This is a genomic window from Microbacterium martis (assembly GCF_047246685.1).
Lineage (GTDB): Bacteria > Actinomycetota > Actinomycetes > Actinomycetales > Microbacteriaceae > Microbacterium.
Genome location: NZ_JBFOKT010000001.1, coordinates 1413209 through 1635871, shown reverse-complemented (window position 1 = coordinate 1635871; position 222663 = coordinate 1413209). Strand labels below are relative to the sequence as shown.

Genomic DNA, 222663 nt, shown 5'->3' with positions numbered 1-222663 from the left:
AAACATCAATAGTGTTTCGGCGGCCATAGCGTGAGGGAAACGCCCGGTCACATTCCGAACCCGGAAGCTAAGCCTCACAGCGCCGATGGTACTGCAGGGGGGACCCTGTGGGAGAGTAGGACACCGCCGGACTCCCTTTAGTCGAAATGGCCACCCAACGCTGGGTGGCCATTTCGCGTTAACAGCGAGAGAACAGGGAGCATCATGCCGGAAGAGGAAGAGCGCCGTCCGCGCCGCGATGACGACCGCGGATCGCGCGGTCAGCGCCCCGCCGGCGGGCGCCCCGTCCCGCGCCGCGATGATGCCCCTCGTCGTGACGGCGCTCCTCGTCGTGAGGGCGGCTACAACCGTGACGGCGCCGCTCGTCGCGACGGCGCTCCTCGTCGCGACGGTGCACCTCGTCGTGAGGGCGGCTACAACCGCGACGGCGCCGCTCGTCGTGACGGCGCTCCTCGTCGTGAGGGCGGCTACAACCGCGACGGCGCTCCTCGTCGCGACGGCGCGCCGCGCCGTGAGGGCGGCTACAACCGTGACGGCGCTGATCGTCGTGACGGCGCTCCTCGTCGCGACGGCGCGCCGCGCCGTGAGGGCGGCTACAACCGTGACGGCGCTGCCCGCCGCGAAGGTGGCTACAACCGTGACGGCGCTCCTCGACGTGACGGCGCCCCGCGCCGCGAGGGCGGCTACAACCGTGACGGCGCTGCCGGCGACCGGGGTCGCCGGCGTGAGGGCGCAGCACGCGGTCGAGACTCGTTCCCGCGTCGCGAGGGCGGTCGCGATAGCGCTCCGCGCCGTGAGGGCGGGGGCGACTCTCGCGATCGCTCGCGGTCATACCCGCAGCGCGGCGGCACGGGGCGTGAGCGTCCCGTGCAGGCCCGTGCGGAGCGGCCGCGGTTCAACGATCCGCACATCCCTGATGAGATCACCGCGCGCGATCTCCCTGCGTCGGCGCGCAACGAGCTGAAGACCCTGAGCAAGGAGAACGCCGAGCTCGTCGCACGGCATCTTGCCATGGCATCCCGTCTCATCGACGAGGATCCGGCACGCGCGCACGAGCATGCCCTCGCCGCATCCCGCCGCGCAGGACGCATCGCGATCGTGCGCGAGACGCTGGCGATCACCGCGTACGCGACGGAGGACTTCGCCTTGGCGCTGCGCGAGCTGCGCACCTACCGACGCATCTCCGGCAAGGACGACCAGATCGCTCTCATGGTCGACAGCGAGCGCGGGATCGGACGACCCGATCGGGCACTCGAGACCGGGCGTGCCGTGGACCGCTCGTCGCTCTCGACGCCAGTTCGCGTGGCACTCGCGATCGCGATGTCCGGGGCGCGCCTCGACCAGGGCGACCTCGAACTCGCCCTCGGCGAGCTCGAGATCCCCGAACTCGACCCCGACCGCGCCTTCGAGTGGAGCCCCGCTCTGTTCACCGCGCGCGCCGCGGTGCTCGAAGACCTGGGACGCGACGAAGAGGCCGCGTTCTGGGCGCATCGCGCCGACGTCGCCGCGGAGGCGCTCGGCGTCGACGAGGCCGGCGACGAGGAGATCTACGTCGAGGACGGACTGATCGAAGACGGACTGATCGAGGACGGACTGATCGAGGACGACTCGCTCGAGGAAGCGCCCGAGACCGAGCCTGAGCCCGAGCCGTCGGTCGAAGACGAAGTCCGTGAACTCCTCGGTGAAGAAGACGGGGGCGACGTCGCCGAAGAGGCCGACGGCCTCGGCGACGAACCGGAGCGGCAGGCCTAGTGGCGCTCTTCTCCCGCAGGCGCGCCGCCGGGGCGGGCCCGCTCGACGGTGTCGACACGGTGCTGGCCGATCTCGATGGCGTCGTCTATGCCGGTCCCCACGCGCTGCCACATGCCGTGGACAGCCTGACCAGGGCCGCGGAGAGCGTCCGCCTCGGCTACATCACCAACAATGCCGCGCGCACCGATGCCTCGGTGGCCGCCCACTTGAGGGGTCTCGGCCTCGAGGTCGCGGCATCCGATGTCGTGACGAGCCCGCAGGCGGCGATGCGGCTTCTCGCCGGTCTCGTACCCGCTCCGGCCACCATTCTGGTCGTCGGAGGCGAGGGCCTGGTCGACGAGGTGCAGAAGGCCGGATACACCGTGACCCGCAGCGCCGACGAGTCGCCGGATGCCGTGGTGCAGGGCTTCGCTCCGGAGGTCGCCTGGACAGACCTCGCCGAGGCCGCCTTCGCCCTGAAGGTCCCCGAGGACGAGGGCGGCATCCCCTGGATCGCGACGAACACCGACTGGACGATCCCGCGCGAGCGCGGTGTCGCGCCCGGGAACGGCACGCTGGTCTCTGCCGTGCACACCGCGGTCGGACGCCTGGCGACGGTCGCCGGCAAGCCCGAGACCCCGATCTTCGAGGAGGCTCTCGCACGCTTCGGCGCGCGCAAGGCGCTGTTCATCGGAGACCGGCTCGACACCGACATCATGGGCGCGAACCGGGTCGGCATCGAATCCGCGTTGGTGCTCACGGGCATCGACCGGCCCAAGCACGTTCTCGCGGCGCCGGAGGGTTCGCGGCCGACCTACATCCTGGGCGACCTGCGTGAACTGCATCAGCCGTATCCGGCGGCGGTCGCGAAGGACGGCGCGTTCCAGGTGAACGGCGCCGCGGTGCGCGTGTCCGGTGCCGATGTGGAGATCGTCTCCGAGACCGATTCGCAGATCGATCTCCTGCGTGCCGGTGCGGCCGCCATCTGGGCGTCGGGCACCCCGGTCTTCGTGCTGCGCGTTCCCGAGCGTCTCTACGACGATCCGTTCCACCGCCCGTGAGTCGGCGCCGCGTACAGTAGAGGCGTGAGCGACGAGACGAGCGACGCACCGACCGACGGCCTGTGGAGTCGCCTGCGCCTGATCGAGGGCCAGCCGCTCTCCGACCGAGCCGATGCGTACGCGGCACTGCACGACGAGCTGTCGCGCCGTCTCGAGAGCGGCTCGCGGCTGGATCACCGGGAGACCTCGGGACCGCGATGACGCGACTCGACGCCGCCCTCGCCGCGCGAGGACTCGCGCGTTCGCGCACCCATGCCGCCGCGCTGATCGCCGAGGGCCTGGTGAGCGTCGACGGCCGGCCGGTGGTGAAGGCGTCGACGGCGGTCGCCGACGCGGCCGAACTCACGGTCGCGGCCACCGACCACTACGTCGGCCGTGCCGCTCACAAGCTCATCGCCGGACTCGACGGCTTCGGCATCGCCGTCGACGGTCGACTCGCGCTCGACATGGGAGCGTCCACGGGCGGGTTCACGCAGGTGCTTCGCGAACGCGGTGCGCGTCGCGTGCTCGCGGTCGACGTGGGTCATGGTCAGCTCGCCGCGTCGATCGCCGCCGATCCCGGCGTGACCGCGGTCGAGGGCTACAACGTGCGTCACATGACGCCCGAGAATCTGGCCGAGGCGACGGGGGAGCACGACCGACCCGACCTGATCGTCGGCGACCTCTCGTTCATCTCATTGGAGCTCGTGCTGCCGGCCGTCGCGGCCGTCGCGGCGCCGGCATCCGACGTCGTGCTGCTGGTGAAGCCGCAGTTCGAGGTGGGGCGCACCGCCGTGCGCGGCGGCCTCGTCACCGATCCCGCGACGCGGGCGGACGCCGTGGCGCGCACGGTCTGGAGCGCGTGGGACGCGGGTCTCGGCATGCTCGGCATCCTTCCCTCTCCGATCCTCGGTACGCACGGCAACGCGGAGTATCTCGTGCACCTCGCGCCGGGACGTGGCAGCAATCCGACAGAATGGTTGGACAGCATCAATCGACTGGCAGGGGGACGATGAACGAGCGCAGCATCCTGGTGGTCGCCCATGCGGGTCGGGTCGACACCGTCGCGGCCGCTCGACGCGTCGTCGACGCCCTGCGCAGCGCCGGTGCGCGTCCGATGCTGACGGCCGACGACCACGCCGAACTCTCGGCGGTCGACGGGTTCTTCGCCGACGTCGACGCGATCGAGAGCGCATCCGACGCGACCGCACTCGAGCTCGCCATCGTCCTCGGCGGCGACGGCACCATCCTCCGCGCGGCCGAGCTCGTGCGCGACACCGGTGCTCCCGTGCTCGGCATCAACATGGGCCACGTCGGCTTCCTGGCCGAGATCGACCGCGACGACATGGACGACGCGGTCCGCCGCGTCATCGCCCGCGATTACGACGTCGAGGAGCGTCTCGCCCTGTCGGTGCGGGTGAAGGATGCCGCAGGGGCGGTCGTCTACGACACGTGGGCGCTGAACGAGGCGACCGTGGAGAAGGCCAGCCGCGAGCGGATGATCGAGGTCGTGCTCGAGATCGACGGGCGCCCGTTGTCGAGCTTCGCCTGCGACGGGATGGTCGTCTCGACGCCCACGGGGTCGACGGCGTACAACTTCTCGGCCGGCGGTCCCGTGATCTGGCCGAGCGTCGAGGCGATCGCCGTGGTGCCGCTCTCCGCTCACGCGCTCTTCGCGAAGCCGCTGGTGGTGAGTCCCGATGCCGCCGTGGCGATCGAGATGCTGGAGCGCACCGACGGCTCGGGCATCCTGTGGTGCGACGGTCGGCGCTCGCACGAACTGCCGCCCGGCGCGCGCGTGGTGGTGCGTCGGTCGTCGCGCCCCGTCCGCCTGGCACGGCTGCACCCGACGGCGTTCACCGACCGTCTCGTGCGCAAGTTCCGTCTGCCCGTCGCGGGGTGGCGCGGCCAGGAACCGGGGACGACATCATGATCGAGGAGATGCGGATGCAGGGCCTCGGTGTCATCGCCGACGCCGTGCTGCCTCTCGGTCCGGGTTTCACCGCGATCACCGGCGAGACGGGTGCGGGCAAGACCATGGTGGTCACCGGACTCGGTCTGCTGCTCGGACAGCGCGCCGACTCGGGGGCGGTGCGCGCGGGGGCCGCGCAGGCGTCGGTCGCCGGCGTCTGGATCGTGCCGGAGAAGGGCGAGATCGCCGACATCGTGACCGATGCCGGTGGCGAACTCGAACCCGCCGGCGGCGGCCGCGCCGAGCTGTACGTGTCGCGCACCCTCAACGCCGAAGGTCGCAGTCGCGCGAGCGTCGGCGGGCGGGCTGCCCCGGCCGGCGTGCTGTCGGCCCTCGCCGAGGAGCTCGTGGTCGTGCACGGGCAGTCCGAGCAGCTCCGGCTCCGCTCCGCGGCCGCGCAGCGCGACGCGCTCGACCGGTTCGGCGGCGCGCCCGTCGCCGAGGCGCTGGAGAGGTACGCCGGATCGTTCGCCCGGTGGCGGGCCCTCGACGCCGAGATCGCCGACATCGCCGACAACCGCGATCGCCGCGTCGATGAGGCGACGCGGCTGCGAGAGGCTCTCGCGCTGATCGAGGCGACCGCTCCGGAGCCGGGGGAGGACCAGGAGCTGAGCGAGCGCGCCGAGCGCCTCGCCAACGCCGAAGAGCTGCGGCTCGCGGCTTCCCTGGCGCATGGCGCCCTGTCGAACGAGGAGGGAGAGCCCGACGCGTCGGCGCTCGTGGCCGAAGCGCGGCGAGTGCTCGAACGCGCGTCCGACGCGAAGCTCACCGAGATCGCCGAGACCGTGGCCGACATCGGGTACCGCATCGCCGACGTCGCCGGGCTGCTCTCCGCCTACCTCGCCGATCTCGACGAGTCGGGACCGCACGAGCTCGCCGCGGTCGAAGAGCGCCGCGCGGCCCTCGGCGTGCTCATCCGTGCCCACGGCTCGCTCGACGAGGCGCTGAGCCTGTGGCAGACGGGATCGGCTCGACTCGCCGAGCTCGACGACGACGACGACCGGCTCGAGCGACTGGATGCCGAGCGGACGGCTGTGCGCGCCGAACTCGACGCCCATGCCGCCGCGCTGACCGCCGAGCGCGCATCGGCGGCGACCCGTCTCGGCGCCGCCGTGACCGAAGAGCTCCGCGCGCTCGCGATGCCCGACGCCCGCCTCGAGGTCGCGGTGACCGCGGGCGCGGAGACCGTCCACGGTCGTGACGACGTCGCGATCCTTCTCGCACCGCACCCGGGAGCCGAGCCGCGGTCGGTCGCCAAGGGGGCCTCGGGCGGGGAGCTGTCGCGCGTCATGCTGGCGATCGAGGTCGTCATCGCCGCCACCGACCCGGTCCCGACCTTCGTGTTCGACGAGGTCGACGCCGGCATCGGCGGCGCAGCCGCGATCGAGGTGGGCCGTCGACTCGCGCGGCTCGCCGAGAAGTCGCAGGTGATCGCCGTCACCCATCTCGCGCAGGTCGCCGCCTTCGCGGGCAATCACCTGACGGTGGTCAAGTCTCACGACGGCGCGGTGACGGCGTCGAGCGTGCGTCGTCTGGAGGGGGAGGAACGCGAGGCCGAGATGGCTCGCCTGCTCTCGGGCCTGGCCGATTCGGATGCCGCGCTGACCCACGCGCGTGAACTTCTCAGCCTCGGCGCGCCCGCCGCCTGATAGGATCGAAGCCCGTGATGAACTCTTCCGAAGCGGGACCCCAGAACGACATCAGCCAGCGCTCATCCACCACGAAGCACATCTTCGTGACAGGCGGTGTCGTCTCGTCTCTGGGCAAGGGTCTCACCGCCGCAAGCCTGGGGAACCTCCTCACCGCGCGCGGTCTGCGCGTCGTGATGCAGAAGCTCGATCCGTACCTGAACGTCGATCCGGGCACGATGAACCCGTTCCAGCACGGCGAGGTCTTCGTCACCGACGACGGCGCCGAGACCGATCTCGACATCGGGCACTACGAGCGCTTCCTCGACATCAACCTCACCCAGGCGGCGAACGTCACGACGGGCCAGATCTACTCGCAGGTCATCGCCCGCGAGCGCCGTGGGGAGTACCTCGGCGACACCGTACAGGTGATCCCGCACATCACCGACGAGATCAAGCGCCGCATGCGTCTGCAGGCCACGGAGGAGCCGCAGCCCGACGTCATCATCACCGAGGTCGGCGGCACCGTCGGCGACATCGAGTCGCAGCCGTTCCTCGAGTCGGCGCGTCAGCTGCGCCATGAGCTGGGCCGCGACAACGTCTTCTTCGTCCACGTCTCGCTGGTGCCGTTCATGGGCGCCTCGGGCGAGCAGAAGACCAAGCCCACGCAGCACTCCGTCGCCGCCCTCCGCCAGGTCGGCATCCAGCCGGATGCGCTGGTGCTGCGCAGCGATCGTCCGGTGAGCGCGAGCAACCGCAACAAGATCGCCCTCATGTGCGACGTCGATGCCGAGGGCGTCATCAACACCGTCGACCTGCCGAGCATCTACGACATCCCCTCGACGCTCAACGATCAGGGTCTCGACTCGTACATCGTGCGGCGGCTCGGCCTCGACCGCAAGGCCGCCGCGGAGGTCGACTGGACCCGCTGGAGCAGGGTGCTGCACGCCGTCCACAACCCCAAGCACGAGGTCACGATCGGCCTGGTCGGGAAGTACATCGACCTGCCCGACGCCTACCTCTCGGTCACCGAGGCGCTCAAGGCGGGCGGATTCGCACAGGAGACGAAGGTGCACATCCGCTGGATCCCGTCCGACCTCTGCGAGACGCCCGAGGGCGCCCAGGAGCAGCTGGCCGAACTCGACGGCATCTGCGTGCCCGGCGGGTTCGGCATCCGCGGCATCGAGGGCAAGCTCGGAGCGCTCAAGTTCGCTCGCGAGCAGGGCATCCCGACCCTCGGACTCTGCCTCGGTCTGCAGTGCATGGTCATCGAGTACGCCCGCGACGTCGCCGGCATCGCGGGGGCCTCGTCGAGCGAGTTCGACCCCGAGACGTCGGAGCCGGTCATCGCGACGATGGCGGAGCAGATCGAGATCCTCGACGGGGGCGACCTCGGCGGCACGATGCGTCTCGGCCTGTACCAGGCGGCTCTCGCGGAGGGCTCGCTCGCCAGCGAGGTGTACGGGGCGTCCGAGATCTCGGAGCGTCACCGCCACCGCTACGAGGTGAACAACGCCTATCGCGACCGTCTCGCCGACGCCGGTCTGGTGTTCTCCGGGCTGAACCCCGAACTCGATCTGGTCGAGTTCGTCGAGCTCCCGCGCGATGTGCACCCCTACTACATCGCCACCCAGGCGCACCCCGAGCTGCGGTCCCGTCCGACCGATCCGCACCCCCTGTTCCGCGGACTCGTCGGTGCCGCGATCGAACGTCACCGCGCCAGCGAGCTGTTCGATGTCAGCGAAGACGTCTCCGTCGATGAGTGAGGGGTTCGCGAAACTTCGCGACGAGCCGTTCGAGCCCGAGATCATCGAGAGCGAGCAGGCCTTCCGCGGCGCCGTCTGGGATGTGCGATCCGACCGCATCCGCTACGGCGGCGGCGAGATGGTGCGCCAGTACGTCGCCCACACGGGTGCCGTGGCGATCCTGGCGCTCGACGACGACGGCCGCGCTCTGCTGATCCAGCAGTACCGGCATCCGATCCGTCACCGCGACTGGGAACTCCCCGCCGGACTGCTCGACGTCGAGGGGGAGGAGCCGCTCGCCGCGGCGAAGCGCGAGCTCGCGGAAGAGGCCGACCTCGTGGCCGAGCACTGGGAGCCGCTGGTGTCGTCGTGGACCACGCCGGGGGGCAACGACGAGACGATCCACATCTTCCTCGCCACCGGTGTCTCGCCTGCGGAGACCGCGCACGCGCGCGTCGATGAGGAGGCCGACATCCGGGTCGAGTGGGTGCCGCTCGCCGACGTCGTCGACGCCGTCCTGTCCGGTCGCATGCGCAACGGCATCCTCTCGATCGGAGTGCTCGCCGCGACGCTGAGGCAGCGCGATCGGACCTGAGGATGCTGCTCGAGCGCGCCCTCGACGTCTACCTGCGTCACGTCACGGTGGAACGCGGGCTGAGCGAGCACACCGTCGCGGCGTATCGCCGTGATCTCGACGGCTATGCCGCCTGGCTGACCGCCGCCGGGATCTCGGACACGGGCGATGTCACGCCGGCCCTGATCGGCCGGTTCATCGCCGAGCGGTCGTCGGCCGAGCCGGCTCCGGCGGCGACCAGCATCGCTCGGCTGCAGTCATCGGTGCGGGGCTGGCATCGCTTCCTCGCCCGGGAGGGCATCGAAGACGACGACCCGAGCGGGCGGCTGCGCCCGCCGAAGGCCCCGAGTCGACTTCCGAAGGCGTTGACCGTCGACCAGGTCGAGCGGCTGCTCGCCGCGCCCGCGGCGGATGAGCCGCTCGGCATCCGCGACCGCGCCCTGCTCGAGCTGCTGTACGCCACCGGCGCGCGGGTGTCGGAGGCGATCGGCCTCGACGTCGACGACCTCGCCCACGGCGACGTGCTGCGCCTGAACGGCAAGGGATCGAAGGAGCGCATCGTGCCGGTGGGGTCGTACGCCCGCGCCGCCGTCGACGCCTACCTGACGCGCGTCCGACCCGGTTTGGCCGCTCGAGGGCGGGCATCGGCCCGCCTGTTCCTCGGCGCGCGCGGCGCGCCCCTCTCCCGGCAGAGCGCCTGGCTGATCATCCGCGCGGCCGCCGAGCGGGCGCAGATCACCGCGGAGGTGTCGCCCCACACGCTGCGCCACTCGTTCGCGACGCACCTGCTCCAGGGCGGCGCCGATGTGCGCGTCGTGCAGGAGCTGCTCGGCCATGCATCCGTCGCGACGACTCAGATCTACACGCACGTGTCGGTCGACACGCTGCGCGACATCTACGCGACGTCCCACCCGCGCGCCCGCTGAGGCTCGCGAAGCGCGGCGGCTAGAATCGACCAAGCACGAAGGAGCAGGAGAACCGGTGGCTGAGAAAGCGGCGAAGTCCAGGGCGAAGGCACAGAAGGCCGACGAGACCCCCATGGGACCCACCGGTCGTCCGTATCACGGATTTCCGACGCCGGAGCCGCTGTCGTCGCATGGGCCCGCGCGGATCATCGCCCTGTGCAATCAGAAGGGCGGCGTCGGGAAGACGACGACCTCGATCAATCTCGCCGCGGCCCTGGCCGAGTACGGACGCAAGGTGCTGGCCGTCGATTTCGATCCGCAGGGCGCGCTGTCGGCCGGGCTCGGCATCCAGACCCATGACGTGCCGACCGTCTACGATCTGCTGCTCGACACGAAGCGCGACGCGCACGAGGCGATCGTGCATTCCGGCGTCGACGGTCTCGACGTCCTCCCGGCCAACATCGACCTGTCGGCGGCCGAGGTGCACCTGGTCAACGAGGTCGCCCGCGAGACGATCCTCGCCCGCGTGCTGCGGCAGGTGGCGGGGGAGTACGACGTCATCCTGATCGACTGCCAGCCGTCGCTCGGGCTGCTCACGGTCAACGCGCTCACCGCCGCGCACGGCGTGCTCATTCCGCTCGAGTGCGAGTTCTTCGCCCTGCGCGGGGTCGCGCTGCTCATCGAGACGATCGACAAGGTGCGCGACCGGCTGAACCCGTCGATCACGATGGACGGGCTGCTCGCCACGATGTACGACCCCCGCACGCTGCACTCGCGCGAAGTGCTCGAGCGCGTGGTCGAGGCGTTCGGCGACGACGTGCTCGAGACCGTGATCGGCCGCACCGTGAAGTTCCCCGACGCGTCGGTCTCGGGAGTGCCCATCACCGAGTTCGCTCCGGAGCACGCCGCCGCCCAGGCGTACCTGCGGCTGGCGCGGGAGCTGGTCGCCCGTGGCGCCGTCGCCTGACGAGATCGCTGAGCGGGTCGGCGAGATCTCCGATCCCGTCGACGGGTTCCGGGTCTCGCTGACGAACTTCGACGGTCCCTTCGATCTGCTGCTCACCCTCATCTCGAAGCACGAGATGGACATCACCGAGGTGTCGCTCAGCGCGGTCACCAACGAGTTCATCGCCTATCTGAGCCAGCTCGACGACGACGAGGAGCTCGACCAGGCGTCGGAGTTCCTGGTCGTCGCGGCGACGCTGCTCGACATGAAGGTCGCCGGACTGCTGCCGCAGGGCGAGCTCGTCGACGCCGAGGCGGTCGCCCTGCTCGAGGCGCGCGATCTGCTGTTCGCGCGACTGCTCCAGTACCGGGCGTTCAAAGAGGTGTCCGCGTGGTTCTCCCGCTGCCTGCAGCGCGAGGATCGCCGTCACGCCCGCGCCGTGCGACTCGACGAGAAGCATCGGCGCAAGACGCCCGAACTCGTCTGGTCGCTCACGGTCGACGACTTCGCCGCCCTGGCACTGCTCGCCTTCGCCCCGAAGGAGATCCCGCACGTCGGGCTCGATCACCTGCACGCCCCGCTGGTCAGCATCCGCGAACAGGCGGCGATCGTGGTGACGCTTCTGCGGGGTGCGGAATCGGTCAGCTTCCGCGAGCTCGTCGCCGGGGTGAGCGAACCCGGCATCGTGGTCGCCCGCTTCATCTCGGTGCTGGAGTTGTACCGGCATGCGGCGCTCTCCTTCGAGCAGCTGGAACCCCTCGGCGAGCTGACGCTGCGCTGGGCCGCCGACACCTGGTCGGATGAGACACTCGCGACCCTGGGAGCCGATTATGACCGATGAGACGGCGATGACGGATGCCGTGCCGGATGCCGTGCCGGATGCCGTGACGGATGCCGTGACGGACGGGGCTGCGCGTGAGCACGCCCCGACGACACCGCTGTCGGAGCGCATCGAGGCGATCCTGCTGATCGTCGACGAACCGATCGGGCTCGTGGCGCTGGCCGCCGCGGTCGGCTCGCCGGTGCCCGCGGTGCGGCAGACGCTGGAGACGCTCGTCGACGACTACGACGGGCGCGGTTCCGGACCCCGTCGCGGCTTCGAGCTGCGCGAGGTCGGCGGCGGCTGGCGCCTCTTCGTCCGCGAGGATCACGACGACCTCGTGGCCGAGTTCATCGGCGGGCAGGCGCCCGCCCGTCTGTCGCAGGCCGCGCTCGAGACGCTCGCCGTGATCGCCTACAAGCAGCCGGTCACGCGGAGTCAGGTCGCGTCGATCCGCGCCGTCAACGTCGACTCCGTGGTGCGCACGCTGCTCGCCCGCGGACTCATCACCGAGCTGTTCGCCGACGCCGAGACCGGCGCCATCAACTACGGCACCTCCGACGCGCTGCTGCAGCACCTCGGCATCAACTCGCTCGACGAGCTGCCACCCATCTCACCGCTGCTCGACGACGGCGCCGACGGCTTCGACGAGGGGACGATCCGATGAACGACGCTTCGACAGGCTCAGCGACCCAGGGGGCGGGCGACGCTTCGACAGGCTCAGCGACCCAGGGGGCGAACGACGCTTCGACGGGTTCGGCGACCCAGGGGGCGGGCGGCGCTTCGACAGGCTCAGCGACCCAGCGGGCGAACGACGCTGCGAAGGGCTCGGCGACCCAGGGGGCGAACGACGCTTCGACGGGTTCGGCGACCCAGCGGGCGAACGACGCTGCGAAGGGCTCGGCGACCCAGGGGGCGGGCGGCTCAGCGACCCAGGGGGCGAACCACGCTTCGACAGGCTCGGCGACCCAGGGGGCGGGCGGCTCAGCGACCCAGGGGTCGGGCGGCGCTTCGACAGGCTCAGCGACCCAGGGGGCGGGCGACGCTTCGACAGGCTCAGCGACCCAGGGGGCCGAGGGCGTGCGCCTGCAGAAGGTCCTCGCCGCCGCCGGAGTCGCCTCGCGCCGCGTCGTCGAGAACTACATCGTCGAGGGTCGTATCCGCGTCAACGGCGAGGTGGTCACCGAGCTCGGTCGCCGCATCGATCCCGAGCGCGACCTCGTCGACGTGGACGGCACCGCGATACAGCTCGACGTCTCGAAGCGCTACGTCATGCTCAATAAGCCCACCGGGGTCGTCAGCAGCATGAAGGACGAGAACGGCCGGCCCGACCTGCGGCGGTTCACCGCCGACTACGAGGAGCGCCTGTACAACGTGGGCCGGCTCGACGCCGAGACGAGCGGCCTGCTGATCCTCACGAACGACGGTGAGCTCGCCCATGTGCTCGCGCATCCCTCGTTCGGTGTGACGAAGGTCTACATCGCGAAGGTCGAGGGCACGGTGACGCCGCAGACGATCTCGCGTCTGACGAAAGGCATCGAGCTCGACGACGGTCCGATCGCCGCCGACAAGGCGCGTCTGCTCGATTCCTCACGCGGGTCGAGCCTCGTGGAGCTCACGCTGCATTCCGGTCGCAACCGGATCGTGCGCAGGATGCTGGCCGCCGTCGGCCACCCGGTCACCGAGCTGGTGCGGCGCCAGTTCGGGCCTCTGCACCTGGGAACCCTTCCGGCGGGGAAGACGAGGGAACTGAGTAAAATCGAACTCGGCGCGCTCTTGACCCTCTCGCGTCGTGATTCCGGTGTCGCCGAGGCGCCAGGCGAGCAGCAGGAGAACCAGTGACCGACACGAGTGCGCCCCCGGTGCGCAGGGCCGGTGCCGTCGCGCCCCGGCTCTCCGGCACCGTCCGCATCGTCGGAACCGGTCTGCTGGGGGCGAGCGTCGGTCACGCGCTGCGGGCGAAAGACGTCGACGTGGTGCTCACCGATGCGTCGCCGGCGCAGCTGCGCCTCGCGGTCGACTACGGTGCCGGGCGGCTCGCCGCAGACGACGACGCTCCCTCGCTCATCGTGGTCGCCGTGCCGCCCGATGTGACGGCCGATGTGATCGAGGCCGAGCTCGCGCGCTACCCCGAGGCGGTGGTGACCGACGTGGCCAGCGTCAAGCTCGAGCCCTTCCGCACCCTCCAGTCGCGCGGTGTCGATCTCACCCGCTACATCGGGTCGCATCCGCTCGCGGGTCGTGAGCGCGGGGGAGCGATCTCTGCGCGCGCCGATCTGTTCATCGGGCGTCCGTGGGTGGTCTGCCGCGACGAGGACACCAAGGCCGCCGATCTCGCCCTCGTCGAGGCGCTGGCGCTCGACGTGGGGGCGATGCCGCTCGAGATGACGCCCGAAGAGCACGACCGGTCGGTCGCGCTCACGTCGCACGTGCCGCAGGTCGTCGCGAGCCTCCTGGCTGCACGGCTGGCGGATGCCGAGGAGGGGGCGCTGCGCCTCGCCGGGCAGGGCGTTCGCGACACCACGCGGATCGCGGCATCCGCTCCCGAGCTCTGGGTGCAGATCCTCGGTGCCAACGCCGGACCCGTCGTCGAGATCCTCGATGATCTCGCCGCCGACCTCGAGGAGATCTCGACGGCGCTGCGCCGGCCCGGCGCCCCGGGTTCCCGACGCGTGGTCGCCGACACCATCCGTCAGGGCAACGACGGTGTCGACCGGCTGCCGGGGAAGCACGGCCAGAACCGGCGCTTCGAGTCGCTCGTCGTCATGATCGACGACACCCCCGGTCAACTCGGTCGCCTGTTCGGCGAGCTCGGCGAGCTCGGCGTCAACGTGGAGGACCTGCGTCTGGAGCATTCGCCCGGAGCGCAGTTCGGTCTCGCCGAGATCAGCGTCGAGCCGGCGGCGCTGCACGGGGCGATCACCGGGCTCCAGGAACGCGGATGGCGGATCGCAGGGAACACCAATGACTGACAGCATCTCGACCGCGACGAAGTTCATCGCCATCGACGGCCCGGCCGGATCGGGCAAGTCGAGCGTGTCGAAGGCCGTCGCCCGCCGGCTGGGCTTCGGCTACCTCGACACCGGCTCGGCCTATCGCGCGCTCGCGTGGCACGTGCTCGAGCGCGGTGCCGACACGGCCGACGCGGCTGCGGTGCTCGCCGCGGCATCTGACTTTCCCGTGGTGCTCGGACTCGACCCCGACGACCGTGCGGTGCGCGTCGGCGACACCGAGGTGACCGATGCGATCCGTGAACCGCGGGTCTCCGGCGCGGTCAGCGGCGTCGCCCGGGTGCCCGAGGTGCGTGCGCAGGTCAACGAGCTCTTCCGCACACTGGTCTCGGACGCGCCGTACCCGGCCGTCGTCGTCGAGGGACGCGACATCACGACCGTGGTCGCTCCCGACGCTCCGGTGCGCATCCTGCTGACCGCGGCGCCCGAGGTGCGGGCGGCGCGCCGCGCCGGCGAGCTGGCCGGCGAGAACGCGGATGCCGTCGCCGCCGCCCTGCACCGACGCGATGCGTCCGACAGCGCCGTCGTCGACTTCCTCAACGCCGCCGACGGCGTGGAGGTCGTGGACTCGACGGCTCTCGATTTTTCCCAGACCATCGACGCCGTTCTCGCGGTGATCGAGCAACACCGAGGAGCACACCGTGGCTGACGACGAGTACGAGGGCGGCCCCGACCAGCTCGCCGAGAAGATGGAGCAGCTCGACGAGCAGCTCGCCGAGCAGCGCGCCGAGACGCTCCGAGCCGGACTCTCCGACTACGAGCTCGACGATGAGGATGCTGCGCTCCTCTCGGGCATCACGCTCGGGGAAGACGGTATCCAGTACAGTCCGGCCCTGCCCGTGGTGGCGATCGTCGGGCGGCCGAACGTCGGCAAGTCCGCGCTCGTCAACCGCATCCTGGGTCGTCGCGAGGCGGTCGTGGAGGACACCCCCGGCGTGACCCGCGACCGTGTGACGTACAAGGCGGAGTGGGCCGATCGTCGGTTCTCGCTCGTCGATACCGGGGGCTGGGAGCCCGACGCGCGGGGCATCGACCGGTCCGTCGCCGCGCAGGCGGAGGTCGCGATCGACCTCGCCGACGTGGTGCTGTTCGTCGTCGATGCCATGGTCGGCGCGACGTCGACCGACGAGCACGTGGTCAAGCTGCTCCGCAAGAGCGGCAAGCCGGTGTTCCTCGTCGCGAACAAGATCGACGACGCCCGACAGGAGCCCGAGGCGGCTGCGCTGTGGAACCTGGGGCTGGGCGAGCCGCATCCGGTCTCGGCGATCCACGGTCGCGGAGTCGCCGACCTGCTGGACGAGGTGCTGAAGAAGCTTCCCGAGGTCTCGGCGGTGGCCAAGCAGGAGATCGGCGGCCCGCGACGGGTCGCGATCCTCGGCCGTCCGAACGTCGGCAAGTCGTCGCTGCTGAACAAGGCGGCGGGCGAGGAGCGCGTCGTCGTCAACGATCTGGCCGGTACGACGCGCGATCCTGTGGACGAGGTCGTCGAGCTCGGCGGAAAGATGTGGCGGCTGGTCGACACGGCCGGCATCCGTCGTCGGGTGCACATGGCGCAGGGCGCCGACTTCTATGCGTCTCTGCGCACCTCGGCCGCTCTTGAGAAGGCCGAGGTCGCCGTGGTGGTCCTCGATGTGTCGGAGTCGATCAGCGAGCAGGATGTGCGGATCATCGACCTCGTGCTCGAGTCGGGCCGTGCGCTCGTGCTGGCGTTCAACAAGTGGGATCGCCTGAACGACGACGATCTGGAGAACGCCGACCGCCGACGGTACCTGGAGCGCGAGATCGAGCAAGACCTCGCACACGTGTCGTGGGCGCCGCGGGTCAACATCTCGGCGAAGACCGGACGCCACCTCGACAAGCTCGTCCCCGCGCTCGAGACCGCGCTGGAGAACTGGGATCGTCGCATTCCGACGGGCAAGTTCAACGCCTTCCTGGCCGAGCTCGTCGCCGAGCATCCGCACCCGCTGCGCGGCGGCAAGCAGCCGCGCATCCTGTTCGGGACGCAGGCGTCGACCCGTCCGCCGACCTTCGTGCTGTTCACGACCGGCTTCCTCGACCCGGGCTACCGCCGCTTCATCCAGCGTCGACTGCGCGAGCTGTATTCGTTCGAGGGAACGCCGATCGTGATCAACATGCGAGTGCGCGAGAAGCGGCAGCGCTGACCTGTTGCCGCCTGTGTCGATCGGCGATGCCGATACCCGGATGCTGTGAAAGGCTGAAGTGTGACCGTCGTCCCCCCGTCTTCCGGTGAGCCGCGTCGCCCTCAGGGGCCGCGGAATCCCGGTGATGCGTGGGTGGTCGCGGAGTCGGGCGAGAAGTACTGGGGCCGTTTCGGGGCCGCGGGGCTCCTCGCCGTCGATCCCGACCGCGGCATTCTGCTGCAGCACCGCGTGTCGTGGAGCCACTTCGGTGGGACCTGGGGCCTTCCGGGCGGCGCGCTGCACGAGGGCGAGGCGGCGATCGTGGGAGCGATCCGCGAGGCGCAGGAAGAGGCGGGCGTGCCCGACGGTGCGGTGCGTGCGCGCTTCACGAGCGTGCTCGACCTCGGTATCTGGTCGTACACGACGGTCGTCGCCGACGTGCTGGCGCCCTTCGATCCGGTGATCAGCGACCCGGAGAGCGTGGCGCTGGAGTGGGTGGCCCTCGACGAGGTCGCATCCCGGCCACTGCATCCGGGCTTCGGTGCGGCGTGGCCCGCGCTGCGTGAACAGCTCGACGTCCATCCCGTCGTTGTCGTCGATGCGGCCAATGTGGTCGGCTCCGTCCCCGACGGCTGGTGGAAGGACCGCGCGGGTGCTGCGGCTCGGCTGCGGTCGAGGCTCGAGGGCCTGTCGATTCCGGCCGACGAACTCGGTCTGGCCGGAGACGCGTGGTTCCCGCAGATCTCGCTGGTCGTCGAAGGTCGGGCGCGCGCGATCGACGACGGCGTGGCGGCACCGAGCCCGGTGCTCGTCGTGAGAGCCGAGGGCGAGGGCGACGACGCCATCGTGGACGACGTCGCCCGGTGGGTGTCGTCGGGACGCCCGGTGCTGGCGGTGACGAGCGATCGCGCGCTGCGGCAGCGGGTCGAGCGTGTGGGCGCGTCGCGGGTGCGACCCTCCGGCTGGCTTCTCGAGCTGCTCGAGGGCGGCCGTCGGGAGCGCGGCTGAGGAAATCGCTTCTCGATTGCCCCGCGGCTCCGAGGCGCATGCGGTGCCGAGGCGCATGCGGTTCCGAGGCGCATGCGGTGCCGAGGCGCATGCGGTGCCGAGGCGCATGCGGTGCCGAGGCGCATGCGGTGCCGAGGCGCACGCGGTGCCGAGGCGGACGCGGTTCTGAGGCGGACGCGGTTCCGGGGTCGCACGCGGTTCCGGGGTTGCACGCGGCAGATCCCGGGGTGCAGGCGGCAGGGACGGGTGCGCGCGGAGACGGGTGCACGCGGTGAGCGTGAGCGACCGTGTCAGACGAACATCACGCGTCTCGATGCACGATCGGGGTACGCACGGCCCAGCGGACTGAACCACGTGATCGTGCCATCCTGTCGCTGCTGAGCCGTCCACCGATGCGCGTCGGGAACGTCGGGATGTTTCAGGACGTGGTGCGAACGGCAGAAGTGACTGAGGTTGTCGATGCTCGTCCGACCGCCGCGGGCATGGTCGTGATTGTGATCGATGTCGCAGCGGTGCACCGGCATCCGGCATCCGGGGAACCGACAGTGCTGGTCGCGTGCGCGAAGGAAGCGGCGCATCGCCTCCGTCGGCGTGTAGGTGTCGGTGGAGGTCACCATTCCCGACGCGTCGAGGAAGAGCCGGCTCCAACCGGTGCTGCGGCCGGCGATACGGCGCGCGACCTCGGGGTCGATCGGTCCGTGGCCGTCGAGCTCGGCGGGTCGATCATCGGCGCCGATGAGCGTCGTCGCGGCGACCGTGACCTGAACACGCGCCTGGATGCGGTCGAGCCCCTCGCCCTGGGCTGCACTCGGGTCGGCGGTGAGGAGCATGTCGGCGAACAGATCGGCCTGCACCTGATCCCATGTGCGCTCATCGGCGCCGACGTGCTCGACCTCGGGGTCGACGGCGAAGGTGCCGTCGCCGGCGATGGTGGCGGTGTAGGGGTCGAAGGCGGGGTCGTCGAGTGCGAAGTCGTCGATGAACAGGGAGTCGCCGCTCTCGTCGGCGGTGCGCGGATCGAGCACCGGCTCGCGGTGATCGCGCGACTGGACGACCTGACGCGTCATCTGCGCCAGCCGATCGACGATCGCGGCGGCGGCCCACTCGGGAAGAACCGCTGTGAGCAGGGACAGGCCGTCGCCGACAGAGCGAACCGTCACGCACCGTTCGCCCTCGGCCCGGCGGTGGCGTTCCACGACGGTCTCGCCCACCAGGGCGGCGGCGACCTGCTTGGCGTGAGCGCCCGTACGGGCGGCCGTCTCGTGCTCGGCGAACACGAGTACGGCGGCCTCGTAGAGCTTCATGACCTCGGGATCGACCTTCTTGTTGCGAACAGCTTCGCCGACGACGTCGGCGGCGCGCACGATCTCGCGGACGTGACCGATGCTGACGCGCCCCGCGGCCAATGCCTCGTGCACGCAGGGAAGCGTCGTCTGCATCGTCTGGGCTTCGGTGAACGCGAACTCGATCGAACCCCGCGGTATGCGCGCGGCTGCCGAGAACTCGGCGATCATCGATCGGTAGATCGCATCGCGATGGTGAGGGCTCGCTGCGACGTCGGCGTCATGGATGGCGATCTGCTGCATCAGCAGCTCGGACGCCGCGGCTTCGAGTGCGGCGATCTCGCGGCGCTTCGCGACCCACGAGTCGAGCACTCGACGTCGCGCCTCGAGATCGAGGTCGAGGTCGGTCGGAATCGCCATACGACCATGGTAGAACAGATGTTCGAATGTCGGTGATATTCTAGGTGGGCGGAGGCCCGTTCCGGCCGCGCAGACGATCGATGTCGCGCCGCTCCCGCTTGGTCGGCCGGCCGGCGCCTCGATCACGCAGACCCAGAGCCGCCTGCGGCTCGCGGGCCGGAGTGCGATCCTCGTAGGCGAGCGCAGCCAGCGGTGCGCCGACCCGCTTGACCAGCAGCTGTCGGACGATGACGATGCGATCGAACCCGGCGATGCGAATGCGCACCTCGTCACCCACGCGCACGGTCTGGGCGGCCTTCACCTTGTCGCCGTTGACCCGCACATGCCCCGCACGGCATGCTGTGGTCGCGGCCGAGCGGGTCTTGTACACCCGGATCGCCCAGAGCCAGCTGTCGATGCGCACGGCATCCGTCATCTCGTGCTCCTCTGCTGCAGTTCGGCCAGGGCGCCGGCCACGATGAGTCCCTGACCGAGCGTATAGGTGAGCATCACGGCCGGGTCGCTCCACGCGGGAAGCCCGTCGGGAAGGAACAGGCGCAACGCGAGGATGCTGTCACTCGTGAGGAACAATGCACCGCCTGCCGCGACGAGCGGAGAGCATCGCGCCGAGAACGCCGCTGTGCCGCCGAGGACGAGTCCGTAGATCGCGACACCGAGGAGGAGCCCGCCCGCGTGAGGCCCGACGACAGCGAGCATCGCGACCCACCATGCGGCGTAGATCAGTGCCCACCACGGCATCCGACGACGGGCGAGATGACGTGAGAAGAGCAGGATGTATGCCAGATGGGCCATACCGAAGAACAGCAGCATGACGGGCAGCTCGAAAGCGCCCGGCAGCACGGTGCCCGCGCTGTCTCCTAACCAAGAGAAGAGGAGGGCGACGAGGAGCAGGACGACCGCGGCCGGTGGGGCAGACCGGCGATGAGACACGGCCAGGGGTAGCGCGAGCAGCGGCATCAGGAACAGCTTCGTGATCGTGGCCACCGGGCTTTCGACTGCCAGGAGGATCACATGAGCGGCCGAGACCGTCGCGAACGGGGCGAACGCGCACAGCGTCGGTGCGGGAAGGGCGCGGCGTCGCATCCCCTCATCGTAGGACCGGCGAAGATCGCGTCGCGCTCAGGGCGACGAGTGCCCGCGCCCTTGCTCACGATCGAACGCGCAGGCGGACGAGCGTGCGGCCCGGCTGCGGATCGGCTTGCTGCTCGAAACCGGCGGCGAGGAAGGTGCGGAGAGTCCCGTGGAACAGGTTGTTCGCCTTCTTCCTCTCGCCCCTCGTGTCGATGGGGTACCCCTCGATCACCCGTGCGCCCGATCTCGTCGCGTAGTCGACGGCGGCGCGCAGCAGCTCGGCGTTGAGTCCTTTGCCGCGGTGCTCGCGTCGCACCACGAAACAGGTGACGGCCCAGACCGACTCGTCGTCGAAGGGCTCGGTCGTCGCGGCGGCGATCAGGCGAGTGCGGGGGAGGCGTGCCTGTTTCGTGCGGGGGCCGATGCGGATCCACCCGGCCGCCTCGCCGTCGACGTAGGCGATGATGCCAGGCGGCGGTCCCTCCGCGATCTCCGCGCGCAGCATGTCGGTGCGCTGCGGCGTCGTCGTCTCCTCCCATTCCTTGTTGGTGAGGACCGGCCAGATGCACTGACAGCTCGCGCCGTCGCCCCCTCCCGTCAGGGCGTGCTGAAGGTCGTCCCAGCGGTCGGTCGTCGCCACCTCGGTCGTGATCGTCGGCATGCACGGGACGCTACGCCCCGCATCCGACACCCGCAACGGACCGGTTCGCGGACCGCCGTCGGGTCAGGCTAAGATAGGGGAGTTGCCCGCGCGGAAGTGCGGATCAACGGGCTGTGGCGCAGCTTGGTAGCGCACTTGACTGGGGGTCAAGGGGTCGCAGGTTCAAATCCTGTCAGCCCGACCACATCAGGAAGCCCCGGAGAACCGTGGAAACACGCGGATCTCCGGGGCTGTTTCTGTGCCCGGAAAGAGGTGATCGAGGACGCCAAGCCCCAATGCATATCGCGCGGACCCGCGTCGTCACGCCGCGCGGACGAGCGTGGCGGAGAGCGCGTCGACCTCGGCGGCACGGCTCGGCCAGAGGTGCGAGTAAGTGTCCAGACTTTCGGTGGCGTCCTTGTGCCCGAGCATCGCTGCACGGGCTTCCGACGGCAGCATCAGTCATCGCGCAGACTCAGACCGCGAGCCGCCAATCCCTCACGGAGGATTCGGATCGCCTTGGGGCCGACTCCGTGAATTTCGAGCAGTTCACGTTCGGTCCGCTCGATCAAGTGCTCGTAGCGGGTGATGCCGTTGACCGCCAACTCGCGCGGGGCCACCTTGCCCAGGCTGCGGGGGAACTCGGTGTCATCCATGATCAGTCCTCTCCGGCAAGCGGGTTCGCCACCATAGATGGATAGAGTTCATCAATGGGCAGCATCCGATACGGCGCCGACGACGATACCATCCGCGTCGATGACCGGGCTCTCGCGCACCTCAAGGTCGTCATCGCGACGAAGCTGCGCCGGAACGAGAGCTTCACGCTGTCGTGGAAGCACGGCGACGGTGAGCCCGTCGGACGTTCCACGATCTGGCTGCATCCGTCGATCCCGCTGCGCTTCTCGTTCGACGAGCCCGAGACGCCGCCGCTGAACGTGCGATGGATCGAAGACCTCATGCATTCCGCGAACTCCACCGGCGGGATCACGCTCGTCGATGAGGCCCGCGACGAGCCCGACGACGAACGGGCGTAGGACCGGGCCGCACCGCAGGCGCTCAGTCCACCGCCTCGATCAACGTCTCATCCGCCGGGTCGACCGCGCGGGAGTTGTTGACCTTCCGATCGACGAGCCGCTCTCGGATGGTCGCCGCCACGTCGGCCGAGGTGTGGTCGAGCATCGCGAGCAGCTCGACCTTCGCCTGCCCCGCGACCTTCTCGGGCGAGAGCCAGGAGTCCCAGGTGTCGGACGTGAGGAAGGCCGGCATCCGATCGTGCACCTCGCCGCTCGCGTCGCGAGCCTGCCGCGTGATCACGACGAAGCACCGTGACCGTTCGCCGTTCGCGAGCTCCATCGACCAGGTGAGGCCGGCGGCCGAGAGCAGCCCGTCGCCGTGGAGGAAGTGCGGGGTCTTGTCGCCCTTCTCGCCCGTCCATTCGTAGTAGCCGCGCATCGGGACGATGCAGCGCGCAGCGGAGAAGGCCGGGGCCCAGAAGCCCGTCGCCAGCTTCTCCATGCGCGCGTTGATGATGGGCGGCCCCTTGGGGCGGTTCGCCGGCTTCTGCCAGTCCCATCGCACGAGCTCGAGGATGCGACCCTCGCCCCGGTCGCGCACGATCGGCGCCTCGTCGGTCGGGGCGATGGAGTACGAGCCGCTCCATTCGCTCCACCACTCCTCGGGCTTGCCGCCTTCGGCGACGTACTGCTGGATGAGCTCATCCGTCTTCTCGTCCATCGCGAAACGTCCGCACATGTTCGAGACCCTACGCCCGATCGGCGACATCCGGGGCGTCGGGTCCGCCGATCGCGTCGATGGCGGCCCGCAGCACGCCGGGCGGCAGGCCGAGGGCCCATTCGGCGACGTCGGCGACGACGCGGGTGTGGGCGGGGTGCTCGTAGGGAACCGACGCGTTCACGTACGACCCGCCGCCGTCGATCGCGATGAAGATGCGGATGCCGGCCGCCTCGGCATCCACGTCGGCGAAGTCCCCGCGCGCGATGCCCTCCTCGATGATCGACGTGAGACGCTCTCGGTCGAGGGCGTCCTGCTCCTGGAGTTCGGCGTCGAGCGAGGGGCTGAACCGGGAGAGGTGGCGTGCGTTCAACCACAGCCGGGCGAGCGCCAGCGAGCGCCCGCGCTCGATGTGGTCGACGAATCGTGCCAGCCGGTCGAGGGGGGTTCCCGCACGGGTGAAGAACTGTTCGCGTTCGAGCACCGCCGCGCGGGCGAAGGCGGCGGCGACGAGGTCTTCCGCCACGGGGAAGTAGTGGGTGATGAGTCCGGGGCGCACGCCGAGCCGTGCGGCCACCGCACGCAGCGTGATGCGCTCGAGCCCCTCGTCGATCGCGATGGCCGCCGCGCTCGCCAGGATGTCTTCGCGTCTTTCCTCACGGGGTTTGCGCGTTCGCGGCGAAGAAGTGCTTGACGTCACGACGCCCATGCTATTGAATGAGTGACCAATAGTCCATTGGGCATGTGACCAATAGCAATGACGCTCATCCGGAAGGAACTCCATGACCCAGATCCACCCCGTCGAGGCCGAGGGTCTCGACAGCGCGTCCCGCCCCGAGACGCGCGGCATCGAACTCATCGACGACGACGAGCGACACGGCCGCGCGCGTGACCTCTTCCTGATCTGGGCGGCGCCGAGCGTCAGCATCCTGAACCTCACCATCGGCGCCTCGCTGATCCTGCTCGGACTCGAGGTCTGGCAGGCGATCGCCGTCATCGTCGCCGCCTCGCTGCTGTGGGTGCTTCCCGGCCTCATCGCCGCGAGCGGACCGGCATCCGGCACATCGGGTTCGGTCGTGACCCGCGCGATGTACGGCGTGCTCGGCAACCGGCTCTTCGTCGCCGTCGTCGGCTGGTTCATCGGCGCGGTGTTCCTCTCGCTGACCTGGCTCGCCTCGTCGTTCCTCGGTGCCGATCTGCTGCGCCGAGCGGGCCTGGCCGACCCGGTGTGGGTCCCCATCGTCGTGACGCTCGTCGTCGCCGCCATCACGATCCTCGTCGCCATCTTCGGCCACGGACTCATCCTCCGCGTGTATCCGTACATGGCAGCGGCGCTGTTCGTCATCTTCCTGGCTGTCGCAGGATTCATCCTCCCGACCGTGGACTGGCAGTACGCCCCGACCGCACCGCTCAGCGGCATCGGCCTGTGGTCGGCGGTCTCCATCGGCTTCACGATCCTCGCCTCCACCCCGCTGTCGTTCATCAACAGCCCCGACATCGCCCGCTATCTGCCGCGCGAGACCAAGCCGTCGCACATCGCCGCCGCGACGGCGCTCGGCGGCGCCCTCCCGTTCATCGTCTTCACCATCGTCGGCGTGCTGCTCGCCACCGGACTCAGCGGCGCAGCGTTCGAGGCGGGGATCGACGTGGCCCTGCTCGACCTGCTGCCGGCCTGGCTCGGTCCCGTGCTGGTGCTCGGCGTCGTGCTCAACACGATCGCGCTCAACGCGATGACCGCCTACACCTCGAGCATGGCGCTGCAGGCCATCGGCTTCCGCCTGCGACGCATCCCCGCCGCGATCATCGTCGGGGTGGTCGGCACGGCATTGACGATCTACCTCGTGCTGTCGTCGAGCCTGCTCGAGGCCGCCAACCTCATGCTGCAGTTCCTCGTCGTGGTGTCGGGGCCCGCGATGGCGATCTTCGTCGTCGACGTGATCCTGCGCCGCTACGACTACGAGGGACCCGATCTCTTCGTGAACCGTGCGGGTGGGCGCTACTGGTACTCGGGAGGGTGGAGCATCCCCGGCATCGCCGCGCTCCTCCTCGGCGGCCTGGCGACCGCGGTGTGCCTCTCGACGAGCGTGTGGAGCGGCCCGGTCGCCCAGCTGACGGGCTTCATCGACCTGTCCGTGCCCGTCGGTATGCTCGTCGCCGCAGTGCTCTACGCCGGACTGCTGCGCACCCCGCTCGGAAAGGACGGCCGGCCATGATCACCCGCTACCTCAACGGACACGTCTTCACCGCCGACCCCGATCCTGCCGCCGCCTGGGCCGAGGCGTTCGCGATCGACGGCGAGACGATCGCCTTCGTCGGATCGAACGATGACGCGTTCCACGCCGACGAGACGATCGACCTGCAGGGCAGGCTCGTGCTCCCCGGGTTCACCGACGCCCACACCCACCTGCTGATGATGGGTGCGGCCCTCGGACAGGTGCCGCTCACGGCGTCACGGTCGCTGGAGGAGATCCAGCAGATACTGCGCGCGGCCCGCGAGAGCCGGCCCGATGCCGCGGTGATCCGGGGCCGCGGGTGGCTGTTCGACTCCGTGCCCGACGGGGCGCCTGTGGCCGCGATGATCGACGCCGTCGTCGCCGACATCCCGGTGTACCTCGACGCCAACGACTATCACTCGTGCTGGGTGAACACGGCGGCCCTGACCGAACTCGGCATCGATCGCGACACCCCGGACCCCATCGGCGGTCATATCCAGCGGGATGCCGCGGGCGACGCGACCGGTCTGCTGCTCGAGACCGCCGCGACGCAGTTCGCCTGGGCTCACCGGGATGCGACGACGACCGATGCCGATCGCGATGCCGACATCGAGCGCGTGCTCTCCGCCTACCCTGCCGCCGGGGTCACCGGGGTGGTCGACATGGCGTTCGACGAGTTCGGACTCGCCGCACTCCGACGCGCCCTCGAGCGACGCGGGGGAGAGCTGCCGATCCGCATCGCGGCGCACTGGATCATCGTCAACACCGGCGACGACGCCGAGAACCTCGCACAGGTGGCGCGCGCCGCCGAACTCGCGCGAGACGCCTCGTCGCCCTGGCTCCGGGTGGTCGGCATCAAGCTCGTCCTCGACGGCGTGATCGACGCCTGCACCGCGGCGATGCGGCATCCCTACGCCGACGGCAGCAACGCGGCACCCATCTGGCCGGTGGAGCTGCTGAACCCGGTGGTCGCCGCGGCCGACGCGGCCGGACTTCAGGTCGCCCAGCACGCGATCGGCGACCATGCGAGCGAGATCGCCCTGGACGCCATCGAGAACGCGATCGCCCTCAACGGCGAACTTCCGCGGCGCCATCGCATCGAGCACCTGGAGTATGCGGCTCCGGGCACTGCGGAGCGCATGGCGCGCCTGGGCGTGACCGCGTCGATGCAGCCCGTGCACAGCGATCCCGCCATCTTCGCGAACTGGGCCGAGATGCTCGGCGACGAACGGGTCGAGCGCGCCTTCGCCTGGCCCGAGTACGAGGCCGCCGGTGCGCTTCTCGCGTTCTCCACCGACGCGCCCACCGCGCCCCACGAGGCGCTGGCGAACATGTACGTCGCCTCGACGCGGGCGTCGGCGCTCGACCGCTCGGTGGCCGCCGTCCACCCGCAGTTCGCGCTGCCGCTCACCGCGGCGATCGGACACGGCACACGCGATGCCGCAGCCTCGGTCGGCGACGGCGCCTGGCGCGGACGCATCGCGCCCGGGTACGCCGCCGATGTCGTCGTGCTCGACACCGACCCGTTCGTCGAGGGGGAGGCGGCGCTGCTCGAGGCGCGCGTGGTCGAGACGATCGTCGCCGGGCGCGTGCGCCATCGCGCGGACGGGCACTGAGCGGGGAGGATCAGATGCCGAGCGCGCGCTCGATCTCGCGTGCCCCGCGTTCGGCCGCGGCCGACACGTCGTCGGCCGGGACACGGCTGTAGCTGGTCGCGATGTAGGGGACGGTGAGGGCGGCGATCGCCTCGTCGACACCGCTGCGCAGGATCGGATGCACGATGTCGGTGATCCCCGGCTGCGTGGAGTCGGGGCGGACGAGCGAGCGGTCGTGCCGGATGCCGGCCAGCACGGCCTCGTCGATGTCGACATGCGTCTGGGCGACCGAGCTGAAGGCGGTCAGGACGTGACCCGAGGGGGTGCCGTCGAGGGGGAAGAGCGCGCCGACCCGCACATGGAAGCCGAAGTCGTCGGGACTCTCGACCTGCGCGATGATGCGCACGCCGCCCTGATCGATCACGCCGAGGTTGCAGCTCTGGCGCGTGGACTCGGCCACCCGGCGCATCGCCGGGATCGCGGCGGTGATCAGCGAGCGCAGGGGCTCTTGCCGATGGGCCAGGTCGAACAGCCGCATGGAGAGCTGGTACAGCCCGCTCTGCACGTCGCGGTAGACGTAGCCGCGCTTCTCGAGTCGCAGCAGCACGCGGAAGATCTGGCCGGGGGAGCGGGAGACCGCCTTGGCGATGTCGAGTTGGCTGAGGCCGCCGACGGCGGCTGCGAGAGTCTCGAGGATGTCGAGTGCCTTGTCCACTGCGGGCGCGGCGTACTCCGGTTGCTGTTCGACCAAGGCGGTCTCTCCGTCGTCAGGATGAGGAATCGAGAACTGCCAGGATACGCCGTGCGATGGTCCGCTCGATGTCGTCGGGAACGCCCTGAGGTCCCGGCGAGAGACTGGTCGGGTCGGTGACCACCCGCACGAGCGACAGCGTCTGCAGCAGGAATCCGAGATCCATCGACTCGATCGAGTTGCCGCGCGGCTCGCTGCCGGCGAGGTTGAACATCCGTCCGTCGGCGAGCAGCACGACGTGGCGTCCGTTCGGCAGGTCGATGCGGTCGAGCGCGGGGCCGAGCTCGGTCGTCGACGTCGCGCGTGCGCGGAGAGCGGCGACATCGATCTCCCAGGGGAAGTGGCCGACGTTGCCCACGATCGCGCCGTCCTTCATCCGTTCGATGACGTCGTACGTCAGCACGCCGGGGCGTCCGGTCGCCGTGATGAAGACGTCGCCCCACTCGGCGAAGTCGTCTGCCCGACCGACGCGGAAGCCGTCGAAGGCCGCCTCGAAGGCCTTGAGCTCGTCGGGGTCGACCACGGCGACCCGGCCGCCGAGCGCGCGCAGGTACTGGGCGACGCCCCGGCCGCACCATCCGTAGCCGAAGACGACGAAGCGACGCCCCGGCACCATGGCGTTGGTGATGCGCATGAAGCTCTCGACGGCCGACTGGCCGACCGCGTGACGGTTCTCTCCGATCGCCTTCAGCAGGCTGTCGTTGATCACGATGACGGGGAACGGTACCGCGCCGTCGAGCTCCGAGCGCAGGCGATCGCCGCCGCTGGTCGTCTCCTCGGTGCCGCCGATGACGGTGTCGGTCGTTCCGCGGGCGACGAGTCCGGCGACGAGATCGCCGCCGTTGTCGAGGATGATGTCGGGAGCGCCGTCGAGCACCGCGGCGATGTTGGCCTCGTGCTGCTCGATGGTGTCGTCTCGCCGACCGTGGATCGTGATGCCCGGAAGCGAGTTCAGATAGTCGACGACGTCGTCCTGCGTCGACCCGAAGTTCCCCGTTCCGACCAGCTCGGCACCGCCGGCGGCGAGCGTCTCGACCAGCACGGCGGTCTTCGGCTCGACGTGCAGCGACATGCCGATGCGGTGGCCGGCGAACGGCTGCGAGCGGCTCAGCTCGTCGCGCACGTCGGCCAGGAGCTGCATGCGCGAGCGGATCCAGGCGACGCGGAGGTTGTCATGCGGGGCAGGTTCAGGAATGGTCATGGAGCCGATCATACCGATATGAATTCGGAATGCATATACACATGTGAACCTCATTTGCATATATGCTGACCAGCGTGACGACGAAGATCATCCTCGACTGCGACCCCGGCCACGACGACGCCATCGCGATGCTCCTGGCCCAGGGGAATCCCGAGATCGACCTGCTGGCCGTGACGACGGTGGCCGGAAACCAGACGCTGGACAAGGTCACCCGCAACGCCCTCGCGGTCGCCGACATCGCGGGGATGACCGAGGTCCCCGTGGCGGCGGGGTGCGACCGGCCGCTGGTGCGCGCGCCCCGGGTCGCCCCCGACATCCATGGAGAGTCCGGGATGGACGGTCCCCAGCTGCCGCCGTCGGTGCGCGAGGTCGACGGTCGACACGCGGTCGACCTCATCATCGAGACGATCATGGCGGAGCCTGTGGGGTCGGTGACGCTCGTGCCGACCGGTGCGCTGACGAACATCGCGCTCGCCGTCCGCCGAGAGCCGCGGATCGCCGACCGCGTACGCGAGGTGGTCCTGATGGGGGGAGCGCTCCATCGAGGCAACTGGTCGGCGACGAGCGAGTTCAACATCATCGTCGATCCCGAATCCGCGCACATCGTCTTCAACGCCGACTGGCCGGTGACCATGGTGGGTCTGGATGCCACGCACCAGGCGCTCGCGACGCCCGAGGTGATCGAACGCATCACGGCCATCGGGAACGGGCCGTCCCGGTTCGTGGTCGAGCTGCTGGAGTTCTTCGCGAAGGCCTACCGGGAATCGCAGCACTTCGCATCTCCGCCGGTGCACGACCCGGTCGCCGTCGCACGCGTGATCGATCGCAGCATCGTGCGCACCGTCGGCGTTCCCCTCGACGTCGAGCTCGGCAACGGTCTGACGGTGGGCATGACGGTGGCCGACCTGCGGGCGCCGGCCGATGACGCCTCGCGCACGCACGCCGCGGTCGATCTTGACCAGGAGCGCTTCTGGGGTCTGATCGTCGATGCGCTGGAGCGCCTCGACGATCGTCTCCTCACACCGGAGGAATGAGCCGCAGCCTCGACCGAGAGGCACGACAGGAGAAAGCAATGAAGCTCGAGCTACGCGGAATCACGAAGAGGTTCGGTCCGCTGACCGCCAACGATCACATCGATCTCATCGTCGAGCCCGGAGAGATCCACTGTCTCCTCGGCGAGAACGGTGCCGGGAAGTCGACCCTGATGAACGTCCTCTACGGGCTGTACCGAGCCGACGAGGGGGAGATCCTGATCGACGATGTCGAAAGGGACTTCGCCGGTCCCGGCGATGCGATGTCGGCGGGCATCGGGATGGTGCACCAGCACTTCATGCTCGTTCCGGTCTTCACCGTGGCGGAGAACGTCATGCTCGGACATGAGCCCACGCGCTCCGGAGGACTCCTCGACCTGGCGGAAGCGCGTCAGCGCGTGCGTGACATCAGCGCGCGATTCGGGTTCGACCTCGACCCGGATGCCGTCGTGGGCGACCTTCCCGTGGGAGTGCAGCAGCGGGTCGAGATCATCAAAGCCCTCTCGCGCGACGCGCGGATCCTGGTCTTCGACGAGCCCACCGCCGTGCTCACTCCCCAGGAGACCGACGAGCTGATCGCGATCATGCGGCAGCTGCGCGAGTCGGGCACCTCGATCGTGTTCATCACGCACAAGCTCCGCGAAGTGCGGGAGGTCGCCGATCGCATCACGATCATCCGTCGGGGCAAGGTCGTCGGGGAGGCCGATCCCGACTCGAGCAACGCCGAGCTCGCGGCGCTCATGGTGGGAAGGCCCGTCGAGCTCACCGTGCGCAGATCGCCCGCGAAGCCAGGCGATGACGTGCTCGTGGTCGACGGTCTGACGGTGTTCGACGCCGCAGGTCACCCGGTGGTCGACGACGTGTCGTTCCGGGTGCGTGCCGGTGAGATCCTCGCGATCGCCGGCGTGCAGGGGAACGGGCAGACCGAGTTGGCGGAGGCGCTCCTCGGCGTCCGGGAACGGGTCGTCGGGGACATCCGCCTCGACGGCCGCCGCCTGCGCGGTCGATCGGTGCGGCAGATCCTGCGCGCCGGAGTCGGCTTCGTTCCCGAGGATCGCAAGGAGGACGGGCTCGTCGGCGAGTTCAGCATCGCCGAGAACCTCATGCTCGATCAGATCCGGCCCCCCTTCGTCCGCGCCGCCACCGTGCAGCGCCGACGCCTGCAGGATTTCGCGCGCGAGCAGTCGCGCGAGTTCGATGTGAGATCTCAAGGGATCGACACGCCGGTGGGACGCCTGTCCGGAGGCAACCAGCAGAAGGTCGTCCTCGCGCGCGAGCTCAGCAGGCCCCTTCGGCTCTTCGTGGCCGCGCAGCCGACGCGCGGCATCGATGTCGGCTCGATCGAGTTCGTGCACAAGCGCATCGTCCGGGCTCGTGACGAAGGGACCGCGGTCATCGTGGTCTCCACCGAACTCGACGAAGTGCTGGCGCTCGCCGACCGTATCGCGGTCATGTACCGCGGTGCCGTCGTCGGTGTCGTACCCGGAGACACGCCGCGTGAGGTGCTCGGTCTGATGATGGCCGGCGAGACGCCGCTCGAAGCAGGCGCGGTCCTGACGCCGCATGACGCAACGCAAGGGAGCAACCAGTGAAGAGATCGACGCGGCGACCTCCTCGCCCCGTGAACCCGACGTCGACGGAAGCGTCGACGGAAGCGTCGACGGCCGACGTCGGCACGACGGCACCCCCCGAGGAATCACGACGCGCTCGAGCGATCCTCAACGAGATCATCGGCGGGAACGTCACCATCTCCGTCCTCGCCGTCGTGCTGGCGCTCGCGGCGGGCGGCATCCTGATCGCGGTGACCGACCCCGCGGTGCAGCAGGCGTCGACGTACTTCTTCGGCCGGCCGGGCGACGTCATCGGCGCGGCCTGGGCCGCGGTGGCGGGCGCGTACACCGCCCTGTTCCAGGGAGCCGTCTTCCAGCCCGCCGCGGGAGACTTCACTCTCCAGATCCGACCGCTCACCGAGACCCTGGCCTTCGCGACGCCCCTCATCGTCGCCGGACTGGGCGTCGGCCTCGCCTTCCGGGTGGGTCTGTTCAACATCGGCGGTCGTGGCCAGATGCTGATCGCAGCCGCCTGTGCCGGCTGGGTGGCCGTGACGGTCGATCTTCCGCCGGCGGTGCACCTGCCCCTCGCCATGATCGTCGGCGTCGCGGGCGGTGCGCTCTGGGGGGCCCTGGCCGGAGTCCTGAAAGCGCGCACCGGTGCGCACGAGGTGATCGTGACGATCATGCTGAACTACGTCGCCTTCTATCTCGTCTCGTACCTGTTGCGCACTCCCGTGCTGCAGGCTCCGGGGTCGAACAATCCGAAGTCGGCGCCCCTCGCCGAGTCCGCGACCCTGCCTCTGCTCTTCGGACCCGGCTACAGCGTCACCATGGGATTCCCGATCGTCATCGTCGTGACCGTGGTCGTGTGGTGGCTGATGAGCCGGTCGTCCCTCGGATACCAGTTCCGAGCCGTGGGTCTCAATCCGAACGCCGCCCGCTTCGCCGGAATCGACGTGAAGAACATGTACGTCTGGGCGATGCTCATCTCCGGCGCGCTGGTCGGTCTCGCCGGCGTGCTGCAGGTGCTCGGACCGGCTCGGGCAGGATTCACGTCGGGAGTCGACGCGGGCATCGGATTCGACGCGATCACCGTCGCGCTGCTCGGACGCTCCCGTCCGGTGGGGGTCTTCGTGGCCGGCATCCTCTTCGGCGCGTTCAAGGCGGGCGGGTTCACGATGCAGGCCGCGCAGGGCATCCCGATCGACATCGTGCTCGTGGTGCAGTCGCTCATCGTGCTGTTCATCGCGGCTCCGCCGCTCGTGCGTGCGGTGTTCCGCCTGCCCCGGCCCGATCAGCTGCACGCGCGCCGCCACGCGCGCATCACGACACGGAAGGCGGCGTCCGCATGAACGACCTCGCACCCCGGGTGCTGACGCGCCCGTCCGACACGACGACCGACAGCGCCGTCGCTCACGCGCCTCGCAGTTGGAAGGCGCCGATCGCCTACGGAGTCTTCGCCGCGGCCGCGGTGGTCCTGTTCGTGATCGGCGGACGCGAGGGCATGACGTCGTTCCGGCTCTCGACCGACTCCGATCTGATCGGCATCCCCGACGTCATCGTCCCCGTGCGCGCGACGGGACTGGTCACGGCCCTCCTTCTGGTCATCCTCGCGGTGATCGCGACGCTGATCGTCGTGCGGAACGGCCGCACACGGTTGTGGTTCGGCGTCCTGTTCTCGCTGGTGTTCCTCCTCGGGTTCCTCGCGTGGGCGGCCGCCGGCGAGGTCCTCCCCGTTCCCGGTCTCCTGATCGGGGCGGTAAGCCTGTCGGTTCCCCTGATCTTCGGTGCCCTCAGCGGCGTCATCTCCGAGCGGGTCGGCGTGATCAACGTCGCCATCGAAGGGCAGCTTCTCGCCGGCGCGTTCGCCTCGGCCGTTCTGGCGTCGATCACCGGTGACGCGATCGTCGGCCTGATCGGCGCGCTCGCCGCCGGCGTCATCGTGTCGTTGACGCTCGCCGTCTTCGCGATCACGTACGTCGTCGACCAGGTCATCGTCGGAGTCGTCCTGAACGTGCTCGTGATCGGGCTCACCTCCTTCCTCTACTCCCAGGTGCTGTCCGCCGACCCGGCGCTCAACTCACCGCCGCGCTTCGCCGCGGTCGACGTCCCGCTGCTGTCCGAGATCCCCCTCATCGGTCCCGCCCTCTTCCGGCAGACGATCGTGGTGTACCTGATGTACCTGGCCGTGGCCGTGGTCGCCTTCGCGATGTTCCGCACGCGGTGGGGTCTGCGGATGCGAGCGGTGGGCGAGCACCCGCAGGCCGCCGACACCGTCGGCATCCGCGTCTCGGCGACCCGTTTCTGGAACGTCTCGCTCGCCGGAGCGATCGCCGGACTCGGCGGCGCCTACTTCACCCTGGGGTCGGTGGGCGCCTTCAACAAGGAGATGACGGCAGGCGCCGGATACATCGCCCTGGCCGCGGTCATCTTCGGTCGCTGGGACCCCATCCGTGCGACGCTCGCCGCGCTGCTGTTCGGGTTCGCCACGAGCCTGCAGTACGTGCTGGGCATCATCGGATCGCCGGTTCCGAGCGACTTCATGCTGATGCTCCCGTACGTCGTCACCATCGTCGCTGTCGCGGGCCTGGTCGGACGGGTGCGCGGTCCCGCCGCGGCCGGGCTTCCCTATGCGAGTCGGTGAGGCGGCGGTCATGGGCAACATCGTGTACGTCGTCGGGAGCGTGAACGAGGATCTGCGTCTGCGCATGGAGCGCCTGCCGGAGCCGGGGGAGACCGTTTCCGCCGACTCGGTGGAAACGGGCCTCGGAGGGAAGGGCGCGAATCAGGCGGTCGCGGCCGCGCGCTCCGGCGTTCCGGTCCGGTTCATCGGCGCCGTCGGAGACGACGACCCCGGTGACCGACTGCGCCGCGCACTCTCCGACGACGGCATCGCGGCCGACCGGCTCCGCTCCGTGCCGCATGTGGCGAGCGGACGGGCGTTCGTCCTCGTCGACGACGACGGTCGCAACAGCATCGTCGTCGAGGCCGGTGCCAACGGCGCGCTCGATGCCGACGAGGTGCGGGCCGGACTCGACGATGCCCGGCCCGGAGACGTCGTGCTGTGCCAGCTGGAGACAGGTCTCGACGCCGCCCGCGCGGCCGTGCGCACGGCCCGGACGCGCGGGGCGTACACCGTCGTCAACATCGCGCCCTTCCATGCCGGCGTGCTCTCGCTGCTCGCCGACGTCGACCTCGTCGTCGCGAACGAACACGAGTGTGCTGATCTCCGCTCGGCTCTCGCCGCTGCCGGTGGGGGTACGGTCGCCGACCTGGGTGATCGGATGCTGGTCACCCTCGGAGCGTCCGGATCGGTGCTCGGGGAGGAGACCGTCCGTGTCGCGGGGGACGCCGTGACCGTCGTCGACACCACGGCGGCGGGCGACACCTATGTGGGGTACCTCGCGGCCGGTCTGGCCGAGGGGCGACCGATCGCTGAAGCGATGCGGCAGGCGGGTCGTGCCGCGGCGATCACCGTCGGCCGCGCAGGCGCCGCCCGATCCATCCCGCACGCCCACGAGATCTGACCCGAGGCCTCGGCAGCGGGAACTATCCGAACCATCAACGAAGGAGAACACCATGACCACCGTCCGTTCCCGTCTTCGCGTCAGCGCCGTCGCTGTCGCCGCTGCCGCCGTCGTCCTGGCCGGTTGCGCCACCCCTCCACCACCCGGCAGCGCCGCAGGACCGGGGAGCGGTGACGGATTCCGCCCGTGCCTGGTCGGCGACGCCGGCGGCTTCGACGACAAGTCGTTCAACCAGGCGGGGTACGAGGGCGTGACCGAGGCCGCCGCAGAGCTGAAGGTCGAAGCCATCACGGTGGAATCGACGTCGGATGCCGACTACACCCCGAACGTCCAGAGCCTGCTGTCGCAGGGTTGCGACATCATCGTGTCGGCGGGCTACCTCCTCGCCGACGCCACCCGAGCCGCGGCCGAGGCGAGTCCCGACACGATGTTCGCCATCAGCGACGACAACTCCATCGATCTGCCCAACGTCAAGCCGATCGTCTTCGAGACGTCGGAGGCGGCGTTCCTCGCCGGTTACGCGGCGGCGAGCCATTCGAAGAGCGGTGTGGTCGGCACCTACGGCGGCATGCAGATCCCGTCGGTGACGATCTTCATGGACGGCTTCGCGGAGGGCGTCGATCACTACAACCAGGAGAAGTCGGCCTCGGTCGAGGTCGTCGGTTGGAACGTCGAGGCGCAGACCGGCTCGTTCACCGGCGGATTCGCCGCGGGGGTCGAGTCGAAGACGGCCGCGCAGGGGCTTATCGACCAGGGGGCCGACGTCATCATGGCCGTCGGAGGACCGATCTTCCTCTCCGCGGGAGAAGCGATCCGAGATGCCGGCAAGGACATCGCCCTCGTGGGGGTGGACTCCGACAACTACGAGACGGCGACCGAGTTGAAGGACCTCTTCCTGACATCGGTCCTCAAGGGCGTCAAGGTCGGTGTCGCCGAGGCCGTCACGGCCGCTGATGACGGGACGTTCTCGAACGAGCCGTTCGTCGGCACGCTCGAGAACGGCGGAGTGGGCATCGCGCCGTTCCATGATTTCGCCGACGATGTCGATCCGGAGCTGCAGAACGAGCTCGATGCCATCACGCAGGCCATCATCGACGGTGACATCGTGGTCGAGTCGCCCTCATCGCTCCTGGACTGAGCGGATTCTGCACGGTGGATGCCGGGGCGGCGGATCTCCGCTGCGCCGGCATCCGCCGCCGCCCTCCGCCTCGCTCGTCTCCCTCCTCGGAAAGGCCAGATCTCATGCACCCTGTCGGATTCATCGGAACCGGATTCCATGCGCAGACCAATCTGCTGCCCGCCGCCGCGATCGGAGGCGTCGACATCGTCGCGCTGGCGAGTCGTGACGCCGGTCGATCGGCCACCGCCCTGGCGCGCGCGGGGTTCGGCCGAAGCCGAGCATTCGGCAGCGTGGACGAGCTTCTGGCAGCCACCTCGCGTCCCGATCGGGTGATCGTCTGTGCTCAGCCGGCCGATCAGCCCGCCATCGTGCGCGAACTGGTGGGCGCCGGTGTGCACGTGCTGGCCGAGAAGCCGCTCGGCCGCGACGAGGCTGAGGCTCGGGCCCTGGCGGCGCTGGCGGAGAGCCGCGGAGTCGTGCTGCGCGCAGCCTTCATGAAGCGATTCGCTCCGGCTGTGCTCCGCCTCCGTGCCGACCTCGAGAGCGGCGTGGTCGGCGACGTGCTGTCGTTCGATGTGCGCTTCGGCGCGGATGCCGCGGCGTTCGCCCCCACGCCCGCGGACTTCGTGCGTCTCGCGGCCATCCATCACGTCGACCTCGTGCGCTTCCTGCTGGGCGACGTCGCCCACGTCGACGTCGCGCTGTCGGGGAACGCCGATGCCTACACCGTGATCGTGACAGCGCGTCTCCGCTCGGGGGCGATCGGCGTCCTGCACCTGACGAACAGCCCCGGCCACACGAGCGAGGTCGACATCGTGACGGTCATCGGCACCGAGGGAACCGCGACGCTGTCGGATACGCGTGAGCTGGTGGTGCACCGACGCAGTCCCGACGGTGCCGATTGGGGCCGATCGGCCGAGCAGCGTTCGGTCTTCACCCCGTCGATCAGCACGATGTCCGGCGCCGCGCAGGACCTCGTCCTGCGCGGTTTCGTCGACGAGATCCGCTCGTTCGCCACCGAAGAGCTCGACGACGGTGACGGACGAACGGTGCCCGATCGCAGCGCCGACGAGAACCGGCGCACGATGGCGATGGTCGACGCGATCGTCGGGGGGCTGCCCACGACGGGGAAAGCTTCCCGCCCGCTCGTGTTCGGCGCGCCGGGCGAGGTGCGGGACGCCCTCAACGAGGCGGTCGTCTCGGGGCGCAAGACGAGTTCGACGACGCTCCTGGTCGCCTACGGGGCCTTGGGCGACACCGTCCCGCGTCCCGGCGAGACCCGCGTGCTGCTCGACTCCGACGACGAGCCCCTGGCGACGATCCTGTTCGAGCGGGTCGCACAGCGACGGCTCGGTGATGTCGACGGCGAGGTGACGGCGCTCGAGCACCTGGAGCCGGAGCGCTGGAACGCCGTGCACCGGGAGTACTGGGCGTCGATCACCCCGCAGATCCGAGTGCATCTCTCCGACGACGGCTGGGACCTCTCCGACGACGAGGTGATCGTCACGACGGAGTTCCGCGTGATCCGTCCCGAGTGATCCGGCGCGATCCGTCCGGCTCGATCCGTCGCGGGGCGATCCGTCCCGGGTGATCCGTCCCGGAGTGGGCGCCGTCGGGGATCAGCGCGGGCGCTCGACGAGGGCGGCCAGTGCCGCGGCGTCGTGCGGAGCGTGTCCGCGCGCGTCGTTGTCGAAGTACACGTACACGTCGCGGCCGTGCGCATGGGCGGTATCCGGCGTCGTCCAGCCGGTGATCCGCGCCTCCCAGTCCGCCAACTGTTCGGGGGTGTAGCCGCTGTGATAGAGGACCTCGGCGCCGTGCAGTCGCACGTAGACGAAGTCGGACGTGAGGGTGTCGAACAGCGGCCATCGGCCCGCGGTGTCGGCGACGGCGAGGGCGACGCCGTGGTCGTGCAGGAGCCGCACGCAGCGCTCGTCGTGGAAGGTGTCGGACCGGGGCTCCAGGGCGTAGCGGATCGGCAGGTCGGCTTCGATGTCGACCCAGGCGCGCCCGTCGAGACGCGCGTCGTGGCCTCGCGCCAGGGCGGCCGCCTCTCCCGTGGTCCGGGGGAGGGACTGCAGGAAGCCCTGCAGCACGACCGGATCGAACGCCTGCCGTTCGGGGAGCTGCCAGAGGATCGGACCGAGCTGCGCGCCCAGAGCGAGGACACCCGACGCGAAGAAGTTGGCGAGCGCGGTCTCGACGTTCTGCAGCCGCAGCATGTGCGAGATGTAGCGTGATCCCTTGACGGCGAAGAGGAAGTCGTCGGGCACGCTCGCCCGCCAGCGGCGATAGCTCTCGGGCCGCTGCAGGGAGTAGAACGAGCCGTTGAGCTCGACGGTGGAGAACTGCTGACCGATGTACTCCAGCTCCTGACGCTGCGGTAGCTTCGGCGGGTAGAAGTCGCCGCGCCACCGGGCATAGCGCCAGCCGGACACGCCGACGCGGGCCGTGCCCCTGTGATCGCTGCCGGTCGTGCTCATCCCGGCACGCTACGGAAAGCCGCAGCAGGGTGACCAGCACGTTGACCGGGCGCGCGGCACCCGCTAGGTGTACTGCCAGCTGCGGAGAGCCCGGTGGCGTCAAGCCCCTGGAGGATGCGCCGTAGCGCACGCATCCTGGATCTCGTTCCCGGATGAGAGGAGAGGTCATGTCCTTCGACAGCGACCGGATCGGAAGCAACGGCATCGACCAGGAGAAGCCCGAGGCCGACCGGCAGGAGCAGGAGCGTGACGTGGAGCAGGATCCCGAGGTCGACGCCACCACGCCGCCGCCTCTGCGGGACGACGCGGAGGCGGATGCGGCGGATCTCGCCGACCAGCGGGCCGAGGTGCCGCTCGACGAGGATCGCCCGCGCACCTGACGGTGCCGGCCGGCGCCGACACCGATCGACGAGCATCGTCGGCCGACCCGATGTGTCGGCCCGCGCCGACACCGATCGACGAGCATCATCGACGGAGGTGCGGCCCTCCCGAGCGACCCGGCCCCAGACGGTGTCGTCGAGAGGGCTCACCGTCCTTCCCGGACGGTTGGGGAGGCGGCGAAGTCATCGCTGCTCTCTTCGGCTGAGTCCCCTTTCCCAGCCGCGTAGCCCCCGCTACGGAAGCAGAATATCCCTATTTCGGCTTGTCCACCATTTGGGGGACAAAGAAAGTTACGAAAAACTTTCCCGGGCGATCCCGGTTGTCTTGGTGGACGGCCTTCCTAAGGTGGAGGCATGGACAGATCACTCGTATTCCCGGCTCCCGTCGCCGTCGCTCCGGGGCATCGGGTCGAGGTGACCGAGCTCGTCGACCCGCTCACCGGAGAGGCGATCGCGGTCATGCTGGTCGACCTCGACACCGGCATCCGCTACCGGCGATCCGACGCGGTTCGGGGCGAGTCGGAGCGCTGGATCGGTCGGGTGCTCGAGTGCGCCGTGACGATGACCGGCGGGGGAGCCGTCCGCACAGTGCTGCGCATCGATCCGATCGGCCCCGGTGCGGGGGCGAAGGGCGCGCTGCGCGACGCCGACGCCGCGGCGGATGCGGCGAAGGCGGAGGCCGACCGCTGGGGCGGCACGGATCGCCCGCCGATGGAGGAGCCGGAACGCTTCTGGTGAGAGTCCGCCCCCGGTCGGCGGCGAAGTCGGCGGCAGGTGAGCTCGGCGGCGGACGGATCGGCGAGCGTCGCCAGGGTGAGCTCGGCGGCGGACGGATCGGCGAGCGTCGCCAGGGCAGCTCGATCATCATCGGAAGTCCCGGGATCGATGCGTGAGGCCGGTCCGGAGGTCTTCGAAGGCATCGGCGAGCACGTTGACGACGCCCTCGTCCGATCGTTCCAGGATGCCGCGGACGATGAGGGCGGGCGAGTCGCGGGCGACCCGTCGATAGCGGTTCCAGACGCCGGTCGAGCAGACGACGTTCACCAGCCCGCTCTCGTCTTCGAGGTTCATGAAGGTGATCCCCGACGCGGTCGCGGGGCGTTGTCGGTGCGTGACGAGACCGGCGACCTCGATGCGACGGCCGGACTCGTGCCGGCGCAGATCGTCGGCGGTCAGGACGCGGCGGTCGCGCAGCGCCTCGCGGAAATGCGCCATCGGATGGTCGTCGGTCGACACACCGGTCGCCCACAGGTCGGCCGAGAGCCGCTCGTAGCTCGTCTGGTCGGCGAACAGCGGCGGCTGCACCGCGACCGTGGTGCCGGGCAGGAAGCGCGACCGGTCGTCTGCCGCGGCACCCGCGAGCCAGATCGCCTCACGCCGCTCCAAGCCGAGGCAGGCGAACGCTCCGGCGGTGGCGAGCGCCTCGAGCTGAGCGGCGGTGGCATCCGTGCGCCGCACGAGGTCGTGCAGATCGCGATAAGGGCCGTGCGCCTCGCGCTCGGCGACGATCCTCTCCGCCATCGGCACGCCGATGCCGCGGATGCCGCTGAGCCCCAGTCTCACCGCGAAGCCGCCGTCTCGCCGATGCGAGGCCGACTCATCGGGGGCATCCCTGTCGAAGCGGAGCGTCGGCGGCTGCGGGGTGGCCAGGCACTCGTCCCTCCCGGTGGGACGCCGCTCCCCGGACGCGGTCACCGGCTCGAGGGTCTCGGTCGCGCCCGAGGCATGCAGATCGGGGCGTCGCACCTCGACCCCATGGCGCCGGGCATCTGCGGTCAGGGTCCCGGCGGAGTAGAAGCCCATCGGCTGCGACCGCAGGAGTCCGGCGAGGAAGGCCGCGGGGTAGTGCAGCTTCAGCCAGGAGCTGGCGTAGACGAGCAGGGCGAACGACAGGGAATGCGACTCGGCGAACCCGAAGTTCGCGAACGCCTGGATCTGCGCATAGATGCGATCCGACGCCTCGGCGTCGAGTCCGCGCCTGGCCATCCCCGCGTACAGCTTCTCGCGCACTCGGTCGATCTTCTCCAGGCCGCGCTTGGATCCCATGGCCCGGCGCAGCAGGTCGGCCTCGTCGGCCGTGCAGTCGCCGACCGCCGTGGCCATCTGGATCAGCTGCTCCTGGAAGATGGGGATGCCCAGAGTGCGCTTCAGGATCGGCACGAGATCGCTGTGCGGATAGGGGATCGGAAAGTCCAGAGGCGCTTCGCCGCGGGCGACCCGCTCCCTGTTCTCCTCGTCGAGCCGGTCCTTCGCCATCTTGCGCCGGACGAACGGATGCACCGCCCCGCCCTGGATGGGGCCGGGACGGATCAGGGCGATCTGGATGGTGAGATCGTAGAAGCGTCGCGGCTGCAGGCGGGGGAGCAGGCCGATCTGCGCACGGGACTCGACCTGGAACACTCCGATCGAATCGGCGCGGCACAGCATGTCGTAGACGCCGGGCTCCTCCTTGGGCAGCGTCTCGAGAGTCCACTTCTCGCCCGTGGCCTCGCGGATCATGTCGAAGCAGTGCTGCAGAGCGGCCAGCATCCCGAGACCCAGCAGATCGAACTTCACCAGACCCATGAAGGCCGCGTCGTCCTTGTCCCACTGGATCACCGTGCGATTCTCCATGCGGGCGTGCTCGACCGGAACGACCTCGCCGACCGGACGCGCGGTGAGCACCATGCCGCCGGAGTGGATGCCCAGATGGCGGGGTGCCTTCAGCAGCTCGCTCGCATAGGAGAGCACGTTCTCGGGGATGTCATGCCCTTCGGCCGGCTCCAGGCCGCTGCTCCACCCGTCGACCTGCCGCGACCAGGCGTCCTGCTGGCCGGGCGAGTGGCCGAGCGCCCTGGCCATGTCGCGCACCGCGTTCTTCGGACGGTACTGGATGACGTTCGCCACCTGCGCGGCACGCTCCCGCCCGTACTCGTCGTACACCCACTGGATGATCTCCTCGCGGCGGCGGGAGTCGAAGTCCACATCGATGTCGGGCTCCTCCGTGCGGGTGGTGGCGAGGAACCGCTCGAAGGGGAGTCCGTAGAGGATCGGGTCGACGGCGGTGATGCCGAGCAGATAGCAGACCGCGCTCGCCGCCGCGGAGCCCCGGCCCTGACAGAGGATGCCGCGCCGCCGGGCCTCGGCGACGATGCCGTGCACGATGAGGAAGTATCCGGGGAAGTCCTTCTCCTCGATGACGTCGAGTTCGCGCTCGATGCGGCGATGCTCGTCGTCGGTCAACCGCGGGTACTTCGCGGGCACGGCCTCCCACACCAGGCGTCGCAGCCAGCTCATCGGGGTGTGTCCGTCTGGCACCTTCTGCTTCGGCAGCGCCGGGCGGGCGAGGCGGAGGGGGAAGGCGGATGCCGCGGCCAGGTCGAGGCCGTACGAGATGGCGCCGGGGTGGCGCTGGAAACGGGCCGTCATCTCGGCCCCGCTGCGCAGGTGTGCTCCGCCGTGCGAGGGCAGCCAGCCGTCGAGCTCGTCCATGCTGCGCACGGCGCGGACGGCGGCGACCGCCTCGGCGAGGGGCGCCTGGGCAGGGCTGGCGTAGTGCACGTTGTTCGTCGCGACGACGGGCAGTCGCATCCGCTGGGCGAGGTCGGCCAAAGCGTCGTTGCGCCTGGTGTCCTGCGGGTCGCCATGATCGAAGAGCTCGACGGCGACGTGGTCGGCTCCGAACAGGTCGACGAGTCGCCGGAGCGGGGTGGCGGCATCACCGGCCTCGAGGCCGCGGCGCACGGCGCCCTTGCGGCATCCGGTCAGGATCGTCCAGTGACCGCCGGCGCGCGCCGACAGCTCGTCGATGTCGTACACCGGTCGGCCCTTCTCGCCCCCACGCAGCTGTGCGGCGGTGATCGCGCCCGAGAGGCGGTGATAGCCCTCCATCCCGCGGGCGATGACCAGCAGATGGTCGCCCGTGGGATCGGGGCTGCCCTGCTGCGGGGCGGGCAGGTCGAGGGACAGCTCGGCGCCGTAGACCGTCTGCAGCTCGAGCTTCATGAGTTCGGCCTGATCGGCGAAGCGCGCCGCTCCGTAGAAGCCGTCGTGGTCGGTGAGGGCGAGGGCGGTGAGTCCGAGCCGCTCGGCTTCGGCGAGCAGATCCTCCGGCGAGGAGGCCCCGTCGAGGAACGAGTACGACGAGTGCGCGTGCAGCTCGGCATAGGGCACCGCATCGACCGGCCGCTGGATGCCGGTGACAGGCGTGCGCTGCCGTCGCCGGCTCACCGGACCGGGGTCGGGACGCGTGCCGGGAGGTTCGACGCCCTGCCGCGGAGCCGGTTCCTCGCCGCTCAGGGTGCGCTCCAGCTCATCCCAGGTCTGGGGCGGGTTGTGCCAGCCCATCAGCGGTACCTCCCCTCGGCCCACCAGCGCTCGCCCGCGCGGAAGACCAGCCACGCCCGATCGAGGTCGTCGACGATCTGGAGCCGGTGCCCTCGTCGGCCTCCGTCGGAGGCCCAGCGGCGTTCGTGGACGGGCCAGGGACCCGCCCACGCCTGCACGGCGACACCGTCGATGCGGGCGGGCTCGTGCGAGAGGGCGCCGCGCTCGTCGATGCTGAGCAGCGCTCCGTCGGCATCGAGCACCCCGATGGGCCGGGGCGGCAGGAAGACCTCGGCCGGGAGCGGATCGGGCAGGCTGCCGGGCCACGGAGAGCGCGGGTCGCGCGGGGGGACGGCGCGCTCGCCCCACGGCGTGAGCACCTGACGGTCGGCGAGCCATCGTCCCCCCGACAGGGCGGCCGTGACCACCCCCTGATGCCCCAGCATGGTCTGCACGCGCGACACGGCGTGATGCAGTCGCTCGTCGGTTCCCGAGCCGAAGAGGCCCGGCTGGTGATGGGCGGCGTCGTCGACGGCGGCCGGAACGATGCGCACCGCCACGATCCCGCCGAACGCCCGAGCCTCGTCGACGGGCTCCTTCGCCGTCTGCGCGGCCAGCGCCTCCAGCTGCCACCGCACACGATCGACCAGGTCGGAGGCGTCGAAGCACGTCGGATGCAGCCAGGTGCGCGAGTACACCTTCCCGTCGTCGTCGGTCAGATCGATCCTCACCTCCGTGCACACGACCGAGGCGTCGCCGAGAGCGAGCAGCACGGCATCCGCGGTCTGCCGCACGGCGAAGGCCACCTGATCGGCTCCCGCCAGGGGGGCCTCGAACTCGATGCTCCGCATGAGCTCGGGGTCGGGCGGACGGGGGGTCAGCGGGCGGGAGTCGGCGCCGGCGGCGAGCGCCTGGAGACGGGCGCCGTGATCGCCGAAGCGGTCGCGCACGTCGAGCGGTGCGAGCGCGGTGAACTCGCCGAGGGTGCGCACGCCGAGGCGGACGAGCAGTCCGGTGATCTGCTCGTCCCGCAGCACCTGCACCGGGAAGGGGGCGAGGAACTCCTGCGAGCCGCCCGGTGGTACGACCGTGCAGGCCTGGGGGCCGCGGGCGGCGATCTCGGCGGTGAAGAGCCCGTCGGCGACGCCGATGCGCACCTCGGGCAGACCCGTCTCGGCCAGCATGGTCGCGAGTGCTCCGGCGGCCTCGGCCTCGCCGCCGTGATAGCGGGAGATGCCGCGGGCGCGGAGGATCGCGAGGCCCGGACGCAGCAGGGTGGTCCCGGGGGCGTGCTTCTCGATGAGCTGCAGCACGGGCAGGAAGGCGCGTTCGTCGCGGGCCGGGTCGTGGGGGAGCACCCGCAGCGACGAGAGGTGTCCCTGAGCCTCCCGGCGGCGCTGACCGGTGCGCACGCCGTGCTCTCGGGCCGAGGCCGTGCAGGCGACGACGGTGTTCGCCTGCACCAGGGCGGTGGGGGGATGCGGCGGCGGCCCCCCGAGTGCCGCCCGCAGCGGCCAGTCGGGGAACCACAGCACGAGGACGCGGAGCGGGGCGTTCATCCGGCCTCCGCCCAGTGCAGGAGCTCGGAGGGGGTCTCCGGCTGCGGTGCGGACCTGCCCGGCGCAGCGCTCTCGGTGAGCGAGGGCAGGACGGTGAGCTCGGCCGCGGCGGCCTCGAGAGCGCCGTGCCCGCCGGGCAGCTGCACGCGCACGCTCGACGGTCGAGGGCTGTGCCGGGTCAGGGCGGTGACCGTCACCGTGCAGTCGGAGAGCAGCCCCCACCCCGCCCCGAGTCCGTGCCAGTGCGGATCATGCAGGCGGATGGAGCCTTCGCTCTGCGGCCATCTCCCGGCCGACGATGCCCCCGATGCCGAGCCCGCGGCGGGGGATTCGGTGACCAGCAGCGTGCACCCCCGGTCGCGCAGCCGAGCGCTGAGGCGCGAGACATCGGCATCCCGCACACGGGAGAGGGGGCTCACCGCGATCAGGGGGACGACCTCGGCCAGCGCGGAGGTCGCCGCGAGCCAGCGATCACCGGGTTCGGGGACGAGGATCAGTCGGGACAGGTCGATGCCGAAGGCGGCGGCGGCCTCGACGCCGAGCGTCGGCATGCCGACCACCGCGCACCAGTGCCCCTTCCGAGAGGCCGCGCTGAGCAGGGCGAGCACCAGACTCGGTGAGGGGGATACGGTGTAAGCGGTGCCGGTCTGCAATCCCTCCTCCGGCAGCAGAGCGCCGAACGCGGGGTCGAGGGGGAGCAGCGCGTGCTCGCTGCGACGGCGCTGCATCCTGCTGATCTCGCGGCGCAGCCGCAGCACCTCTCCGGCGCGGGTGTCGCTGGTCGGAGAGAGCGCGGTCACCGCGTCGAGCCCGATCCCCATGCATCCATCCTCGAATCTATGTACGAATAACGCAAGTGCAGAAACGACGATAGTTCGCACATCGGACATCGCCCTCTGCAACCTCGGAGTTATCCACACCCGCCGCCTCGAGGCCTCGCCGATCTCCTAACCTGCCGGGATGGACCCCCGCCTCCTGCTCGTGACGCTCGTGCACGTCGCCCTGCTCGGCATCGGCGGATGGCTGGTCGTGATCGATGCCCGCACCCACCGCCTCCCGAACCGGATCGTGCTGCCGACCCTGGCAGCGCTTCTCGTGGTGATCGCGATCGACGCCCTCGCGACGGGACGGAGCGACGCGCTGATCCGCGCCCTCATCGGGATGCTGCTCCTCGGCGGCTTCTACGCCGTGCTGCGGCTGATCAGCCGCTCGGGCATGGGCGGCGGCGACGTCAAGCTCGCCGCCGTCATCGGGCTGGTGCTGGGCTGGCACGGATGGCCGTCGCTCGCCGTCGGTGCGGCATCCGCCTTCGTGCTGGGCTCGCTCTACGCCCTCGTGCTCATCCTGCTGCGGCGGGCGGACGGCGCGACGCGCATCGCCTTCGGCCCCTGGATGATCGTCGGCGCCCTCCTCGGAGTCCTCGTCGCATGACCGGCGCGAGGCGATCCCGCGCCCCTGTCCGATACACGGACTACTCTGAACGCATGGCACTCGCACGACTCCACGGCGGCCCGCTCGACGGGCAGATCATCCCCCTCGGCGATGCGGACGACAAGCTGATCGTCCCCTACAGCGAGACGCAGGTGGTGTACAACCGCCGCGGCGAACCGCAGAACACCGGCCCCGAAGACGGCCCCACCGAGATCGACTACTGGTTCGACGAAGCCCTCGAGGACCTCACGCTCGAAGATGACTGAGCCGTCGCGCACCGTCGAGGTCGAGCGCAAGTACGACGTCGATGCCGACACGCCCCTGCCGGACTGGCGGGGCATCCCCGGTGTCGATGCGGTCTCGACGGGCGAGTCCCGGTCGCTGGACGCCCGCTACCTCGACACCGCCGACGGTGCCCTCGGGCGCGCGGGCGTGGCGCTGCGCCGACGCGCGGGAGGGCCCGACGCGGGGTGGCATGTGAAGGGCCCGCGACAGGGCGACGGCCGCCTCGAGCTGGGCTGGCCCCTCACCGACGGGGACGAGCTTCCCGACGCCGTCTCCTCGGCGCTCTCGGAGTGGACGACCGAGCCGCTCGCGCCCCTCGCCCGCATCGAGAACGATCGCACCGCCTACCTGCTGACGGGCCCCGCCGGAGTGGTGGCCGAATTCGTCGACGATCACGTGCGCGCCACCGATCTGCGCCGGGGTGATCAGCGGGAATGGCGTGAATGGGAGATGGAGCTCGGACCGGCCGCGCCGACCGACGAGGCGGAACGATCCGCGTTCTTCGCCGCGGTCGACCAGGCGGTCGAAGCCGTCGGCGGGCGCCGTTCCGCGTCGGAGTCCAAGCTCGCCCGTGCGCTCGGCCTTTAGACGGAGACCGCCGCCGCATGCAACCCCTTCGCGCCACCGCGTCGCGCGTGCTTGAGTGACACCATGAGCCGACCGCCTGTGCTTCGATCGCTGCAGACGATCGTCCCCGACACCGTCCTCCACCAGGACGAGGTGCGCGACGTCTTCGCCCAGCAGCCCGACATCGGGCGCCTGGCCCAGCGGATCGTGGCCACGTCGTTCAACGTCTCCGGCATCGACACCCGGCACACGGTGATCCAGGAGCTCTCCCTCGACACCGACGTGGATGAGCCCGTCTTCTTCGACCGCCGCTCCGGAGAGCTCCTCGCCCCGGGCACGAAGCTGCGCAACGACGTCTACACCCGTGAGGCGGCGCGTCTCTTCGTCGAGGTGGCTCGACGCGCTCTCGACGCCGACCCCGACATCGACGCCGCCGACGTGACCCATGTGATCACCGTCTCGTGCACCGGATTCCATGCTCCCGGGCCCGAGTACGAGATCGTGCGGGCACTCGGGTTGTCCGACAGCGTGCAGCGCTACCACCTCGGCTTCATGGGCTGCTACGCCTCGATGCCCGCCCTGCGGGCGGCGAGCCAGTTCTGTGCCGCAGACGAGAACGCGGTCGTCCTCGTCGTCAGCGTCGAGCTCTGCACACTGCATCTCCGGTCGTCCGAAGACCCCGACACCATCGTCGCTTCCTCGCTGTTCGCCGACGGGGCGGCGGCGGGCATCGTCACCGCCAGGGCGCTGCCCGCCGGTGCGACCGCCCTGCGCCTCGACCGCTTCCACACCGCGATCGCGCCGGAGGGCGAGAAGGCCATGGCCTGGACGATCGGCGACACCGGATTCGAGATGATCCTCGCGACGACCGTGCCGCAGATCATCGGCGAGACGATCATCGACGCTCTTCGCCCGCTGTACGCCCCGGAAGACGACCTGGCCGCCGCGTTCGAGGACCATCGGGTCGGAAGCGCGGTGGCGCACTGGGCCATCCATCCGGGCGGGCGCAGCATCCTGGATCGCGTTCAGGAGAAGATGCATCTCAGCGACCTCCAGCTGCATCCGGCTCGCGAGGTGCTGCGCGAGTTCGGGAACATGTCCAGCGCCACGGTGCTCTTCGTCCTGAAGCGGATCCTCGAGGAGGAAGGCGCAGACGCCGGCGATCGGGTCGCGGCGATGGCGTTCGGACCGGGGTTGACCGCCGAGAGCGCGCTGATGACCGTGGTCGCCGCGGAGTCATGAGACCAGACCTCTCGGTTCGCGACGTCGACATCCGCGAGCTGATGGACGACCCGCGGGCGGACGAGCGGATGCTGGCGCGCACCTACGGCCGCTTCGGCCTGGTGAACGCCGTGGTCTCCCGCCCCGGTCTCATCTATCGGCGAGACATCCGACCGCGCGCCGTCGGCGCCCGGCCGCTGCGCATCCTCGACATCGGGGCGGGCGGCGCCGACCTCTGCCGCCTGATCGCCGGCCGTCTGCGTCACGACAGCATCGTCGCCGAGATCACGGCTCTCGACGCCGACGAGCGGGCCATCCGCTGGGCGTCTGCGCATGACCGTGGAGCGGGTGTCCGCTACCGTCGGGCCCTGACGACCGAGCTGGCCGATGCGGGGGAGAAGTTCGACGTCGTGCTGTCGAATCACGTGCTGCATCACCTCGACGAGTCCGAGCTGCGCACGGTGCTCGACGACTCCCGCCGGCTGCTCGCGCCCGGAGGCCTCGCCTCCCATCACGACATCTCCCGCAGCCGGATCGCCTACGGATCGTTCGCGGCGGTCACGTGGCCGATCTCGCGCTCGCTCCTGGCGGATTCGTTCATCCGGGAAGACGGTCTGCTCAGCATCCGACGCTCCTACACCCCCGCCGAGCTGCGCGCGGCCGTGCCACCGGGATGGACGGTCCGCAGGGGAGTTCCCGCCCGGCTGGAGCTGCGGTGGGAGGACCGCCGTGCCCGACCATGACGTCGTGATCGTCGGAGCCGGACCGGTCGGCCTGATGCTGGCGTGTCTGCTGTCGCAGGAGGGCCTGCGGGTGGCGGCATGCGAGCGACGGCACCAGCGCGACCCGCGCACGCGGGCGATCGGCATCCACCGACCGGGTCTCGATGCGCTCGACGCGGCGGGCATCGGCGCGCAGATCCGGGCCGAGGCGCTGCATCTCCGTGGCGGCGAGGTGCGCAGCAGACGCAGAACGCTGGCGTCGCTCGAGTTCACTCCCGATCGCCCGGTGCTGATCATGCCGCAGCCTCGCACCGACGCCCTTCTCCGAGCTCGGCTGCACGCGCTGGCCCCGGGCGCGCTGCGTCCCGGGCACGACGTGCAGACGATCCATGACGACGGCGGCGAGGTGCGTGTCGTCGTCGCCGCAGCCGACGGGCCGCGGGAGCTCACGGCCTCCTGCGTGGTCGTGGCCGACGGCGTGCACAGCCGACTCCGGGCGGAGATGGGGTTCGGATGGCGGCGCCGCGGACGACGGGCGACGTACGCGATGGTCGATGTCGCGGACCCGGAGCCCGGAGACCGCGCGGTGCTGCACTGCGAACCGGGCGGCCTCGTCGAGTCGTTCCCCCTTCCCGGAGGGCGGCGTCGCTGGGTCGTGCGGCAGGGCGCCGACGCGCCGCTCGGTACCGGGGCGGCCTTCCGGGCAGCGGTCGAGGAGCGCACCGGCATCCGTCCCGGGGTGTCGGACGACGACCGCCCCTCGGTGTTCGTCGCCGCGCAGCACGCGGCCCGACGTCTGCAGCGCGGCCGGATCGTGCTGCTCGGCGACGCCGCCCACGAGATCAGCCCGATCGGCGGACAGGGCATGAACCTGGGCTGGACGGATGCCGCGCGCCTCGCGGCCGAGCTCGCGCACTCCGTTCCCGGACCGATGCCCGACCTCGGCCGATACGCCCGGAAGGTCGGGCGGTCGACGCGGGCGGCGCAGCGGCGCACGGCCTTCTACATGTCGATGGGCGCCCCGGCCGCACCCGCCGTCGTCATGCCGAGAGAGATCGTCATGCGAGCCATGGGGTCGCGACCGCTGCGGTCGTGGTCGGCCGGGCTCATCACGATGAAGGGTCTGTGACGCACGACGGCCCCGGCACCCCTCGGGGGCCGGGGCCGAATCGTGCGACGGGGTGTCGACTCAGAAGTTGATCATGTGGCCCGCGAGACCGTGGAAGCCCTCCTGCAGCGCCTCCGACAGCGTCGGGTGCGTGTGCACGTTGCGCGCCAGCTCGAGAGCCGTGAGGTCCCACTTCTGCGCGAGGGTGAGCTCCGGGAGGAGCTCCGAGACGTCGGGCCCGATCATGTGGGCCCCGATGAGCTCGAGGTGCTCGGCATCGGCGATGAGCTTGACGAATCCGACGGGTTCGCCCAGTCCGTGCGCCTTGCCGTTCGCCATGAACGGGAACGTCGCGACTTTGATCTCGCGGCCCTCGTCCTTCGCCTGCTGCTCGGTGAGGCCGAACGACGCGACCTGCGGCGAGCAGAACGTCGCACGCGGCATCATCCGGTAGTCCCCGAGAGTCTGGGTCTCGGCCTTGCCGATCGTCTCGGCGGCGACGACACCCTGCGCCTCGGCCACGTGGGCGAGCTGCAGCTTGGCCGTGACGTCTCCGATGGCGTAGATGCCCTCGACGTTCGTGCGCATGTGGTCGTCGATGTCGATCGCGCCGCGCTCGGTCAGCTTCACGCCCGTCTTGTCGAGGCCGAAGCCCTCGACGTTGGGGGCGAAGCCGACCGACATGAGCACCTTGTCGGCCTCGATCGACGACTGCTGGCCGTCCTTGCCGGTGTACGTGACCGTCACCGACGAGCCGTTGTCGACGACCGACTCGACCTTGGTGGAGGTGAGGATGTCGACGCCGTAGTTCTTGTACTGCTTCGTGATCTCCTTCGACACGTCGGCGTCTTCGTTGGGAAGTGCGCGGTCGAGGAACTCGATGATGGTGACCTTGACGCCGTAGTTCGTCATCACGTACGCGAACTCCATGCCGATGGCGCCGGCGCCGACGATCACGATGGACTTCGGGAGCTCGCGGGAGAGGATCTGCTCCTCGTAGGTCACGACGTTGTCGCTCAGCTGCACTCCGGGGAGGAGGCGCACCTTCGAGCCGGTGGCGATGATGACGTTGTCGAACGTGACCTCTTCGGTGGAGCCGTCCGCCTTCGCCACCGAGATGGCCTTCGGGCCGGTGAAGGTGCCCCGACCGTCGTACTCGGTCACCTTGTTCTTCTTCATCAGGAAATGGATGCCCTTGACCCGGCCGTCGGCGACGACGCGGCTGCGGTCGAACGCCTTGCCGTAGTCGATCGTGAAGTCGCCCGAGATGCCGAAGAAGTCGGCCTTGTGGTTCAGCGTGTGGGCCAGTTCGGCGTTCTTCAGCAGCGCCTTGGAGGGGATGCAGCCGACGTTGAGGCACACACCGCCCCAGTACTTCTCTTCGATGATGGCGGTCGACAGGCCGAGCTGCGCGCTGCGGACCGCAGCGACGTATCCACCAGGACCTGCACCGAGGATGACGACGTCGTAATGAGGCATGGCTCCAGCCTATCGCTCCGCGGGATCGTCGGAGCCGGCCGCGGCGGCGCCGCGACCCCGGACGGAGAGCCAGACGATCAGCGCGACGACGACCAGGATGCCGCCGATCCACAGGACCCAGATCCAGGCGCCGGGTCCCGAGGTCTCGGCGCTCTCGGGCGCGGTGGTGGCCTCCGGCGCCGTGGACGCCTCCTCCTCGGGGGAGGACGTCGTGGGGGCGGCGCTGGGCTGCTCGGTCTCGTCGGCCTCGGTGCCCGCCGTCACGGTGAAGAAGAACTCGTCGGAGGTCGGGTGCCCGTCGCTCGAGACGACCTTCCACTTCACGTGGTACTCGCCTGCCGGGCCCGAACCGACGAGCGGCTGGGTGACGATGGCGCCGTCGACCGTGGCGGCCCCGTCGGTGACCGCGTTCCCCTCCGGATCGAGCACGACCACCTCGGTGGCGCCCTCGCCGTCGATGAGTTTGGCGCTGAACGTCAGGGTCAGCTCGTCGGGAAGGGTCTCGACCTGTTCGTCGGCGCCGGGCGTCGACGATGTGAGGGAGTCGTGCGCGGATGCCGGCAGGGCGGGGAACAGCACCAGGAAGGCGGCGAGAAGCGCCGCGGCGAGGGCGACGGGAGCGAGCGGGAGGCGCAGGGCTGTGGTCTTCACAGGACCACCCTATGAATCCCCGGTATGTGACGGCTGAGTGCGGATGCGGCTCCCGCGGGCGGCCCGGCATCCGTTAGTCTGGACCATCAGGAGGGCACAGTGACTGACAGCGACAGCCGACCGGCCGGAGAAGCCGCGATCCACCGCTCTGGCGAGCAGAAGCACGACGTGACGCAGACGTTCGGACACGATTCCGATCTGTCGTTCGTGCCGTTCGGCGTCGAGCTCACCGACGTCGAGCAGTCCGCCATCGCGGCCCTTCCCTCGGGCTCCGCTCTGCTGCTCGTCCGGTCCGGCGCTCTCGCCGGTGCCCGCTACCTGCTCGACACCGACGTCACGACGGTCGGACGTCATCCCGAGGCCGACATCTTCTTCGACGACGTGACCGTCTCGCGTCGGCACGCCGAGATCACCCGCACCGGCACGACGTTCGAGATCATCGACCAGCGGTCGCTCAACGGCACCTACGTGAACGGCGAGCGCGTCGACCGCAGCGCGCTCGACGACGGCTCAGAGCTCCGCGTCGGCAAGTTCCGGCTGAACTTCTTCGCCTCTCCGCACGACCGCCAGGCGGCGAACGCCTGATGGCGGCCTCTCCTGCCCGCGAACGCTCGGCGTCCGCGGGTCTGTTGAGTATCGGTCAGGTGCTCGCGCGACTCACCCCGGAGTTCCCCGATCTCACCTCCAGCAAGCTGCGGTTCCTCGAGGTGCAGGGCATCGTCGCTCCCTCCCGCACCGAGTCGGGGTATCGCAAGTTCTCGGCGGCCGACATCGAGCGCCTGCGTCTGGGACTCACGCTGCAGCGCGACCACTATCTGCCCCTGAGCGTCATCCGCGAGCAGCTCGACGCCGCCGCCGGAGACACGTCGCTCGCACCGCCGCCGTCGATCGCCCCGGCGCCGCGCCGCTACCGACGCGCCGAACTGCTCACCGCCGCCGGCGCCGGCCCGCAGCTGCTCAACGACGCGATCAGCACGGGGATCATCACCGCGCAGGAGAACTATCCCGAGGCGACCGTCACGCTGCTGCGCGGACTGGTCGCGCTCGATCGACACGGGATCGAGCCTCGGCACCTGCGCGCACTCCGTCAGGGGGCGGAGCGCGAGGTGGCGCTGATCGAGTCGGCCCTGTCGGCGCTGCTGCGACGGACGGATGCCGCGTCGCGCGCGAAAGCCAGCGAGCTCGGCCCCGAGCTGGCCTCGAAGATCGACGAGGTCCGCGCGCTGTTCGTCAAGGACGCGCTGTCTCGCGTGCTTTCGTAACGAACTGATTGCGACACACCTTCGGCGTCGCTCGGATGTCGTTGCCGGTGCCCGAGCACTGCTCTACCGTGGAGATAACCGTTCCAGGGAGGATTTCAGATGAATGCGGATGAGCTCGCAGGCGACCCGCGGTTCGTGCCCGAACTCCTCTTCACCGACGGTCTGCCGGCCATGGACGACGAAGTCGGTTACCGCGGAGCCGTCGCCGCTCGCGCCGCCGGCATCACGTACCGGCAGCTGGACTACTGGGCGCGCACCGAGCTCGTCGAGCCGACCGTCCGAGGGGCGAGCGGCTCCGGCTCGCAGCGGCTCTACGGCTTCCGCGACATCCTCGTGCTGAAGCTCGTCAAGAGCCTGCTCGACACCGGCATCTCCCTCCAGCAGATCCGCACGGCGGTCGACGAACTGCGTCGCGCCGGCATCCGCGACCTCGCCGGGACCACGCTGATGAGCGACGGCGCCTCGGTGTACCTGTGCACCTCGAACGACGAGGTCATCGACCTCGTCAGCCGCGGCCAGGGCGTCTTCGGCATCGCCGTGGGCAAGGTCCTGCGCGAGGTCGAATCGACGCTCGTGGCGTTCGACCCCACCGCGCCCGACCCCGTCGACGAGCTGTCGGCCCGTCGGGCCAAGCGCACCGCCTGAACTCAGGGACCCCTTCGACAGACTCAGGGACCCCTTCGACAGACTCAGGGACCCCTTCGACAGACTCAGGGACCCCTTCGACAGGCTCAGGGCCCCTTGGGTCGCTGAGCCTGTCGAAGCGTCAGGCGTTCTCGGGCAGGGCGATGCGTCCGGTGCGGATGATCCGGTCGAGCAGCTGATCGAAGTCGGCGGCGAGCTCCTGCGCGGAGTCGCCCGGCCAGATGTGCAACGGCTTCGCGGCGCCCTGCGCCTGCTGCAGAGACGTGCGCTCGGGGAGCTGAGGGGACAGGACGAGCGGCCCGAACATGTCGCGCAGCTCTTTGATGCGGAACTGATGCTCGATCGACTGCGGCCGCACCCGGTTCACGACGATCCCGAGCGGCTGGAGGCGCGGGGACAGACCACGGCGGATCTCCTCGATGGCACGTAGCGCGCGGTCGGCGGCGGCGACCGAGAACAGACCGGGCTCGGTGACGACCATCACACGGTCGCTCGCAGCCCAGGCGGTGCGGGTCAGCGCGTTCAGCGAGGGCGCGCAGTCGACGAGCACGAGGTCGTAGTCCGCCTCGACGGCGGCCAGGGCCTCTTCGAGCTTCCAGACGTCGCGGACGCTGGGATGCGGGCCGTCGAAGTTGATGGCGGAGGGGCTGCCGATGAGGACGTCGATGGTTCCGGGGTGCACCTTGGCCCATCCGCTCGACGTGATCGCCTGGCGGACGACCTTCTCCTTCGGGTTCGCGAGGACGTCGGCGATGTTGAGCCGGCCGGCCACCTGGATGTCCATTCCGGTGGAGACGTCGGACTGGGGGTCGAGGTCGACGACGAGGGTCCGGACGCCACGGGCGAAGGCCGCGGAGGCCAGCCCGAGTGTCACGGTCGTCTTGCCGACGCCCCCCTTGAGAGAGCTGACGCTGAGTACGTGCACGGACTCCACGTTACCTTCCCCTAGGCTGAGGGGACACTCAGCCCCGCCCCTGCACGCCAAAACGACGTGCATCGAGCTCTCAGAGGTGAGCATGTTCCAGAAGATCCTTGTGGCCAACCGTGGCGAGATCGCGATCCGGGCCTTCCGAGCGGCATACGAGGTGGGAGCCCGCACGGTCGCGGTGTTCCCCTACGAGGACCGGGGATCGGTGCATCGGCTGAAGGCCGACGAGGCCTATGAGATCGGCGAACGCGGCCACCCCGTCCGGGCCTACCTCGACGTCGACGAGATCATCCGCATCGCCCGCGAGTCCGGAGCGGATGCGATCTACCCGGGCTACGGATTCCTCTCGGAGAACCCGGAGCTGGCCGAGAAGGCCGCCGCGAACGGGATCGTGTTCATCGGGCCGCCCGCGAAGGTCCTGGAGATGGCCGGCAACAAGGTCGAGGCGAAGCGGCACGCGATCGAGGCCGGCGTCCCTGTGCTGCGTTCGACCGAGGCGTCGGACGACGTCGACGCCCTCGTCGCCCAGTCGCAGGAGATCGGATTCCCGCTCTTCGCCAAGGCGGTCGCCGGCGGCGGCGGACGCGGCATGCGTCGCGTCGAGACGCCGGGCGAGCTCGCGCCCGCCCTCGCGGAGGCGATGCGGGAGGCGGCCAGCGCCTTCGGCGACCCGCGGATGTTCCTCGAGCAGGCGGTCGTGCGTCCCCGGCACATCGAGGTGCAGATCCTCGCCGACAAGAGCGGTGAGACGGTGCACCTCTTCGAGCGCGACTGCTCGGTGCAGCGCCGCCATCAGAAGGTGGTCGAGATCGCTCCGGCGCCCCACCTCGACGACAGCATCCGAACCGCCCTCCACGGCTATGCGGTCGCCTTCGCCCGATCGATCGGGTACGAGAACGCCGGAACGGTCGAATTCCTGCTCGAGACCGCGGGAGAGCGCGCGGGCGAGGTCGTGTTCATCGAGATGAATCCGCGCATCCAGGTCGAGCACACCGTGACCGAAGAGGTGACCGACGTCGACCTCGTGCAGACCCAGATGCGGATCGCCTCGGGGCAGGGGCTGGCCGAGCTCGGTCTGCGGCAGGAGAACCTGCACCTGCGGGGAGCCGCGCTCCAGTGCCGGATCACCACGGAGGATCCCACCCAGGGGTTCCGACCCGACACCGGCAAGATCACGACCTATCGCTCGCCCGGCGGTGCCGGCATCCGGCTCGACGGCGGAACGGTGCACCAGGGGGCGCAGATCAGCCCGCACTTCGACTCGATGCTGGCGAAGATGACCTGCCGCGGCCGCGACTTCCCGGCCGCCGTCGCGCGTGCGCGCCGAGGCCTGGCCGAGTTCCGCATCCGCGGCGTGTCGACGAACATCCCGTTCCTGCAGGCGCTGCTCGACGACGAGGCCTTCATCGCCGGCGACGTCAGCACCTCGTTCATCGACGAGCGCCCTGAGCTCCTGCGAGGCCGAGCCTCGAAGGATCGGGGGACGAAGCTGCTGAACTGGCTGGTCGACGTCACGGTCAACAAGCCGAACGGCGAGCACCCCGGCGTCGCCGATCCGGTCACCAAGCTTCCCGCCGTCGACCTCTCGGCCGAACCGCTCGCCGGATCGCGGCAACGGCTCCTCGAACTCGGACCCGAGGGCTTCGCCCGCAGCCTGCGCGAACAGACGGCCCTGGCGATCACCGAGACCACGTTCCGCGACGCGCACCAGTCGCTGCTCGCGACGCGCGTGCGCACCAAGGACCTCGTCGCGGCGGCCCCCTATCTCGCGCGACTGACGCCCGGACTGCTCTCGGTCGAGGCGTGGGGAGGCGCGACCTACGACGTGGCGCTGCGGTTCCTGGGCGAGGACCCGTGGGAGCGGCTCGACAAGCTGCGCGCGGCGCTGCCGAACATCGCCATCCAGATGCTGCTGCGCGGACGCAACACCGTCGGCTACACGCCGTACCCGACGGCCGTCACCGACGCGTTCGTCGCCGAGGCGGCATCCGGCGGCGTCGACATCTTCCGCATCTTCGACGCGCTCAACGACGTCGAGCAGATGCGTCCCGCGATCGCCGCGGTGCGCGACACGGGAACCGCGATCGCCGAGGTCGCGCTGTGCTACACGGGCGACCTGCTCGACCCGAGCGAGAGCCTCTACACCCTCGACTACTACCTCCGCCTCGCCGAGCAGATCGTCGATGCCGGCGCTCACATCATCGCGATCAAGGACATGGCGGGGCTGCTCCGGCCGGCGGCGGCCGCGAAGCTGGTCTCCGCACTGCGGGAGCGGTTCGACCTGCCCGTGCACCTGCACACGCACGACACCCCCGGCGGCCAGTTGGCGACGCTGCTGGCGGCCAGCGCTGCCGGCGTCGATGCCGTCGACGCCGCGTCGGCCCCGCTCTCCGGCACGACCAGCCAGCCGTCGCTCTCGTCGCTCGTCGCGGCGCTCGCCCACACGGATCGCGACAGCGGAATCTCCCTCGACGCGGTCTCCGACCTCGAACCCTACTGGGAGGCCGTGCGCCGGCAGTACGGGCCGTTCGAGTCGGGGCTGCCCGGACCGACGGGCCGGGTCTACCACCACGAGATCCCGGGTGGGCAGCTCTCCAACCTGCGCCAGCAGGCCAAGGCGCTCGGTCTCGCCGACGACTTCGAGCTCATCGAGGACATGTACGCCGCCGCCGACCGCATCCTCGGTCGCGTGCCGAAGGTGACGCCGTCGTCGAAGGTCGTCGGCGATCTCGCGCTCCATCTGGCCGCGGTGCGGGCAGATCCTGCCGACTTCGAGGCGCATCCGGAGAAGTACGACGTGCCCGACTCGGTGGTCGGCTTCATGGCGGGCGAGCTCGGCGATCTGCCGGGCGGATGGCCGGAGCCGTTCCGCTCCAAGGTCCTCGCGGGTCGCTCGGTGCGCACGGGTCTCACCGAGCTCTCCGCCGACGACGAGGCGGCCCTCGCGGGAACGAGCGCGGAGCGACGTGCGAGGCTCAACCGCCTGCTGTTCCCCGTTCCGACGAAGGAGTTCGCCGAGCGCCGGGAGCTGTTCGGCGACCTGTCGGTGCTCGACACGAGCGACTACCTCTACGGACTGGTGCCGGGCCAGGAGCACCTGGTCGAGATCGACCGCGGCGTGCAGCTCTTCGTCGGACTCGAGGCCATCGGCGACGCCGACGACAAGGGCATGCGCACGGTGATGACGACGCTCAACGGCCAGCTTCGTCCCGTGTTCGTGCGAGACCGCTCGATCGTGGTGGACGCGATGGAGGTCGAGAAGGCCGACACCTCCGTTCCCGGTCAGGTCGCCGCGCCCTTCTCCGGCGTCGTCACGCTGAAGGCGGAGGTGGGAGCCGCGGTCCGGGCGGGCGAGCCGGTCGCCTCCATCGAGGCGATGAAGATGGAAGCCGCCATCACCGCTCCCGTCGACGGGGTGATCGAGCGCCATGCGATCTCGCAGACCCAGCAGGTGGATGCCGGTGATCTTTTGGTCGTGATCCGCCCCGCGCACTAATCTTGTGCGGGCGAGGCCCGCGCACCGTGTGCGCCCCCGAGGTCCGCGAAGGCTTGGAGCGACACCGTGACCCCGAAGAACACCGCAGATCCCGAGGACGAACCCACGGGAGTGCTGGACGAAGCCGCGTCCGTCGACACGGCCGGGATCGGCATCCTCGGCGGCACCGCGCAGGTGAGTGTGACCCTCCCGAAAGATGACGACGACGACCTGGCCGATGACGGCGTCGTCGAGGGCGAGGTCGTCGGAGACCTCCTCATCGATGACCCGGTGACGGTCGTGCCCGCCCCGTCGGAGCCCCCGCTGTTCACCGATCGCATCGTGATCGAGGCGCCGGTCGCCGCCACCGCATCGACCGACGAGGTCGTCGACGCCGAGCTGATCGACGCGGATGCCGCGCCCCGCAGTGCGGAGCACGACGCAGCTGACACTCCTTCGGACGCCGCCGAAGATGCCCATGTCATCGACGAGCCGGAGGGCGGCGCGGGGCCGGAGGTCGCGGCCGAGCCCCAGGCCGCGACCGTGCCGCAGGTCGACGCTGCGTCGGTTGCCGGGAGCAGGGCGGATGCCGGGAGCGGGGCGGACGCCGCCGGCGCTCCCGAGGTCACCGCGGTGTCGTCGGCGGCCGCCGGCCGACTGCTCGCGCGCGCGGATGCCGACGCTCGAGCCGCCCGCGCAGCGGTCGCCGCCGCGGCCGCGCGCGCATCCGTCGAGAAGGAGACCGAGCCCGTGACCCGACGAGAGCAGAAATCCGTGGTGCCGCAGCCCGCCCCGGCCGCGTCGCGCGCCGACGTGACGCTGGCCTCCAAGCGGCTGGACGATCTGGGGGAGTCTTCGCGCGAGTCGGCCGATCTGCTCACGGCCGATCGCCTGCTGGACCCGCATCGCGTGGCCAAGCCCGAACCCGAAGGGGCGTGGAGTCATCTCCTCTACACGGTCTCGGGTCGCCGCATCAACATCGGCGACGGCCGACGCGCCCGCGAGCGGAAGGCGCTCTCGGCGCGGATCGCCGCGCCGCTCCCGGGAGGGGCGCGATTCGTTCCCGTGCTCTCCCGCAAGGGAGGCGTCGGGAAGACGACCATCACCGCTCTGCTGGGCATGGCTCTCGCCGATGCGCGCGACGACCGGGTGATCGCCGTCGACGCCAATCCCGACCGCGGCACCCTCGCCGAGCGCATCGTCCGCCCGCACCACAGCCGCTCGGTGCGCGATCTCGTCCGCATCCACGACGACGTACGCGGATACCACGACATCTCGGCGATCGTGGCGCGCGACGCGACGCGCCTCGACGTCCTCGCCTCGGACGCCGACCCGCGTATCGCCGAGGCGTTCAGCGACAGCGACTATCGCGATGTCGCCGACGTGGCCGCGCACTACTACTCGCTCGTGCTGACCGACACGGGAACCGGGATCGTGCACTCCGTCATGTCGGCGACGCTCGATCTCGCCGATCAGATCGTCATCGTCTCGGGGCTGAGCGTCGACGAGGCCCGTCTGGCCTCGGAGACCCTCACGTGGCTGGAGACCAACGGCTATGCGGAACAGGCCAGGGAGGCGATCGTCGTGTTGAACCAGTCGACGCCAGGCGCCCCTCTGGTCCGCCTGAACGAGCTGCAGTCGCACTTCGCGACCCGGGCGCGCAGCGTCGTGCGGATGCCGTACGACCCGCAGATCGCCGGTGGGGGGACCATCGTCTTCGCCAACCTCCAGCCTGAGACGCGCGTCGCCGCGCGCGAGCTCGCCGCTCTCCTCGTCGAGGGCCTGCGGGCCAGGGGCGCCTGATGACGGTGCGTGAGATCCGCATCTTCGGCGATCCCGTCCTGCGCACGGTCTGCGCTCCGGTCGAGCGCATCGACGACGGCATCCGTGCGCTCGTGGCCGACCTGGTCGACACGGTCGAGCTGCCCGGTCGCGCCGGTGTGGCCGCTCCGCAGATCGGCGTCGCGCTGCGCGCGTTCAGCTACAACGTCGACGGCGACATCGGCTACGTGATCAATCCGGTGCTGACCGAGGTGCGCGGCGAGCCTGTGCCGACGGGGGAGGGCTGCCTCTCGGTTCCCGGCCTGTGGCACGATGCGCCGCGGCACCCCTGGGCGCGCGTCGAAGGGATCGATCTCGACGGCAACGCCGTGGTGCTCGAGGGCGAGGGCCTCCTCGCGCAGGCTCTTCAGCACGAGACCGATCACCTCGACGGCACGCTGTTCCTGTCGCGCCTCGAGCCCGAGACGCGCAAGAGGGCGATGCGCGAGGTGCGCGAGAGCCCCTGGTTCTGATCCGCTCGGCCCACCGGTCGGGAGACGACGAAGGCCCCGTCGGCGCGGGGCCTTCGTCGTATCGTCATCAGCCGCCGATGGCGACGTTCGTGGTCGAGACCGGCTCGTCGTAGATCGCCGAGATGTCGTCGGCGAAGTCCTTCATGATCACGTTGCGCTTGATGGACAGCTTCGGGGTCAGGTGTCCCGATGCCTCCGTCCACTCGGTGTCGAGGATCGTGAACTTGCGGATCGACTCGGCGCGTGACACGTGCGCGTTGGCGGCATCCACCGCGCGCTGCACCTCGGCGCGCACGGCATCGTTCTTCGCGGCATCGGCGAGCGACATCTTCGCATCGAGGCCGTTGTTCGCGAGCCAGGTCGGCAGCATCTCGGGGTCGAGCGTGATGAGCGCGGAGATGAACGGCCGCTGGTCGCCGACGACGACGACCTGACCGATGATCGGGTTCGCACGGATCGGGTCCTCCAACGCCGCCGGGGCGACGTTCTTGCCGCCGGCGGTGACGATGATCTCCTTCTTGCGACCCGTGATGGTCAGGAACCCCTCGGAGTCGAAGCTGCCGATGTCGCCCGTGCGGAACCAGCCCCCGTCGCTGAACGCCTCGGCCGTGGCCTCGGGGTTGTTCCAGTACTCCTTGAAGACGTTGACGCCTCGGACCTCGATCTCACCGTCGTCGCCGAGGCGCACCCCCACCCCGGGCAGCGCGGGGCCGACCGTGCCGATCTTCGACTTGTCCGCCAGGTTCACCGTCGCCGGAGCGGTCGTCTCGGTGAGGCCGTAGCCCTCGAGGATCACGACGCCGAGACTGTGGAAGAAGTGCCCGAGTCGCGAGCCCAGCGGCGCCGATCCCGAGACGGCGTACACGACGTTGCCGCCCATCGCCGCGCGGAGCTTTCCGTAGACGAGCTTGTTGAACAGGGCGAACTTGAGCTTCATCCCGAAGGGGATCTTCTTGCCCTCTTCGAGCAGCTTGGAGTGCTCGATCGCGACGTCGGCGGCTGCGCGGAAGATCTTGCCCTTGCCGCCGGCCTCGGCCTTCTGCTCGGCCGAGTTGTACACCTTCTCGAACACGCGGGGGACCGCCAGCAGGAAGGTGGGCTTGAACGACCCCAGCGCCGGCAGGAGCTGTCGGGTGTCGGGCTGGTGGCCGGTGCGCACGCCGGCGTGGATGTCGAGGATCGAGATGAACCGCGCGAACACGTGGGCCGTCGTGATGAACAGCAGCGTCGAGGCGCCGGGCGTCTGCACGACCGCGTCGAGCGCCTTGGCGGAGTTGCGTGAGAGCTCGACGAAGTTGCTGTGCGTCAGCACGCAGCCCTTGGGGCGACCGGTCGAGCCGGAGGTGTAGATGAGGGTGGCGATGTCGGATCCCACGGCGAGGTTGCGGCGACGCTCGATCTCGTCGTCGGAGATCGATGCGCCCTGCGCGGTGAGCGTGTCGATCGCGCCGAGGTGGAGCTGCCAGACCTCGCGGATGAGGGGCAGGTCGCCGCGGACCTCGTCGACGCGGGCGAAGTGCTCGGGCGACTCGACGATGAGAGCGATGGCGCCGGAGTCCTCCAGGATCCACTGGATCTGCGAGGGGGAACTGGTCTCGTAGATGGGGACCATGACGGCGCCGGCGTAGAACAGCGCGAAATCGACGAGGGTCCACTCGTACGTCGTGCGGGCGAGGAAGCCGACCTTCTCGCCGGGCTGGATGCCGGCCGCCGCGAACCCCTTCGCCAAGGCGATGACCGCGGTCTGGAAGTCGGCGGCCGAGATGTCTCGCCAGCCGTCTCCGTCGGGAACGGCGAACAGGGCGCGATCGGGGGTGGCTGCGACGCGCTGGAACAAGAGGTCCGAGACGTTCGCGTCGGGGTCGGCGGGGACGATCGCAGGGACTTCAAACTGGACCACGGCAGCTCCTTCGGTACCGGTCGGGCACGGATGTGACTCGAGTCTAGGGCATGGCACCGCGTCGCACCCAGGGTGGAACTCAGTCGCGAACGGTGACGACATCGAAGAACACCCCAGCGGATGCCGCGCGCGACGCTAGACTTCACCTCGATGTTCTACTGGCTAATGAAGTACGTGGTGATCGGCCCTGTGGTCAAGGCGATCTTCCGCCCGTGGATCGCGGGTCGGAGGAACGTGCCCGCGAGCGGAGCCGCGATCCTCGCCAGCAACCATCTCTCGTTCGCCGACTCCATCTTCCTTCCCTTGGTCATCGACCGACCGATGTCGTTCCTCGCCAAGAGCGACTACTTCACCGGACGCGGCCTCAAAGGCTTCGCCACGAAGTTCTTCATGAAGGCGACCGGACAGATCCCGATCGATCGTTCCGGCGGCAAGGCGTCGGAGGCCTCGCTGAACACCGGACTGCAGGTGCTCGGCGGAGGAGACCTCCTCGGCATCTATCCGGAGGGGACCCGCAGCCCCGACGGCAAGCTCTACCGCGGGCGCACCGGCATCGCGCGGATGGCGCTCGAGGCGAAGGTCCCCGTCGTGCCCGTGATCATGGTCGACACCGACACGGCGATGCCCATCGGTCGCCGCATCCCGCGGATCATGCGCGTGGGGATCGTGATCGGCGAGCCGCTCGACTTCTCGCGGTACGCCGGCATGGAGAACGACCGCTACATCCTGCGCTCGGTCACCGACGAGATCATGGTCGCACTGCAGCGCCTGGGTCAGCAGGAGTACGAAGACGTCTACGCATCGACGGTCAAGGACCGCCTCCCGTCCCGCGTCACACAGCGGTCCTAGGGCATCCCGGCGGTACGCCGCCCACTAGGCTGGAGGAATGCTCCCGCACCACATCGACGCCCTTGATGCGTGGCGCTCGCTTCCCATCAAGCAGCAGCCGCAGTGGCCCGACGCGGACCGCGTCGCCGACGTCTCGCGACAGATCGCAGCGCTCCCGCCCCTCGTCTTCGCCGGCGAGGTCGACAACCTCCGCGATCGCCTCGCGCGCGCGGCATCCGGTCAGGCGTTCCTACTCCAGGGCGGCGACTGCGCCGAGACGTTCGCCGGCGCCACCGCCGAGCAGATCCGCAACCGCATCAAGACGGTGCTGCAGATGGCCGTCGTGCTCACCTACGGCGCGTCGATGCCGGTGGTCAAGATGGGTCGCATGGCCGGTCAGTTCGCCAAGCCGCGCTCCAGCGACACCGAGACCCGGGGCGAGGTCACGCTGCCGGCCTACCGCGGCGACATCGTCAACGGCTACGACTTCACCGAGGGCTCCCGGCAGGCCGATCCCGGTCGGCTCCTGCAGGGCTACCACACCGCCGCCTCGACGCTGAACCTCATCCGCGCCTTCACCCAGGGTGGGTTCGCCGACCTCCGCGAGGTGCACTCGTGGAATAAGGGCTTCGCCCAGAATCCGGCCAACCAGCGGTACGAGCGCATGGCCGCCGAGATCGACCGTGCCATCAAGTTCATGGAGGCCGCGGGCGCCGACTTCGACGAGCTGCGCCGCGTCGAGTTCTTCACCGGTCACGAGGGTCTGCTCATGGACTACGAGCGCCCGATGACCCGCATCGACTCGCGCACGGACACCCCGTACAACACCTCGGCGCACTTCCTGTGGATCGGTGAGCGAACGCGCGAGCTCGACGGCGCACACGTGGACTACTTCTCGAAGATCCGCAACCCCATCGGGGTCAAGCTCGGTCCGACGACGACGCCCGAGACGGCGCTGGCGCTGATCGACAAGCTCGACCCCGACCGCGAGCCCGGACGGCTCACGTTCATCACACGGATGGGCTCGGGTCGCATCCGCGACGCCCTGCCGCCGCTTCTCGAGGCCGTCCGCGACTCGGGCGCGCAGCCGTTGTGGGTCACGGATCCGATGCACGGCAACGGCATCACCACGCCCACCGGGTACAAGACGCGTCGCTTCGACGACGTGGTCGACGAGGTCCGCGGGTTCTTCGAGGCGCACCGCGCTGTGGGCACGTTCCCCGGCGGCATCCACGTCGAGCTCACCGGCGACGACGTCACCGAGTGCCTCGGCGGATCCGAGCAGATCGACGAGGCCGCCCTCGCGACCCGCTACGAGAGCCTCTGCGATCCGCGCCTCAACCACATGCAGTCGCTCGAACTCGCGTTCCTCGTCGCCGAGGAGCTCGAGAAGCGCTGAGGAGGCGACCGTCGCCGAAGAGCCGCCCTCTCCGATCGGACGGGCGGCTCTTCGCGTCTCGGACGGAGTCCGGACGTCAGCCGGTCGCGCGGATCTGCACCTTCGTGCCGCGCGGATGAGTGGTGCCGGCCTCCGGGTTGGTGCTGGTGGCGGTGAACAGGTCCCAGACGAGCTCCGGGACGTTCGACGTGGCCTCGAATCCGGCGGCCTCGAGGGTCGCGATGGCTTCGCGGATGCTGCTGCCCGACACGTCGGGCACGGCGATCGGCTCGGGGCCCTTCGACACGATGAGCTGCGCGGTGTCTCCGGGGCGCCAGTTGCCCTCCTCGGCGCGGTCGGCCACGCCGATGACCCGATCCTCGGCGACGCTGTCGCTGAAGACGAACTGAGACTCGGGGTTGACCTCGATGCCCTTGTCGCGAAGGGTCGCGGTCGCCTGCTCGACGCTCATCCCTCCGACGTCGGGGAAGGGACCGGCCGACACGTAGAGTTCGACGGTGTCGGCCTCGAAGAGCTCGCAGCCCTCGCTGCACTGGTACGCCTCACCGCCGGCGCGCGGCGTCACGAACGCGTTGATGACGATCGACTCCGCGGCATCCGAGAAGAGGATGAGCGAGTCGTCGGCGACGACGACGTTGAGCGTGTCGAGGTACGTGCGCGCCTCGTCCTCGCTCTTGCCGTTGAGGGTCTCTACGGTGTGCGGGGCCGGGCCGGCGGAGACGATCACGGCCACCGCGGCGCCCTTGTCGAGTCTCGCGCCCGCGTCGGGTTCGGTCCTGATCGCGATGCCGGCGTCGACGTCGACCGAGAACTCCTCGGTCTGCGACGGGACGAACCCCTCGGCGGACAGCGCATCGGCAGCCTGCTGAGAGGGAAGGCCCGCCACGGCGGGAACGGGCACCAGTGAACCGGGTCCCGAGCCGAACCACCAGCCCACGGCTCCGGCGAGCACCGCCAGCAGCAGCACCAGGGTGAGGAGGAAGGCGCCTCGCGCGCGCCGCCGGGACGCGCGGCGGCGGAGGATCGTCGCGTTGTCCACCGCCGGCACGGCCGGCGCCGCCGGGTCGTCGATGACCATGGTGCCGGGCATGACCGTGGTGACGTCTCCGGAGTCCGCCTGGTTTCGCTGCGCCGTCGTGGCCGCGGCGACGGCGGGAGCGATGCCCAGGTCGCGCTCGATCTCCCGCAGCCGCTCGAGCATCTGCTGCGCGTCGTCGGGACGCTCGTCCGGCGACTTCTCGGTCGCCCACAGCACCAGCTCGTCGAGCTGCTCCGGGACGGCGGGGTTGCGCACGCTCGGGCGGGGCACCGACTCGGTGGCGTGCTGGAAGGCGATCTGCATCGGCTGCTCGCCCTTGTACGGCTGCTCGCCGACCAGCATCTCGTAGAGCATGATGCCGAGCGCGTAGATGTCGCTGCGGGCGTCGGCCGTGCCCCGGGTCACGAGCTCGGGCGCGAGGTAGGCGATCGTGCCCAGCAGCTGCTGCCCGGTCGCGGTGTTGGCGGTCGTGGCCCTGGCGAGTCCGAAGTCGCCGATCTTGATGCGGCCGTCTTCCGCGAGCAGCACGTTCTCGGGCTTCACGTCGCGGTGCACGATGCCGGCCCGGTGCGCGGCCGACAGGCCGGCGAGGATCGCGTCCATGATGGTGATCGTCTGCGCGACGGTGAGGCGCTTCTGCTCGCGCAGCAGCTCGCGCAGGGTGATGCCCGGCAGGTACTCCATGACCAGATAGGCCAGTTCGCCGTCCTGGCCCTGATCGAAGACGTTGACGACGTGAGGGTCCGCGAGGCGGGCGGCGGCCCGCGCCTCCTGGATGAAGCGGCTCTGGAACGCGGAGTCGTCGCTCAGATGAGCGTGCATCACCTTGAGGGCGATACGACGCTCCAGGCGGAGGTCGGTCGCGACGTACACCGTTGCCATCCCGCCGCGGGCGATGCGGGCCCGCACCCGGTAACGGCCGTCGACAAGCCGCCCGATGAGGGGGTCGGCCTGATGATTGGTCGTCACGTCAAGATTCTATGGAGAAGTGCCGGAAAGGCCGGGGAGCGGCTCACCCCTGGCGGCTGCGGGTTTCGGGGTTCGAGGTTCAGCCGTAGAGCGCGAGCCAGCTGTAGGCCTGCGCCTCCCACTGGCCGTACTTGTCGGGATACGCCGAGATCTGCACCGCCTGAGCGGCATCGGTGAAGGCCATCGACTCCCACCCGGGGATGTCGAGGAGGCCGCGGGTCCGCTGACCGTTCGGGTCGCCGGCGCCCCCGTAGAACACCCTCGTGCTGCGGTCGGGGTCCATGATCTCGGTGGGGGAGCCCCATCCGGTGCTGGGGCGCTGCTGGAAGATGCCCAGTGAGTCGCGGTCGCCCCAGTCGAGGTTGCGCAGCCCGGATTCGACCATGCCGGTCGCCAGCGCGATGGCGATGGCCCGGTCGGAGACGCCGATCTCGCGGCCGATGCGGATGATGAGGGCAGCGTTCGCGGCCTGTTCGCCGTCGAGCGCCGCGCCGGCCGCCGCCGGCGCCGCGGGCGCCGCAGCGGTCGCCGGAGCCGACGGAGCCTGCACGGCGAGGGTCTGACCGGGATAGATGATCGATGAGGCGTCGAGGCCGTTCAGGGCGAGGACGGCCGCTGTGGTCGTGCCGTGCATCCGCGCGATGCCGAAGACCGTGTCACCGGCCACGACGGTGTGCACGATCGCCGTAGCCGGGGCCGTCTGCGGCGCCGGCGACGCGGGCGCGGGCGCCGCAGCGATCGCCGCCGGTGCCGCGGGACCGGCGACGACGATCGCCTGCCCGGGGTAGATGATCGATGCGCGCGTGAGTCCGTTCGCCTGGAGGACCGCGTCGACCGTCGTGCCGTACTTCCCGGCGATGCCGAAGACCGTGTCACCGGAGACGACGGTGTGCACGGTCGTCGCGGGAGCCGGAGATGCCGCTGCGGGCGCCGGCGCGGTCGCCGCGGGGACCGCGGGCTGGAGCGCGAGGGTCTGGCCGGGATAGATGACCGACCGCCACGAGAGTCCGTTCCAGGTGAGCACGTCGACCACGCCCAGCCCGTAGCGCGCGGCGATCGCCGAGACGGTGTCGCCGGGCTGGACCACGTAGCTCGCGGGCGCGACCTGAGCCGGGACGACCCGGATCGGAGTCGACCGGTGGCGCTCGACGGGTGCGGGCGGAGTCGCCTCGGCCGGGGCAGCGACCGCCGTTGCGGTGAGCGCGCCGATGACGGCGGCCGGGGCGCCGAGTCGAAGTCGGCGCCTGCGACGCGTCGCGGTGTCGTGTCTCACAGTGACCCCTTTCCGGAGCACACCACGCTGACACGGATGTATAGAGAAGTCAACAGAAGTGACGCAAGTGAAACCTGTGACAGAAGGGGCGACATGCGACGCGACAGCGGAGGTGAGATAGTGGGCAGCGTGTCAGAGAACGCCGCCGTACAGCCCGCCGCCGAATGGCTCACGATGCCCGATCTCGTCGAGGTCCTCGGCGAACCGCTCGGTCGAGTCCGCCGCCTCATCGACGAGCACCACCTCATCGGATCGCGTCGCAGCGGCGTGTTCCAGGTTCCGGCGGTGTTCATCGTCGACGGGCACCCGCTCAGCTCGCTGCGCGGAACCATCATCGTGCTGCAGGACGCGGGATTCGCGGACGACGAGCTGATCGACTGGCTCCTGAAAGAGGACGACACCCTCGGTCGGTCGCCCATCGACGCCCTGCGGGCGGGTCACAAGAGCGAGGTCCGACGCGTCGCCCGCACGCTGGCCTGAACCGCGGCTCAGGCGGAGCGAACCGTCGCCGCGCGACCGAGATCGCGCAGCTCTCCCACCGCGGCGTTGTCGAGGCGAGCGCCCGCGAGGGCGCGATCGGCCTCCCGTGCGAAGTCGCGGATCAGCTCCTCCACGCGCTCCTGCGCTCCCGAGTCGGTGATCGTCGCCTGCAGGAACGCGACCTGCTGTTCGGTGAGCTCGGGGTCGCCCAGCAGCTCGTCGAAAAGGTTCCTGCTCGACGCGTCCAGCGTCTCCCTCGTGAGAGCGACGAGGACGGTGCGCTTGCCCTCGCGCAGGTCGTCGCCGGTGGGCTTGCCCGTGACGGCCGCGTCGCCGAAGACGCCGAGCATGTCGTCGCGCAGCTGGAATGCCATGCCGATCGGGCGCCCGAAGGCGCGCAATGCCGACAGCTGGTCGTCGTCGGCACCGGCGAGAGCACCGCCGAGGACGAGCGGCTGCTCGATGCTGTATCGCGCCGACTTGAGCGACGCCACCCGCAGCGCTCGCTCGGCATGGGATCGCGGATCGTTGACGATCCACGCCGACTCCTCCGCGATGTCGAGGAACTGGCCCGTCGTGACGTCGCGCCGCATCCGGGCGTACTCACGCCGCACCGCGCCGGCGTGGGCGTGGCCGTCGAGCGCCGACTCGAGGAGGTCGTCGCTCCAGGCCACGAGCAGGTCGCCGAGCAGCACGCCCGCCGCCCGTCCGAACGCCTCCGCGTCGCCCGACCAGCCGCTCGCACGATGCGACGACTCGAGTGCACGGTGGGCGGCCGGGCGGCCGCGTCGGGTGTCGGAGTTGTCGATCAGATCGTCGTGCACGAGCGCTGCCGACTGGAAGATCTCGAGAGCCGCGCAGACGTCCCACACGGCCGTCGTCTCGGTGGCACCCCGGTCCGCGAAGCGTGACACCGCGCGCCATCCGGCATGGCAGAAGCGGGCCCGCAGGCGCTTGCCGCCGTCCGTCGTCTGCGCGGCGGCGTCGAGGAATCCGCGGGCCTCGGCACCGTAGTCCGACGACTCGCTGCGCATGAGGGAGAGGAAGCGATCCAGGCGGGCCGCGACGGCGTCGGGCACGGGGGAAGGGGACGGCACGACTCCCAGCATACGTAAAGGAAGCAGGCCCCGATCGGCTAGCCTCCGGCGCCTCGGCGCGCGTAGAATGAAAGGCACGATACCCGAGGGGGACGAAATGCCACTCTCCGAACAGGAGCAGCGTCTGCTCGACGAGATGGAACGCCATCTCCTGCACAATGACGCCGACGTCGTGAGCGCGCCTTCGGGGGATCGCGCCTTGAGCTATCGCAACCTCGTGTACGGCGCGCTGCTGCTCCTCGCCGGTGTCGGCGGCCTCGTCGCCGGCGTCATCATCGGAGACGTGTGGGGGATCGTCGTCGGGGTGGTCGGCTTCGCCGCCATGCTGGCCGGCGTGATGGTCGCCGTGACCCCCGTGCGTCGCACCGGCCCGACGGCGCCTCGTGCCCGGTCCGCTGCGAAGCCGCAGACCTCCGCATCCTTCATGGATCGGATGAACGACCGATGGGACCGCCGCCAAGACGGTCGCTGACCCCTCCTCTTCTCGAGAAGCCCGGATGCTGAGCATCCGGGCTTCTTGCTTTTCTCCTGCGCCTTCGCACTCGACCCCTGCACAGCTGCTCCACTCGTCCTCCACTTCACTCCACCCCGTCTTTCCGCGGAATATCGTGCGCTCCTGCGGGTATGAGCGCTCCTCTTCCGCGTTTGCCCATAGGTTTGTGGAGGAAAGTGGAGTAAAGTGGGGCGCATCTCGAGTTTGGCCGGACGGAGAGGGGGTGATGGCCGATGTTGCTGGGAACGCATTCCCCGAAACTGGACGACAAAGGTCGGGTCATCCTCCCCGCGAAGTTCCGCGAAGACCTGGGCGGCGGTGTGGTCGTCACCCGTGGTCAGGAGCGCTGCCTCTACGTCTTCAGCACCGCCGAGTTCGAGTCGATGCACGAGCGGATCCGTCAGGCGCCGCTCGCCAACAAGCAGGCGCGTGACTTCATGCGCCTGTTCCTCTCCGGCGCGAGTGCGGAGATGCCCGACAGCCAGAACCGCATCACTCTCCCCGCCCATCTCCGGCAGTACGCCGGACTGCAGAAGGAGCTCATCGTCACCGGAGTCGGCGCTCACGCCGAGATCTGGGACGCCGACAGCTGGAACTCCTACCTCGCCGCCGGCGAAGAGACCTACTCCGACCTCGAGCAGGAGGTGATTCCGGGACTCTTCTGACCACGGCTGTGATGCCCCGCCGCTCCCGCCCCGACACACTTCCCCGGTGCCGGGTCGCGAAGCGGAGGGGGATCAGAGCCGGAGGTCGGACCCGACAGAGATCATGAACCTCCGCGACATCCACACCCCCGTCCTGCTCGACCGCTGCGTCGAGCTGCTCGCGCCCGCCCTCCAGCACGACGGAGCGGTCCTCGTCGACGCGACCCTCGGCATGGGCGGTCACTCCGAAGCCCTCCTCGAGCGATTCCCGCGCATCCGGCTGATCGGACTCGACCGCGACACCGACGCTCTCCGGATCGCCGGCGAGCGGCTCGCGCGGTTCGCCGACCGCGTCACCCTCGTGCACACGGTGTACGACGAGATCGGGCTGCACGCGCAGGGCGCCTCCGGCATCCTGTTCGACCTGGGGGTGTCGTCCCTCCAGCTCGACGAGGCGGACCGCGGATTCGCCTACGCGCAGGACGCCCCCCTCGACATGCGGATGGACCAGACGCGCGGCGTCACGGCCGCCGAGGTCATCGCCTCGTACAGCGAGGGCAACCTGCGCCGCATCTTCGAGCGCTACGGCGAGGAGAAGCTGGCCGGCCGGTATGCGCGCTTCATCGTCGACGCACGGCAGAAGGCGCCCATCACGCGATCCGGCGAGCTCGTCGAGCTTCTCATCGCCGCGACCCCCGCGGCCGCGCAGCGGACAGGACACCCGGCGAAGCGCGTGTTCCAAGCGCTGCGCATCGAGGTGAATGCGGAGCTCAGCGTGCTGGCCGACGCCATCCCCTCCGCCATGGACGCCCTCGCCGTCGGCGGACGCATCGTCGTGATGTCGTACCAGTCGCTGGAGGACCGGCTCGTCAAGCAGGCCTTCACCGCGGCATCCGCCTCCACGGCGCCGGCCGGCCTTCCGGTCGAGCTCCCCGAGCACGCGCCGCGGTTCCGGGTGCTCACCAAGGGCGCCGAACTGGCCGACGACGACGAGCGAGCACGCAACCCGCGTGCCATCCCGGTGCGGCTGCGCGCCGCCGAGAAGCTGCGGGAGAACGCATGAGCGTGAACGCCACCGTCCGCACGGCTCCTCGGCCCTCGGCGCCGAACCGCGCGCCGCGTCCGGCACTGCGGCCGGTGACCCGCGCGGCTCACCGTCGCAAGCCGCGGCTCGCCTACGCGCTGGTCGCGCTCGGCGGCGCCCTCGCGATCGGTGCCGCGCAGATCGCGCTGTCGCTCGCGATCACTCAGGACTCCTTCGCCCTCGCGCAGCTCTCGTCCGATCAGCGCGAACTGAACCTCCGCACCCACGCCCTCCAGGAGGAGCTCACCGGCCTGAGCTCGCCGCAGGTCCTCGCCACCGGTGCCGCCGGACTCGGCATGGTCGTCGCCGGATCGCCGTCGTACCTCCGCCTCAGCGACGGTGCGGTCTTCGGCACGGGCTCCGGGGCGGGCTGGACCTCGACGGTCGATCCGCAGGGAGCAGGCGCGGTGAGCAACGCGCTCATCATCACCCCGCCCCCCGAGACTCCGGTGGCGCAGGACGGCACGGTCGATCCCGCGACGCAGCAGCTCCCGCCCGCCATCACCGACGGGCTCCCCAGCCCCACCACCCACTGACCGCCCGACTGCCACGATCCGACGGAGAGATCGAATGACGACACGAGCCACTCGCGGACCGAGGCGACGCACCGTCGTCGCCCTCGCCGTCATCCTGTCGGTGCTGGCCACCTTCGTCGTGCGTCTGGTCGACATCCAGGTCGTGAGCGCCGACGCGCACGTCACGCAGTCGCTCGAACACCTCGGAGAGGGGTCGACGATCCCGGGCCAGCGGGGCTCGATCGTCGACGCCGACGGCACCGTCCTGGCGTCGAGCGTGCTGGTCTACGACGCGCAGCTCAGTCCGCAGCTGATCATGCTGCTGGAGGAGAAGGATCCGAAGCTGCCGTGGGCGGAGGCTTCCGAGAAGATCGCCGAGATCACCGGCCAGACCGGCGAAGAGGTGCGCACGATCGTCGCCGACGCGCTCGCCGCCAACCCCGACAGCCAGTACGCCGAGCTGAAGAAGTCGCTCAACACCGACCAGTACATCGCCCTGCGGGAGCTCGGCCTCGCCTACCTGTCGATGCCGTCGCGCGAGACCCGGGTGTACCCGAACGGCGCGGTCGCCGGGAACCTCCTCGGCTTCCTCGACAACTCGGGCGCCGCTCAGGCGGGCATCGAGCAGCTCGAGGAGGAATGCCTCGCGCCGGTCGACGGCGAGCTGTCGTACCGCAAGGGCAAGGACGGCGTCGTGATCCCGGGCAGCGAGCGCACCGTGGATGCCGTGAACGGCGGAACCGTGCAGCTGACGGTCAACAGCGATCTCAACTGGTATCTGCAGCAGATGATCGCCGAGGAGGCCCAGAAGCAGGGCGCCAAGGGCGGAACGGTCACGGTCGTCGAGGTCAAGACGGGCAAGATCCGCGCGGCCGCGGAGTGGCCGGCGATGGATCCCAACGACCTCGACTCGTCGACGCCGGAGACCCGCTACAGCCAGATCTTCCACAAGGACTTCGAGCCAGGCTCGACCTTCAAGGCCATCACCGCGGCCGCCGCCATCGAAGGAGCGGGCCTCACCCCGTGGAGCACCGTCAGCGCCGCCTCGCGCGAGACGTTCCCGAACGGTGCCGTCATCAACGACTCGTTCGTGCATCCCGCGTTCGAGTACACGCTCGCCGGCGGGCTCATCGACTCGTCGAACGTGGCGCTGTCGAAGTTCGGCACGATGGTCAGCCCCGACGTGCGCTACGACTACCTGCAGAAGTTCGGCGTCGGCGAGAAGACGCTCGGATTCCCGTCAGAGGTCGGCGGCATCCTGCACCCGGTGAGCGACTGGGACAACCAGTCGCTCTACACGACCACCTTCGGCCAGTACTTCACGGTCACCGCCCCGCAGCTCGCCGGCGCCTACCAGGCCATCGCGAACGGCGGCGAGAAGATCGACCTGTCGCTGATCGAGTCCTGCACCGGCGCCGACGGCACCGTGCACGAACCGGACGCACCGGCGCACGAGCAGATCGTGACGGAGCAGACGGCGGCAGAGCTGACGCGGATGCTGGAGAACGTGGCCGTGCAGGGCGGCAACGCCGATCGCATCCAGGTGCCCGGCTACCGCGTGACCAGCAAGACCGGCACCGCGCAGGTGTCCGACGGCAACGGCGGCTACAAGGCCGGCGTCTACTACACCAGCATGGTCGGCTTCGCTCCGGTGGACGACCCGCAGTACGTCGTCGTGGTCACCCTCGACGAGCCGACTAAGGTTGTATCGTCCGCGGCCACCGCTTCCGCCTTCCAGAAGGCGATGACGCAGGTGATGAAGACCTATCGCGTGATGCCGTCCACTGTTCCGATGGACGAGTTGCTTCCCAAGTTCGGATAGTCGGCGAGAGCCGCGCCTGGAGATGACATGATCGCCTTGACGCTCGCGGAGATCGCCACCGCTGTGAGTGGTGAGCTGCGCCTGGCCGGCGACGACACGGCCGAGTCCGTGGTCGAGGGGACCGTCGACACCGATTCGCGCACCATGGGACCCGGCACGATCTTCGTGGCGAAGCGGGGTGCCGAGACCGACGGCCACAACTTCGTCGGCGCCGCCGTGGAGGCCGGAGCCGTCCTGGCCATCGTCGAGCGCGCGGTCGACGCGCCCGTGTCGCAGATCATCGTCGCCGACGCCGTCGCGGCGCTCGCCGACCTCGCCCGCGAGGTCGTGGCCCGTGTCCGCGCCGGGGGGCGTCTGCGCATCGTGGGCATCACCGGGTCGAACGGCAAGACCACGACGAAGAACTTCCTGGCGCGCATCCTGGCCGACGAGGGCGAGACGGTCGCGCCCGTCAACTCCTTCAACAACGAAGTGGGCGCGCCCGTCACGATGCTGCGCGTGACGCACGGCACCCGCTTCCTCGTGAGCGAGTTCGGCGCCGCCGCGCCCGGCAGCATCGCGCGCCTCGCCGGACTGGTCGAGCCCGACGTCGCCGTCGTCCTCATGGTCGGTATGGCCCACGCGGGCGGATTCGGCGGGATCGAGGCCACAGCCCGGGCGAAGTCGGAGCTCGTGGCGGCCGCACGGCCGACGGGCACGGCGGTGCTCAACCTCGACGATGCGCGGGTCGCCGCGATGCAGGAACTCGCACGATCTCGAGGCATGGACGTCGTGGGCTTCGGGCAGGGTGCCGCCGCGGCCGTGCGCGCGCGCGACCTGGAGGTGACGGCATCCGGCACAGCGTGCGTCATCGAGGCCGGCGGCGAATCGTTCCCGCTGCACCTGCGGGTTCTCGGCGCGCACCACATCACCAACGCGCTGGCGGCGATCGCCGCCGCCGGAGTTCTCGGGGTGTCGCCGTCTGACGCGATCGCCCGGCTCGAGACGGTCGAGGTCGCCGAGCGCTGGCGCATGCAGCCGATGGGCAACGAGCGGGTGCGGATCATCAACGACGCCTACAACGCCAGTCCCGACTCGATGGCGGCGGCCCTGCGCACGCTGGCGCAGATCACCGGGCCCGCGGAGCGCACGGTCGCCGTCCTCGGCGCGATGACCGAGCTCGGCGAGAGCGCGGGGGAGGAGCACGACCGGATCGGCCTGCTCGCCGTGCGACTGAACATCCAGCGGATCGTCGTCGTCGGCCCCGAGGCGCGGAGGCTGTTCCTGGCCGCCGTGGGCGAGGGGTCGTGGAACAGTGAGGCCGTGCACCTCGCCGATCAGGACGCCGCGTTCGACTACCTGCGCACCGAGCTGCGCGACGGCGACCGTGTGCTCGTGAAGTCATCCAACTCCGTGGGCCTGCGGCATCTCGGCGATCGTCTGGGAGAATTGTTCTCGTGAGGTCTCTCATCATGGCGGCGGCGATCTCGCTCGCCTTCACCCTGTTCCTGACCCCCGTCTTCCTGCGGCTCTTCCGGAAGTGGGGCTGGGGGCAGGTGATCCGCACCCCCGAGGCGGTGGAGAACCCCAATCACGAGGCCAAGCGCGGCACCCCGACCATGGGCGGCGTGATCTTCATCGCCGGTTCGATCGTCGGATACTTCACCGGCGTCTTCGTCAGCGGCGAGGTTCCCGCGCTCTCGGCGATCCTGGTGATCTGGCTCATGGTCGGCTTCGGCGCCGTGGGCTTCATCGACGACTACATGAAGGTGCGCAGCCAGCGCAGCCTCGGGCTCTCCGGCTGGCGGAAGATCATCGGCCAGCTGATCGTCATCATCCCCTTCGGCATCGTCGCGCTGAACTTCCCGAACAAATACGGGCAGACGCCCGCGAGCGCGTCGATCTCGCTGTTCCGCGACTTCACCTGGCTCGACCTCTTCGCCTTCGGGGTGATCCTCGGGTGGATCCTCTATCTGGCATGGATCGCGATCATCGGCGTCGCCACGTCGAACAGCGTCAACCTGACCGACGGGCTCGACGGCCTCGCGGCCGGAGCGGGCGTGATCGTCGTCGGCGCGTACAGCGTGATCGCCTTCTGGCAGTTCAAGCAGCCCTGCATCGGGGGCGACCCCGACGCCCTCGGCGGATGCTACGAGGTGCGCGACCCGTTCAACCTCGCCATCATCTCCGCGTCGGTCGCCGCCGGCCTGATCGGCTTCCTCTGGTGGAACGCCCCGAAGGCCAAGGTGTTCATGGGCGACGTCGGCTCGATGGCCATCGGCGGCGTCATCACCGCGATGGCGATCCTCACCCGCACGGAGCTGCTGCTCCTCGTGATCGCCGGCGTCTTCGTGCTCTCGTCCGGCTCGGTCATCCTGCAGCGCCTGTACTTCAAGATCACGCGCGGCAAGCGCCTCTTCCTGATGAGCCCGTTCCACCACCACCTCGAGATGCGCGGATGGTCCGAGGTCACGATCGTCGTGCGCATGTGGATCATCGCCGGTCTGCTCGCCGTATCGGCCATCGGCCTGTTCTACGTCGAATGGCTCACCCGTGTCGGCTGAGCGACTGGCGACGCTGACCAGCTGGAACGCCGACTGGCGCGGACTGCGGGTGGCCGTCCTCGGCCTCTCGATGACGGGCTTCTCGGTCGCCGACACGCTGGCCGAGCTCGGCGCCGATGTGCTCGTGCTCAGCGAGAAGGCCGAGGAGGAGTACGAGCGGCTGCTGCCGGTGATCGGCGCGCGACTCGAGCTCGGCCCCCTCGACGGCGTGCCCGCCGTGCTGGCCGGGTTCGCGCCCGAGGTCGTGATCGCCTCGCCCGGTTTCGCGCCGTCGCATCCGCTCATCCGCTGGGCTGAGGAATCGGGCATCGCGATCTGGGGCGACGTCGAGCTGGCCTGGCGCGTGCGCGACAAGGTGCTGCGCGCCGACGGCGCACCCGCCGACTGGATCCTCATCACCGGCACGAACGGCAAGACGACGACGACGCAGCTCACCGCGTCCCTCCTCGTCGAGGGAGGCCTGCGTGCCGCGCCGTGCGGCAACATCGGCGTCCCCGTGCTCGACGCGGTGCGCGATCCCGGCGGCTTCGACGTGCTCGTGGTCGAGCTGTCCAGCCACCAGCTCTGGTACCTCGGCCGATCGGCGCCGGAGGGGCAGCTGTACCCGCTGTCATCGGTGTGCCTGAACCTCGCCGACGATCATCTGGTGTGGCACGGGAGCGCGGCCGCCTACCGCGAGGCCAAGGCCGTCGTGTACCGCAACACCCGGGTCGCCTGCGTCTACAACAAGGCCGACCTCGCGACACGCGAGATGGTCGAGGAGGCGGACGTGGTCGAGGGAGCGCGCGCCATCGGCTTCGATCTCGGCATCCCCGGTCCGAGCGACCTCGGGATCGTGGAGGGGCTGCTCGTCGATCGCGCCTTCCTCGACGAGCGCGCCCGCAGCGCCCTCGAGCTGACCACGGTCGCCGACCTCGACCGGGTGGGACTCTCGGCACCCCACATCGTGCAGAACATCCTCGCCGCCAGCGCCCTCGCGCGCTCGGTCGGCGTGGAGCCCGAGGCGATCCACGCGGCGCTGCAGGGATTCCGCCTCGACGCCCATCGGATCGAGGTCGTCGCGCGTCACGCCGGCGTCACGTGGGTCGACGACTCCAAGGCCACGAATCCGCATGCCGCCGCGTCGTCGCTGCGCGCCTACCCCGGGGCGGTGTGGGTGGTGGGCGGCGACCTCAAGGGCGTCGACATCGGCGATCTCGTCGCAGACGTGGGCGGCTCGGCTCGCGCGGCCGTGGTGATCGGCGTCGAGCGGGGCGACGTCGTCGCGGCATTCCGGCGACACGCGCCCGTGGTTCCGGTGTTCGAGGTCGAAGCTCGCGAGACTGGTCAGGTCATGAGACGCGTCGTGGAGATCGCGGCGGGGATCGTCGGCGACGAGGGCACGGTGCTGCTGGCCCCGGCCGCCGCATCCTTCGATCAGTTCTCCAGCTATGCGGATCGCGGCCACCGCTTCGCCGAGGCGGTGCGGGAGTGGATCGACCGGGGGAGCGCCGATGACGCAGGTATCCCGCCCGCCGCGGTCTGAGTCCGGAGGCCTCGCGGCGCGCGTCTCGCTCGGTCGCCGGTTCACCCCGGTGTCGACGGAGTTCCTGCTGATCGCGTCGACCGCCCTGCTGCTGACCCTGTTCGGCCTGGTGATGGTCCTGTCGGCGACGAGCGCGACCGCGGTCGCCGACGGCGCGAATCCCATGGACGGCGTGCTCCGGCAGGGCGTGTTCGCCCTGCTCGGCATCCCGATCATGTTCCTGATCAGCCGCGTGCCGATCGCCTTCCTCAAGCGGATGGCCTGGCCCGCGCTCTTCGGCGCCGTGGCCCTGCAGATGCTCGTCTTCACCCCGCTCGGGATCGCCGACGGCGGAAACCGCAACTGGATCAAGGTCGCCGGCTTCACCCTCCAGCCGTCGGAGTTCCTGAAGCTCGCTCTCGCGCTCTGGATCGCCGCCGTGCTGCTGCGCAAGCGCACGATGCTCGGCACCTGGCACCACGTGTTCATCCCGGTGATCCCCGTGGGCGCCCTCGCGATCGGCACCGTGCTGGCCGGACGAGACCTCGGCACCGCGATGGTGCTGGTGCTCATCCTGCTCGGCTGCCTCTTCTTCTCCGGGGTGAAGCTGCGGCTGTTCATCATCCCGGTGATCCTCGGCGTGATCGCGGTGCTGGCCTACGCCCTCTCCAGCGAGGACCGGATGCGGCGCATCACGGCCACGTGCGACGACATGTCGCTCTACTACACCGACTGCTACCAGTCGATCCACGGGATCTGGGGGATGGCCTCCGGCGGCGTCTTCGGGCTCGGGCTGGGCAACTCGCAGGAGAAGTACGGCTGGCTGCCCGCCGCGGGCAACGACTTCATCTTCGCGATCGTGGGCGAGGAGCTGGGTCTGATCGGATGCATCGTGGTGCTGGCCCTGTTCACCTTCTTCACCGTCGGTGCGTTCCACATCATCCGCAAGACGCCGGATCCGTTCATCCGCGTGGCGGCCGGGGGCATCACGGTCTGGATCGTCGGCCAGGCGGTGCTCAACATCGGCGTCGTCATCGGCGTGTTCCCCGTCATGGGCGTCCCGCTGCCGTTCATGTCGCAGGGCGGCACGGCACTCCTCGCCGTGCTGATCGCCTGCGGCGTGCTGCTCGCCTTCGCGCGCACCCTGCCCGCCGAGAAGCCCTCAGCCGCGCGGGGTAGGGTCGCCAGGTGACCTCGTACCTCCTCGCCGGCGGTGGCACCGCCGGCCATGTGAACCCCCTGCTCGCCGTCGCCGACGCTCTGCGCGAGCGCGACGCCGCGGCATCCGTCCTCGTGCTGGGGACGGCGGAGGGGCTGGAGTCGCGACTGGTCCCGGAGCGGGGGTACGAGCTGCTGGTGGTCGACAAGGTGCCCTTCCCGCGTCGGCCCGGTCGTCAGGCGGCGACCTTCCCCGTGCGCTTCCGCCGCGCCATCGCCCAGGTGCGCGCGCACATCCGCAGCCACGCGATCGACGTCGTCGTCGGCTTCGGAGGCTATGCGTCGGCCCCGGCGTACGTCGCCGCCCGTCGTGAGGGCGTCCCCTTCGTCGTGCACGAGGCGAACGCGCGGCCCGGGCTGGCCAACGTCCTGGGTGCGCGTCGTGCCGCCGGCGTCGGGGTGGCCTTCGCCGGCACGCCCCTCCGCGGGGGCGAGGTCGTGGGCATGCCGCTGCGACGCGAGGTGATCTCGCTCGACCGCGCGGCGACGCGGGCCGAGGCCGCCGAGCACTTCGGCCTCGATGCGAGCCGGCCGGTGCTGCTCGTGTTCGGCGGCTCGCTGGGGGCGCAGCGACTCAACGAGGCCCTGGCGGACGCCTGGCCGGATGTGCTCGCGACGGGCTGGCAGTTGCTGCACGTGACGGGGGAGCGGAGCGACCTCAGCGATCCCGGAGTCCCCGGCTATGTGCTCCGGCGGTACGTCGACCGCATGGACCTCGCGTTCGCCCTCGCCGACCTCATCGTGTCGCGATCGGGCGCCGCGACGGTGAGCGAGGTCAGTGCCCTCGGCATCCCGGCGCTGTACGTGCCGTACTCCGTCGGGAACGGGGAGCAGCGCCTCAACGCCGCGTCCGCGGTCGCGGCAGGGGCGGCCGAGCTGCTCGACGACGCCACCTTCGACGGCGGCGCGGTGCGGCGCATCGTCGTGCCGCTGCTCGGCGACCGCGAGCGCATCGCCCGCATGGCGGCCGCCGCCGAGACGGTCGGGACACGCAACGGAACCGAGAACGTCATCGCCCTCGTCGACCGTGCGCTGGGCGCCGCGTGACGCGGTCGTTCGACGCGAGGAAAAGTAGACTGAACCCGACATGATCAGACCCGACCTCTCCCTCCCGATCCCCGAGACGATCACCTCCGCGCACTTCATCGGCATCGGCGGTTCCGGCATGAGCGGCCTCGCTCGGATGTTCCTCGATGCGGGCATCCGCGTCTCCGGATCCGACCGTGCGGACAGCGACAACCTCCGCGCGCTGGCGGCCGCGGGGGCGACCGTGCACGTCGGGCACGACGCCGCGCACCTCGGCGACGCCGACACCGTGGTGCACACCGGCGCGATCTGGCCCGAGAACCCCGAGTTCGTCACCGCCAAGGAGCGCGGCCTCCACGTCATCCACCGCTCGCAGGCCCTCCACTGGCTGATCGGCTCGCGGCGCCTGGTCTCGGTGGCCGGAGCGCACGGCAAGACGACCTCGACCGGCATGATCGTGACGGCGCTGCGCGAGCTCGGCGCCGACCCGCACTTCGTCAACGGCGGTGTCATCGAGCAGCTCGGCACGTCGAGCGCGACGGGGGAGGGCGACCTCTTCGTCATCGAGGCCGACGAGTCGGACGGCACCTTCCTCCTCTACGACACGGCCGTCGCCCTGATCACCAACGTCGACCCCGATCATCTGGACCATTTCGGGTCCGACGAGGCGTTCCACGACGCTTTCGCCCGATTCGCGGATGCCGCCTCCGAGGCGGTCGTGATCTCGAGCGACGACGCCGGTGCGCTCCGTGTGCGCGCAGGGATGACGCACCGCACCGTGATCACCTTCGGGCAGGCGGAGGGAGCGGACGTCCGCCTCACCGAGATCGTCGCCGCCGGACCGGTCGCGGCGACCCTCACGCACGGCGGCGAGAGCGTGCGGATGCAGCTCGCGGTGCCGGGCGTGCACAACGCCGTCAATGCCGCGGGGGCCGTCGCGGTGCTGCGCGCGCTCGGTCACCCGCTGGCCGACGCGGTGCGCGCGGTGGAGGGGTTCGCGGGCACCGTCCGCCGGCTCGAGCAGCACGGCGTCGAGCGCGGTGTCGCCGTCTTCGACGACTACTCCCATCATCCGACCGAGGTCCGCGCCGCGCTCGAGGCCATGCGCAGCATCGCCGGATCGGGGCGGATCATCGCCATCCAGCAGCCGCACACCTACTCGCGCACGCAGCACATGTATCAGGAGTTCGCCGACGTGCTCGAGCGGTACGCCGATCACACGGTGATGCTCGACGTCTACGGCGCCCGTGAAGACCCTGTGCCCGGGGTGACCGGTGCGCTGGTGAGCGACGCCTTCCGAGATCAGGAGCACGTGCACTACGTGCCCGACTGGCAGGAGGCCGCCGACTACACCGCGACGGTCGCTCGCGAGGGCGACTTCGTCATCACGCTCGGGTGCGGGAACGTCTATCAGCTCATCCCTCAGGTCCTCGACTCCCTTCGCCGGACTGCCGGAGCCTGACCGTGCGTCGGCCTGCACCGCTTCCGACGGCCCCGGGGGGCCCGGAGCAGAAGGATGCCGTGCCGGCGGACACCGCCGATCGCCGCCGGCGGGACGAGACCTCCGGTCCGGGCGCCGTCGCCGAGGAGGCGCCCCCGGCCGCTCCCGTCGACCCGGCCGTCGAGGAAGAGCCGCAGCCCACCTCGACGCGCGATGTGTGGCGCGCGGCCCGTGCGCGGCGGAAGGCGCTGCGCGCCGAGATCCGGCGATTCACCCAGCGGTCGCGACGTCGCCGCATCGCCTGGCTCAGCGGCATCGCCGCGGTGGTGCTGCTGATCGGCGGCAGCGTCGCCGCGGCGTACAGCCCGCTCTTCGCGGTCGAGAGGATCACGGTGACGGGTGCGACCACTCTCGACACCGCCGCCGTCGAGGCGGCGCTGGCCGGGCAGCTGGGAACCCCTCTGGCCCTCGTCGACACGAGCGAGGTGAAGGCGGCGCTGCTGGCGTTCCCCTTGATCGAGACCTATGCGCTCGAGGCGCGTCCGCCGCACGATCTCACCGTGCGGATCGTCGAGCGGACCCCGGTCGGGGTCATCCGCTCGGAGGCGGGATACACGCTGGTCGATGCGGCGGGCGTCGTGCTGGCGACGACGTCGGATCAGCCCGCGGGTCAGCCCCTGATCGATGTCGAGGGCGGCGTCGACTCGTCGGCATTCCGCAGCGCCGGGCTCGTCGTACGGTCGCTGCCCGCCGACATCCGGGCGGCGCTCACCGGCGTGCGCGCCACGACCGCCGACGACGTCACGCTCACGCTCAGCACCGGGCTGACGGTGGTCTGGGGCAGCGCCGAGGAGTCGGGGCTCAAGGCGCTCACGCTCGCCCGCACGCTGGGTGCGCACCCGGATGCCGCGAGCATCGACGTCACATCTCCCGACGTCGCCGTCGTCGGCTGATCGGTTTCGGGGGAATGGCGCGACACGCCCGTGTCGCTGCGCGTGCGCGGGCATGCGGCGCTTACCTTCGATCACAGGGAACGCAATACCGGGAAATACTTTACACCTCTACTTGAGGTTTAAGGTTCAGCCCGACTCCTCGTCAACGAACACAAGGCTCGAATATCGGAGGCCGGCCATGAGCCAGAACCAGAACTACCTCGCCGTGATCAAGGTCGTCGGCGTCGGCGGTGGCGGCGTCAACGCCGTGAACCGAATGATCGATCTCGGCCTGCGCGGCGTCGAGTTCATCGCCGTGAACACCGACGCCCAGGCGCTGCTCATGAGCGACGCCGACGTGAAGCTCGACGTGGGTCGCGAGCTGACCCGCGGGCTCGGCGCCGGCGCCGATCCCGAGGTCGGGCGGCGCGCCGCGGAGGACCACGCCGAAGAGATCGAGCAGGCCCTGACCGGGGCCGACATGGTCTTCGTCACGGCCGGCGAGGGCGGCGGCACCGGAACGGGCGGCGCGCCCGTGGTCGCGCGCATCGCGAAGTCGATCGGCGCCCTCACCATCGGTGTCGTCACCAAGCCGTTCTCGTTCGAGGGTCGTCGTCGCCAGAGCCAGGCCGAGGCCGGCGTGGCGAAGCTGAAGGAAGAGGTCGACACCCTCATCGTCGTCCCCAACGACCGGCTGCTCGAGATCAGCGACCGCGGCATCTCGATGATCGAAGCGTTCGCGACCGCCGACCAGGTGCTCCTCGCCGGTGTGCAGGGCATCACCGACCTGATCACCACCCCGGGTCTCATCAACCTGGACTTCGCCGACGTCAAGTCGGTCATGCAGGGCGCCGGATCCGCCCTCATGGGCATCGGCTCCGCCCGTGGCGCCGACCGCGCCATCAAGGCCGCGGAGCTGGCCGTGGAGTCCCCGCTGCTCGAGGCGAGCATCGAAGGAGCGCACGGCGTGCTGCTCTCGATCCAGGGTGGCTCGAACCTCGGCATCTTCGAGATCCACGACGCCGCCGACCTCGTCAAGGAGGCCGCGCACCCGGAGGCGAACATCATCTTCGGAACGGTCATCGACGACACGCTCGGCGACGAGGTGCGCGTCACGGTGATCGCCGCCGGATTCGACGGCGGCGAGCCCTCTCTCCGCCTCGACCCGATGGTCGTGTCGCGACCCGCGGCGACCACGTTGCCCGAGGTCTCGCTCACCGAGGTCGAGTCGAGCAAGGGAGCCGCGGCCGAGTCGGAGCCCGTGCAGCAGCGCGTTCCGGCGACGAGCATCGAGCCGGCGTTCGCCGACGATGACATCGACATTCCCGAATTCCTGAAGTGACGGACGAGGCGACCCGAGCCGAGAGCGGATCCCCGCTGGCCGTGCGGCTGTCGGCGATCGACGAACGCATCGCCGACGCCGCGCGGTCCGCCGGTCGCGATCCGGCCGAGCTCACTCGGATCGTCGTCACCAAGTTCCACCCGGCGTCGCTGGTGAGCGACCTGCGTGCGCTCGGCGTGCGCGAGGTGGGCGAGAACCGGCAGCAGGAGCTCTCGGCCAAGGCCGCAGAGCTCGCCGACCTCGATCTGCGTTGGCACTTCATCGGGCAGGGGCAGACCAACAAGGCGTCGGCGATCCGCAGGAGCGCCGACGTGGTGCATTCGGTCGACCGCGAGCGGTTCGCCGACGCGCTCCACCGGGCTGCCGAGGGTGACGACGTGCTCGACGTTCTCGTACAGGTGAACCTCACGGACGATGCCGCCCGCGGCGGCGTCGAACCCATCGGCGCAGCCGCCCTCGCCGAGCATGTGCTGAGGCTCCCGACGCTTCGTCTGCGCGGAGTCATGGCGGTCGCCCCTCTCGATGAGGAACCGGCATCCGCGTTCTCCCGGCTCCGGGAGGTGTCGGAGCGGATACGAGCTCTCGACCCGTCGGCCACCTGGATCTCGGCGGGCATGACGGGGGATTTCGCCGAGGCGATCGACGCCGGCGCGACACACCTCCGGATCGGCTCCGCAATAACCGGACCCCGGCCCGACCGGGGTTAACCTGTGAAAAGACCGCCCGCAACTCTCGAACCGGAGGACACGATGGGTAACCCGCTGAAGAAGACCATGGTGTATCTCGGCCTCGCTGACGAGGAAGAGGTGTACGAAGAGGAGACGCAGACTCCCGCCCGTGCCCACCGCGAGCGCGACCGTGACCGTGAAGAGCCGGCGCCGGCTCCCGTGACGCCGCTGCGTCGCCCCGTCGCCGTCCGCCAGCCCGCAGCAGGAGCCGTGAACGAGATCCTCACCGTCCACCCGAAGCAGTACCGCGACGCGCAGCTGATCGCCGAGAGCTTCCGCGAGGGCGTGCCCGTCATCATCAACCTCTCCCAGATGAGCGATGCCGACGCGCGTCGACTCATCGACTTCGCCAGCGGACTCTCCCTCGGCCTCTACGGCCGCATCGAGCGTGTGACGTCGAAGGTGTTCCTGCTGTCCCCGGAGAACATCGCTGTGTCGGGACACGGGGGAATCGCGCACGCAGACGCCGAGTCTGCGGGCTTCGACCAGTCATAGCCCGTGGAGTTCGTCTCCGTCGTCGCGAGCATCGTCCATCTGGTGCTGCTGCTGTACGTCTTCGTGCTCTTCGCGCGCCTCATCCTGGACTACATCCCGATGTTCAATCGGGAGTGGCGACCCAAAGGCTTCGGTCTGGTCCTGGCCGAATTCGCCTACACGGTCACTGATCCGCCGATCCGGTTCTTCCGGCGGTTCATCCCCCCGTTGCGCATCGGCACGCTCTCGCTCGACTTCGGATTCACGCTCACGGTGCTGGTCGTCCTGATCCTCATGAACATCGTCCGACTGTTCATCTGAACGGCCGTCGACTTCCCCGGGCGCGAGTGTCGCGGCGTCGCGGCGCCTCGAAGCGGGGACTATGCTGGCACCGAGGTGCGCGCCCCGGGTTCGCGCCACATCACGACCGCGCCATACATCGAAACTGGCAACCGAACTCATCGAAAGAGGAGCCACCATGGCACTTACCCCGGATGACGTCGTCACCAAGCAGTTCCAGCACGTCCGCTTCAAGGACGGCTTCGACCCGGACGAGGTCGACGACTTCCTCGACGAGATCGTCATCGAGTGGCGCAAGGCCCTCGAGGAGAACGCCGAGCTGAAGGCCAAGCTGGCCGCCTACGAGTCGGGTGAGACCCCGGCCCCCGCCGCCGAGCAGGCGCCGGCTCCCGTCGCCGAGGAGGCGACCCCGGCTCCCGTCGCCGAGACCCCGGCCGAGCAGGCTCCTTCGGGTTCCGCGACGGCCACCGCGGGCATCATCGAGCTCGCCCAGCGCCTGCACGACGAGCACGTCGCCGAGGGCGAGGCGAAGCGCAATCAGCTCATCGCCGACGCCGAGGCCGAGGTCGGACGCATCCGCAGCGAGGCCGAGGCCAAGCAGCGCGAGGAGACCGCTCGCCTCGAGCGCGAGCGCAACACGCTGGAGGCGCGCATCACCGAACTCCGCAACTTCGAGCGCGACTACCGCTCGCAGCTGCGGGGCTACATCGAGGGCCAGCTGCGCGACCTCGACGAGAAGTCGGCCTCCACGGACTCCACTCCGGTCTCCGCGATCGGCCTGTAAGGCGCCCTCTTGTCAGGACGCCGTCCCCTTCGTCGGTCGGCGGCCGGTGCGATCGTTGCGATTCTCGCAGCGGTCGTGCTGGCCGCCGATCAGTTTGTGAAGCACCTCACCATCGAGAACCTCCCTCTCCACGAGGTCGTGCCCGTTCTCGGTGAGTTCCTGCAGCTCTACTACATCCGCAACTCCGGAGCCGCGTTCTCGCTCGGCAGCGGTGTGACATGGATCTTCACCATCGCCCTCAGCGTGGTGGCCGCGGTCATCGTGTGGAAGGCGTTCAGCATCCGTTCGCGCTGGTGGGCCGTGGTTCTGGGCGCGCTCCTCGGTGGCGTGCTGGGCAACCTCACCGACCGGCTCTTCCGCGAGCCGGGCTTCGGGAACGGCCATGTCGTCGACATGATCTCGATGCCGTGGATGATGCCCGCCATCTTCAACGTCGCCGACATCTTCATCGTCACCGGCATGATCGCGGTGGCGCTCCTGGTCGTGCTCGGGCTGCGGCTCGACGGAACGCGTGAGCGCGACAACGCGACGGTCGAGACCGACGAGGAGGCCGAGGCCGCCGCGGTGGCCGCCGACGCCGACGACGACGGCGCCCCGGCCGATGGCGCGACGGACCGACGCGACATCGACCCGTCGGCGGAATCCTCGCCGCGACCGGAGGACCGCTGACCGTGGAGTCGCGATCGCTCCCCGTTCCCGATGGGATGGACGGCGAGCGGGTCGACGCCGCCCTCGCGCGGATGCTGGGCTTCTCGCGCACCTTCGCCGCCGAGGTCGCCTCCGCGGGAGGGGTGCGTCTCGACGGCAGCGTGCTCGGCAAGTCGGATCGGCTCCGCGGCGGCGGGTGGCTCGAAGTCGAGTGGCAGCCGAAGGAGGCCCCGCGGGTCGTCCCCATCGCCGTGCCGGAACTGGGCATCGTGCACGACGACGACGACATCGTCGTCGTGGACAAGCCGTCCGGGGTCGCCGCGCACCCGTCGGTCGGCTGGGAGGGCCCGACGGTGATCGGCGCCCTCGCCGCGGCCGGCTTCCGCATCGCCACGAGCGGCGCTCCCGAGCGTCAGGGCGTGGTGCACAGGCTCGACGTCGGCACGAGCGGCCTCATGGTGGTGGCGAAGACGGAGCGCGCCTACACGGCGCTCAAGCACGCGTTCAAGGAGCGCACGGTCGAGAAGATCTATCACGCCGTCGTCCAGGGTCATCCCGATCCCCTCGTCGGCACGATCGACGCGCCGATCGGACGCCACCCCAGCCATTCCTGGAAGTTCGCCGTCGTCCCCGACGGCAAGCCGTCGGTCACGCACTACGAGACGCTGGAGGCCTTCCCGCGCGCATCGCTCCTCGAGATCCACCTCGAGACCGGCCGCACGCACCAGATCCGCGTGCACATGGCCGCACACCGGCATCCGTGCGTCGGAGATCCCCTCTACGGCGCCGATCCCACGCTGGCGGCGCGACTCGGCCTCACCCGTCAGTGGCTGCACGCGCATCAGCTGGCATTCACTCATCCGGCGACGGGGGAGTGGGTGCAGTTCGAGTCGCCCTATCCCGCCGACTTCCAGCACGCGCTCGAGGTGCTCCGGGGGGAGTAGAGCCCGCCGGGACGGCGGACCCCGCATCCCGGTCGCTGAGCCTGTCGAAGCGTCGGAGGTATGAGCCAGACTGTGCCCATGAGCAGCATCGAGGTGCGCCCGGCCACCGAGTTCGACGACGTCGCGACTCTGGTGGGCCCGAAGAGCCCGACGTCGAACGTCTGCTTCTGCCTGAGCTACCGCATCGGCAACAAGGAGAACGTCGCGCTGAAGGGGTCGGCGCGAGCGGAGCGCGTGCGTGAGCTGTGCCATCAGGATCCGCCGCCTGGCGTGATCGCCTACCTCGACGACGAGCCGGTCGGCTGGGCGGCGCTGCATCCGCGGAGCGAGACGAGCTTCGCCCGCAATCGGCTCATCCCGCACGTCGACGACCTCGACGTGTGGTCGCTGTGGTGCTTCCGGATTCGGCCGGGGTACCGCAAGCAGGGCATCTCACATGCGCTGATCGAGGGCGCCGTCGCCTACGCGAAGGAGCGCGGGGCCCCTGCGATCGAGGGATATCCTGTCGACAATCGCGGCGAGAAGGTGAACCTGACCATGGCCTACGTGGGCACGCGGAGCCTGTTCGAAGACGCGGGCTTCTCGAAGGCGGCGGACACGGGATCGGTGCTCGACGGCTTCCCGCGTGTGCTGATGAGGCTCGATCTGACGGCATCGACGAGGTCGTCGAAGAAAACGTGAACCGTCGGCACGTTCCGAGGCAATACATAGTGTGAGCACAGACAGCGAGATCATTCAGCGGTCGCTCGGGCATCCCCGAGCTTTCGCCGAACTGTTCGATCGGCATGCCAGGGCGGTGGGCGGCTATGCCGCCCGCCGCCTCGGCGCCGATGCCGGCGAGGACATCCTCAGCGAGACCTTCCTCGTGGCGTTCGCCCGGCGGAGGGCGTTCGACACGTCCTGGGAGTCGGCGCTCCCGTGGTTGTACGGGATAGCGTCGCGACTGATCCGCAAGCACCGGGCTCGGGAAGCGAAGCACCTCCGGTCGAGCGCCCAGTCGGCGCAGCGGGAGGAGCACATCTCCCACGGCGACCTCGAGACGACGATCGCCCGTCTCGACGCGGAGATCTCGACCAGGGAGCTGGCGCCGAGGATCGCCGCGCTGTCGGCCAAGGACAGGGAGACCCTGCTGCTGTACGCGTGGGGGGACCTCACGTACGAAGAGGTCGCCGTCGCGCTGGGGGTGCCCGTGGGAACCGTCCGATCGCGGATGAATCGCGTGCGGACCAGGCTGGATCCGTCGAGGGCGGCCAGCCGGGAACGAGTCGTGAACGACAAGGAAGGAGCGGTCGATGGACGTTTTCGAGCGCGTGCGTGACATCGGGGCGGGGGACGGACTGACGGAGGACCGCATCATCGGCGCCCGCATCCGCCTGCTGCAGGGAATCGAGGGGAGCCGGGGTGCGGAGCGCGCACGGCTGACGAAGAAGCCGGTGTTCCTGATCGCCGGGGCCGTCGCCGGCGTGGCGGCGGCGACGGCAGCGGTCGTCGTGGTGGGCCAGCCGACGTCTCCCGCACCTCGCGTCGAGGCGGTTCCGACCGCATCGCCCACTCCGGCGCCCTCGCCGTCGGCGGGCGGACCCTTCGAACGGGCGACAGTGGCGAGCGTGCTCGAGTCGGCCGCAGGTGCGACCGTCGCCGGCGGCGCCCTCGAGGCGGCCCCCGGGCAGTACCTCCGCGTGGAGCACCAGACCACACAGCTCGTGCTCTACCAGCCGACGGGCCAGTACACGCAGTGGGACGCGACGCGCGAGTCGGCGACCGCCGCGTGGGTCGCCCCGGGAACCTACGTCACCTACATCCCCGGCGACCGATCCCAGGAGTGGGTCACCGTGTTCGAGCCGAAGACCACCATCAGCCAGACGTTCGGAGCAGAGGGCGATGCGCTCGCGGCGGAGTGGCTCGCAGGCACCCTGAAGGAGCAGATCGTCGATCGGCATGCGGGTGGTATCGACGACGGATCCGACCCCCAGATGGGCTCGGACGCGTACTACGCGCAGATCCCGCGCGACCCGCAGCAGCTGCTCGACTGGTACCGCACCCTGATGATCGGCGACGTCCTGGACGAGGACAGCCAGATCGCATCGATGATCATTCAGGAGCTGGAGCGGAATGCCGCGCCTGCCGATCTGCGCGCCGCCATGCTCCTGGCGCTCCGCGAGATGCCCAACGGGCGCATCCTGGGCGTCGACGGTTCGTCAGTGACCTTGGGGTTCTCCTTCGCGTGGACCTCGGACCTGTTCGACAGCTGGACCGAGACGCTCACGGTCGACACGTCTTCGGGCTTCGTCTCTGCGAGCTCGAGGACGCTGGGCTCCGGAGGCTCGCTGGTCCCGGAATCCGTGCCGAACTCCTCGGTCGTGACGTCGATCTCGATCGTCGACGACGCGCCCTAGCGATCCGGCGGAGCCTCGGCACCGGACTCGGTGTCGGGGCTCCACGGTGACCGACGTCGGAGGCCGAACGTAGACTCGAACCATGGCATCAGATTCCTTCGCCCACCTCCATGTGCACAGCGAATACTCGATGCTCGATGGGGCAGCGAAGATCGCCGCGATGACCCAGGCGGCCGCCGAATACGGCATGCCGGCCATCGCGGTCACCGACCACGGCAACACCTTCGCCGCCTTCGAGTTCTACAAGGCCGCCAACGCGGCGGGGGTCAAGCCCATCATCGGGCTCGAGGCCTACGTCACCCCGGGAACGCACCGCAGCGACAAGTCCCGGGTGCAGTGGGGCTCGGCCGATCAGAAGAGCGACGACGTCTCGGGCTCCGGGGCGTACACCCATATGACGATGTGGAGCGAGACGACCGAGGGCATGCACAACCTCTTCCGTCTCAGCTCGCGCTCGAGCATGGAGGGGTACTACTTCAAGCCCCGCATGGATCGGGAGCTCCTTCAGACGTATTCGAAGGGGCTGATCGCCACGACCGGGTGCCCCTCGGGCGAGATCCAGACACGGCTGCGCCTCGGTCAGTACGACGCCGCTCGCGCGGCCGCGGCAGAGTTCCAAGACCTGTTCGGCAAGGAGAACTACTTCGCCGAGATCATGGACCACGGGCTCTCCATCGAGCGGCGCGTCATGACCGATCTGCTGCGCCTCGCGAAAGACCTCGACATCCCGCTCGTCGCGACGAACGACTCGCACTACACCCATCAGCACGAGGCCGACGCCCACGAGGCGCTGCTCTGTGTGCAGTCGGGCTCGACCCTCGACGACCCCAACCGATTCAAGTTCGACGGGGACGGGTACTACATCAAGACCGCCGCCGAGATGCGGCAGCTGTTCCGCGACCACCCCGAGGCGTGCGACAACACCCTGCTCATCGCCGAACGCTGCGAGGTCGAGTTCAACACCGCGGCGAACTACATGCCCCGATTCCCGGTCCCCGAGGGCGAGACCGAGGACAGCTGGCTGGTCAAGGAGGTCGAGGTCGGCCTGCACTACCGCTACCCGAACGGCATCCCCGACAAGGTGCGCAAGCAGGCGGAGTACGAGACCGGGATCATCCTGCAGATGGGCTTCCCGGGCTACTTCCTGGTGGTCGCCGACTTCATCAACTGGGCGAAGGACAACGGCATCCGCGTCGGTCCGGGCCGCGGCTCCGGCGCCGGATCGATGGTGGCCTACGCGATGAAGATCACCGACCTCGACCCGCTCGAGCACGGTCTCATCTTCGAGCGATTCCTCAACCCCGACCGCGTCTCCATGCCCGACTTCGACGTCGACTTCGACGACCGGCGCCGCGGCGAGGTCATCGAGTACGTGACGCGGAAGTACGGCTCCGAGCGCGTCGCGCAGATCGTCACCTACGGCACCATCAAGTCGAAGCAGGCGCTGAAGGATGCCGGGCGCGTGCTCGGCTTCCCGTTCAGCATGGGCGAGCGGCTCACCAAGGCGATGCCACCGCCCGTGATGGGGAAGGACATGCCGCTCGACGGCATGTTCGACTCGGCGCACCCGCGCTACAAGGAGGCGAGCGAGTTCCGCGCGCTGATCGAGACCGACCCCGAGGCGAAGACGGTCTTCGACCGCGCGCTCGGGCTCGAGGGCCTCAAGCGTCAGTGGGGCGTGCACGCCGCCGGCGTGATCATGTCGTCCGAGCCGCTCCTCGACATCATCCCCATCATGCGCCGCGAGCAGGACGGCCAGATCGTCACGCAGTTCGACTACCCGTCGTGCGAGTCCCTCGGTCTGATCAAGATGGACTTCCTCGGGCTGCGCAACCTCACGATCATCTCCGACGCGCTCGACAACATCCGCATGAACCGGGGCGAGGAGCTCGACCTCGAGCATCTCGCGCTCGACGACCCGGCAGCCTACGAGCTTCTCGGACGCGGTGAATCCCTCGGCGTCTTCCAGCTCGACGGCGGCCCCATGCGCTCGTTGATGCGCCTCATGAAGCCCGACAACTTCGGCGACATCTCCGCTCTCATCGCGCTGTATCGCCCGGGACCGATGGGCGCCAATTCGCACACGAACTACGCGCTCCGCAAGAACGGCGCGCAGCCGATCACGCCGATCCACCCGGAGTTCACGGAGTCGCTCGCCGACATCCTCGAGGAGTCCTACGGTCTGATCATCTATCAGGAGCAGGTCATGGCGATCGCGCAGCGCGTGGCCGGGTTCTCGCTCGGTCAGGCCGACATCCTGCGTCGCGCGATGGGAAAGAAGAAGAAGTCCGAGCTCGACAAGCAGTTCGAGGGCTTCCAGGCCGGCATGAAGGCGAACGGCTATTCCGACGGAGCCGTCAACGCGCTGTGGGAGATCCTGCTGCCGTTCTCCGACTACGCCTTCAACAAAGCGCACTCCGCCGCATACGGACTCGTCTCGTATTGGACGGCGTACCTCAAGGCGCACTATCCGGCGGAGTACATGGCCGCGCTCCTCACCAGCGTGGGTGACTCGAAGGACAAGATGGCGCTCTACCTCAACGAGTGCCGGCGCATGGGGATCAAGGTCCTCCCGCCCGACGTCTCGGAGTCGATCAACTTCTTCGCCGCCGTCGGCGACGACATCCGCTTCGGACTGGGCGCCGTCCGCAACGTCGGCAGCAACGTCGTCGATGGCATCGTGCAGGCGCGCAAGGACGAGCGATTCGAGTCGTTCCACCACTTCCTCGACAAGGTCCCGCTGCACGTCGCGAACAAGCGCACCGTGGAGTCGCTGATCAAGGCCGGTGCGTTCGACTCGATGGGCGATTCGCGTCGCGCCCTCATGGAGGTCCACGAGGATGCCGTCGAGGCGGCGGTCGATCGCAAGCGCAACGAGGCGCAGGGCGCGATCGGCTTCGACTTCGACAGCCTCTACGACGGGACCGAGGAGGTGGCGCCGACGAAGGTGCCGGTGCGTCCGGAGTGGATCAAGAAGGACAAGCTGGCGTTCGAGCGCGAGATGCTCGGCCTCTACGTGTCGGACCATCCGCTGGCCGGGCTCGAGGTGCCGCTCGCGAAGCACGCCTCGATCTCGATCCACGACCTCAACAACTCCGAGGACCTGCAGGACGGCGACCAGGTGACGGTCGCCGGCCTCGTGACGGGCGTTCAGCACCGCGTGGCCAAGGCCAGCGGGAACCCCTACGGCATGATCACCGTCGAGGACTTCAACGGCGAGGTCACCGTGATGTTCATGGGCAAGACGTACATCGAGTTCCAGCACATCCTCCAGCAGGACTCGATCCTGGCGGTGCGCGGGCGCGTGTCCCGGCGCGACGACGGGCTCAACCTCCACGCGCAGTCCGCGTTCGCCCCCGATGTCGGCTCGTTCGACGCCGCGGGCCCCCTCGCTCTCGTGCTCGCCGAGCAGCGTGCGACGGAGCGCGTGATGAACGAGCTCGCCGAGATCCTCCGCCGGCACAACGGCGACACCGAGGTGCTGCTCCGCGTCCACCGGGGCGGAAGCGCGAAGGTCTTCGAGGTGCCCATGCCGGTGAAGGTGTCGGCCGACCTGTTCGGTGACCTCAAGTCACTGCTCGGCCCCGCCTGTCTGGGGTGAGCGGGTAGGATCGTGAGCCGTCGGAGGTGTGACGAGCGCCCCGGTCGAGCACCGTGACGAAAGGACGACCATGAGCACGGATCTGCCCGAGCAGTCGGAAACCGAAGACGCCACCTTCAGCGACGAAGACGGCGTGCTCTACGACGAAGACGTCACGCCCGAATACGGCGTGCTCGGATTCACCCTGCGCGAGCTGCTCATCGTCGGCGTCTGGCTCGTGGCCTTCGTGGTCTCGTTCTTCCCGTTGAACGGCGGGCTCTCGCTGTGGGGGACCGGCATCCAGTGGGTGCTGCCGATCGGTGTGCCGACGGCCGCGGTGTTCCTCCTGGTGCTGCGTCGATTCTCGCCCGACGGCATCCGCCGGGTGGGCTCCCTCGGCATCGACCAGTTCGCGTCCGTCGCGTTCTCGGTCGCCGCATGCATCTGGATCAGCACGCTCTGGCTCTCGGTCTCCGCACTCATCGACACCGGTTTCTGGAGCCTTCCGTGGAACGGCGTGATCCTGCTGATCACTGCCCTCGCCCTCGTCGCCCTGACGGTCTTCGCCCCGCTCATCCCCGGGCTGAAGGAGGACTTCCACGGCCGGCTCGTGACACTGGCCCATCGCAACGCGAACCCGGTGCGCCCGGTGATCGCACGTCCGCGTCCCGAGGTGCCGGCCGCCGATTCGGCTTCCGCACCCGAGGCAGCGGCCGCGGGTGTGCAGGGCTCGCCCACCGTCCTCGGAGCGGCCGACGGAGCGTCCGCCGACATCGAGCCTGACGAAGAGGCGCACCGGCAGACCACGGCCTTCGGCTCCGCAGGCCCGCTCGACCAGGAGCTGTCCGGGCAGCAGACGACCGACGAGGTCGCTCGACTCGATCTGGCCGAGCAGGTGCCGCTGGCCTCGCACGCGTCGGGCGGCGGTACCGGGACGGAGCAGGTGACCTCCGACGAGGACTACGTGCCGGCCTATTCGCGTCGCTCACGCGGACAGGAGCCGGAGATCGCGTCCGACACCGCGAGCATCGAGGCGATCCTCGAGACGCGCGCCACCCCGGTCGACGCCGGAGGCGACAGTGCATCGCCGGCGGGGGAGCCGGCCGACCTCGATGCCACGAATCCGCGGCAGTCCGAACCGGCCGCCCAGCCGTTCTGGATCCTCGCCCCGACCGAGCGCGATGTGCACGACGAGCGCGGCGAGCCGCTCTTCCGCATCGGACCGAACGCGTGGGCCCTCGTGATCGACGACCGCGGCGGCGCGTACGTCATCCGTCATGACGACGGCCGCATCGGGTACCTCCACGAGATCGCCGACGTCACGAAGGGCTGACATGCGCACGATCGATCTGCGAGGGCGAGAGCTCTCGCCGGCTGACATGCTCGCAGCCATCCCGCGCGCCGCACAGGCCCGCGCCGAGGCCCTCGACGCGGCCATCCGCATCGTCGACGACGTGCGCGACCGCGGGGAGGAGGCGCTGCGCGAGCAGGCGGAGCGGTTCGACGGCGTGACCGGGCACGACCTCCGTGTGCCGACCTCGCACCTGAGCGACGCGCTCGACGAGCTGTCGTCCGACGTGCGTGAAGCGCTGGAGGAGGCGATCCGTCGCGTGCGCGTCGCCTCTGCGGCACAGGTCCCGCCGCCGCAGGTGACGCAGCTCGGACCGGGCGCCCGCATCACGCAGCGCTGGCAGCCCGTGCACCGCGTGGGGGTGTACATCCCCGGAGGCAAGGCGGTGTACCCGTCCAGCGTGATCATGAACGTCGTGCCGGCGCAGGTGGCCGGCGTCGAGCAGATCGCCCTCGCCTCGCCCCCGCAAGCCGATCAGGGCGGACGAATCCATCCGACCATCCTGGCGGCCGCGGCGCTCCTCGGCGTGACCGAGGTGTACGCGATGGGCGGCGCCGGTGCGATCGGCGCCTTCGCGCACGGCGTGCCCGAGATCGGTCTCGACCCGGTCGACGTCGTGTCCGGGCCGGGCAACAACTACGTGGCCTCGGCCAAGCGCGCGGTGACGGGCGTCGTCGGCACGGATTCCGAGGCGGGAGCCACCGAGATCCTCGTCGTCGCCGACGCCTCCGCCGACCCGAGGCTCATCGCCGCCGATCTGGTGAGTCAGGCCGAACACGACGAGCAGGCGTCGGCGGTGCTGGTCACCGACGCGCCCGACCTCGCCGTGCGGGTCGCCGCCGAGGTCGAGCGCCTCGCCGCCGCCACCCGGCACCGCGCAAGGGTGGCCGCCGCACTGGCCGGAGAGCAGTCGGCGATCGTCCTGGTCGACGACCGCGCGATGGCCGTCGCCTTCAGCAACGCCTACGCACCCGAGCACCTCGAGCTGCATCTCGACGACGCCGATGACGCGGCATCCGCATTCACGAGTGCCGGCGCCGTCTTCGTCGGCGATCACACTCCGGTGAGTCTCGGCGACTACATGGCGGGCAGCAACCACGTCCTGCCCACCGGAGGGCAGGCGAGGTACGCGCCGGGTCTGGGTGCGTACACCTTCCTGCGCCCGCAGCAGGTGATCTCCTACGACCGAGCCGCCCTCGCGGCGGTCCGGCGAGGCGTCGTCGCCCTCGCTGAGAGCGAGGTCCTCCCCGCTCACGGCGAAGCGATCGAGGCACGGTTCACCGCGTAGGATCGGTCAGATGCACTGCCCTTTCTGCCGTCACTCCGACTCGCGCGTGATCGACTCCCGCACCAGCGACGACGGTCTCTCGATCCGGCGACGCCGTCAGTGCCCCGAATGCGGCGGGCGGTTCACGACGACCGAGACCGCGAGCCTCAATGTGATCAAGCGCTCCGGGGTGATGGAGCCCTTCAGCCGCGAGAAGGTCATCTCGGGCGTGCGGAAGGCCTGCCAGGGTCGCCCGGTGACCGAGGCGGATCTCGCGATCCTCGCGCAGCGCGTCGAGGAGGCGGTCCGGCAGACCGGGGTCTCGCAGCTCGACACCAACGAGATCGGCCTCGCGATCCTCGGCCCGCTGCGCGACCTCGACGAGGTCGCCTTCCTGAGGTTCGCGAGTGTCTACCAGGCGTTCGACTCGCTCGAGGACTTCGAATCCGCCATCTCCGACCTGCGCTCCGACCACGCCGGACAGGAGCCGGTCGACCGGTAACCTGGCAGGGATGTATCCGCTGCTCTTCCGCGCTGTCCTCTCGCGCTTCGACCCCGAGTTCGCACATCACGCCGGCATGGCGGTGATCCGCCTCCTCGGCGTGCCTCCTCTCGCGCAGCTGACCCGGGCGATGACCCGGCCCGACCCTTCGCTGCGCGTGGAGGCTCTCGGGCTGACATTCGCGTCGCCGTTCGGCATCGCAGCCGGGTTCGACAAGAACGCGGTGGGCGTGCGCGGGTTGGCCGCCCTCGGCTTCGGCCACGTGGAGGTGGGAACGGTGACGGCCATCCCGCAGGAGGGGAACCCGAAGCCGCGACTGTTCCGGCTGATCCCCGATCGCGCCGTCATCAATCGCATGGGCTTCAACAATCAGGGCGCGGATGCCGTGGCGCGACGTCTCGCCACGCTGCGGCGCGGAGCGCCCGATGCCGTCGTCGGCGTCAACATCGGCAAGAGCCGAGTGGTCGACGTCGCCGACGCGACGGCCGACTACGTGGCGTCGGCGACGCGTCTCGCCCCGCTCGCCGACTATCTCGCGGTGAACGTCTCGTCGCCGAACACCCCCGGTCTCCGTGGCCTGCAGGCGGTCGAGACGCTGGCACCGCTGCTGCGAGCGGTGCGCGAGGCGTGCGGGACGACCCCCCTCCTGGTGAAGATCGCCCCCGATCTGCCCGACGACGAGATCACGGCGATCGCCCGCATGGCAGTCGACGAGGGGCTCGCGGGCATCATCGCCCACAACACCACGATCAGCCGCGACGGACTGCTGACGGATGCCGCGACGGTCGAGGCGGCGGGTGCGGGCGGCCTCTCGGGCGCCCCGCTGAAGCAGCGGTCGCTCGACGTGCTGCGGGTCGTGCGCGACGCCGTGCCCGCCGAGTTCTGCGTCATCGCCGTCGGGGGAGTGGAGACCGCCCGCGACGTGCAGGACAGATTGGATGCCGGTGCGACCCTCGTGCAGGGCTACACGGCGTTCCTCTACCGTGGACCCTTCTGGGGTCGGGAGATCAACCGGGGGCTGCTCAGGCGGGGTACTGTCCGCGCTTGACCTGCGGCTTCGGCAGACGCATGAACCGCATCTGCAGCGAGCGCATGGCGGCGTACCAGCCCAGCCCGCGCTCCATCCGCTCGGCGCCGAACTTCGCGGCGACCTTGCGCTTCACCCGGAAGCCCAGCAGGATCATGCCGCCGATCGCGATGATCAGGTACGCCATCATCACGATGTAGGCGTAGAACGAGACGGCCAGGTTCGCGGGGACCAGTGAGGCGATGATGACCAGCACCATGATCGCCATGACGAACTCGGCCGGGTGCCAGCCCGCATCGACGTAGTCGCGCACCCAGCGGCGCTGCGGCCCCTTGTCGCGGGCGGGGAGATACTTCTCCTCGCCCGCGGCCATGCCCGCCTGCGCCCTCGCGCGGCGCTCGTTGAGCTCGGCGCGGGCAGCCGCCTTCGCCTCCTTGGTGTTCGCGACGAGCGGGCGGCGACGGGCCGCCTCCTGCTGTGCACGGGTCGGCGTCGCGCGCCCCTTGCCGACGGTGGGCGTCTCGGAGGCGTCGTCGTTCGTCGAAGGGGAGGCGGGGGTAGTGGCCACGAGGATCCTCGGTTCGCTGGGGTGGGTCACCTTAAGATTACTCGCATGACCTCTCCCGATCCGCACGGCCCCGAGACGCCGACCCGCCCGTCCGACGAAGCCGTCCTCGAGGCGGTCGCGACCGGCCTTCCGGCGGCGCTGTCGGACCTCGGCCGTCTCGTCCGCATCCCCGGCATGGCCTGGCCGGCGTTCGATCAGACCCAGCTCGAGCGCAGTGCGGAGGCCGTCGCGTCTCTCGCCGAGGACACCGGCGTGTTCGATGAGGTGCGCGTCCTGCGCGCAGCCGTGCCGGGGACCGATGAGCTCGGTCAGCCGGCCGTCCTCGCCACGAGGGCGGCGCGGAACGGCCGCCCGACGATCCTCCTGTACGCGCACCACGACGTGCAGCCGCCGGGTGACGACGCGCTCTGGGAGACGCCGCCCTTCGAGCCGACGGTGCGCGACGGTCGGCTCTACGGGCGCGGCGCGGCCGACGACAAGGCGGGGATCATGGTGCACATCGCCTCGGTCCGCGCTGTCAGCGAGACCCTGGGCGACGACCTCGACCTCGGCATCGCCCTGTTCATCGAGGGCGAGGAGGAGTACGGGTCCCGGTCCTTCGGGCAGTTCCTCGCCGACAACCGCGACGCGCTGCGCGCTGACGCGATCGTCGTGGCCGATTCCGGGAACTGGGACTCCGTCACCCCGGGTCTCACCGTGTCCCTGCGCGGCAACGCCCGATTCACGCTCCGCGTCCGCACGCTCGAGCATGCGTCGCACTCCGGCATGTTCGGCGGGGCGGCCCCCGACGCGATGCTCGCGACCATCCGACTCCTGTCGACTCTGTGGAACGACGACGGATCCGTCGCCGTCGACGGCCTGTCCGCGCGTGAGGCGCCGACGCCCGAGTACGGGGAGCAGACGCTCCGCGACGAAGCCGGCTTCCTCCCCGGCACCACCCCGATCGGCGACGGGACCATCCTGAGCCGCATCTGGAACAAGCCGTCCATCACCGTGATCGGCATCGACGCCACGAGCGTGGCCGCGGCATCCAACACCCTCCTTCCCGAGGTGACCGTGGTCATCAGCGCTCGGGTGGCGCCGGGTCAGTCGGGGGAGGAGGCGTACGCAGCGCTCGAACGCCACCTTCGCGAGCACTCCCCGTTCGGCGCCGAGCTGACGTTCTCCGACGTCGATCTCGGCAACGGCTTCCTGGTCGACACGAGCGGCTGGGCGGTGACGATGACGCGCGAGGCGATGGAAGACGGCTACGGCGTCGAGCCGGTGGACCTCGGCGTCGGAGGGTCGATCCCGTTCATCGCCGACCTGGTGCGCGAGTTCCCGGAAGCGCAGATCCTCGTGACCGGGGTCGAGGATCCGCACTCGCGGGCGCACAGTCCGAACGAGTCGCTGCATCTCGACACCTTCCGTCACGCCGTCGCCACCGAGGCGCTGCTGCTGGCGCGGATGAACGACCGCCGCCTCTGAGCCTCCGCGCGCGACCGGCGGTAGAATCGACGGGAGCGCCGTGCCACTGCGGCCCTTCCCAAGGAGCGACATGAGCGACACCACCCTGACGTCAGAGACCACCACCCGCGGCCACGGCATCAGCCTCACCGACGCGGCCGCCACGAAGGTCAAGAACCTGCTCGAGCAGGAGGGGCGCGACGATCTGCGCCTGCGCGTGGCGGTCCAGCCGGGCGGATGCTCCGGCCTCATCTACCAGCTCTACTTCGACGAGCGCTTCCTCGAGGGCGACGAGACCGTCGACTTCGACGGCGTCGAGGTGATCGTCGACAACATGAGCGTGCCGTATCTCGACGGCGCGTCGATCGACTTCAAGGACACGATCTCCGAGCAGGGCTTCACGATCGACAACCCGAACGCCGCCGGAAGCTGCGCCTGCGGCGACAGTTTCCACTGACCGGACGCCCTCGCCAACCTGCGTGGTTGGCATGAATGAGGTGTGAGGTTGCCCTAGACTTGGGTGTGCCCTGTCCGCAATCTGAAAGGTGCATCGTGCCCTCGAATCGTCGCCTTCGCTGGGCCGCTCTTCCTCTGGGAGTCGCGGCAGCCGTGGCCCTGGCGGGATGTACTGCCACCGAGCTGAACGGCTATCTCCCGGGCTTCGTGGAGGGTGAGCCGGCCACCACCAACCAGGCGGAGCGCGTCTCGGGCCTGTGGGTGAACTCGTGGATCGTGCTCCTCGCGGTCGGCGTCATCACGTGGAGCCTGATGGCGTGGGCCGCCATCGCGTACCGCCGCCGCAAGGGTCAGGTCGGTCTGCCGGTGCAGATGCGCTACAACATGCCGATCGAGATCTTCTACACGATCGTGCCGCTCATCCTCGTCCTGGGCATGTTCTTCTTCACCGCTCGCGACCAGTCCGCGATCGAGACGGAGTGGGACGACCCCGACGTCGAGATCACCGCCATCGCCAAGCAGTGGGCGTGGGACTTCCAGTACGACGCCGAGTCGGACGACGACACGGTGTGGACCATGGGCATCCAGGCCCAGCCCGACGCCGAGGGCAACATCGACCAGTCGAAGCTGCCGACCCTGGTGCTCCCGGTCGACAAGAAGATCACCATCGACCTGCAGTCGCGCGACGTCATCCACTCCTTCTGGATCATCGACTTCCTCTACAAGAAGGACATGTTCATCGGGAAGGACAACACCTGGTCGTTCATCCCGACCCGCGTCGGCGAGTACGCCGGCAAGTGCGCCGAGCTCTGCGGCGAGTACCACTCGATGATGCTCTTCAACGTGAAGGTCGTGGAGCAGGACGAGTACGACGCCTACCTCGAGTCGCTCAAGGAGCAGGGCAACACGGGAGACATCACCGACGAGTACGACCGTCTCGGGAACTTCCCCGGCACCACCCCCGAGAACGACTCCGAGGAAGGAGAGGAGTAAGCCATGTCGACGACTGAAGCCCCCCGCACCGATGAGGCCCCTCGCTCCCGCCCCACCACCCTGCCCGCGCGTCAGGCTGCTCTGATGAGCTCCTCGCGCGTCGAGCAGAAGGGCAACATCGTGGTCAAGTGGATCACCTCCACCGACCACAAGACGATCGGGTACATGTACCTCATCGCCTCGGTGCTGTTCTTCCTCCTCGGCGGCGTGATGGCTCTGGTCATCCGCGCCGAGCTCTTCGCGCCCGGCATGCAGATCGTGCCGACGAAGGAGCAGTACAACCAGCTGTTCACGATGCACGGCACGATCATGCTGCTGATGTTCGCGACGCCGCTGTTCGCCGGATTCGCCAACGCGATCCTGCCGCTCCAAATCGGCGCCCCCGACGTGGCGTTCCCGCGCCTGAACGCGTTCGCCTTCTGGCTGTTCCTCTTCGGTTCGACCATCGCCGTGGCGGGGTTCCTCACGCCGGCGGGCGCGGCATCCTTCGGGTGGTTCGCCTATCAGCCGTTGGCGAGCCAGACGTTCACTCCCGGCGTCGGCGGAAACCTGTGGATGGTCGGCCTCGGCATCTCCGGATTCGGAACCATCCTCGGCGCGGTGAACTTCATCACGACCATCATCACCATGCGCGCCCCGGGCATGACCATGTGGCGCATGCCGATCTTCTCGTGGAACACGCTGATCACCAGCCTCCTCGTCCTGATGGCGTTCCCCGTTCTCGCCGCCGCGATCTTCGCCGCCGCGGCGGACCGCATCCTCGGCGCCCACATCTACGACCCGATGAACGGCGGCGTGCTCCTCTGGCAGCACCTCTTCTGGTTCTTCGGCCACCCCGAGGTGTACATCATCGCGCTGCCGTTCTTCGGCATCGTGTCGGAAGTCTTCCCGGTGTTCAGCCGGAAGCCGATCTTCGGATACAAGACCCTGGTCTACGCGACGATCGCGATCGCGGCCCTCTCGGTCGCCGTGTGGGCGCACCACATGTATGTCACCGGTTCCGTGCTGCTGCCGTTCTTCGCCCTGATGACGATGCTCATCGCGGTGCCCACGGGTGTGAAGATCTTCAACTGGATCGGCACCCTGTGGCGAGGCTCCGTCACGTTCGAGACGCCCATGGTCTTCGCGCTCGGCTTCCTGGTCTCGTTCGTGTTCGGCGGTCTGACCGGCGTGATCCTGGCGGCTCCGCCACTGGACTTCCATCTGAGCGACTCCTATTTCGTGGTGGCGCACTTCCACTACGTGGTCTTCGGAACGGTCGTCTTCGCGATGTTCTCGGGCTTCTACTTCTGGTGGCCGAAGTGGACCGGTCGCATGCTGAACGAGCGTCTCGGATACGTGCACTTCTGGATGCTGTTCATCGGCTTCCACATGACCTTCCTCATCCAGCACTGGCTGGGCGTCGACGGCATGGTGCGTCGCTACGCCGACTACTCCGCGGCCGACGGGTGGACGTGGCAGAACCAGGTGTCGACGATCGGTGCGATCATCCTCGGTGCGTCGATGCTGCCGTTCTTCCTCAACGTGTGGATCACCGCGCGCAAGGCGCCCAAGGTGATGGTGAACGACCCGTGGGGATACGGCGCATCGCTCGAATGGGCCACCTCGTGCCCGCCGCCGCGTCACAACTTCACCTCGATCCCGCGCATCCGCAGTGAGCGCCCGGCGTTCGACCTGAACCACCCGGAGGCGGCCGAGTTCGCCACCACCGCCCCCGGCGAGCGAGAGGCCCACTAAGTCATGCGCGACAACGTCATTCTCTGGTGGATCCTGACGGCGTTCTTCGCTCTCATCGGTGTCGTGTACACCGGGTGGAACATCCTGGCCAACCCGACCCTCCCGCTCGTCAACCAGATCGAGTGGGTCGGCACGGTGGCTCTGATCTTCGCCGCCTTCATGAGCGCCATGATCGCGTTCTACCTCGACCGGACCCACAGTGCCCAAGGCGGTGAGCTGCCGGAGGACATCCTCACGGCCGACATCGACGACGGCGACCCCGAGCTCGGCGAATTCAGCCCCTGGTCGTGGTGGCCGATCGTTCTCGCGGCTTCGGCCGGAGTCTTCGTCGTCGGCCTGGCCGTCGGCCACTTCCTCCTGCCGATCGGCCTGGCCATCTTCGCAGTGGCGATCGTCGGCTGGGTGTACGAGTACTACCGCGGCAACTTCGCCCGCTGACGTCGCGCACGTCGAGAAGGCCCCTGGAGCGATCCAGGGGCCTTCTGTCGTCGTCGAGACGCCGATCGCTCGGGGCAGCCTCGGTCGCGTCACGGGGGCGCGCCGGTCCGCGGCCTGGGTTCAGGCGCGGGTGCGCACGCGGGCCACGCCGGTGAGCGGATCGACAGGTCGCCGGTGCACGCCGTCGGCGTCCTCCACCCGGTAGCCCTCCCGGACCCAGTACTCGAAGCCGCCGATCATCTCGCGGACACGGTAGCCGAGCTTCGCGAACTCCAGGGCGCCCTTCGCTCCGGCGTTGCATCCGGGACTCCAGCAATAGACCACCACCTCCGCATCGCGAGGGATCTCCTGGGGTGCACGAGAGGCGATCTCGCTGTAGTGCATGTGCGTGGCTCCGGCAACGCGTCCCTGAGCCCAGGCCTCGGCGGACCGGACGTCGATCACGACGAGCGGCCGGCCGTCGGCGAGGGCGGCGTGGACGTCGCTCGCGTCGGTTTCGTAGGCGAGTTTCGCGGCGAAGAAGTCGGTTCTGTCGATCATGTCCTCAGCCTAGGAGGCCGATCCTGAGCGGGGGAGGCGGCCTCCGGTCACTCGTCGACGGATTGCTGCCAGCCGCATACGCGAAGGGCCCTGTCCTCACGGACAGGGCCCTTCATATATGCGGGGGAGGGGCGCCTACTCGCCGTCCTCCGAGTTGCTCTTGCGCGGCTTCTTGACCGGCTCCGTCGCGATCACGGTGCTCGGCGTGTTCGCCGTCTCGTCGACGTGCGTCTCGGTGGCCGTGAGGGGTGCGTCCGGGGCACCGGCACGCTCGTGCGCCTGCTGGATCTCTTCTGCCTCGATGTCGGCGTTCTGAGCGGTGACGTGGTGCTGGTGCGCGTCCGCAGCCTCCACCTCGGCCTGGGTGAGCGGGGCGAGGCGATCCTCGTAGAACCAGCGCGAGATCGACGATCGCAGGTTTTCGGTCCACGGGATGCGGCCCTTGGCGTTCGGGCGGACGACGAGCGGCTCGTAATTGTCGACGTCGATGAGCTTCCAGCGGTCGTACTGGTCGACCGGCTGGTGCACCTCGATGAACTCGCCGCCGGGCAGGCGCACGATGCGGCCCGACTCGAAGCCGTGGAGCACGATCTCGCGGTCCTTCTTCTGGAGCGCGAGGCAGATGCGCTTCGTGACGAAATAACCGAGGACCGGTCCGATGAACAGCAGCGCCTGCAGGGTGTGGATGACCCCCTCCATCGTGAGCATGAAGTGCGTCGCGATGAGGTCGGAGGATGCCGCGGCCCACAGGACCGCGTAGAACACGACGCCGGCGACGCCGATGGCGGTGCGGGTCGCCGCGTTGCGCGGGCGCTGCGCGATGTGGTGCTCGCGCTTGTCGCCCGTGATCCACGCCTCGAGGAACGGGTAGATGGCCACGACCACGATGAAGAGGCCGAGCACGGCCACCGGCAGCAGGATGCCGAACGACCAGGTGTGATCGAACAGGACCAGATCGAGGTTCGAGGGGGCCAGGCGAAGGGCTCCGTCGGCGAAGCCGATGTACCAGTCGGGCTGCGTGCCCGCCGAGACGGGCGACGGGTCGTACGGACCGTAGTTCCAGATCGGGTTGATCTGGAAGAACGTCGCGATCAAGACGATCACGCCGAAGACGATGAACAGGTATCCGCCCATCTTCGACATGTAGACCGGCATCATCGGGTACCCCACGACGTTGTCGTTGGTGCGACCGGGGCCGGCGAACTGCGTGTGCTTGTTGACGATCATCAGCATCAGGTGCACGACGATGAGTCCGATGACGATCAGCGGGAGCAGCAGGATGTGCAGCGTGTAGAGACGCCCGACGATGTCGGTGCCCGGGAACTCCCCGCCGAAGAGGAGGAACGAGGTCCACGTGCCGATCAGGGGGAGGCCCTTGATCATGCCGTCGATGATGCGCAGGCCGTTGCCCGAGAGCAGGTCGTCGGGGAGGGAGTAGCCGGTGAAGCCTTCGGCCATCGCCAGGATGAAGAGCACGAACCCGATGACCCAGTTCAGCTCACGCGGCTTGCGGAAGGCGCCCGTGAAGAACACCCGCAGCATGTGCACGCCGATACCGGCGATGAACACCAGTGCCGCCCAGTGATGGATCTGCCGGACGAGGAGACCGCCGCGCAGGTCGAAGGAGATGTGCAGCGACGACTCAAGCGCCGCCGACATCGCGATGCCTCGCATCGGGGCGTAGGCGCCGGTGTAGTGGGTCTCGACCATCGAGGCCTGGAAGAAGAACGTCAGAAAGGTGCCCGACAGGAACACCACGACGAAGCTCCAGAGCGCGATCTCGCCGAGCATGAACGACCAGTGGTCGGGGAAGATCTTGCGACCGAGCTCCTTGACGAAACCCGAGAGGCTGGTGCGCTCATCGATGTAGTTCGACGCGGCGCCGACGAAGCGACCGCCGAGGGGCGCCTTCGTGTCCTTGTCGTCTTTGGACAGCGTTGCGGTGCTCAATGGCGCTCCCAGAAGCTCGGGCCGACGGGTTCCGTGAAGTCGCTGCGTGCGATCAGGTAGCCCTCGTCATCGACGGTGATGGGCAGCTGCGGCAGCGGACGAGCCGCCGGGCCGAAGATGACCTTGGCGTGGTCCGTGACGTCGAACTGCGACTGGTGGCACGGGCACAGGAGGTGGTGGGTCTGCTGCTCGTACAGCGCCACCGGGCAGCCCACGTGGGTGCAGACCTTGGAGTAGGCGACGATCCCGTCGTAGGACCAGTCCTTGCGCTCCTCCGACTCGATGAGCTGCTCGGGACGCAGGCGCATCATCAGCACGATCGCCTTGGCCTTCTCCTCGAGGTACCCGTCGTGGTGGCTGAGCTCGGCGAGCTCCTCCGGGATCACGTGGAAGGCGGATCCGAGCGTGACGTCGGCTGCGCGGATGGGCGTGCCGTCGGGGTCGCGGACCAGGCGCGAGCCCTCTTCCCACATCGTGTGCTTGAGCAGGGCGACCGGATCGCCGGCCGTGGGGTCGTCGGGCGTCGAGTGTGGGGCTAGGCCGCGGAACAGCGCGACGCCGGGGATGATCGAGGCCACGATCGCCGCGAACAGCGAGTTGCGGATCATGGTGCGACGGCCGAAGCCGGACTCCTCGTTCGCGTCGGAGAACGCCTTGACGGCCGCCTCGCGCGTCGAATCCTTGCCGCGCGTCGGGTGACGGTGCTCGATGTGCTCCTTGTCGGACATCAGAGCCTTGGACCAGTGGATGGCACCGATGCCGAGAGCGAGCAGGGCCAAGGCGATGCCGAGTCCGATGAAGAGGTTGTTCTGACGGATGTCGATGAGCGCGCCGCTCTCGATCGGGAACAGCATGTAGGCCGCGACGGCCCAGATGCTTCCGGCGAGCGAGAGGTAGAAGAGCGTGTAGACCGTGCGGTCCGCGGTCTTCTCCGAGCGCGGGTCCTTGTCGGTCATCCGCTCGCGGTGCGGCGGCAGGCCCGGGTTCTGCACGGGATCGCTGACTGCGACGCCCAGCCCCGGCGAGGGCTGGTAGGCCCTGTCAAGAGCCTGCGAGTCGTCGTCGTGTGCCATGGTGCTCCTCGTACGTTCCTCTTCGATGATTAAGCGTCAGTTGGACTTCGCCGTGATCCACACGGTGATGGCGACGAGCGCGCCGATGCCGAAGATCCAGACGAACAGACCCTCGGACACCGGTCCGAGCGATCCCAGGTCCATGCCGCCGATCTGCACCGACTCCTGCTGGAAGAGCAGGGCCGAGATGATGTCGCGCTTGTCCTCGTCCGACAGATTCAGGTCGCCGAAGACGGGCATGTTCTGCGGTCCGGTGACCATGGCGGCGTACATGTGCAGCGCGCTGGTGCCGGTCAGGGCGGGCGCGTACTTGCCCTCGGTGAGTGCTCCACCCGCCGCGGCGACGTTGTGGCACATGGCGCAGTTCACGCGGAACAGTTCGGCTCCGTGTGCGACGTCGCCCTCGCCGTCGAGGATGCGCTCCTCAGGGAAGGTCGGACCGGGGGCCTCCGACTGCACGTAGGAGGCCATTGCGAGGATCTGCTCCTCGGTGAACTGGGTCGGCTTCTGCGGCGCCTGCGGGCTCTGGTTCTGCAGCGGCATGCGGCCCGTGGACACCTGGAACTCGACCGCCAGTTCGCCGACGCCGAAGAGGCTCGGACCGTTGGGCGTGCCCTCCAGGTCGAGACCGTGACAGGTCGCGCAGTTGGCGGTGAACAGCTTCTCGCCGTCTTCCACCGTCAGCTCGGTCGCCGCTGTCGGCGCGTCGGATGCCGCGAATGCGGCGGAGGCGCCGGCGTACACGGCACCGGTGATCATGAGGCCTGCTCCGATGAGCGCGGCCGCCGCCAACGGGCTGCGGCGACCGCCAGAACGGCGCTTCTTCTCTCGTGCCATCTCGGGGATCAGCTCCGCTCTTATTTCAGGAAGTAGATAACGATGAACAGCACGATCCAGACGACGTCGACGAAGTGCCAGTAGTAGGACACCACGATCGAGGAGGTCGCCTCCTTGTGCCGGAAGTTCTTGACCGCGTAGGCGCGCCCGATCACGAGGAGGAACGCGATGAGTCCGCCGGTGACGTGGAGGGCGTGGAAGCCCGTCGTCAGGTAGAAGGCCGAGGCGTAGGAGTCGGCGTTGATCGGCATGCCCTCCGCCACGAGCTGCGCGTACTCCCAGACCTGACCGGAGACGAAGATGGCACCCAGGGCGAAGGTGAGGAAGAACCACTCGACCATGCCCCAGCCGAACATGCGACGGCGTCCTGCGCCGTTCTTCTGCCCCTTGGCGATCTTGTACGGCTGCAGGTCTTCAGCGGCGAAGACGCCCATCTGGCAGGTGAACGACGAGAGCACCAGGATCGCGGTGTTCACAGCCGCGAAGGGGACGTTCAGAAGTTCCGTGCGGTCGGCCCAGAGCTCCGGGGAGGTACTGCGGAGCGTGAAGTAGATCGCGAACAGTCCCGCGAAGAACATCACCTCGCTGCCGAGCCACACAATGGTGCCGACAGCTACCGGATTGGGCCGCTTGATCGTTCTCGCCGCCGGGGCATACGTCGCTGAGGTCGTCACCCTTCCATTATGGCCGATGCGCGGGGGTGATTCTCGCACCGGAGCCCGTCGTTTTCCCCGTCGATCACTTAGGGGACCCTAAGAAAACCCTGCGAATGCGACGTGAATCCGCGGGAAACGGCGGATGCCGCAGTGGCGGGCCTCGGGCGTGATCCCGCTGCACGTTTTCCCGGCGCCGATAGGATCGCAGACATGGCTGATTCCCTGACCTGGTCCGACGTGCTCACCTCCCTGCTGGAGCGCCGTGACCTCAGCGTCTGGGAGTCCACCTGGGCGATGCGTCAGATCATGCGAGGCGAGGTCTCCGAGGCTCAGCTCGCCGGTTTCCTCATCGCGCTCCGAGCGAAGGGCGAGACGATCGACGAGATCGTCGGCTTCCGCGATGCCATCCTCGAAGCCGCCGTGCCGCTGCCGGTGTCTCCCGACGTGCTCGACATCGTGGGCACGGGCGGAGACAGGGTCGGGACGGTCAACGTCTCCACCACGGCGGCGATCATCATCGGCGCCACGGGCATCCCGGTCGTCAAGCACGGCAACCGCGCCGCGAGTTCGGCTTCCGGCTCGTCCGACGTGCTCGGGGCGCTCGGCCTGGAGCTCTCGCTCGACCCGGCCGCCGTGGCATCCGTCCTCGACCGCACCGGCATCACATTCGCCTGGGCCGGGGCGTTCCACCCCGGCTTCCGGCACGCCGGTCCCGTGCGCGCCCAGCTCGGCGTTCCGACGGTGTTCAACATGCTGGGGCCGCTGTGCAACCCCGCGCGAGCCGAGGCGAACGCGGTCGGCGTCGCGCAGCTCGAGCGGGTGCCGCTGATCACGGGAGTGTTCCGCACGCGCGGGGCGACAGCACTCGTCTTCCGCGGTGACGACGGGCTCGACGAGCTCACCACCACCGGGCACAGCCGGATCTGGGAGGTCACCCGCGGGGACATCCACGAGCACGACCTCGACCCGCGTGATCTGGGGATCCCGATCGCCGATCTCTCCGACCTCATCGGCGGCTCGCCGCAGCACAATGCCGAGGTGCTGCGCCGGACTCTGGCGGGGGAGGCGGGGGCGGTGCGCGACATCGTCCTGCTCAACGCCGCCGCGGGCATCGTCGCCTTCGAGCTGTCGCAGGATGCGACGCAGGCGCAGCGCCCGATCCTCGAGCGGCTGCGTGACGGATACACACGGGCCGCGCAGGTCGTCGACGACGGTCGGGCTCTCGCGAAGCTCGACGAGTGGATCGGCGTGAGCAGCCAGCTGGCGGCCGGCGAGGCGTGATCATGGACCCCGTCGATGCCCTGCTCGAGATCGCCTCCCTGCTGGAGCGCGAGCGGGCGTCACGGTATCGCGCGAAGGCGTTCCGCCAGGCGGCTGCGACCTTTCAGGACCTTCCTGACGACGTGCAGCGGGATCCCACGCGTCTGCGCGCTGCGCGGGGGATCGGCGAGTCGACGTTCGCCGTGATCCGGCAAGCGCAGTCGGGTGAGGTGCCGGCCTATCTGGTCGAGCTCCGGGGCGATGTCGAGCCCGAGATCGTCTCCGAGCTGCGCAAGAAGCTGCGGGGCGACCTGCACGCGCACACCGACTGGTCGGACGGCACGACGTCGATTGCCGTGATGGCCGCCGCGGCACGTGCGCAGGGCCACGAGTACCAGGCCATCACCGACCATTCGCCGCGCTTGAAGGTGGCGCGAGGTCTCTCCGCCGAGCGGCTGCGCGAGCAGATGCCGCTGGTGCGCGCTGAGTCGGGTGACGGCTTCACGCTCCTCGCGGGGATCGAGGTCGACATCCTGGAAGACGGCTCGCTCGATCAGGAGGATTCCCTTCTCGGCGAGCTCGACATCGTCGTCGCCTCGGTGCATTCCAAGTTGCGTATGGACGCCCGCCCGATGACCGCACGCATGATCGCGGCCGTCTCGCACCCGCGGGTGAACGTGCTCGGGCACTGCACCGGCCGACTCGTCGAGGGCAGCAGGGGGACGAGGCCGCAGTCGCAGTTCGATGCAGCTGCGGTGTTCGCGGCCTGCGCGGAGAACGGCGTCGCGGTGGAGATCAACTCGCGCCCGGAGCGTCAGGATCCGCCGGACGAGCTGATCGCGATCGCTCTGGAAGCCGGTTGCCTGTTCTCGATCGACTCCGACGCGCACGCTCCTGGGCAGCTGTCCCTGCTCGATCACGGGGCGGAGAGGGCCGAGCGCGCGGGTGTCCCGGCGTCGCGGATCGTCACGACCTGGGGTCTGTCGCGCCTGCTGTCGTGGGCGGGGTGACGAGGCGACGGGAGAGCCGGACGCGTCGGGCCCGATCGGTCGTGCTCACCTGATCGGTCGTGCTCAACCGGCCGCGAGTGCCGCCTCGGATACCGCGGTGACGACGCGGGTCATGGAGGAGCCGAGGTTCCACTTCTCGGCGAGTGCCGTGGCGGCGTCGGACTCGGCGGGATCGAGGGCGTGGAGCGGCGCGTCGGGTGCCGAGATGGGCAGTCCGGTCGCCACCGCGACGACCGTCGGTGCGACGTCGAGGTAGGCGGAGGCGGCGAGGATCTTCGATCGCACTCCGGCGCTCATCCCCTCGCCGGCCTCGGCGGCCTCACGGATGCCCTCCAGATCGCCGTGCACCTGGAGCAGGGTCGCCGCGGTCTTGTCGCCGACGCCCGCCACTCCGGGCAGCCCGTCGGACGTGTCGCCGCGCATGGTGGCGAAGTCGGCGTACTGCGAGGGCAGCACCCCGTACTTCGCGACGACGGTCGCGTCTGTGACGACCTCGAGGTTGCTCATGCCCCGCGCCGTATAGACGACGCGCACGTCGCGGGCGTCGTCGACCAGCTGGAAGAGATCGCGGTCGCCTGTCACGATGTCGACAGGCATGGTGGCATTCGTCGCGAGGGTGCCGATGACGTCGTCGGCCTCGTGCTCGGCGACGCCGATGATCGGGATGCCGATGGCCTCGAGCGTCTGTCGGATCAGCGGGATCTGCGCCTCGAGCGGATCGGGGACCTCTTCGATGTCGGGTGCGCCGGGCACCACCTCGACCACGCGGTGGGTCTTGTAGCTGGGGATGAGGTCGACGCGCCATTGGGGGCGCCAGTCGTCGTCCCAGCAGGCGATGACGTGCGTGGGCTGGTAGAGCGTCACGAGCTTCGCGATGATGTCGAGCAGACCGCGGGCGGCGTTGATGGGGGAGCCGTCGGGTGCCTTCACCTTGTCGGGGACGCCGTAGAAGGCGCGGAAGTAGAGGCTGGCGGTGTCGAGCAGCATGAGGCGGTCGGCGCGGGGCATGGACACAGTCTGGCACTCGCGGTTCCGCGTCAGCAGCCTGGCGATGACGGCTTCTGATCGCAGGTGTAGGCGACGAGCGCCGTGTGGGCTTCGAAGATGCGGATCTGCTGCGACGGGCCATCGGCCGTGAGCTCCCCTTCGACGGGGAACCACCCGGTGCCCAGATCGACCTCGGCGGCGTAGCGGACGTCGACGTCGGCGCTGAACGTGCCGCGTTCGCGGTAGACGTGGCTCGTCGCGGTCGGCGTGAACTGCGCCTGGCCGAGGGATGTCCAGCTCTGCCCGCCGGTCGTCGTCGTCGCGTCGGAGCCGTCGCCGTAGTGGAACTCGAACGCCGACGGAGTGAACCGGACGGACACGGGCGCGCCGAAGATCGTCCCTGAGGTGGTGGTGACGGGTGCCGTCGCCACGAAGTTCGTCGGCATGCCGACAATCCCGAGGTTGGACGGTTCGCCGGCGAGCGGAGTCGCCGCGGGGGCGAACTGTGCCAGGTCGGTGATCGTGATCGCCGGGATGCCAGGCGTGGGGTTAATGGAACCCGTGACGTCAGCGTCAGAACGGCGCGGATCGATACAGCCGCGGGGTCTGCTCTTGTCACGCAAACAGAGTTCGTATTCGCTGGGTAGCGTCGGCATCAGCAAGTCGACCTTGCCGGGCCGCGGAGCTGAGTATCCTGGCCAACTCGGCGCGGAGGGGGTGCTCGACTGTTGTTTAGTTCCAGACACGGAGACGGCGCGACCGTCGGAGGAGATCATCAGACCGCTTCCATTCAGCGAGTCATCATCCGATGCTGTGAACGGGAGTATCAAGAGTCCTATGGCGATGAGGCCAGTCGCTGTTGCCGATGGAAACCTCATCCGGTTACAGATCGCAATCGGTCTCGTCCGAATGCTCGGCGGATGCAATCAGAAGATCCCCGTCCTCGACGACGAAAGACACGTTAATTGCGTACGTCCCGGATCGTTCTGGACTTACGTGCGATACGCCAGCCTCGTCCGTGATGAGGACGCCGCTCACGTCGACGCACACCCTCGCTAGTACCTCCGATGTCGAGAGTTTGACGTCGAGAGGAACAAATCCCGTGACGATGTTCGAGCCCGAGATGGTGAGTCCTTCAGCGCTGAGGGTCGAAAGGTTCTTTCGATCGCCGGACTCGAATTCCCCAGTGCTTCGAGCGAAGACTGGCTCGAACGATCCCGGGTCATCTAGATCCACCTCGTTGAGTGCGTCGATGTATGCCCGGTACGTCTCCTCCGCGGCCGCGAACGCCTCCTCCTCTGACGCGAAGGCGGGTGTCGGAGTCGGCGTCGGCTGCGGAGTGGGGGAGCAGGCGCTCACCAGAAGCGAGAGCAGGACGAGCCCGCAGACGGGAAAGAGCGCATCGCGGTGGAGAATCACCCGGCCACCGTAGGCGGAATGAGCGAGGGCCCGCCGGAGTTATCCACAGGGAGGCGACGTGAAACTCGGCTGGCAACGGCATCCGTACTTCTGATAGCCTGAGATGTCACTCGTGGCACGCCTCCGCGTGCCCTCGTGTCGAAATCACCACAATCCAACCGCTGTGAAGCATGCAGTCGGCCGCGCGCGGCCGTTGCCTCACAGCCTGAGTCTCCATCCAACAAGGACAACCCACTACATGACTACCGCAACGACCGCCCCGGCCACCAAGCAGGTCGCCATCAACGACATCGGATCTGCTGAGGACTTCCTGGCCGCGGTCGAGAAGACCCTGAAGTTCTTCAACGACGGCGACATCATCGAGGGCACGATCGTCAAGATCGACCGCGATGAGGTTCTGCTCGACGTCGGCTACAAGACCGAGGGCGTCATCCCCTCGCGCGAGCTCTCCATCAAGCACGACGTCGACCCCAACGAGGTCGTCAAGGTCGGCGACGAGGTCGAGGCCCTCGTTCTCCAGAAGGAGGACAAGGAAGGCCGCCTGATCCTCTCCAAGAAGCGTGCGCAGTACGAGCGCGCCTGGGGAGACGTCGAGAAGATCAAGGAGAACGACGGCGTCGTCACCGGTACGGTCATCGAGGTCGTCAAGGGTGGACTCATCGTCGACATCGGCCTCCGCGGCTTCCTGCCCGCGTCGCTCATCGAGCTGCGCCGCGTCCGCGACCTCACGCCGTACCTCGGCCAGGAGATCGAGGCGAAGATCCTCGAACTCGACAAGAACCGCAACAACGTCGTGCTCTCGCGCCGCGCCCTGCTCGAGCAGACGCAGTCCGAGTCGCGCACCACGTTCCTCAACAACCTGCACAAGGGCCAGGTCCGCAAGGGCGTCGTCTCGTCGATCGTCAACTTCGGTGCGTTCGTCGACCTCGGCGGCGTTGACGGCCTCGTGCACGTCTCCGAGCTCTCGTGGAAGCACATCGAGCACGCCTCCGAGGTCGTCGAGGTGGGCCAGGAGGTCACCGTCGAGATCCTCGAGGTCGACCTCGACCGCGAGCGCGTCTCGCTGTCGCTGAAGGCGACGCAGGAGGACCCGTGGCAGGTCTTCGCCCGCACCCACGCGATCGGACAGGTCACGCCGGGTAAGGTCACCAAGCTCGTTCCGTTCGGTGCGTTCGTGCGCGTCGCGGACGGCATCGAGGGCCTCGTCCACATCTCCGAGCTCTCCAGCAAGCACGTCGAGCTGGCCGAGCAGGTCGTCTCCGTCGGCGAAGAGGTCTTCGTCAAGGTCATCGACATCGACCTCGAGCGTCGCCGCATCTCGCTGTCGCTCAAGCAGGCCAACGAGTCGGTCGACCCCAACGGCACCGAGTTCGACCCGGCCCTCTACGGCATGGTCGCCGAGTACGACGAGAACGGCGAGTACAAGTACCCGGAGGGCTTCGACGCCGAGACCGGTGCCTGGAAGGAAGGCTTCGACGCTCAGCGCGAGGCATGGGAGCAGGAGTACGCTGCGGCCCAGGCTCGCTGGGAGGCGCACAAGGCTCAGGTCGCGAAGGCGGCAGAGGCCGAGGCGGAGGCCGGTGCCGACTTCGGCGGCCAGGTCTTCTCCAGCGAGGCGACCGGTGCCGGCACCCTCGCCGACGACGAGGCGCTCGCGGCTCTGCGCGAGAAGCTCTCGGGTGGCAACGCGTAAGCACCACACTGCAGAACGGGTCGTCACACTCCCCTCGGGGAGCGTGGCGGCCCGTTTTTCTGGGTTTCAACAGAGCGTTTCCGCTCCGTGACCGAACATTACGTCCGCATTCGTAACATTCGCCACACTCGGACAGCATGGGAGTATGACCGCCCTGCTCCCCGCGTCGCGCACCGCCGACGCTCCGACTTCGGCAGGTCTCGCCCAGGCCGTCCGCCTCGAGGGGGTCGAGCGATCGTTCCCGCTTCCGCAGGGACGCCGCGAGGTCCTCGGCGGAGTGGACGTCGACATCGCCGCCGGTGAGATCGTCGCTGTCGTCGGCCCGTCCGGATGCGGCAAGTCGACGCTGCTGCGCCTCGTCGGCGGTCTCGACGCGCCCACGCGCGGCAGCATCCGTCTCGACGGCACCCGGGTCGCCGATGTCGACGAGCGCACCGCCGTCGCCTTCCAGGAGCCGCGCCTGCTGCCGTGGCGTACGCTCGCTCAGAACGTCGAACTCGGGCTGCCGCGCGGCACCGGCCGGCGCGCGGGGAAGGAGCGCGTGCGCGAACTCCTGCACCTCGTGGGTCTCGAGCATGCCGCCGACCAGCGTCCGCGCGAGGTCTCGGGCGGAATGGCGCAGCGCGCCTCCCTCGCCAGGGCACTCGCCCGCAACCCCGGTGTGCTCCTCCTCGACGAGCCGTTCGGCGCCCTCGATGCCCTCACGCGCCTCCGCATGCACGATCTGCTCCTGAAGATCCACGCGGCCGAGCCCACCACCATCCTCCTCGTCACGCACGACGTGGAGGAGGCCCTCTACCTCGCCGACCGAGTGCTGCTGCTTCGCACGCTCGGCGGCGACACCGCCGATTCCGGATCCTCGATCGCCCGAACGGTCGCCGTGCCCGGCATCCGCCCCCGAGACCGCGCCGATCGCGGCCTCGCCGACCTCCGCGCCGAACTCCTCGAAGGACTCGGCGTGGACACCCATCACCGCATCACCGAGGAGTCCCGATGAGCACCATCACCCGCCGCATCATCCCTGCGATCGCCATCGCCGGGACGATGATGCTCGTCGCCACCGGCTGCGTCGCCGGCGAGAACGCGAAAGCGGATGCTCCCGAGAGCGAGGCGACGGCGGGCGCGACCGAGTGGTCCGCCGACACGCTGTCGATCGACTTCGCCACCTACAACCCTCTGAGCCTCGTCATCAAGGACCAGGGCATTCTCGAAGACATCCTGGGCGACGACGTCGCGGTCGAGTGGATCCAGTCCGCGGGCTCCAACAAGGCGAACGAGCTGCTGCGCTCCGGCTCGGTCGACGTCGGCTCCACCGCCGGCTCCGCGGCTCTGCTCGCCCGCGCGAACGGGTCGCCCATCCAGGTCATCGACATCTTCTCGCAGCCGGAGTGGTCGGCGATCGTCGTCGGCCCGAACAGCGACATCACCTCGGTCGAAGATCTCAAGGGCAAGTCGGTCGCCGCCACGAAGGGCACCGACCCCTACTTCTTCCTGCTGCAGGCGCTCGAAGAGGGCGGCCTGACGCTCTCCGACGTCGAGGTGCAGAATCTGCAGCACGCCGACGGCCGCGCGGCTCTCGACGGCGGATCCGTCGCCGCGTGGGCGGGACTCGACCCGATCATGGCTGCGGCCGAGGCGGAGTCGGGCGACAAGCTGATCTACCGCAACGTCGACTTCAACACCTACGGGTTCCTCAACGCCACCGAGGACTTCGTCACCAACCACCCCGATCTGGCGCAGGCTGTCGTCGACGCCTACGAGCAGGCGCGGGAGTGGGCTCTCGAGAACCCCGAGGAGACGGCCGCGCTGCTGGCCGAGGTCGCCGGCATCGACATCGGCGTCGCCACCACGGTCATCGAGGAGCGCTCGAACCTCGACGTCAGCGGCATCCCCGGCGACGACCAGCTCGACGTGCTCGAGAAGATCGCCCCGGTTCTCGTCGAGTCGGGCGACGTGCAGGGCGGCAAGGAGTCGGTCGACAAGGCGCTGTCCTCGATCGTGAACGACACCTTCGCGAAGAAGGCGGTCGGCGGCGAGTGAGCGAACTCGACCAGCGGGTGGTCGTCCCGGCCGACTCCCGGGAAGCCCTCGACTTCGCGAAGGGCGTGCGGCGGCGTCCGGATGCCGGTGCTCGTCGCGCCTGGGATCGACCCGCCGTGCGGATCATCGGTGGGCTGCTCCTGCCCGCGGTCATCATCCTCGTCTGGCAGATCGCGACCACCGCGGGCTTCGTCGAGCCGTACCGACTGCCGGCGCCCGCCGCTGTCTTCCAGGCGGGGGTCGAGCTCGCCGAGAGCGGACAGCTGTACACGCACATCGCGATCTCCGTGCAGCGGGTGCTGCTTGGTTTCGCGATCGGCTCGGTGATCGGTCTGGCCGCGGCCGGCCTCGTCGGGCTCTCCCGCCTGGGCGACATCCTGCTCAGCCCGACGCTCGCCGCGATCCGCGCGGTGCCGTCGCTCGCGTGGGTGCCGCTCCTCATCCTCTGGATGCAGATCGGCGAGGAGTCGAAGGTCACGCTCATCGCGATCGGCGCGTTCTTCCCCGTCTACACGACCGTCGCGTCGGCGCTGCGCCACGTCGACCCGCATCTGGTCGAGGCCGGTCGTTCGTTCAGCCTGCGGGGCTGGTCGCTCTTCCGCACCGTGCAGCTGCCGGCGGTCGTGCCGTCGGTGGTCTCCGGTCTGCGGCTGGCTCTCGCGCAGGCGTGGCTGTTCCTCGTCGCCGCCGAGCTCATCGCCTCGTCGATGGGACTCGGCTTCCTGCTGACCGACTCGCAGAGCACGGGACGCGTCGACCGCATCCTCCTCTCGATCGTGCTGCTGGCTCTGCTGGGCACCATCACGAACGGCATCCTCGCGCTGCTGGAGAAGTACCTGCTCAGAAGGTGGACCTGACGGTGACCGAAGCTCGACTGCAGGAGTCGCGGAGTTACGCGCCACCTGCGGAATTCACCTCTCAGGCGAACATCGGCGCCGAAACCTATGCGCGGGCGGCCTCTGATCCGACCGCGTTCTGGGAGGAAGCCGCACGTCGGCTCGACTGGTTCACGCCCTGGCACACGGCGCACGAGTGGGAGCCGCCGACCGACGGCGCGATCCCGGCTGCGCGTTGGTTCCTCGGCGGCACCCTCAACGTGGCCTACAACTGCATCGACCGGCACGTCGAGGCAGGTCGCGGTGACAAGGTCGCGCTCCACTTCGAGGGGGAGCCCGGGGACCGGGTATCGGTGACCTACGCCGACCTGGAGCGGCGGGTGTCGCAGGCGGCGAACGCGCTGATCGCTCTCGGCATCCGGCCCGGCGATCGTGTCGTCGTCTACCTGCCGGTGCTCGTGGAGACGGTCGTCATCACCCTCGCCTGCGCTCGCATCGGGGCGGTGCACTCACTCGTCTTCGGGGGCTTCTCGGCCGAAGCCGTGCGGTTCCGGCTCGAGGACACCGGCGCGAAGCTCCTCGTCACCAGCGACGGTCAGTTCCGTCGAGGAGCGGCGACCGAGATCAAGTCGACCGCCGACGTCGCCGCGGCGGACCTGCCCGACCTCGAGCATGTGCTCGTGCTGCGCCGCACCGGTCAGGACGTGCCGTGGACGGAAGGTCGGGACGTCTGGTGGCACGACGTCGTCGACACCGCCTCGACCACGCACGAGGCGCAGCCGTTCGACGCGGAGCATCCGCTCTTCATCATCTACACGTCCGGGACGACCGGGAAGCCGAAGGGCCTCGTCCATACCTCGGGCGGCTACCTCACCCACGCGAGCTGGGCGCACTGGGCGCACTTCGACGCGAAGCCCGACGACGTGCACTGGTGCACCGCCGACCTGGCATGGGTGACCGCGCACACGTACGAGATCTACGGTCCGCTGTCGAACGGGCTCACCCAGGTCATCTACGAGGGCACCCCGGACACGCCCGATCGCGAGCGGCACCTCGAGATCATCGAGCGCTACGGCGTGACCGTCTACTACACGGCGCCCACGCTCATCCGCACCTTCATGACCTGGTTCGGCGCCGACCTCCCGGCCGGGCACGATCTCTCCACGCTGCGCCTGCTCGGCACCGTGGGAGAGGCGATCAACCCCGAGGCGTGGGTGTGGTTCCGGCGCAACTTCGGGCGGGATGAGCTTCCCGTCGTCGACACGTGGTGGCAGTCCGAGACGGGCGCCGCGATGATCGCTCCGCTGCCCGGAGCGACGACGCTCAAGCCGGGGTCGGCGACCGTGCCCCTGCCGGGCATCGATGTGGCGGTGGTCGACGAAGACGGGTCCGAGGTGGCTCCGGGGCGATCGGGCACGCTGGTCGTGCGGCGTCCCTGGCCCGGGATGGCGCGCACGGTGTGGGGCAACCCGCAGCGCTACCGCGACGCGTACTGGGCGGCGTACGCCGGCCACGGGAACTTCGGCGGCTACTACGTCGCCGGTGACGGAGCGACCCGCGACGCCGACGGCTACATCTGGATCCTCGGACGCCTCGACGACGTCGTGAACGTGTCCGGTCATCGGCTCTCGACGATCGAGATCGAATCCGCGCTGGTCGCGCACGACACGGTCGGCGAGGCCGGATCGGCGGGAGTGTCGGATGCTGTCACCGGTCAGGCCGTCGTCGCATTCGTCACGCCGTCCGGACGCGCGGACGTGGCGTCGTCGGAGTTGCGCGCCCAGGTCGCACAGGCCATCGGACCGGTCGCCAAGCCGAAGCACGTCGTCGTCGTCGCCGACCTGCCCAAGACGCGCTCGGGCAAGATCATGCGGCGACTGCTCGCACAGCTCTGGGAGGCTGAGCAGGACCGTCGCGCGGGGCGCGAGCCGCTGCCGCTCGGAGACACCACGTCGTTGCAGAATCCCTGGGCCGTCGACGACATCGCCGACGTGCTCGCCACCGCCGACTTCGCCAGGACGAACTGAGGACAACATGACCGAAGAACATCGTTTCGGGTTCCGCACCAGGGCCCTGCACGCGGGCGGCACGCCCGATGCCGCGACCGGAGCGCGCGCGGTGCCGATCTATCAGACGACGTCGTTCGTCTTCGAGGACGCCACGGATGCCGGCAACCTCTTCGCCCTGCAGAAGTACGGCAACATCTACTCCCGCATCGGCAACCCGACGGTCGCGGCACTCGAGGAGCGCCTCGCGTCGCTCGAAGGCGGCATCGGAGCTGTGGCGACGGCATCCGGCATGAGTGCGGAATTCATCACGTTCGCGGCTCTCGTCGGCGCGGGCGACCACGTCGTCGCGGCCGCGCAGCTGTACGGCGGAACGGTCACGCAGCTCGATGTCACGCTGCGTCGCTTCGGAGTGGAGACGACGTTCGTCTCATCGACTGACCCTGCCGACTACGCCGCCGCGATCCGTCCGGAGACGAAGGTCGTCTACGTGGAGATGATCGGCAACCCGTCCGGCGAGATCGCCGACATCGAGGGCCTGGCGGAGGTCGCCCACGCGGCGGGTGTGCCGCTCGTCGTCGACGCAACTCTCGCGACGCCCTACCTCGCCCGTCCGCTCGAGCACGGCGCCGACATCGTCATCCACTCGGTCACGAAGTTCCTCGGCGGGCACGGCACGACCCTCGGCGGCGTGGTCATCGAGAAGGGCACGTTCGACTGGGGGAACGGGAAGTTCCCGCAGATGACCGAACCCGTCGAGTCGTACGGCGGCATCAAGTGGTGGGACAACTTCGGCGAGTACGGCTTCCTCACCAAGCTCCGCACCGAGCAGCTGCGCGACATCGGTCCCGCGCTCAGCCCGCAGGCCGCGTTCAACCTGCTTCAGGGCATCGAGACGCTCCCGCAGCGCATCGATGCACATCTCGCCAACGCGCGGATCGTCGCCGACTGGCTTGCGTCCGACCCGCGTGTCGCGTACGTCACCTGGGCGGGACTCGACGGGCACCCGCACAAGCAGCGTGCGGAGAAGTACCTCCCGCTCGGACCCGGATCGGTGTTCGCCTTCGGCGTCGCGGCGGAAGACGGCCGCGCCGCGGGGGAGAAGCTGATCGAAAACCTGCAGCTGGCCTCGCACCTGGCCAACATCGGCGACGCGCGCACCCTGGTCATCCACCCCGCGTCGACCACGCACCGCCAGCTCACCGAGGCTCAGCTCGTGGCCGCGGGCGTGCGGCCGGACCTGATCCGCATCTCGGTCGGCCTCGAAGACGCCGACGACATCATCTGGGACCTCGACCAGGCTCTCACCACCGCGACAGGAGTGAACCGATGAGCGCGACGAACGAAGCGACGGCGGATGCCTGCGCCGTTCCTGCAGTGACGGATGCCGCGGCGTGCGCGCTTCCCGGGATCACGCCCGCGGCAATCGGGCGGACCTGGATCGGACCGAACCAGCAGGACCGCTTCGCCCTCCTCCGCCGCGCGAAGTCGGTCGCGATCGTCGGGGCCTCGAACAATCCTGCCCGGGCATCGTTCTTCGTCGCGACGTATCTGCTCTCGAGCACGGCGTACGACGTGTACCTCGTCAACCCGCGGGAGACTGAGATCCTCGGGCAGCCCGTCTACGCCTCACTGGCCGACCTCCCCGTCGTGCCGGACATCGTGGACGTGTTCCGCCGTCACGACGACCTGCCCGGCGTGGCGCAGGAGGCGATCGACCTAGGTGCGCAGGCGCTGTGGCTGCAGCTCGGCTCATGGAATGAAGACGCCGCGGCTCTTGCCGAAGGGGCGGGCCTCTCGGTCGTCATGGACCGCTGCATCAAGATCGAGCATGCGCGCTTCCACGGCGGATTGCACCTCGCCGGATTCGACACCGGCGTGATCAGCTCGCGGCGCCAGCTCCTGGGGCGCTGAGCCGCGAGCCGCGAAGCCTAGACTGGCGGCATGCCCCTCATCGCACTCACCGGCGGCATCGCGTCGGGGAAGTCGACCATCGCGCGGCGTCTCGCCGAGCACGGAGCGATGATCGTCGACGCCGACCAGATCGTGCGTGACGTGCAGGCGCCCGGCTCGCCGGTGCTGGCGCGGATCGCGGAGACCTTCGGGCCCGATGTCATCGGCTCGGACGGCGCGTTGGACCGTGCGGCGCTCGGCGCCAGGGTCTTCGGCGATGCGACCCTGCTGGGCCGGTTGAACGCGATCGTGCATCCGGCGGTGCGCGAGGAATCGCAACGGCGATTCGAGGAGGCTCTGGCGGATCCTCAGGCGGTCGTGGTGTACGACGTGCCGCTGCTCGTCGAGGCCCGGGTCGACGATCCGTGGGACATGATCGTGGTCGCGCACGCACCGGCATCCGAGCGTCTGCGGCGCCTGGTCGAACTGCGCGGGATGGATGCACGCGCGGCGCAGGAGCGGATCGATGCGCAGGTGTCGGACGATCAGCGGCTCGCGATCGCCGACGTCGTGATCGACACGGCCAGCGACATCGCGGAGACGCACGCCCAGACCGATGCGCTCTGGGAGCGCATCCGCGCGCGGTGACGGACGACCCGTTCCGCGGGCATGCTCCCGGCTCGGCGGAGTACCGGCGCCTCATCGTGGGACTCTTCTTCGCCGGCGTCGCCACCTTCGCGCAGCTCTACTCGACGCAGGGCGTGCTGCCGCAGATCGCCGACGACCTCGAGGTCGCGCCGGCGACCGCCGCGCTCACCGTGTCGGCCGCGACCCTGGGCCTCGCGATCGCGGTGATCCCGTGGTCCGCCGTCGCTGACCGGATCGGACGCCTGCAGGCCATGGCCCTCGGCGTGATCGCGGCGACCGCCCTCGGGCTGTGCGCGCCTCTCAGCTCGGAGATCGGCCTCCTCCTGGTCCTACGGCTCGCTGAGGGCATGGCACTCGGTGCGATTCCCGCTGTGGCGCTCGCCTACCTGAGCGAGGAGGTGAGCGCGCGTCATGCCGCCGCAGCCGCCGGCAGCTACATCGCGGGCACCACGGTGGGAGGGCTCCTGGGCCGCATCGTCGCCGGCGTCGTGGGGGAGCTGACGGCCTGGCGCGCCGGTGTCTGGGCTGTCGCCCTGCTCTGCGTCGTCGCAGCCGTCCTCTTCCTGTGGCTCACCCCGCGCGCGCGGGGATTCGTGCCTCGTCGGCGGAACGAGCGGTACAGTCCGACCCTGCTCCGTCGACTGCTGGTGCCACTGCGGTCTCCGCAGCAGCTCGCGCTGTACGCGCAGGGCTTCCTCCTTATGGGCGCCTTCGTCGCCGTCTACAACTATCTGGGATTCCACCTGTCCGCGCCGCCGTTCCTGCTCCCGGTGTGGCTCGTGACGCTCCTGTTCCTGGCCTACCTGGCCGGCACCGTTTCGTCGCCGTGGGCCGGCGGCCTGGCGACCCGATTCGGCCGGTATCCGGTTCTCCTCGGCGCGCTCGGACTCACGGCGACGGGGGCCCTGCTGATGCTCGTTCCGGCCGTAGCCGTCCTGCTGTGCGGTCTGTTGCTCTTCACGGCGGGATTCTTCGCGGCCCATGCGGTGGCGTCCGGGTGGGCTCCGACCGCGGCGAGCACCGAGACCCGCGCCCAGGCGTCGTCGCTGTACTACTTCGGCTACTACGCCGGCTCGAGCCTTTTCGGCTGGGCCCTCGGCCTGGTTTTCGGGTCGACGAGCTGGTCGCTGTTCGTCGTGCTCATGGTCTCGATGTGCCTCGCCGCCGCCGTGATCGCGGTCGCCGCTCTTCGCACCACGGCCTCCGGGCGTCCGATGGCGGGCTGACCCGCGGGCGACGGCCTCGATGTCGGAGGGGCGGCCTACGCTGGAGGTATGCAGACCACGCGCAGCGTCCGTCCCTTCGAGGTCATCAGCGAATACGCACCCGCGGGCGACCAGCCGCAGGCCATCGCCGAGCTCGCGGGGCGGATCAACGCGGGGGAGACCGATGTGGTGCTGCTCGGCGCCACCGGAACGGGAAAGTCGGCGACGACCGCCTGGCTGGTCGAGCAGGTGCAGCGACCCACGCTCGTGCTCGCGCACAACAAGACCCTGGCGGCACAGCTGGCCAACGAGTTCCGCGAGCTCATGCCGAACAACGCCGTGGAGTACTTCGTCTCGTACTACGACTACTACCAGCCCGAGGCCTATGTGCCCCAGACCGACACCTTCATCGAGAAGGACTCGTCGATCAACGCCGAGGTCGAGCGGCTGCGGCACTCGACCACGAACTCGCTCCTCAGCCGGCGCGACGTCGTCGTGGTCTCCACGGTGTCGTGCATCTACGGCCTCGGTGCGCCCGAGGAGTACCTCCGGGCGATGGTCGCGCTGCAGGTGGGCGAGCGCTACGACCGCGACGCGCTGATCCGTCAGTTCATCGCCATGCAGTACAACCGCAACGACGTCGACTTCTCGCGGGGCAACTTTCGCGTGCGAGGAGACACCATCGAGATCATCCCGGTCTACGAGGAGCACGCGATCCGCATCGAGCTCTTCGGCGACGAGATCGAGGGACTGTACTCGTTGCATCCGCTGACCGGCGAGGTCATCGAGAAGCTCGATTCGGTGCCGATCTTCCCCGCCTCGCACTACGTCGCGGGGACCGACGTCATCCAGCGCTCGATCGGCACGATCGAGCACGAGCTCGAACAGCGTTTGGAGGAGTTCGAACGACAGGGCAAGCTGCTCGAGGCGCAGCGACTGCGCATGCGCACCACCTTCGATCTCGAGATGCTCCAGCAACTGGGCTTCTGCTCCGGCATCGAGAACTACTCCCGTCACATGGACGGGCGGATGCCGGGCGAGCCGCCCCACACCCTGCTCGACTTCTTCCCCGACGACTTCCTCCTCGTCATCGACGAGTCGCACGTGACGGTGCCGCAGATCGGGGCGATGTACGAAGGCGACGCGTCGCGCAAGCGCACGCTCGTCGATCACGGGTTCCGGCTGCCGAGTGCCATGGACAACCGCCCGCTGCGCTGGGACGAGTTCAAGAACCGGGTGGGACAGACGGTGTACCTCTCGGCGACGCCCGGAAAGTACGAGATGGGCATCGCCGACGGCGTGGTGGAGCAGATCATCCGCCCGACCGGCCTCGTCGATCCGCATATCGTGGTGAAGCCGTCGAAGGGTCAGATCGACGACCTGCTCGAGGAGATCCGCGTGCGCGTCGAGAGGGATGAGCGCATCCTCGTCACGACGCTGACGAAGAAGATGGCGGAGGAGCTGACAGACTTCCTCGGCGAACACGGCGTCCGCGTGAGATATCTGCATTCCGACGTCGACACGCTGCGTCGGGTCGAACTGCTCACGGAGCTGCGCACGGGCGTGTACGACGTGCTGGTCGGCATCAACCTCCTGCGAGAGGGCCTCGATCTTCCGGAGGTGTCGTTGGTCGCGATCCTCGACGCCGACAAGGAGGGGTTCCTGCGTTCGGGCACCTCACTGATCCAGACGATCGGACGAGCCGCACGAAACGTCTCCGGCGAGGTGCACATGTACGCCGACAAGATCACCGACTCGATGGCCAAGGCGATCGAGGAGACCGATCGCCGACGCGAGAAGCAGATCGCCTACAACAAGGAGAACGGCATCGATCCGATGCCTCTGCGCAAGCGCATCGCCGATATCACCGAGGTGCTCGCACGCGAGGGCGCCGATACGGCCGACATGCTCGCCGGCCGCGGGCGGGGGAGCGGCAAGGGCAAGTCGCCCACGCCCAACCTCCGACGCACCGGCATCGCCGCCGAGGGGGCCGAGCAGCTGGAGGCGACGATCCAGGACCTGTCGAACCAGATGCTCGCCGCGGCGGCCGAGCTCAAGTTCGAGCTGGCCGGGCGGCTGCGCGACGAGGTGCAGGACCTCAAGAAGGAGCTCCGAGCGATGGAACGCGCCGGTCACGCGTGAGCGGCCGCGGTGTGAGGGGAGGAGCTGACCATGGATGCCGCAGGTGAAGAGCTCGCCGACCGCGTCCGCGCACTCCTGAGCATCGGGGCGGAGATCGAGGAGCGGAGGATGTTCGGCACCCGCGCATTCCTCCTCGACGGTCGCATCCTGGTCGGTGCGCGAAAGAACGGGGTCCTGCTGGTCCGGGTCGACGACGAGAACGGACCCGCGCTCCTCACCGAGCCGGGCGCCTCGCACGCGGTCATGGGAACGCGCACGATGGGCTCGGGTTGGCTCGACGTCGCCCCCGAGGCGATCGCCGACGACGACGGCCTCATGTTCTGGCTCGATGCCGCACGTGAGACGAACCGCCGCGCCGACTGAGTCCGTCGGGGCTCAGGGGCAGTGCACCATGGTGCGCGGGCCGCTGCGGTCGATCTCGTGCTCCGACATCGGGGCACCGCACAGGGGACACGCACGCTCCGCGCGCTCGGCCGCACTCGGCGGCGGCGTCTTCTCGTACGGCCCCACCGACGCCGGCCCGGCGAAACGGATCAGGTTCGCGTTGACCCACGCGTAGAGTCCGCCGGCCTCGCGGATGCGGGTGCGGAGGGCGGGGCGATCGGAGTCTCGGCGCATGATCATTAGTGTACTAAGCATTAGGCCGCATGTATATTCGGCTGTGTGATGGCAACCGACGATCTGCTCCGCCTCGAGAATCAGCTCTGCTTCGCGATCGTGACCGCGGCGCGCAACGTGGTCGCCGTCTACCGACCCATCCTCGAGCCGCTGGGGCTCACCCATCCGCAGTACCTCGTGATGCTCGCGCTCTGGGAGCGCGCACCGCGCACGCTGCATGACCTGGCCGCCGATCTGGCTCTCGAGCCGGCCACCGCGTCGCCCCTCGTGAAGCGCCTCGAAGCCGACGGTCTCGTGACCCGTCAGCGCAGCACCCGGGACGAGCGGCGTCTCGAGATCACGCTCACCGACGCGGGCGCCGCGCTCCGCGAGAGGGCGGTCGACGTGCCGCGTCAGGTCATGGCTGCCGTGGAGATGGATCCGGCTCAGATCGCGCTGCTCCGCGACGGACTCGGCGCCTTCGCCGGGCGGCGTCCGAGAGCCGACTGACCCCGACCGGGGGCGCTGGACGGCACACTCACAGGCTGCGCGGAGCCGATGTCCGTGGCCCCTCGTAGACTTGTCCGGTGCCCATCGTCCCCGTTGCCTCCCCAGGAAAACTCAGTGTTCGCGGTGCCCGCGTGCACAATCTCAAGAACGTCGACATCGACATCCCGCGCGACTCCCTGGTCGTGTTCACCGGCCTCTCCGGGTCGGGAAAGTCGAGCCTCGCCTTCGACACGATCTTCGCCGAGGGCCAGCGTCGCTACGTCGAGTCGCTGAGCGCTTACGCCCGCCAGTTCCTCGGCCAGGTCGACCGCCCCGACGTCGACTTCATCGAGGGTCTGAGTCCGGCGGTGTCGATCGATCAGAAGTCGACCAACCGCAATCCGCGCTCGACCGTCGGCACGATCACCGAGATCTACGACTACATGCGACTCCTGTGGGCGCGCATCGGGGTTCCGCACTGCCCCGAGTGCGGCGAGCGCATCCAGCGGCAGACGGTTCAGCAGATCGCCGATCAGCTCATGGAGCTCCCCGAGCGGACGCGCTACCAGATCGTCGCCCCGATCGTCTCGCAGAAGAAGGGCGAGTTCGTCGACCTGTTCCGCGAACTGGGCGCGAAGGGATACTCGCGCGCGATCGTCGACGGCGATCTGATCCAGCTCTCCGAGCCGCCCACGCTGAAGAAGAGCTACAAGCACGACATCGCCGTCGTGGTCGACCGTCTCGTCGCGTCGCCCGACATCCTCGGGCGCATCACCGACTCCGTCGAGACCGCGCTGGGCCTGGCGGGCGGCGTGGTGCAGGTGAACTACGTCGACGGTGAGGGAGAAGACGCCTGGCAGACCTTCTCCGAGAAGCTGGCGTGCCCGAACGGGCATGCCCTCACCCTCACCGAGATCGAACCGCGCACCTTCTCGTTCAACGCGCCGTTCGGCGCGTGCCCCGCGTGCTCGGGCCTCGGCACCCGCATGTCGGTCGACGTCGACCTGATGCTCGGCGACGAAGACCTCTCCATCCGCGAGGGCGTCATCATCCCGTGGACCACGCAGGGCAAGGGGCTGTTCCAGTACTACGAGCGACTGCTCGAAGGTCTCGCGCGAGACCTCGACTTCTCGCTCGACACTCCATGGAATCGGCTTCACTCCGACGTGCAGGACGCCGTCCTCCGCGGGGAGAACTACAAGGTGACGGTGAAGTGGAAGAACCGGTACGGGCGCGAGATGCGCTACGCGTCGGGCTTCGAGGGCGTCGTGCCCTATATCGAGCGGCAGTACCTGCAGGCCGAGTCCGACACGCAGCGCAGCCGCTGGGGCGAGTACCTGCGCGAGGTGCCGTGTCCGGTCTGCGACGGCAACCGCCTGAAGCCCGAGGTTCTCGCCGTGCAGGTGCACGGCCACTCGATCGCCGAGGTCTCCCATCTCAGCCTCGCCGATGCCCGCTCGTTCATGGAGACACTGACCCTGACCGATCGAGAGGCGCAGATCGCCGCGCAGGTGCTGCGCGAGATCCGGCTGCGGCTCGACTTCCTGCTGCAGGTCGGTCTCTCCTACCTCAACCTCAGCCGCTCGGCCGGCTCGCTCTCGGGCGGCGAGGCGCAGCGCATCCGCCTGGCCACGCAGATCGGGTCGGGACTCACGGGTGTGCTCTACGTGCTCGACGAACCGTCGATCGGACTCCATCAGCGCGACAATCGTCGGCTCATCAACACTCTCCTCAAGCTCCGCGACCTCGGCAACACGCTGATCGTGGTCGAGCACGACGAAGAGACGATCGAGGCGGCAGACTGGGTCGTCGACATCGGGCCGGGCGCCGGCGTGAACGGCGGGGCGGTGGTGCACTCCGGCCCGTACTCCGCCCTCCTCGGCGACTCTGAGTCGATGACCGGCCAGTACCTCTCCGGTCGCCGCGAGATCCCGATGCCGACGAAGCGGCGCAAGATCGACAAGAAGCGGATGCTGAGCGTGGTCGGCGCGCGCGCGAACAATCTGCGCAACGTCACCGCCGACTTCCCCCTCGGAGTGCTGACCGCGGTGACCGGGGTCAGCGGGTCGGGCAAGTCGTCGCTCGTCAACGACATCCTGTACCAGGTGCTCGCCTCACGTCTCAACGGCGCCCGCACCGTGCCGGGCAAGCACACGCGGGTGACCGGGCTCGACAACCTCGACAAGGTCGTGCACGTCGACCAGGCGCCGATCGGGCGCACGCCGCGATCCAACCCGGCGACGTACACGGGCGTGTTCGACCGCATCCGCACCCTCTTCAGCGAGACGCCCGAGGCGAAGGTCCGCGGATACCTCCCCGGACGCTTCAGCTTCAACGTCAAGGGCGGGCGCTGCGAGGCGTGCTCGGGCGACGGCACCATCAAGATCGAGATGAACTTCCTGCCCGACGTGTACGTCGACTGCGAGGTCTGCCACGGCAAGCGCTACAACCGCGACACCCTGGCGGTGCACTACAAGGGCAAGAACATCGCCGAGGTGCTCGAGATGCCGATCGAGGAGGCCGCCGAGTTCTTCGAGCCGATCCAGGCGATCCACCGGTACATGAAGACCCTCGTCGACGTGGGCCTCGGGTACGTGCGGCTCGGTCAGTCGGCGACCACGCTGTCGGGCGGCGAGGCGCAGCGCGTGAAGCTCGCGACCGAGCTCCAGCGGCGCAGCAACGGCCGCAGCATCTACGTGCTCGACGAGCCGACCACCGGTCTGCACTTCGAAGACGTGCGCAAGCTGCTGGAAGTCCTCAACGGACTCGTCGACAAGGGCAACACGGTCATCGTGATCGAGCACAACCTCGACGTCATCAAATCGGCCGACTGGGTGATCGACCTCGGGCCCGAGGGCGGCTCCGGCGGTGGTCAGATCATCGCCACCGGCACGCCCGAGCAGATCGCGCGCGTCGAGGAGAGCCACACCGGGCTCTTCCTCGCTGAGATCCTCGACGGCTCGACCGGATCAGCGACGCAGACAGGACCCGTGCGGAAGGCCAGCTGATGGCGGCTGTCCTTCCGTACAAGCCGAGAACGGGGGAGATCCCCACCGACCCCGGTGTGTACCGGTTCCGCGACGCCGACGGCCGCGTCCTGTACGTGGGCAAGGCGAAGAACCTGCGTCAGCGGCTGTCGAACTACTTCGCGCCCCTGCGCACGCTGCACGAGCGCACCCGGCGCATGGTCACCACGGCCGCATCCGTCGAGTGGACGGTCGTGCCGACCGACGTCGACTCGCTCCAACTCGAGTACATGTGGATCAAGGAGTTCGATCCGCCGTTCAACGTGCGGTATCGCGACGACAAGTCGTATCCCTTCATGGCGGTCACCCTCGGCGACGAGGCGCCGCGGGTCATCGTCACCCGCAACCGCAAGATCCCCGGCGCTCGATACTTCGGCCCCTTCCCGAAGGTGTGGGCGGTGCACGAGACCATCGACCTGATGATCAAGGCGTTCCCGATCCGCACGTGCAGCGACGCGAGCTACAAGCGGGCGATGCAGACCGGGCGCCCGTGCTTCCCCGGGCAGATCGGCAAGTGCGGCGGACCGTGCTCCATGACGGTGACCATCGAAGAGCACCGTGCCATGGTCGACGACTTCGTCGCGTTCATGGCCGGCGGAGACGAGCGGTTCACTCGGGATCTGACGAAGCGGATGCTGGCCGCCTCGGCTGCGATGGACTACGAGGCCGCCGCGAAGTACCGGGACAAGCTCAGCGCGATCGAGGCCGTGCTCGGAAAGAGCGCGCTGGTGCTCCAGCCCGACGAGGACGCCGACCTGTTCGGGATCGCCGAGGACGAGCTCGCCGCAGCCGTGCAGCACTTCGTCATCCGCGGTGGCCGCGTGCGCGGAGTGCGCGCGATGACGATCGAGAAGGAGATCGACATCACCACGGGCGAACTCGTCGACCAGGTGCTCCAGCGCGCCTACGGCGATGCCCAGGACGTGCCTCGGCGCATCATCGTTCCGACCCTTCCCGATGACGCCGCCGACCTCGAGGCGTGGCTGCGGGAGCGCAGGGGGAAGAAGACCGAGATCGCGGTGGCACAGCGGGGTCAGCGCGCCGACCTCATGCGCACGGCGACCGTGAATGCGCAGCAGGCGCTGATCCGGCACAAGACGCGTCGCACCAGCGACTACGTCGCGCGGACCCAGGCGCTCACCGACCTGCAGGCGGCGCTGGGCATGAGCGAGGCGCCGTTGCGCATCGAGTGCTTCGACATCTCGCACCTGGGCGGCACGAACGTCGTCGCATCGATGGTGGTCTTCGAAGACGGACTGCCCCGCAAAGACCAGTACCGGTCGTTCAACATCCCCGAGACCACCGACGACACCGATTCGATGTACCAGGTGCTCCGCCGGCGGCTCGCCTACCTGGATCGGCCCGAGGAGAACGACGACGACGCGGCCGACGAGAATGGGCGACGGCGTCCGCGCTTCGCCTACCCGCCCCAGCTGCTCCTCGTGGACGGCGGCAGACCCCAGGTCGAAGCGGCAGCACGCGCGCTCCGCGACGCCGGGCACACCGAGATCGCCGTATGCGGCATCGCCAAGCGCCTCGAAGAGGTCTGGCTGCCCGGCGACGACTACCCGGTGATCCTGCCGCGCACCAGCGAGGCGCTGTACCTGCTGCAACGACTCCGCGACGAGGCACACCGCTTCGCCATCACGCACCAGCGGAAGAGGCGGAAGAACGACATCTCCACCGTGCTCGCCGAGGTGCCGGGCCTCGGGTCGTCGCGGATCAAGGTGCTGCTGAAGCACTTCGGCTCGGTCACGGCGCTTCGCGCCGCCCGGCCCCAGGAGATCCAGCAGGTGCAGGGAATCGGTCCGGTCCTCGCGCAGAACATCCACACGCATCTCGCGACTCGCTAGGCTGGACGGCGGGGGAGAAGGGGCGCTGAGATGACGGACGAGGAGAAGGGCGAGTTCCTCATCGTCACGGGGATGTCCGGCGCCGGCCGGACCACCGTGGCGAACGCACTGGAGGACCTCGGCTGGTACGTCGTCGACAACCTGCCGCCGCAGATCCTGCGCCCGCTGCTCGACCTCACCGACATGGGCGGGAATGCGCTGCCCAAGGTCGCCGCGGTCGTCGACGTGCGCGGCCGCAATCTCTTCGACGACTTCCCCGGTGTGGCCCGCGCCCTCCGCTCCCGCGGCTCGGTGCGTGTGCTCTTCCTCGACGCCTCCGATGACGTGCTCGTGCGACGCTTCGAGTCGGTTCGGCGGCCGCATCCGCTCCAGGACGACGGCACCCTGCTCGACGGCATCCGCACCGAACGCACCCGCCTCGCGCCGATCCGCGAGGCGGCCGACCTCGTCATCGACACCTCCGCGCTGAACATCCATCAGCTCGCCACCCAGGTGTCCGACATCTTCTCGGAGGAGGGCCAGGCCCGGCACCGCGTCACCCTCCTCAGTTTCGGCTTCAAGTACGGCCTGCCGACCGACGTCGACATCGTCGCCGACATGCGCTTCCTCCCGAACCCGTTCTGGAACGAGGAGCTGCGCGGCCTGACCGGCCAGGACGAGTCCGTCCGCGACTACGTGCTGTCGCGCGACGGCGCCCTCGACTTCCTCGACGCCTACGCCGCGGCATTGGCCCCGGTGCTCGAGGGGTACCAGCGTGAGAACAAGAGCCACTCCACCATCGCCATCGGGTGCACGGGCGGCAAGCACCGCTCCGTGGCGATGTCGGAGGAGCTCGCGCGCAGGCTCACGGCCATCCCCGGCGTGGCCGTCAATGTCCGTCACCGGGATCTGGGCAGGGAGTAGCCGGTCGCCCGGCCGAGTAGGCTGGACGTTTGCGTCGCGATCCGGCGCGTGAACGTGAAGGAGTGTCGTGGCCCTAACCACCGACGTCAAGGCTGAGCTGGTCAGCATCCGCAACGCACCGCCGACGGTGCGCGTCGCCGAGGTGACCGCGATCCTCCGGTTCGCCGGTGGTCTGCATTCCATCGCCGGCCGCGTGGCCGTCGAGGCGGAGGTCGATGCCGAGACCCTCGCCCGCCGCGTCGCCCGCGATCTCGCCGAGATCTACGGCGTCCGCCCCGAGATCGCGCAGGTCCAGTCGAGCAGCGCGAGCGACGGTGCCCGATGGGCGGTGCGCGTGATCGCGCAGGGCGAGACGCTCGCGCGACAGACCGGACTCCTCGATCAGCGCCGTCGGCCCGTGCGCGGGCTGCCCAACCGCCTGACCACCGGTTCTCGTGCCGAGGTCGCCGGTCTCTGGCGCGGCGCGTTCCTCGCCGCGGGCTCGCTCAGCGAACCCGGTCGCTCGGCCATGCTCGAGGTCGTCTGCCCGTCATCCGAGGCTGCCATGGCTCTCGTCGGCGCCGCGCACCGGCTCGGCGTGGCGGCGAAGGCCCGCGAGGTGCGCGGCATGCCGCGCGTCGTCGTGCGCGAAGGGGAGGCGATCCGCACGATCCTCGCCGAGATGGGCGCGCAGCGCACCGCCGTCGCGTGGGAGGAGCTCCGGCAGCGCCGCGAGGTGCGCGCCGGCGTCAACCGCCTGGTCAACTTCGACGACGCGAATCTGCGCCGGTCCGCCCAGGCTGCGGTCGCGGCGTGCGCCCGCGTCGAACGCGCACTCGAGATCCTCGCGGACGAGGTCCCCGAGCACCTGCGCGTCGCCGGCGAGCTGCGACTCGCGCATCGCGACGCCAGTCTCGACGAGCTGGGGCATCACGCCGACCCGCCCCTCACCAAAGACGCCGTCGCCGGTCGCATCCGTCGTCTGCTCGCCATGGCCGACAAGCGCGCGCAGCAGGACGGAATCCCGGGCACGGAGGCCGCCGTACCGGCGGGCATCGACGTCTGACACGTCGAGGGTCTTCGTCACACGACGGAAGGATCTGGTCCGGCCGCGCGTTGTCGTCACTAGGATGATGGATGTCCGCTCTACGCCGCACATCGGCGGCGCGGAGGATCGGCAAGCGCCGCGGCGCGGCGCGGATTGGATGAATGCGATATGGCGATTTACACGCTCCCCGACCTTCCCTACGACTTCGCAGCGCTCGAGCCGCACATCAGCGGAAAGATCATGGAACTCCACCATGACAAGCACCACGCGACCTACGTCGCCGGCGCGAACACGGCTCTCGAGCAGCTCGCCGAGGCCCGCGAGAGCGGCAACCTGGCGAACGTCAACAAGCTTGAGAAGGACCTCGCGTTCAACCTCGGCGGACACGTCAACCACTCGATCTTCTGGACCAACCTCTCCCCGAACGGCGGCGGTGAGCCCGAGGGCGAGCTGAAGGCGGCGATCGACGAGTACTTCGGCTCGTTCGAGAAGTTCCAGGCGCACTTCACGGCCGCCGCGACCGGCATCCAGGGCTCCGGCTGGGCGGTTCTCAGCTGGGATTCGATCGGCCGGCGTCTCATCATCCAGCAGCTGTTCGACCAGCAGTCGAACACCGCTCAGGGGACGATCCCGCTGTTCCAGCTCGACATGTGGGAGCACGCCTTCTACCTCGACTACCTCAACGTGAAGGCCGACTACGTCAAGGCGGCATGGAACATCGCCAACTGGGAGAACGTGGCTCAGCGCCTCGACGTCGCCCGTCAGCAGACGAACGGCCTGCTGGTACTGTCGTAACCGGGTCGCGTCCCGGCGGGCCTGGTCTCGTCGGGACGCCATCTCAGCCAAAACCCCCCGCGCGTCGCGCTGCACGACTGCCGCGCCCGCGCACGAGAAACAGGGAGACCTCCGTGTCTGTCAAGATCGGCATCAACGGCTTCGGCCGTATCGGACGCAACTACCTTCGCGCGGCTCTCGCGCAGGGCGCAGACCTCGAGATCGTCGCGGTCAACGACCTCACCGACAACAAGACCCTCGCGCACCTGCTGAAGTACGACTCGGTGGGCGGCGTCCTCGACGCCGAGATCAGCTACGACGAGGAGAGCATCACCGTCGACGGCAAGTCGATCAAGGCGTTCGCCGAGCGCGACCCCGCCAACCTCCCGTGGGGCGAGCTGGGTGTCGACATCGTCATCGAGTCGACCGGCTTCTTCACCAAGGCGGAGCTCGCCAAGAAGCACATCGAGGCCGGCGCCAAGAAGGTCCTGATCTCCGCTCCCGGCACCGGCGTCGACGGCACATTCGTGATGGGCGTGAACGAGGACACGTACAACCCCGAGACCGACCACATCATCTCGAACGCCTCGTGCACGACGAACTGCCTCGCGCCGCTGGCGAAGGTCTTCAACGACGCGTTCGGCATCGACCGAGGCTTCATGATGACGGCGCACGCCTACACGGCAGACCAGAACCTGCAGGACGGCCCGCACAGCGACCTGCGTCGCGCACGCGCCGCGGCCATCAACATCACCCCGGCGTCGACCGGTGCCGCCAAGGCGATCGGCGAGGTGCTTCCGGAGCTCCAGGGCAAGCTGAGCGGCTCGTCGTACCGCGTGCCCGTCCCCACCGGGTCGATCGTCGACCTCACGCTCATCACCGATCGTCAGGACCTCACGGTCGACGAGGTGAACGCGGCGTACAAGGCGGCCGCCCTCGACGGTCGTCTCGCCGGCTACCTGCAGTACAACGCCGACCCGATCGTCTCGAGCGACATCGTGCACAACCCGCACTCGTCGATCTTCGACTCGACGCTCACCAACGTCAGCGGCAACCTGATCAAGGTGTCGAGCTGGTACGACAACGAGTGGGGCTACTCCAACCGTCTCGTCGACCTGACCGAGTACGTCGCCGAGCGCATCTGAGCCGCGGCACATGACTCTGCGCACCCTGGACTCACTGGGTTCGCTCGAGGGCAAGCGCGTCATCGTCCGTTGTGACCTGAACGTCCCCCTGCGGGACGGGGTCATCACGGACGATGGCCGTGTCCGCGCCTCGTTGCCGACCCTCAACGCACTCATCAACGCGGGCGCCCGCGTCGTCGTGTGCTCGCACCTCGGACGCCCGGAGGGCGCTCCCGATCCGCAGTACAGCCTCGAGCCGGTGGCCCAGCGGCTCTCCGAGCTGCTGGGTGCGCCGGTCGCGTTCGCGCGCGACACCGTGGGCGAGTCGGCTCAGGATGCCGTGGCGTCGCTCGAGGACGGCGGGGTCGTCGTCATCGAGAACCTGCGCTTCAACGCGGGGGAGACGGCGAAGGACGACGCCGAGCGCTCGGCGTTCGCCGAGCAGCTGGCGGCGCTCGGTGACGTCCTCGTGTCCGACGGATTCGGGGTCGTGCACCGCAAGCAGGCCAGCGTCTACGAGCTCGCGGAGCTCCTGCCCTCCGCAGCGGGGCTGCTGATCGAGACCGAACTCGATGTGCTCGACCGCCTCACCGAGAACCCGGAGCGGCCGTACGCCGTCGTCCTCGGGGGATCGAAGGTCAGCGACAAGCTCGGGGTCATCTCTCACCTGCTGCCCCGCGTCGACCGCATCCTGGTGGGCGGCGGAATGCTCTTCACGTTCTTGAAGGCGCAGGGCCACGAGGTCGCCGCCAGCCTCCTCGAGGAGGACCAGCTCGACACCGTTCGCGGCTATCTCGCCGAGGCCGAAGAGCGCGGCGTCGAGCTGGTGCTGCCGACCGACGTGGTCGTCGCCGCCTCGTTCGGTGCGGATGCCGACCACGAGGTCGCCGCAGCCGATGCCATCGAGGCGACGAGCTTCGGCGCCGCCGGCATCGGACTCGACATCGGTCCCAAGACCGCCGCCCGGTTCGCGGAGGTCATCCGCGCGTCGAAGACGGTGTTCTGGAACGGGCCGATGGGCGTGTTCGAGTTCCCCGCCTTCGCCGCCGGCACCAAGGCCGTCGCGCAGGCGCTGACCGAGGTCGACGGGCTCAGCGTCGTCGGCGGCGGCGACTCGGCCGCGGCCGTTCGTCAGCTCGGCTTCCGCGACGACCAGTTCGGTCACATCTCGACCGGCGGCGGCGCCAGCCTCGAGTTCCTCGAGGGCAAGAAACTACCCGGCCTGGAGGTGCTCGGATGGCAGTGAACAGCCGTACCCCGCTGATCGCGGGCAACTGGAAGATGAACCTCGACCACCTGCAGGCGGTCGCTTTCGTGCAGAAGCTGCACTGGACCCTCAAAGACGCCAAGCACGAGGACGGTTCGGTCGAGGTCGCGGTGTTCCCGCCGTTCACCGACATCCGCAGCGTCCAGACGCTGATCGACGCCGACAAGATCCCGTTCGCCCTCGGTGCGCAGGACCTGTCGGCGCACGACTCGGGCGCATATACCGGTGAGGTCTCGGGGGCCTTCCTCGCGAAGCTCGACGCGAAGTACGTGATCATCGGTCATTCGGAGCGGCGTGAGTATCACGCCGAATCCGACGAGGTCGTCGCGTCGAAGGTCCAGGCTGCGCTGCGTCACGGCCTGGTCCCGGTCATCTGCGTCGGCGAGACGGCGGACGACCTGGAGAAGTTCGGCGCGAGCGCGGTCCCGGCCGGTCAGCTCGAGGCGGCACTCCAGGGCGTGTCGAAGGATGCCGACATCGTCGTCGCCTACGAGCCCGTCTGGGCGATCGGCTCCGGTCAGGCGGCCACGCCGCAGCAGGCGCAGGACGTCTGCGCCGCTCTGCGCGGCGTCATCGCGAAGGTCCTCGGCGACGACGCGGCGGCACGCACCCGCATCCTCTACGGCGGTTCGGTGAAGTCGGCGAACATCGCCAGTTTCATGCGAGAGCCCGATGTGGACGGTGCGCTGGTCGGCGGGGCGAGCCTCGTGGTCGACGAGTTCGCCGCGATCATCCGCTTCGAGAAGCACGTCGGCGTGTGAGTGCGGCGGGGTCCCGGCCCCGCCGCACCGTATACTTGACCGTTACGGGGGCGCTCCTGCCCCAGCGAAAGGCTCTTTCTCGTGGCAATTCTCGAGTTCGTCCTGCAGGTCGTGCTGGGCATCACCAGCGTCCTGCTGACCCTCCTCATCCTCTTGCACAAGGGCCGCGGCGGTGGCCTGTCCGACATGTTCGGCGGCGGAATGACCTCGGCGGTCGGATCGTCGGGCCTCGCGGAGCGCAACCTGAACCGCTTCACCGTCATCCTGGCACTGACCTGGTTCGTCGCCATCGTCGCGCTGGGTCTCATCACGAAATTCGAGGTGATCTGATGGCCACCGGTGGCAACGCCATTCGCGGCACCCGCGTGGGCTCCGGCCCGATGGGGGAGCAGGACCACGGCTATCACGCCGACCGCATCGCCGTGTCGTACTGGGACGGACTCGGGAACGAGACGGTGCGCTACTTCGCGGCGGGTCTTCCCGAAGAGGAGATCCCCGAGATCATCGACCACCCGCAGTCCGGTCTGCCCGCAGGTCGCGACAAGGAGAACCCGCCGGCCCTCGCGAAGGCCGAGCCGTACAAGACGCACCTCGCCTACGTGAAGGAGCGCCGAACCGACGAGGAGGCTGTTCAGCTCCTCGAAGACGCCCTCTCGCAGCTGCGGGAGCGCCGCGGTCAGTGACCTGACGAAGACATGACGAAGCCGCCGCGATCACTCGCGGCGGCTTCGTCATGCGCCGAGGAGTTCGGCGCTCGGTGCGACGGTCAGCGGCATCCCGCGGCGGCATCGATGTAGCTCTGCGGCGGATAGCCGTAGGCCCAGACGCCGTTCGCGTCATCGGTGAACCCCATGCTGATGGCCCACGCCGTCGCCCACTTCTCGATGCTGTCCTGCGTGGACGAGTCGTACATGTCCTGGCACTTGACGCTGATCGCATGCCCGACCTCGTGCGCGACCAGCGCCTGGCTTCGGTCGGCGGGCCACTGCTCGGCGACCGAGTTCGACAGCTGGATGACCGAACGGCCGGGATCGTCCCACCACCACGTCGTGTACCCGCCCATGCTGCCGTTGTAGCCGGCGCCGTTCACCACGGGGGCCCAGTCGAACTCCAGCAGGACGCCCGGAGCGAGGGCGCGCGCGAACGCCTCGATCTCGAGTCGGGCGCCGAGGAGGGGGCCCGCCTTCTCGGCGAGCTCCTCGGTCTCCGTCGCGACGACCTGTGCCGCGGCATCCTGCAGGGCGATGTAGGTCGTCGCTGCCGCATCGTCGATCGTCGAGATCGTCAGCACGTCGGCCGCGGCGTCGCGCAGGGCGACCACGGCGTCGTTCCGGGCCGAGATGTGCGCGGCCTCGAACGGCACCGCCGCCTCGCCGGCGGTCGACAGCAGCGCGATCCCGCTCTCGACGAGCGCCGTCGACGCCTCGCCGACCTCGGCCGACGTCGTGTCGAGGTCGGCGGCGAGTCCGGCGGCGTCGGCGCTCCGACCGTCCAGCTGCGCCGTCGATCCGAACAGATCCCAGAACAGCGCCGGCTTCTCGCCGGCGGGCGGCAGCTCGCTGGCCACGAGGGCGTCGGCTGACGTCGTCGCCTCATCGGCGGCCGCGACCGCCGCGCGCAGGGCGTCCTCCGCAGCGGCATCGACGACGAGCACGTCGGCGGGATGGTCGACGATCAGGAGGGCGGCCTCGGACACCGCCTGCAAGTCGGAGCTCTCGGTGCGGAGGTCCGACTTCTCCCGCGTCACGGTCGCCGTGGCGTCGTCGTAGTTCTCGGCGGCGGCGTCGTAGCCGAGACTCGCGGTCAATTGGGTGATCCCGAGCGTCGCGAGCACCGCGGCCCCGCCCAGGATGCCGAGGATGAGACCGGTGCGGCGAGGGCGCGGCGAACGCGGGTCCGTGCCGACGACGGCGTGCCCTCCGTGGAAGCGTGGAGCGAGGGCATGGCCACCGCTCGACGACGGCGTGGACGTCGCCTGCGGATCCGACGGAGAAGGGGCGGTCACGGCATCCTCTTTCAACGGGCCTCGTGTTCGGAGCGGCGAACACGGCACTGCCAGAGTATGCGAAGGCCCCTGCCATGCGGCAGGGGCCTTCGGTATCGCGGAGGGGCTGACGGGAATCGAACCCGCATCATTAGTTTGGAAGACTAAGGCTTTACCACTAAGCTACAGCCCCGAATCCCTGAGGATGCTGCGCTCTGCCCAGCACACCGGGGAATCGAGCCGGAGTGGGACTCCGACCTGATCGATCATACCCGACAGTCGGCCCACCTCCCGTCCGTTAGACTCGTGGGGGCTGAATCTGCGCGCGGGTTCCCCGGGGCGTAGCTCAGTTTGGTAGAGCGCCCGCTTTGGGAGCGGGAGGTCGCAGGTTCAACTCCTGTCGCCCCGACACGGCATCTTCAAGCCTGACAGCCGCGGTTCAGCGCGGAGACAACAAGGAGAACACACCAGCATGGCGAACAGCACCGTCGAGAAGCTGACCCCCACCCGGGTCAAGCTCACCATCACGGTCACCCCGGACGACCTCAAGCCGAGCATCGCTCACGCCTACGAGCACATCGCTCAGGACGTCCAGATCCCCGGCTTCCGCAAGGGCAAGGTCCCGGCCCCGATCATCGACCAGCGCATCGGTCGCGGCGCCGTCATCGAGCACGCCGTGAATGAGGGGCTCGACAAGTTCTTCCGCGAAGCCGCCTCCGAGCACAAGCTCCGCATCGTCGGCCGTCCCTCCGCCGACATCACCCAGTGGCCGGCGGAGAAGGACTTCTCCGGCGACCTCCTGGTCGACGTCGAGGTCGACGTGCGCCCCGAGATCGAGATCCCCGCGTACGACGGCATCACCCTGACCGTCGACGCCGTCGAGGCGGATGACGCCGCCCTCGACGCCGAGCTCGACAACATGCGCGCGCGCTTCGGCACGCTCGTCCCCGTCGACCGTCCCGCGGCGAAGGGCGACTTCGTCGACCTCGACCTCGTGGCGACGATCGACGGCGCCGAGATCGACCGCGCCGAGGGCGTGTCGTACGAGATCGGCTCCGGCGAGCTGCTCGAGGGCATCGACGACGCCGTCGAGTCGCTGACCGCCGGTGAGGACACCACGTTCCGCTCGACCCTCGTCGGCGGCGACCACGCCGGCTCCGAGGCCGAGGTGTCGGTGACGGTCAAGGCCGTCAAGGAGCGCGAACTCCCCGAGGCCGACGACGACTTCGCACAGATCGCCAGCGAGTTCGACACGATCGCCGAGCTGCGCGCGAGCCTGGCCGAGCGCGTCGCCCAGCAGGGCGTATTCACGCAGGGTTCCGCCGCGCGTGACAAGCTCGTCGAGACGCTGCTCGAGCAGATCGACATCCCTGTGCCGCCGCAGCTCATCGAGGACGAGGTGCACAACCACCTCGAGGGCGAGGGTCGACTCGAGGACGACGTGCACCGCGCCGAGGTCACCGAGGCGAGCGAGAAGCAGTTCCGCACGCAGGTGCTGCTCGACACGATCGCCGAGCAGGCCGACGTGCAGGTCTCGCAGGAGGAGCTCAGCCAGTACCTCATCCAGTCGGCATCCCAGTACGGCATGGCGCCGCAGGAGTTCGTCGAGGCGCTGCAGTCCTCGAACCAGCTGCCCGCGCTCGTCGGCGAGGTCGCCCGCAACAAGGCTCTCGCGATCGCTCTGGGCAAGGTGAAGGTCGTCGACACGAACGGCAAGCCGGTCGACCTGTCGGACTTCGTCGTCACCGATGATGAGGCTGCCGACGAGACCACCGAGGCTCCGGTCGAGGAGAAGGCTCCCGCCAAGAAGAAGGCACCGGCCAAGAAGGCTGCGGCCAAGAAGGCCGACGACGCGGAGGCCCCTGAGAAGCCGGCCGCGAAGAAGCCGGCCGCGAAGAAGCCGGCTGCGAAGAAGGCGGCCGACAAGGCCGAGTGATCGGACACGATTCAGAAGGAGGGCGGATGCTGCGGCATCCGCCCTCTTTCTCATCGAGCGGGGCAGCACCATGAAGAGCTGGGACGAGCGGATCGACGAGGTCTGGGCGGATGCCTCCGGCGACGAGGAGCAGCGCTCCGCCGACGGGCCGTATCGCGACGCCGTCGCGGCGGTGCACGCCCTCATCCAGGCGAGTGCGGGGCGGCCGGCGCGAGGACTCTCCGTCGCCCTTCTCGCGCTCATTCCTCACCTTCCGCGGTACCACCGGTCGATGACCGCCTGCGCCCGCGAGATCGCCGACTCCGACACCTGATATGCCGACGGCGAACACGGCCTGAGCGTCGCCCCCGCGCCGGTAGATTCGAAGCACGATCAAGGAAACAGGAGCTGAAATGGCTGCAGAACCCCTCGTCGCGACGAGCGTCTTCGACAGGCTGCTGAAGGACCGCATCATCTGGCTCGGCTCAGAGGTGCGCGACCAGAACGCCAACGAGATCTGCGCGAAGATCCTTCTTCTCGCCGCAGAGGATTCAGAGAAGGACATCTACCTCTACATCAACTCGCCCGGCGGCTCGATCACCGCGGGCATGGCGATCTACGACACCATGCAGTTCGTGCCGAACGACATCGTCACCGTCGGCATCGGCATGGCCGCGTCGATGGGCCAGCTGCTGCTCACGAGCGGCACGAAGGGCAAGCGGTACATCACCCCGAACGCCCGCGTCCTGCTGCACCAGCCGCACGGCGGCTTCGGAGGCACGTCGAGCGACATCCAGACGCAGGCGCAGCTCATCCTGTCGATGAAGAAGCGTCTCGCCGAAATCACGGCGGGTCAGACGGGCAAGTCCGTCGAGCAGATCAACGCCGACGGCGACCGCGACCGCTGGTTCACCGCCGAGGAGGCGCTCGAGTACGGGTTCGTCGACCACATCCGCGAGCACGCCAGCGACGTCACGGGTGGCGGCGGCACGGCGGACGACGCCGAGTAAGACGGATTCGAGAGGACACCATGTACACGCCCACTTTCCGATCCGCAGGCGACCTGCCCTCCAGCCGCTACGTGCTCCCGCAGTTCGAGGAGCGCACGGCCTACGGCTTCAAGCGCCAGGACCCGTACAACAAGCTGTTCGAAGACCGCGTGATCTTCCTCGGCGTCCAGGTCGACGACGCGTCGGCCGACGACGTGATGGCGCAGCTGCTGGTTCTCGAGAGCCAGGACTCCGACCGCGACATCACGATGTACATCAATTCGCCCGGCGGCTCGTTCACCGCGATGACGGCGATCTACGACACGATGCAGTACGTCGCGCCGCAGATCCAGACGGTCGTGCTGGGCCAGGCGGCGTCGGCTGCGGCCGTGCTGCTGGCCGCCGGCGCTCCGGGCAAGCGCCTCGCGCTGCCGAACGCCCGCGTGCTGATCCACCAGCCCGCGATGGGCGAGGCGGGTCAGGGTCAGGCCTCCGACATCGAGATCCAGGCCGCGGAGATCCTCCGCATGCGGACCTGGCTCGAGGAGACGCTCGCGGCCCACACGAACAAGACCCCCGAAGAGGTGAACCGCGACATCGATCGCGACAACATCCTGTCGGCGGCGCAGGCGCTGGAGTACGGCATCGTCGACCAGGTGCTCACCACGCGCAAGCGCGCATAGCGGGAGTGCTCGGAAGGGGGCGCCGGTCATCGCGACCGGCGCCCCTTCGTCGTCCGCCCTCGGATGCGCGGCCGCGCCGGGTGAAAGTGCTCATATGAGCATGACCGTGCGCGAACGCGCCACGACGCCTATCCTGAAACAGGAAGGAGGATGCCGTGGAGGAAGACCTGCTCATGGTCCGCGTCGCCGAGCTGTACTACGACGAGGCCAAGACCCAGGATGAGATCGGCGGCCTCCTCAGGATCTCGCGCTGGAAGGTCGGACGGCTGCTCACGCAGGCGCGGGAGCGGGGGATCGTGCGCATCGAGATCGTGCATCCGCGCGCGCGCCGGCTCGGCCTCGAGCGGGAGATCGTCGAGCGCTACGGCCTCGCCGACGCGGTGGTGGTGCCCGCCCCCGAAGGCGACGAGGGAACGCTGGAACGGGTGGCGCAGGCCGCCGCCGACCACCTCACCGCTCTTCGTCCGGTGCCCCGCACGCTGGGGGTGAGCTGGGGCCGCACTCTGCGGGCCGTCGCCGAGGCGCTGCCCGACGGGTGGGCGAGCGGCGTCACCGTCGTGCAGCTCAACGGGGGAGTCAGCCTCAACCGTCGCTCCGGCGGAGCCGCCGGACTCGCCGTGACGATCGCCCAGCGCGCGTCCGGCCAGGTATCACTCCTTCCGAGCCCCGCGATCCTCGAGCGGGTCGAGACCAAGCAGGCGATCGAAGCGGATCGCACCGTCGCCGGCATCCTGGAACAGGCCGCCGCCGCCGAGACCTTCCTCTTCACCGCCGGACCCTGCGATGCATCGTCGGCGCACGTCGAGAACGGCTACCTCAGCGTCGAGGACGTCGAGGAGCTCGCCCGCAGAGGAGCCGTCGGCGACGTCCTCGGGCGCTACGTCGATGCGGAAGGCAACATCGTCGATGCGCAGCTCGACGCGCGCACGGTGGGCGTCCCGCTCGACCGGCTGCGCGGTGCCACCCGCGCGATCTTCGTCACCGCGGGGCCCGCGAAGCACGACATCGCGCGTACAGTCGTGAGCAGCGGCCTGTGCGGCGTTCTGGTGACCGATGAGACCACAGCACGAGCATTGTTGGAGGAACAGTGACGACCAAAGAACTCAGCCGCAGGACGGCGGTGGACGTTCTGGGCGGTGAGCCCGACGACGCCACTCTCCGGCGCTTCCTGCACGGACTCCCGGGCGTCGACGCCGTCGGCCTCGAGCAGCGGGCCGCGGGGCTCGGCACCCGATCGATCAAGACGACGTCGAAGGCCTGGGCCCTCGACACGATCATCCGGCTGATCGACCTGACGACGCTCGAAGGAGCGGACACGCCCGGCAAGGTGCGGTCGCTCGTCGCCAAGGCGAAGAACCCGGATGCCACCGACCCGTCGACGCCCCGCGTCGCGGCGGTGTGCGTGTACGGAGACATGGTCGGCGACGCGATCGCGGCGCTCGGCGGGATGCACGGCGACCCCGACGACGGGCTGATCTCGGTCGCGGCCGTGGCGACCGCGTTCCCGAGCGGGCGCTCGTCGCTCGCGATCAAGCTGGCCGACACCGCCGAAGCGGTCGCCGCGGGCGCCGATGAGATCGACATGGTGATCGATCGCGGTGCGTTCCTCTCCGGTCGATACGGACTGGTCTTCGACCAGATCGCCCAGGTGAAGGAGGCGTGCCGCCGCGAGGACGGCAGCTACGCGTCGCTGAAGGTCATCCTCGAGACCGGCGAGCTCACCACCTACGACAACATCAAGCGGGCGTCGTGGCTCGCCATCCTCGCGGGGGGCGACTTCATCAAGACGTCCACCGGCAAGGTGCAGCCGGCGGCCACGCTGCCGACGACGCTCCTCATGCTCGAGACGGTCCGCGACTGGTATCGGGGGACGGGCGAGCGCATCGGCGTGAAGCCGGCGGGCGGCATCCGGGCCTCGAAGGACGCGGTGAAGTACCTCGTGACCGTCGCCGAGACCGTGGGGGAGGAGTGGCTGCAGCCGCACCTGTTCCGCTTCGGCGCCTCGAGCCTGCTCAACGACGTGCTCCTGCAGCGCCAGAAGCTCACCACCGGCCGGTACTCCGGCCCCGACTACGTGACGATCGACTGATGCTCCGACAGGCTCAGCAACCGGAAGGACGCCGCTCCGCGGCGAGAGGACGAGGATAGCCATGTCATTCCTGGAATACGCACCCGCGCCCGAGTCGAAGGCGATCCTGAAGCTGAAGGACAGCTACGGCCTGTTCATCGACGGCGAGTTCGTCGACGGGTCGGGCACCGGATTCAGCACGATCTCGCCCGCCGACGAGTCGCGCATCGCGGAGATCGCGACCGCGAGCGATGACGACGTCGACCGCGCGGTCACCGCTGCGCGTCGCGCCTACGAGAAGACGTGGTCGCGGATGAGTGGTCGCGATCGGGGCAAGTACCTGTTCCGCATCGCGCGTCTGGTGCAGGAGCGCGCGCGCGAGCTCGCCGTCGCCGAGAGCCTCGACAACGGCAAGCCGATCAAGGAGAGCCGCGATGTCGACGTGCCCCTCGTCGCGTCGTGGTTCTTCTACTACGCGGGCTGGGCGGACAAGCTCGATCACGCCGGACTCGGAGCCGACCCCCGTGCCCTCGGCGTCGCCGCACAGGTCATCCCGTGGAACTTCCCCCTTCTCATGCTGGCGTGGAAGGTCGCGCCGGCCCTCGCCGCCGGCAACACCGTCGTGCTGAAGCCGGCGGAGACGACGCCGTTGACGGCGCTGATCTTCGCCGAGATCCTCCAGCAGGCCGACCTGCCCGCGGGCGTGGTGAACATCGTGACCGGTGCCGGAGCGACGGGAGCGACGCTGGTGCGGCATCCCGACGTCGACAAGGTCGCCTTCACCGGCTCGACCGGCGTGGGGCGCGACATCGCGAAGGCGGTCGCCGGAACCCGGAAGAAGCTCACGCTGGAGCTGGGCGGCAAGGCCGCGAACATCGTCTTCGACGACGCGCCCATCGACCAGGCGGTGGAGGGGATCGTCAACGGGATCTTCTTCAACCAGGGGCACGTGTGCTGCGCGGGCAGCCGCCTCCTCGTGCAGGAGTCGATCCACGACGAGGTCATCGACCGCCTCAAGACGCGTCTCTCGACCCTCCGGCTGGGAGATCCGCTCGACAAGAACACCGACATCGGAGCGATCAACTCGGCGGCCCAGCTGGCGCGGATCCGCGAACTCAGCGACATCGGCGAGGCTGAGGGAGCGGACCGCTGGACGGCGGAGTGCGCGATCCCGGAGAAGGGCTTCTGGTTCGCGCCGACGATCTTCACCGGTGTCGAGGCATCGCATCGCATCGCCCGCGACGAGGTCTTCGGACCGGTGCTCTCGGTGCTGACCTTCCGCACCCCCGCGGAGGCCATCGCCAAGGCGAACAACACCCCCTACGGTCTCTCGGCGGGGATCTGGTCGGACAAGGGGTCGCGCATCCTCGCGGTCGCCGACCGCCTCCGCGCCGGCGTCGTGTGGGCGAACACTTTCAACCGTTTCGATCCGTCGAGCCCGTTCGGCGGCTACAAGGAGTCCGGATACGGCCGCGAGGGCGGTCGCCAGGGACTCACCGCGTACCTGCAGGGAGCCGCAGCATGAGCAAGCGACTGACCGTCCCCAAGACCTACAAGCTGGCCATCGGCGGAGCGTTCCCGCGGAGCGAGTCGGGCCGGACCTACGAGGTCCTGTCGGCCAAGGGCGCCTTCCTCGCGAACGCCGCGCAGGGATCGCGCAAGGACGCCCGCGACGCGGTGGTCGCGGCCCGGGCCGCCGTGAAGGGCTGGTCGGGTGCGACCGCCTACAACCGCGGCCAGGTCCTCTACCGCGTGGCGGAGATCCTCGAGGGCCGGCGCGCGCAGTTCATCGACGAGATCGTCGCCCAGGAGGGCGGGCCGACGGGCTCCGCCGCGTCTCAGGTCGACGAGGCGATCGACCTGTGGGTCTGGTACGCCGGCTGGTGCGACAAGTACGCCCAGGTCGCGGGCAACGCCAACCCCGTCTCCGGCCCCTACTTCAACATCTCCGTGCCGGAGCCGACCGGGGTCGTCGCCATCGTGGCGCCCCAGGAGTCGGCGCTGCTCGGCCTGGTGTCGGTCGTCGCACCGGCGCTGGTCGCGGGCAACACCGTGGTCGTGGTCGCGAGCGAGCGGCATCCGCTCTCGGCGATCAGCCTGGCGGAAGTGCTGGCGACCAGTGATCTTCCCGGCGGTGTCGTCAACGTGCTCACCGGCTCGGCGGCCGAGATCGCCCCCTGGCTCGCGTCGCACGACGACGTCAACGCTCTCGACCTCGCCGGAGCCGGAGCCCTGGAGTGGGTCGACATGCAGATCGCCGCTGCGGAGACGTTGAAGCGCGTGCTTCCTCCCGGAGACGTCGTCGCGTCGCCGGAGCGCATCGCCGCGTTCACCGAGGTCAAGACGGTGTGGCACACCAAGAGCATGGTCTGATCCGCTCCCGCGCCAATGCGGCCCTGTGTCCGATGCAGAGGTTAGGCTCGGAGGACGATCTCTGGATCCCCGAGGAGGACGCGCATGGCCCGTATCGGTGAAAGCGCTGACCTGTTCAAGTGCTCGTTCTGCGGAAAGAGCCAGAAGCAGGTGCAGCAGCTCATCGCTGGCCCCGGTGTGTACATCTGCGACGAGTGCGTCGAGCTGTGCAACGAGATCATCGAGGAGCGGATGGCCGAGTCGTCCGCTCAGGGCGTTGCGGAGTTCGACCTGCCGAAGCCGCGTGAGATCTTCTCCTTCCTCGAGGAGTACGTGGTCGGGCAGGAGCCGGCCAAGCGCGCACTCGCCGTGGCGGTGTACAACCACTACAAGCGCGTCCGCGCCCACGGCACGCTCCAGAGCGCCGAGCAGAAGGCCGAAGAGGTCGAGATCGCCAAGAGCAACATCCTGCTCATCGGACCGACCGGGTGCGGCAAGACCTATCTGGCGCAGACCCTCGCCAAGCGGCTGAACGTGCCGTTCGCCGTCGCCGACGCGACCGCGCTCACCGAGGCCGGCTACGTCGGCGAAGACGTCGAGAACATCCTGCTCAAGCTCATCCAGGCGGCCGACTACGACGTGAAGCGCGCCGAGCAGGGCATCATCTACATCGACGAGGTCGACAAGATCGCCCGCAAGGCCGAGAACCCCTCGATCACGCGCGACGTCTCGGGCGAGGGCGTGCAGCAGGCGCTGCTGAAGATCATCGAGGGAACGGTCGCCTCGGTGCCGCCGCAGGGCGGGCGCAAGCACCCGCACCAGGAGTTCCTGCAGATCGACACGACCAACGTGCTCTTCATCGTGGCCGGTGCCTTCGCCGGACTCGAAGACATCGTCTCGTCGCGGGTCGGCAAGCACGGCATCGGGTTCGGTGCTCCTCTGCACGACAAGACCAAAGACGTCGACCTGTTCAGCGAGGTGCTGCCGGAGGACCTGCACAAGTTCGGCCTCATCCCCGAGTTCATCGGCCGCCTCCCTGTCGTCACCAACGTCTCGCCGCTCGATCAGGAAGCGCTCATGGAGATCCTGACGGGTCCCCGCAACGCGCTCGTGAAGCAATATCAGCGCATGTTCGAGCTCGACGGCGTGCAGCTGGAGTTCGACGAGGAGGCTCTGCGCTCGATCGCCGATCTGGCCGTCGAGCGCAAGACGGGCGCCCGGGGCCTCCGCGCGATCCTCGAAGACGTGCTCGGACCGATCATGTTCGAGATCCCCTCGGCCGAAGACGTCGCCAAGGTCATCGTGACCCGCGCCGCGGTCGACGAGGGAGCGCCCCCCACCATCGTCATGGAGCGCAAGCGCAAGAGCGCCTGATCGTGCGACCGGTCCGCGAGTCGCGCGCTCCCGTCTCCGGAACGATCGTCGCGCTCGGCGGAGGCGGGTTCTCGATGTCGGAAGACGGTCGTTCCGCGATCGACGACCACATCCTCGAGCTCACGGGCGTCGACCGCCCCCGGGTGTGCTTCGTCCCCACCGCCAGCGGGGACTCTGCGGACTATCGTCGCCGATTCGAGGAGGCGTTTGCAGGCCGGGCCGAAACCTCGGTGCTCTCGCTGTTCGGCAGTCCGCCCCACGGCTATCGGGATCCGACGGTCCTGCTCGAACAGGACGTGATCTACGTCGGGGGAGGGTCGACGGCGAACCTGCTCGCCGTCTGGCGGCTGCACGGACTCTCCGCCATCCTGCGTGAGGCGGCTCAGGCGGGCGTGGTGCTCGCCGGGATCAGCGCCGGAATGAACTGCTGGTTCGACCAGAGTTCGACCGACTCCTTCGGACCGCTCGCGCCACTGCGCGACGGACTGGGTCTCCTCGCGGGGAGCGCCTGCCCGCACTACCTCGGCGAGCCGGGCCGGCGGGATCAGTACCTCGAGTGGGTGCGCACGGGAGAGCTCGCCGACGGGTACGCCGTCGATGACTTCACGGCGCTGATCTTCCAGGACGGCGCACTGGCGGATGCCGTCGCCGAGCGCGCCGCCCGCACGGCGTTCGCGGTTCGCCGAGACGGTGACGGGGTGATCGAAGACCCGATCGAGGTGCGCGAGCTCGTATGACTCGGCGGCCTCAGGGCGTGAGGCCGCGCCGCTTCAGGAGCGGGGAGATCTCGGCATCCCGCCCGCGGAAGTCGCGATAGGCCTCGAGAGGGTTCCTCGATCCGCCGACTCCGAGCAGGCGCTGCCGGAACCGGTCGCCGTTCTCCCTGGTCAGGCCGCCGTTCTCACGGAACCAGTCGACCGTGTCGGCGTCGAGCACCTCGCTCCAGATGTACGAGTAGTACCCGGCGCTGTAGCCGCCGGAGAACACGTGCGCGAAGTAGGGGGACGAATACCGGGTCGGGACGGCCGGGTCGTCGAGGCCGATGTCGGCGAGCGCGGACGCCTCGAACGCGGCGACGTCGTCGGGCACCGCGTCATCGGGCCCGAGGCGGTGCCAGGCCTGGTCGAGCCAGGCGGCGGCGAGGTATTCGCTCGTGGCATGCCCCTGGTCGAAGGTCTGAGCCGAGCGGAGTCGCTCGACGATGGCGGCATCCAGGGGCTCGTCGGTCAGATGGTGGCGCGCGTAGTTGTCGAGCACCTCGGGCCAGAGGATCCACATCTCGTTGACTTGGCTGGGGAACTCGACGAAGTCGCGGAACACGTTGGTGCCGGCGAAGTGCGGGTAGGTGACGTCCGCGAACAATCCGTGCAGCGCGTGACCGAACTCGTGGAAGAGCGTGGTGACCTCGTCGAGGGTGAGGAGCGTCGGCTCTCCCTCGGCCGGCCGCGGCACGTTGAGGTTGTTCACCACGACGGGGCGGGTTCCGCGCAGCCGCGACTGACTGACGATCGGGTTCATCCACGCACCGCCCCTCTTGGTGTCGCGCGTGTACAGGTCCAGAACATACAGCCCGAGCTCCGTGCCGTCTTCGTTGCGGACCTCGAACACCCGTGCACCCGGGTGGTAGGCCACCAGGTCGGTGCGTTCTGCGAACGTCACTCCGTAGAGCCGCGTCGCGGCGAAGAACACGCCGTCGTGCAGCACCCGCTCGGCTTCGAACCAGGGACGCAGCGCCGCCGTGTCGATGTCGTAGCGCGCGGCACGCACCTTCTCCGTCAGGTACGCCCAGTCGTGCGCCTCGACCGGGAACCGCTCAGGTTCGGTCTCGTCGACGATCTCCTGCAGGGCCTCGCGCTCCGCACGGGCGTTGCGGGCCGACGGCGCGGCCAGATCGCGCAGCATCCGCTCGACGGCCTCCGGCGTGCCCGCCGTCTCGTCCGCTGAGACGTACGCCGCGTGCGAGGAGTACCCGAGCAGGGCCGCGCGCTCCGCGCGGAGCCGCGCGATCTCGATGAGCACGGGACGGTTGTCGTTCGTGTTGCCCCGCGACGCCCTGCTCCGGGACGCCTCCATGATCCGCCGACGCGACTCGCGGTTCTGCAGCTGTGCCAGATACGGGTGGCCCGTGAAAAGGGGGAGCGAGACGAGGTATCCGTCGAGTCCGCGCTCGGCGGCCGCGCGGGCGGCGGCGGAGAGCTCGCCCGCGCCGAGTCCTGCGAGTTCTTCGGCGCTCTCGAACAGCACCGCCAGATCGTTGGTGTCGTTCAGCAGGTTCCGTTCGAAGGTGTTGCTGAGTGACGAGAGCTGCTGGTTCAGCAGGGTGAGGCGGGCTTTCGCCTCATCGTCGAGCGCGGCGCCGGCATGGGTCATCTCGCGGTGGTGCCGCTCCACGAGATACCGCTGCTCGGCGTTCAGGTCGAGTTCGTCGAGCCGGGCGTGCACCTGCTGCACCCGCCAGTACAGGGCGCCGTCCAGGGTGATCGCGTCGTGATGGGCGGCCATGAGCGGTGCGAGCTGCTCGTCGACGGCCTGGATCTCGGGCGTCGCATCCGCCGAGCTGACCGTGTAGAAGGCGTGCGAGACGCGCTCGAGCAGTTCGCCCGAGTGCTCCAGCGCCTCGATCGTGTTCTCGAACGTCGGCATCGAGCGCACCATCGTGATCCGCGAGACCTCGCGGAGCTGCTCGTCGAACGCGGCCCGGAAGGCCGGCAGGTAGTGCTCCGCGCGGATCGCCCGATAGTCGGGCAGCCCGAAGGGGAGGGCGGACGGCTGGAGCAGCGGGTTCGAGACGTCGGTCATTCCTCGAGCCTACGGCCGGGCTTCGCCGGAGAGGCGGATGCCGCTGCGCCCGGGTCCGCGGACACCTCCACCGAGCATTCTTTGCAAAGGAATACTTGCAAAGATCCTTTTGCAAGGGTATCTTTGCATTCATGACCGATCGACGGGAATCCCGCAGCCTCGACCCCGGCGCGCTCAAGGCGCTGGCACACCCCCTGCGCGTCCGCATCTTCGACCTGCTGAGCGAGCGCGGTCCGCAGACGGCGAGCACCCTGGCCTCGCTCGTCGGGGAGACGTCGGGCTCGATGAGCTACCACCTCCGCGCGCTCGCCGCGCACGACCTCATCCGCGAGGTCGAGGGGCGCGGCACCGCGCGGGAGCGCTGGTGGGAGCGACCGAAGGGGCGGATCGACCTTCCGGGGCCCGATGACAGCATGACCCCGTCGAACCGGGCCTCGGCGCAGATCGTCACCGCGGAGTTCTTCCGGCTGCGCCACGAGACGCTCATGGCGTACCTCAACCGCTCCGAGGCCGACATTCCCGAGGAGTGGCGAGACGCCGGCGTGCTCATGACGACGTATCTCGACCTCACGGCCGACCAGATGGCCGAGCTCAAAGCCGAACTGACCGCGGTCGTCGACCGCGTCGTCGAGCGATATCAGGGTCAGGCCGGGCCCGGCACGCGGAGGGTCACGCTGCGTGCCGAACTCTTCGACCTTCCCACCGACGCACGTACGGAGGAATCATGACCAGCGCAGCACTCCACCTGACCTCACCGACCCTGCTCGAGCAGCGGCTCCTCGCCGTCGCGAAGCGCCTGACCGCGTTCGTGGAGCATCGCATCGCGGCGCGCGCGGATCGCCGCGAGATCGCCCTCGACCTGCTCCGGGAGCAGCAGGCGCGACGGCACGACCCGCGGGCCGTCGAGCACCTCCTCGCGCAGCGAGGCGTGTCGCCGCGCTGACCTGCCGAGACCCCGCTTTAGCGCCGAGACCCCCGGCTGCAGACGTCCGCAGCCGGGGGTCTCGGCGATAAGCGGGGGTCTCGGCGAGAAACCCCGGGCGCGGGGTCAGTCGGTGAACGGGCGGGCGACGACCTCGCCGGACGACGTCTGCACGACCTCCCAGCCGGCATCCAGCTCGGCGATCGCTCGTCCTTCCAGCCAGGTCAGCGTCCAGTGGCCGGTGAGGCCGCGGGCCTCGACCTCGGCGATGGCCGGACGGAGCGCCGCCGGGACGGATGCCGGTGGCTCCGCTCCCGTCGACCATCGGGTGCCCAGCTGCATCATGCCCCCTCGGCCGGAGCGAGATCGATCGCCGTGATCGCGAAGTCGGCGGCCTCGGTGACCTCGAGGTCGGCGATGCGTCCGACCGCGCGCAGGTCGTCCGCCGCGGCGCGCAGGGCCTCGAGCTTCGCGGCGGGGGCCGTGATCGCCGCCCGCGACACCGGCGTCTTCTGCGACGCCTTGGCCTCGGTCTTCGCGCGGCGGATGCCGATGAGTGCCTCGCTGGCCACGGCGAGCACGGCGGGGTCGCCGTCGATGCCCAGCGGCTCGGGCCAGGGCGCCGTGTGCACCGACCCCTCCTCGAACCACGACCAGACCTCTTCGGTGGCGAAGGAGATCACCGGCGCGAGCAGGCGCAGCAGCGTCGACAGCGCCAGGCGCAGCGCGAGCGCCGCCGACGCCTGCCCCACGTCGGCCCGGTCGTAGGCGCGCTCCTTGACGAGTTCGAGGTAGTCGTCGCAGAAGGTCCAGAAGAACGCCTCGGTGACCTCGAGCGCGCGGGCTGCGTCGTAGCGGTCGAAGGCGGCGGTCGCCTCGATCACCACGGCATCGAGGGCGGCGAGCATCGACGCGTCGAGCGCGTGGGTCACCTGCGCGCCCTCAGGCACGGGGAACGACAGCACGAACTTGGCGGCGTTGAGCACCTTGATCGCCAGCCGTCGCCCGATCTTGACCTGCGTCGGGTTCTGCGGGTCGAACGCGGCATCCATGCCGAGGCGGCTCGACGCCGCCCAGTAGCGCACGGCATCCGATCCGTGGGTGTCGAGGATGTCGGCCGGGGTCACGACGTTCCCCTTCGACTTCGACATCTTCTTGCGGTCGGGGTCGACGATGAAGCCCGAGATCGCGGCGTTGCGCCAGGGCGAGCGGCCGTCTTCGAGCGTCGACCGCAGCATCGTCGAGAAGAGCCAGGTGCGGATGATGTCCTGCCCCTGCGGGCGCAGGTCGAACGGCGCGGTGAGCTGCCACAGCTCGTCGTCGCGCTGCCATCCGCCGGCGAGCTGCGGGGTGAGCGACGACGTGGCCCACGTGTCGAGGATGTCGGCTTCGGCCTCGAACCCTCCGGCGACGCCGCGCTGATCCTCGGTGAATCCGGGCGGCACGTCGGTCGTGGGGTCGATCGGCAGGGAGGCGACGTCGGGGGTCAGCACGCGGTCGTAGTCGCGGTCGCCGTTCTCGTCGAGGGCGTACCAGAGCGGGATCGGCACACCGAAGAAGCGCTGACGAGAGACGAGCCAGTCGCCGGTGAGGCCGCCGACCCAGTTCTCGTACCGCACGCGCATGAAGTCCGGGTGCCAGGCGAGTTCCCTGCCCTGCTCGATCAGCTGGTCGCGGAGCTCGACGTCGCGAGCGCCGTTGCGGATGTACCACTGACGCGTCGAGACGATCTCGAGCGGACGGTCGCCCTTCTCGAAGAACTTCACCGCGTGGGTGAACGGCTTGCCGACCGCCGTCATGTCGCCGGTCTCCTGCAGCTTCTCGACGATCGCCTTGCGGGCGGAGAACACGGTCTTGCCGCCCATGTTCTCGGCGTACCACCGGGTGCCCTCGGCGTCGTGGACGGATGCCGGCGCCTCGGGCAGGAACCGGCCGTCGAGGCCGATCGTGGTCATGTTCGGAAGCGAGGCGCCCGCCGTCGTGCGCAGCTCGCGCCACCACACGATGTCGGTCACATCGCCGAAGGTGCAGACCATCGCCGCCCCGGTGCCCTTGTCGGGCTGGGCGAGGTGGTGGCCGTGGATCTCGATCTCGGCCCCGAAGAACGGCGTGCGCACCTTCGTGCCGATCAGGTGCTTGTGCGGCCCCTCGGGGTGGGTCACGATCGCGATGCAGGCCGGCAGCAGCTCGGGGCGCGTCGTGTCGACCGTGATCGATCCCGTGCCGTCGGCGAAGGGGAACTCGATGGTGTGGTAGGCCGCCTGCTGATCGCGGTCTTCGAGCTCGGCCTGTGCGATCGCCGAGCGGAAGTCGATGTCCCACAGCGTCGGAGCGAGCGCCTGGTAGGCCTCGCCGCGCTCCTTGTTGCGCAGGAAGGCGAGCTGGCTCTGGCGGATGGTGTCGTCGGAGATCGTCCGGTAGGTCTGCGTCCAGTCCACGCTGAGACCGAGCTGGCGGAACAGCGCCTCGAACTGCTTCTCGTCTTCGACGGTGAGCCGCTCGCACAGCTCGATGAAGTTGCGCCGGCTGATCGGCTGCTGGTCGGCGGCGCGGCTCGACTTGTTGTCGCCGCCCTCGAACGGAGGCGTGAAGTCGGAGTCGTAGGGGAGCGACGGGTCGCACCGCACGCCGTAGTAGTTCTGCACGCGCCGCTCGGTGGGCAGGCCGTTGTCGTCCCAGCCCATCGGGTAGAACACGGTCTTGCCGCGCATGCGCTCGTAGCGCGCCTTCACATCGGTGTGCGTGTAGGAGAAGACGTGCCCGATGTGCAGGCTGCCGGACGCGGTCGGCGGGGGAGTGTCGATCGAGTACACGCCCTCGCGGCCCGCCTGGGCGGCGCGGGAGCGGTCGAACAGGTAGGTGCCGCGCTCGGCCCACGCGGCATCCCACTTCGCTTCGAGACCTTCGAGTGCGGGCTTGTCAGGGATCTGAGAGGGTGCGGACTCGGACATGGAGGTCTCCTCGAGCGATGTATGCGGCACTGTGTGAGCGTGCCTGAGTGTGGGGTGCGGCATCCAGTCTACCGAGGGGTGCCTGACCGAGGATGCCGTCGCACATCGACCGAGTCCAACAATCGGCCCTAGACTGGCATCATCCCGACCCGTTCTTCCGAGGAATAGTCATGCCCGCACCCTCCGCACGTCGCGTTCTTCCCCTCGCCGCCCTCACCGCCGCGGCGGCGCTCGCCCTCAGCGCCTGCGGCGCCGGTTCGTCCGACGCCGACGGCGGCGAGCTGGTGTGGTCGATCGAGGGCGCCAACCTCGCGGCCGGTCACATGGACCCCCAGACGAGCCAGCTCGACGTCTCGGGGATGGTGCAGCGCGCCGTGCTCGACTCGCTCGTGTTCCAGGAGGAGGACGGATCGTTCAGCCCGTGGCTCGCAGAGGAGTGGGAGGTGTCGGACGACAGCACCGAGTACACCTTCACGCTGCGCGACGACGTCACCTTCACCGACGGCGAGCCCTTCGACGCCGAGGCCGTGAAGGCGAACTTCGACCGCATCGCCGACCCCGAGACCGAGTCGGCCCAGGCGGCGAGCATGCTCGGCGCCGACTTCTACGAGGGCACCGAGGTGGTCGACGAGCACACGGTGAGGGTGTCGTTCAGCCAGCCGTACGCGCCGTTCCTGCAGGCGGCCAGCACCCCGCAGCTCGGCTTCTACTCCCCGGCGGTGCTGGAGGAGTCGGCCGATCAGCTCAAGGCGGGCGGGCCCGGCATCACCGTGGGCACCGGACCCTTCGAGCTCACCGAGTACACGCCCGACCAGGAGATCGTGTACACCCGCAACGACGACTACGCCTGGGGCCCGCACGGCGAGAAGGCACCGAAGGTCGAGACGCTCCGCGTCGAGATCCAGCCCGAGGCGTCGGTGCGCGCCGGTGTGGTGGAGAGCGGCGAGGCCGACGTCGCGAGCAACATCCCGCCGAACCTCGCCGGCGACCTCGGCGAGGGCATCACGGTCGATTCGATCGAGTACCCCGGCCTGCCCTATTCGCTTTACCTGAACGAGAAGCACGGCGTGTTCGCCGACGAGAAGGTGCGCCAGGCGTTCGCGCGCGGCATCGACATCGACGCGGCGGTCGAGGAGATCTTCTTCGGCCAGTTCCCGCGGGCATGGAGCATCCTCGGACCGACGACGCCGGGCTACGACGCGGCGCTCGAGGGCAGCTGGCCGTACGACCCCGAGGCGGCGAACGCGCTGCTCGACGAGGCCGGGTGGACGCAGCGCGACGCCGACGGCATCCGCACGAAAGACGGTCAGCCGCTCTCGGTGCGCTGGATCGCCTACACGCCGGTGCCCGACGACCGAGCCGCCCTCGCCAACGCGATCCAGTCGGATCTCAAGGCGATCGGTATCGACGTCGTCCGCGAGGTGCTGGAGCCCGGCGCCTACAACGAGCAGTACGGACCCAAGACCTTCGACCTGACCGACTGGGGCTTCTCGGGCGTCGACCCCGATCTGCTGCGCAACCACCTGCACACCGACGGGTTCCAGAACGCCTCTCAGGTTTCCGACCCTGAGGTCGACGGTCTGCTCGAGCAGGCGGTCGCGACCAGCGACCAGGGCCAGCGGGATGCGCTGTACACGCAGCTGCAGGAGTGGAACGCGACCCACCAGGCGATCGTCCCCCTCTACGTCCCGTCGGCGATCACCGCGGTCGGCGAGCGCGTCGGCGGTCTGCAGTACGACCTGTACGGGCGGCCGCTGTTCTACGATGTGACGGTCGGCTGATCGAGAGCGGTCGCTGACCGACACTTCGACTCGCATTCGCTCGCTCAGTGCGGGTCTGCGCGGGAGGAGAGGGATGAAGGCTGCGCTCATCCGCATCGCGGGGCTCGCGGCATCCGTCGTGATCGTGCTCTGGGGCGCGGCGACCCTGGCCTTCCTCGCCTTCCGGATCATCCCCGGCGACCCGGTCTCGGTGATGCTCGGACCGCAGGCCCAGGTGAGCGATGCCGTCAAAGACGGGATCCGCGCCGAACTAGGGCTCGATCGTCCGCCGTTCGAGCAGTACCTGACCTTCATCGCCCAGCTCGCGCGCGGCGATCTGGGGGAGTCGTATCAGCTGCGGATGCCGGTGAGCGAGGTGATCGGACGCCAGCTCGGGCCCACGCTGCAGCTGTCGGCGCTGGCGCTGCTCATCGCGGTCGTGCTGGCGCTCGCCGTCACGGTGCTCGTCCGCGGTCGTGTCGGCCGGTCCGTCGCAGCCGGCGTCGAGCTCGTCATCCTGTCGTCGCCCGTGTTCTGGATCGGGCTCGTGCTGCTGAGCGTCTTCGCCTTCGGACTCGGATGGTTCCCCGTGTCGGGGGCGCGCAACCCCGCGACGATCGTCCTGCCCGCGATCACCCTCGCGCTCCCCGTGGCGGCGCTGCTCAGTCAGGTTCTCCGCGACGGGCTGATCCAGGCGGAGCGGATGCCGTTCGCCGAGACCGTGCGCGCACGCGGCGCCAGCGGCTCGTGGTTCATCCTGCGCCACGGACTTCGCCACGGCGCCGGCGCAGCCGTCACCCTCGCCGCCTTCCTCACCGGCTCCGTGCTCGGGGGAGCGGTGCTCGTCGAGACGGTGTTCGCCCGCGCGGGGCTCGGCCGCGTGACCCTCGCGGCGATCAGCAACCGGGACCTGCCCGTGATCACCGGCATCATCCTGCTCAGCGCCGTCGTGTTCGTCGTCGTGAACCTCGCCGTCGAGGTGCTGCATCCCTTCATCGATCCGCGGCTGCGCGCCGGGCGCGCCTCGATCGGCGCGCGGACCACCACGGCGGTGCTGCGATGAGGCGCGCGTCGGCGGTGCTCCTGTGGTGCGCCGTCGCGGTGCTGGCGGTCCTGGCCTTCGCCGCCCTGTTCCCCGGTGTGCTGGCGACGCACGATCCGCTGCAGACCGACGTGCGTGCGGCCCTGCAGCCGCCCGGGGCCGAGCACCTGTTCGGCACCGACCAGAGCGGACGCGACGTCTACTCCCGCGTCGTGTTCGGGGCGGGGCGCTCCATCGGCATCGGGCTCCTCGCGACCGCGATCGCCCTCGCCGCCGGTCTGCTCGTCGGCGCGCTCGCCGGGGTGGCGCCGCGGCCGGTCGACACCACGCTCATGCGGGTGAACGATGTGCTGTCGGCGTTCCCCGAGTTCCTCGTGGCGCTCGTCGTCATCGCCGTGCTCGGGCCCGGACCGGTGAACGTCGCCATCGCGGTGACCCTCGCCGCCGTGCCGGTCTACGTCCGCCTCGCTCGGGTGCAGACCCGCGTGCTGCGGCGGGCGGAGCATGTCGAGGCGGCGCGGATCCTCGGCGTGCCTCCCGTGACCGCCTTCCTGCGGCACGTCGCACCGGGCGTGCTCGGCTCGCTGAGCGTGCTGGCCACGATCGGCATCGGCTCCAGCATCCTCGCGGCGGCGGGACTGAGCTTTCTCGGGCTCGGGCCGTCGGAGCCGACACCCGAATGGGGGCTCATGCTCGCCGGAGGCCGCAACGTGCTCGGTCAGGCGTGGTGGATCGCCGTGTTCCCCGGCATCGCCATCACGGTGACGGTCATCGCCGCGACCGTCGTCGGACGCGTGCTGCGCGCACGAGCGGAAGGACGACCCGCATGAGCGCCGCGCTGGAGCTCGACGGCCTCCGCATCGACTTCGGAGGTGCGCCCGCCGTCGACGGCGTCTCGCTGCGCGTCCACCGGGGCGAGTGCGTCGCGATCGTGGGGGAGTCGGGCGCGGGAAAGTCGCTCACCGCGCGGGCACTGCTCGGACTCGCCCCGGCGGACGCGCGCGTGAGAGTGGAACGGCTCGCGATCGACGGGACCGATGCCCGTGCGCTGAGCGAGCGGCGGTGGCGGGGACTGCGCGGCAGGCGGATCGCTCTCGTCTCGCAGGACGCCCTGGTCTCGCTCGACCCGCTGCAGCGCGTCGGGGCGGCAGTGGGCGAGCCCCTGATGCTGCACGGCATCGCCGCCGGACGCGACGATCTGCGGCAGCGGGTGCGCGCGCTCCTGCACCGGGTGTGGATGCCCGACCCGGATCGCCGTGCCCGGCAGTACCCCCACGAGCTGTCGGGCGGGCTTCGACAGCGGGCGCTGATCGCATCGGCGCTGGCCGCCGAGCCGGCGGTGCTCGTGGCCGACGAGCCCACCACGGCGCTCGATGCCACGGTGCAGGCGCGGATCCTCGGATTGCTGCGCGACATCGCGGATGCCGGCACCGCCGTCGTCTTCATCAGTCACGACTTCGCGGCCGTCCGTCGCGTCGCCGACCGCGTGCTGGTGATGCGCGCCGGCGAGGTCGTGGAGTCGGGGCCGGTCGCCGAGGTGCTCGGCGATCCGCAGCACGAGTACACCCGGCAGCTGATCGCGGCGACGATCCACGATGCCCGTCACCGGCCCCCCGAGACGTCGTCGCCGTCGCCCGTGCTGGTCGCGACAGGTGTCACGAAGTCGTTCGGCGATCTCGTCGCGGTCGACCACGCCTCGTTCTCGCTGGCCGAGGGGCGCACGCTCGGCGTGGTCGGCGAGTCGGGCTCGGGGAAGACGACGCTCGCCCGCATGATCGTCGGCATCGAGCGCCCCGATGAGGGTGCGCTGCGATGGGCGGAGACCCGACGCGTGCAGCTCGTTCACCAGAACCCTCTCGGAGCCCTCGATCCGCGCTGGACGATCGCACGCTCGCTGCGCGAGGCGCTCGGTGCCGGGCGGGTGCCGCGGGCCGCACGTGCTCAGCGCGTCGTGGAGCTGCTCCGCGAAGTGGACCTCGACCCGGCTCTCGCACGACGTCGGCCGCACGCACTCTCCGGCGGGCAGCGGCAGCGTGCCGCCATCGCCCGAGCGCTCGCCGCCGACCCGGAGGTGCTCGTGCTGGACGAGCCCGTGTCGGCCCTCGACCCGTCGGTGCGGGAGCGCATCCTCCTGCTCCTGCTCCGGCTGCAACGCGAGCGCCGGCTGACCATGGTCTTCGTGTCGCACGATCTCGATGTCGTCGGCGCCGTCGCCGACGACGTGCTGGTGATGCTCGACGGTGTGATCGTCGAGCAGGGGACGGCGGCGTCGGTGTTCGCTGCGCCGCAGCATCCGTTCACGAGGGAGCTGCTCGAAGCGAGCGGTCCCGTCAGTCGATGACGAGGATGCCGATGCTCGCCGCGAGCACGGAGGCGAGCTGCTGCACCTGGAACGACGACAGAGTCGTGCCGCGCAGGCTGTTCGCGTCGAGGAACGCTCCGGCGTCGAGTCCGCGGAGGTCGACGTGGCCGGCGCGGAGCCCGCGCGGGTCGACCTCGTCGGTTCGCGTATCCGCGAAGCGCACGCGCGTCAGCTCGGCCTGGGGCATGTCGAGGGTGCGGATGCCGCAGTCGGTCACCTCGACGTCGGCGGCCTTCGCGCCGCCGAGGTTCAGGTAGTCGATCCGCACGCCTCGGAGTTCGAGTTCGTCGATCCGCGCACCGCTGAGATCGAGTGTGCCGATGCGGCCGCCGCGGATGCAGACGCGGCGGAGGCTCGCGTCGCGGAGCCGCAGCGAGGCTATGCGCGCATCCGCGATCTCGACGTCGATCAGCGTCGCTCCCGTGAGGTCGACGGCATCGGCATCCGCATCGATCGTGCACTGCTCGAGCGAGGAATGAGCGAGGTCGACCGTGCCGCCGAGATCGAGCCGAGAGGCGAGCAGGTCGGCGCCGCGAGCGGGCCGGGCGTCTTCGAGCCGGGGTGGCAGGTCGGGCGGAGAGACGCGGGGGGCCACGAGGGCGTCGGATGCGCGAGCCATGAGTCGAGGATAGGGCGGGGGTCGGACGTGGGGACGTCACGGACGCGCGTCCGGGCCGCGGGCAGGCCGACCCGCGCGCGTGCGCCTGGCAAGGATTTGTGCGCTTCGGAAGGATCACTTCGGCGCATCGCACCTTGCGAAGCGCACAAATCCTGCGCAGGCGTGCGGGGCGGATGCCGGGGCGGGCGGATGCCGGGGCGGGCGGGTGCCGGGGCGGGCGGGTGCGGGACGGATGCCGGGGGCTGCGGCCGGCGCGTACAATGGACGCACGAGCATCGATCCGGCCATCACCGGGGAGCTCTCGGAAGAACGCTTCGACACGCTCAGCGCGAGCCGCGGGTCGAGGTCAGTAGAACCGAGCGGGGCAGGCCCGTCACAGCCGCAGTGAGAGTGGTCGCGCCGTAAGGCGAGGCACGCGAGGTGGTACCGCGGTCACCGGGAGCGAGATCCGGAGGTCGTCCTCGCAGCAGCATCCGCCACGACTCCTGCGAGACGACATGACCTACCCGCGTTCCTCCTTCGGCCCCGCCGCCGACCAGGCTGCCTCCGTCGCCCCGAGCCCCCGCTTCCCGCTGATCGAACGCGAGGTGCTCGACTTCTGGAAGCACGACGACACGTTCCGTGCGTCGATCGAGCAGCGCGAGGGCGCCGAGGAGTGGGTGTTCTACGACGGCCCGCCGTTCGCCAACGGACTGCCGCACTACGGTCACCTGCTGACCGGGTACGCGAAGGACGTCTTCCCGCGCTTCCAGACCATGCTCGGCAAGAAGGTCGACCGCGTGTTCGGGTGGGACACGCACGGGCTGCCCGCCGAACTCGAGGCCATGAAGCAGCTCGGCATCACTGAGAAGGCGCAGATCGAGGAGATGGGCATCGACGTCTTCAACGAGAAGGCGCGCTCGTCGGTGCTGAAGTACACCCACGAATGGCAGGACTACGTCACCCGCCAGGCGCGCTGGGTCGACTTCGAGCGCGGCTACAAGACCCTCGACCTGGGCTACATGGAGAGCGTGCTCTGGGCGTTCAAGACGCTCTACGACAAGGGCCTCGCCTACGAGGGCTACCGCGTGCTGCCGTACTGCTGGCGCGACGAGACCCCGCTGTCGGCTCACGAGCTGCGCATGGACGACGACGTGTACCAGATGCGGCAGGACCCCTCGGTGACCGTCACCTTCCCGCTGGTCGGGCTGAAGGCGGAGTCGCTCGGCCTCACCGGCGTCCGCGCCCTCGCCTGGACCACCACCCCGTGGACCCTCCCGACGAACCTCGCCCTCGCCGTCGGGCCCGACATCGACTACGTCGTGCTGCCCGCCGGTCCCGCCGGCGCCGCCGACGTGCACCAGGGTCGCGGCGCGCCCGCCGCCGATCACCTCGCGGTCGAAGCATCCGCCCACCGCTATCTCCTCGCGCGCGACCTGGTCGGCGGTTACGCGAAGGACCTCGGCTACGAGTCGGCCGACGAGGCGCTCGCCGCGGTGCAGGCCACGCTGAAGGGCGCCGAGCTCGGCGACATCGCCTACGACCGTCTCTTCGACTACTACGCGGATGCCGAGGTCTACGGCACCGAGAACGCCTGGCGGATCCTCGTCGACGACTACGTGACGACGACCGACGGCACCGGCATCGTGCACCAGGCGCCCGCCTACGGTGAAGACGACCAGCGGGTCGCCGGTGCGGCCGGCATCCCCACGATCCTCTCGCTCGACGACGGCGGACGGTTCCTGCCGAACGTGACCGACGTGGCCGGACAGCTCTGGATGGACGCGAACTCGTCGATCGTCCGCCTGATGCGCGACAACGGCAGGCTGGTGCGTCTGCAGAGCTACGAGCACTCGTACCCGCACTGCTGGCGCTGCCGGAACCCCTTGATCTACAAGGCCGTGTCGAGCTGGTTCATCCGGGTCACCGAGATCAAGGACGACCTGCTCGCGAACAACGAGCAGATCACCTGGGTGCCCGAGAACGTGAAGCACGGCCAGTTCGGCAAGTGGCTCGAGGGAGCGCGCGACTGGTCGATCAGCCGCAACCGCTACTGGGGCTCGCCCATCCCCGTGTGGAAGAGCGACGACCCCGAGTACCCGCGCGTCGACACCTACGGATCGCTCGAGGAGCTCGAGCGCGACTTCGGCACGCTGCCGCGCAACCCCGAGGGCGAGGTCGACCTGCACCGTCCGTACATCGACGACCTCACCCGGCCGAACCCCGACGACCCCACGGGGAAGAGCACCATGCGCCGCATCGACGACGTGTTCGACGTGTGGTTCGACTCGGGTTCGATGCCCTACGCCCAGGTGCACTACCCGTTCGAGAACCGGGAGTGGTTCGACTCGCACGCACCGGCCGACTTCATCGTCGAGTACATCGGGCAGACCCGCGGATGGTTCTACGTCATGCATGTGCTGTCCACCGCGCTGTTCGATCGTCCCGCCTTCACGGGTGTGAGCTGCCACGGCATCGTGCTCGGCAGCGACGGGTACAAGATGTCGAAGTCGCTGCGCAACTATCCCGACGTGTCGGAGGTGCTCGACCGCGACGGCTCCGACGCGATGCGCTGGTTCCTCATGTCGAGCTCGGTTCTGCGCGGCGGCAACCTCGCGGTCACGGAGGAGGGCATCCGCGCCGGAGTGCGCGAGTTCCTGCTGCCCCTGTGGAGCTCCTGGTACTTCTTCGCCACCTACGCCAATGCGGCGAAGGACGGCGGGTACGAGGCGTCGTGGCGTACCGACTCCACCGACGTGCTCGACCGGTACATCCTCGCCCGGCTCGGCGACCTCGTGCGCGAGGTGCGCGAAGACCTCGAAGGGCTCGACTCCACGACCGCCTCGGCCCGTCTCCGCGACTTCGCCGAGGTGCTCACGAACTGGTACATCCGTCGATCCCGCGACCGCTTCTGGGAGGGCACCTCCACCGACGCGTTCGACACGCTCTACACGGTGCTCGAGACGCTCACGCGCGTCGCAGCGCCCCTCGTGCCGCTCGTGAGCGAGCGCGTCTGGCAGGGTCTCACGGGCGGACGGAGCGTGCACCTGCAGGACTGGCCAGACCCCGACGCGTTCCCCGCCGCCGACGACATCCGCGACGCGATGGACGCCGTGCGCGAGCTCTCCAGCGTGGGCAACGCGCTGCGCAAGAAGGAGAAGCTGCGCGTCCGGCTGCCGCTCGCGATGCTCACCGTGGTGTCGCCGCACGCGGCGGCGCTCGGCCGCTTCGACGACATCCTGCGCGAGGAGCTGAACGTCAAGGCGGTCGAGCTCGTTCCGCTCGCCGAGGGCACGGCCGCCGACTACGGCATCACCCACCGCCTCAGCGTCAATGCCCGCGCGGCGGGACCGCGTCTCGGCAAGAACGTGCAGGCGGTCATCCGGGCCGCGAAGGCCGGCGACTGGTCGGAGACCGACGGCCTCGTGATCGCGGGCGGGATCGTCCTCGAGCCCGGCGAGTACGAGCTGACCCTCGAGACCGCCGGCCGGCCGGAGGGGGAGTCGCTCGCGATCGTCCCCTCGGGCGGGTTCATGCTGCTCGACACCCGGACCACACCGGCACTGGAAGCCGAGGGGCTCGCTCGCGACGCGATCCGCGTGGTGCAGGAGGCGCGCAAGAACGCCGGTCTCGATGTGAGCGATCGCATCGTGCTGGCGCTGAACGCCGCCTCGGAGGATGCCGCCGCGCTGAAGGCGCACGCCGACCTCATCGCCGCCGAGACCCTCGCCGTGGCCTTCGCCGTGCACGCGACCGAGGAGATCGAGTCGCTGGTCGACGATGCGACCAGCCCGGGTGACGGTGTGTTCCGCTCGGGTGCCCGCGCCCTCGGAGCCGGGAAGGCGCCTATCATCGTGACCATCGACGCGACGGATGCCGTGCGGGAAGGTGCCGCCTCATGAACGATCGGGATCGGGCGGATGCCGTCTACGAGACGCTGCTGAGCCGCGCCGGTGAGCGCTGGGTGCAGCCGCGCAAGGAGCGCACCGCGCGCATCCTCGCCTTCCTCGACGATCCGCAGCGGACCTACCGCGTCGTGCACGTCACGGGCACGAACGGGAAGACCTCGACGGCCCGGATGATCGAGAGCCTGCTGCGTGCGCACGACCTGCGCACGGGGCTGTTCACGAGTCCTCACCTCGAGCGGTTCACGGAGCGCATCCTCATCGACGGCGAGCCGATCGCCGACGCGGCCGTCGCCGACGCCTGGGACGAGATCGAGCCGTTCGTCGAGATCGTCGACGCCGAGCTCGAGGCGGCCGGTGACGCGCCCCTGACGTTCTTCGAGCTGCTCACCGTGCTGGCGTTCGTGGCGGTGGCCGACGCACCCGTCGATGTGCTGGTTCTCGAGGTCGGCATGGGCGGGGAATGGGATTCGACCAACACGGCCGACGGGGACGTGGCGGTCTTCGCTCCGATCGACATCGACCACGCCGACCGCCTGGGCCAGACCATCTCCGAGATCGCGACGGTGAAGGCCGGGATCATCAAGCAGGGCGCCGCCGTGGTCTCTGCGCAGCAGCAGCCCGAGGCGGCGGAGGTGCTCCGCCGGGTCGCGTCGCAGCGCGAGGCGACCATCGCCTTCGAGGGCGACGACTTCGGTCTCGTCGAGCAGAAGCTCGCCGTCGGCGGCCAGCTGCTCACGATCCGAGGAATCGCGGGGGAGTACGTCGAGGAGTACCTGCCCCTCTACGGAGCGCATCAGGGCCACAACGCCGCTCTCGCCGTCGCCGCCGTCGAGTCGCTGATCGGGGGTGGGACGCAGCGCATCGCGAATGCCGTCATCACCGACGGACTGCAGGGGGCGACATCTCCGGGGCGCCTGCAGCTGCTGGGCATCGCGCCGACCGTCGTGGTCGACGCGGCGCACAATCCGCACGGCGCGAAGGCGCTGGCTCAAGCCCTGGACGACAGCTTCGACTTCGACGAATGGGGTCTGGTCCTCGGCGTCCTCGCCGACAAGGACGCCGCGGGCATCGTCGCGCAGCTGGCGCCGGCGGTCGCACACGTCTTCGCGACTGCGCCGGACTCCGACCGCGCGAGCGACGCCGACTCCATCGCCGACCTCGTCGAGCAGGCGGGACAGCGCGCCACGGTGCACGACTCCCTGGCCGACGCCGCGGATGCGGCGCGGGAGTGGGCGGCATCCTCCGACCGTCGCGCGGTCGTGATCGCGGGATCGGTCGTGCTGGCGGGCGAGGCGATCGCCCTCGCCGAGGACGAGGACTGGAAGTCGGGGTGGAGGGCATGACCTCCGACGCCGCGCCTGCCCGTCGTCCGCGTCGTCCGCGCCCGCCGCGCACGCTGGTGCAGAAGCTCGCCCCTGTCGTCCTGGGCTTCGAGGCGATCGTGGTGTTCCTGATCGGCTTGACGATCTTCGGCCTGAAGGCCCTCCCCGACGGCGTCGAGCCGTGGTGGGCGATCGTCGCCGGAGGCGTCGTGGGCCTCGCCTGCATCCTCCTCGCCGGTCTCATCACGCAGCCGTGGGCGATCACCGCCGGCTGGGTGATCCAGGTCGTCATCGCCCTGGCGGCGCTCCTCGTGCCGGCGGTTCTCCTCGCGGTGCTGATTTTCGGCGGCATGTGGGCGTATGCGACGATCGTGGGGGCCCGCCTGGACGCACGACGCCCGACCGGACCCTCGACCGAGACTCAGACAGAGAGTGAATGACATGGCCACCGAAGAGACACTCGTCCTCGTCAAGCCCGACGGCGTCGCACGCGGACTCACCGGCGCGATCCTCGCCCGCATCGAGGCGAAGGGCTACGCGCTCGTCGACATCCGTCTCGTCGAACCGGACCGCGACCTGCTCGCCGCCCACTACGCCGAGCACGAGGGGAAGCCCTTCTACGAGCCGCTGCTCGAGTTCATGCTCTCCGGCCCGTCGGTCGCGATCCGCCTGGCCGGCAACCGCGTGATCGAGGGCTTCCGTTCGCTCGCCGGCACGACCGACCCGACGACGGCCGCACCCGGCACGATCCGCGGCGATTTCGGTCGCGACTGGGGACTCCAGGTGCAGCAGAACCTGGTCCACGGCTCGGACAGCCCCGAATCGGCTGCTCGCGAGCTGGGCATCTGGTTCGACTGAGCCGCACAGCACCGACGAAGCCCGCCCCGGATCGATGATCCGAGGCGGGCTTCGTCGTGGTCGGTGCGGATGTCAGAAGATGAGCTTCGCCATCTCGCCCAGGAAGTCGAGTCCCTGGAGCTGGGCGAGGAGGATGATGACGGCGTAGGCGACGATCGTCAGCAGGGGAACCCAGACCATGAGCGCGCCCGCGCGCTGCTGCGCCTTCTCGTTGCGCGTGAGGGTTCCGTTGCGGATCAGGTGGAGCACCGTGGCGAAGAAGGTCGGAATCGTCACCGCCCACGTCACCATGCACCAGGGGCACAGGACCAGCAGATCGTAGAGGCTCTGGCCGATGAGCCAGCAGACGAAGCCGATCGCGAAGACGATGCCGGCTCCGAACGCCGCCCAGAACCAGCGGGCGAACCGGGCCCCGGCGAGCAGGGCGACCCCGACGACGATGGGCGCCATCCAGCCCGTGAGACCGATGAGCGGGTTGGGGAACCCGAACACCTCGCCCTGCCACGACTCCAGGTTCTTGCTGCATTGGATGAAGGGGCTGACATCGCAGGCCAGCGCCTCCTGCGGATTCTCGAGGAGGGCGAACTTCTCGACGGTCAGCTGGAAGGCGGCGAACCAGCCGATGACGCCGGCGATGATCAGCCAGACGGCGTAGACGACGGGGCGGGTGCGCTGCTCGCTCATGCTCGGGATTATCTCAGCGGCGCCTATGGATGCGGCGACAACGGGCCGGAGATAACACGGTGGAGGGGCGGGATGCCGCGATCGGGGCGATGTGGTGCGATAATGACCTGTGATGCGATGAACGGCCCCGCCGCGACACGCATCGACGCAGACTTCGGGGTCCCGTGCCCCACGCGATCAGAGCCATGAGCCGGTCGCACATCGATCGAGTTCGCGGCACCCGCGGGTGCCGCATGAGATTTCGCGGAGCATCCGTGCACCGCGCAGGGAGTACGCCAGAGATGGCCGATGAGAACAATGACCACAACGTCCCCACTCTCGACATCGCCACGGAGGCGACCGACCCGCTGACGCAGCAGGACGCGCCCACGATGTCCGAATCGGCCACCGTGGCGGTGGCCGAAGCCGAGATCGCCGCGGATGCGGCGAACGGTGCGGATGCTGCCGAGGCGGATGCCACCGAGCAGAGCGAGAGCGGCGTCGAGGCCGTCGCCGAGGCCCTGACGGCCGCCGACGCGGAGATCGCATCGCCGGTGGTCGAGGAGCCCCCGGTGGTCGAGGAGCCCGTGGTTCCCGAGGAGCCCGCGGCTCCGGCGCCGGTGACGGCGGTGTCGCTGGGACTCCTGCCCGAGGTGTTCGTCTCGCAGGTCTCCACACGGCTGCACTTCTACGCGCCGGAGATCGTGCCGCTCCCCGCCCGGCCCGAGCGCGTCTTCGACCGCGTCTCCGAGCGCGATCAGGACGAGCAGGGCGGAGGTCGCCGCGGCCGCCGTCGCCGCGGAGGATCCGACGGCGACGACCAGCGCGACGAGCCGCGTCAGCGGCAGCGCGTCGTGGAGTACATCACCGAGCCGAAGGCGATCAAGGGGTCGACCAGGCTCGAGGCGAAGAAGCAGCGCCGTCGCGACGGTCGCGACGCCGGTCGCCGACGCCCCGTCGTCACCGAGGCGGAGTTCCTCGCGCGCCGCGAGTCGGTCGACCGCAAGATGGTCGTGCGCGCCAAGAACGGTCGCACGCAGATCGGCGTGCTCGAAGACGGCGTGCTCGTGGAGCACTACGTCGCCCGCAACCAGGACGCGTCGCTCATCGGGAACGTGTACCTCGGTCGGGTGCAGAACGTCCTGCCGAGCATGGAGGCCGCCTTCGTCGACATCGGCCGCGGGCGCAACGCCGTGCTGTACTCCGGCGAGGTCGACTGGGACGGCGTCGAGACGGGCAACCAGCCGCGACGGATCGAGCTGGCGCTCAAGCCGGGCGACCGCGTGCTCGTCCAGGTCACCAAAGACCCGGTGGGCCACAAGGGCGCCCGCCTCACCAGCCAGATCTCGCTCCCGGGTCGCTACCTCGTGTATGTGCCCGGCGGGTCGATGAACGGCATCAGCCGCAAGCTGCCCGACAACGAGCGGGCGCGGCTGAAGCGCATCCTCAAGGAGGTGCTGCCGGAGTCGTCGGGCGTGATCGTCCGCACCGCCGCGGAGGGGGCGACGGAGGAGCAGCTCACGCGCGACGTGCAGCGCCTCACCTCGCAATGGGAGCACATCCAGAAGCAGGTCGAGAACCAGCAGGCGCCCGCCCTGCTGCACGCCGAGCCCGATCTGCTGGTCAAGATCGTCCGCGACGTCTTCAACGAGGACTTCACGAAGATGCTCATCCAGGGCGAGGAGTCGCAGCGCACGATCCGCGCCTACCTCGAGAGCGTCGCTCCCGACCTCCTCGAGCGGGTCGAGGCCTACGAGGACGAGACCGATCCGTTCGACGCGTTCCGCATCACCGAGCAGATCGAGAAGGCGCTCGACCGCAAGGTGTGGCTGCCGTCCGGCGGATCGCTCGTGATCGACCGCACCGAGGCCATGACGGTCGTCGACGTCAACACCGGCAAGTTCGTGGGATCGGGCGGGAACCTCGAGGAGACCGTCACCAAGAACAACCTGGAGGCGGCTGAGGAGATCGTCCGTCAGCTGCGCCTGCGCGACATCGGCGGCATCATCGTCGTCGACTTCATCGACATGGTGCTCGAGTCGAACCGCGACCTCGTGCTGCGGCGCCTCGTCGAGTGCCTCAGCCGTGACCGCACCAAGCACCAGGTCGCCGAGGTCACCTCGCTGGGTCTCGTGCAGATGACCCGCAAGAAGCTCGGCCTCGGACTCCTCGAGACGTTCAGCGAGGCGTGCGAGGTGTGCGCCGGCCGCGGGGTGATCGTGCACCACGACCCCGTCATCAAGCACCGGTCGAACGGCAATGGCAACGGCAACGGCAACGGCAACGGAAACCGCCGTCAACGCGGCGGCGGTGGCGGCAACGGTCCCGGGTCGAGCGCTGCGCCGTCGGCCGCCGTGACGCACAGCATCCCCGAGGGGGCGAAGTCGGCGCTCGCGCAGATCGCCGCATCGACGCTGGCGCCGAGCCTCGAGCCGGTGGAGATCGCAGCGGATGCCGGGTCGGCCGAAGCCGCGCACGAGGTGGCGCCGGAGCGGGCGAAGAAGCCGCGGAAGAAGCGCGGCTCCGAACGCAAGGGACCCAAGTCGCCGGCCGAGCAGCTGCTCGACTCGGTGCTAGACGCGCTCCCGGAACCGAAGGCGCCCGGTCAGGGTCGCGGCCGCCGTCGGGTGAGCACCGCTGCGCTCACGGGCACTCCGGTCGCCGTGTCGTCCGACGCGTCAGCGCCGGTCGCGGGCCCGGACTCTGAGGCCTGAGGCGATCAGCCGCCGGACGAGCTCCTTGCCGTCGACGTGCTGAGCGCCTCCGGCGATGAGTCGGGGCACCAGCTCCTCGGGCACGTCGTAGTGGTCGCGGTCGAACGCCCGTGCAGGCACGTCATGGGCGCGCGCGAAGGCGTGCAGCTCGTCGAGGTCCGCGTCGCTGACCAGGTGCGCCCACAGGCGTCCGTGGGCGGGCCAGCGCGGATCGTCGACGAGAACGGTCATCCCGTCAGCCTAGGACCGTCGCGGAGGAAGGGGCGCGGCGCTCCCGCGGCGGACGGCCGGCACGCTTTGCGACACCGCCGAGCATCCGGTAAAGTAGTCCCTTGGTGCGCATGCCGCCTCGTCCTCGTCGGTCGGAGCGGAGAGCCTTGCGTTCGCACCCGCCGCACCGCGGCGCAGGCAAGCAACAGTCTTCCCGTGAGATTCCCGGAGCTCTCGCTCCCCAACGAAACAGGTATGAAGTGGTTTACGCAGTAGTGCGCGCCGGTGGGCGGCAGGAGAAGGTCGAGGTCGGCACGATCGTTCAGCTCGACCGTGTCAAGGCCGCCCAGGGCGAGAAGATCGAGCTGGCCGCCGTGCTGCTCGTCGACGGCGCCTCTGTGACCACCGACGCCGACCAGCTCGCGAAGGTCAAGGTCACGGCTGAGGTCATCGGCAACCTCCGCGGCCCGAAGATCGTCATCCAGAAGTACAAGAACAAGACCGGCTACAAGAAGCGCCAGGGCCACCGTCAGGAGCTCACGCGCGTCAAGATCACCGGCATCAAGTAAGACCGAGGAGACCAGGACATGGCACACAAAAAGGGCGCAAGCTCCACCCGCAACGGTCGTGACTCCAACGCACAGCGCCTCGGCGTGAAGCGCTTCGGCGGCCAGCAGGTCCTCGCCGGCGAGATCATCGTCCGTCAGCGCGGCACCCACTTCCACCCCGGCGTCAACGTCGGCCGTGGTGGCGACGACACGCTCTTCGCTCTGGCCGCCGGTGCGGTCGAGTTCGGCGCGAAGGGCGGCCGCAAGGTCGTCAACATCGTCGCCGCTGCTGAGTGATCACAGCGCAGCACTGAACATCCGATTCGGGGCGGGCTTCGGCCCGCCCCGAATTTCTTTATGAGGAGAGAGACATGGTCACGTTCGTCGACACCGTGACGCTGCACCTGCGTGCGGGCAAGGGCGGCAACGGCTGTGTCTCGGTGCATCGCGAGAAGTTCAAGCCGTTGGGCGGACCCGACGGCGGCAACGGCGGAGACGGCGGAGACGTCGTGCTCGTCGCCGACCCGCAGACGGGGACACTGCTGTCGTACCACCACTCGCCGCACCGCTCCTCGGGCAACGGGGGCCCCGGCATGGGCGACCACCGCGCGGGCTTCGCGGGCGAGACGCTCGAGCTTCCCGTGCCGGTCGGAACCGTGGTCAAGAACGGTGCGGGCGACGTGCTCGTCGACATGATCGAGCCGGGCCAGAGGTTCGTCGTCGCCGCCGGCGGCCAGGGCGGACTCGGCAATGCTGCCCTCGCGACTCCGAAGCGCAAGGCGCCCGGATTCGCGCTCCTCGGCACGCCCGGCTTCGAGGGCGATGTCGTGCTCGAGCTGAAGACCGTCGCCGACGTCGCGCTGGTCGGGTATCCGTCAGCCGGCAAGTCGAGCCTGATCGGTGCGATCTCGGCGGCGCGGCCGAAGATCGCGGACTACCCCTTCACGACGCTGCACCCCAATCTCGGCGTCGTGCAGGCCGAGGACTTCCGCTACACCGTCGCCGACGTGCCCGGCCTCATCGAAGGGGCGAGCGAGGGGCGGGGTCTGGGCCTCGAGTTCCTCCGGCATGTCGAACGGTGCTCGGCGCTCCTCCACGTCCTCGACTGTGCGACCCTCGAGCCCGGACGCGACCCGATCTCGGATCTCGACGTCATCCTCGCCGAGCTGGCGGCCTACCGCGTGCCCGACGGGCAGACGCCGTTGCTGGAGCGGCCGCAGATCGTCGCCCTGAACAAGATCGACGTCCCGGAGGCTCGCGACCTGGCCGATCTGGTGCGCCCCGATCTCGAGGCACGCGGATTCCGCGTCTTCGAGATCTCCACGGTCTCGCACGAAGGTCTGCGTCCCCTCACCCTCGCCCTCGGTGCGCTCGTCGAGAAGCACCGCGCCGAGTCCGTGGTCGCGGCGGCGCCGCGCGAGCGCGTGGTCATCCGCCCGCGCGGATCGAAGAAGGACTTCGAGATCCGCGTCGAGGGCGGCACGTACGGCAACGTGTACCGCATCCTCGGCGAGAAGCCGGTGCGCTGGGTGCAGCAGACCGACTTCCAGAACGAGGAGGCCGTGGGGTACCTCGCCGATCGGCTCGAGAAGCTGGGCGTCGAGGACGAGCTGTTCCGCGTCGGGGCCGTGCAGGGATCGACGGTCGTGATCGGCGAGGGCGACAGCATCGTCTTCGACTGGGAGCCGACGATGAGCTCCGCCGCCGAGCTGATGACCGCTCCCCGAGGAACCGATCCGCGACTCGCTCCGAACAGTCGTCGCACCACGTCGGAGCGCCGGGAGCAGTACTACGAGCGCATGGACGCCAAGGCCGCGGCTCGTGCGGAGCTGGAGGAGCAGCGCCTCGCCGCCTATCGCGAGGACGGCGAGTGACCGCCCGCTCGCGCGCCGACCTCGCGACCGCGTCGCGCATCGTCGTGAAGGTCGGCAGCTCGTCGATCAGCGGCGAGTCGTCGTGGCGGATCCCGGTGATCGTCGAAGCCCTCGCGGCTGCGCACGCGCGCGGTGCGGAGGTCGTGCTCGTCTCGTCCGGCGCCATCGCCACCGGCATCCCGTTCCTGCGTCTCGACGCGCGTCCGACGGATCTCGCCACGCAGCAGGCCGCGGCCGCCGTGGGGCAGAACGTCCTCGTGTACCGCTACCAGGAGTCGCTGCGTCCGTTCGACATCGTGGCCGGCCAGGTGCTGCTGACCACGGGCGACCTCGAGAACCCCACCTCGCGTTCCAACGCCCGCCGTGCCATGGAGCGTCTGCTGGGACTGCGCATCCTGCCCATCGTCAACGAGAACGACACCGTGGCCACGCAGGAGATCCGCTTCGGCGACAACGACCGCCTCGGCGCCCTCGTCGCGCAGCTGATCGAGGCGGATGCCCTCATCCTCCTCAGCGACATCGAGTCGCTGTACACCAGGCCGCCGTCCGACCCGGGCGCCGAGCCGATCGACGTCGTGGCCCCGGATGCCGATCTGTCGGGACTCGAGTTCGGTGCCACCGTCGTGAACAGCGTCGGCACCGGCGGCGCGGCGACCAAGGTGTCGGCGGCGCGTCTGGCCGCGGCATCCGGCATCGGGGTTCTCGTGACCAGCGCCGACCTCGTCGACCGCGCCCTCTCCGGCGCCGAAATAGGAACCTGGTTCGAACCGGCGACCTCCTAGACTGGGCGGATGACCGACCAGTCCCCTCAGGCGCGCCTGGAGCGTGCGAAAGAGGCGTCGCGGGCCACCGCCGCACTCACCAGCGACGACAAGGCGCGCGCGCTCGAAGCGATCGCCGTGGCGCTCGAGCGCAACGCCGCGCGCATCATCGAGGCGAACGGCCGCGACATCGAGCGGGGGCGCGCCGACGGCATCGGCGACTCGCTGATCGACCGCCTGCGCCTCGACGAGAAGCGCGTCGCGTCGCTCGCGGCGGCGGTGCGCGAGGTCGCGGCCCTTCCCGACCCCGTCGGCCGCGTGGTCGGCGGCCACCGCATGCCGAATGGCGTGTCGCTCGAGCAGGTGCGGGTGCCGTTCGGAGTGGTGGGCGCCATCTACGAGGCTCGGCCGAACGTGACGGTCGACATCGCCGCGCTCGCGCTGCGGTCGGGCAACGCGGTGGTCCTGCGCGGAGGCAGTGCCGCGCGCGAGTCGAACACCGTGCTGGTCGAGGTCATGCGTCAGGCCCTCGAGGGCGCCGGCGTGACCGCCGAGGCCATCCAGACCGTCGACGACTTCGGGCGGGAGGGCGCGAAGGCGCTCATGCACGGGCGGGGCTTCATCGACGTCCTCGTGCCGCGGGGGAGTGCCGGGCTGATCGAGACGGTCGTGACCGAGTCGACCGTGCCGGTCATCGAGACCGGTGCGGGGAATGTCCACATCGTGCTCGACGAGTCGGCCCCCGACGACTGGGCCCGAGACATCGTCGTGAACGCGAAGGTGCAGCGTCCCAGCGTGTGCAACGCGGTCGAGACCGTCCTCGTGCACCGTCAGGCGGCCCCGCGACTCGTTCCGCTCGTGGCGAGCGCGCTGCAGAGCGAAGGGGTCGCGATCCACGGCGACGACATGGTGGCCGGCCTCGTGTCGAACGTGATCCCGGCGACCGAGGAGGACTGGGAGACCGAGTATCTGAGCCTGGACATCGCGATCAAGGTGGTCGATTCGCTCGACGAGGCTCTCGAGCACATCCGGCGCTACAGCACCGGTCACACCGAGTCGATCGTCACCACCGACTCGCGCAACGCCGAGCGCTTCCTCGCGGAGGTCGACTCGGCCGTGGTCATGGCCAACGCGTCGACGCGTTTCACCGACGGCGGGGAGTTCGGCTTCGGAGCAGAGGTCGGCATCTCGACGCAGAAGCTGCATACGCGCGGACCCATGGGCCTCTCCGAGCTGACGAGCACCAAGTGGCTGGCGCGGGGATCGGGGCAGACGCGCGGGTGAGGGCTAGACTGGGGGGCGCTGTACCGCACAGGATCCCGCGCAGCACGCCACACGAAACGGAGTCAGGATGAACCTCGTCGCACAGATCGCGATGGCCGCCGCCGAGACCGAGCACCACGGGAACGTCGCGCTCGAGACGGTGATCTTCGGAATCATCGCCGCGATCGTGTTCGCGTTCCTGGCCCTGGTCACCCTGTCGTACCGGAACGTCGCCAACCGTCACTCGGCCAAGGCCGAGGCGTGGGCGGCCCGCCACGGCAAGGACGGACACGAGGCGGGGCACGGCCACTGAGCACGATGAGCATCGCTCCCTCATGACAGCAGCTGCGATCACGCGCGCCCCGCGCATCGGCGTGATGGGCGGCACGTTCGACCCCATCCACCACGGTCACCTGGTCGCTGCCAGCGAGGTCGCGCACTCCTTCGGGCTGGACGAGGTCGTCTTCGTCCCGACGGGTCACCCCTGGCACAAGGCCGACGTCACGCCCAGTGAGCACCGGTACCTCATGACCGTGATCGCGACGGCGTCGAACCCGCAGTTCACGGTCAGCCGGGTCGACATCACCCGGGAAGGGCCCACGTACACGATCGACACGCTGCGGGATCTCAAGCGCGAGCGGCCCGACGCCGAGCTGTTCTTCATCACCGGAGCGGATGCCGTGGCGCAAATTCTCAGTTGGAGGGACCATGATGAGTTGTGGGAACTGGCTCACTTCGTCGCGGTCTCCCGCCCCGGACACGTTCTGAGCACGGACGGCCTCCCGAGCGACGACGTCAGCCAGCTCGAGGTGCCGGCGCTGTCGATCTCGTCGACGGTCTGCCGTGAGCGCGTCCGTGACGATCAACCGGTGTGGTACCTGGTTCCCGACGGGGTCGTTCAGTACATCGCGAAGCATCATCTGTATCGGAGCAAGGCATGAGTACTTCGGATCAGCAGGGTCAGGGTCCGCTGACGCGCAAGCAGCTGCGGGAGATCCGGTTGACGGGATCGACCCCGGTCATCAGTGCGGAGGAGGCGGCGGCCGCCGCAGAGACGGCCCCGCCCGCACCTCCGGTGCCCGAGCCCGTCGTTGCCGAGCCCGACGTCGTCGAGCCCGCTGAGGAGCCCGCCGCCGGGACCGCGCCCGAAGAGCGTGGCGCGGCGGCATCGGGCTCCGCTCCGCTCACCCGTCGGCAGGCTCGTGAGCAGGAGCGCATCAGGACGGCATCCGTCCCTCTCATCGACAGCGGCGCGGAGACGGCCGATCGTTCCCCGGAGGCCGACGCGATCGTCGCGGGCGTCCCCGAGTTCCCCGCGGCGCCCGCCGCTCCGAGTGCCGACACGGCCGGCGACGACGACGACGTCGACCACGACGAGATCGTGATCGAGCCGATCCGTGCGTCGGAAGCCGCAGAGCCGGCGCGGGTGGTCCCGCTCGAGGTGGTCGACGACGGCTCCGACGCCGAACAGCAGCGTGTCGACGGCGTCGACGAGCTCGGGCTGACCGGGGAGCGGGTGTCCGACGCCGACGACGTGCTCACCGAGGCGCCGGAGCGCGACGAGGAGCCGGACGGCGATGCGCGCCCGACGGTGAACTCCGCCTTCGGCGAGGGCGTTCTGGCGGACGCGTCCGAGCCGCACGCTCCGTTCCGCCCGTCGTTCGACGAGCTGCTCGGACCGGGTGATTCCGCCGGGTCGCAGCACACCGCGCCCAGCGCCCTGATCTTCACCCCGTCGCCCGGCGAGGGATCGCTCTCCGGTCCCGTCGCGTCGACGGGAGAGATCCTCGTGACGGGCTCGTACGAGCTGCCTCGCGGGCTCGGCTCGCAGGGGCACGCGCACGGCACCACCGACGGCAGAGACGTCGACGCCGTGCTCATCGACGGTGAGCTGCCCCCGGCATCCTCACCGACGCCGATCGCCGCCAGCGCCGCGGTCAGCACCATCAAGCCGGCCGGAGAAGTCATCCGCCCGCCCGCGCCCGAAAAGGGCAACAAGCTCATCATGATCATGACGATCGTCGCGGGAGGCCTCGCCCTCGCCGTCGCCGTCGCGGTCATCGTCGCCTTCTCAACGAATGTGTTCTGATGCAATCACCTGAAACCGCAGAAGAGATGCTGCGGCTCGCAGCCGAGGCCGCCGTCGCCAAGGGCGGTGAGGACCTCGTCGCACTCAACGTCTCGGAGCCCCTGCCTCTCGTCGACATCTTCCTGCTCGTCACCGGCACCAGCGAGCGCAATGTCGCCGCCATCGCGGACGAGATCGAAGACCGGCTCATCGAGTCGGGTCACAAACGCGTCCGGCGCGAGGGGCGCGCGGAGGCGCGATGGGTGCTGCTCGACTTCGGCGACCTCATCGTGCACGTCTTCCACCAGGAGGAGCGGGTCTACTACGGGCTCGAGCGCCTGTGGAAGGATTGCCCGGTCGTTCCGATCGAGGTGTCCGAGACCGCCGCCGATCGCCCGTGACATGGCCACGCACCTGATCACGGGTGCCGGCTCCGGCATCGGTGCGGCCCTCGCGCAGCGGCTCATCGACCGCGGCGATGGCGTGGTCGCTCTGGCGCGCGATGCGGGTCGCGCCCGGCAGATCGCCACCGATCTCCCGGGGGTCGCGACGCTCGTCGGCGATCTCGCCCAGCCGGGCAGGCTCTCGTGGGCACTGTCGAAACAGCAGCTGCCCGACCGCATCGACTCGCTCCTGCACGTCGCAGGCGTCGTCGATCTGGGAGCGGTGGCCGACCTCCCCTCGGCGCTGTGGGAGCAGCAGCTGGCGGTGAACCTGGTCGCGCCCGCCGAGCTCACGCGACTGCTCCTGCCCGTCCTGCGGGTCTCGCGGGGTCATGTGGTGTTCGTCAACTCGAGTGCCGGCCTGCGTGCTCATGCCGGCTGGTCGGCGTATGCGGCGTCGAAGCACGGTCTGAGGGCGTTGGCCGACGCGTTGCGGGCGGAGGAGGCGGCACATGGCGTGCGCGTGACGTCGATCCATCCCGGGCGCACCGCCACGCCGATGCAGGAGCGGGTGCATCGGCAGGAAGGCGCGGACTACGACCCCCAGCGGTTCATCAGCGCGGATGCCGTGGCCACGACGATCCTGACCGCACTCGACCTCCCGCGCGACGCACAGCTCACCGATCTCACGGTCCGACCCGGGCGGTGAGCAGCCTGCATCTCGCGCTCTGCCTGTCAAGGGCCTTCTGAATCGCCTGGGCTGCACCCATGATCTTCCTGAGAGAGTCCGGGAGGGCCAACCGATGTCAGACGTCCCAGATCCACGCTACGTGATGAAGCGCCTCACGGCATCGGAGTGGGTGATCAACGACCTCCGCTATCCGCCGAACGACCCGCGGCATGTCGTCGCCTGCGTCTACGAGGTCGCCGACACGGAGGTCGAGGTGACCTGGCTGCGTGAGCTGCCGCTCGCGAGTCGGTACTGCTCGGTGTTCGAGGTTCTGGAAGACGTGGAGCGCATGCACGGCGCGGCGCGCTCGGCGCGTGCGACGCGACCCATCGCCATCCCGTCGCGTCCTCCGCTCCTCGCGACCTGACCACCCGGTCTCCCCGCCCCGTCACCGCGACGCGCCCTCCCGGAATCCGGAAGGGCGCGTCTTCGTCGGTGGCGGCGGGTCAGTGCTCGTCGTCGGTTTCGTCGGCTTCCGCCGCGACGCGGTCGGCTTCGGTTTCGTCGGCTTCCGCCGCGACGCGGTCGGCTTCGGCACTGTCGACGAGTCCGTCGTCGATGTCGGTGTCGGGCACGTGCTCGCCGTCCACCGTCTTCGTCGGAACGCCTTCGGGCTCGTCACCGTCGGGGAACGGGACGAGAGGAGGAATCGGGTTCGACATGGTCGCATCCTTTCATCGGTGAAGCCGGATGCGGCAACGGTACGACGAGACCGGGGGAGCGCGCAGCGGGTTGACCGAGCAGAGCGGTCGCGCTAGACGGGAAAAGCCCCCGGGGCATCCCGGGGGCTTCTCGGTGGACCTGAGGGGACTCGAACCCCTGACCCCCTGCATGCCATGCAGGTGCGCTACCAGCTGCGCCACAGGCCCAGAACATCGCCCCGATCTCCCGGAGCAACTCGAAAAGACTACTACACGAATCAGGCTCAGCACCAATTCGGGCGGGGCACCGGGCGCGCCGCCGCTCGGCGGAACAACTCCGCCGTCATCGCTGTTCTCCTCATCGTGAGCATCCTGGACAGCGTCGTGATCGGCGCGGGTCAGGCCGGCCTCTCGGCCTCGTACCATCTGCGTCGGCTGGGGATCCGACACGTCGTGCTCGACGCGGCGTCGCAGCCCGGCGGGGCATGGCAGCACCGGTGGGATGCGCTGACGATGAGCGACGTGCACGGCGTCGCGGAACTGCCCGACGACGTCGCGCCCGCCCGTGACGGCGAGCGCGCCAACGTGGTGGTGCCCGCCTCCTTTGCGGCGTACGAGAGACGGCACGACCTTCCGGTGCTGCGTCCGGTGACCGTCGACCGCGTCGAGGATCGTGACGGACTGCTCGTCGTGCGCGCCGGGGAACGCGAGTGGACGACCCGCACCCTGGTGAACGCCACAGGGACGTGGACGCATCCGTTCGTGCCCCACTATCCCGGCAGGGAGACGTTCCTCGGCGAGCAGCTGCACACGGTGGACTATCCGGGGCCTGGGCACTTCGTGGGACGACGGGTGCTCGTGGTAGGCGGTGGCGCATCGGCGGTGCAGTTCCTCGGAGCCCTCGCCCCTCTCACCGAGACCGTCTGGGTCACCCGTCGGGAGCCGGTCTGGCGGACGGACGACTTCACTCCCGAGGCCGGCGCCGCGGCCGTCGCCCTGGTCGAGAAGCGCGTCGCCGCCGGCCTTCCACCCGAGAGCGTCGTCAGCGTCACCGGGCTCATGCTGCGGTCGCAGGAGCGCGAGGCCGAGCGTCTGGGCGCGTACGCCGCGCGACGGCCGATGTTCGAGCGGATCGAGCCCGACGGGGTGCGCTGGGCTGACGGGGCCTTCGAGAGGGTCGACGTGATCCTCTGGGCGACCGGATTCCGCCCGGCCGTCGGTCACCTCGCACCGCTGCATCTGCGCAGCGCCGCGGGAGGGATCCAGCTCGACAGACAGGGCCGCGGGACGACGGCCGTGGCCGACCCGCGCATTCAGCTGGTGGGCTACGGTCCGTCGGCGAGCACCATCGGCGCCAACCGGGCTGGTCGTTCCGCGGCGAAGGGCGTGCAGCGGATGCTGCGTGCGCCGCTCGAGCCCGCTGCTGCGGGGGATCTCGCCGACGTCGGCACCGGCGCGTAGGGTGAAGGGCATGTCACGCATCATCGTGTTCGGCGGTCACGGCCGCGTCGCCCTGCTCCTCACCCCGCTCCTGGTCGCCCGCGGAGACGAGGTCACGGCCGTCATCCGCAACCCCGATCAGACGGCGGAGGTCGAGCAGGCGGGGGCCGGTGCCCTCGTCGCCGACATCGAGGAGATGGATGTCGACGCCCTCGCCGACATCATCCGGGGGCACGATGCCGTCGTGTGGTCGGCGGGGGCCGGCGGCGGAGATCCGCGACGCACCTACGCCGTCGATCGCGACGCCGCTCAGCGGACGATGGATGCCGCCGAGCGGGCGGGAGTGCGTCGCTACGTCATGGTCTCGTGGATCGGCTCGACAGCCGAGCACGGAGTGCCGGAGGACGACGCGTTCTTCGCCTACGCCGACGCGAAGTGGGCGGCCGACGAGTATCTGCGCGGAACGGAGCTCGACGGCACGATCCTCGGACCGGGCGGCCTCACATTCGACGAGCCGACGGGCCGGATCGAGCTCGACCCCGACGGCTCGGGCGCTGTCGCGCGCGCCGATGTCGCCGCCGTGATCGCGAGCGCGCTGATCGAGCCGTGCACGATCGGGCGTACCATCCGCTTCGGCAACGGCGACGGAGACTCGTCGGTCGCCATCGCCGACGCCCTCGCCTGCTGACGGGCGCTCCAACGCGCCGAACGGGCCCGGACATGAGGCGACAGCGACGAGGTCGGGTCGGATCGCTCGTGGGGACGACGGTCGCGCTGCTCTGCGCGGCGCCGGCCGTCGCATCGGCCGCGACGTCGGCACCCGCCCCGGCACCGTCGCTGTCCGCCTCGGTGGTCGTCGCACCGGCGGTGTCCGCCGCCCCGGCGGGCCTCAACGCGGGCTCCCGCGCCGAGGCTCTGGTCGCCGAGATGACCGTCGCGCAGCAGGCCGCCAGCATCGTCATGGGGCATGTGGCGGGAACCGACCCGGCGGCCCTTACGTCGTATATGGCGTCGGGACTCGGCGGGTTCATCCTCATGGGGAACAACATCCCCGACTCCGAGGCCGAGCTCGTGAGCCTCACGACGGCCCTCGCAGTCGACCCCGCTCTGCCTCCGCTGATCGCGGTCGACCAGGAGGGCGGGCTCGTCTCGAGGCTGCACGACGACGGGTACCCGGCATCGACGACGCTGAAGGCGCTTCCCGCCGACGACACCGCGGCCGCCTTCGCCGCCCGCGGCGCACTCGCGGCGAGGGCGGGGATCTCGGTGAACTTCGGGACCGTCGCCGACGTCACGGCCGACTCCGGCTCGTTCATCCACGGGCGGGCGCTCGGCACCGACCCGCAGACCGCCGCCGAGCGCGTGGCCGCGGCCACGACGGCGCAGGAGCAGTTCCTCGCCTCGACCCTCAAGCACTTCCCGGGTCACGGTGCGGCGCCCGGCGACTCGCACCGCGGGATCCCGAGCTCGCCGATGAGCCTCGACGAGTGGCGTGCGACCGACGCGCTGCCATTCGCGGCCGGCATCGACGCGGGCGCCTCGCTTCTGATGTTCGGGCATCTCGCCTACACCGCCGTCGATGCCGCTCCCGCGTCGCTCTCGGCGGAGTGGCACCGGATCGCGCGCGACGAGCTGGGCTTCGACGGAGTCGCCGTGACCGACGATCTCGGGATGCTGCTGTCGTCGGGCGACCCGGCGTACGCCGATCCTGCGGCGAACGGGGTGGCCGCCGTGGCGGCGGGCAACGACCTCGTCGTCATGATCGCCGGTTCCGATGCCGGGACGGCCGAGCGGATGGCTGCCGGGATCTCGGGAGCGGTGGAGGCCGGGACTCTCCCCGCCGAGAGGCTCGCCGAGGCCGCGACACGGGTGATGGCGCTGCGACTGCAGCTGTCGTCGGCCGCAGCTCGGTGGAGCCTCTGCGGCGACTGCGTACCGGCGGGCTGAGGCCTGGGGGAGCGCTCAGGCGGCCCGGAGGGCGTCGTCGCCGAGCCAGGACGACAGCAGAGCGAAGCGCAGTGCGGCGCCGCGCTCCGCGAACGCGCGCTGTCGACGCACGTACTCGGCCTTGCCCTCCGGCGTCTCGATCGGCACCGGTACGACGCCCCACGGGCTCAGGTCGTAGGGAGCGGCCTCCATGTCGAGGAGACGGATGTCGCGCGCGAGCTCGAACGCATCGAGCAGCAGGTCGCCGGGCACGAGCGGACCGAGCTTCATGGCCCACTTGTACAGGTCCATGCCCGCGTGCAGGCAGCCGGGCTGCTCGACGAGCGGCTGGGCGTCGCGCGTCAACGACGCGCGGTTGCGCGGCACCGCAGCCGGGGTGAAGAACCGGAAGGCGTCGAAATGCGTGCAGCGCAGGTCGTGCGCTTCGACGACCGCATCGGTGCCGGCCTGTCCCAGCCGCAGCGGCACGGGGTGTCGGTGCTCGTCGGCGCGATACACCATCGCCCATTCGTGCAATCCGAAGCATCCGAACTGACCGGGGCGCGACGCCGTGCGGCGCAGCATCCGCTCGACGAGGCTCGCCAGCTCGGGTTTCTCGCGAGCGAAGGCCTGGGCGTCGGGCACGACGGCGTCGGGGGTGGAGCCGGGGGAGTACCAGCGCCAGGTGCCGCGCTCCGCCGCGTCCGCCAGTTCGACGCCCGCTCCGGGATGCCACCGCCGCAGCTGCGCGGGCTTGTAGGCGTAGTAGGTGAAGAGGAAGTCCCACACCGGATGCTTCTCTCCGCGGCCGATCCGGGTGCGGTGCTCTGCGGTGAGCGCGTCGGCGCGCTGCTCGTGCGCCTCGCGGCGCGCCGTCCATTCGTCGCGGGAGAGAACCATCTCAGCGCAGGATGCCGACGTCGCCGAGCTGGTCGCGGAGTCCCGCTCCGTCTTCGGCGCTGACCCACGGAGCGGCATCGGCGGCATGCGGTTCGGGTTCCGCGCGACCGCCGGCGAGCACCGCTTCGGCGGGCAGCAGTCGACGGATCGCGACGCCGGCGACCGAATCGGGGTGCTCCTGCATGAACTGGGTGTAGATGGCCTCGTCGTGCTGACCGTCGTCGCCGATGAGCAGCCACTTCACGTCGGGGAACTCGGAGGCGAGCCGCCGCAGGTTCGTCAGCTTGTGCTCGCGCCCGCTGCGGAACCAACGATCGTGCGTCGGCCCCCAGTCGGTGAGCAGCAGCGAACCCGCCGGGAACAGATGGCGCCCGAGGAATCGCGACAGCGTCGGGGCCACGTTCCAGGCACCGGTGGACAGGTACACCATGGGCGAACCGGGGTGTTCGCGCAGCAGCTGGTCGAGCAGCACGGCCATGCCGGGAACCGGGATGCGGGCGTGCTCGTCGAGCACGAAGGAGTTCCAGAACGCGATGAAGGGGCGAGGCAGGGCGGTGACCATGACCGTGTCGTCGACGTCGGAGAGCACGCCGAAGGTGGTGCCCTCCGCGACGATGAAGGCCCGCGCCTCGACCGGCTCCTGCCCCTCGACCGAGATCGTGAAGGTCTGCCAGCCGGGCTCGAGGTCGGCGCGGATCACGGTGTCGACGACCCCGCCTCGGTCGGCGACGACCTGATGCGTCGATTCGCCGAAGTGCACGCTGACGGCGGCGAAGCTGACGGGGATCCCGACGAAGCTGCGCCACCCCCGCACGCTCGCCGGCTCGCCGTCGCGCGTGCTCCGCTGCGGCGGCACGATCAGCACACGCCCGACCACGCGCACCCAGCCGGGACCCCCGTAGCCGGGGAACGGCAGCACCGTGGCGATGCGCCCGCGCCGACGCGCACGCCCCTCCCGCCAGACATGCAGGCGGTGCTCGAGTCGCGCGAACCAGTGGATCCGGGGCGCCGGGGGTGCGGAAGCCATTGCCTCAGTCTTTCACGTCGGCGTCCGTCGCCGCGGAATCGGCGTCGAGGTGACGGGACTCCAGGCGGTGGAGCAGCTTCTTGCCGAGGTAGATCAGCACGAGGAAGAGCGCGATCACGCCGACGAAGATGTAGCCGGCGAAGTGCACCCGGTCGACGAGCTCTCGGAAGCTGCCGGCCGCGAGCGACGACACGCTGACGTAGGCGGCCGCCCACAGGATGCAGGCGGGCGCCGTCCAGGCGAGGAAGCGCCGGTACGGGTACACGCTCATCCCCACCGTCAGCGGCACGAGCGAGTGGAGGACGGGAAGGAAGCGGGAGAGGAAGATCGCGATGCCGCCGCGGCGTGCGAGGTATCTCTCGGCCCGCACCCAGTTCTTCTCGCCGATGCGCCGACCCAGCCAGGAGGAGCGGATGTGCGGGCCCAGCCAGCGGCCGAGGAAGAAGCCGATGCTCTCGCCGATGAGCGCGCCCACGACGACCGCGACGCCCATCGCGATGCCCTCGAGCGGGGAGGCGACGCCGATCGACGCGATGATCACGATGGTGTCGCCCGGGACGATGAGCCCGATCAGGATGCTGGTCTCCAGCATGACGGCGAGTCCGGCCACGAGCGTGCGAGTGATCGGATCGATCGACTGCACCGTGTCGAGGAGCCAGAGCAGGAGGTCATCCACCCCATGAGGATACGGGAGCACCCCGGTCCTAGGCTGGAAACGTGCGCGAACGCCTGAGTGCCCGACAGCTCCCCGCCTGGGTCGAGCCCGCCGCCGTGTTCCGAACGGTCGAGATCGAGGCTCCGGCGGTCTTCTGGCTCGACGCGGGCTCCGCCGCAGAGGAGGGCTGGAGCTTCGTGGGCACGGGGGAGCCGTCGGAGCTCCCCGACGACGTCGAGCTGGACGCCGCGGACGTCGACGAGACGCTGCCGCCCTTCGTCGGCGGCTGGGTGGGATGGCGCGACTACGAGAGCGGCGCGGCGGTCGCCGGCGCGCCGGTCGCCGACACCGCAGACGCCGGGGCGCCCTCCTGGATCCGGGCGACACGCGTCGTCGCCTTCGATCACTCCTCTCGCACGGCCTGGGCCCTCAGTCCGCCCGCGGACGCCGAGGAATGGGCCGCGCGCGTCGCCGCGGCATCCGTTCCTCCCCGGAGCGGGTCGGATCGGCTCGCCGACGTGCCGCGCACGGCCGTGGCTCGGCACGATCCGGTCGAGTACGCGGCCCTCATCGAGCGGTGCCGGGAACTCATCCGCGCGGGCACGGCGTATCAACTGTGCCTCACCACCCGGTTCACCGTTCCGGGTCGCCACGACCCGGTGCGCGTCTACGAGCGTCTGCGCGCGGCCATACCGGCGCACCACGGCGGCTTCGTGCGCATCGGACGACGTGCCCTGCTGAGCGCCAGCCCCGAGCAGTTCCTCCACGCCCGGGGAGGACTCATCCGATCGCGACCGATCAAGGGGACTCGGCCGCGGGGCGCGGACCGGGAGGAGGATGCCGCGCTCGCCGCGGAACTGGCCGCCGACCCGAAGGAGCGGGCAGAGAACGTCATGATCGTCGATCTCATGCGCAACGACCTGTCACGCGTATGCGTCGCCGGATCGATCCGGGTCGACGGGCTGTGGGTCGTCGAGACCTATCCGGCCGTGCACCAGCTCGTCAGCACCGTGAGCGGCACGGCGGACGAGGGGACCACGGTGGGCGCCCTGCTGGAGGCGACCTTTCCGGCCGGCAGCATGACCGGCGCCCCGAAGCTGTCGGCGATGACACAGCTGCACGGGCTCGAGGACGCTCCCCGCGGCGTCTACGCCGGATGCTTCGGGTATGTGGGGGTCGACGGCGCGGTCGATCTCGCGATGGTGATCCGCAGCATCGTGATCGATGAAGGGGGCGCATCCGTCGGCGCCGGGGGCGGGATCACCTGGGGATCGGTCGCGGCCTCGGAGGTCGCTGAAGTGGCGACCAAAGCGCGTGCGCCCCTCGCCGCCCTGGGCGCCGGAATGCCCGCGCGCTGGCGTTCCGATATCCTGAACTGATCCCGTTTTTCTCCCTGAGATTGGTCGTGCGTTCGTTGTCTGAGAACCTGTCTTCCGCCTCCGTCGACGAGGAGACCCCGTCGGCGCACGCCATTCAGAGCAAGTGGCAGAAGTACTGGGCGGAGAACGGCACCTTCCTCACCGGGGGCGACGACGACACCCGCCCCCGCCGCTACGTGCTCGCGATGTTCCCGTATCCGTCGGGCGACCTGCACATGGGGCATGCCGAGAACTACCTGTACTCCGACATCGTCGCCCGATTCTGGCGCCACCGCGGGCACAACGTGCTCAACCCGATCGGCTGGGACTCGTTCGGCCTGCCGGCCGAAAACGCAGCCATCCGTCAGGGCGCCGACCCCCGCGAGTGGACCTATCAGAACATCGCCCAGCAGAAGAAGGCGTTCCAGTCCTACGGCGTCTCGTTCGACTGGTCGCGCGTGCTGCACACCTCCGACCCGGAGTACTACCACTGGAACCAGTGGCTGTTCCTCAAGCTGCACGAGCGCGGTCTGGCGTACCGCAAGAAGAGCGCCGTCAACTGGTGCCCCAACGACCAGACCGTGCTGGCCAACGAGCAGGTCGTCGACGGCCGCTGCGACCGCTGCGGCTACGAGGTCGTGAAGAAGAAGCTCACCCAGTGGTACTTCAAGATCACCGACTACGCCGACCGCCTGCTCGACGACCTGAATCAGCTCGAGGGATTCTGGCCGCACAAGGTGCTGCAGATGCAGCGCAACTGGATCGGCCGCTCGGTCGGCGCCGACGTCGACTTCCGCATCGAGGGCCGCGACGAGCCGGTCACCGTGTTCTCGACGCGCCCCGACACGCTGCACGGCGCGACGTTCTTCGTCGTGGCGCCCGACTCCGACCTCGCCGCGGAGCTCGCGGCAGGTGCCTCCGGCGAGGTGCAGGAGCGGTTCCGCTCGTACCTGGAGCAGGTGCAGAAGGAGACCGACATCGATCGGCAGTCCACCGACCGGCCGAAGACCGGCGTCTTCCTCGAGCGCTACGCCGTCAACCCCGTCAACGGCGAGAGGCTGCCGGTCTGGGCGGCCGATTACGTGCTGGCCGACTACGGCCACGGCGCCGTGATGGCCGTTCCCGCCCACGACCAGCGCGACCTCGACTTCGCGCGGGCGTTCGATCTGCCGGTCAGGGTGGTCGTCGACACCACGGCTCCCGTCACCGGCGCGATGCCGGTCATCGAGGTGGACGACGAGGGGGTGCCGATCGACACGGGCGACCTCCTCGATGAGCAGCATCCGTCGACGACGGGCATCGCTCTCACGGGCGAGGGCCGCATGATCAACTCCGGCGCGCTGAACGGCCTCTCCAAGCGCAACGCGATCGCCCGCGCGATCGAGCAGCTGGAGTCGACCGGCACCGGACGTGCCGCGAAGAACTACCGGCTGCGCGACTGGCTGATCTCGCGCCAGCGGTTCTGGGGCACGCCGATCCCGATGCTGCACGCGGAGGACGGACGGATCATCCCCGTCGCCGAGGATCAGCTGCCCGTCAGGCTGCCGAGCGTCGAAGGCCTCGATCTCAAGCCGAAGGGCACCTCGCCGCTCGGCGCCGCCGAGAGCTGGGTGCGCACGATCGACCCGGCGTCGGGCGACCCGGTTCTGCGCGACCCCGACACGATGGACACGTTCGTCGACAGCTCGTGGTACTTCCTGCGCTTCCTCTCGCCGAACAGCGACACGCTCGCGTTCGAGCCCGCTCAGGCAGCCAGGTGGGCTCCCGTCGACTCGTACATCGGCGGTGTCGAGCACGCGATCCTGCACCTGCTGTACGCGCGGTTCATCACCAAGGTCCTCTTCGACATGGGCCTCATCGACTTCACCGAGCCCTTCTCGAACCTGATCAACCAGGGCATGGTGCTGCTCGACGGGGCGAAGATGTCGAAGAGCAAGGGCAACCTGGTGCTCTTCGAGGAGGAGCTCGACGCCTACGGCGCCGACGCCCTGCGCGTGGGGCTCGCCTTCGCCGGTCCGGTGGAAGACGACAAGGACTGGGCGGACGTGTCGACGACCGGCGCGCAGAAGTTCCTGAGCCGCGCGCTGCGCATCGCCGGCGAGGTCGCCAGCCCCGTCGACGTCGTCTTCGCCGGGGGCGACGCGGCGCTTCGACGTGCGACGCACAAGCTCCTCGCCGAGGCGCCCGCGCTGGTCGAGCAGACGAAGTTCAACGTGCTCGTCGCGCGGCTGATGGAGCTGGTAAACATCACGCGCAAGACCATCGACGGCTCCGCCGGAGCGGCGGATCCCGCCGTGCGCGAGGCCGCCGAGACGATCGCGGTGATGCTCGACCTCATCGCCCCGCACACGGCCGAGGAGATGTGGGAGCTGCTGGGTCATGAGCCGTCGGTGGGCCTGGTGACCTGGCGTTCCGCCGACCCCGCGCTCCTGGTCGAGGACTCGATCACGGCCGTCGTTCAGGTCGGCGGCAAGGTGCGCGCCCAGCTCGAGGTGTCGGCACGCATCGGCGAGGCCGAGCTCGAAGCTCTGGCGCGTGCGGACGACCGTGTGATCCGGTCGATCGGCGACAAGGAGATCGTCAAGGTGATCGTCCGCGCGCCCAAGATCGTCAGCTTCGTCGTCAAGGGCTGAGCGGCTCTCCTCCACACGGTCCGCCTCGGGCGGATTCTCCCCGGAGAGCGAGGTCTCGCTCGTCGGCGGGACCGGCCGGACGCCTAGCGTGGTCGGGTGCCCGCCGACGAGACCCCGCCCCCGCCCCCGCGCCGCCGTCTGCGCCTGAGCGTGGGTGCGGCCGTGGCGCTGGGATTGGTCGTGCTCTCCGCGGCCGTGGGCGTCGGCATCCTACGAGGGCAGGCTCCGCCCGCAACGTCGGTGCCGCTGACCGATGACGCGGCGGTCGACCCGGCGGCACCCTCCGGCGAGCTCTACGTGCACGTGCTCGGCGCGGTCGAGCGGCCGGGACTCTACGTGCTCGGCCTCGACTCCCGAGTGGTCGATGCGCTGGCGGCCGCGGGCGGCACGACGACCGATGCCGATCTCGCCGCCGTGAACCTGGCGCGCCTGGTCACCGACGGCGAGCAGGTGGTGGTTCCCGTCGCGGGCGCCGCGCCGGGGTCGGGCGCCGCATCCGGAGCGCCCGCGATGCCGCCCGGCGACGGCCGGGTCGATTTGAACACCGCCGATCAGGCCGCCCTCGAGACGCTGCCGAGGATCGGTCCGGCGCTGGCCGAGCGGATCGTCGCGTGGCGCGAGGAGAACGGGCGCTTCGCCTCGGTCGACGACCTCCTCGCCGTGCCGGGGATCGGAGAGAAGCTGCTGGAAGGCCTGCGTGACGGGGTGCACGTGTGACCGGCTGGCGTCACCGTCGCTCGTCGACCTGGCGCACGGCGGCAGGGAGTTCGCGCGAGAGGTCGCGGGCGAGGAAGCCGAGACCCATCCGCTCGGTGAGCAGGCCGCCTGCGCGGGCATGACTCCAGGCGCCCCAGACGGCGGCCCGTTCCGGGGCGAGCCCGCAGGCGGCGAAGCCGGTGATCGCTCCCGCGAGGACGTCGCCCGAGCCTGCGGTGCCGAGCCCCGGGCCGCCGTCGTCGAGCTTCCAGACGGCTCCGTCGGGAGAGGCGACGGCCGAGTAGCAGTGCACGACCGCTCGGAGTTCGCGCGCGAGGTGCGGCAGATCGCGGAGGAGGTCGTCGACCGGGCGGTCGAGAAGGAGCTCCGCCTCTTCGAGATTGGCGTTGACGATCAGCGACTCGGGCAGCCGATCTCGGGCGACATCGCGTAGCGCGCCGACGGCGAACGCGTCGACCACGAGGCAGGTGACGTCCTGCGTGGACAGGCGGGTCAGCCACGCGCGGGCGTCGGCGGGGTCGTCGAGTCCCGGTCCGACGAGCACGGCGTCGGCGTCGTCGCAGGAGGTGCTCCACGCGGCATCCGCCGTTCGGCCCGCCTCCGACGACTCGTAGACCCCTGCCTCCGGGAAGGCCACGCGGACCACGTCGCAGAGAGCGGCCTCGGTCGTCACGCCGACCTTCCCCGCTCCGACCCGCAGGGCGGCCTCACCGGCCAGGACGACCGCTCCGGCCGAACGCCGCGAGCCCCCGATGATCATGGCCGTGCCCCGCGATTTCTTCGACTCACCGGGATCGGGCAGCCCCCACTCCCGCAGGAGTGCCGGGGTGACCTTCGTCGGCTCACTCGGGACGGACATCGGGGCTCCCGGGGTGCACGGTGACGCGCGCGCCCAGCTGTTCGAGGTGACGGACGTCGGAGAAGTCCCCGAGCTGCCAGCCCTCGCCGTCGAAGCGCAGTCGGGTCACCGACGCGTTCAGCACCGTGTGGGCGGCGGCGAACTGCAGCAGGCGGGGTTCGTCCATGCCGACCAGGAGCGCGACGATCAGCATGACGACGGCATCGTGCGCCACGACGAGTCCCACGCGCGCGTCGGAGTCGGACGCATCGCGGAGGAACGATCGCAGGCGCAGCGCCACATCGGCCCAGGATTCGCCGCCCGGCGGGCGGTGGTAGTACTTGCCCAGATGGGCTCGGCGCTCCGCCTCCTGCGGATGGCGTGCCGCGACGCCACGACGCGTCAGCAGGTCGAGAACGCCCAGCTCTCTGTCGCGCAAGCGCTCGTCGATGAGCACACGACCGATGGCGGGACCGTCTTCGACGCTCAGGGCGAAGGTCTGCTGCGCCCGCACATACGGCGACAGCCATGCGATCTGCGGCGTCTCGGCGGCCGCGCGGAGGGGAGCGCCGAGCGCTCGCGCCTGCTCCACTCCCGTGCTCGACAGAGGCACATCGGCATCGCGGGTGTCGAGGGCGATGACCTCCGCGCCGGTCACCTCGGCTTGGGTCGCGGCGACGTTTCCCACACTCTCTCCGTGCCGGACCAGCCAGAGCTCCTGCACCGTCGACGCCATGCGCGCTCCTTCCCGTGACCTCATCGAGGATTGCACGTTCGGCGCGACCGGTGCACGGGGTTGACCCGTGGTCGCCGGGTGGGTAGCGGCGCGGGGGAGTCGATCGTTCGATGCTGCACGATGCGGTCTTCGCGGCGGGTTGTGCACAGTCGCGGGGGGCGGGTCGCAGACGCCGGGTCGTCGCGCCGTACCGTTCTCGGATGCATGCACCGGTCAGGCGTCGAGACCTGCGTCTGCTGCCACCGGCGGCGGCGGCGTGGTCGGCGTCGTTGGCGGGCGTCTTCTGCCCCGCGGCGGCGTGGGGGCTGGCGGGCGCGGGCGCGCTCGGCATCGTCGTCAGCGCGTTCATGTACGTGCGGCGGGCTCGCCGCACCCGTGCGCGCCCCGGGGGACTGGCCGTCTTCTGCTCAGCCGTGATGGCCGCGGTCTCGGTGTCGGTCGGCATGGCGATGCCGGCGCGCGACGACGCAGCCGAGTGGGACGGTCGGGTCGTCGAGATCGTCGCGGAGGTGTCGTCGTCGGCCTCGATCGGCCGAGACGGTCGGCTGTGGTTCGACGCGCAGACCATCGGCATCGGGCCACCCGGGAGGCCGGCGCCGCTCGTCGCGCCGATCCGCGTCGGTGTCGCACCGGCGGACGGCTTCGACCTCGGCGCCCGGGTCGGGCTCGTCGGGGAGGCGATCGCGACCGACGCGGGGGAGCGGTCGGCGCTCGTCGTCTTCTCGTCCGACTCCGAGGTCGTGACACCCGCGTCGGGTGTCTTCGGCGCGGCGGCGGCCATGCGACTCGCGTTCATCGAGCGGGCGACGCGCCTGCCCGAACCGGGGGCGGGGCTGCTCCCGGGCCTCGCCGTCGGCGACACCCGCGCCGTGTCAGAAGGACTGAACGATGACATGCGCACGAGCGGCCTCAGCCACCTCACCGCCGTCTCCGGGGCGAACTGCGCGATCGTCGTGGGTGCGGTCTTCTGGCTGGTGGCGCTCTGCGGGGGCGGACGGATGCTGCGCGTCGTGGTCGCCGCTCTGGCGCTGGCGGGTTTCGTGGTCCTGGTCACGCCCGAGCCGAGCGTCATCCGCGCCGGAGTGATGGCCGGTGTCGGCATGCTCACCGTGATGCTCGGTCGGCCGAGCGCCGGCGCGGGGGTGCTGTCGCTCTGCGCGATCGGCATCCTCGTCGCCGATCCGTGGCTGGCCGCGACCCCCGGATTCGCGCTGTCCGTCGCCGCTTCGGGCGCCCTGATCCTCTTGGCGCCGCCGATGGCGAAGCGCCTGGCTCGCGTGATGCCGTCGCCACTGGCCCTCGCTGTGGCCGTTCCGCTCGCGGCCCAGCTGGTGTGCGGACCGATCATCGCGCTGTTCGCCGAGCAGCAGTCCCTCGTCGGGATGGCGGCCAACATCGTCGCGGCGCCGGCTGCGCCGATCGCCACCGTGATCGGTCTGCTCGCCTGCCTGGCGGCGCCGGTGCCGCCGCTCGCCGATCTGTTGGCGGCCTCGGCCTGGCTGCCTGCCGCCTGGATCGCGACGACGGCCACGACGACCGCTGAGCTGCCTGCCGCAGCAGTCGTCCTTCCTGCAGGCATCGGCAGCGCGCTGCTGGTGGCCCTGATCAGCGCCTGCATCGCGATGGTCGTGCTGCGACCGCGCGGCACCGGCGCCCGCAGCGTCCGCCGACTCGCCCTGGTGCGCGGCGCATCGGCGGCGACGCTCGTCGTGCTCCTCGCGCTCGGCGGGGCACGTCTCGTGCTCGACGGGCCGCTGGCGACGTCCACCGCGCCCGATGACTGGAGCCTCGCCGCATGCGATGTGGGCCAGGGCGACGCGCTGCTGGTCCGCTCCGGTGACGCGGTCGCGCTGATCGACACCGGTCCCGATCCGGCACTGCTCGACGCCTGTCTGCGGTCGCTCGGGATCGACCACATCGACCTGCTGATCCTGACCCACTTCGACCTCGATCACATCGGGGGGACATCGGCCGTTCAGGGGCGGGTGGATGCCGTGCTGCACGGTCCGCCCGGAGAGGGCGCCGATGATCGGCTGCTCGACTCTTTGGCGGATGCCGGTGCGACGCTGACCCGTGCGTCGGCGGGGATGCACGGGGGCCTGGGAGGCGCGACCTGGCGCGTGCTCTGGCCGCGCCGCGAATCGGCCGCCTTCCTGCCCGGCAACGACGCGAGTGTCGTCGTCGACTTCGACGGGGGAGGCGTGCCCCGCTCGCTGTTCCTCGGCGATCTGTCGGCGTCGCCGCAGCGGATGCTCGCGCGCACGGCCGCCCTCCGACCGTACGCCGTCGTCAAGGTGGCGCATCACGGCAGTGCGGATCAGGATCCCGGGCTCTACGCGATCGTGAGAGCCGATGCCGCCATCTACAGCGCAGGAGCCGACAACGACTACGGCCATCCGCGAGACGAGGCGCTCGAACTCGCGACGGCGAACGGCTCGCACGTGCTGCGCACCGACACGCAGGGACGCATCCTGCTCGGCGTCCGCGACGGCGCGCTGCAGGTGTGGACCGAGGTGCCGCCGTGACCTCTCCGGCGTCGGAGGCCGCCGGTAGGCTGGATCCATGGCAGCCACGCGTCCCCCTTCCCGCGGCGGCGCGAAGTCCGTGAAGATCCCGCAGGTGTCGTGGCGCGAGCCGCAGCCGGCGCCGATCGTCCTCGTCTCCGGCCCCGAGGAGATCTGCGCCGAGCGCGCCATCGCCGGCGTGCGCGACTACCTCCGGGCGGAAGACCCGTCGCTCGAGGTGAGCGACGTGCGCGCCGACGACTACGAGCCGGGCACCCTGCTGTCGCTCACCTCTCCGTCGCTGTTCGGAGAGCCCCGACTCGTGCGCGTGTCGGGGGTCGAGCGATGCACCGACGCCTTCATCCAGGAGGCGGTCTCCTACCTCGACCACCCGCAGGAGGGGGCCACCGTCGTGCTGCGCCACACGGGCGCCAGCGTCCGCGGCAAGAAGCTGCTCGATGCCCTCCGTGCCGGCACCGGTGGCGGTATCGAGATCGCCGTCCCGGCGATCAAGCGCGACAGCGACCGGGTCGACTTCGCCGCCGGCGAGTTCCGCGCCGCGAAGAAGCGAATCGCTCCGGCAGCCCTCCGCGCTCTCGTCTCCGCCTTCGCCGACGACCTCACCGAGCTGGCCGCCGCCTGCCAGCAGCTCGTCGGCGATGTCGATGGCGACATCACCGAAGAGGTGGTTACCCGGTATTACGGCGGCCGGGTCGAGGTGTCGGCCTTCGTCGTCGCCGACACCGCCATCGCGGGCCGATACGGTGAGGCGCTGGTCGCCCTGCGCCACGCGCTCTCCTCGGGCGCCGATCCCGTTCCGATGGTCGCCGCCTTCGCCATGAAGCTGCGCACCATGGCGCGGGTGGCCGGCAATCGCGAACCGAGCAGACAGCTCGCGCAGCGCCTCGGCATGAAGGACTGGCAGGTCGACCGCGCGCGTCGTGATCTCGCCGGCTGGAACGAGCGGTCGCTCGGCATGGCCATCCAGGCGACGGCCCGGGCCGACGCCGAGGTCAAGGGTGCGGCGCGCGATCCGATCTTCGCGCTCGAGCGCATGGTCACCGTGATCGCCACGCGCGAGCCCTTCGGCGCCTAGCGGAGGAGTCCGATCGCAAGACCGCGGTAAGGCGGGCAGAGAAAAAGCCCGCCTCGGAGAGGCGGGCTGATTCTGGAGCTGATGCTCAGAGCGCGGAGACCTGCTTGGCGATGGCCGACTTGCGGTTCGCGGCCTGGTTCTTGTGCAGAACGCCCTTGCTGACGGCCTTGTCGAGCTTGACGGACGCCTTCTTGAGGGTCTTCTCCGCAGCAGACTTGTCGCCGGCGGCGATGGCCGTGCGGGTCTGACGGATGAGAGTCTTGAGCTCGCTCTTGACGGCCTTGTTGCGCTCGTGAGCCTTCTCGTTGGTCTTGTTGCGCTTGATCTGCGACTTGATGTTTGCCACGTGTGGACGCTTTCTGTACAGGAGTGGTGGGAATGCCGACAGCAGAAGAGGGCTGCTGCACGGCGGTCGTGAGGGAAGAACCCACACGCAAGCCAAGAGTCGAGTCTATCAGCAGTCGCCATGATCGCGCGAAACGGTCGGCGCCGCCGGGACTGCGTCGCGGATCCGGCGGTACGGGGTGCAGAATCGACACCATCCGGACACCGATGTCGAGGAGTCACATGACCGCCGCACCCGCTCATCCGGCCGCGCCCGCCGCGCTCCGTTGGTCAGCCGCCACGTCCGCGTTCCAGATCGAGGGATCGAGGGATGCCGACGGCGGCGGGAGGTCGATCTGGGACGCCTACCTCGAGGCGCCGGAGGCGATCGTCGACGGATCGACCGCCGACCCGGCGTGCGACAGCTACCGGCATCCCGAATCCGACATCGCCCTCGTCGCCGGACTGGGGCTCGACCGCTACCGCTTCTCCATCCCGTGGTCCCGGGTGCAGCCCGAGGGGAGCGGAGCGACCAACACCGCGGCGCTCGATCACTACTCCCGGTTCGTCGATCTCCTTCTCGACGCCGAGGTGACCCCATTCCCCACGCTCTATCACTGGGAACTGCCCGAGGCCGTCGAGGCGGCCGGCGGCTGGCTGAGCCGCGACACCGCTGAGCGCTTCGCCGACTACGCGGCCGCCGTCGCCGACCGTCTGGGCGATCGGGTCGCCCACTGGTACACGGTGAACGAGCCCGCGATGACGACGCTCCAGGGCTATGCGGTCGGAACGCTCGCCCCGGGACGACAGCTGCTCTTCGACGCGCTCCCCAGCGTGCACCACCAGCTCCTGGCGCACGCCCGTGCCGCGACGGTGCTGCGCGAGCACGGCGCGACGCAGGTCGGGCTCGCGAACAATCACACGCGCGTGCTCCCGCTCCGGCAGACCGACGACGACCAGCGCGCCGCGGCGCTCTACGACCTCCTGCACAACCGTCTGTTCAGCGAACCGCTCCTCGCCGGCGTCTACCCCGACCTCGCGGGGCAGGGGCTGCCGGAGATGCCGGTGCGCGAGGGAGACCTCGAGGCGATCTCCGGCTCCATCGACTTCTACGGCATCAACTTCTACAACCCGACGACGGTCACCGCCGCCGATCCCTCCAGTGCCGTCCCTTTCGACATCGTTCCGACCCCGGGGGTGCCGATCACCGGCTTCGGCCCGGAATGGCCGATCATGCCGTCGGCTCTCTGCGACCTCCTGATCGACCTGCGTGCGCGGCATCCGCATCTCCCGCCCGTCATCATCGGCGAGAACGGCGCCTCGTTCCCCGAACCCGACCGAGCCTCCCGCATCGACGACGCCGATCGCATCGACTACCTCGCCTCGCACATCGACGCCGTGGGTGAGGCCATGGCCGCGGGCGTGCCCGTCGAGGAGTACACGGTGTGGTCGCTGCTCGACAACTGGGAGTGGGCCGACGGCTACACCCAGCGATTCGGGCTCGTTCACGTCGACTTCGAGACGGGGCGACGAACGCCGAAGGCCTCGTACGAGTGGTATCGCGAGGTGATCGCCCGGGCGAGACGAGCCCGGCTCGCGACGGAGCGCGTCCGATGAGCGCCACGACGACGACGTCGGCGGGGGTGCGGTGGATGTCGCTGTTCACGCTCGCGTGGCTGGCGATCTGGACGGTCCAGCTCACGCCTGTCCAGCTGCTCCTGCCGCTGCAGCTCGACACCCCCGAAGACGACTGGATCGGCGGAGTCGTCTCGTCAGGGCTCGTCCTCGGCATCGGCGGACTGGCCGGGGTGGTGGCCGGTCCCGCCGCGGGCGCCCTCTCCGACCGTGCTCCGGCGGGCCGGCACCGCCGACGACCGTGGGCACTCGGGGGCCTCTGGCTGACGGCGATCTGTCTGGTGGTCACCGGATTCGCGAGCGGCCCCTGGGGCGTCGGCCTGGCGTGGGTGGGGGTATCGATCGGAGTCGCCGTCTCGTCGGCCGCCTTCACCGCGCTGATCGCCGACCAGCTGCCCACGGCGCAGCGCGGGGCGGCAGCTGCGGCGATCGGGTCGAGCCAGGCGGTCGGCATCGTGCTCGGCGTCGGCCTGGTCGTGCTCCTCGGCCTCGACGTCATCGCCGGCTATCTGCTGCTGGCGGGGATCATCGCCGTGATCGGCACCGGAGCAGCGCTGCTCCTGCCCGATCCGCCCGGCTCACCTGCGACGCGCCCACCGGGCACCACCCGCAACACGCTGACAGCTCTGCGTGACCGCGACTTCGCGTGGATGCTGTCCGGGCGACTGGTGACGAACGTCGGCAACGCGCTCGGCACGGCCCTGTTCCTCTTCTTCCTGCTGCACGGACTCGGCCAGCCGAGCGCCGTCGCGCAAGACAATCTGCTGCTGCTCATCGTCGTCTACACCGTGTTCGTCGTCGTCGCCTCGGTGGTCTCCGGGATCGTCTCGGACCGCACCGGCAGGCGGCGCGGTCTCGCGGTGGCCGCGACCGTCGTGCAGGCGGCATCCGGAGTGGCGATCGCGCTCGTGCCGACGTTCGAGATGACGATGGTCGCCGCCGCGCTCATGGGCGCCGGGTACGGCGCCTTCTCCACCGTCGGGCTCGCCTTCGCCGCCGATCTGCTGCCCGACGAGCACGATCACGCGCGCGACCTCGGCCTCGTGAACGTCACAGCGGCCTTGGGGCAGCTCATCGGGCCGGTGCTCGGAGCCGGGCTCGTCGCGCTGGTGGGCGGATTCTGGCTCGTGTTCGCCGCTGCGGCGGTGCTGTCGCTCGTAGGCGGCATCCTCACTGCTCGTGCGCGGCCGCCGGCGGTCTCATGACGCCGCCGAATGCTCGATCGTCGCCATCGCCAGCTGCAGCACGGCGTTGAAGATGCGCGGACGCATGGCGGTGACCAGATGCGTCGTGCGCGGGACGATCACGAACTCGGCGCGGGGCGCCAGGCGGCGGAACAGTGGCTCGTTCAGCCGCAGCTGGTCGTACTGGCCGTTCACGAACCACAGCGGGACGTCGATGCGCCGCACAGCGGTCGCGATGTCGAGCGCGGCGAGACTGCGCAGGGCGGTGTCCTGCATGTCGAGTGCGTATCCGCCCGCGGCGAAGTCGGAGCGGGTCTCGACGGGGATCGTGGCGGCCAGCATCCGGCGCGTGAGCCACAGTCCGCGATCGGGCAGCGAGTCGACGGCCCGCGCGAAGAGGCGGTAGGCGGCGAGCCCGCCTCCGCGGGGGAGCGAGGTGCACGCCGCGGCGACGAGTCCCGCCACCGGCGGACGCCGTGCCCCTCCCGTATACGCGAGGCAGAGCAGGCCGCCCATCGAGTGACCCACCAGCAGCACGGGGCCCGCATCGGCGGCAGCCCGCACCGCGACATCGATCGTGTGGAGGGCCTCGTCGAGCGTGAACTCCTCGTCCATGCGCGTGCCATGGCCGGGGAGGTCGATCGCCGTCCAGGCGGTGCCCCGGGCGTCGAGATACTCGGCCTGAGAGCGCCACATCGTCGCCGACGTGCGGATGCCGTGCACGAAGACGACCTGGATGCTCACGCCCTCAGCATAAGGAGAAGCGGGGCCGGTGGATGAACCACCGACCCCGCTCCGTGTTGCAGGACAAGGGTCGCGTCACCGACCGCAGTATCGAATGCACTTGATGACCGGGGCGTCGGCGCCGCCCCAAGCGCCCCCGCCCGTCCCCACCTCGATATCCCATGCGCCAGTCGACACAGGGAGTGGATCCCGCTGAGCGACGGAAGCGGACGGAGCGAGTGTGAGGCATCCCAGCAGCACCGCCCCGATCGCGCCGAAACTCGCTGTCGCCTTGGTGAGGACGCTTTCTTGATTTCTCATCGTCTTCCCTCCGGTATCTACGGGTGGTCGCCCGCGCGACCACCCAAGCATCATCCGAAACGGACATCAAGGGGAAGGTTGACGCAGAAGCGGGGCCGGTGGATGAACCACCGGCCCCGCTCCGTACTCAGAACGAGTGCTTACTTCTCCCAGCCGACGTTCTCGACCGGTGTGATGCCGAACAGGTCGAGTCCGACGTAGGGCTCGGGCGTGAGGTTCGCCAGACCGTTCTTGACCACGTAGATCGACGGGCCGTTGTAGAGCGGGATGACGCCCCAGGTCTCCTCGATGATCTTCGGCTCGAGCTCCATCGAGGCCGCGGTCCAGGACTCGGCGTCCTTCTGCGACTCGACCTCGTCGGCGATCTGCTTGTCGATCTCGGGGGTACCCGTCGCCGACAGGTTCAGGCCGCTGTCCGAGCAGTAGAGCTGGCAGAACCACGCCGGTCCGAACGGGTCGGAGTCGGTGAAGCGAAGCGAGAACATGTCCCAGTTCTTCGACGTGAAGTCGTTCGAGAAGTCAGCGGAAGCGCGGACATCGATCTGGACGTCGATGCCGATCTCCTTCTGCTGTGCCTGGATCGACTTGGCGAGGGCCTCGATCGTGGGATCTTCGCCGAAGATCGGGTATACGACAGAGAGCTTCTCGCCGTCCTTCTCGCGGATGCCGTCGTCGCCCTCGACCCAGCCGGCCTCGTCGAGGAGCTTCATCGCCTCTTCGGGGTCATGCTTCAGACCTGCAGTCTCGAACGAGTTCTTGTAGCCGTCCTGGAAGTCGTACAGGTTCAGCGAGCCCGCCGGAGCCTCTTCGTATCCGAGGCCGTTCCAGGCGATCTGCTTCTGCTGGTCGATGTCCACGCCGAGGAAGAACGCCTTGCGAACGTTGAGGTCCTCGAACTGCGGCTTGTCGGCGTCGACGATGAGAACTGTCTTCGCAGTCTGCTGGGCGCGGCGAACCACGGTGTCGTCGACGTCCTGGACCTGCTTCAGTCGGTCGTTCGTGTTGGCGCCGACCATGTCGATCTCGCCGTTCTTGAACGCGTTCAGCGATGCGTCCGGCTCCATCGCGGTGTACGTGACCTTGTCGAGCAGAGGCGCGTTGCCCCACCACTCGGGGTTCGGCTTGAAGGAGACGAAGCCTGCATTCGCGTCGAACTCGTCGACCGTGTACGGGCCCGCGCCCCACTCCGGGTGCATGTCGCCGATGAAGCCCTCATTGAAGACGGCCGGGTCATTCGCGATGGCGGGGTGGAGGACGCCTCCGGTGAGGAACGCCATGGACGGCCAGGCGTAGATGCCGTCGAACGTGACGATCGCCGTCTTCGGGGTGTCGCCCTGCTCGACCGAGGCGATCTGCTTGTAGCCGTCGGTCGCGTTCGGGTTGTAGCCCTCGTCGTAGGAGCGGTTGGCCTTCCAGGTTCCCTCGATGGCGGTCCAGTCCATGGCTGTTCCGTCGTTGAAGTGCGCCTCGTCCGTGAACGTGAACGTGATGGTGGTGTTGCCGTCCTTCTCGCCGATCTCGTAGGCGTCGAGATAGGCGTCGTTCTTCGTGACCTCGCCTTCGGGCGAAACCAGGAGGACCTGCGGCATGTACCACGACCAGAGGCGCTGAGTGTCGGCGCTGCCGTCGCTGTTGAAGGCGTTCAGCTGCTCCGGAACCTCGTTGATCGGGAAGTTGACCTCCCCGCCCTCCTGAAGGTTCTCCCGATCCTGCGGGTTGTAGTCGGCTGCCTTGGTCTCGACGGCTTCGCCGCCGCCGTTGTCCCCGCCGCCGGTGTCGCCGGACCCGCTAGCGCATCCGGCTAGGGCGAGGGCGAGGACGCCGCCGATCGCGACAGCCCCCATCAACTTCTTGTGCTTCATGGTGCTCCTTCCGCCTTTCGGCGTGTCATAAGGGGAGGATAGTTCGTGTCTCGGCCTACGACATCGGTCAGAAGTGAATACTCCCTAACTGTTATCGGACGGTGATCCGCGCCTCGTGGCATCCGGTCTCACGGCTGCCGCTCAGACGAGCAGCGGTTTGGTGCTCATCGTCTCGGCATCGAAGATCACCCGCTGGCGGTTGCGCTCGATGTCGGGGTCCGGAACGGGGATGGCCGACAGCAGCGCCTGGGTATAGGGATGCTGTGGGTTCTCGAACACGTCGTCCACATCACCGTGCTCGACGAAGTCGCCCAGGTACATCACGGCCACGCGATCGGCGATGTGGCGGACCACCGAGAGGTCATGCGCGACGAAAAGGTAGGAGAGACCGAGCTTCGCCTTTAGCTCGTCGAGGAGATTGATCACGCCGGCCTGAATCGACACATCCAGGGCGGAGACCGGCTCGTCCAGCACGACGATCTTGGGGTTTGTCGACAGGGCACGGGCGATGCCGATGCGCTGACGCTGACCGCCCGAGAACGCTTGAGGGAAGCGGTCGCTGTGCGCGGGATTGAGGCCGACGAGATCCATCAGCTCGTCGACGCGCTGGTGCGCCTCCTCTTTCGGCGTGCCGATGGCGAACAGCGGCTCGGCGATGATGTCGGCCACGGTCATGCGGGGATCGAGAGCACCCATCGGGTCTTGGAACACGATCTGGATGTCGCGACGCAGCTGTCGCTCGACCTTGTGATTCTGGATCTCGTTGACACTCGTTCCGGCGATCACGATGTCGCCGTCGGTCTGCTTGACCATGTCCATGATCTGCAGCAGGGTCGTGGTCTTGCCACTTCCCGACTCGCCCACGATGGCCATCGTCTCACCTTCGCGCACGTCGAAGCTGATTCCCTTGACGGCATGCACCTCGCCCACCTTGCGCTTGAGGAACGCGCCCTTGAGCAAGGGGAAGGTCTTGGTGAGGTTCTTGACTTCGAGCGTCGCGGCCCTCTGCTCGCGCGGAACGAGTGCCAGCGCGCTGTCTGGGATCTCTCGCACGGGATAGACAGGAAGGCCGCCGAGGAGGCCGCCGTCTTCGATCTCGTCCGCGCGGATGCAGGCTGCGCGATGCATGTCCCCCGAGCCGGTGGACACGGGAAGAAGGGCCGGCTCCTGCGCCCTGCAGGCGTCGAGGGCGATCGGGCACCTGTCGGCGAACGGACACGCGTCGGGCAGATCGATCAGCAGGGGAGGGTTCCCCTTGATCGGCGTGAGCGGTTCCTTCTCCGACTTGTCCACGCGAGGAATGGCGCCGAGAAGGCCGATAGAGTACGGCATCCGCGTCTTGTGGAAGAGCTCATGCACGGGTGCCTGCTCGACGGGTTTGCCGGCGTACATGACCATCACGTCGTCAGCCGTGCGGGCCACGACGCCCATGTCGTGGGTGATCATGATGACCGCGGCGCCCGTCTCTCGCTGCGCCTTCCCGATGAGGTCGAGGATCTGCGCCTGGATCGTCACGTCCAGCGCCGTGGTCGGCTCGTCGCAGATGATGAGCTTCGGGTTGTTCGCCATGGCGATCGCGATCACGACGCGCTGGCGCATCCCGCCGGAGAACTCATGCGGGAACGACTTCATCCGTCGCTCGGGCTCAGTGATCCCGACCAGTTGCAAGAGTTCGACCGAGCGATCCCAGGCGTCCTTTTTCGACAGTCTCCGATGCACCGTCAGCGCCTCGATGAGTTGGTCGCCGATCGTGAAGACCGGTGTCAGGGATGTCAGCGGATCCTGGAAGACCATCGACATGCCGTTGCCGCGGATCATGGAAAGCTGCCTGTCGCTCATGCCGAGCAGCTCCTGGCCTTCGTACATGATCGAGCCCGAGACCTTCGCGTTCTCGTCGAGCAGACCCATGATCGCCAGCGAGGTCACCGACTTGCCGGATCCCGACTCGCCGACGATCCCGAGGGTCTTGCCGGCTTCGAGGTCGAACGAGACACCGCGCACGGCGTCGACCCGCCCCGCTTCCGAGGGGAAGCTGACGGTGAGGTCTCGGACGGAGAGTACGTTGTTCATGCTCGGCCTCCAGCTGCCGAAGTCGGATCGAGGGCGTCGCGCAGGCCATCGGCGACCAGCGCCATCGACACCGTGAGAAGGGTGAGAGCCGCCGCGGGGAAGTAGAAGAGCCACGGCGCCGTCGTGAGCGAGCTCGACCCGGCACCGATGAGTGCGCCGAGGGAGACATCCGGGATCTTCACACCGAACCCCAGGAACGAGAGTCCTGTCTCCGTCACCACGGCGTTCACCACGCCGAGAGTGAAGTTGATCACCAGGAGGGAACCGATGTTCGGTAGGAGGTGACGGACCACGATCCGCATGCCGCGGACGCCCATGTACCGGGCGGCGCTGACGTACTCGCGCTCGCGGAGCGACAGAGCCAGGGTCCAGATCACGCGGGCGGGGAAGTACCACCCGATGACGAAGATCATGATGAGTGCGATGACTCGCCAGTCACCGCCCGACTTGTTGGAGATCATCGCGAGGATGAGGAAGCTCGGGATGACCATCATGAAGTGGATGACGAGCAGGGTGATGCGTTCGGTCCATCCGCCGAAGTACGCGGCGGCGGTTCCGACGAGCGCAGAGACGATGGTGACACCGATCGAGACCGTGATCGCGATCATCAGCGAGCGCTGCAGGCCGACGGCGACCTGAGCGAAGAGGTCGTTGCCCGCGTTGTTCGTCCCGAACCAGTGCTCGGGGCTGGGTCCCATGCTCAACGCGAGGAAGTCGAGCTCGATGTGGTCGTATCGAGCGACCAACGGGCCGATGACCGCGAAGAGCACGAGCGCCACGAAGATCACCAGGCCGGCGACCGCTCCTTTGTTGCGGGCGAAGCGTCGGGAGTAGAGGGTCCACTTCGACAGCCGCTTCGCCGCGACCTTCGTCGTCTCGACCGGCGCAGGCCGCGCCTCAGGGTGCATGGTCGGGTCGATCATTTCGGTGCTCATGTCAGCTCACTCTCACTCGAGGATCGAGTACGACGACGGCGATGTCGGCGAGGATGGCGCCGATGGCTGTCAGAACGGCACCGAAGGCCGCGATGGCCACGGTTCCATGGATGTCGTTCTTCGTGATCGCATCGATGAAGTATTTGCCCATCCCGTTCCACGCGAAGATCGTCTCGGTGAGGACGGCGCCGGTGAAGATGGCGGGGATCGTGAAGGCGACTTGTGTGGCGACGGGGATGAGAGATGTGCGCAGAGCGTGCTTGCGGATCGCCTGCTGCTTCGTCAAGCCCTTCGCCCGCGCGGTGCGGACGTAGTCCGCGTTGATGTTGTCGAGAAGCAGAGAACGTTGCAGGAAGTGAATCGATGCGTAGCCCGTGAGCACCAGTGCCACGGTCGGCAGCGTCAGGTGTTGCAACACGTCTATCAACACGGGGAAGAAGCCTTCGACTCCGCGGCTGGCGTTGCCGGTCACGTAGAAGATACGGACGCCGGTGGCGTTGTTGAGGCCGATCGCGAGGAGCACGATTCCGAAAGCGGCGACCACGATGGGGATGTTGAGCGTGATGATGCTGGTCGCCTGACCGATGCGATCCGCGAGCTTGTACTGGCGCGACGCTGTGTAGACTCCGAGCGCGATTCCGAGGATCGTCGTCAGGATGGTCGCGCCGAGCACGAGCTCCGCGCTGACCCACATGCGGTACGCGACCTGCTCGTTGACAGAACCGCCGGTCGGACTGACTCCCCAATCCCACCGGAGGACGATGCCGGTGAGCCAGGTCCACCACCGTTCGATGAGGGGAACCGAATCGCTGAGGTTGCGGGGCTCGAGGGTGTTGACGATCTGCTCTTCGGTGAGCGGCGGACGACGACCGACGTAGTTGCTCCTCGGATCGAGAAAGCCCCACGCCAGGAAGTACGTGATGTTCGTGGCGACGACGATCATGAGCAGCCAGCCTGCTGCCCGGCGCACGAGATACTTGATCAAGGTGTTGATTCTTTCTCTTTTACAGACGCGCTCGGGATCTGCCGACGCAACGCTGAGCCGGGTAGTTATTCAACCACCATCCGCCATTCTGCGCGATCGACGACATCACGTGGTCTGTGACGGAGTCCTATCGCTCACGGGATCCGGTGTCACGGATGTCTCCCGGGCAACCTGGGCAGAATATCACCGGTATACCGGAATCGGGCATTAGGCGGACCTGACCGTAGAATCGACGGGACATGTCACCACGCGCCCTCACTCCGCTTCAGCCTGCCGCGACGCCGCCCGCGCAGATCCGCAATTTCTGCATCATCGCCCACATCGATCACGGCAAGTCGACCCTCGCCGACCGGATGCTGCAGATCACCGGTGTCGTGGCTGATCGCGACATGCGCGCGCAGTACCTCGACCGCATGGACATCGAGCGCGAGCGCGGGATCACCATCAAGAGCCAGGCGGTGCGGATGCCGTGGGCCCTTCGGCAGGCTCAGGGACCGGAGGACGTGTTCGCCCTGAACATGATCGACACCCCCGGCCACGTCGACTTCACGTACGAAGTGTCGCGTTCGCTCGCCGCCTGCGAAGGCGCGATCCTGCTCGTCGACGCGGCCCAGGGCATCGAGGCGCAGACGCTGGCGAACCTCTACCTCGCCCTCGAGAACGACCTGCACATCATTCCTGTGCTGAACAAGATCGACCTGCCGGCCGCCGATCCCGAGAAGTACGCCAAGGAGCTGGCGTCGCTCATCGGCGGCGATCCCGACGACGTGCTGCGCGTCTCCGGCAAGACCGGCGTCGGCGTCGAAGACCTGCTCGATCGTCTGGTGCAGGAGATCCCTGCCCCGGTCGGAGACGCCGATGCTCCGGCGCGCGCGATGATCTTCGACTCGGTGTATGACGCCTACCGGGGCGTGGTGACCTACGTGCGGATGGTGGACGGCAGCCTTTCTCCGCGCGAGCGCATCCAGATGATGTCGACGGGCGCGAACCACGAAGCGCTCGAGGTCGGCGTGTCGAGCCCCGAGCCGACGCCGACCAAGGGATTGGGCGTGGGCGAGGTCGGGTACCTCATCACCGGTGTGAAGGACGTGCGCCAGTCGAAGGTCGGCGACACGATCACGAACGCCCGGAAGCCGGCATCCGATCCTCTCGCGGGGTACACCGACCCGAAGCCGATGGTGTTCTCGGGGATCTATCCGATCGACGGCAGCGACTACGCCGAGCTGCGCGAGGCTCTCGACAAGCTCAAGCTGTCGGATGCCTCGCTGCAGTACGAGCCCGAGACCTCGGTCGCGCTCGGATTCGGCTTCCGCTGCGGCTTCCTCGGACTGCTCCACCTCGAGATCGTCACCGAGCGTCTGTCGCGCGAGTTCGGCCTCGACCTGATCACCACCGCGCCGAGCGTGATCTACGAGGTGTTGACGTCGGACACCGGCGAGACGGTTACGGTCACCAATCCCAGCGAGTACCCCGACGGGCGCATCGGCTCGGTCTCGGAGCCGATGGTGAAGGCGGCGATCCTGCTGCCGAAGGACTACGTCGGCACCGTGATGGAGTTGTGCCAGTCGCGCCGCGGCTCGCTGCTCGGCATGGAGTACTTCTCCGAGGAGCGCGTCGAACTGCGGTACATGATGCCGCTCGGTGAGATCGTCTTCGACTTCTTCGACCAGCTGAAGTCGAAGACCCAGGGCTACGCATCGCTGGACTACGAGCCGGCCGGTCAGCAGGAGGCCGACCTCGTCAAGGTCGACATCCTCCTGCAGGGGGAGAAGGTCGACGCCTTCAGCTCGATCGTGCACCGCGACAAGGCCTACTCGTACGGCACGATGATGGCCGAGCGGCTGCGCAAGCTCATCCCTCGCCAGCAGTTCGAGGTGCCGATTCAGGCGGCGATCGGCGCGCGCATCATCGCCCGCGAGACGATCCGCGCGATCCGCAAGGACGTGCTCGCGAAGTGCTACGGCGGTGACATCACCCGTAAGCGCAAGCTCCTCGAGAAGCAGAAGGAGGGGAAGAAGCGCATGAAGATGGTGGGTCGCGTCGAGGTTCCCCAGGAGGCGTTCATCGCCGCGCTCTCCGGCGACGTCGAGGGCAAGGACAAGAAGTAGCCGTGCGCCTGCCGGCGTACGGGCGCGGCATCACGCGGCATCCGCTCGTCGCCGTGCCCCCGGGGATGACGGCGTCGGAGCGTCGGGCGCGCGTGTCGCCCGAGGCGCACGCGCGGGTCGCCGCTCTCGTGAGCTCGTGGGAGTTCAAGCGGCGGGCTGGGTTCGAGGTGCCGTCGGACGCTCCGGTTCCCGATGCGGAGGGCGTTCTGGTCGCTCGTCTGCTCGGCATGCGCTTCTCCGAGCCCGTTCGCGTCGTCTGGGCGGATGCGCGGGGCTTCGGCTACGAGACGCGGCCGGGGCACCCGATCTACGGCGAGGAGTCATTCCGGCTCGACGACGACGGATGGTTCTCGGCGCGGTCGGTCTCGCGGTCGTCGACCTGGTTCTGGATGCTCGTCTCGCCGGCTCTTCGCCTCCTGCAGCGCCGGGCGCACGACCGCTACGTCCGCATCGTGCAGGATGCCGCCGCCGAGGTGTGACGGCCCTTCGACAGGCTCAGGGACCCAGGCGTCGCGGTCGGGTCGCTGAGCCGTGCCCCGGTTGGGTCGCTGAGCCGTGCCCTGGTTGGGTCGCTGAGCTTGTCGAAGCGTTGCCGGACGGGGTGGGTGTGCCGTGCCCTGGTTGGGTCGCTGAGCCGTGCCTCGGTTGGGTCGCTGAGCCGTGCCCTGGTTGGGTCGCTGAGCTGTGCCCCGGTTGGGTCGCTGAGCCTGTCGAAGCGTTGCCGGACGGGGTGGGTGTGCCGTGCCCCGGTTGGGTCGCTGAGCCGTGCCCCGGTTGGGTCGCTGAGCCTGTCGAAGCGTCGGCTGCGCGATTCCTCGACAGCCGCGGCAGATCCCGACCGCGCAACTCGATCAGTGCCTGCTTCTTCGCACGACTCCAGCCCTGGATCTGCTTCTCCCGCCGGAACGCTGCATCTACGGTGTCGAATCGTTCCGCGTAGACGAGCGAGACCGGGCGACGCTTGCGCGTGAACGTCGCGGCGAACTCGTCGTCGTGATTGTGCTCCCACACGCGCGATTCCAGCTCTCCGTTGGTGCTTCCGGTGTAGAACGAGCCGTCACGGCATTCGAGAATGTAGGTCCAGGGCATGACTCAGTCTGTCGCGGGAGGCGCGATGCGGACGGCCCTGTGGAAAAGTCGTACCGGCCCTTCGACAGGCTCAGGGACCCAGGGCCCTTCGACAGGCTCAGGGACCCAGGGCCCTTCGACAGGCTCAGGGACCCAGGGCCCTTCGACGGGCTCAGGGACCCAGGGCCCTTCGACGGGCTCAGGGACCTGGGGCCCTTCGACAGGCTCAGGGACCCAGGGGCCCTTCGACAGGCTCAGGGACCCAGGGGCCCTTCGACGGGCTCGGGGACCGAGGGTGACCACCCAGGGAAGCCGAAGTAGGCTGGAACCCATGCGGCGCGGGACTTTCCGAGACGACACGGTGGACTATGCGGCCGTGGGTGCCACCCACGCGCCCGATCTGATGCAGTACCCGCCGGAGCGGAGCGTTCCCGCGGAAGAGTCGTGGCGGATCGGCAGCGGCGTCGAGCGCTTCCAGACGGCGGGGGAGGCACTGCTGTCGTGGACCGCCCAGCGCGCCGCCGGCCTCTCGATCGAAGACGTGCGCCCGGCTCCCGGCCCCGCCTACGCCGGGGTGAGCTTCGACGCCGAGGGCAATCCCATCGCGCCGAGCAAGCGCGACGTCGAGCCGCGGTACGACGCCGAGGGCACGCCGTTCGTCGGCGCCGGCATGACCCTCCACCTGAAGGGACGCATCGGCGGCATGCGCGCCGACGCCGAACTGCGGGTCATCTCGGTCACGGAGGAGACGCGGCGCATCGGCTTCGTGCTCGGGACGGTCGGCGGCTCGGTGGTCAGCGGCGAGGAGTCGTTCGACGTCGAATGGCGCGAAGACAATGACGAGGTGTGGTTCACGGTGCGCGCCTTCGACGCGCCGAACTCCTTCCTCTACCGCCTCGTCCCGGCGCTCGTGAAGCGCCGCCGTCGTGAGCTGTTCGCTCGCTACCTCCGCGCCATCTCGCCGCTGTACGCGACGCCCGTCTGATGCCGACGCCACTCTGATGGCGGGACTACTCCCGCTCGGTGATCCCGCGCCGTCCGACGGGCGCCTACCCGGCGACCTCCCGATCGACACCGCGGTTCCGTTCTCGGCGTATCTGCACGTGCCCTTCTGCCGCGTGCGATGCGGCTACTGCGACTTCAACACCTACACGTCGAGCGAACTCCGCGGAGCGACGCAGGACGCCTACGCCGACACCCTCGTCGGAGAGATCGCGCTCGCCCATCGGGTGCTGTCCGAGGCGGGAGCGCTGCGCCCGATGGACACGGTGTTCTTCGGCGGCGGAACGCCGACGTTGCTGCCGGCAGGCGATCTGGGGCGGATGCTCGACGCCGCGGCATCCGGCTTCGGATTGGTCGACGGCGCCGAGGTGACGGTCGAGGCCAACCCCGACACGGTCACCCCCGAGGTCGCCCGCACGCTCGCCGCAGCCGGCGTGAACCGCCTGTCGATCGGCATGCAGTCGGCCGTGCCGCACGTGCTGGCCGCCCTCGACCGCACGCATCGCCCCGACAACGTGCGAACGGCGGTCGCCGCGGCGAAGGACGCCGGGCTCGACGTCAGCGTCGATCTGATCTACGGCGCGCCTGGCGAGTCGCTGGGTGACTGGGAGGCGTCGCTCGACGCTGCGCTCGCGCTCGAGTCCGACCACATCTCGGCCTACGCGCTCATCATCGAGGACGGCACGAAGCTCGCCCGTCAGATCCGGCGCGGCGAGGTGCCGACGCCTGACGACGACCTGCAGGCCGACATGTACGAGCTGGCCGACAGCCGTCTCGCGTCCGCGGGATTCGAGTGGTACGAGGTCAGCAACTGGGCCCGCACGACCGCGGACCGCTCGAGGCACAACCTGGCGTACTGGCGGGGGAGCGACTGGTGGGGCTTCGGGCCTGGCGCGCACAGCCACGTCGCCGGGCTGCGCTGGTGGAACGTCAAGCATCCGGCCGCATACGCGCAGCGGCTCGCGGCATCCGAATCGCCCGCCGCCGGCACGGAGCGCCCCGACGAGGAATCGCGGATGCTGGAGCGGATCCTGCTGCAGAGCCGCATCCGCGAGGGCATCGCGATCGACCATCTCCCGTCGGCGAAGAGGACTCGGGTGGCGGGCCTGATCGCGGACGGACTGGTCGATCCCGCAGCCGCGATCCGCGGCCGGATCCAGCTGACACTGCGCGGGCGGCTGCTCGCCGACGCCGTGGTGCGCGAACTGGCCGACTGACTCAGAGCTTCGTCTGCTGCGCGCGGTAGGATTGGCACTCGGGACGTCAGAGTGCCAACGAGCGTCCGGGAGCGAGCGGAAGGGGAAGGCCATGGTCTCAGAGCGAGGGCTCCAGGTCCTCCGAGCGATCGTGCAGGACTACGTCGAGACGCACGAGCCCGTCGGCAGCCGCTCGATCGTCGACCGCTACGCGTTCGGGGTGTCGGCGGCGACGATCCGCAACGACATGGCGCTGCTCGAGGACGAAGAGCTGATCACCGCCCCGCACACCTCATCGGGCCGCGTTCCCACCGACAAGGGATATCGGGTCTTCGTCGACCACCTCGCCCAGCTGCGGCCGCTCAGCGTCGCGCAGCGCACGGCGATCGAGTCGTTCCTCACCGCGCCCGCCGATCTCGACGACCTCATGATCCGCACGGTGCGGGTGCTCACGCAGCTCACCGGACAGGTCGCGCTCGCCCAGTACCCGTCGTTCGCCCGGGCGCATCTGACGCACCTCGAGCTCGTGCCTCTCGCCCCGAACCGCATGCTCATCGTCCTCGTCACCGATGCGGGCGGCGTGTCGCAGCGCGTCACCCCGCTGCCGGTCGACGTCGACGAATCCGACGTCGCGCTGCTCCGCGCGCGGCTGTCGTCACTCATCACCGGTCAGGCGGTCAGCGATGCGGCGGAGCGGCTGCAGAATCTCATCGCCGTCGAGGACCGGCCGCAGGATACCGCACTTCGCACCCTCGCCGCGGTCGTGATCGAAGAGCTCGGCGAGTTCCGGCAGGAGCGGCTCGTGATGGCCGGCGCCGCCACGCTCGCGCGACGGGAGCACGACTTCCGCGGCAGCATCCATCCGCTTCTCGAGGCGATCGAGGAACAGGTCACGCTGCTGCGCCTGATGAGCGAGATGGTCACCGACGAGCATGGTCTCGCGGCGAGCATCGGCACCGAGAACGCGCCGTTCGGGCTCGGTGAGGCGTCGATCGTCGCCAGCAACTACGCCGCCCCGAGCGGCACGGCGCGCGTCGGCGTGATGGGACCCACCCGCATGGACTATCCGAGCAATCTCGCGGCGGCGCGGGCGGTCGCCCGCTACCTGTCGCGGATGCTCGACGAAGACGAGGCCGCCCGCTGACGCGGGGGCCGCACGAGATCACACGCAGAAAGGCGATCGTGGCCGACCACTATGAGATTCTCGGGGTGTCCCGGGACGCATCCACCGATGAGATCAAGAAGGCGTATCGGCGATTGGCGCGCCAGCTGCACCCGGATGTGAACCCGGGCGACGACGCGGCGGAGAAGTTCAAGCTCGTCACCCACGCCTACGACGTGCTGAGCGACGAGGACTCGCGGCGCCGCTACGACATGGGCGGCGGCGAGGGCGGAGCAGGCGGCTTCGGCGGATTCGGCGGCTTCGGCGACATCTTCGAGACGTTCTTCGGCGCCGCTCAGGGCGGTGGCCGCGGCGGACGGCCGCGGTCGCGCCGTGAGCGCGGTCAGGATGCGCTGGTGCGGGTCTCGCTCGATCTGGGCGACGTGGTCTTCGGCGCCCACCGCGACATCGAGGTCGACACGGCCGTGCTGTGCGAGACCTGTCATGGCTCGTGCTGCCAGGAGGGCACCTCGCCGGTGACCTGCGACATCTGCGGGGGCACCGGGCATGTGCAGCGACAGGTGCGCAGCCTGCTCGGCAACGTCGTCACCTCGCAGCCCTGCGGCACCTGCGAGGGCTACGGGACGACCATCCCGTACCCGTGCGGCACCTGCGGCGGGCAAGGACGCGTGCGGTCGCGTCGCACGGTGTCGCTCGACATCCCCGCCGGCGTCGAGACCGGACTCCGCCTGCAGCTGCCCGGCTCCGGCGAGGTCGGCCGGGCCGGCGGTCCGAACGGCGACCTCTACGTCGAGGTGACGGTCAACGCGCACCCGGCGTTCAGCCGCGAGGGCGACGACCTGCTGGCGACTCTCGAAGTCGCCATGACCGACGCCATCCTCGGCACCGAGACCTCGATCCAGGGGCTCGACGGCGAGGTCGAGCTCGAGATCCGCCCCGGTGTGCAGTCGGGCGACGTGCTGACGATCAAGGGGCGCGGCATCACGCCGCTGCGCGGCACCCAGCGCGGTGATCTGCGCGTCGGCGTGCAGGTGGTGACGCCGACCAGGCTCGACTCGGCGCAGCGCGCCCTCATCGAGGACTTCGCGAAGAAGGCCAAGGCGCCGGCTCCGCAGCTGGCGCAGTTCCAGCAGGGGCTGTTCTCGAAGCTCCGCGATCGCTTCCGCGCGCACTGATCGTGGCCCTGCACTTCCTCGTCGAGACGGCGACCGGCGCCGCCGTCGGCGACGTCGTGACGCTGACCGGCGCCGAGGCGAAGCATGCGGCGGTGGTGCGGCGCCTGCGCGTCGGCGAGGCGGTGACCGTCGGAGACGGCGCCGGGGTGTGGCTGACCGGCGCGGCCGAGCAGGTGTCGCCCGGCCGGGTCGACGTGCGCGTGACCGCTCGGGAGGAGACCGCGTCTCCCTCGCCGCGCATCACGCTCGTCCAGGCGCTCGCGAAGGGCGACCGCGACGAGCTCGCCGTGCAGGCGGCCTGCGAACTCGGCGTCGACGAGATCGTCCCGTGGCAGGCGGCGCGCAGCGTCTCCCGCTGGGAGGGACCGAAGGCCGCGAAGGGACGTGAGCGGTGGACCACCATCGTGCGCGAGGCGGCGAAGCAGGCGCACCGCGCGTGGGTGCCGATGGTCGGCGCTCCGGTGACCACGGCGCAGCTCGCCGGGCGGGCCGCCGAGGAGCGGATGCTGCTGCTCGACCCCACGGCATCCGTCCGTCTCTCCGAGCTGCACCCGGACGGACGCGACCTCGTGCTGGTGGTCGGTCCCGAGGGCGGCATCTCCGCCGACGAGCTCGATCGTCTGACGACGGCCGGCGCGGAGCGCGTGCTCCTCGGCGAGACCGTGCTGAGGACGTCGACGGCCGGCCCGGCGGCCATCGCGGTGCTGTCGGTCGCACTCGGCCGCTGGTGACCCTTCGACAGGCTCAGGGACCCATCGACAGGCTCAGGGACCCATCGAAAGGCTCAGGGAACCATCGACAGGCTCAGGGACCCATCGACAGGCTCAGGGACCCATCGACAGGCTCAGGGACCCATCGACAGGCTCAGGGACCCATCGAAAGGCTCAGGGACCCTTCGACAGGCTCAGGGACCTTCGACGGGGCGCGCCCCGACCCGACGTCGGGGCCGTCAGTAGACTGGAGAGCATGACGGAACCCTCGATCTTCACGCGCATCCTGAACGGGGAGATCCCGGCCGAGATCATCGGTGAGACAGATCGCGTGTTCGCCGTGCGCGACATCGCTCCGCAGGCGCCGATGCACCTGCTGGTGATCCCCAAGACCGCCGAGTACCGCGACGTGGCGGAACTCGCCTCCGGCGACCCGGAGCTTCTGGCCGAGATCGTCTCGTTCGCCCGCGAGCTCGCGGCGCAGCACACCGACGACGGCGACTTCCGCCTCGTCTTCAACACCGGCGCGAACGCCGGACAGACCGTCTTCCACGTCCACGCCCATGTGCTGGCCGGGGGACTGACAGAGAAGAGCGTCGGTGCCTGACAACCCCGAACCGCAGGAGCGTCGCCTGGGAGCCCCCGCGCCCGAGGCGGTCGAGAAGATCTACGCCGACGGCGTCGCCATGGTGCAGCTGCTCGGCCCGCAGGACCGGCTGCTGCGGATGCTCGAGAAGGAGCACCGCGACGTGCAGGTGCTGGTGCGCGGCAACGAGATCACGCTGAGCGGCGGCCACGAGGCGGTCGCGGCGGCGAAGAATCTGGTCGACGAACTGCTCGCGATGACGAAGGCGGGCCACGACCTCGCCCCGAGCGATGTGTCGAGTTCGGCCCGTATGCTCCGCCAGGACGGCGGACTCCGACCGAGCGAGGTGCTGGGCGAGGCCATCCTCTCCACCCGCGGCAGGGTGATCCGCCCGAAGACCCTCGGGCAGAAGGAGTACGTCGACGCGATCGAGGAGAACACGATCGTCTTCGGCATCGGTCCCGCCGGAACGGGCAAGACCTACCTCGCGATGGCCAAGGCCGTGCAGGCTCTGCAGCGCAAGGAGGTGACACGCATCATCCTCACCCGTCCGGCCGTCGAGGCGGGGGAGCGCCTCGGATTCCTGCCGGGGACGCTGACCGACAAGATCGACCCCTACCTGCGGCCTCTGTACGACGCGCTCAACGAGATGATGGACCCCGAGATCGTCCCTCGGCTCATGGCCACGGGCACGATCGAGGTCGCTCCGCTGGCGTACATGCGCGGGCGTACGCTGAACGACTCTTTCGTGGTGCTCGACGAGGCGCAGAACACGACCCCCGAGCAGATGAAGATGTTCCTGACGCGCCTCGGCTTCGGCACGAAGATGGTGGTGACCGGCGACATCACGCAGGTGGACCTTCCGCAGGGTGCGTCGGGCCTGCGACTCGTGACGCGGGTTCTCGACGGGATCGACGACATCCACTTCTCCCGATTGACCAGCGACGACGTCGTGCGTCATTCGCTGGTCGGCCGGATCGTCGACGCGTACAGCGAGTACGACGAGAAGCGCACGGCGCAGCGGTATGAGCGGGAGCAGGCCGCGGCCCTTCGACAGGCTCAGGGACCGGATGCACGGACCGAGCGGCGCGGTGGCCAGCGCCCGGGCCCGCGCGATCGGATGCCGAAACGAGGCCTCTCCTGATGAAACGAGCACAGGCATGATCGAGATCAACAACGAGTCGGCCATCGACGTCGACGAGACCGTTCTGCAGCGGCTGACCGATTTCAACCTCGCGCAGCTGCACGTCAGCCCGGATGCCGAGGTGGCGATCGTGCTCGTCGACGAGGGCGCCATGGAGGCCCTCCACGTGCAGTGGATGGACGAGCCCGGGCCCACCGACGTGCTGAGCTTCCCGATGGACGAGCTGCGACCCGGCAGCGAGGATCGCCCGACGCCGCCCGGTCTGCTGGGCGACATCGTGCTCTGCCCGCAGGTCGCCGAGGCCCAGGCGCAGGCCGCCGGACACAGCCTCATGGACGAGCTGATCCTGCTGACGACGCACGGACTGCTGCACCTGCTCGGATTCGATCACGCCGAGCCCGACGAGGAGCGTGAGATGTTCGGTCTGCAGAAGGAGCTCATCCAGGGCTTCGCCGCGGCCGAGCGCCGACGATGACCGCGACCCTCCTGCTCATCGCCGCCGTGCTGCTGGTGGCGTTCGGAGGCCTGATGTCGGCGATCGACGCCGCCTACGGAGTCGTCTCCCGGGCCACCCTGGAGGAGATGTCGACCGAGGGGCGCCGGGCGAAGGCGCTCGGGCGGATCGCCGGCGACCTCGATGCGCACGTCAACGCCGTGGCGTTCATCCGGGTCCTGGCCGAGGTCACCGCGGCCGTGCTGGTCACCGTGGCCTTCACGATCCTCATCGAGAACAACTGGCTGGCGATGCTCGCGGCCGCGGTGCTGATGACCGGCATCACGTTCGTGCTGGTCGGGGCGAGTCCGCGGGCCTTCGGGCGACAGCACGCCGAGGGCATGATCCGCGGAAGCGCGTCGATCGTGCGGGCGCTGCGGATCATCCTCGGACCGATCGCGCAGGGTCTCGTCGTGCTGGGCAAGCGCGTCACCCCCGGAGGAGGACGCAGCTCCTTCACCAGCGAGGATCAGCTCCTCAACATGGTCGACGAGGCGGCGTCGAACGACCTGATCGAGGAGGACGACCGCGACCTCATCCATTCGGTGTTCGACTTCACCGACCAGTTCGTGCGCGCCGTGATGGTGCCGCGCACCGAGATGGTCACGGTCGACGCCACGGCGACCACCGACGAGGCGATGTCGCTCTTCCTCCACCGGGGCGTCTCGCGCATGCCGGTCGTCGACGACGAGGCCGACGACGTGGTCGGCGTGCTGTACCTGAAGGATCTCGTGCAGTTCGCGTATCGCGACGACAGCGCCTGGCGCGCAGCATCCATCCGTCCCATCGCGCGACCGGCCACCTTCGTCCCGGAGTCGATGCGCGCCGAGACGCTGCTGCAGCAGATGAAGCGCGACGCGGTGCACGTGTGCCTCGTGATCGACGAGCACGGCGGCATCTCGGGACTCGTCACGCTGGAGGATCTCATCGAGGAGCTCGTCGGTGAGATCTCGGACGAGTACGACCAGGTCTCCGCCGAGGTCGTCGAGCTCGGTGACGGACGGTATCGCGTCAGCGCCCGCCTCTCGCTGGAAGACGTCGGAGACCTGTTCGGTCTCGAGCTCGAAGACGACGACGTCGACTCGATCGGCGGGCTGCTGGGCAAGGAGCTCGAGCAGGTGCCGCAGCCGGGCGCGACGGCGACCGTGTCGGGTCTGGTGCTCACCGGAGGCGCATCCCGCGGCCGCGGCCGCGGCATCGCCACGGTGTTCGTCGAACGCGCGGCGGACGAGCCCGAGACGTCGCAGGAAGAGGGAGAGCGCGATGACTGAGAGCAGAAGCGGGTTCGTGACGTTCGTGGGGCGCCCGAACGTCGGGAAGTCGACGCTCACCAACGCCCTGGTCGGCGAGAAGATCGCCATCACCAGCGAGAAGCCGCAGACGACCCGCCGCGCCATCCGCGGCATCGTCAACCGGCCTGACGGCCAGCTCGTCATCGTCGACACCCCGGGGATCCACAAACCGCGCACCCTCCTCGGGGAGCGGCTCAACGACCTGGTCGAGCAGGTGCTGGGCGATGTCGACGTGATCGGATTCTGCGTGCCGGCGACCGAGAAGGTCGGACCGGGCGACCGGCGCATCGCCGCGTCGCTCGACGGATACCCGCGCGCGAAGAAGATCGCGATCGTGACGAAGACGGATGCCGCGGGCCGCGACGAGATCGCCGAGAGGCTGATGGAGGTCGATTCGCTCCGCGAGGACTGGGCGGCGGTCATCCCGCTCTCCGCGCTGACCCGCGACCAGCTCGACGTGCTCGCGGACGAGGTGCTGAGCCTGATGCCCGAGGGGCCGGCTCTGTACCCGGAGGGTGTCGCGACCGACGAGTCGCAGGAGGACCGCATCGCCGAGATGATCCGCGAAGCTGCGCTCGACGGCGTGCGCGACGAGCTCCCGCACTCCATCGCCGTCATCATCGACGACATCGCGCCCCGTGAGAACAGCGACCTCACCGACGTGCATGCTTCGATCGTCGTGGAGCGCGACAGTCAGAAGGCGATCATCATCGGGCACAAGGGGAAGCGGCTGCGCGACGTCGGCGCCCGGGCGCGCGCGGGCATCGAGGAGCTGCTGGGCACCCGCGTCTTCCTGGGGCTGCACGTGAAGGTCGCCAAGGAGTGGCAGCGCGACCCGAAGCAGCTCGGCCGCCTCGGATTCTGACATGATGCCGCGTCGCGCCCGTCACTGGATCGCCCCCTCGTGGGGTGACCCCTCCGGCTGGGAGTTCGTCGAGCACGACGTCGCCGCGCCCGGCGAGGGAGAGATCACGGTTCGTGTGCGTGCCGCCGGCGTCAACCCGGCAGACGCGAAGCACGTCGCCGCGCCCCGACCCGGTACGGAGCTTCCGGTGGCCATCGGGTACGAGATCTCGGGCGAGATCGTGGCGATCGGCCCGGACACCCGCATCGGCTCCGGAGCGGCGGAGGTCGGCGATCAGGTCGTGGCGTTCCGGGTGAGCGGAGGTTACGCCGAGGAGCTCACGATCCCCGCCGAGAAGGCCTTCGTCAAGCCGAGCACGCTGAGCCACCCCGAAGCGGCGAACCTCCTACTGGCGGGGACGACCGCCGCCGAGATGCTCTGGGTGACCGGAGCCGCCCCCGGCGAGACCGTCCTGCTGCACGGCGCGTCGGGAGCAGTGGGCGTGAGCGTGCTGCAGCAGGCGGCCCTCCGGGGCGTGCGGGTCATCGGCACGGCGAGTGCGGCGCGCGCCGACGTCGTGCGGGAGTTCGGCGGGATCCCCGTCGAATACGGCCCGGGTCTGTCGGACCGCGCGCGCGCCGCGGCGGGCGGAGCCGTCGTGGCGGCGCTCGACGCCGTCGGCACCGCGGAGGCGATCGACGTCTCGCTGGAACTGATCGCCGACCGGCGTCGCATCGTCACGATCGCGGCCTTCGACCGGGCGCGCGACGACGGCATCATCGCGATCGCCGGATCGATGCCGGACAGCGCCCGATTCCGCGACGAGGTCCGCGCCGATCTCATCGCGCTCGCGCAGAACGGCGACCTGGTCGTGCCGGTCGCCGAGACCTTCCCTCTCGAAGAGGCGCCCGCCGCCCTGAAGATCCTCGCCGGCGGACACCCCGGCGGCAAGCTCGCCCTCGTCCCCGCCGGCGAAGTGACGGCATCCGCCTGATCGCCGCCCACGGTCGATCCGTGGTCCGCACGCCTGCTAGCATGGCCCCATGCCTTTCGGCGGTCTGCTTCTTCTTAGCTGCCGCGACGAGTCCTGAGAGCTAGGGCCTTCCTCGTCGCGGCGCTCGTGTTGGCCCGTACATCTTGACGAAGAGAAGAAGCCCACCATGAAGAACACTCAGCGTCCGTCCGCGATGCCGATCCAGAAGTACCGACCGTTCCACGAGCAGATCGCCGTCGACCTGCCCGACCGCACCTGGCCCGACGCCCGCATCACCGAGGCCCCGCGCTGGTGCGCCGTCGATCTGCGCGACGGCAACCAGGCCCTCATCGACCCCATGTCGCCCGAGCGCAAGAGGGTGATGTTCGAGCTCCTCGTGAGCATGGGCTACAAGGAGATCGAGGTCGGCTTCCCGTCGGCGAGCCAGACCGACTTCGACTTCGTGCGCCAGCTCATCGAGGAGAACCTGATCCCCGACGACGTCACGATCCAGGTGCTGACGCAGGCGCGCGAGCACCTCATCGAGCGCACCTACGAATCGATCGCCGGCGCCAAGCAGGCCATCGTGCACCTCTACAACTCGACCAGCGTGCTGCAGCGCGAGGTCGTCTTCCGCACCGACAGGCAGGGCATCATCGACATCGCGCTCGAGGGTGCGCGCCTGTGCCGGAAGTTCGAGAAGACCATCCCCGACACGAAGGTGTACTACGAGTACTCGCCCGAGAGCTACACCGGCACGGAGCTCGAGTTCGCGGTCGACGTCTGCAACCAGGTCATCGACGTCTTCGAGCCGACGCCCGACCGCAAGGTCATCATCAACCTGCCGGCGACCGTCGAGATGGCCACGCCGAACGTCTACGCCGACTCGATCGAGTGGATGAGCCGGCACCTGAACCACCGCGAGAACGTCATCCTCTCGCTGCATCCGCACAACGACCGCGGCACGGCGATCGCGGCCGCCGAGCTCGGTTACATGGCCGGCGCCGACCGCATCGAGGGATGCCTGTTCGGCAATGGCGAGCGGACGGGCAACGTCGACCTGGTCGCACTGGGCATCAACATGTTCACCCAGGGAATCGATCCGCAGATCGACTTCAGCGACATCGACCAGGTCAAGCGCACGGTGGAGTACTGCAACCAGTTGCCCGTGCCCGAGCGCAGCCCCTGGGCGGGCGACCTGGTCTTCACCGCATTCAGCGGCTCGCATCAGGACGCCATCAAGAAGGGGTTCGAGGCGATGGCCGCGACGGCCGAGTCGCGTGGCGTGACCGTCGACGAGATCGAGTGGGCCGTGCCCTACCTGCCGGTCGACCCGAAAGACCTCGGCCGGTCGTACGAGGCGGTCATCCGCGTCAACTCGCAGTCCGGCAAGGGCGGCGTCGCCTACCTGCTGAAGTCGGATCACGCGATCGACCTGCCCCGCAAGCTGCAGATCGAGTTCTCAGGCGTCGTGCAGGCCAAGACGGATGCCGAAGGCGGCGAGGTCACGTCCGACCAGATCTGGTCGATCTTCAACGACGAGTACCTGCCCGCCGACGACGCCACGGCCAAGTGGGGACGCTTCGAGCTGCTCGCCACGCAGACCCGCAGCGACATGTCCGGCGAGGTCGTGCTCGACGTGGTGCTGCGCGACGACGAGCAGCAGCTCGCGGTCGCGGGTGCGGGCAACGGCCCGGTGGCCGCATTCGTCGAGGTGCTGCGCGCGCAGGGCTTCGACATCACCGTCTACGACTACGTCGAGCACGCGCTCAGTGCCGGCGGCGACGCGCAGGCTGCGGCCTACGTCGAACTGCAGGTCGGCGACCAGCGGCTGTGGGGCGTCGGCATCGACGGTGACATCTCGACGGCGTCGCTCAAGGCGATCGTGTCGGGCGTGAACCGTTCGATCCGTGCCCGCCAGTCGGAGCTCGCCGCGGTCTGAGTTCCTGGGTCGCTGAGCCTGTCCGACCTGGGTCGCTGAGCCTGTCCGACCTGGGTCGCTGAGCCTGTCGGACCTGGGTCGCTGAGCCTGTCGAAGCGTCGCGTAGGACCCTTCGACGAGCTCAGGGACCCAGGGGTCACGCCCTTCGACACGCTCAGGGACCCAGGGGTCACGCCCCCGGGCCGCGTTCAGTCGCGCGGCTTGACGATCGCGATCGCGCCGGTCTCGGCCGCGACCTTGCGCCGGTAGAGCCGCCGCTGCTCGGGCAGCGACACGTCGAAGCTGACAGCCAGCACGCGGATGATCGCCGTGACGACGATCCCGATGATCGCGGCGAGGGTGATCGGCACGCCGAACGCGTTCGCGATCACGATGAAGGTGCATCCCGCTCCCGCTGCGACGGCGTAGAGGGAGCCCACGTGCATGATCGCCGTCGGGAGTCCCATGAGCATGTCGCGGAGGATGCTGCCGCCGACGGCCGCGCACACCCCGATGAACACGGCGGGCACGGGTGGGATTCCGAGGGCGATGGCCTTGCTCGTCCCGAACGCGCCGAACATGCCGATCACCACGGCGTCCAGCACGACGATGACGGTGTTCAGTCGGGTGAAGAGTCCCGCGAGCAGCATGCCCAGCAGGGCGGCGCCCACAGCGGTCAGCAGGTACCAGTTGCTCTGCAGCGTGGCCGGGGTCTGTCCGAGCAGGATGTCGCGGATGAGGCCGCCGCCCATGCCGATCATGATGCCGATGATGGCGACGCCGAGCCAGTCCAGCCGCCGCTGCCCCTGGAACCCCGACGCGAAAAGCGCACCCTGCACCCCGCCGAGACCGACGCCGAGAAGGTCCGCCCACAGCGGAATGGTGAAGAGCGGTTCGGTCACCCGTCCATTCTTCCGCACGGAGGATAATCGAGAGGTGCCCACGTACCGAGACGAAGTGGTGATCCTGCGCACCCACAAGCTGGGTGAGGCGGATCGCATCGTCACCATGCTCTCGCGTCGGCACGGCAAGGTGCGCGCGGTGGCGAAGGGCGTGCGTCGCACCTCGTCGAAGTTCGGCTCGCGGCTCGAGCCCTTCATGGTGGCCGACGTGCAGCTCTATCAGGGCCGCTCTCTCGACATCGTCCAGCAGGCCGAGTCGCTCGGGTCCTACGGAACCGACATCGCCGCTCACTACGACCGCTTCACGTCGGCGAACGCCATGGTCGAGACGGCCGACCGCCTCAGCGACGCCGAGGCCACCCCCGAGCAGTACCTGCTCCTGGTCGGCGGCCTGAGGGCGCTCTCGCGCGGCGAGCACGTTCCGCGCAGCATCCTCGACTCCTATCTGCTGCGGGTGATGGCGTTGTCGGGCTGGGCCCCGTCTCTCGACGACTGCGCGCGCTGCGCCGCACCCGGGCCGCACACGCACTTCGTCGGACAGCTGGGCGGGGTGGTGTGCGTCAATGACGCCCCGGCGGGCAGTCCGCGCGTGGCGGAGAAGACCCTGTCGCTGCTGCGCTCCCTGATGCGCGGCGAATGGGACGTCATCGACGCGGCGCCTCCTTCCGACACCGCCGCCGCGTCGGGGCTGATCTCGGCCTACGCCCAGTGGCATCTGGAACGCGGCATCCGTTCGTTGTCCCACGTATCCGACATCCGAGGGGAAGGGGCACGGTGAGCCCGAAGCCGTACACCCACAAGGACGCCGTGGCCTACCGCCCGCTCGACTGGACGGGCGTGCAGCCGCCCGACTTCCCCG

211 protein-coding genes, 4 tRNA genes and 1 rRNA gene (1 of these 216 running past the window's edge) are annotated in these 222663 nt (G+C 69.5%); 163 read left to right on the top strand and 53 right to left on the bottom strand.

Annotation, left to right across the window (positions count from 1 at the left end; translation table 11 throughout):
- Positions 1–15: 15 nt before the first annotated feature.
- From rrf to AB3M90_RS07805, 19 genes are all read left to right on the top strand, one after another.
- A 5S ribosomal RNA gene (rrf, locus tag AB3M90_RS07895) occupies positions 16–132 on the top strand.
- Positions 133–238: 106 nt separating this feature from the next.
- A complete protein-coding gene (locus AB3M90_RS07890; protein ID WP_412951176.1) occupies positions 239–964 on the top strand; it encodes a hypothetical protein in 726 nt (241 codons plus the stop codon).
- A complete protein-coding gene (locus tag AB3M90_RS07885) occupies positions 868–1752 on the top strand; it encodes a tetratricopeptide repeat protein (RefSeq protein WP_412951175.1) in 885 nt (294 codons plus the stop codon). The genes AB3M90_RS07890 and AB3M90_RS07885 overlap by 97 nt, the downstream gene beginning before the upstream one ends.
- On the top strand, positions 1752–2792 hold the full coding sequence (locus AB3M90_RS07880; RefSeq protein WP_412951173.1) for an HAD-IIA family hydrolase: 1041 nt from the start codon (positions 1752–1754) through the stop codon (positions 2790–2792). The genes AB3M90_RS07885 and AB3M90_RS07880 overlap by 1 nt, the downstream gene beginning before the upstream one ends.
- Before the next feature lie 24 nt (positions 2793–2816).
- Positions 2817–2993, top strand: a complete 177-nt coding sequence (locus AB3M90_RS07875) for a hypothetical protein (RefSeq protein ID WP_412951172.1) — start codon at positions 2817–2819, stop codon at positions 2991–2993.
- Positions 2990–3787 (top strand): TlyA family RNA methyltransferase, encoded by a 798-nt coding sequence (locus tag AB3M90_RS07870; RefSeq protein ID WP_412951171.1) that lies wholly within the window; start codon positions 2990–2992, stop codon positions 3785–3787. The genes AB3M90_RS07875 and AB3M90_RS07870 overlap by 4 nt, the downstream gene beginning before the upstream one ends.
- Positions 3784–4704 (top strand): NAD kinase, encoded by a 921-nt coding sequence (locus AB3M90_RS07865; protein ID WP_412951170.1) that lies wholly within the window; start codon positions 3784–3786, stop codon positions 4702–4704. Before AB3M90_RS07870 ends, AB3M90_RS07865 begins: the two co-directional genes overlap by 4 nt.
- Positions 4701–6392: a DNA repair protein RecN gene (gene recN / locus AB3M90_RS07860; protein ID WP_412951169.1), complete on the top strand. Its 1692-nt coding sequence runs from the start codon at positions 4701–4703 to the stop codon at positions 6390–6392. The genes AB3M90_RS07865 and recN overlap by 4 nt, the downstream gene beginning before the upstream one ends.
- A 17-nt stretch (positions 6393–6409) precedes the next feature.
- Positions 6410–8137 (top strand): CTP synthase, encoded by a 1728-nt coding sequence (gene pyrG / locus AB3M90_RS07855; protein WP_412951168.1) that lies wholly within the window; start codon positions 6410–6412, stop codon positions 8135–8137.
- Positions 8130–8711: an NUDIX domain-containing protein gene (locus AB3M90_RS07850; RefSeq protein ID WP_412951167.1), complete on the top strand. Its 582-nt coding sequence runs from the start codon at positions 8130–8132 to the stop codon at positions 8709–8711. Before pyrG ends, AB3M90_RS07850 begins: the two co-directional genes overlap by 8 nt.
- A gap of 2 nt (positions 8712–8713) precedes the next feature.
- Positions 8714–9616, top strand: coding sequence for a site-specific tyrosine recombinase XerD (xerD, locus tag AB3M90_RS07845; protein WP_412951165.1), 903 nt, complete (start codon positions 8714–8716; stop codon positions 9614–9616).
- A gap of 112 nt (positions 9617–9728) precedes the next feature.
- Positions 9729–10562, top strand: coding sequence for a ParA family protein (locus tag AB3M90_RS07840; RefSeq protein WP_412951254.1), 834 nt, complete (start codon positions 9729–9731; stop codon positions 10560–10562).
- On the top strand, positions 10546–11382 hold the full coding sequence (locus AB3M90_RS07835) for a segregation and condensation protein A (RefSeq protein WP_412951164.1): 837 nt from the start codon (positions 10546–10548) through the stop codon (positions 11380–11382). The genes AB3M90_RS07840 and AB3M90_RS07835 overlap by 17 nt, the downstream gene beginning before the upstream one ends.
- Before the next feature lie 7 nt (positions 11383–11389).
- On the top strand, positions 11390–12028 hold the full coding sequence (gene scpB / locus AB3M90_RS07830) for an SMC-Scp complex subunit ScpB (protein WP_412951253.1): 639 nt from the start codon (positions 11390–11392) through the stop codon (positions 12026–12028).
- Between the two features lie 413 nt (positions 12029–12441).
- The gene (locus AB3M90_RS07825) at positions 12442–13203 is read left to right on the top strand and encodes a pseudouridine synthase (protein ID WP_412951252.1); all 762 of its coding nucleotides are present in this window, start codon (positions 12442–12444) and stop codon (positions 13201–13203) included.
- Positions 13200–14333 carry a prephenate dehydrogenase gene (locus AB3M90_RS07820; RefSeq protein WP_412951162.1) on the top strand — a complete coding sequence of 378 codons (1134 nt, stop codon included), beginning with the start codon at positions 13200–13202 and terminating at the stop codon, positions 14331–14333. Before AB3M90_RS07825 ends, AB3M90_RS07820 begins: the two co-directional genes overlap by 4 nt.
- Complete coding sequence (gene cmk / locus AB3M90_RS07815) at positions 14326–15021, top strand: (d)CMP kinase (protein WP_412951161.1); 696 nt, start codon at positions 14326–14328, stop codon at positions 15019–15021. Before AB3M90_RS07820 ends, cmk begins: the two co-directional genes overlap by 8 nt.
- Positions 15022–15061: 40 nt before the next feature.
- Positions 15062–16534 (top strand): ribosome biogenesis GTPase Der, encoded by a 1473-nt coding sequence (gene der / locus AB3M90_RS07810; RefSeq protein WP_412951251.1) that lies wholly within the window; start codon positions 15062–15064, stop codon positions 16532–16534.
- 60 nt (positions 16535–16594) lie between these two features.
- Positions 16595–17521 carry an NUDIX domain-containing protein gene (locus AB3M90_RS07805; RefSeq protein WP_412951158.1) on the top strand — a complete coding sequence of 309 codons (927 nt, stop codon included), beginning with the start codon at positions 16595–16597 and terminating at the stop codon, positions 17519–17521.
- Positions 17522–17811: 290 nt separating this feature from the next.
- On the opposite strand, the gene AB3M90_RS07800 is transcribed toward AB3M90_RS07805, so the two are convergent.
- The 4 genes from AB3M90_RS07800 to AB3M90_RS07785 all read right to left on the bottom strand — a co-directional run bounded on the left by AB3M90_RS07800 (position 17812) and on the right by AB3M90_RS07785 (position 20956).
- A complete protein-coding gene (locus tag AB3M90_RS07800) occupies positions 17812–19224 on the bottom strand; it encodes an HNH endonuclease signature motif containing protein (protein WP_412951157.1) in 1413 nt (470 codons plus the stop codon).
- A 40-nt stretch (positions 19225–19264) separates the two neighbouring features.
- Entirely contained in the window at positions 19265–19639 is a 375-nt protein-coding gene (locus AB3M90_RS07795) for an RNA-binding S4 domain-containing protein (RefSeq protein WP_412951156.1), read from the bottom strand.
- Entirely contained in the window at positions 19636–20307 is a 672-nt protein-coding gene (locus AB3M90_RS07790) for a lysoplasmalogenase family protein (protein WP_412951154.1), read from the bottom strand. Before AB3M90_RS07790 ends, AB3M90_RS07795 begins: the two co-directional genes overlap by 4 nt.
- Before the next feature lie 64 nt (positions 20308–20371).
- Complete coding sequence (locus tag AB3M90_RS07785; RefSeq protein WP_412951153.1) at positions 20372–20956, bottom strand: GNAT family N-acetyltransferase; 585 nt, start codon at positions 20954–20956, stop codon at positions 20372–20374.
- A 107-nt stretch (positions 20957–21063) separates the two neighbouring features.
- Between AB3M90_RS07785 and AB3M90_RS07780 the strand changes: the two genes are divergently transcribed.
- Positions 21064–21140, top strand: a tRNA-Pro gene (locus tag AB3M90_RS07780).
- A gap of 253 nt (positions 21141–21393) precedes the next feature.
- On the opposite strand, the gene AB3M90_RS07775 is transcribed toward AB3M90_RS07780, so the two are convergent.
- Positions 21394–21591 (bottom strand): helix-hairpin-helix domain-containing protein, encoded by a 198-nt coding sequence (locus tag AB3M90_RS07775; RefSeq protein WP_412951152.1) that lies wholly within the window; start codon positions 21589–21591, stop codon positions 21394–21396.
- A gap of 54 nt (positions 21592–21645) precedes the next feature.
- Between AB3M90_RS07775 and AB3M90_RS07770 the strand changes: the two genes are divergently transcribed.
- Positions 21646–21969, top strand: coding sequence for a DUF7882 family protein (locus tag AB3M90_RS07770; protein ID WP_412951151.1), 324 nt, complete (start codon positions 21646–21648; stop codon positions 21967–21969).
- Positions 21970–21991: 22 nt separating this feature from the next.
- Here AB3M90_RS07770 and AB3M90_RS07765 read toward each other — a convergent pair whose 3' ends face one another.
- On the bottom strand, positions 21992–22687 hold the full coding sequence (locus AB3M90_RS07765; RefSeq protein WP_412951150.1) for an SOS response-associated peptidase: 696 nt from the start codon (positions 22685–22687) through the stop codon (positions 21992–21994).
- A 10-nt stretch (positions 22688–22697) separates the two neighbouring features.
- Positions 22698–23375: a TetR/AcrR family transcriptional regulator gene (locus AB3M90_RS07760; RefSeq protein WP_412951149.1), complete on the bottom strand. Its 678-nt coding sequence runs from the start codon at positions 23373–23375 to the stop codon at positions 22698–22700.
- Positions 23376–23448: 73 nt separating this feature from the next.
- Here AB3M90_RS07760 and AB3M90_RS07755 point away from each other — a divergent pair, with 73 nt between their 5' ends.
- Positions 23449–24879, top strand: coding sequence for a purine-cytosine permease family protein (locus AB3M90_RS07755; protein WP_412951147.1), 1431 nt, complete (start codon positions 23449–23451; stop codon positions 24877–24879).
- Entirely contained in the window at positions 24876–26495 is a 1620-nt protein-coding gene (locus AB3M90_RS07750) for an amidohydrolase (RefSeq protein WP_412951145.1), read from the top strand. The genes AB3M90_RS07755 and AB3M90_RS07750 overlap by 4 nt, the downstream gene beginning before the upstream one ends.
- Positions 26496–26505: 10 nt before the next feature.
- Here AB3M90_RS07750 and AB3M90_RS07745 read toward each other — a convergent pair whose 3' ends face one another.
- Entirely contained in the window at positions 26506–27225 is a 720-nt protein-coding gene (locus AB3M90_RS07745; RefSeq protein WP_412951143.1) for an IclR family transcriptional regulator, read from the bottom strand.
- A gap of 16 nt (positions 27226–27241) precedes the next feature.
- Positions 27242–28426, bottom strand: coding sequence for an adenosylhomocysteinase (locus AB3M90_RS07740; protein WP_412951141.1), 1185 nt, complete (start codon positions 28424–28426; stop codon positions 27242–27244).
- A gap of 74 nt (positions 28427–28500) precedes the next feature.
- Here AB3M90_RS07740 and uriH point away from each other — a divergent pair, with 74 nt between their 5' ends.
- From uriH to AB3M90_RS07705, 7 genes are all read left to right on the top strand, one after another.
- Positions 28501–29460, top strand: coding sequence for a uridine-preferring nucleoside hydrolase UriH (uriH, locus tag AB3M90_RS07735; RefSeq protein WP_412951140.1), 960 nt, complete (start codon positions 28501–28503; stop codon positions 29458–29460).
- Between the two features lie 38 nt (positions 29461–29498).
- Complete coding sequence (locus tag AB3M90_RS07730; RefSeq protein ID WP_412951139.1) at positions 29499–31049, top strand: ABC transporter ATP-binding protein; 1551 nt, start codon at positions 29499–29501, stop codon at positions 31047–31049.
- Positions 31046–32362 carry an ABC transporter permease gene (locus tag AB3M90_RS07725; protein WP_412951138.1) on the top strand — a complete coding sequence of 439 codons (1317 nt, stop codon included), beginning with the start codon at positions 31046–31048 and terminating at the stop codon, positions 32360–32362. The genes AB3M90_RS07730 and AB3M90_RS07725 overlap by 4 nt, the downstream gene beginning before the upstream one ends.
- Positions 32359–33654 (top strand): ABC transporter permease, encoded by a 1296-nt coding sequence (locus AB3M90_RS07720; RefSeq protein WP_412951136.1) that lies wholly within the window; start codon positions 32359–32361, stop codon positions 33652–33654. The genes AB3M90_RS07725 and AB3M90_RS07720 overlap by 4 nt, the downstream gene beginning before the upstream one ends.
- A 10-nt stretch (positions 33655–33664) precedes the next feature.
- Complete coding sequence (locus AB3M90_RS07715; RefSeq protein ID WP_412951135.1) at positions 33665–34537, top strand: ribokinase; 873 nt, start codon at positions 33665–33667, stop codon at positions 34535–34537.
- A 52-nt stretch (positions 34538–34589) separates the two neighbouring features.
- The gene (locus AB3M90_RS07710; RefSeq protein WP_412951134.1) at positions 34590–35675 is read left to right on the top strand and encodes a BMP family lipoprotein; all 1086 of its coding nucleotides are present in this window, start codon (positions 34590–34592) and stop codon (positions 35673–35675) included.
- Positions 35676–35779: 104 nt separating this feature from the next.
- Positions 35780–37195, top strand: a complete 1416-nt coding sequence (locus tag AB3M90_RS07705; protein WP_412951133.1) for a Gfo/Idh/MocA family oxidoreductase — start codon at positions 35780–35782, stop codon at positions 37193–37195.
- Between the two features lie 81 nt (positions 37196–37276).
- Here the strand turns inward: AB3M90_RS07705 and AB3M90_RS07700 are convergent, their stop codons facing one another.
- Positions 37277–38140 (bottom strand): DUF72 domain-containing protein, encoded by an 864-nt coding sequence (locus AB3M90_RS07700; RefSeq protein WP_412951131.1) that lies wholly within the window; start codon positions 38138–38140, stop codon positions 37277–37279.
- A gap of 167 nt (positions 38141–38307) precedes the next feature.
- Between AB3M90_RS07700 and AB3M90_RS07695 the strand changes: the two genes are divergently transcribed.
- The 3 genes from AB3M90_RS07695 to AB3M90_RS07685 all read left to right on the top strand — a co-directional run bounded on the left by AB3M90_RS07695 (position 38308) and on the right by AB3M90_RS07685 (position 39413).
- Positions 38308–38520 (top strand): hypothetical protein, encoded by a 213-nt coding sequence (locus AB3M90_RS07695; RefSeq protein WP_412951129.1) that lies wholly within the window; start codon positions 38308–38310, stop codon positions 38518–38520.
- Positions 38521–38874: 354 nt separating this feature from the next.
- Positions 38875–39258: a hypothetical protein gene (locus AB3M90_RS07690; protein WP_412951127.1), complete on the top strand. Its 384-nt coding sequence runs from the start codon at positions 38875–38877 to the stop codon at positions 39256–39258.
- The gene (locus tag AB3M90_RS07685) at positions 39255–39413 is read left to right on the top strand and encodes a hypothetical protein (RefSeq protein WP_412951125.1); all 159 of its coding nucleotides are present in this window, start codon (positions 39255–39257) and stop codon (positions 39411–39413) included. The genes AB3M90_RS07690 and AB3M90_RS07685 overlap by 4 nt, the downstream gene beginning before the upstream one ends.
- Here AB3M90_RS07685 and AB3M90_RS07680 read toward each other — a convergent pair.
- The 3 genes from AB3M90_RS07680 to AB3M90_RS07670 are packed head-to-tail and all read right to left on the bottom strand — an operon-like array spanning position 39385 to position 45205.
- Positions 39385–42846 carry an error-prone DNA polymerase gene (locus tag AB3M90_RS07680; RefSeq protein WP_412951124.1) on the bottom strand — a complete coding sequence of 1154 codons (3462 nt, stop codon included), beginning with the start codon at positions 42844–42846 and terminating at the stop codon, positions 39385–39387. The two genes, AB3M90_RS07685 and AB3M90_RS07680, sit on opposite strands and share 29 nt — an antisense overlap.
- Positions 42846–44384 (bottom strand): Y-family DNA polymerase, encoded by a 1539-nt coding sequence (locus AB3M90_RS07675; protein ID WP_412951123.1) that lies wholly within the window; start codon positions 44382–44384, stop codon positions 42846–42848. The genes AB3M90_RS07680 and AB3M90_RS07675 overlap by 1 nt, the downstream gene beginning before the upstream one ends.
- Positions 44381–45205, bottom strand: a complete 825-nt coding sequence (locus AB3M90_RS07670) for a hypothetical protein (protein ID WP_412951122.1) — start codon at positions 45203–45205, stop codon at positions 44381–44383. Before AB3M90_RS07670 ends, AB3M90_RS07675 begins: the two co-directional genes overlap by 4 nt.
- A 139-nt stretch (positions 45206–45344) precedes the next feature.
- On the opposite strand from AB3M90_RS07670, the gene AB3M90_RS07665 reads away from it, so the two are divergent.
- The 6 genes from AB3M90_RS07665 to AB3M90_RS07640 all read left to right on the top strand — a co-directional run bounded on the left by AB3M90_RS07665 (position 45345) and on the right by AB3M90_RS07640 (position 49739).
- Positions 45345–45815 carry a prepilin peptidase gene (locus tag AB3M90_RS07665; RefSeq protein WP_412951120.1) on the top strand — a complete coding sequence of 157 codons (471 nt, stop codon included), beginning with the start codon at positions 45345–45347 and terminating at the stop codon, positions 45813–45815.
- A 53-nt stretch (positions 45816–45868) separates the two neighbouring features.
- Complete coding sequence (locus tag AB3M90_RS07660) at positions 45869–46081, top strand: response regulator (protein WP_412951119.1); 213 nt, start codon at positions 45869–45871, stop codon at positions 46079–46081.
- Complete coding sequence (locus AB3M90_RS07655) at positions 46074–46688, top strand: CYTH domain-containing protein (RefSeq protein WP_412951116.1); 615 nt, start codon at positions 46074–46076, stop codon at positions 46686–46688. The genes AB3M90_RS07660 and AB3M90_RS07655 overlap by 8 nt, the downstream gene beginning before the upstream one ends.
- Before the next feature lie 63 nt (positions 46689–46751).
- Positions 46752–47909 (top strand): type III polyketide synthase, encoded by a 1158-nt coding sequence (locus AB3M90_RS07650; RefSeq protein WP_412951114.1) that lies wholly within the window; start codon positions 46752–46754, stop codon positions 47907–47909.
- On the top strand, positions 47906–48631 hold the full coding sequence (locus tag AB3M90_RS07645) for a methyltransferase domain-containing protein (RefSeq protein ID WP_412951112.1): 726 nt from the start codon (positions 47906–47908) through the stop codon (positions 48629–48631). The genes AB3M90_RS07650 and AB3M90_RS07645 overlap by 4 nt, the downstream gene beginning before the upstream one ends.
- Positions 48618–49739, top strand: a complete 1122-nt coding sequence (locus AB3M90_RS07640) for an FAD-dependent oxidoreductase (RefSeq protein ID WP_412951111.1) — start codon at positions 48618–48620, stop codon at positions 49737–49739. Before AB3M90_RS07645 ends, AB3M90_RS07640 begins: the two co-directional genes overlap by 14 nt.
- 60 nt (positions 49740–49799) lie before the next feature.
- Here the strand turns inward: AB3M90_RS07640 and lpdA are convergent, their stop codons facing one another.
- A complete protein-coding gene (gene lpdA, locus AB3M90_RS07635; RefSeq protein WP_412951110.1) occupies positions 49800–51197 on the bottom strand; it encodes a dihydrolipoyl dehydrogenase in 1398 nt (465 codons plus the stop codon).
- 9 nt (positions 51198–51206) lie between these two features.
- Positions 51207–51848 carry a copper resistance protein CopC gene (locus tag AB3M90_RS07630; protein ID WP_412951108.1) on the bottom strand — a complete coding sequence of 214 codons (642 nt, stop codon included), beginning with the start codon at positions 51846–51848 and terminating at the stop codon, positions 51207–51209.
- A 99-nt stretch (positions 51849–51947) separates the two neighbouring features.
- Between AB3M90_RS07630 and AB3M90_RS07625 the strand changes: the two genes are divergently transcribed.
- The 3 genes from AB3M90_RS07625 to AB3M90_RS07615 all read left to right on the top strand — a co-directional run bounded on the left by AB3M90_RS07625 (position 51948) and on the right by AB3M90_RS07615 (position 53755).
- Positions 51948–52433 carry an FHA domain-containing protein gene (locus tag AB3M90_RS07625; RefSeq protein ID WP_412951107.1) on the top strand — a complete coding sequence of 162 codons (486 nt, stop codon included), beginning with the start codon at positions 51948–51950 and terminating at the stop codon, positions 52431–52433.
- Complete coding sequence (ftsR, locus tag AB3M90_RS07620; protein WP_412951106.1) at positions 52433–53110, top strand: transcriptional regulator FtsR; 678 nt, start codon at positions 52433–52435, stop codon at positions 53108–53110. Before AB3M90_RS07625 ends, ftsR begins: the two co-directional genes overlap by 1 nt.
- 99 nt (positions 53111–53209) lie before the next feature.
- Positions 53210–53755 carry a MerR family transcriptional regulator gene (locus AB3M90_RS07615; RefSeq protein ID WP_412951105.1) on the top strand — a complete coding sequence of 182 codons (546 nt, stop codon included), beginning with the start codon at positions 53210–53212 and terminating at the stop codon, positions 53753–53755.
- Positions 53756–53876: 121 nt separating this feature from the next.
- Here AB3M90_RS07615 and AB3M90_RS07610 read toward each other — a convergent pair whose 3' ends face one another.
- Positions 53877–54680, bottom strand: a complete 804-nt coding sequence (locus tag AB3M90_RS07610; protein WP_412951104.1) for a ParA family protein — start codon at positions 54678–54680, stop codon at positions 53877–53879.
- Between the two features lie 91 nt (positions 54681–54771).
- Between AB3M90_RS07610 and AB3M90_RS07605 the strand changes: the two genes are divergently transcribed.
- The 3 genes from AB3M90_RS07605 to def all read left to right on the top strand — a co-directional run bounded on the left by AB3M90_RS07605 (position 54772) and on the right by def (position 60452).
- Complete coding sequence (locus AB3M90_RS07605; RefSeq protein WP_412951102.1) at positions 54772–58179, top strand: pyruvate carboxylase; 3408 nt, start codon at positions 54772–54774, stop codon at positions 58177–58179.
- 66 nt (positions 58180–58245) lie between these two features.
- Entirely contained in the window at positions 58246–59961 is a 1716-nt protein-coding gene (locus AB3M90_RS07600; RefSeq protein ID WP_412951101.1) for a MinD/ParA family ATP-binding protein, read from the top strand.
- Complete coding sequence (gene def / locus AB3M90_RS07595; RefSeq protein ID WP_412951099.1) at positions 59961–60452, top strand: peptide deformylase; 492 nt, start codon at positions 59961–59963, stop codon at positions 60450–60452. The genes AB3M90_RS07600 and def overlap by 1 nt, the downstream gene beginning before the upstream one ends.
- Before the next feature lie 67 nt (positions 60453–60519).
- Here the strand turns inward: def and AB3M90_RS07590 are convergent, their stop codons facing one another.
- Positions 60520–62352, bottom strand: coding sequence for an AMP-dependent synthetase/ligase (locus tag AB3M90_RS07590; protein WP_412951097.1), 1833 nt, complete (start codon positions 62350–62352; stop codon positions 60520–60522).
- 150 nt (positions 62353–62502) lie between these two features.
- On the opposite strand from AB3M90_RS07590, the gene AB3M90_RS07585 reads away from it, so the two are divergent.
- Together AB3M90_RS07585 and AB3M90_RS07580 are read left to right on the top strand one after the other, a co-directional pair.
- Positions 62503–63201: a lysophospholipid acyltransferase family protein gene (locus AB3M90_RS07585; protein WP_412951095.1), complete on the top strand. Its 699-nt coding sequence runs from the start codon at positions 62503–62505 to the stop codon at positions 63199–63201.
- A 37-nt stretch (positions 63202–63238) separates the two neighbouring features.
- Positions 63239–64579: a class II 3-deoxy-7-phosphoheptulonate synthase gene (locus AB3M90_RS07580; protein ID WP_412951093.1), complete on the top strand. Its 1341-nt coding sequence runs from the start codon at positions 63239–63241 to the stop codon at positions 64577–64579.
- 76 nt (positions 64580–64655) lie between these two features.
- Here the strand turns inward: AB3M90_RS07580 and pknB are convergent, their stop codons facing one another.
- Together pknB and AB3M90_RS07570 are read right to left on the bottom strand one after the other, a co-directional pair.
- Complete coding sequence (gene pknB / locus AB3M90_RS07575; RefSeq protein WP_412951091.1) at positions 64656–66587, bottom strand: Stk1 family PASTA domain-containing Ser/Thr kinase; 1932 nt, start codon at positions 66585–66587, stop codon at positions 64656–64658.
- Positions 66588–66666: 79 nt separating this feature from the next.
- Positions 66667–67860, bottom strand: a complete 1194-nt coding sequence (locus AB3M90_RS07570; protein WP_412951089.1) for a LysM peptidoglycan-binding domain-containing protein — start codon at positions 67858–67860, stop codon at positions 66667–66669.
- 120 nt (positions 67861–67980) lie between these two features.
- Here AB3M90_RS07570 and AB3M90_RS07565 point away from each other — a divergent pair, with 120 nt between their 5' ends.
- The gene (locus AB3M90_RS07565) at positions 67981–68340 is read left to right on the top strand and encodes an Rv2175c family DNA-binding protein (RefSeq protein ID WP_412951087.1); all 360 of its coding nucleotides are present in this window, start codon (positions 67981–67983) and stop codon (positions 68338–68340) included.
- An 8-nt stretch (positions 68341–68348) separates the two neighbouring features.
- On the opposite strand, the gene AB3M90_RS07560 is transcribed toward AB3M90_RS07565, so the two are convergent.
- Entirely contained in the window at positions 68349–69437 is a 1089-nt protein-coding gene (locus AB3M90_RS07560) for a polyprenyl synthetase family protein (RefSeq protein ID WP_412951085.1), read from the bottom strand.
- A gap of 97 nt (positions 69438–69534) precedes the next feature.
- Here AB3M90_RS07560 and AB3M90_RS07555 point away from each other — a divergent pair, with 97 nt between their 5' ends.
- The 27 genes from AB3M90_RS07555 to AB3M90_RS07425 all read left to right on the top strand — a co-directional run bounded on the left by AB3M90_RS07555 (position 69535) and on the right by AB3M90_RS07425 (position 98023).
- Entirely contained in the window at positions 69535–69909 is a 375-nt protein-coding gene (locus tag AB3M90_RS07555; RefSeq protein WP_412951083.1) for an SCO2097 family morphological protein, read from the top strand.
- Positions 69910–70163: 254 nt separating this feature from the next.
- Entirely contained in the window at positions 70164–70595 is a 432-nt protein-coding gene (mraZ, locus tag AB3M90_RS07550) for a division/cell wall cluster transcriptional repressor MraZ (RefSeq protein WP_412951081.1), read from the top strand.
- Between the two features lie 103 nt (positions 70596–70698).
- Entirely contained in the window at positions 70699–71637 is a 939-nt protein-coding gene (gene rsmH, locus AB3M90_RS07545) for a 16S rRNA (cytosine(1402)-N(4))-methyltransferase RsmH (RefSeq protein ID WP_412951079.1), read from the top strand.
- Positions 71634–72194: a cell division protein FtsL gene (gene ftsL, locus AB3M90_RS07540; RefSeq protein ID WP_412951076.1), complete on the top strand. Its 561-nt coding sequence runs from the start codon at positions 71634–71636 to the stop codon at positions 72192–72194. Before rsmH ends, ftsL begins: the two co-directional genes overlap by 4 nt.
- A gap of 34 nt (positions 72195–72228) precedes the next feature.
- Complete coding sequence (locus AB3M90_RS07535; RefSeq protein WP_412951074.1) at positions 72229–73995, top strand: peptidoglycan D,D-transpeptidase FtsI family protein; 1767 nt, start codon at positions 72229–72231, stop codon at positions 73993–73995.
- A 27-nt stretch (positions 73996–74022) separates the two neighbouring features.
- On the top strand, positions 74023–75435 hold the full coding sequence (locus AB3M90_RS07530) for a UDP-N-acetylmuramoyl-tripeptide--D-alanyl-D-alanine ligase (RefSeq protein ID WP_412951073.1): 1413 nt from the start codon (positions 74023–74025) through the stop codon (positions 75433–75435).
- Positions 75432–76538 carry a phospho-N-acetylmuramoyl-pentapeptide-transferase gene (mraY, locus tag AB3M90_RS07525; protein ID WP_412951071.1) on the top strand — a complete coding sequence of 369 codons (1107 nt, stop codon included), beginning with the start codon at positions 75432–75434 and terminating at the stop codon, positions 76536–76538. Before AB3M90_RS07530 ends, mraY begins: the two co-directional genes overlap by 4 nt.
- Positions 76528–78063, top strand: a complete 1536-nt coding sequence (gene murD, locus AB3M90_RS07520) for a UDP-N-acetylmuramoyl-L-alanine--D-glutamate ligase (protein WP_412951068.1) — start codon at positions 76528–76530, stop codon at positions 78061–78063. Before mraY ends, murD begins: the two co-directional genes overlap by 11 nt.
- Positions 78032–79234: a putative lipid II flippase FtsW gene (ftsW, locus tag AB3M90_RS07515; RefSeq protein WP_412951065.1), complete on the top strand. Its 1203-nt coding sequence runs from the start codon at positions 78032–78034 to the stop codon at positions 79232–79234. Before murD ends, ftsW begins: the two co-directional genes overlap by 32 nt.
- Positions 79231–80307 (top strand): UDP-N-acetylglucosamine--N-acetylmuramyl-(pentapeptide) pyrophosphoryl-undecaprenol N-acetylglucosamine transferase, encoded by a 1077-nt coding sequence (locus AB3M90_RS07510; protein WP_412951062.1) that lies wholly within the window; start codon positions 79231–79233, stop codon positions 80305–80307. The genes ftsW and AB3M90_RS07510 overlap by 4 nt, the downstream gene beginning before the upstream one ends.
- Before the next feature lie 40 nt (positions 80308–80347).
- Positions 80348–81748 (top strand): UDP-N-acetylmuramate--L-alanine ligase, encoded by a 1401-nt coding sequence (murC, locus tag AB3M90_RS07505; protein ID WP_412951060.1) that lies wholly within the window; start codon positions 80348–80350, stop codon positions 81746–81748.
- A 2-nt stretch (positions 81749–81750) separates the two neighbouring features.
- Positions 81751–82680, top strand: coding sequence for a cell division protein FtsQ/DivIB (locus AB3M90_RS07500; protein ID WP_412951058.1), 930 nt, complete (start codon positions 81751–81753; stop codon positions 82678–82680).
- A gap of 178 nt (positions 82681–82858) precedes the next feature.
- Positions 82859–84001, top strand: coding sequence for a cell division protein FtsZ (gene ftsZ, locus AB3M90_RS07495; protein WP_412951056.1), 1143 nt, complete (start codon positions 82859–82861; stop codon positions 83999–84001).
- Positions 83998–84708: a YggS family pyridoxal phosphate-dependent enzyme gene (locus tag AB3M90_RS07490; protein ID WP_412951054.1), complete on the top strand. Its 711-nt coding sequence runs from the start codon at positions 83998–84000 to the stop codon at positions 84706–84708. The genes ftsZ and AB3M90_RS07490 overlap by 4 nt, the downstream gene beginning before the upstream one ends.
- Positions 84709–84750: 42 nt before the next feature.
- On the top strand, positions 84751–85224 hold the full coding sequence (locus AB3M90_RS07485; RefSeq protein WP_412951051.1) for a cell division protein SepF: 474 nt from the start codon (positions 84751–84753) through the stop codon (positions 85222–85224).
- Positions 85225–85227: 3 nt separating this feature from the next.
- Entirely contained in the window at positions 85228–85524 is a 297-nt protein-coding gene (locus AB3M90_RS07480) for a YggT family protein (RefSeq protein WP_412951048.1), read from the top strand.
- Between the two features lie 157 nt (positions 85525–85681).
- Positions 85682–86287 (top strand): DivIVA domain-containing protein, encoded by a 606-nt coding sequence (locus AB3M90_RS07475; RefSeq protein ID WP_412951046.1) that lies wholly within the window; start codon positions 85682–85684, stop codon positions 86285–86287.
- A gap of 96 nt (positions 86288–86383) precedes the next feature.
- Entirely contained in the window at positions 86384–86956 is a 573-nt protein-coding gene (locus AB3M90_RS07470) for a signal peptidase II (protein ID WP_412951043.1), read from the top strand.
- A gap of 2 nt (positions 86957–86958) precedes the next feature.
- The gene (locus AB3M90_RS07465; protein WP_412951042.1) at positions 86959–87879 is read left to right on the top strand and encodes an RluA family pseudouridine synthase; all 921 of its coding nucleotides are present in this window, start codon (positions 86959–86961) and stop codon (positions 87877–87879) included.
- A 78-nt stretch (positions 87880–87957) separates the two neighbouring features.
- Positions 87958–88560 carry a GNAT family N-acetyltransferase gene (locus AB3M90_RS07460; protein ID WP_412951040.1) on the top strand — a complete coding sequence of 201 codons (603 nt, stop codon included), beginning with the start codon at positions 87958–87960 and terminating at the stop codon, positions 88558–88560.
- Between the two features lie 31 nt (positions 88561–88591).
- Positions 88592–89197 (top strand): RNA polymerase sigma factor, encoded by a 606-nt coding sequence (locus AB3M90_RS07455; protein ID WP_412951039.1) that lies wholly within the window; start codon positions 88592–88594, stop codon positions 89195–89197.
- The gene (locus AB3M90_RS07450) at positions 89172–90275 is read left to right on the top strand and encodes a hypothetical protein (RefSeq protein ID WP_412951037.1); all 1104 of its coding nucleotides are present in this window, start codon (positions 89172–89174) and stop codon (positions 90273–90275) included. Before AB3M90_RS07455 ends, AB3M90_RS07450 begins: the two co-directional genes overlap by 26 nt.
- 82 nt (positions 90276–90357) lie before the next feature.
- Positions 90358–93876 (top strand): DNA polymerase III subunit alpha, encoded by a 3519-nt coding sequence (gene dnaE / locus AB3M90_RS07445; protein WP_412951035.1) that lies wholly within the window; start codon positions 90358–90360, stop codon positions 93874–93876.
- Positions 93877–93946: 70 nt separating this feature from the next.
- The gene (locus AB3M90_RS07440) at positions 93947–95188 is read left to right on the top strand and encodes a hypothetical protein (protein WP_412951033.1); all 1242 of its coding nucleotides are present in this window, start codon (positions 93947–93949) and stop codon (positions 95186–95188) included.
- 1 nt (position 95189) lies between these two features.
- Positions 95190–96494, top strand: coding sequence for a histidinol dehydrogenase (hisD, locus tag AB3M90_RS07435; RefSeq protein ID WP_412951030.1), 1305 nt, complete (start codon positions 95190–95192; stop codon positions 96492–96494).
- Positions 96495–96504: 10 nt separating this feature from the next.
- Positions 96505–96975, top strand: coding sequence for a transcriptional regulator NrdR (nrdR, locus tag AB3M90_RS07430; protein ID WP_412951028.1), 471 nt, complete (start codon positions 96505–96507; stop codon positions 96973–96975).
- A 10-nt stretch (positions 96976–96985) separates the two neighbouring features.
- Complete coding sequence (locus AB3M90_RS07425) at positions 96986–98023, top strand: quinone-dependent dihydroorotate dehydrogenase (protein WP_412951026.1); 1038 nt, start codon at positions 96986–96988, stop codon at positions 98021–98023.
- Here AB3M90_RS07425 and AB3M90_RS07420 read toward each other — a convergent pair.
- Positions 97998–98570: a DUF3043 domain-containing protein gene (locus AB3M90_RS07420; protein ID WP_412951023.1), complete on the bottom strand. Its 573-nt coding sequence runs from the start codon at positions 98568–98570 to the stop codon at positions 97998–98000. The genes AB3M90_RS07425 and AB3M90_RS07420 overlap by 26 nt on opposite strands.
- Before the next feature lie 45 nt (positions 98571–98615).
- On the opposite strand from AB3M90_RS07420, the gene AB3M90_RS07415 reads away from it, so the two are divergent.
- The 5 genes from AB3M90_RS07415 to AB3M90_RS07395 all read left to right on the top strand — a co-directional run bounded on the left by AB3M90_RS07415 (position 98616) and on the right by AB3M90_RS07395 (position 103640).
- Positions 98616–100037, top strand: a complete 1422-nt coding sequence (locus tag AB3M90_RS07415; protein WP_412951020.1) for a dipeptidase — start codon at positions 98616–98618, stop codon at positions 100035–100037.
- 70 nt (positions 100038–100107) lie between these two features.
- Positions 100108–100473 carry an iron-sulfur cluster insertion protein ErpA gene (gene erpA, locus AB3M90_RS07410; protein WP_412951017.1) on the top strand — a complete coding sequence of 122 codons (366 nt, stop codon included), beginning with the start codon at positions 100108–100110 and terminating at the stop codon, positions 100471–100473.
- Positions 100474–100568: 95 nt separating this feature from the next.
- Entirely contained in the window at positions 100569–101465 is an 897-nt protein-coding gene (gene ctaC / locus AB3M90_RS07405; protein WP_412951014.1) for an aa3-type cytochrome oxidase subunit II, read from the top strand.
- A gap of 3 nt (positions 101466–101468) precedes the next feature.
- Positions 101469–103202, top strand: coding sequence for an aa3-type cytochrome oxidase subunit I (ctaD, locus tag AB3M90_RS07400; protein ID WP_412951011.1), 1734 nt, complete (start codon positions 101469–101471; stop codon positions 103200–103202).
- A 3-nt stretch (positions 103203–103205) separates the two neighbouring features.
- Positions 103206–103640, top strand: coding sequence for a cytochrome c oxidase subunit 4 (locus AB3M90_RS07395; protein WP_412951008.1), 435 nt, complete (start codon positions 103206–103208; stop codon positions 103638–103640).
- A gap of 120 nt (positions 103641–103760) precedes the next feature.
- Here the strand turns inward: AB3M90_RS07395 and AB3M90_RS07390 are convergent, their stop codons facing one another.
- The 5 genes from AB3M90_RS07390 to ctaE all read right to left on the bottom strand — a co-directional run bounded on the left by AB3M90_RS07390 (position 103761) and on the right by ctaE (position 108714).
- The gene (locus AB3M90_RS07390) at positions 103761–104180 is read right to left on the bottom strand and encodes a rhodanese-like domain-containing protein (protein WP_412951006.1); all 420 of its coding nucleotides are present in this window, start codon (positions 104178–104180) and stop codon (positions 103761–103763) included.
- A 135-nt stretch (positions 104181–104315) separates the two neighbouring features.
- Positions 104316–106130: a cytochrome bc1 complex cytochrome b subunit gene (gene qcrB, locus AB3M90_RS07385; protein ID WP_412951004.1), complete on the bottom strand. Its 1815-nt coding sequence runs from the start codon at positions 106128–106130 to the stop codon at positions 104316–104318.
- Positions 106127–107203 (bottom strand): cytochrome bc1 complex Rieske iron-sulfur subunit, encoded by a 1077-nt coding sequence (qcrA, locus tag AB3M90_RS07380; RefSeq protein ID WP_412951002.1) that lies wholly within the window; start codon positions 107201–107203, stop codon positions 106127–106129. Before qcrA ends, qcrB begins: the two co-directional genes overlap by 4 nt.
- 36 nt (positions 107204–107239) lie before the next feature.
- Complete coding sequence (qcrC, locus tag AB3M90_RS07375) at positions 107240–108040, bottom strand: cytochrome bc1 complex diheme cytochrome c subunit (protein WP_412950999.1); 801 nt, start codon at positions 108038–108040, stop codon at positions 107240–107242.
- 20 nt (positions 108041–108060) lie between these two features.
- Complete coding sequence (ctaE, locus tag AB3M90_RS07370; RefSeq protein ID WP_412950997.1) at positions 108061–108714, bottom strand: aa3-type cytochrome oxidase subunit III; 654 nt, start codon at positions 108712–108714, stop codon at positions 108061–108063.
- Positions 108715–108906: 192 nt separating this feature from the next.
- Here ctaE and trpD point away from each other — a divergent pair, with 192 nt between their 5' ends.
- Together trpD and AB3M90_RS07360 are read left to right on the top strand one after the other, a co-directional pair.
- Positions 108907–109977, top strand: coding sequence for an anthranilate phosphoribosyltransferase (gene trpD / locus AB3M90_RS07365; RefSeq protein WP_412950995.1), 1071 nt, complete (start codon positions 108907–108909; stop codon positions 109975–109977).
- Between the two features lie 2 nt (positions 109978–109979).
- A complete protein-coding gene (locus AB3M90_RS07360; RefSeq protein ID WP_412950994.1) occupies positions 109980–110966 on the top strand; it encodes a PHP domain-containing protein in 987 nt (328 codons plus the stop codon).
- 63 nt (positions 110967–111029) lie between these two features.
- Here AB3M90_RS07360 and AB3M90_RS07355 read toward each other — a convergent pair whose 3' ends face one another.
- From AB3M90_RS07355 to AB3M90_RS07345, 3 genes are all read right to left on the bottom strand, one after another.
- The gene (locus tag AB3M90_RS07355; RefSeq protein WP_412950993.1) at positions 111030–111974 is read right to left on the bottom strand and encodes a 5'-3' exonuclease; all 945 of its coding nucleotides are present in this window, start codon (positions 111972–111974) and stop codon (positions 111030–111032) included.
- A 29-nt stretch (positions 111975–112003) separates the two neighbouring features.
- Positions 112004–112399, bottom strand: a complete 396-nt coding sequence (locus AB3M90_RS07350; protein ID WP_412950992.1) for a hypothetical protein — start codon at positions 112397–112399, stop codon at positions 112004–112006.
- Between the two features lie 436 nt (positions 112400–112835).
- Positions 112836–113372, bottom strand: a complete 537-nt coding sequence (locus AB3M90_RS07345) for a hypothetical protein (RefSeq protein WP_412950991.1) — start codon at positions 113370–113372, stop codon at positions 112836–112838.
- A 238-nt stretch (positions 113373–113610) separates the two neighbouring features.
- On the opposite strand from AB3M90_RS07345, the gene rpsA reads away from it, so the two are divergent.
- From rpsA to AB3M90_RS07290, 11 genes are all read left to right on the top strand, one after another.
- On the top strand, positions 113611–115065 hold the full coding sequence (rpsA, locus tag AB3M90_RS07340; protein WP_412950989.1) for a 30S ribosomal protein S1: 1455 nt from the start codon (positions 113611–113613) through the stop codon (positions 115063–115065).
- A 145-nt stretch (positions 115066–115210) separates the two neighbouring features.
- A complete protein-coding gene (locus AB3M90_RS07335) occupies positions 115211–116062 on the top strand; it encodes an ABC transporter ATP-binding protein (protein ID WP_412950987.1) in 852 nt (283 codons plus the stop codon).
- Positions 116059–117105, top strand: coding sequence for an aliphatic sulfonate ABC transporter substrate-binding protein (locus AB3M90_RS07330; RefSeq protein ID WP_412950985.1), 1047 nt, complete (start codon positions 116059–116061; stop codon positions 117103–117105). The genes AB3M90_RS07335 and AB3M90_RS07330 overlap by 4 nt, the downstream gene beginning before the upstream one ends.
- Positions 117102–117962 carry an ABC transporter permease gene (locus tag AB3M90_RS07325; RefSeq protein WP_412950983.1) on the top strand — a complete coding sequence of 287 codons (861 nt, stop codon included), beginning with the start codon at positions 117102–117104 and terminating at the stop codon, positions 117960–117962. Before AB3M90_RS07330 ends, AB3M90_RS07325 begins: the two co-directional genes overlap by 4 nt.
- Positions 117959–119968: an acetate--CoA ligase gene (acs, locus tag AB3M90_RS07320; protein ID WP_412951249.1), complete on the top strand. Its 2010-nt coding sequence runs from the start codon at positions 117959–117961 to the stop codon at positions 119966–119968. Before AB3M90_RS07325 ends, acs begins: the two co-directional genes overlap by 4 nt.
- Positions 119969–119975: 7 nt before the next feature.
- The gene (locus AB3M90_RS07315) at positions 119976–121280 is read left to right on the top strand and encodes an O-acetylhomoserine aminocarboxypropyltransferase/cysteine synthase family protein (protein ID WP_412950981.1); all 1305 of its coding nucleotides are present in this window, start codon (positions 119976–119978) and stop codon (positions 121278–121280) included.
- On the top strand, positions 121277–121861 hold the full coding sequence (locus AB3M90_RS07310) for a CoA-binding protein (RefSeq protein ID WP_412950979.1): 585 nt from the start codon (positions 121277–121279) through the stop codon (positions 121859–121861). Before AB3M90_RS07315 ends, AB3M90_RS07310 begins: the two co-directional genes overlap by 4 nt.
- A 30-nt stretch (positions 121862–121891) precedes the next feature.
- Complete coding sequence (gene coaE / locus AB3M90_RS07305; protein ID WP_412950977.1) at positions 121892–122488, top strand: dephospho-CoA kinase; 597 nt, start codon at positions 121892–121894, stop codon at positions 122486–122488.
- Positions 122485–123714: an MFS transporter gene (locus AB3M90_RS07300; protein WP_412950975.1), complete on the top strand. Its 1230-nt coding sequence runs from the start codon at positions 122485–122487 to the stop codon at positions 123712–123714. The genes coaE and AB3M90_RS07300 overlap by 4 nt, the downstream gene beginning before the upstream one ends.
- A gap of 48 nt (positions 123715–123762) precedes the next feature.
- Positions 123763–125835, top strand: a complete 2073-nt coding sequence (gene uvrB, locus AB3M90_RS07295; protein ID WP_412950974.1) for an excinuclease ABC subunit UvrB — start codon at positions 123763–123765, stop codon at positions 125833–125835.
- 30 nt (positions 125836–125865) lie between these two features.
- Complete coding sequence (locus tag AB3M90_RS07290; protein WP_412950973.1) at positions 125866–126198, top strand: TfoX/Sxy family protein; 333 nt, start codon at positions 125866–125868, stop codon at positions 126196–126198.
- 12 nt (positions 126199–126210) lie between these two features.
- Here the strand turns inward: AB3M90_RS07290 and AB3M90_RS07285 are convergent, their stop codons facing one another.
- A complete protein-coding gene (locus AB3M90_RS07285; protein WP_412950971.1) occupies positions 126211–126453 on the bottom strand; it encodes a hypothetical protein in 243 nt (80 codons plus the stop codon).
- A gap of 48 nt (positions 126454–126501) precedes the next feature.
- On the opposite strand from AB3M90_RS07285, the gene AB3M90_RS07280 reads away from it, so the two are divergent.
- The 11 genes from AB3M90_RS07280 (at position 126502) to AB3M90_RS07230 (ending at position 138339) form a co-directional block, all read left to right on the top strand.
- Entirely contained in the window at positions 126502–126942 is a 441-nt protein-coding gene (locus AB3M90_RS07280; protein WP_412950969.1) for a MarR family winged helix-turn-helix transcriptional regulator, read from the top strand.
- Positions 126943–127019: 77 nt separating this feature from the next.
- The gene (uvrA, locus tag AB3M90_RS07275) at positions 127020–129929 is read left to right on the top strand and encodes an excinuclease ABC subunit UvrA (protein WP_412950968.1); all 2910 of its coding nucleotides are present in this window, start codon (positions 127020–127022) and stop codon (positions 129927–129929) included.
- Entirely contained in the window at positions 129929–131800 is a 1872-nt protein-coding gene (uvrC, locus tag AB3M90_RS07270) for an excinuclease ABC subunit UvrC (RefSeq protein ID WP_412950966.1), read from the top strand. The genes uvrA and uvrC overlap by 1 nt, the downstream gene beginning before the upstream one ends.
- A gap of 30 nt (positions 131801–131830) precedes the next feature.
- Positions 131831–132703, top strand: coding sequence for an RNase adapter RapZ (gene rapZ / locus AB3M90_RS07265; protein WP_412950965.1), 873 nt, complete (start codon positions 131831–131833; stop codon positions 132701–132703).
- A gap of 67 nt (positions 132704–132770) precedes the next feature.
- A complete protein-coding gene (gene whiA / locus AB3M90_RS07260) occupies positions 132771–133748 on the top strand; it encodes a DNA-binding protein WhiA (protein WP_412950962.1) in 978 nt (325 codons plus the stop codon).
- Positions 133749–133898: 150 nt separating this feature from the next.
- On the top strand, positions 133899–134525 hold the full coding sequence (locus AB3M90_RS07255; RefSeq protein WP_412950960.1) for a superoxide dismutase: 627 nt from the start codon (positions 133899–133901) through the stop codon (positions 134523–134525).
- Between the two features lie 113 nt (positions 134526–134638).
- Positions 134639–135649: a type I glyceraldehyde-3-phosphate dehydrogenase gene (gap, locus tag AB3M90_RS07250; protein ID WP_412950958.1), complete on the top strand. Its 1011-nt coding sequence runs from the start codon at positions 134639–134641 to the stop codon at positions 135647–135649.
- Positions 135650–135659: 10 nt separating this feature from the next.
- On the top strand, positions 135660–136874 hold the full coding sequence (locus AB3M90_RS07245; protein ID WP_412950957.1) for a phosphoglycerate kinase: 1215 nt from the start codon (positions 135660–135662) through the stop codon (positions 136872–136874).
- Positions 136865–137656: a triose-phosphate isomerase gene (gene tpiA / locus AB3M90_RS07240; protein WP_412950955.1), complete on the top strand. Its 792-nt coding sequence runs from the start codon at positions 136865–136867 to the stop codon at positions 137654–137656. The genes AB3M90_RS07245 and tpiA overlap by 10 nt, the downstream gene beginning before the upstream one ends.
- Positions 137657–137737: 81 nt before the next feature.
- Positions 137738–137986, top strand: coding sequence for a preprotein translocase subunit SecG (gene secG / locus AB3M90_RS07235; RefSeq protein WP_412950953.1), 249 nt, complete (start codon positions 137738–137740; stop codon positions 137984–137986).
- Positions 137986–138339, top strand: coding sequence for an RNA polymerase-binding protein RbpA (locus AB3M90_RS07230; protein ID WP_412950951.1), 354 nt, complete (start codon positions 137986–137988; stop codon positions 138337–138339). The genes secG and AB3M90_RS07230 overlap by 1 nt, the downstream gene beginning before the upstream one ends.
- 83 nt (positions 138340–138422) lie before the next feature.
- Here AB3M90_RS07230 and AB3M90_RS07225 read toward each other — a convergent pair whose 3' ends face one another.
- Together AB3M90_RS07225 and AB3M90_RS07220 are read right to left on the bottom strand one after the other, a co-directional pair.
- Positions 138423–139661, bottom strand: coding sequence for a hypothetical protein (locus AB3M90_RS07225; RefSeq protein WP_412950950.1), 1239 nt, complete (start codon positions 139659–139661; stop codon positions 138423–138425).
- Positions 139662–139762: 101 nt separating this feature from the next.
- A tRNA-Gly gene (locus tag AB3M90_RS07220) sits at positions 139763–139833 on the bottom strand.
- Between the two features lie 142 nt (positions 139834–139975).
- Between AB3M90_RS07220 and AB3M90_RS07215 the strand changes: the two genes are divergently transcribed.
- The 11 genes from AB3M90_RS07215 to AB3M90_RS07165 all read left to right on the top strand — a co-directional run bounded on the left by AB3M90_RS07215 (position 139976) and on the right by AB3M90_RS07165 (position 149758).
- Positions 139976–140049, top strand: a tRNA-Pro gene (locus AB3M90_RS07215).
- Positions 140050–140112: 63 nt separating this feature from the next.
- A complete protein-coding gene (gene tig / locus AB3M90_RS07210) occupies positions 140113–141576 on the top strand; it encodes a trigger factor (protein WP_412950948.1) in 1464 nt (487 codons plus the stop codon).
- Positions 141577–141646: 70 nt separating this feature from the next.
- The gene (locus AB3M90_RS07205; RefSeq protein WP_412950946.1) at positions 141647–141889 is read left to right on the top strand and encodes a tetratricopeptide repeat protein; all 243 of its coding nucleotides are present in this window, start codon (positions 141647–141649) and stop codon (positions 141887–141889) included.
- Positions 141890–141968: 79 nt separating this feature from the next.
- Complete coding sequence (locus AB3M90_RS07200; RefSeq protein WP_116636734.1) at positions 141969–142565, top strand: ATP-dependent Clp protease proteolytic subunit; 597 nt, start codon at positions 141969–141971, stop codon at positions 142563–142565.
- Between the two features lie 20 nt (positions 142566–142585).
- Positions 142586–143227 carry an ATP-dependent Clp protease proteolytic subunit gene (locus tag AB3M90_RS07195; RefSeq protein ID WP_412950944.1) on the top strand — a complete coding sequence of 214 codons (642 nt, stop codon included), beginning with the start codon at positions 142586–142588 and terminating at the stop codon, positions 143225–143227.
- 155 nt (positions 143228–143382) lie between these two features.
- Positions 143383–144318: a sugar-binding transcriptional regulator gene (locus AB3M90_RS07190; protein WP_412950942.1), complete on the top strand. Its 936-nt coding sequence runs from the start codon at positions 143383–143385 to the stop codon at positions 144316–144318.
- Positions 144315–145316: a deoxyribose-phosphate aldolase gene (gene deoC, locus AB3M90_RS07185; RefSeq protein WP_412950941.1), complete on the top strand. Its 1002-nt coding sequence runs from the start codon at positions 144315–144317 to the stop codon at positions 145314–145316. Before AB3M90_RS07190 ends, deoC begins: the two co-directional genes overlap by 4 nt.
- Positions 145317–145377: 61 nt before the next feature.
- Positions 145378–146820: an aldehyde dehydrogenase family protein gene (locus AB3M90_RS07180; RefSeq protein ID WP_412950940.1), complete on the top strand. Its 1443-nt coding sequence runs from the start codon at positions 145378–145380 to the stop codon at positions 146818–146820.
- Positions 146817–147668, top strand: a complete 852-nt coding sequence (locus AB3M90_RS07175; protein WP_412950939.1) for an aldehyde dehydrogenase family protein — start codon at positions 146817–146819, stop codon at positions 147666–147668. The genes AB3M90_RS07180 and AB3M90_RS07175 overlap by 4 nt, the downstream gene beginning before the upstream one ends.
- A gap of 84 nt (positions 147669–147752) precedes the next feature.
- Complete coding sequence (gene clpX, locus AB3M90_RS07170; RefSeq protein WP_412950937.1) at positions 147753–149021, top strand: ATP-dependent Clp protease ATP-binding subunit ClpX; 1269 nt, start codon at positions 147753–147755, stop codon at positions 149019–149021.
- A gap of 2 nt (positions 149022–149023) precedes the next feature.
- Positions 149024–149758, top strand: a complete 735-nt coding sequence (locus AB3M90_RS07165) for a Type 1 glutamine amidotransferase-like domain-containing protein (RefSeq protein WP_412950935.1) — start codon at positions 149024–149026, stop codon at positions 149756–149758.
- Between the two features lie 10 nt (positions 149759–149768).
- On the opposite strand, the gene AB3M90_RS07160 is transcribed toward AB3M90_RS07165, so the two are convergent.
- Positions 149769–151820: a M3 family metallopeptidase gene (locus AB3M90_RS07160; protein WP_412950934.1), complete on the bottom strand. Its 2052-nt coding sequence runs from the start codon at positions 151818–151820 to the stop codon at positions 149769–149771.
- 131 nt (positions 151821–151951) lie between these two features.
- Here AB3M90_RS07160 and AB3M90_RS07155 point away from each other — a divergent pair, with 131 nt between their 5' ends.
- The gene (locus AB3M90_RS07155) at positions 151952–152548 is read left to right on the top strand and encodes an ArsR/SmtB family transcription factor (protein ID WP_412950931.1); all 597 of its coding nucleotides are present in this window, start codon (positions 151952–151954) and stop codon (positions 152546–152548) included.
- Positions 152545–152763, top strand: coding sequence for a hypothetical protein (locus tag AB3M90_RS07150; RefSeq protein ID WP_412950929.1), 219 nt, complete (start codon positions 152545–152547; stop codon positions 152761–152763). The genes AB3M90_RS07155 and AB3M90_RS07150 overlap by 4 nt, the downstream gene beginning before the upstream one ends.
- A gap of 105 nt (positions 152764–152868) precedes the next feature.
- On the opposite strand, the gene AB3M90_RS07145 is transcribed toward AB3M90_RS07150, so the two are convergent.
- Together AB3M90_RS07145 and valS are read right to left on the bottom strand one after the other, a co-directional pair.
- Positions 152869–153084: a hypothetical protein gene (locus tag AB3M90_RS07145; protein ID WP_412950928.1), complete on the bottom strand. Its 216-nt coding sequence runs from the start codon at positions 153082–153084 to the stop codon at positions 152869–152871.
- Complete coding sequence (valS, locus tag AB3M90_RS07140) at positions 153084–155693, bottom strand: valine--tRNA ligase (RefSeq protein WP_412950926.1); 2610 nt, start codon at positions 155691–155693, stop codon at positions 153084–153086. The genes AB3M90_RS07145 and valS overlap by 1 nt, the downstream gene beginning before the upstream one ends.
- Before the next feature lie 170 nt (positions 155694–155863).
- On the opposite strand from valS, the gene AB3M90_RS07135 reads away from it, so the two are divergent.
- From AB3M90_RS07135 to AB3M90_RS07120, 4 genes are all read left to right on the top strand, one after another.
- Entirely contained in the window at positions 155864–157474 is a 1611-nt protein-coding gene (locus AB3M90_RS07135) for an ABC transporter substrate-binding protein (protein WP_412950924.1), read from the top strand.
- A gap of 73 nt (positions 157475–157547) precedes the next feature.
- Positions 157548–158516 carry an ABC transporter permease gene (locus tag AB3M90_RS07130; protein ID WP_412950923.1) on the top strand — a complete coding sequence of 323 codons (969 nt, stop codon included), beginning with the start codon at positions 157548–157550 and terminating at the stop codon, positions 158514–158516.
- The gene (locus AB3M90_RS07125) at positions 158513–159325 is read left to right on the top strand and encodes an ABC transporter permease (protein WP_412950921.1); all 813 of its coding nucleotides are present in this window, start codon (positions 158513–158515) and stop codon (positions 159323–159325) included. Before AB3M90_RS07130 ends, AB3M90_RS07125 begins: the two co-directional genes overlap by 4 nt.
- Positions 159322–160836 carry a dipeptide ABC transporter ATP-binding protein gene (locus tag AB3M90_RS07120; protein WP_412950919.1) on the top strand — a complete coding sequence of 505 codons (1515 nt, stop codon included), beginning with the start codon at positions 159322–159324 and terminating at the stop codon, positions 160834–160836. Before AB3M90_RS07125 ends, AB3M90_RS07120 begins: the two co-directional genes overlap by 4 nt.
- On the opposite strand, the gene AB3M90_RS07115 is transcribed toward AB3M90_RS07120, so the two are convergent.
- On the bottom strand, positions 160826–161476 hold the full coding sequence (locus tag AB3M90_RS07115) for a pentapeptide repeat-containing protein (protein ID WP_412950917.1): 651 nt from the start codon (positions 161474–161476) through the stop codon (positions 160826–160828). The two genes, AB3M90_RS07120 and AB3M90_RS07115, sit on opposite strands and share 11 nt — an antisense overlap.
- A 497-nt stretch (positions 161477–161973) precedes the next feature.
- On the opposite strand from AB3M90_RS07115, the gene ileS reads away from it, so the two are divergent.
- The 4 genes from ileS to ndk are packed head-to-tail and all read left to right on the top strand — an operon-like array spanning position 161974 to position 167543.
- Positions 161974–165357, top strand: coding sequence for an isoleucine--tRNA ligase (gene ileS, locus AB3M90_RS07110; protein ID WP_412950915.1), 3384 nt, complete (start codon positions 161974–161976; stop codon positions 165355–165357).
- A complete protein-coding gene (locus tag AB3M90_RS07105; RefSeq protein ID WP_412950913.1) occupies positions 165354–166706 on the top strand; it encodes a bifunctional folylpolyglutamate synthase/dihydrofolate synthase in 1353 nt (450 codons plus the stop codon). Before ileS ends, AB3M90_RS07105 begins: the two co-directional genes overlap by 4 nt.
- Positions 166703–167125 carry a DUF4233 domain-containing protein gene (locus AB3M90_RS07100; RefSeq protein ID WP_412950911.1) on the top strand — a complete coding sequence of 141 codons (423 nt, stop codon included), beginning with the start codon at positions 166703–166705 and terminating at the stop codon, positions 167123–167125. Before AB3M90_RS07105 ends, AB3M90_RS07100 begins: the two co-directional genes overlap by 4 nt.
- Position 167126: 1 nt before the next feature.
- Positions 167127–167543: a nucleoside-diphosphate kinase gene (gene ndk / locus AB3M90_RS07095; protein ID WP_412950909.1), complete on the top strand. Its 417-nt coding sequence runs from the start codon at positions 167127–167129 to the stop codon at positions 167541–167543.
- Positions 167544–167615: 72 nt separating this feature from the next.
- Here the strand turns inward: ndk and AB3M90_RS07090 are convergent, their stop codons facing one another.
- Positions 167616–168227 (bottom strand): vitamin K epoxide reductase family protein, encoded by a 612-nt coding sequence (locus tag AB3M90_RS07090; RefSeq protein ID WP_412950907.1) that lies wholly within the window; start codon positions 168225–168227, stop codon positions 167616–167618.
- Between the two features lie 281 nt (positions 168228–168508).
- Here AB3M90_RS07090 and AB3M90_RS07085 point away from each other — a divergent pair, with 281 nt between their 5' ends.
- On the top strand, positions 168509–170920 hold the full coding sequence (locus AB3M90_RS07085) for an Rne/Rng family ribonuclease (RefSeq protein ID WP_412950906.1): 2412 nt from the start codon (positions 168509–168511) through the stop codon (positions 170918–170920).
- On the opposite strand, the gene AB3M90_RS07080 is transcribed toward AB3M90_RS07085, so the two are convergent.
- Complete coding sequence (locus tag AB3M90_RS07080) at positions 170885–171151, bottom strand: DUF4031 domain-containing protein (RefSeq protein WP_412950904.1); 267 nt, start codon at positions 171149–171151, stop codon at positions 170885–170887. The two genes, AB3M90_RS07085 and AB3M90_RS07080, sit on opposite strands and share 36 nt — an antisense overlap.
- Positions 171152–171390: 239 nt before the next feature.
- On the opposite strand from AB3M90_RS07080, the gene rplU reads away from it, so the two are divergent.
- The 11 genes from rplU (at position 171391) to AB3M90_RS07025 (ending at position 179124) form a co-directional block, all read left to right on the top strand.
- A complete protein-coding gene (gene rplU / locus AB3M90_RS07075; protein WP_412950902.1) occupies positions 171391–171699 on the top strand; it encodes a 50S ribosomal protein L21 in 309 nt (102 codons plus the stop codon).
- Positions 171700–171717: 18 nt separating this feature from the next.
- Positions 171718–171975: a 50S ribosomal protein L27 gene (rpmA, locus tag AB3M90_RS07070; protein ID WP_017202370.1), complete on the top strand. Its 258-nt coding sequence runs from the start codon at positions 171718–171720 to the stop codon at positions 171973–171975.
- Between the two features lie 74 nt (positions 171976–172049).
- A complete protein-coding gene (gene obgE / locus AB3M90_RS07065; protein WP_412950899.1) occupies positions 172050–173552 on the top strand; it encodes a GTPase ObgE in 1503 nt (500 codons plus the stop codon).
- Positions 173549–174334: a glutamate 5-kinase gene (proB, locus tag AB3M90_RS07060; protein ID WP_412950898.1), complete on the top strand. Its 786-nt coding sequence runs from the start codon at positions 173549–173551 to the stop codon at positions 174332–174334. Before obgE ends, proB begins: the two co-directional genes overlap by 4 nt.
- 9 nt (positions 174335–174343) lie before the next feature.
- The gene (locus tag AB3M90_RS07055) at positions 174344–175597 is read left to right on the top strand and encodes a glutamate-5-semialdehyde dehydrogenase (protein WP_412950896.1); all 1254 of its coding nucleotides are present in this window, start codon (positions 174344–174346) and stop codon (positions 175595–175597) included.
- Positions 175598–175664: 67 nt separating this feature from the next.
- Entirely contained in the window at positions 175665–175889 is a 225-nt protein-coding gene (locus AB3M90_RS07050) for a hypothetical protein (RefSeq protein ID WP_412950895.1), read from the top strand.
- Positions 175890–175911: 22 nt separating this feature from the next.
- Entirely contained in the window at positions 175912–176517 is a 606-nt protein-coding gene (gene nadD, locus AB3M90_RS07045; RefSeq protein ID WP_412950893.1) for a nicotinate-nucleotide adenylyltransferase, read from the top strand.
- Positions 176514–177665 carry a hypothetical protein gene (locus AB3M90_RS07040; protein WP_412950892.1) on the top strand — a complete coding sequence of 384 codons (1152 nt, stop codon included), beginning with the start codon at positions 176514–176516 and terminating at the stop codon, positions 177663–177665. The genes nadD and AB3M90_RS07040 overlap by 4 nt, the downstream gene beginning before the upstream one ends.
- Positions 177665–178045, top strand: coding sequence for a ribosome silencing factor (gene rsfS, locus AB3M90_RS07035; protein ID WP_412950890.1), 381 nt, complete (start codon positions 177665–177667; stop codon positions 178043–178045). The genes AB3M90_RS07040 and rsfS overlap by 1 nt, the downstream gene beginning before the upstream one ends.
- A 1-nt stretch (position 178046) precedes the next feature.
- A complete protein-coding gene (locus AB3M90_RS07030) occupies positions 178047–178736 on the top strand; it encodes an SDR family oxidoreductase (protein WP_412950888.1) in 690 nt (229 codons plus the stop codon).
- Positions 178737–178830: 94 nt separating this feature from the next.
- Complete coding sequence (locus AB3M90_RS07025; protein ID WP_412950886.1) at positions 178831–179124, top strand: hypothetical protein; 294 nt, start codon at positions 178831–178833, stop codon at positions 179122–179124.
- Positions 179125–179203: 79 nt separating this feature from the next.
- On the opposite strand, the gene AB3M90_RS07020 is transcribed toward AB3M90_RS07025, so the two are convergent.
- Together AB3M90_RS07020 and AB3M90_RS07015 are read right to left on the bottom strand one after the other, a co-directional pair.
- The gene (locus tag AB3M90_RS07020; RefSeq protein WP_412950884.1) at positions 179204–179419 is read right to left on the bottom strand and encodes a hypothetical protein; all 216 of its coding nucleotides are present in this window, start codon (positions 179417–179419) and stop codon (positions 179204–179206) included.
- A 134-nt stretch (positions 179420–179553) separates the two neighbouring features.
- Positions 179554–179626 (bottom strand) — tRNA-Ala (locus AB3M90_RS07015).
- 135 nt (positions 179627–179761) lie between these two features.
- Here AB3M90_RS07015 and AB3M90_RS07010 point away from each other — a divergent pair.
- The 3 genes from AB3M90_RS07010 to AB3M90_RS07000 all read left to right on the top strand — a co-directional run bounded on the left by AB3M90_RS07010 (position 179762) and on the right by AB3M90_RS07000 (position 182785).
- Positions 179762–180859 (top strand): NAD(P)-binding domain-containing protein, encoded by a 1098-nt coding sequence (locus AB3M90_RS07010; RefSeq protein ID WP_412950881.1) that lies wholly within the window; start codon positions 179762–179764, stop codon positions 180857–180859.
- A gap of 10 nt (positions 180860–180869) precedes the next feature.
- Complete coding sequence (locus tag AB3M90_RS07005) at positions 180870–181526, top strand: SDR family oxidoreductase (RefSeq protein WP_412950879.1); 657 nt, start codon at positions 180870–180872, stop codon at positions 181524–181526.
- Between the two features lie 68 nt (positions 181527–181594).
- Positions 181595–182785 (top strand): glycoside hydrolase family 3 N-terminal domain-containing protein, encoded by a 1191-nt coding sequence (locus tag AB3M90_RS07000; RefSeq protein ID WP_412950877.1) that lies wholly within the window; start codon positions 181595–181597, stop codon positions 182783–182785.
- Positions 182786–182800: 15 nt separating this feature from the next.
- Here the strand turns inward: AB3M90_RS07000 and AB3M90_RS06995 are convergent, their stop codons facing one another.
- From AB3M90_RS06995 to AB3M90_RS06985, 3 genes are read right to left on the bottom strand one after another with little or no spacing between them, the layout of a single operon-like run.
- Positions 182801–183664: a 3-methyladenine DNA glycosylase gene (locus AB3M90_RS06995; RefSeq protein ID WP_412950876.1), complete on the bottom strand. Its 864-nt coding sequence runs from the start codon at positions 183662–183664 to the stop codon at positions 182801–182803.
- 1 nt (position 183665) lies between these two features.
- Positions 183666–184691 carry an App1 family protein phosphatidate phosphatase gene (locus AB3M90_RS06990; RefSeq protein WP_412950875.1) on the bottom strand — a complete coding sequence of 342 codons (1026 nt, stop codon included), beginning with the start codon at positions 184689–184691 and terminating at the stop codon, positions 183666–183668.
- A gap of 4 nt (positions 184692–184695) precedes the next feature.
- Positions 184696–185367, bottom strand: coding sequence for a DedA family protein (locus AB3M90_RS06985; protein ID WP_412950874.1), 672 nt, complete (start codon positions 185365–185367; stop codon positions 184696–184698).
- Positions 185368–185408: 41 nt separating this feature from the next.
- On the opposite strand from AB3M90_RS06985, the gene AB3M90_RS06980 reads away from it, so the two are divergent.
- The 3 genes from AB3M90_RS06980 to AB3M90_RS06970 all read left to right on the top strand — a co-directional run bounded on the left by AB3M90_RS06980 (position 185409) and on the right by AB3M90_RS06970 (position 190054).
- Positions 185409–186725, top strand: a complete 1317-nt coding sequence (locus tag AB3M90_RS06980; protein WP_412950873.1) for an anthranilate synthase component I family protein — start codon at positions 185409–185411, stop codon at positions 186723–186725.
- Positions 186726–186751: 26 nt separating this feature from the next.
- Positions 186752–189337, top strand: a complete 2586-nt coding sequence (gene leuS, locus AB3M90_RS06975) for a leucine--tRNA ligase (RefSeq protein ID WP_412950872.1) — start codon at positions 186752–186754, stop codon at positions 189335–189337.
- A 96-nt stretch (positions 189338–189433) separates the two neighbouring features.
- Positions 189434–190054: a ComEA family DNA-binding protein gene (locus AB3M90_RS06970; protein WP_412950871.1), complete on the top strand. Its 621-nt coding sequence runs from the start codon at positions 189434–189436 to the stop codon at positions 190052–190054.
- Positions 190055–190064: 10 nt separating this feature from the next.
- Here AB3M90_RS06970 and AB3M90_RS06965 read toward each other — a convergent pair whose 3' ends face one another.
- Both AB3M90_RS06965 and AB3M90_RS06960 read right to left on the bottom strand, forming a co-directional pair.
- On the bottom strand, positions 190065–190913 hold the full coding sequence (locus AB3M90_RS06965) for an ADP-dependent NAD(P)H-hydrate dehydratase (protein WP_412950870.1): 849 nt from the start codon (positions 190911–190913) through the stop codon (positions 190065–190067).
- A complete protein-coding gene (locus AB3M90_RS06960) occupies positions 190897–191628 on the bottom strand; it encodes a histidine phosphatase family protein (protein WP_412950869.1) in 732 nt (243 codons plus the stop codon). Before AB3M90_RS06960 ends, AB3M90_RS06965 begins: the two co-directional genes overlap by 17 nt.
- 200 nt (positions 191629–191828) lie before the next feature.
- On the opposite strand from AB3M90_RS06960, the gene AB3M90_RS06955 reads away from it, so the two are divergent.
- Positions 191829–194153: a ComEC/Rec2 family competence protein gene (locus tag AB3M90_RS06955; protein ID WP_412950868.1), complete on the top strand. Its 2325-nt coding sequence runs from the start codon at positions 191829–191831 to the stop codon at positions 194151–194153.
- A 37-nt stretch (positions 194154–194190) separates the two neighbouring features.
- Positions 194191–195228 (top strand): DNA polymerase III subunit delta, encoded by a 1038-nt coding sequence (gene holA / locus AB3M90_RS06950; protein WP_412950866.1) that lies wholly within the window; start codon positions 194191–194193, stop codon positions 195226–195228.
- An 85-nt stretch (positions 195229–195313) separates the two neighbouring features.
- Here holA and rpsT read toward each other — a convergent pair whose 3' ends face one another.
- Positions 195314–195574: a 30S ribosomal protein S20 gene (rpsT, locus tag AB3M90_RS06945; protein WP_412950864.1), complete on the bottom strand. Its 261-nt coding sequence runs from the start codon at positions 195572–195574 to the stop codon at positions 195314–195316.
- 221 nt (positions 195575–195795) lie between these two features.
- On the opposite strand from rpsT, the gene AB3M90_RS06940 reads away from it, so the two are divergent.
- Both AB3M90_RS06940 and AB3M90_RS06935 read left to right on the top strand, forming a co-directional pair.
- Complete coding sequence (locus tag AB3M90_RS06940) at positions 195796–197169, top strand: GH1 family beta-glucosidase (RefSeq protein WP_412950863.1); 1374 nt, start codon at positions 195796–195798, stop codon at positions 197167–197169.
- Positions 197166–198392, top strand: a complete 1227-nt coding sequence (locus AB3M90_RS06935; RefSeq protein WP_412950861.1) for an MFS transporter — start codon at positions 197166–197168, stop codon at positions 198390–198392. The genes AB3M90_RS06940 and AB3M90_RS06935 overlap by 4 nt, the downstream gene beginning before the upstream one ends.
- On the opposite strand, the gene AB3M90_RS06930 is transcribed toward AB3M90_RS06935, so the two are convergent.
- The 5 genes from AB3M90_RS06930 to AB3M90_RS06910 form a co-directional block, all read right to left on the bottom strand.
- Positions 198387–199115, bottom strand: coding sequence for an alpha/beta fold hydrolase (locus AB3M90_RS06930; protein WP_412950860.1), 729 nt, complete (start codon positions 199113–199115; stop codon positions 198387–198389). The two genes, AB3M90_RS06935 and AB3M90_RS06930, sit on opposite strands and share 6 nt — an antisense overlap.
- A gap of 440 nt (positions 199116–199555) precedes the next feature.
- Complete coding sequence (locus AB3M90_RS06925; RefSeq protein WP_412950859.1) at positions 199556–201277, bottom strand: ABC transporter family substrate-binding protein; 1722 nt, start codon at positions 201275–201277, stop codon at positions 199556–199558.
- Positions 201278–201418: 141 nt separating this feature from the next.
- Entirely contained in the window at positions 201419–203347 is a 1929-nt protein-coding gene (locus AB3M90_RS06920; RefSeq protein ID WP_412950858.1) for an ABC transporter ATP-binding protein, read from the bottom strand.
- Entirely contained in the window at positions 203344–204282 is a 939-nt protein-coding gene (locus AB3M90_RS06915; protein WP_412950857.1) for an ABC transporter permease, read from the bottom strand. Before AB3M90_RS06915 ends, AB3M90_RS06920 begins: the two co-directional genes overlap by 4 nt.
- Before the next feature lies 1 nt (position 204283).
- Positions 204284–205267 (bottom strand): ABC transporter permease, encoded by a 984-nt coding sequence (locus AB3M90_RS06910; protein ID WP_412950856.1) that lies wholly within the window; start codon positions 205265–205267, stop codon positions 204284–204286.
- Positions 205268–205506: 239 nt separating this feature from the next.
- Between AB3M90_RS06910 and lepA the strand changes: the two genes are divergently transcribed.
- Positions 205507–207375, top strand: a complete 1869-nt coding sequence (gene lepA, locus AB3M90_RS06905; protein WP_412950855.1) for a translation elongation factor 4 — start codon at positions 205507–205509, stop codon at positions 207373–207375.
- A gap of 2 nt (positions 207376–207377) precedes the next feature.
- A complete protein-coding gene (locus AB3M90_RS06900) occupies positions 207378–207854 on the top strand; it encodes a DUF1990 family protein (RefSeq protein WP_412950854.1) in 477 nt (158 codons plus the stop codon).
- Positions 207855–207870: 16 nt separating this feature from the next.
- Here AB3M90_RS06900 and AB3M90_RS06895 read toward each other — a convergent pair whose 3' ends face one another.
- Entirely contained in the window at positions 207871–208464 is a 594-nt protein-coding gene (locus AB3M90_RS06895) for a GIY-YIG nuclease family protein (RefSeq protein ID WP_412950853.1), read from the bottom strand.
- A gap of 310 nt (positions 208465–208774) precedes the next feature.
- Here AB3M90_RS06895 and AB3M90_RS06890 point away from each other — a divergent pair, with 310 nt between their 5' ends.
- From AB3M90_RS06890 to leuA, 12 genes are all read left to right on the top strand, one after another.
- Positions 208775–209428, top strand: coding sequence for a DUF1990 domain-containing protein (locus AB3M90_RS06890; protein WP_412951248.1), 654 nt, complete (start codon positions 208775–208777; stop codon positions 209426–209428).
- A gap of 16 nt (positions 209429–209444) precedes the next feature.
- Entirely contained in the window at positions 209445–210662 is a 1218-nt protein-coding gene (gene hemW, locus AB3M90_RS06885) for a radical SAM family heme chaperone HemW (RefSeq protein WP_412950852.1), read from the top strand.
- A 91-nt stretch (positions 210663–210753) separates the two neighbouring features.
- Positions 210754–211785 (top strand): heat-inducible transcriptional repressor HrcA, encoded by a 1032-nt coding sequence (hrcA, locus tag AB3M90_RS06880; RefSeq protein ID WP_412950851.1) that lies wholly within the window; start codon positions 210754–210756, stop codon positions 211783–211785.
- A gap of 38 nt (positions 211786–211823) precedes the next feature.
- Positions 211824–212939 (top strand): molecular chaperone DnaJ, encoded by a 1116-nt coding sequence (dnaJ, locus tag AB3M90_RS06875; RefSeq protein WP_412950850.1) that lies wholly within the window; start codon positions 211824–211826, stop codon positions 212937–212939.
- Between the two features lie 2 nt (positions 212940–212941).
- On the top strand, positions 212942–213670 hold the full coding sequence (locus AB3M90_RS06870) for a 16S rRNA (uracil(1498)-N(3))-methyltransferase (RefSeq protein ID WP_412950848.1): 729 nt from the start codon (positions 212942–212944) through the stop codon (positions 213668–213670).
- A gap of 235 nt (positions 213671–213905) precedes the next feature.
- Complete coding sequence (locus AB3M90_RS06865; RefSeq protein WP_412950846.1) at positions 213906–214256, top strand: histidine triad nucleotide-binding protein; 351 nt, start codon at positions 213906–213908, stop codon at positions 214254–214256.
- A 79-nt stretch (positions 214257–214335) separates the two neighbouring features.
- The gene (locus AB3M90_RS06860) at positions 214336–215379 is read left to right on the top strand and encodes a PhoH family protein (protein ID WP_412951247.1); all 1044 of its coding nucleotides are present in this window, start codon (positions 214336–214338) and stop codon (positions 215377–215379) included.
- A 16-nt stretch (positions 215380–215395) separates the two neighbouring features.
- Complete coding sequence (gene ybeY / locus AB3M90_RS06855; protein ID WP_412950844.1) at positions 215396–215854, top strand: rRNA maturation RNase YbeY; 459 nt, start codon at positions 215396–215398, stop codon at positions 215852–215854.
- A complete protein-coding gene (locus AB3M90_RS06850) occupies positions 215851–217143 on the top strand; it encodes a hemolysin family protein (protein WP_412950842.1) in 1293 nt (430 codons plus the stop codon). Before ybeY ends, AB3M90_RS06850 begins: the two co-directional genes overlap by 4 nt.
- Entirely contained in the window at positions 217136–218029 is an 894-nt protein-coding gene (gene era, locus AB3M90_RS06845; RefSeq protein ID WP_412950840.1) for a GTPase Era, read from the top strand. The genes AB3M90_RS06850 and era overlap by 8 nt, the downstream gene beginning before the upstream one ends.
- Before the next feature lies 1 nt (position 218030).
- Positions 218031–219002 (top strand): NADP-dependent oxidoreductase, encoded by a 972-nt coding sequence (locus tag AB3M90_RS06840; RefSeq protein WP_412950839.1) that lies wholly within the window; start codon positions 218031–218033, stop codon positions 219000–219002.
- Positions 219003–219168: 166 nt separating this feature from the next.
- Complete coding sequence (gene leuA / locus AB3M90_RS06835; RefSeq protein ID WP_412950838.1) at positions 219169–220923, top strand: 2-isopropylmalate synthase; 1755 nt, start codon at positions 219169–219171, stop codon at positions 220921–220923.
- Positions 220924–221111: 188 nt separating this feature from the next.
- On the opposite strand, the gene AB3M90_RS06830 is transcribed toward leuA, so the two are convergent.
- On the bottom strand, positions 221112–221804 hold the full coding sequence (locus AB3M90_RS06830; RefSeq protein WP_412950837.1) for a trimeric intracellular cation channel family protein: 693 nt from the start codon (positions 221802–221804) through the stop codon (positions 221112–221114).
- A gap of 34 nt (positions 221805–221838) precedes the next feature.
- On the opposite strand from AB3M90_RS06830, the gene recO reads away from it, so the two are divergent.
- Together recO and AB3M90_RS06820 are read left to right on the top strand one after the other, a co-directional pair.
- On the top strand, positions 221839–222582 hold the full coding sequence (gene recO / locus AB3M90_RS06825; protein WP_412950836.1) for a DNA repair protein RecO: 744 nt from the start codon (positions 221839–221841) through the stop codon (positions 222580–222582).
- Positions 222579–222663 carry the 5' portion of an isoprenyl transferase gene (locus AB3M90_RS06820; RefSeq protein ID WP_412950835.1) on the top strand. It continues 719 nt past the right edge of the window, so the window shows 85 of its 804 coding nt (coding positions 1–85); its start codon is at positions 222579–222581; its stop codon lies beyond the right edge, outside the window. The genes recO and AB3M90_RS06820 overlap by 4 nt, the downstream gene beginning before the upstream one ends.

What these genes read in the sequence shown, in the direction of transcription:
- AB3M90_RS07840 (WP_412951254.1), top strand. Translation starts at nt 9,729, where the DNA reads ATGGGACCCACCGGTCGTCCGTATCACGGATTTCCGACGCCGGAGCCG.
- trpD (WP_412950995.1), top strand. Translation starts at nt 108,907, where the DNA reads ATGGCTGATTCCCTGACCTGGTCCGACGTGCTCACCTCCCTGCTGGAG.
- AB3M90_RS07130 (WP_412950923.1), top strand. Translation starts at nt 157,548, where the DNA reads ATGAAGGCTGCGCTCATCCGCATCGCGGGGCTCGCGGCATCCGTCGTG.
- AB3M90_RS07155 (WP_412950931.1), top strand. Translation starts at nt 151,952, where the DNA reads ATGACCGATCGACGGGAATCCCGCAGCCTCGACCCCGGCGCGCTCAAG.
- AB3M90_RS07720 (WP_412951136.1), top strand. Translation starts at nt 32,359, where the DNA reads ATGAACGACCTCGCACCCCGGGTGCTGACGCGCCCGTCCGACACGACG.
- hrcA (WP_412950851.1), top strand. Translation starts at nt 210,754, where the DNA reads ATGGTCTCAGAGCGAGGGCTCCAGGTCCTCCGAGCGATCGTGCAGGAC.
- AB3M90_RS06850 (WP_412950842.1), top strand. Translation starts at nt 215,851, where the DNA reads ATGACCGCGACCCTCCTGCTCATCGCCGCCGTGCTGCTGGTGGCGTTC.
- AB3M90_RS07680 (WP_412951124.1), bottom strand. Translation starts at nt 42,846, where the DNA reads ATGGGCTGGCACAACCCGCCCCAGACCTGGGATGAGCTGGAGCGCACC.
- AB3M90_RS07390 (WP_412951006.1), bottom strand. Translation starts at nt 104,180, where the DNA reads ATGATCGACAGAACCGACTTCTTCGCCGCGAAACTCGCCTACGAAACC.
- AB3M90_RS07580 (WP_412951093.1), top strand. Translation starts at nt 63,239, where the DNA reads ATGCTCCCGCACCACATCGACGCCCTTGATGCGTGGCGCTCGCTTCCC.
- ctaD (WP_412951011.1), top strand. Translation starts at nt 101,469, where the DNA reads ATGTCGACGACTGAAGCCCCCCGCACCGATGAGGCCCCTCGCTCCCGC.
- AB3M90_RS07090 (WP_412950907.1), bottom strand. Translation starts at nt 168,227, where the DNA reads ATGAGCGAGCAGCGCACCCGCCCCGTCGTCTACGCCGTCTGGCTGATC.
- AB3M90_RS06895 (WP_412950853.1), bottom strand. Translation starts at nt 208,464, where the DNA reads ATGCCCTGGACCTACATTCTCGAATGCCGTGACGGCTCGTTCTACACC.
- leuA (WP_412950838.1), top strand. Translation starts at nt 219,169, where the DNA reads ATGAAGAACACTCAGCGTCCGTCCGCGATGCCGATCCAGAAGTACCGA.
- AB3M90_RS07645 (WP_412951112.1), top strand. Translation starts at nt 47,906, where the DNA reads ATGAGACCAGACCTCTCGGTTCGCGACGTCGACATCCGCGAGCTGATG.
- AB3M90_RS07785 (WP_412951153.1), bottom strand. Translation starts at nt 20,956, where the DNA reads ATGCCGACGATCACGACCGAGGTGGCGACGACCGACCGCTGGGACGAC.
- AB3M90_RS07330 (WP_412950985.1), top strand. Translation starts at nt 116,059, where the DNA reads ATGAGCACCATCACCCGCCGCATCATCCCTGCGATCGCCATCGCCGGG.
- murC (WP_412951060.1), top strand. Translation starts at nt 80,348, where the DNA reads ATGATCAGACCCGACCTCTCCCTCCCGATCCCCGAGACGATCACCTCC.
- qcrA (WP_412951002.1), bottom strand. Translation starts at nt 107,203, where the DNA reads ATGGCACACGACGACGACTCGCAGGCTCTTGACAGGGCCTACCAGCCC.
- AB3M90_RS07675 (WP_412951123.1), bottom strand. Translation starts at nt 44,384, where the DNA reads ATGAACGCCCCGCTCCGCGTCCTCGTGCTGTGGTTCCCCGACTGGCCG.
- AB3M90_RS07310 (WP_412950979.1), top strand. Translation starts at nt 121,277, where the DNA reads ATGAGCGCGACGAACGAAGCGACGGCGGATGCCTGCGCCGTTCCTGCA.
- ybeY (WP_412950844.1), top strand. Translation starts at nt 215,396, where the DNA reads ATGATCGAGATCAACAACGAGTCGGCCATCGACGTCGACGAGACCGTT.
- lepA (WP_412950855.1), top strand. Translation starts at nt 205,507, where the DNA reads ATGTCACCACGCGCCCTCACTCCGCTTCAGCCTGCCGCGACGCCGCCC.
- AB3M90_RS06960 (WP_412950869.1), bottom strand. Translation starts at nt 191,628, where the DNA reads ATGGCGTCGACGGTGCAGGAGCTCTGGCTGGTCCGGCACGGAGAGAGT.
- AB3M90_RS07180 (WP_412950940.1), top strand. Translation starts at nt 145,378, where the DNA reads ATGTCATTCCTGGAATACGCACCCGCGCCCGAGTCGAAGGCGATCCTG.
- AB3M90_RS07255 (WP_412950960.1), top strand. Translation starts at nt 133,899, where the DNA reads ATGGCGATTTACACGCTCCCCGACCTTCCCTACGACTTCGCAGCGCTC.
- AB3M90_RS06955 (WP_412950868.1), top strand. Translation starts at nt 191,829, where the DNA reads ATGCATGCACCGGTCAGGCGTCGAGACCTGCGTCTGCTGCCACCGGCG.
- AB3M90_RS06840 (WP_412950839.1), top strand. Translation starts at nt 218,031, where the DNA reads ATGATGCCGCGTCGCGCCCGTCACTGGATCGCCCCCTCGTGGGGTGAC.
- AB3M90_RS07700 (WP_412951131.1), bottom strand. Translation starts at nt 38,140, where the DNA reads ATGAGCACGACCGGCAGCGATCACAGGGGCACGGCCCGCGTCGGCGTG.
- erpA (WP_412951017.1), top strand. Translation starts at nt 100,108, where the DNA reads ATGAGCGACACCACCCTGACGTCAGAGACCACCACCCGCGGCCACGGC.
- AB3M90_RS07135 (WP_412950924.1), top strand. Translation starts at nt 155,864, where the DNA reads ATGCCCGCACCCTCCGCACGTCGCGTTCTTCCCCTCGCCGCCCTCACC.
- AB3M90_RS07085 (WP_412950906.1), top strand. Translation starts at nt 168,509, where the DNA reads ATGGCCGATGAGAACAATGACCACAACGTCCCCACTCTCGACATCGCC.
- AB3M90_RS07775 (WP_412951152.1), bottom strand. Translation starts at nt 21,591, where the DNA reads ATGGATGACACCGAGTTCCCCCGCAGCCTGGGCAAGGTGGCCCCGCGC.
- def (WP_412951099.1), top strand. Translation starts at nt 59,961, where the DNA reads ATGACGGTGCGTGAGATCCGCATCTTCGGCGATCCCGTCCTGCGCACG.
- cmk (WP_412951161.1), top strand. Translation starts at nt 14,326, where the DNA reads ATGACTGACAGCATCTCGACCGCGACGAAGTTCATCGCCATCGACGGC.
- AB3M90_RS07765 (WP_412951150.1), bottom strand. Translation starts at nt 22,687, where the DNA reads ATGTGCGGACGTTTCGCGATGGACGAGAAGACGGATGAGCTCATCCAG.
- AB3M90_RS07615 (WP_412951105.1), top strand. Translation starts at nt 53,210, where the DNA reads ATGAATGCGGATGAGCTCGCAGGCGACCCGCGGTTCGTGCCCGAACTC.
- nadD (WP_412950893.1), top strand. Translation starts at nt 175,912, where the DNA reads ATGACAGCAGCTGCGATCACGCGCGCCCCGCGCATCGGCGTGATGGGC.
- AB3M90_RS07690 (WP_412951127.1), top strand. Translation starts at nt 38,875, where the DNA reads ATGGACAGATCACTCGTATTCCCGGCTCCCGTCGCCGTCGCTCCGGGG.
- AB3M90_RS07350 (WP_412950992.1), bottom strand. Translation starts at nt 112,399, where the DNA reads ATGCCGACGAACTTCGTGGCGACGGCACCCGTCACCACCACCTCAGGG.
- AB3M90_RS07360 (WP_412950994.1), top strand. Translation starts at nt 109,980, where the DNA reads ATGGACCCCGTCGATGCCCTGCTCGAGATCGCCTCCCTGCTGGAGCGC.
- scpB (WP_412951253.1), top strand. Translation starts at nt 11,390, where the DNA reads ATGACGGATGCCGTGCCGGATGCCGTGCCGGATGCCGTGACGGATGCC.
- AB3M90_RS07205 (WP_412950946.1), top strand. Translation starts at nt 141,647, where the DNA reads ATGAAGAGCTGGGACGAGCGGATCGACGAGGTCTGGGCGGATGCCTCC.
- AB3M90_RS07760 (WP_412951149.1), bottom strand. Translation starts at nt 23,375, where the DNA reads ATGGGCGTCGTGACGTCAAGCACTTCTTCGCCGCGAACGCGCAAACCC.
- ftsL (WP_412951076.1), top strand. Translation starts at nt 71,634, where the DNA reads ATGAGCGTGAACGCCACCGTCCGCACGGCTCCTCGGCCCTCGGCGCCG.
- valS (WP_412950926.1), bottom strand. Translation starts at nt 155,693, where the DNA reads ATGTCCGAGTCCGCACCCTCTCAGATCCCTGACAAGCCCGCACTCGAA.
- AB3M90_RS06965 (WP_412950870.1), bottom strand. Translation starts at nt 190,913, where the DNA reads ATGTCCGTCCCGAGTGAGCCGACGAAGGTCACCCCGGCACTCCTGCGG.
- AB3M90_RS07535 (WP_412951074.1), top strand. Translation starts at nt 72,229, where the DNA reads ATGACGACACGAGCCACTCGCGGACCGAGGCGACGCACCGTCGTCGCC.
- AB3M90_RS07890 (WP_412951176.1), top strand. Translation starts at nt 239, where the DNA reads ATGACGACCGCGGATCGCGCGGTCAGCGCCCCGCCGGCGGGCGCCCCG.
- AB3M90_RS07285 (WP_412950971.1), bottom strand. Translation starts at nt 126,453, where the DNA reads ATGCGCCGAGACTCCGATCGCCCCGCCCTCCGCACCCGCATCCGCGAG.
- AB3M90_RS07440 (WP_412951033.1), top strand. Translation starts at nt 93,947, where the DNA reads ATGAGCACGGATCTGCCCGAGCAGTCGGAAACCGAAGACGCCACCTTC.
- tpiA (WP_412950955.1), top strand. Translation starts at nt 136,865, where the DNA reads ATGGCAGTGAACAGCCGTACCCCGCTGATCGCGGGCAACTGGAAGATG.
- AB3M90_RS07730 (WP_412951139.1), top strand. Translation starts at nt 29,499, where the DNA reads ATGAAGCTCGAGCTACGCGGAATCACGAAGAGGTTCGGTCCGCTGACC.
- AB3M90_RS07450 (WP_412951037.1), top strand. Translation starts at nt 89,172, where the DNA reads ATGGACGTTTTCGAGCGCGTGCGTGACATCGGGGCGGGGGACGGACTG.
- AB3M90_RS07150 (WP_412950929.1), top strand. Translation starts at nt 152,545, where the DNA reads ATGACCAGCGCAGCACTCCACCTGACCTCACCGACCCTGCTCGAGCAG.
- AB3M90_RS07290 (WP_412950973.1), top strand. Translation starts at nt 125,866, where the DNA reads ATGGATGCCGCAGGTGAAGAGCTCGCCGACCGCGTCCGCGCACTCCTG.
- AB3M90_RS07740 (WP_412951141.1), bottom strand. Translation starts at nt 28,426, where the DNA reads ATGACCATTCCTGAACCTGCCCCGCATGACAACCTCCGCGTCGCCTGG.
- hemW (WP_412950852.1), top strand. Translation starts at nt 209,445, where the DNA reads ATGGCGGGACTACTCCCGCTCGGTGATCCCGCGCCGTCCGACGGGCGC.
- AB3M90_RS07800 (WP_412951157.1), bottom strand. Translation starts at nt 19,224, where the DNA reads ATGGCGATTCCGACCGACCTCGACCTCGATCTCGAGGCGCGACGTCGA.
- ileS (WP_412950915.1), top strand. Translation starts at nt 161,974, where the DNA reads ATGACCTACCCGCGTTCCTCCTTCGGCCCCGCCGCCGACCAGGCTGCC.
- rpsA (WP_412950989.1), top strand. Translation starts at nt 113,611, where the DNA reads ATGACTACCGCAACGACCGCCCCGGCCACCAAGCAGGTCGCCATCAAC.
- AB3M90_RS07415 (WP_412951020.1), top strand. Translation starts at nt 98,616, where the DNA reads ATGACCTCTCCCGATCCGCACGGCCCCGAGACGCCGACCCGCCCGTCC.
- xerD (WP_412951165.1), top strand. Translation starts at nt 8,714, where the DNA reads ATGCTGCTCGAGCGCGCCCTCGACGTCTACCTGCGTCACGTCACGGTG.
- AB3M90_RS07175 (WP_412950939.1), top strand. Translation starts at nt 146,817, where the DNA reads ATGAGCAAGCGACTGACCGTCCCCAAGACCTACAAGCTGGCCATCGGC.
- uvrC (WP_412950966.1), top strand. Translation starts at nt 129,929, where the DNA reads ATGGCGGCTGTCCTTCCGTACAAGCCGAGAACGGGGGAGATCCCCACC.
- recN (WP_412951169.1), top strand. Translation starts at nt 4,701, where the DNA reads ATGATCGAGGAGATGCGGATGCAGGGCCTCGGTGTCATCGCCGACGCC.
- AB3M90_RS07030 (WP_412950888.1), top strand. Translation starts at nt 178,047, where the DNA reads ATGGCCACGCACCTGATCACGGGTGCCGGCTCCGGCATCGGTGCGGCC.
- AB3M90_RS07585 (WP_412951095.1), top strand. Translation starts at nt 62,503, where the DNA reads ATGTTCTACTGGCTAATGAAGTACGTGGTGATCGGCCCTGTGGTCAAG.
- AB3M90_RS07475 (WP_412951046.1), top strand. Translation starts at nt 85,682, where the DNA reads ATGGCACTTACCCCGGATGACGTCGTCACCAAGCAGTTCCAGCACGTC.
- AB3M90_RS07105 (WP_412950913.1), top strand. Translation starts at nt 165,354, where the DNA reads ATGAACGATCGGGATCGGGCGGATGCCGTCTACGAGACGCTGCTGAGC.
- AB3M90_RS07335 (WP_412950987.1), top strand. Translation starts at nt 115,211, where the DNA reads ATGACCGCCCTGCTCCCCGCGTCGCGCACCGCCGACGCTCCGACTTCG.
- AB3M90_RS07555 (WP_412951083.1), top strand. Translation starts at nt 69,535, where the DNA reads ATGCCACTCTCCGAACAGGAGCAGCGTCTGCTCGACGAGATGGAACGC.
- AB3M90_RS07050 (WP_412950895.1), top strand. Translation starts at nt 175,665, where the DNA reads ATGAACCTCGTCGCACAGATCGCGATGGCCGCCGCCGAGACCGAGCAC.
- AB3M90_RS07670 (WP_412951122.1), bottom strand. Translation starts at nt 45,205, where the DNA reads ATGGGGATCGGGCTCGACGCGGTGACCGCGCTCTCTCCGACCAGCGAC.
- AB3M90_RS06935 (WP_412950861.1), top strand. Translation starts at nt 197,166, where the DNA reads ATGAGCGCCACGACGACGACGTCGGCGGGGGTGCGGTGGATGTCGCTG.
- AB3M90_RS07100 (WP_412950911.1), top strand. Translation starts at nt 166,703, where the DNA reads ATGACCTCCGACGCCGCGCCTGCCCGTCGTCCGCGTCGTCCGCGCCCG.
- AB3M90_RS07850 (WP_412951167.1), top strand. Translation starts at nt 8,130, where the DNA reads ATGAGTGAGGGGTTCGCGAAACTTCGCGACGAGCCGTTCGAGCCCGAG.
- uvrB (WP_412950974.1), top strand. Translation starts at nt 123,763, where the DNA reads ATGCAGACCACGCGCAGCGTCCGTCCCTTCGAGGTCATCAGCGAATAC.
- AB3M90_RS06920 (WP_412950858.1), bottom strand. Translation starts at nt 203,347, where the DNA reads ATGAACAACGTACTCTCCGTCCGAGACCTCACCGTCAGCTTCCCCTCG.
- AB3M90_RS07530 (WP_412951073.1), top strand. Translation starts at nt 74,023, where the DNA reads ATGATCGCCTTGACGCTCGCGGAGATCGCCACCGCTGTGAGTGGTGAG.
- AB3M90_RS07315 (WP_412950981.1), top strand. Translation starts at nt 119,976, where the DNA reads ATGACCGAAGAACATCGTTTCGGGTTCCGCACCAGGGCCCTGCACGCG.
- AB3M90_RS07125 (WP_412950921.1), top strand. Translation starts at nt 158,513, where the DNA reads ATGAGGCGCGCGTCGGCGGTGCTCCTGTGGTGCGCCGTCGCGGTGCTG.
- rpmA (WP_017202370.1), top strand. Translation starts at nt 171,718, where the DNA reads ATGGCACACAAAAAGGGCGCAAGCTCCACCCGCAACGGTCGTGACTCC.
- AB3M90_RS06925 (WP_412950859.1), bottom strand. Translation starts at nt 201,277, where the DNA reads ATGAAGCACAAGAAGTTGATGGGGGCTGTCGCGATCGGCGGCGTCCTC.
- AB3M90_RS07245 (WP_412950957.1), top strand. Translation starts at nt 135,660, where the DNA reads ATGACTCTGCGCACCCTGGACTCACTGGGTTCGCTCGAGGGCAAGCGC.
- AB3M90_RS07005 (WP_412950879.1), top strand. Translation starts at nt 180,870, where the DNA reads ATGTCACGCATCATCGTGTTCGGCGGTCACGGCCGCGTCGCCCTGCTC.
- AB3M90_RS07055 (WP_412950896.1), top strand. Translation starts at nt 174,344, where the DNA reads ATGACCGACCAGTCCCCTCAGGCGCGCCTGGAGCGTGCGAAAGAGGCG.
- ndk (WP_412950909.1), top strand. Translation starts at nt 167,127, where the DNA reads ATGGCCACCGAAGAGACACTCGTCCTCGTCAAGCCCGACGGCGTCGCA.
- AB3M90_RS07770 (WP_412951151.1), top strand. Translation starts at nt 21,646, where the DNA reads ATGGGCAGCATCCGATACGGCGCCGACGACGATACCATCCGCGTCGAT.
- AB3M90_RS07160 (WP_412950934.1), bottom strand. Translation starts at nt 151,820, where the DNA reads ATGACCGACGTCTCGAACCCGCTGCTCCAGCCGTCCGCCCTCCCCTTC.
- AB3M90_RS07395 (WP_412951008.1), top strand. Translation starts at nt 103,206, where the DNA reads ATGCGCGACAACGTCATTCTCTGGTGGATCCTGACGGCGTTCTTCGCT.
- AB3M90_RS07795 (WP_412951156.1), bottom strand. Translation starts at nt 19,639, where the DNA reads ATGACGGATGCCGTGCGCATCGACAGCTGGCTCTGGGCGATCCGGGTG.
- AB3M90_RS07020 (WP_412950884.1), bottom strand. Translation starts at nt 179,419, where the DNA reads ATGTCGAACCCGATTCCTCCTCTCGTCCCGTTCCCCGACGGTGACGAG.
- AB3M90_RS07355 (WP_412950993.1), bottom strand. Translation starts at nt 111,974, where the DNA reads ATGCCCCGCGCCGACCGCCTCATGCTGCTCGACACCGCCAGCCTCTAC.
- rsfS (WP_412950890.1), top strand. Translation starts at nt 177,665, where the DNA reads ATGCAATCACCTGAAACCGCAGAAGAGATGCTGCGGCTCGCAGCCGAG.
- AB3M90_RS06860 (WP_412951247.1), top strand. Translation starts at nt 214,336, where the DNA reads ATGGTGCAGCTGCTCGGCCCGCAGGACCGGCTGCTGCGGATGCTCGAG.
- lpdA (WP_412951110.1), bottom strand. Translation starts at nt 51,197, where the DNA reads ATGCCTCATTACGACGTCGTCATCCTCGGTGCAGGTCCTGGTGGATAC.
- der (WP_412951251.1), top strand. Translation starts at nt 15,062, where the DNA reads ATGGAGCAGCTCGACGAGCAGCTCGCCGAGCAGCGCGCCGAGACGCTC.
- clpX (WP_412950937.1), top strand. Translation starts at nt 147,753, where the DNA reads ATGGCCCGTATCGGTGAAAGCGCTGACCTGTTCAAGTGCTCGTTCTGC.
- AB3M90_RS07665 (WP_412951120.1), top strand. Translation starts at nt 45,345, where the DNA reads ATGGACCCCCGCCTCCTGCTCGTGACGCTCGTGCACGTCGCCCTGCTC.
- rsmH (WP_412951079.1), top strand. Translation starts at nt 70,699, where the DNA reads ATGAACCTCCGCGACATCCACACCCCCGTCCTGCTCGACCGCTGCGTC.
- AB3M90_RS07865 (WP_412951170.1), top strand. Translation starts at nt 3,784, where the DNA reads ATGAACGAGCGCAGCATCCTGGTGGTCGCCCATGCGGGTCGGGTCGAC.
- AB3M90_RS07695 (WP_412951129.1), top strand. Translation starts at nt 38,308, where the DNA reads ATGTCCTTCGACAGCGACCGGATCGGAAGCAACGGCATCGACCAGGAG.
- AB3M90_RS06890 (WP_412951248.1), top strand. Translation starts at nt 208,775, where the DNA reads ATGCGGCGCGGGACTTTCCGAGACGACACGGTGGACTATGCGGCCGTG.
- AB3M90_RS07040 (WP_412950892.1), top strand. Translation starts at nt 176,514, where the DNA reads ATGAGTACTTCGGATCAGCAGGGTCAGGGTCCGCTGACGCGCAAGCAG.
- rapZ (WP_412950965.1), top strand. Translation starts at nt 131,831, where the DNA reads ATGACGGACGAGGAGAAGGGCGAGTTCCTCATCGTCACGGGGATGTCC.
- AB3M90_RS07230 (WP_412950951.1), top strand. Translation starts at nt 137,986, where the DNA reads ATGGCCACCGGTGGCAACGCCATTCGCGGCACCCGCGTGGGCTCCGGC.
- ftsR (WP_412951106.1), top strand. Translation starts at nt 52,433, where the DNA reads ATGGCGGCCTCTCCTGCCCGCGAACGCTCGGCGTCCGCGGGTCTGTTG.
- tig (WP_412950948.1), top strand. Translation starts at nt 140,113, where the DNA reads ATGGCGAACAGCACCGTCGAGAAGCTGACCCCCACCCGGGTCAAGCTC.
- AB3M90_RS07750 (WP_412951145.1), top strand. Translation starts at nt 24,876, where the DNA reads ATGATCACCCGCTACCTCAACGGACACGTCTTCACCGCCGACCCCGAT.
- AB3M90_RS07710 (WP_412951134.1), top strand. Translation starts at nt 34,590, where the DNA reads ATGACCACCGTCCGTTCCCGTCTTCGCGTCAGCGCCGTCGCTGTCGCC.
- AB3M90_RS07460 (WP_412951040.1), top strand. Translation starts at nt 87,958, where the DNA reads ATGAGCAGCATCGAGGTGCGCCCGGCCACCGAGTTCGACGACGTCGCG.
- AB3M90_RS06990 (WP_412950875.1), bottom strand. Translation starts at nt 184,691, where the DNA reads ATGGCTTCCGCACCCCCGGCGCCCCGGATCCACTGGTTCGCGCGACTC.
- AB3M90_RS06915 (WP_412950857.1), bottom strand. Translation starts at nt 204,282, where the DNA reads ATGAGCACCGAAATGATCGACCCGACCATGCACCCTGAGGCGCGGCCT.
- AB3M90_RS07715 (WP_412951135.1), top strand. Translation starts at nt 33,665, where the DNA reads ATGGGCAACATCGTGTACGTCGTCGGGAGCGTGAACGAGGATCTGCGT.
- AB3M90_RS06995 (WP_412950876.1), bottom strand. Translation starts at nt 183,664, where the DNA reads ATGGTTCTCTCCCGCGACGAATGGACGGCGCGCCGCGAGGCGCACGAG.
- AB3M90_RS07790 (WP_412951154.1), bottom strand. Translation starts at nt 20,307, where the DNA reads ATGCGACGCCGCGCCCTTCCCGCACCGACGCTGTGCGCGTTCGCCCCG.
- AB3M90_RS07080 (WP_412950904.1), bottom strand. Translation starts at nt 171,151, where the DNA reads ATGACCGTTCTCGTCGACGATCCGCGCTGGCCCGCCCACGGACGCCTG.
- AB3M90_RS07120 (WP_412950919.1), top strand. Translation starts at nt 159,322, where the DNA reads ATGAGCGCCGCGCTGGAGCTCGACGGCCTCCGCATCGACTTCGGAGGT.
- AB3M90_RS07655 (WP_412951116.1), top strand. Translation starts at nt 46,074, where the DNA reads ATGACTGAGCCGTCGCGCACCGTCGAGGTCGAGCGCAAGTACGACGTC.
- dnaE (WP_412951035.1), top strand. Translation starts at nt 90,358, where the DNA reads ATGGCATCAGATTCCTTCGCCCACCTCCATGTGCACAGCGAATACTCG.
- AB3M90_RS07660 (WP_412951119.1), top strand. Translation starts at nt 45,869, where the DNA reads ATGGCACTCGCACGACTCCACGGCGGCCCGCTCGACGGGCAGATCATC.
- ftsW (WP_412951065.1), top strand. Translation starts at nt 78,032, where the DNA reads ATGACGCAGGTATCCCGCCCGCCGCGGTCTGAGTCCGGAGGCCTCGCG.
- pyrG (WP_412951168.1), top strand. Translation starts at nt 6,410, where the DNA reads ATGAACTCTTCCGAAGCGGGACCCCAGAACGACATCAGCCAGCGCTCA.
- obgE (WP_412950899.1), top strand. Translation starts at nt 172,050, where the DNA reads ATGGTCACGTTCGTCGACACCGTGACGCTGCACCTGCGTGCGGGCAAG.
- nrdR (WP_412951028.1), top strand. Translation starts at nt 96,505, where the DNA reads ATGCACTGCCCTTTCTGCCGTCACTCCGACTCGCGCGTGATCGACTCC.
- AB3M90_RS06940 (WP_412950863.1), top strand. Translation starts at nt 195,796, where the DNA reads ATGACCGCCGCACCCGCTCATCCGGCCGCGCCCGCCGCGCTCCGTTGG.
- ftsZ (WP_412951056.1), top strand. Translation starts at nt 82,859, where the DNA reads ATGAGCCAGAACCAGAACTACCTCGCCGTGATCAAGGTCGTCGGCGTC.
- AB3M90_RS07145 (WP_412950928.1), bottom strand. Translation starts at nt 153,084, where the DNA reads ATGCAGCTGGGCACCCGATGGTCGACGGGAGCGGAGCCACCGGCATCC.
- AB3M90_RS07425 (WP_412951026.1), top strand. Translation starts at nt 96,986, where the DNA reads ATGTATCCGCTGCTCTTCCGCGCTGTCCTCTCGCGCTTCGACCCCGAG.
- AB3M90_RS07605 (WP_412951102.1), top strand. Translation starts at nt 54,772, where the DNA reads ATGTTCCAGAAGATCCTTGTGGCCAACCGTGGCGAGATCGCGATCCGG.
- AB3M90_RS07025 (WP_412950886.1), top strand. Translation starts at nt 178,831, where the DNA reads ATGTCAGACGTCCCAGATCCACGCTACGTGATGAAGCGCCTCACGGCA.
- AB3M90_RS07115 (WP_412950917.1), bottom strand. Translation starts at nt 161,476, where the DNA reads ATGGCTCGCGCATCCGACGCCCTCGTGGCCCCCCGCGTCTCTCCGCCC.
- era (WP_412950840.1), top strand. Translation starts at nt 217,136, where the DNA reads ATGACTGAGAGCAGAAGCGGGTTCGTGACGTTCGTGGGGCGCCCGAAC.
- AB3M90_RS07650 (WP_412951114.1), top strand. Translation starts at nt 46,752, where the DNA reads ATGAGCCGACCGCCTGTGCTTCGATCGCTGCAGACGATCGTCCCCGAC.
- AB3M90_RS07755 (WP_412951147.1), top strand. Translation starts at nt 23,449, where the DNA reads ATGACCCAGATCCACCCCGTCGAGGCCGAGGGTCTCGACAGCGCGTCC.
- coaE (WP_412950977.1), top strand. Translation starts at nt 121,892, where the DNA reads ATGCCCCTCATCGCACTCACCGGCGGCATCGCGTCGGGGAAGTCGACC.
- AB3M90_RS07195 (WP_412950944.1), top strand. Translation starts at nt 142,586, where the DNA reads ATGTACACGCCCACTTTCCGATCCGCAGGCGACCTGCCCTCCAGCCGC.
- AB3M90_RS07200 (WP_116636734.1), top strand. Translation starts at nt 141,969, where the DNA reads ATGGCTGCAGAACCCCTCGTCGCGACGAGCGTCTTCGACAGGCTGCTG.
- qcrC (WP_412950999.1), bottom strand. Translation starts at nt 108,040, where the DNA reads ATGGCACGAGAGAAGAAGCGCCGTTCTGGCGGTCGCCGCAGCCCGTTG.
- mraZ (WP_412951081.1), top strand. Translation starts at nt 70,164, where the DNA reads ATGTTGCTGGGAACGCATTCCCCGAAACTGGACGACAAAGGTCGGGTC.
- holA (WP_412950866.1), top strand. Translation starts at nt 194,191, where the DNA reads ATGGCAGCCACGCGTCCCCCTTCCCGCGGCGGCGCGAAGTCCGTGAAG.
- AB3M90_RS07870 (WP_412951171.1), top strand. Translation starts at nt 2,990, where the DNA reads ATGACGCGACTCGACGCCGCCCTCGCCGCGCGAGGACTCGCGCGTTCG.
- hisD (WP_412951030.1), top strand. Translation starts at nt 95,190, where the DNA reads ATGCGCACGATCGATCTGCGAGGGCGAGAGCTCTCGCCGGCTGACATG.
- AB3M90_RS06865 (WP_412950846.1), top strand. Translation starts at nt 213,906, where the DNA reads ATGACGGAACCCTCGATCTTCACGCGCATCCTGAACGGGGAGATCCCG.
- AB3M90_RS07280 (WP_412950969.1), top strand. Translation starts at nt 126,502, where the DNA reads ATGGCAACCGACGATCTGCTCCGCCTCGAGAATCAGCTCTGCTTCGCG.
- AB3M90_RS07705 (WP_412951133.1), top strand. Translation starts at nt 35,780, where the DNA reads ATGCACCCTGTCGGATTCATCGGAACCGGATTCCATGCGCAGACCAAT.
- AB3M90_RS07485 (WP_412951051.1), top strand. Translation starts at nt 84,751, where the DNA reads ATGGGTAACCCGCTGAAGAAGACCATGGTGTATCTCGGCCTCGCTGAC.